Genomic DNA, 228,701 nt, shown 5'->3' on the forward strand with positions numbered 1-228,701 from the left:
CTGCGGATGCTGCTCCTGCTGTGCCTGCGGCAGCGGTTGCGTGGCGTTGAACAGCCAGCTCAGGTCGCGCAGCACCGCCTGGCGCATCTGCGTCTTCGACATCACGCGCCGCTCGGACGGCTCGTGGCGGTCGTGCGGTGATTCGTCGGTCAAGCGGTCGAGCAGCGCGGGCTGCAGGCGATCGCGCACTTCGCCGGTGGCCATGGTGATTTCCGGTCGGCCTCAGGCCTGCGGCGCGGCGGGCGCGTCGTCGTCGGCAGCAGCGGCGTCTTCTTCTTCCGGCACCGGCATGTCCGTCTCCAGCGTGATCTCGCGTACCTCCAGCAGCCCGAGCTCGGCGCCGCTGGTGGCGATCACGCGCTGGCCGAGGCCGCGGTACTGGCCTTCGGCGAGCTCGGTCCACTCGGTCTTGCGCGACATCAGCAGCGCGCCGTCGGCATCGGGCGTCGCGGTCCCGGCGTAGCGCGTCGGAATCAGCGCCACCGACTCACCGCCATTGGCGAAGGTGATCTGCGCCGGCGTCCACACCAGGTCGCGCAGGTCGGACGGCGCCTCGATGACGATCTTCTGCAGGTGCGAGAACGGCACCCAGCCGTAGCGGCCGTTGATGACGATCTCCAGCACCGGACCGAGCCGCGAATCGGCATCTGCGATCCACTCGAAGGCCTCGCCGTTGATCGTGCCGACGGTCGGCTCGGCCTGCTCGAAGGCGGATTCGCGCAGCTTTGCGGCTTGCGCCGTCTCGCCCGACGCGTCGGCCTGCAGCGCCTGCGCCAGCAGCGCGACCCAGGCCGCCGGCGGGCCGAAGACGTGCGGCAGCGTGTGGCCGCTCATCACGGCATCGCGCACCGCCTCGCATTGCAGGCCGGTGCGATAGGTGTTGACCATCGCCAGCGCGCTCGCATCGAGCTCGCCGCAGACGCGCAGCTGGTCGAGCGCGCGCTGCCACTGGCCGAGCACGCTGAGCAGCTGGAACAGGAAGATGCGCAGCTTCGGATCGGCCGCCTTGCCGCGCACCTGCGCCTGCAGCGCCGCCAGGGCGCCCTTCGGGTCGCCCGCCGCGAGAAGGTCAGTGGCCGCGGTCATCGTCATTGGGTCCTCCTGCCAAAGATCATGCCGCCCCCTTGGCCCTTCGGGCCGTCCCCCCAGGGGGGAGCGAGCGCCTCCGGAACGGCCGCGCGGCGCTCATGCGGACTCCACCAGCTCGTCGGTGAAGGTCATGCTGCCGCCCTTGATGCCGGTGGTCTTCTGCGGCTTGTACTCGACCTCGACCTTGGTGAAGACGATCGACACGACCTCGGCCGTCTCGCCCTCGGCGTCGGTGCTGTGGGTGACGCCGGTGATGCGCGCGGCTTTCAGCGTGATCAGGAAATAGTCGATCTGCTCGCCGCCGGCCTTGCGCATGATCAGCTTGGCTTCCTTGACCTCGTCGTTGGTCGCCAGCGCCGACATCAGCGCGGTGGTCGACGAGTCGATGCGCTTGTGCACCGTCAGCGCCGTGTACGAGCGCCGTCCGGTGGCCTGGGTGCTGCCGATCGCCGAGCTGGCGGTCAGGCCCCATTGCCAGCGCAGGATCGCGATGTCTTCCTCGTGGCCGGGCGAGGTGACCTCGCCCTTGATCTTGCCGGCGCGTTTGGTCTGCACGCGCAGGAACACGTCGCTGCCGGTCTGCGAGCGCACCGAGGCAGTCAGTTCATTGAGCATCACGGCCATGAAGGCACTCCTGCGGTGACGGGCGTCGGACGGTGAAAAAGGATCGGGTGAATCTGGAGAGATGGCTTCGCGCGGCACCCCGGCCGGACAGGCCCGGGGCGCTTTGCGTTGCTCGACATGGCAGCGACCCCGTGGCGCGGGGCCACGCGGGCCGTCAGCGGGTCTCGGTGGTGGCGATGTTCCAGCCGAACTTGACTTCGCCGCCCAGGCCGCCCTTGTCGTCTTGCGGCTTGTACGAGTACTCGATGTCCTTGGCGGTCATCGAGCACGATTCGACGATCTCGCCGCCGCTGGAGCCGGCCGGCTGCACGCTGGTGACGAAGACTTCCTTCATCGTCACCTTGAAGAAGTCCTTCTGGCCTTCGCCCGCCTTGCGCGCGGTCATCACGACTTCCTTGAAGTGCTTGCCCGATGCGCACATCTTTGCCAGCACCGGCGAGGCCTTGTCGTACTTGTGCATGAAGTTGAAGTCGCTGGCCGTGCCCTTGCCCTGGGCCGAGCCGCCGCCGGCGTAGCCGCTGGCGTTCGACACGCCCCAGCTCCACGAGAGGACTTCGATCTCGCCCTTGTGGTCCTTGTGGGTGGCTTCGCCTTCGACACCGTCGAACTTGATATGGCAGTCAATAGACATGATGTAGCTCCTGAATTTCTGAAAGAGAGGTGGTGGGGTGGGATGCTGGAAGCGGACGCGTTAACGAACAGTGGTTATTGCTGCTTCTGGGACGGCAGCTTGGATACGAGGCGCAGTGACACCGTCAGCCCTTCGAGCTGATAGTGGGGACGCAGGAAGAACTTCGAGCTGTAGTAGCCGGGATTGCCGGGAATCTCCTCGACGGTGACCTCGGCGGCGGCCAGCGGCTTTTGGGCCTTGGTGGTCTGGGATGAATTCGCCGGGTCGCCGTCGACGTAATTCATGATCCATTGGTTGAGCCACTTCTCCATGTCGGCGCGTTCCTTGAACGAACCGATCTTGTCGCGCACGATGCACTTCAGGTAGTGCGCGAAGCGGCAGCAGGCAAACAGGTAGGGCAGCCGCGCGGCCAGGTTGGCATTGGCGGTGGCATCGGGGTCGTCGTACTCGAAGGGCTTCTGCAGCGATTGCGCGCCGATGAAGGCCGCGAAGTCGCTGTTCTTGCGGTGCACCAGCGGCATGAAGCCGTTCTTCGCCAGCTCGGCCTCGCGGCGGTCGCTGATGGCGATCTCGGTCGGGCACTTCATGTCGACGCCGCCGTCGTCGGTCGGGAAGGTGTGCGTCGGCAGGCCTTCGACCGCGCCGCCGGACTCGATGCCGCGGATGCAGGTGCCCCAGCCGTACAGCTTGTACGAGCGGTTGATGTTCACCGCCATCGCGTAGGCCGCGTTGGTCCAGGTGTAGCGGCTGTGGTCGCCGCCGCCGGTCTCTTCCTCGAAGTTGAAGGCTTCGACCGGGTTGGTCTTGGCGCCGTACGGCAGCCGCGACAGGAAACGCGGCATCGCCAGGCCGAGGTAGCGCGCGTCATCCGATTCGCGCAGCGAGCGCCAGCCGGCGTACTCGGGCGTCGAGAAGATCTTGGTCAGGTCGCGCGGATTGGCCAGCTCCTGCCACGAGCCCATCTGCATCAGCGACGGGTTGGCCGCGGCGATGAACGGGGCGTGCGCGGCAGCGCAGACCTTGGTCATCTCGGTCAGCAACTCGACGTCGGGCGGGCTCTGGTCGAAGTAGTAGTCGCCAACCAGGCAGCCGAAGGGTTCGCCGCCGAACTGGCCGTATTCCTCTTCGTAGACCTTCTTGAACATCGGGCTCTGGTCCCAGGCCGTGCCCTTGTAGCGCTTGAGCGTCTTGCCCACCTCGTTCTTCGAGATGTTCATCACGCGGATCTTCAGCATCTCGTCGGTTTCGGTGTTGTTGACGAGGTAATGCAGGCCGCGCCAGGCGCTCTCGAGCTTCTGGAAGTCTTCGTGGTGCAGGATCGCGTTGACCTGCTCCGACAGCTTCTTGTCGATCTCGGCGATCATCGCCTCGATCGACACCAGCACGTCGGAGCCGATCAGCTTGGTCTGCGACAGCGCCTGCTGCGCCAGCGTCAGCACGGCGGATTCGACGGCGGACTTGGCTTCGTCGCTCTTGGGCTTGAATTCCTTGTTCAGCAGCGACGCGAATTCGCCGCCTTCGAAGGTCAGGCCCTGCAGGGCGGTGGAGGCTGCGGGGTTGGTGGTTGGATCGGCCATGGTGGGATGCTCCGGGGTGCGTTATGGGCTTGAAGTCGACGGGGGGCGGACCTATTCGGTCGGCTTGTCGGCTTCCGGAGCGGCGGCCTTCGCGGCCGCCAGCGACTTCAACAGGGCTTCGTCCTTGATCACCTTGGCAATCAGTTCCTCGGCGCCGGTCTTGCCGTCCATGTAGGTGATCAGGTTCGCCAGCTGCTGGCGCGCCTCGAGCATCTGCTTCAGGCCGTCGACCTTCGCGGCCACGGCGGCGGGCGAGAAGTCGTCCATGCTGTCGAAGGTGATGTCGACGGCGATGTTGCCTTCGCCGGTCAGCGTGTTGGGCACCTGGAAGGCGACCCGCGGCTTCATCGACTTCATGCGCGAGTCGAAGTTGTCGACGTCGATCTCGAGGAACTTGCGGTCGGCCACCGGCGGCAGCGGATCCGTCGGCTTGCCCGCCAGGTCCGACATCACGCCCATCACAAAGGGCAACTGGACCTTTTTCTCGGCGCCGTAGAGCTCGACGTCGTATTCGATCTGGACCCGCGGTGCGCGATTGCGGGCGATGAACTTCTGGCTGCTGGTGGCCATGGCGTGCTCCTGTGGTCTGCTGTGCGGTGGATGAAGCGGTTCAGTTCTCGTTCTCGGAACCGGCGAGCCGTTCGATCTGGCTCAGGCCGTCGGGCGCGAGATCACGGATGATCTCGATGAAACTCTTGCTCATCAAGCGCTGCGCGCGTCGAATCAGCAGCGGCGCCGGATGGCTGGGTTCGTGGCGGTCGAACCAGTCGCACACGCGTTCGAGCATGCGCGCCGCATCCTCGCGGTTGGCGATCGTGCCGGGCGCCGAGATCGCCGCGCGGCCGCCGCCGCCGCCGGCGCCGCTGTCGGCCGCGGGCGCGGCATCGCCGTCGGCCATGCTGCTGCCGGTGCCGAGCGCGGCGCGCGCCGCGTCGTCGAGCGCCTGCAGCAGCTTGTGCAGCGGGCGGAACTCCGGTGCCGCGGTGCCGACCTTGTCGTCGAGCAGCTTGGCGGCGTCGCGCATCGCCTGCGTGCCGGCGGCGATCGCGTCGCCGAGCGCGGGCTGCTGCTGCAGCGCCGCGGCGAGCGCCTGGCGCACGCCGGTTTCGCTGGGTGCCGATTCGCCGCTGCGCGGCTCGTCCTTGCCGAGGCCGAGCTCGAGGTCGCGCAAGGTCAGGCCGCCGCGGTCGCCGGCCAGCGCCGCGGCCCGCAGGTCGTCCAGCGCGGCATCGACGGCGACCAGCGGGGCGAGCGCGTTCATGCGCATCGTCGGATCGTCGTGGTCGGTGGCGTCGAGCTGCGGATGCACCGTGTCCCACTGGGCGGCGAGCAGGCGCTGCACCAGCTGCAGGCCCTGCAGCGCGCCGTGCAGCCCGCTCAGGCGTGCTTCGCAGCGCGTCAGCCAGACCGCAACGCGCAGATCGCGGGTGCGGCCGGCCAGGTTTCGCGCGTGCTCCTGCACGGCGCGCCAGTCGGGGCCCTCGGCCGCGACGATGTGGTCGCCGTACTGCTGCTCGGGCTTGCCGGCGCCGACCTGCTCCAGGGCCAGGAAGACCGGGTCGTACTCCAGGTCGGACCCGCTGGGAGCGTCTTCGGCGAGAGGGGCGGCAAGCGACTCGATGTCGAGCATGGTGATCTGGGTTCGACCAGCTGAGGTGCCGGTCCCGTTTGCATTGGGAGCGACTCTAGGAGGCCGGGCCCCTGCGCACAGTGGTCGAAAGTCATCTGGCCCGGGGGCGCCAGAGGGCGCCTCCCACGAACCGAGAACGTTTGCTCAGTTCAGGCTGCTGCGCAGCGCCTCGAACAGCCGGCGCGGCTGCACCGGCTTGAACAGCACGGGGTGCCCGCTGGCCGTGATGCGCTGGATCTCGTCGTGCGCGGTGTCGCCGGTGACGAGGATCGCCGGCACCTCCTGACCGCACAGCCGCCGCACCGCGGCGATGGCCTCCAGCCCGTCGGGGCCGTCGCCCAGGTGCAGGTCCGACAGCACCAGGTCGACATGGCCCTCGAGCGCCTGCGTCGCATGCTCGGCCTGCTGCGCGTCGGCCGCGGTCATTGCCTGATAGCCCCACTCCTCGAGCAGCAGGCGCAGGCCTTCGCGGATCGGCTCCTCGTCGTCGATCACCAGCACCATCTGCGGCGTCGTCGCGACCATCGGCAGCGTGTCCGCCGGCGCCATGTCCTCCTGGATGCCGGGCAGCTGGCCGATCGGGATGCCGATGCGGAACATCGTGCCGCGCCCCGGCCGCGAGGCGACGACCAGCCGGTGGTTCAGCAGCGACGCCAGCCGCTTGACGATCGCCAGCCCCATGCCGAGGCCGTGCGTGCGGTCGCGCTCGCCGCGGCCGACCTGGTAGAACTCCTCGAACACGCGCGGCAGCAGCGCCGGCGCGATGCCGACGCCGGTGTCCCAGATCTCGAGGTTGATGAAGCGGCTGGTCGAGCGCGCGACGACGACGATGCCGCCGTGCTCGGTGTACTTGATCGCGTTCTGGATCAGGTTGCCGACGATGCGTTCGAGCAGTTGCGGATCGCTGGTCACCGACTTGCCGCCGGGCGAGAAGCGCAGCCCCAGCCCGGCGAGCTCGGCCTGGCCGGCGTAGTGCATGTGCAGCCGCCGGAACATGTCGCGCAGCGGGAAGGTCTGCAGCCGCGGGCTCATCACGCCGGCGTCGAGCCGCGAGATGTCGAGCATCGCGTTGAACGAGCGCTCGAGGCCGTCGATCGAGCGCATCAGGTTGCGCGCCAGCGGCTCGTCGGCGCTGTGCTGCAGGCGCTTGTGCAGCGTCGCGGCGAACAGGCCGAGCGCATGCACCGGCTGGCGCAGGTCGTGGCTGGCGATCGCCAGGAAGCGGCTCTTTTCCTGGTCGGCGGCCCACGCGGCGTCGCGCTCGCCTTCGAGCGCACGCAGCCGCGCGCCCTGCTCGATCAGCGCGCGCGTGTTCTGGCGCCAGCCGCGGTGGCGCAGCCGGAACACCGCGGTGGCGACGGCGCTGGCAGCGATGCCGCCGACCAGCGGCGCCCAGCGCGCCGGCCCGGTGAGCTGCGAGGCGGCGGCCAGCGCCGGCGACAGCGGCAGCAGCGCGATCGCCTGCGCGAGACGCGGCAGCGGCGACAGGCTGGCCGCGCCGGCGAAGGCGAACACCGTGCAGGCCAGCGCCAGCAGCGCGAGGCTGGTCTCGCCGGCGCCGCCGAGCGTGGCGCCCAGCCACGGCAGCGCGGCCGTGGCCAGGCCGGCGCAGGACACCAGCGCGAGGATGCGCTGCCGCGTCGGGCTCGGCTCGCCGGGCTTGGAAAAGCGGTGGCGGGTGTGCTGCGGCAACCACCACAGCAGCGCCGCGATCGCCAGCATCAGCGCGCCGGTGACCAGCGCGGCGATCGGATGGCGCAGCCACAGCGCGAGCACCGCCGGCAGCGTCAGGATCGCCAGACACAGGCCCCAGGTCGGCAGCGCGGCAAGCGCGGCGCGCAGCGCGGCATCGCGCAGGCGTTCGTCGACCTGGCGCCGTTCGGCGATGTGGCGCTCGGTCGCCGCGAAGGCATCGGAGACCTCCGCCGCGCAATCGACGGCGACGAAGGGCGGCGGGGGTCCGGGGGACGGTTCGCTCGTCGTCGCCGCGGCGGCATCCGCCGTCGAGGGTTGCGGCGTGGGCAGCGTCACCGCGGCCGCGCCTTCAGCGGAACAGGCTGATCAGGTGCGACCGCGACCGCACGTCCAGCGCCAGCAGCAGCGACGAAACGTAGTTCTTCACCGTGCCGAGCGACAGGTTGGTCGAGTTGCTGATCTCCTGGTTCGTGCAACCCGACAGCACCAGCTCGAGGATCTCGAGGTGGCGCGGACCCAGCTCGGCGACCCGGTCGTACATCGCCGACGACGGGAAGCGCGGGAACAGCGCGCTGGAGGGCGCCGGCCCGCGCGCTTCGGGCACGCCGTTGGGGAACAGCAGCGCGGTCAGCGTGTCGCGCATCTGGGTCATCATCGTGCCCTTGCCGACATAGGCCGCGGCACCGAGCGCACGCGCCTGGCGGATCACGAACTCGTCCTGCGTGCCGCTGAAGACCGCGACGCGCGCCTTCGGATGCGCCTGCAGGAACTGGCGCAGCCCCTGCAGACCCTTGCAGTCGGCGAGGTTGAGGTCCAGCAGCACCGCGTCGACGGCGCCGTGCGCCGCGTAGGCATCGATGGCCTCCTGCAGCGTGCCGGCCTCGAGCCATTCGACGGGCACGCCGAGCAGCTCGGCGTACATCGTCTTGACGCCGAAACGCACAAGCTCGTGGTCATCGACCAGCAGAACGGTTTTCTTGTCGCTCATCGCTTCGCTGAGCCCCTAAGCTGTCGGAGGAACAACGCGCATGCTACGCGCCGGCGGCCACGATGGCCCCGCTCGTCGAGCTGGATTTTTGAGCCGTCGCGGCCGTGCTATAGTCCGTCCTCCAGTCGCGGGGTGGAGCAGCCTGGTAGCTCGTTGGGCTCATAACCCAAAGGTCGCAAGTTCAAATCTTGCCCCCGCAACCAGATTCAAGCCGACGCCGACCTCCTTCGAGGTCGGCGTTTTGCTTTGGGAGCTCGTCATGCCCACGCTGCGCGCCGTTCGCGCCGACATCACGACCCTGGCGGTGGACGCGATCGTCAACGCCGCGAACTCGTCGTTGCTCGGCGGCGGCGGCGTCGATGGCGCGATCCACCGCGCGGCCGGCCCGGAGCTGTTGCACGAATGCCGGCTGCTCGGCGGCTGCCGCACCGGCGAAGCGAAGATCACGCGCGGCCACCGGTTGCCCGCGGCCTGGGTGATCCACACCGTCGGTCCGGTCTGGCGCGGGGGCGCCCACGGCGAAGTCGAGCTGCTGGCCGCGTGTTACCGCACGAGCTTGGGCCTGGCCATCGAGCGCGGCCTGGCGTCGATCGCCTTTCCGGCGATCAGCACCGGCATCTACGGTTATCCGCCGGACCTGGCCGCCGAGCTGGCCGTGCGCACCGTGCGCGAGACGCTGGCGGTGACACCCGGCGCGCTGCGCGAGGTGCTGTTCTGCTGCTTCTCCGACGCCGACCGCGCACGCTACGACGCGTTGCTGGCCGCATAGCGCCGCCGCCCCTGCGCCTTCGCGCGGTACATCGCCTCGTCGGCGCGGTGCAGCAGCTGCTCGGCGCTGCTGGCGTCTTGCGGATAGACGGCGATGCCGACGCTCGCCGAGATCGACTGCACGCCGCTGCCCAGCCCGTACGGCTGCGACAGCTGGCCGACCAGGTTCTGCGCGACGGTGACGGCGCCCTCGGCACCGGTGCCGTGCAGCATCACCGCGAACTCGTCGCCGCCCAGGCGCGCGGCGATGTCCGACAGCCGCACGTTCGCGCGCAGCCGACGCGCCGCTTCGCGCAGCAGATCGTCGCCGACGTGGTGGCCATGCCGGTCGTTGACCGCCTTGAAGCCGTCGAGGTCGATGTACAGCAGTGCGATGTCGCCGCCGGCGCGTTTCGAGTCGACGATGCGCTGGCGCAGGAACTGCTCGAACATCGTGCGGTTCGCCAGCCCGGTCAGCGAATCGTGGTGCGCGTCGTGCAGCGCCTGCTGCAGCAGCGTCGAGGTCGTCGTCAACGCGCTGCCGACCTCGTCGAGCTCCTTCAGCGGCAGCGCGCCCACCGTCACCGCCTCGCCGCGGCCGAGCGCCAGCGCCGGCAGGCACAGCGCCCGCGTCGAGCGCGCGATGCGCCCGCCGATGATCCACGCGCCGGCGATCGATGCCACCAGCATCAGCCCGGCACCGAGCGCGAGCCGCAGCAGGCTGCGCTGCAGCTCGGCACTCATGCCGGCGCGCGGCACGCCGAGCGCGACCGCCCAGTTCGAGACGCTCGAGCGCGCGAAGTAAGAGCGCATCTCGGTGCCGTCGAGCGCCGACGTGTCGTCGATCCAGCCGTCGGGCGCGCCGGCCATGCGCCGCACCAGCGACGGCGGCCCGGGCTGGCCGAGGAAGTGCTCGACCAGCGGGCTGCGCGCCACCACCACGCCGGCGCTGTCATAGACACCGGCAATCCAGTGTTCGGGCAGCGGCTGCGTCAGCAGCGCGCGCGACAGCCGGTCGGTCCACAGCCCGGCGGCCAGCACGTAGGCGACGCTGCCGGCGCGCTGCACCGGCACGCCGATCGCCATCAGCGGGCGGTGCGCGACCGGCCCGACGAAGAGGTCGGTCACCGCCGGCCTGCCGGTGTCGAAGATCGCCAGCAGCGCCGCGTTGCGCTCGATCGGCAGGGCGCTGCCGAAGGGCCGCAGCGTATTGACGCGCTGCCGCCGCTCGGCATCGATCAGCACGAAGTTGTTGACGTTGACATCCTTCAGCACCCCGCTGGCCTGGCTCTGGAACGCAGCCAGGTCGTGGGCGTCCAGGTGCGGCGACGACGCCAGGGCGATCAGCGCGGCGCGCGAGCCGGCGAGCTCACGATCGACCACTGCCACCAGCGCATGCGTCGTCGCCATCGCGTCGCGTTCGAGGCGCGCCTGGCCGTGGCGATAGTCGAGGTGGATCAGGAAGGCCGCGATCAGCGAGGGCGGGATCACGCTGGCCAGCACCAGCAGCACGAGCCAGAAACGGATCGACTTCGGCGACGCGCTGCCGCCACGCCCCACGGCGCGGCGATCGGTCGCCGGACCGGACGATGCGCTGGCGTTCACGGCCGAAGGTCCCTGAACGAGCGGCGGCCGCTTCGAGCCGCCTGCGTGGACTCCCCGATGCCGGCCAGTGTAGGCAGATGCATGACGCGGCGGCAAGCGCCGCCATGCTCAGGCGTTCGGGTGCGGCTTGAGGCTCGCCAGTGCGCTGTCGATTGCGTCGAGCAGGTCCTCCTGCGCGACCGGTTTGGTCAGGTAGCGGAAGAATCCGGCCGCCAGCCCGTCGGCCACCGCCTGGGGCATCGCATTGGCCGTCAGCGCAATGATCGGGATGTGCGCGGTCATCGGGTCCTGGTGCAGGATGGCCTGCGCTTCGCGGCCGGTCATGCGCGGCATGTTGTTGTCCATCACGATGACATCGGGCTGGTACACCCGCGCCATCTCGACGCCGAGCAGCCCGTCCTGCGCAGTGATCAGCTGCAGGTCGTCGCGGCCGGCGAAGATCTCCTCGACCAGTCGCAGGTTGGTCGGGTTGTCCTCGACGCACAGCACGGTCGCGCGCGCGCCCTCGCCGGTGGCCGGCTGAGGCCGCGGCGGCAGCGCCGGCGCCGCTGCGACGTCGACGGCCGGGGCGCTGCCATCGAGGTCGACCCAGAACATGCTGCCGGTGCCGACGGTCGAGCTGACGCCGATCGCGCCGCCCATCTGCTCGACCAGCCGCTTGGTGACGACCAGGCCGATGCCGGTGCCTTCCTGCGTGCCGCCTTCCTGGCCCAGCCGGTTGAACGGCTGGAACAGCGCCTCGAGCTGGTCCGGGCGCAGGCCGTGGCCGGTGTCCTGCACCGAGATGCGCACGCGCCGTTCGCCGACCATCGTGCAGTCGACGACCACCGCACCCTGGTCGCGGTTGTACTTGATGGCATTCGACAGCAGGTTCAGCAGCACCTGCTTGAGCCGTGTCGGGTCGGCGACCACCGTCAACGGACACTGTTCGGGGAACAGCATGCGAATGCCGCGCCGCGTGCCCATCGGCTCGGTCATCGTGCGGCACTCGCCGAGCAGCGCCACCAGCGGCACGTTCTCCAGCGTCAGCTGCAGCTTGCCGGCCTCGATCTGCGCCAGGTTCAGGATGTCGTTGATCAGGCTCAGCAGGTGCTTGCCGGCGCGCACCATGTGGCCGACGAACTCGGTGCGGCGCTCCGCCGTCAGCCGCGACGAGTCGCCCTGCAGCAGCTGGCCGAAGCCGATGATCGCCGACAGCGGCGTACGCAGCTCGTGGCTCATGCTGGAGAGGAACTCGGACTTGGCGCGGTTCGCGCGCTCGGCGGCCTCGGTGGCCAGCGCGAGCTCCTGGTTCGAGGTCTCGAGCTGCAGCGTGCGCTCGCTGACGCGCCGCTCGAGCTGCTCGTTCAGCCGCTCGACCTCGTGCTGCGCGATGCGGCGCTCCTCGACCTCGGCGGCCTTCTCGCGGTTCGAGGCCTCGAGCGCCTGCGTGCGCTGCTCGATCTCGTGCAGCATGTCGTTGAAGGCCTCGGCGAGCGCGCCGACCTCGTCGTCGCTGACCCGCTCGACGCGGCGCGAATAGTCGCGCCGCTGCACCACGTTGCGGGCCACGTCGGCGATCGCCAGCAGCGGCCGCGTGACCACCTTCTCGAGCCGCGACGACACCCCCAGCGCCACCAGCATCGCGCCGGCGACGACGACCAGCGCGATGCCGGCGTAGTCGGCCAGGCGCTCGACCAGCGCGTACTGCGCCCGCAGGTAGACCGTGCCGAGGATCTGGTTGTTCTCGATGATGCGCTTGAAGACCACCATGTCGCCGTCGGCGCGGCTGATGCCGTCGGCGCCGGGCAGCGCCGGCAGCGCCACCTCGGCCGCGTCCTTTGCGCGGTAGCTGGCGAACACCTGGCCGCGCGCGCCGTACACCGCGGCGACGCGCACCTTCGGCTGCAGGCGCAGCAGCTCGAGGTTCTCGGTCGCGGTGCGCGCGTCGTCGAAAGTCAGCGCCGGCGCGGCGGTGCGCGCCAGCAGCCCGGCCTGCGTGTCGAGGTCGGCGGCCCAGCGGTCGTGGTACACGCGCAGCTCATAGGTGGTCATCGCGCCGAGCGCGAAAAGCAGCGCTGCCAGCGTCGTCAGCAGCATGGCGCCGAGCAGGCGGCGCCGCAGGGAGCTGCGGGGGGCGGTCATGATGTCTTGGTCCAGACCTTACGCGCGACGCCGAGCAGCCGCGCGCTGATCTTCAGGTTACCTTGTTCGGCCAGCGGCAGGGCGATGTCGAAGCGCACCTTGTCGTCGACCAGCACGAAATTGATGATGCTGCCGGCGGTCGAGGCGGGCTCGGTCTCGGTGACGGTCAGCAGCGGCTGCCCGCGGGCGCTGGCCAGCAACTCGGCGAGCCGGCCGCCATGCGAGCGGGCAATGAACAGGATGTGGACGCCGGCCAACGCTTCGGGGCGGGGCAATTTGCGTACCACCATCGACCGGCCCTGCACCGACATGCCGGCCGCGGCGCGCGTCAGCTCCTGGGCGACCTCGTCGCTGCCGAGCACGCCGATCACGAAAGGCTGGTCGGCGCGATCGCCCGGCGGCCACTCGACGTAACTCGCGAACTTGCAGATGAAGGCCGCCTTGACCTGGTATTCCGAGGCCTGCAGACCGGCCTCTGCCTGCGCGGAGGTCGGTCCCGCAGCGGTGGCCAGCCATCCGACGGCGGCGAGCGCGAGCAGGCGGCGACGCAGCACCGGGCTGCGCAGGCGGGAAACGCCATGCAGGTCGTTCATCGGTCAGAAGCCCCACAGCAGCTTGAGCAGCCACGAGCGGCCAATTTCGGTGCGTGTCGCGACTCCCGCGAACTCGCCGTGGCCGCCGCCGGTCAGATTCTGGCCGGTGATCGACAGTTCCAGCTGCGGTGCCGGCCGCCAGGCCCAGCGCAGGTCGAGCGCGGTGTAGGCCGGCACCACGGGGACCGCGAGGCGCGAGACATGGCGCACGGCGACGTCGAGCTCGCTGCGCGGGCCGAGGTCCCAGGCCGAGCGCAGCTGCCACTGGCGCTGCGCCGTCGCGCCTTCGACATTGCGCACCGCGACGGGGTCGTTGCTGCCGGGCTTCAGTTCGAAGTCCTGCCACAGCCGGGTACCGCCCGCCTGCAGGCGCCAGCTCGGCATCACCTGCCAGGCTCCGGATACCTCGAGCCCCTGCACCGTGCCGCGCATGCCGCTGGCAAAGATCGCAAAGGCGGTCGATCCTTCGCGGAAGGTCTGCTGCGTGCGCAGGTGGTCGTAGTCGGCATGGAAGGCGCTCGCCGACAGCGAGGTGCTCGCGCTGGGCCGGCCGCGGTAGCCGACTTCGAACACCTTGGCGATTTCTTCCCGGACGAGAGCTCCCCCGCGCAGCCGGTCCGGGCCGCCCGGAACGACGCTCGGGATGAAGATGTCACGGTCGAGGCGCGACGGTGCACGCACCGCGCGCGACAGCGCGGCCCACACCAGGTGGTCGGGGGCCGGCTTCCAGCCCAGCCGCGCGCTCGGCAGCCAATGGCCGCCGGTGTAGTCGTTGCGTTCGTGCCGCGCGCCGAGCGTCAGCTTCAACCGCGGCGTCAGCGTGATCTCGTCCTGCGCGAAAAGACTCGTCCAATCCTGGTTCAGGTGTCCCGGCAGGAAGGAGATGTACTGGCTGTTGGTGATGCGGTCGCGCGCGTGGCGCAACTGCGCACCCCAGACGAGCGCATGCGTGCGGCTGGGCGCAAACGAGTGCTGCAGCTGCAGGTCGGCGATGTCGATCGACTGAGAGAAGGTCGGCGTGACGATGCGGCGTGCGCTGTCGACGTAGGCCTGCACCCCGAGCATCGCGCCGTCGTCGTCGAGCGATCGATCCCAGCGCACCAGCAGGTGGCCGCCGGCCGTCGGCACGTCGCCGAGCGGGATCGGCACGCCGGTCGAGATGTTGCCCGGCGCCGCCTGCTGGCGGTCGCCGTCGTAGACGGCGGTCGACAGCATCAGCCGGTCGCTGCCGTGCTGCCAGTCGAGCCTCGCGCCGACTTGCGCGGCGTTCTGCTCGTCGTTGATGCGGGTGCCGCGTTCGGTTTCGGTATGCCGGCGCCGGTAGGCCTTGGCATAGACCCTGAAATGCGCGTCCTCACCGAGCTTGCCGCCATGGCGCAGCGCGAGCCCGCCTTCCTGGTTGCCGGCACTGGCCGCCAGCAGGCTGCCGTCGGTGCCCGCGGCCGAACGGGTGATCACGTTGATGATGCCGTTGACCGCGTTGACGCCCCACAGCGTGCCGCCCGGCCCGCTGATCACCTCGATGCGCTCGATGTCCTCGAGCATCAGGTCCTGCACGTCCCAGAAGACGCCGGCAAAGAATGGCGTGTAAACCGAGCGGCCGTCGATCAGCACCAGCAGCTTGTTGGCCGACTGGCTGTTGAAGCCGCGCGCGCTGACCACCCAGCCGCTGGCGCTGACGCGGCCGACGAACAGGTTCGGCGCCAGCCGCAGTGCCTCGGGCAGGTTCGCGGCACCCGAGCGGCGGATCTGCGACGCGGTGACGACATGCACCGCAGTCGGTGCGTCGGCCAGCCGCTCGGCCCGCTTGGACACCGACGTGATCTCGATGTTGCCCAGCTCCTCCAGGCTCATCGCCGCCAGGCCCAGCGGACTGTCCTGGGCCCGTACCGACAGCGCTGCCGTGGCGGCCAGCAGCGAGACCAACGGATACCGGCAGCACCGCGGCACGGGCTGCAGACGCGGGTGACTCATGCGCTCCCCTAGAGGCCGCGTCCGTCCCGCACGTACTGCCGCAAATCGCGCGGGCGACCAGGCCGGAGCGGCTAGTCTAAGCAATTGGGCCGCGCCGAGGAATGTTTCTTCTTGCGTTGCAACGGCGCTGCAGCGCCCGGGCGGCACGGCGGCGGCTTGCCTAGCGATCGAAGCGAGCGTCCAGCGGCAGCGTCAGGCCTGCGCGGGCAGCACGCCGCGGCGCATCTGGTCGAGCTCGATGCTTTCGAACAACGCCTTGAAGTTGCCCTCGCCGAAACCTTCGTTGCCCTTGCGCTGGATGAACTCGAAGAAGATCGGCCCGAGCTGGTTCTCGGTGAAGATCTGCAGCAGCAGGTCGCCGCGCTTGCCGTCGACCAGGATCTGGCGCCGTTGCAGCGCGTCGAGGTTCTCGCCGTGGCCGGGAATGCGCTTGTCGACCAGCTCGTAGTAGGTGTCCGGCGTCGCCAGCAGCTTGACGCCGCGCTCGCGCATGCCGTCGACGGTGGCGGGCAGGTCGCCCGAGTGCAGCGCGATGTGCTGGATGCCCTCGCCCCGGTACAGGTCCAGGTACTCCTGGATCTGGCCCTTGGTCTCGTTGCCTTCCTCGTTGATCGGGATGCGGATCTTGCCGCAGGGGCTGGTCATCGCCTTGCTCTTGACCCCGGTGACCTGGCCCTCGATGTCGAAGTAGCGGATCTCGCGGAAGTTGAACAGGCGCTCGTAGAACTCCGCCCACTCGTTCATGCGGCCCTTGTGCACGTTGTGGGTCAGGTGGTCGATCAGCTGCAGGCCGTGGCCCGGCGGGTCGAGTCGGGCGCCCGGCAGCGGCTCGAAGTCGACATCGAAGAAGCCGATGTTGCCGATGTCGCCCGGCAACGCGCCGTTCTTGCCGCGCCAGCGGTCGACGAAGTAGATGATCGAGTCGCCGATGCCCTTGATCGCCGGCACGTTCAGCTCGCCGGGACCGGCGGTGCCGGCATAACCCCAGGCGCCGAGCGAGATCGCGCGCTCGTAGGCGTACTTCGCGTCCTGCACGCGGAAGGCGATCGCGCAGATGCTCGGGCCGTGCAGGCGCGCGAAGCGCTGCGCGAACGAGTCGGGTTCGGCGTTGACGATGAAGTTGATCTCGCCCTGGCGGTACAGCGTGACGTCCTTGTGGCGATGGCGGGCGATCGCCTGGAAGCCCATGCGCTCGAACAGCGCGCCCATCGCCGCCGGGTCCGGCGCCGCGTACTCGATGAACTCGAAGCCGTCGGTGCCCATCGGGTTGTGCGGTTCGATCTTTGAAGGCAGGTTCATGCGGTCCTCAGGTTTGGTGCGCTTGCAGGCGCCGAGGACGTCATTCTTGAGCGCTTGTGCCGCAATGTGTTCGCATTGGATGTGCTGGTTGAGCGATTCCGCGCACGGAACGTGCATAGAATCCTGAGCGATGGACGATCTGCTGCTCGACCCGCTGGACATCGAACTGCTGGTGCAGCTGCAGCGCGACAGCCACGCGACCAACCAGGTGATCGGCGAGCGGCTCGGCCTGTCGGCCTCGCAGATCAGCCGGCGCATCCAGCGGCTGGAGGCGCTGGGCGTGATCCGCGCCTATGTCGCGTTGCTCGACCCCGCCATGCTGTCGTTGGCGGTGCGTTCGTTCACCCACGTTGCGCTGGCGCGCCACGGCGGCGAGGAAGGCACGGCGTTCGAGCGGGCGATCGCCGAGTTCCCCGAGGTGCTCGATTGCTACTCGATCGCCGGCGAGGCCGACTACCTGCTGCAGATCGTCGCCGCGTCGCTGAACGAGCTGTCCGATTCGGTGCTGCGCCGGCTGACGCGGCTGCCCGGCGTCGTCAATGTCCGTTCGAGCATCGTGCTGAACCGCATCAAGGCCAGCACCGAGCTGCCGCTCGATCACATCGGCCGGCCCGAGGGTCGGCAGCGCCGGGTGCGGCTGGTGCAGCGGCCGAGCTGATCGCTTCGGCAGCCGAATTTGTATCCATGTGATAGGGAACGGGCCGGCGCGCTCAAGCTGGGGACCTTTTGCGCCGACCTCCATGCATCGGTTACCAAGGTTGGACATGAAGCGTTCGCTGCGCACGGCTCTCAGGCGCTTGTTTCACCAGTCGGCGCGCGCGGCGTTCGGTCTGGTGCCGCGTGACCTGCGTCACGCGCTGGTCCGCGCAATGATCGACTGCGACCCCGCGCCCGGCCCGGCGCTGGACCTGAAGATCGCCGACACGCAGGAGGAGCTCGAAGCCTGTTTCGCGCTGCTGCACGACGCCTACGTGTCCTCCGGCTTCATGCAGCCCGATCCGTCGGGCTTGCGCGTCACCGCCTACCACGCGCTGCCGACGACGACCACGCTGTGCGCCAAGATCCACGGCAAGGTCGTGGGCACGCTGTCGCTGGTGCGCGAAGGGGTCTTCGGTTTCCCGATGCAGTCGGCCTTCGACCTGAGCGCGGTGCGGGCCAAGCAGGGCCGCATCGCCGAGGTCTCGGCGCTGGCGATCCATCCGGACTACCGAGCCACCGGCGGGCAGATCCTGTTCCCGCTGATGAAGTTCATGTACGAGTACTGCACCTCGTACTTCGATACCCGCCACCTGGTGATCGCGGTCAATCCGAACAAGATCGAGCTCTACGAGTCGCTGCTGTTCTTCGAGCGCCTGCCGGGCCAGCCCGTCGCGCAGTACGGCTTCGCCAACGGTGCGCCGGCGATCGGCGCCACGCTGGACCTGGCCGTCGCGCGTGAGCGCTTCCGCGCGGTGTACGGCCAGCGTCCGGAGCGCAAGAACCTCTTCCGCTACTTCGTCGAGAACCGGCTCGCCAACATCCGGCTGCCGGCGCGGCGCTACAACACGACCAACGACCCGGTGATGACCGAGGAGCTGATCGAGCACTTCTTCATGCGCCGCACGAACGTCTTCGCCACGCTGGGCGCGCGCCGGCAGCTGCTGCTGCGCAGCCTGTACGAGCTCGACGCGCGCGCCGGCGGGCAGTCCGGGACCGTGGCGGCGCCCGGCGCGACGCTCGCGCTGCGGCGCCATCCGCGGCATTCCATCAACTGTCCGGGCAGGCTCGAGCGGCTGGCCGCCGACGGCGGCGGCAGCTTCCGGATCAAGGTCGTCGAACTGTCGCTGTCGGGTTTCCAGGCCGAATGCGCGGCGCCGCTGGCGCCCGGCGTCAGCGGGCTGCTGACGGTCGAGCTGGGTGCCGAGCTGCGCTCGGTCGTGCGGGCCACCGCGGTGCGGCGCATCGCCGGTGCGCAGGCCACCTACCTGGGCTTTCGCATCGACACCCCGGATGCCGCCTGGGCCGCCTGCGTGAGCGCGCTGCAAAGCGGACGCACGCATGCCGAATTGCAGGCCGAGCCGCTGGACCTGGAGCTGCCGCAAGCGCCGGCACTGCCGCTGGTGCAACCGGCGGCCGCCTGCCTGATCTGAAGACGGGCAGAATCGCCCGGGTGAGATTCCTGTCGCGCTGCGGCGCCTGGCTGCTGGCCACGATCCTCGCCGTGCTGGCCGCGGCACCGGCGGCGGCCGAGCTGGTCGCGGTGATCGCTGGCGCGAAACCGTCGATCCTCGCCGTCGGCACCTTCAATGCGCTGAACAACCCCGGCTTCCGCTTCCGCGGCACCGGGTTCGTCGTCGACGATGGCCGGCATGCGATCACCAATGCGCACGTGCTGCCGATGAGCGGCGATGCCGATGCGGGCGACCGCCTGATCGTCGTGCTGTCGGGCAGCGATGGCCGCCAGGGCCGCGGCGCCACCGTGGTGGCGACCGATCCGGTCTACGACCTGGCGCTGCTGAAGTTCGACGGCGCAGCGCTGCCGGCGCTGAAATTTGCGCCCGAGGGCGCCGTCGCCGACGGCCGCGCGGTCGCGCTGGTCGGCTATCCGATCGGGGTCGTCTTCGGCTTCGTGCCGGTCAGCCATCGCGGCATCATCGCCGCGACCGTGCCGGTGGCCCAGCCGCTGCCGAACGCGCGGCTGCTCGACCAGCGCACGGTCTTTCGCATGCGCCAGGGCAGCTTCGACATCTACCAGCTCGATGCCACCGCCTATCCCGGCAACAGCGGCAGTCCGCTGCTCGACGCCGACAGCGGCCTGGTGCTCGGCGTCGTCAACAGCGTGCATGTCAAGGCGACGCGCGAATCAGCGCTGAGCCATCCCACCGGCATCAGTTATGCGATCCCGGCGCGCCATGCGGCGGCGCTGCTGTCCAAGCGCTGACGCCGCTTCAGGTACCATCGCGCCCGCCTCGGGGATACCCCGGTTGACACCCTGCGAAGTGAAGGCGGTAGTGACGCAGCGCGGCTTTTGGCTGCAAATCAGCCAAAACAACGCCGAACTCCGTGATTTCGGTCGCGTGCACCCCTCAAGACCGGGGTTGCGAGGGCCGATTTGCGCTGCTTACAGTCCCCGGACTCGTGTGCGAACTCGGGCGGTTGTCATTCTGTTGGCATCGGACCAGGGCACAACACCAAACAAGCGAGCCAGCGGCGGGCATGTGCGCCGCAAGCGGCGCACCGATCGAAGTGCTTGCCGCCAGACCAGAGGTCAGGGTATGGCGAACTGGCGGGAGAAAAAATGATTCGGGTCTTCAATCACTACTTTCATGTCTGGACGCTGCGGCGCATCCTGTTCGATGTCGGCCTCGCACTGTTCGCGCTGGCGGCCGTGATGATCGTCCAGGGCGGGCAGCTCGGCAGCGGGACGACGCTGGCGGGCACGCAGGTGCTGTCGCTGGCCGCCGGCATGTTCATCATCAACACCGCATCGGGCCTGTACCAGCGCTCGGCGAAGCGTTCCATCGGCGAGTCCTGCCTGCGCGCCGGGCTGGCGCTGGTGCTCGCGCTGGCGCTGACCTACCAGGTCTTCGTGCTGCTGCCGACCGACCTGGTCAACACCGCCGCGGTGCGGGTCTCGGCGATGCTGGTGATCTCGATGGTCATCGTGCGCCGCGTCTTCGTCGGCCACTGGACCGGCCAGGCGCGCACCGGCAGCCGCGTGCTGATCTTCGGTGCCGGCCCGGCAGCGCAGATGGTCGGGGTGACGCTCAAGCATGCCGATCCGCTGGCCAAGATCGTCGGCTACTTTCCCGGCCCGAACGAAAAGCAGTCCACGGTGCCCGACGTCGAGCGCCTGTCCGGCCATCGCTCGCTGACCGAGACCGCGCGCGCGCTCGGCGTCGACGAGATCGTCGTCGCCTTGACCGAGCGCCGCTCCGGCAGCATGCCGATGCGCGAGCTGCTGGATTGCAAGCTCGCCGGCGTGCGCGTGTTCGACATCACCACCTACTTCGAGCGCATGCTCGGCCAGATCCGCATCGACTATGTCAATGCCGGCTGGCTGATCTTCGGCGACGGCTTCAACCAGGGCTTCTACCGCACGGCCATCAAGCGCGTCTTCGACATCGTCTGCTCGCTGGTGCTGATCCTGGTCTCCGCGCCGGCGATGCTGCTGACGGCGATCGTCATCAAGCTGCGAGAGCAGGGGGCCGGTGTTCTATCGGCAGGAGCGCGTCGGCGCCAACAGCCGCGTCTTCAAGGTCACCAAGTTCCGCAGCATGCGCACCGACGCCGAGAAGGACGGCAAGCCGGTCTGGGCGACGGCGCAGGACAGCCGGGTCACGCGGGTCGGCAACATCATCCGCAAGACGCGCATCGATGAGCTGCCGCAGCTGTTCAACGTGCTCAAGGGCGAGATGAGCCTGGTCGGTCCGCGTCCGGAGCGGCCCTATTTCGTCGAGCAGCTGACGCAGGAGATTCCGTACTATGCTGTGCGGCACAGCATCAAGCCAGGCGTCACCGGTTGGGCACAGGTCAAGTATCAGTACGGCTCGACGGTCGAGGATTCGGCCGAGAAGCTGCAGTACGACCTGTACTACGTCAAGAACCACTCGCTGTTCCTCGACTTCGTGATCCTGTTCGAGACCGTCGGCGTGGTGCTGACGGGCAAGGGCGCGCGCTGAGCGCAGGTCTGCGGCGCACGCCGCGGTACCGTGGCCCCTGCGGGTTGAGCCGGCCGCGGCGCCCGGGGCACTGATCCGGCGATGGACTTCGCGCCGTTCGGCTTCGGCCTGGCCGCCGTCTTGAATGCGGCCTTCGCCATCTACCTGCTGCGTTCGGGCCACCTGGGCAGCCTGCGCGACCGGCCGGCGGCGGCCTTTCTCGCCGCCGTCACGCTCACCTCGGTCTGGGGTGTGGCCGCGGCGACCGATCACTTCTCCGATTGGCGTGTCACCGCGGACGTGGCCGCCGGCCTCGACCTGCTGCGTTCCGCCGCGTGGCTGACCTTCCTGCTGGCGTTGTTGCGCCCCGCCACCGCAGTGGCCACCGGGTCGGGCGATCCGCGCTCCAGCGGTGCCTTGCTGCCGGTCGCCGCCGGACTGGTCGCACTGGCGGTTGTCTTCCGCGCAGGCGTGGCCCTCGGCTATCCGGATCTCTACAAGGCCGCGCTGGGAACCGCGTTGGCGCTCGGCGTGCTGGGACTGGTGTTGCTGGAGCAGCTGTTCCGCAACCAGGCCGAAGAATCGCGCTGGAACGCCAAGCCGGTGTGCCTGGGCCTCGGTTTCAGTTTCGCCTACGACGTCTACATCCACTCCGAAGCGCTGATGTTCGGCCGTTTCGACGCGGATGCCTTGAGCGTGCGCGGCGCGGTCTATGCGCTGACGACGCCGCTGCTGTTCGTCGCTTCGCGGCGCCAGGCTTCGTGGATCAGCCGGCTCAAGGTCTCGCGCAGCGCAGCGTTCTATTCGGCCACGCTGCTGCTGATCGGCGCCTACCTGCTGCTGATCGCCGCGGTCGGGTACTACGTGCGTTACTTCGGCGGCGAGTGGGGCCGCGCGCTGCAGCTGGCGTTGCTGTTCGCGGCGCTGCTGATGCTCGCGGTGCTGCTGCTGTCGGGGTCGCTGCGCGCGCGGTTGCGGGTCTTCCTCAGCAAGAACTTCTTCAGCTACCGCTACGACTATCGCCAGGAGTGGCTGCGCTTCACCGCGATGCTGTCGACGAAGACCTCGCCGCAGGAGGTCGGCGTGCTCGTGGTGCACGGCCTGGCCGACATGGTCGAGTGCCCGGCCGGCAGCCTCTGGTCACGCGGTCTCGGCGGCGACCGGTTCGTGCAGACCGCGCGCTGGAACATGCCTGCCGCCGGCGACAGCGAACCGGTCGATTCGCCGTTCTGCGGCTTCATGCGCGAGAAGGAGTGGATCGTCGACATCGACGAGTTCCGCGCCCAGCCGCGCCGCTACGGCGACCTGGCCGTGCCGCTGTGGCTGGCGACGAGCCCCAGCGCCTGGCTGGTCGTGCCGCTGCTGGTCGGCGAGCAGCTGATCGGCTTCGTCGTGCTGTCGCGCCCGCGCACCGCGGTCGAGCCGAACTGGGAGGTGCGCGATCTGCTGAAGACCGCGGCGCGCCAGGCGGCGGGTTTCATCGCGCAGATGCAGGCCACCGAGGCCTTGCTCGAAGTGCGCAAGTTCGACGCCTTCAACCGCATGTCGGCCTTCGTCGTGCACGACCTGAAGAACATCATCACGCAGCTGTCGCTGATGCTGAAGAACGCCGAGCGCCTGCGCGACAACCCGGAATTCCAGCAGGACATGCTGCTGACGGTCGAAAGCTCGCTCGAGAAGATGCGCCAGATGATGCTGCAGCTGCGCGAAGGCGCCAAGCCGGTCGGCGGCGCCGCCGGGGTCGAGCTGGCGCCGATGCTGCAGCGCCTCGAGGCGATGGTGCGCGGCCGCGGCCGCCGCGTCGAGCTCGAGATCGTCGATCCGATCGCCACGCGCGGACACGAGGAGCGGCTCGAACGGGTGATCGGGCACCTCGTGCAGAATGCCCTTGATGCGACGCCGCCGTCCGGTAAGGTCTGGGTCCGGCTGCAGCAGGCGTCGGGCCGCGTGATGGTCGTCGTCGGCGACACCGGCAAGGGCATGACGCAGGAATTCGTGCAGACGCGCCTGTTCCGCCCGTTCAACACGACCAAGGACAGCGGCATGGGCATCGGCGCCTACGAGAGTTTTCAGTACATCAAGGAACTGGGAGGCAGCATCGACGTGCAAAGCGAAGTCGGCCGCGGCTCGGTCGTGACGATCCTGCTGCCGCTGTTCGATGCGCACAAGGCTGCCGACCTGCAGATGGCGAGCGACGACCGATGAGCGCGTCCAGCCCCGCACCGCTGCTGATCGTCGAGGACGATCTGGCACTGCAGAAGCAGATCAAGTGGTCGCTCGACCGCTTCGACTCGGTCACCGCCGCCGACCGCGAAAGCGCGCTGGTGCAGTTCCGCCGGCACCAGCCGGCAGTCGTCACGATGGACCTCGGGCTGCCGCCCGACCCGGATTCGGTCTCGGAAGGCTTCGCGCTGCTGCAGCAGCTGCTGGAGATCGATCCGAACGTCAAGGTCATCGTATTGACCGGCCAGAACGACCAGGCCAATGCGCTGCGTGCGATCGCGCTCGGCGCCTACGACTTCTTCGCCAAGCCCTTCGAGCCCGAGCTGCTCGGGCTGACGATCGACCGCGCGTTCCGGCTCTTCGAGCTGCAGAGCGAGAACCGCCGCCTGCAGGCACTGCACCAGCCCGATGCGCTGTCGGGGCTGGTCACCCGCGATCCGGAGATGTTGCGCGTGTGCCGCCTGATCGAGCGTGTCGCGTCGAGCGACGCGACGATCCTGCTGCTCGGCGAGAGCGGCACCGGCAAGGAGGTGCTGGCGCAGGGGCTGCACCAGTCGTCGAAGCGCCAGGGCCGCTTCGTCGCGATCAACTGCGCGGCGATTCCGGAGACGCTGCTGGAGAGCGAACTCTTCGGCTACGAGCGCGGTGCGTTCACCGGCGCGAACAAGACGACGCAGGGCAAGATCGAGACCGCCAACGGCGGCACGCTGATGCTCGACGAAATCGGCGACCTGCCGCAGCCCTTGCAGGCCAAGCTGCTGCGCTTCCTGCAGGAGCGCAAGATCGAGCGCCTGGGCGGCCGGCAGGAGATCGCGGTCGACGTGCGCGTGGTCTGCGCGACGCACCAGGACCTGAAGGCGCTGATCGCGGAAAACCGGTTCCGCGAGGACCTCTACTACCGGCTTGCCGAGATCACCGTCGACATTCCGCCGCTGCGCGCTCGCCAGGGCGACGCGGTGCTGCTGGCGCATGCGTTCCTGCAGCGCTTCTCGCAGGAGCAGCGCCGCGGCAACCTCGCGTTCACCGACGAGGCGCTGCGCGCGATCGAGCGCCATCCGTGGTCCGGCAACGTGCGCCAGCTGCAGAACGCGATCAAGCGCGCGGTCATCATGGCCGACAGCGGCCGCGTGACCTGCGAGGACATCGGGCTGCCGAAACCCGCGGCCGACGACACCGGTGCGGATGGCGCCGGCGAGCTGTCGCTGAACCACGTGCGCGCAGCCGCCGAGCGGCAGGCGGTGCTGGCGGCGCTGGCGCGCACCAACGACAACATCGTCAAGGCCGCCGAGCTGCTCGGCGTGAGCCGGCCGACGCTGTACGACCTGTTGAAGCGGCTGGCGATCAAGTGATCGCCAAGTGATGGCGAACTGGCGGCGGATGCCCGCGCGTCAGAGCACCACCAGCTCGCGCGCGCCGGTGGCCGCCTGGCGGTCGATCGTTTCGTAGAGACGCTCGATCAGCGCCGCATGGCGCGTCTCGATCGCGGCACGCCGCAGTTTCAGGTTCGTCGTCAGCTCGCCGGCCTCGATCGTGAACGCCTGCTCGAGCAGCGCGATGCCGCCGGGCCGCTCATGCGTACCGATCGCCGCGGCCTTTTCGCGCAAGGCCGCCGTGAGCCGCGCGCGTTCTTCGGCGCCGAAGGGCTTGCCCGGCGCGATCGTGCACAGCGCGACCAGGCACTTGCGGCCCGAGCCGAGCACCAGCACGTGGTCGACGCCGGGCGTGCGCAGCTGCGCCTCGATGGCCAGCGGCGCGATGCGGCGGCCGGTCGAGGTCTTGATCAGCTCGCTCGAACGGCCGGTCAGGCGCAGGTAGCCCTCGGCGTCGAGGCTGCCGAGGTCGCCGGTCGTGTAGTAGCCGTCGGCATCGACCGGTGCCGGCGGTTCGCCGAGATAACCCTTGAAGACGCCGGGCCCGCGCACCTTGATCGCGCCGCCGTCGCCGACGACGATGTGATTGCCCGGCAGCGGCTTGCCGACGCTGCCGGCGCGCGCATCGCCGGGCCGGCTGATCGCCATCGGCACGACGTTCTCGCTCAGGCCGTAGGCTTCGAGCACCTCCCAGCCGATGGCGTCGAATTCCTCGAGCAATGCGCGCGCGAGCGGCGCCGAGCCGGTGACCATGCAGCGCAGCCGCTGGCCCATCAGCCGGCGCAGGCGCGACAGCACGATCCGGTCGGCGATGAAGTGCGCGACTTTCAGCCCGGCCGGCAGCGGTCGGCCTTCGCGGCGCAGTGCGGCGGCGCGGCGGCCGATCGCCAATGCGGTCTCGGCGATCCTGCGCTGCAGCGCGGGCCGCGAAGCGATGCCCTCGCGCAGGCCTTCGTGCAGCTTCTCGTAGAAACGCGGCACGCCGACGAAGATGTCGGGCGAGACCTGCGCGACCACCTCCATCACCCGGCGCGGGTCGTCGAGGATCCAGGTCGTCGCACCCTGGCGCACCGCCGACAGGTCCACCATGCGCTGGAACAGGTTGGACAGCGGCAGCCAGCACAGCAGCCGGCTTTGCGGCCCGACGAAATCGAAGACGTCGCAGATCGCGTCGACCGCCAGGCACAGCTGCCGGTGGGTGTAGGCGATGCCCTTCGCAGCGCCGGTCGTGCCGGACGTGAAGATCACCGTGGCGAGCTCGTCCGATGCCGGCGGCGCCGGCAGCACGGAGTCTTCTCCGGCGAGCGCCATCAGCTGCGTCCAGCTGATCTGGCGCGCATTCGCCGCGCCGCGCGACGGCTCGCCGAACACCAGCAGCAGCCGTGCCGCCTGCAAGCGTCGCGGATCGACCTGCGACAGCAGCCGCGGCTGCGTCGTCGCGAACGCGACGATGTCGGCCTGCTCGCACAGCGCGGCGATGCGCTCGGGCACATCGTGCGCATCCAGGCCCACGATGATCGCGCCGAGCCGCAGCGTCGCGTGCTGCAGCAGCTCCCACTCGAGCGAGTTGGGCGCGATCAGCGCCAGCCGATCGCCGCGCCGCAGCCCGGCGGCGGCGAGTGCCGCGGCGAGTCGCGCGCAACGGGCGCCGAACTCGGCCCAGCTGATCGCCGCCCAAGTCTGCGGCGCCGTCTCGATCCGAAACGCCTCGGCCTGCGGCGTGGTGGCGATCCGCTGCGCGAGCAGCGCGGGAATCGTCGTCGCTGTTGTCTGCGGTGACGTCGCCGGCGCCGCGCCGTTCATCGGGCGGCCGGCGTGCGCCGCCTTTGCAGGTAGTGGTCGAGCACCTGCGGCAGGTAGTCCTCGACCTTCGGCACCGGCAGGCCGGCATCGGCCAGCAGCCGCGCCGTTTCGGCGTTACCGAAGCCCTGGTCCTCCGCCAGGTAGGCCAGCACGGGCGGCAGACCGCGCAGCGCACGCCGCGTGCTCTCGCCGGCGAGCAGACCGATCACCGGCACGGCGCTTTCGAGCAGGCGGCGGCTGACACCCCAAAGCCGCGGCACCGGCCGGCCGGCCGCGCGCCAGGTCTGCCGCACCACCTGCTGCAAGCGCGTCAACGGGATCGACCGTTCGGCCCCCGAGCACAGGTGCAGGATGCGGCCGGCCATCTCGGGCCGATCGCTCGACCAGGCGATCGCCTGCGCGACCCAGTCGACCGGAATCGTGTCGAGCCGCACCGTGCCCAGCGTGGGCATCACGCCGAAGGTGCGCACGCCGGAGAGGAACTCGCACAGGTGGTAGAAGACCTGGAAGTGGATGACGCGGCCGCTGCCGGTCTCGCCGACGACCATGCTCGGCCGGTGCACGGTGATCGGCAGGCCGTCGCCCTCGTCCCAGACGACCTTCTCGGCTTCGGACTTCGCGGCTTCGTAGGTGTTGTGGAAACTGTCGACCTCGGGCAGCCGGCGCTCGGGCATCACGCCCGGCGTGCGGCCCCAGACGCCGACCGTGCTGACCAGGTCGACCTTGCGCAACGGGCCGGCGTCGCGGGCGCGGCGCGCCAGCTCGAGCATGCTGCGCGTCGGCGTGACGGCGGTCGCGCGCGCCTCCTCGAGCGACATGTTCAGCTTGACGCTGGCGGCGCAGTGCACGATGTGCGTGGTGTCCTGCACCAGGCGCTCGTACTGCACATCGTCCAGACCGAAGCGCGGCTGGGCGATATCGCCGCGCAGCGCCTGCACGCGGCCGGTGTCGGTCCCATCCGGCGTGGCGCCCCAGTAGCGCCCCATCTCGGCCATCCGTGCGGCGAGGTCGGCATCGTCGCGGGCCCGCACCAGCAGCGTGATCCGCGTCTGCGGCTGCCGCAGCAGCTCGGGCACCAGCGCGCTGCCGATGGTGCCGGTGGCTCCGGTGAGGAAGACCGATTTCGCCATGCCCGGCCGCGTCAGCGCATCGGCGTGCCGTAGCGGCCCGGCGCGATCACGTTGCCCGGATCGAGCGCGCGCTTGATCGTCGCCAGCAGCTCGCGCGCCGCCGGATTCGCATCCATCGCGTGCGGCATGCTCATCGAGGTCGCCCGGTAGGGCGGGTAGCCGTGCTCGATGTAGGTCTCGCGCGCCTGCTGGTACCAGCTGCGCGCGCGCTCGGCGTCGGCCGCGTCGTGCCGGTCGTAGAACACGCCGACCAGCACGATCACCGAACGCGGGCTCTCGATGATGACCTCGACGAAGAAGTCGAACTCGTATTTCTCGAACACCGGCCGCGTCAGCGCCAGCGCCTTCATCACGTGCTCGGACGTGAACGGCACCACCGGGCCGATCCAGACGAAGCCGCAGCCGTCGCGCGCGGGGTCGATGTCCTGGCTCGGCTTGTTCGCATGCGACTTGAAGTACGCCTGGCGCACGAAATCGTCGGTCGGGATGCCGCGGAACAGATTGATCGCCGGGACCATCACCTCGGTGAACTCCGGCGACTTGCCCAGCAGCCGGTTGGCCAGCGGCGCGACGGTGCGCACCAGGCGCCCGTACCAGTCGTCGCGGATCGCCGCGCCGATGAACTGCACCATGCCGTAGCGGCCGAGCACCTTGCGAATCATGCGCTTCTGGTAGCGCACCTCCTCGCGGCTGCCATAGAGCCCGCAGCCGAAGGTCCAGCGCGCGACGCCGTGCTGCGCGCGCCATTGCGCTGCGGCCGCCTCGCTCAGGTGGCGCCGGCCGGCCAGCAGGTCGTGCGGATACTGCGACAGGATGCACATCATCGCGAAGTCGTTCGCCAGGTGCGGATGCGAGCGGATCGCGCGCGCCATCACCAGCTCGCGCAGGTCGTCGATGAAGGGTCCCAGCCGATCGGGGTCGGCCTTGTACTCGAAGGCCGCGAAGTCGAACACCTCGGGCGCCGGCATCAGCCAGATGCCGGCCTTGACGACGATGCCCAGGTTCGACTGGCCGAACAGGCCGTCGAGCGCCGGTCCGACCGCGCCCTTGTAGGTATGGCGCACTGTGTTGTTGCCGGCTGGGCCGCCGCCGGTCTCGACGAGGCTGCCGTCCGGCAGCACGACGTCCATGCCGCACAAACTGTTGAAGTGGTCGGCCATCGGCGTCAGGCCGCGACCCTTGTCGAGCGCGTTGCCGAGCACGCTGGCGTATTTCGTCGTGCCGGCGCAGTCGGCCCACAGGCGCGAGCCGCTCGTCTTCAGGTGGTCGTCGAGCTGCTTGTAGGTGACGCCAGGCTCGATCACCGCGTAGCCCAGCGTCTCGTCGACGTGGCAGATGCGGTTCATGCGCTCCAGCAGCATCGTGATGCCGGCCTCGTAACACGCGCTGCGCTCGCCGTAGCCCCAGTTCTTGCCGGTGCTCAGCGGCCAGACCGGCACGCCGGCCGCGGCCGCGACCCGCACGATCGACTGCACCTGCGCCGCCGTCGTCGGGTAGACGACGACCGAAGGCAGGGCGCGGAACGGGATGCAGGTGCGCGTCACCGCCTCGACCTGTGCCGGCTCGCTGAGCAAGCCGTCGGCGCCGACGATGTCGCGCAGTTGCGCCAGCAGCGGAGCCTCGACCGGCTGCGGCAGCGCGCTCATTGGTGCCCCCATGCTCGCTTCGCTCGCTGCCCCCCGAGGGGGCGCGAGCGCCTTCGGAACGGCCGGGCGGCGCTCATCGCTTCGACTCCGTGCTGCGCGGCGCGCGGCAAACGCGGGTGCGGGTCATGCCGCGACCGGCTGGCGGTTCGACGCGCTCGCCGCCACGGCGGCGCCCGGCGCGGCCGTGGCCCAGTCGGCATAGACGTGGTCCGGCCAGTCGCGCCGGCTCGGTCGCGTGATGCGCAGGTCCTCGTCGCGCAACCCGAGCCATTCCATGTGCCGCGCGACGTGGCGCCCGAGGTAGACCTTGTTCAGCGTGATGAAGTCGACCACCTTGCCCATCAGCTTCCAGTAGTGCCGGTTGGCCTTGCCTTCGCGGATCAGGGTCGAGAACTCCGGTGCGTAGGGGTTGTAGCCGAAGGTGCGCAGGTCCGAATACATCAGCAACCAGTTGATCGGGTAGTTCGAGAACACCGGGCTGGCGTTCTTCGACGACTCGATCAGCCCGAGCTCGACCACCTTCTTCATGATCTCGTCCTGGTCGTAGGGCCAGGCATGGTACGGGGCCAGGTAGCGCGGGAAGCGCGTGCCCGGTGCATGGCGCCGCGGGTTCCAGAACCGCGCCAGGTCGTGCGCGTCGAATTCGCCCGACGCGACCAGCTCCGGTGGCGTCCAGTCGACCTCCGAGATCGCCAGCCGCGGGAACTCGTACTCCATGCGCTCGGCGACCGGCTGACCCGGGGAATACCCGGCCAGCACCAGCGGAATGCGCTTCTCGAGCGCGACCTGCAAGGCATTGCCCTCGAACAGCGGCGCGTAGACGTATGAGATCGTGTGCACCGCGCCGCGCGCTTCCTGGTTCATCATCAACCAGCGGAAGAGGCGGCGGTAGAACTCCAGCGGCGGCCGATAGGTGACGTGCTCGACATCGAGCTTGTCGATCGCGCGCCGGATGTTGGCCCAGGCCACCTCGCCGATATCGATGTCGGTGGTGTGCGCGAGCACGCGCAGCCCGTATTCGGTCTTCAGCTTGTGGATCAGCCAGACGCTGTCCTTGCCGCCGGACAGCGGCACCAGGCAGTCGAATTCGCCCTGTCCCCGGCAGTCGCGCAGCGCCTGCTCGAGGTCCGCCTCGCGCGCCTTGCGCAAGGCCTCCGAAGCGCTGGCGTCGGCCGGCCGGTACTCCCGGCACGGCTTGCAGATTCCGCGGGCATCCAGGTCGGCGCCCGGCACGGCCTCCGGCAGCAGACAGTTCTTGCAGGACCTCATGGGGCAACCTCGTTCGTCGAGCCGACGTGAACTGTAGCGGCTCGACCGCGCGCCGGCGGAGCTTCGCGGCCCGCGGTGCCGACGAGGCGCCGGCGGGCCTGTCGAGGGAATTTACAGTCACTCACCGGCTACCGCGCGCCGGCACCACCGATCGCCGAAAAACCGAGTGAAGACAGCCACTTGGATGGGTCGCTCGAACTTGGCATGGGTCCTGCTACATGCTCTCCAAGCAGGGGGATCCCTTCTGCCTTGTGTACCGCAAGTTGGCAAAGGAACATTTATGAAGCTCAAGAAATTTGCAGCAGGCGTCGGGTTGGCAGCAACTGTCCTCCTCGGTGCGAGCATGCCGGCCAGCGCCGGCGTGACCTTCTTCTTCCCGGAGACCACCTTCGAGGACGACAACAACGACTGGCACTTCGACACCAACGGCAACGGCAAGATCGACATCGGCGAGCGCCTGGTCTCGGTGTTCGAACTGACGAAGACGGCCAATCCGTTCGGCGCCGGCTCGGCCAACATCGCCCCGGAAGAACTGACCGGCATCATCGACGCCGTCGTCGTCGCGAAGATCCCGGGCTTCGTGCCGGGCACCTTCCTGTTCCTGTTCGCCCCGAACGCGACCAGCCCCTACGTCGATGGCGCCTCGGGCGAAATCGCACGCACGTGGCTCGACGCGACGCCTGACCTGGACATCCCGGGCCAGAACTGCGTCAGCCTGGCTGACTGCGTTGCCAAGGGTTCGGACGGCTCGGTGTACATGTCCGGCGGCTTCACCGGCGACAACGACGAAATCTTCGCGTTTGTCGGCACGGACGATCCGGCTGTCGTGGCAGCCGCTGGTGCCGGCATCGACATGACGGCGGCGACCTTCGCCTTCAGCATGATCGTCAACAACACCGGCATGGACTTCGGTCAGGTCGCGTGCTCGCCGAACAGCCTGGTCCCGGTGGCCGGTGACTGCAACCCGTTCAACGGTGGCACCGGTGACGGCCTGGCGGACATCGCCGGCGGTGGCTCGATCAAGGGCGGCGCGGGTCTGGGGAACGGCGCTTTCGGCCGCTCGGACTTCGACTTCAACGTCGCGCCGATCCCCGAGCCGGGTTCGCTGGCCCTGGTCGGCCTGGCGCTGGCTGGTCTCGGTGCCCTCGGCCGTCGCGCCAAGAAGGCCTGAGCTGACGCTCGACCCAGCGGTGCGGCTGCCAACCTGAGCAGTCGCACGTCGCAGTAGGTCCCTGGTGGGCCACCCGGATTTCCGGGTGGCCCACTTCTCTTTTGCGGACCGGTTGTTGCGCGCCTGATCGACAGCCGTCGCGGCGTTGCGCGATGCAGGGGTCGTCAAACTCCCATGGCGCGAAGGTATGCTTTGCGGCGAAACTCGGCCGCCGCCACAGTAGGCGGTCTTCAATTCAACCGCACTGCATGTCCTTGATCGATCCCGTGTGGGCTGCGCCGGCCCAGGTCGAGCCCTCGATGGGTCCGCGCATGACTCGGCGGACTCTGCTGGCCGCGAGCCTGCTGACGCCGCTGTCGCTGCCCGTGCATGCCGACGATGCGCTGACGCTCATGCAACGTGTGCACGACCGGCCGAGCGGTCGCGACGCGACGGTGACGAGCCGGATGGAACTGATCGAGCGGGGCCGGCCCGCGCGCGTGCGCGCGCTGGTCAGCTATCGCGTCGAACGCGGGCGCGGCGAGGCCCACAACCTCGTGCGCTTTCTCGAGCCGAAGGACATCGCCGGTACCGGGCTGTTGAGCATCGACAAGGCCGACGGCAGCAACGAGCAGTGGCTGTACCTGCCGGAGCTCGACCGGGTTCGCCGCATTGCCAGTGATCGCAAGGGAGGGCGCTTCGTGGGATCTGATCTCTACTACGAGGACTTGCGCACGCGCAAGCCGGCGGCTGATCGGCATCGCCTGGTCGGTCAGGACAACGTCAACGGTGTGCAGTGCGAGATTGTCGAAAGCGTGCCGGTCGATGCCGCCGAAACGGTCTACCGCAAGCGCATGACCTGGGTCGAAGCGTCGCTGGCGATGGTGCACCGCGTCGACTATTTCGAGAAGGACGACCGCGCACCCAGCAAGCGCTGGGTGCTGGCGTCGCGCAAGCAGATCCAGGGCTACTGGACGGTGATGGAGAGCCGGCTGACCGATCTCGGCAGCGGCCACGAGACGCGACTGAGCGTCGAGCGGGCGCTCTACGATCGCAAGTTGCCGGCCAGGCTCTTCACGCAGCAGGCGCTGGCGGACGAAAACGTCGAGGCGGACTTCCGGCCATGAGCGGCGCTGCCGAGATTCGATTGAAGCCCACCCACCGGCGCACGCTGGCGCTGCCCTGGTTGCTGACGGCGCTGTACCTCGGTCCGCTGCACATCGCGGCCGCCCAGGCGCCCGCCCCCGCGGCCCAGGCGGCCGACGAGGAGGCCGATGCGACGGCCCCGCCGCGCCGGCCGACGCGCCCGGCGCGGCCGACCTTCCGCTTCGGCGTCGATGGCGTGCTGGCCGAGGCGGCTGCGCTGCCGGATGCGCCCGATGCCAGCAGCCTGCTGACCTTGCGCGCGACGCCGTATGCGCAATGGCAGCCGGCGCGCGGCTGGGAGCTGCGCGCGGGCGTTCGCCTCGGCGCAGTCGCGCAGCGGGGCGGCCCGTCGGCCTACGACGACACGCAGGCCGAGCTGGCCGACACCTATGTGCGTTACAGCCGCGGCGACACCCGCCTGACGGTGGGCGCACAAACCGTGCTGTGGGGGCGGGTCGATGCGGTGCCGCTGATCGACCGCGTGAGCCGCGTCGACCTGAGCCGCATCGTGCTGGATGACCTCGCCGAGCGCCGCTTGCCCCAGCCGGTCGTGCGCTGGGAGCAGACGATCGACGACTGGAAGCTCGATGGCGTGCTGCTGCCGTACTTTCGCGCCGCGGTGCTGCCCGACGAGCGCAGCGTCTGGAGTCCGATCGATCGCCGCTCCGGCCGCGTGTTGGGGCTGCCCGAAACGCCTGCCATCGCCGCCTTCGCCCGCCATGCGCCGGTGCGCGAACGCGTCGACGGCAGCGGCGGCGCCGCCGTGCGCATCACGCGCACCGGCGAGCCGCTGGACTTCGGCCTGACGCTGGCGCGCACGCGGCAGCCCCTGCCGTACTACCGGCTCAATCCGGCCGGCCCGGCGCTCGACATCGTGCATCCGCACAACCGGTTCCTGGGCGCAGATCTCGAAGTCGTCGCCGGTGGCGTGACCTATCGCTCCGAGCTCGGCATGACCACCGACGTGCCGCTGACCCGGCCCGATGGCGTGATGGTGGATGCGCGTGCGTTCGACTGGATCGGCGCGGTGGAATTCTTCCCGGGCGGCAAGGACACGCGCGTCAACGTGCAGCTGCTGGTGCGCAAGCTGCGCGCCGACGCGCCGGTGCTCGAGATAACGCGTTATGTCGGCATCAACGGCGAGGTGCAGACAACGCTCGGGCAGGGGCGCTGGAAGCTCGGCATGAAGTTCTTCAGCGGCCTCAACGTGCACGACCTGTACCTGGCGCCGCGGCTGTCCTTCGTCGGCTGGGAGCCGCACGAGCTGTACGTGCAGGCCCATCACTTCCGCGGCGAGTCGCGCACGCTGGGCGGCTTCTATCGCGAGCGCGGCATGCTCGCGATCGGCCTGAAGACGCGTTTTTAGACGGAGCGCCGGCCGCCATGTGGTTGAGCGCCTGGGCCCCGTTGTACGGGCGCCGCTACGGCATGACGACGGCGATGGTCGCGTGGCCGCTCGCGCTGGTGATCGTGATCCTGCTGCATGCGGTCGGCGGCTTCCTGGCGCTGCGGCTGACCTTCAACAATTCGCCGCAGGTCTATTACCCGGCCGACGCGCCGGCGATCGTGCTGCGCGATGCCTTGCGCAAGGACTTCCCGAGCGACGAAGTGCTCACCGTGCTGTTCCACGGCGACGACCTGTACACCGAGGATTTCCTCAGGCGGCTGCAGGCACTGTCGAACGAGCTGCGCGATCACCCGCTCGTCGATCGCGTGACCAGCATCCTGACGGTCGAGAAGATCGCCGGTTCGCGCGACGGTTTCAGCGTCGGGCCGCTGATCGAGCCGAAGGCGCAGAAGAAGGCCGGGCCGGAGGATGCCAAGCGCCGCGTGCTGGCCGATCGTTTCGTGCCTGGCACGCTGGCCTCGCGGGACGGCCGCTACCTCGCGATCGGCGTGCGGCCGAAGCCGCTGGCCGACAGCGGGCAGCGGCTGCAGGTGAAGATCGCCACCGTGCTGGCGATCAACCGCGCCGGCCTGCGTGGGCACTACGCCGGCGACGCCGGTCCGGTGACGATGGATGTCGCGCAGCTCGAGTCGATCCTGCGGGACACGGCGACCTTCGTGCCGCTGACCGTGGGCATCGGCCTGGCGCTGCTGTGGTGGGTGGTCGGGCGCATCCGGCCGGTCGTGATCGGCGCGGTGGCGATGTCGACCGTGGTTCTGCCGGTGGTCGGTGCGATCGCGGCGTTCAACCAGCCGTACACGATGGCCACCGCGATCATCCCGACGCTGCTGTCGGCGTACACGCTGGCGACGCTGATGCATCTGTACGCCGGCATCCAGCGCGCGCAGGAGGCCGGGCTGCGCCGCGCCGAGCGGCTCGACCGCGCGATGCAGGAGACGCTGAAACCCGGCATCTTCAATGTGCTGACGACCGGATCCGGCCTGTTGAGCCTGGTGCTGGTGCCGGTGCCGCCGGTGCAGGTCTTCGGCGTCGCCGGCGCCGCTGGCACGGCGCTCGTCTTCATCGTCGTCTATGGGCTGATGCCGCCGCTGCTGCTGCGCTGGGACAAGCACCGCTGGCCGACGCGCCGCACGTCGGGCATGGGACTGCTCGGCCGCTTCGCCACGCGCATCACGATCTTCAGCATGCGCAACGCGAAGACGATCATCATCGCGGCGCTGGTCGTGCTGGTCGCCGGCATCCCGGCCGTCCGGGCGGTGAAGGTCGAGTCCGACCTGCTGACCTTCTTCCCGCCCAGCCATCCGGCGGTGCGCCACACGCAGCTGGCGGAGAGCAAGCTGATGGGCGTGACCTCGCTGGAGTTCTCGCTGCGCGGCCAGGAGCGCGACAGCCTGCAGAACGTCGAGCGCCTGCGCGGCATCCGCGCGTTCCAGCGCTGGCTCGAAGAGCAGCCGGAGGTCGATCGCACCATCTCGATGGTCGACCTGATCGAGGAGATGCACTGGGCGATGAACGCCGAGCAGGCCGCGTTCCGCACGCTGCCGCCGACCGACCGCCTGCTGCGCCAGTACCTGCTGGTCTACGACGGCACCGACCTGTACGAGCTGGTGAATCGCGATTTCCAGCATGCGCGCATCCTCGCCAACCTGCACATCCACGGCGCACACGAGATCGGCGAGGTGCTCGCGCGCATCCGCAAGCGCCTGGAGCAGCAGCCGATCGAAGGGCTCGCGGTCGACATCGGCGGCCAGGGACGCCTGTTCGCCGACCAGATCAACCTGCTCGTCAGCGGCCAGACCGGCAGCTTCATCGGCGCCTTCGTGCAGATCTTCCTGTTCATGGCGCTGCTGTGGCGCTCGTTCAAGGCCGCCGCGGTGTGCATGGTGCCGAACATCGCACCGCTGTATTTCGTCTTCGTGCTGATGGGCGCGATCGGCATCTACCTGAACATGGCCACCGTGATGATCGCCAGCATCGTGCTCGGCATCACGGTCGACGACACGATCCACCTGTACCACGGCTACAAGGAGCGGCTGCAGCAAGGCATCTCGCCGGTGCTGGCGATCGCGCGCAGCTTCGAGTCCTCGGGCCGCGCGGTGCTGGCGATCTCGGTGCTGCTGATCACGCAGTTCACGCTGCTGTTCGGCTCGGACTTCATCCCGACCTCGGACTTCGGGATCATGACGGCGCTCGGCCTGTTCTCCGGACAGTGCTTCGAGCTGCTGCTGTTGCCGCCGCTGCTGCTGCTGACCGATGCGCGCCGGCGCGCCGCCCCGGCGGCGCCGCACGCGCCCTCCGAGGTGCTGGATGCCGGCGATACGCTGCTCGCGCCGCGCTCGACGCAGATGCCGGTCGGCGGCGATACGCTGATGCCGGTCGACGGCGATGCGCCGATGCCGCTCGGCGGCGACACGCTGATGCCGCCCGCGCTGCCCGCGCTGGTCGCGGCACCGGCACCGCCGGCCACCGCCCCGCCGGCGCCCGAGCGCGTGCTGGTGTGCACCGGCGACATCTGCACGATCGCCGACGGGGAGCTGCTGTGGGAACGCTTCACGCGATTGCAGGCCGCCAGAGCGGCGGAGGCACCGGAAGAAGACTGGCGTCTGACGCGCACCAGCTGCCTCGGGCTGTGCCGGCTAGCGCCGGTGGTGCAGCTCTACCCGGCCGGCACGTACCACGGCAAGCTCACGCCGCACGCGGTGAGCCAGCTGGTCGAGCAGCGGCTTTTGCAACGCGCCCACCCAGCCGCCATCGGCGAGGAGTCGACCGCCGCGAGGCCCGCCACCGGCGACCCACCGGGCCGCGCATCGACGTGAGGCGGGCAATTGTTCACGCCGCACCTCCCGATCGGGCACGGGGGGCGCGGAATGGCGTCCCGGTTCGGGGGATATTGAAAGGCTGGACAGAATGCCGGTGGTGACAAGATGCAACGCCGCCATCGCGGGCTGCGACCGCAACATGAATGAAGGACAAGCCTTGAAACACGCCCCACGAGCCCGCACGGCCGCCCTGTTGATCGCCGTGGCGCTGGTGGCCGCTTGCGGCAAGCCCGGGCCGGAGGCGCAGATCGCCTCGGCGCGCGCGGATCTGCAGCGCCGCGATCCACAAGCGGCCATCGTGCGCTTGAAGACCGTGCTGCAAGACCAGCCCGAATCGGGTCCGGCGCGGCTGCTGCTGGGCCGTGCGTTGTTCGAGCAGGGCGATCCGGCATCGGCCGCCGCCGAGTTGCAGAAGGCCCTGGATCTGAAGCACCCGCCATCCGAGGTGCTGCCGACGCTGGCGCGCGCGATGCTGCAGCAGGGGCTGGCGCGCAAGCTGATCGAACAGCATGGTGCGACCACGCTGCCCGATACCGAGGCGAACGCCGAGTTGCGCACCACCATCGCAGCGGCGCACTACTCCCTGGGCGCCCGCGCGGCCGGTGACCGCGAGCTCGACGCCGCCTTGGCAGCCTCGCCGCAATCCGCGCCGGCGCGCAATCTGCGCACCCGCGTGATGGCGATAGGCGGCCAGATTCCGGCCGCGATCGCGCTGAATGACGAGGTGCTGAAGGCCCTTCCGCAGGATCCGGAGGCTTGGCAGCTGCGCGGCATGCTGTTGCTGGCGTCGAAGAAGGACAGCGCCGGCGCGCTGGCGGCCTATCGCAAGTCGTTGTCGTTCCATCCGCGGCAGCCAGGTGTGCATGAAGGGGTCGTCGCGCTGCTGATGCGCGACAAGCAGCTCGATGCGGCCGAGGCGCAGGTGGCGGAAATGCGCAAGGTGCTGCCCACGCACCCGCTGACCTATCTGCTGGCCGGTCAGGTCGCGCTGGCGAAGAAAGACTATCCGAAGGCCAAGGATCTCGCGCAGCGCCTGATGAAGAACCTGCGCGAAGACCCCGCGGTGCTGCTTTTTGCATCCGAGGTCGAGTTTCGCGCAGGCTCGTTGCGACAGGCCGAGACGCACCTCGGCAAGCTGCTCGGCAAGGCCCCGGACAACGCGGGGGCGCGCCAGTTGTTCGCGCAGGTGCAGCTGCGGCTGGGGCAGGCGCCGCTGGCCCTCGAGACGCTGCGGCCGTTGCTGGAGCAACCGGCGGTGCCCGCGCAAACGCTCGTCGCGGCCGCGACGGCCCACCTGCAGCTGGGCGACAACGCCGCGGCCGAGGCGTTCTACGTGCGCGCGTCCAAGGCCGATCCGGATGACGTGCGCAGCCGGATCGCACTGGCACTGAGCCAGATCGGCCGTGGCCAGACCTCCGGTTTTGCCGAGCTGGATCGTTTGTCGGAAGCAGACACCGGCGGCATCGACGCCGATCTGGCGGCGGTCGCCGCCCATGCCCGCCGCAAGGAATTCGATGCCGCCCTGAAGGCGGTCGACCGGATCGAGAAAAAGCAACCGGGCAAGGCTCTGAGCGCGCACCTGCAGGGGCGCATGCTGCGGATGACGGGCGACCGCGCCGGCGCACGCCGCAGCTTCGAACGTGCGCTGCAGATCGACTCCCAGTACGTCATCGCCGCGGCCGACCTGGCCGAGCTCGACGTCGCAGAGCAGCAGCCGCAGAAGGCGCGGGCGCGGCTGGAGGCGATATTGACCGCCAATCCGCGCAACGAGGCGGCGCGGCTTGCACTGATCGATCTCTACGCACGCAGCGACAGCGACACCGAGGCGATGCTGAAGCTGATCAACGAGGCGCTGGCCGCCAATCCAATGTTGAGCCGGCCGCGCCTGCTGCTGGTGCACCACTACCTGCGCACGAACAAGGTCGCGCTGGCAATGGCGGCGGCGCAGGACGGCATCGCGGCCAAGCCCGGATCGCCGGAGTTGCTCGATGCGCTCGCGCAGGCGCAAAGCCGCATGGGCGATACCCAGCAGGCGATCGTGACCTACAACAAGCTCGCTGCGCTGCAGCCGAAATCGGCCTTCCCGCACCTGCGTCTGGCGGCCATCCATGCGCGCAACAAGAACCAGGCGGGGGCGCTGCAGAGTCTGAACAAGGCCCTGGCCATCGCGCCCGAGCTGCTGCTGGCGCAGCGCGCGCTGGTGTCGCAGCACCTCGGCGAGAACAAGCATGCCGATGCGCTGGCCGTCGCGCGGCTGGTCCGGCAGCAGCGGCCGAAGGAGCCGGCCGGTTACGTGCTCGAAGGGGACATCGAAGCCGACCGCCGCGCCTGGTCGGCGGCCATCGTTGCCTACCGGGCCGGTCTGAAGAATGCGCCGTCGACCGAGCTGGCGGTGCGCCTGCACGGCATGCTGATCCGGAACGGCAAGCCCGACGAGGCCCAGTCGTTTGCCAGTGCGTGGCGCGCGGAGCATCCGAAGGATGCGCTGTTCGTGCTCGGGCTCGGCGAGCAGGCCCTCGCGGGCCGCAAGCTGCCGGAAGCCGAAAAGTACTTCCGCGAGGCGCTGCAGCGCTTGCCGGACAGCCCGATGGCGCTGAACAACCTGGCCTTCGTGCTGGCGATGCGCGGTGAGCCGGAGTCGATCGCGCTGGCCGAGCGGGCGATCAAGCTCAAGCCCAACGAGGCCACGCTGTACGACACGCTCTCGCTGGCGCAGGCGAGCAACAAGCAGCTGGAGCGCGCGATCGAGACCCAGAAGAAGGCCATCGACCTGACATCCGATCAGGACCTCATGCGGCTGCGGCTGGCCAAGTTGTATCTCCAGGCCGATCGGAAGGCCCTGGCCAAGGAACAGCTGCAGCAGCTCGAGGCCAGAAGCGCGATTCCGCAGGTCAAGACCGAAGCGAAAGAGTTGCTCAAGACCCTGTGATGCTCGCGCGGCCGCGGGCTGCGTGAAGTTTTGCATCGCAGCACGCGGCGCCGTCGGCGCCAGCCGCGATTCCGTAAAACTGCCTGTGTCATGATGCGCAACCGTGCATTTGGCGTGCATCCGGTGTGCATGGCGCGTGCGCGCCAGCGCCATTGCCGCCGGCTGTCGCGCACAAAGTTCGCTGCATGAGAGGAAGCAAGTTGAACGCCATTTCCAAATTGATCGAGTCCAGCATGGCCTGGCGGCTCGGCGCAGCATTGCTGGTCGTGCTGCTCGGCGCCTGCGCGTCACGCCAGCATCCGCCGGCGCCGGCGCAGGCCGATACGCAGAACTACAACTACATCATCGGCCCCGGTGACTCGCTGCAGATCACCGTCTGGCGCAATCCCGACCTGTCGATGACGGTGCCGGTGCGTCCCGACGGCAAGATCGCGACGCCGCTGATCGACGAACTCGTCGCGCAGGGCAAGACCTCGACCGAGATGGCGCGCGACATCGAGAAGCAGCTGTCGAAGTACGTGCGTGATCCGGTCGTCACGGTGATCGTCACCGCCTTCGTCGGCCCCTACAGCGAGCAGATCCGCGTTGTCGGCGAAGCGGCCAAGCCGCAGTTCCTGCCCTACAAGCAGAAGATGACGCTGCTCGACGTGATGATCGCCGTCGGCGGCCTGACCGATTTCGCCGATGGCAACGGCGCGACGATCCTGCGCGGCTCCGAAGGCAACAAGCAGTATTCGGTGCGCCTGAAGGACCTGATCAAGCGCGGCGACGTGTCGGCGAACGTCGAGATGAAGCCGGGCGACATCCTCATCATCCCGCAGGGCCTTTTCTGATGCCCCCACGCTCCCTCCGGTCGCTGCCCCCCAAGGGGTCCCTTGCAGCGGACCGGCAGAGCCGGATCCGCGCAAGAGCTTGGCTGTAACCCCGACAGAAGTGCCATGGAAGACCTGATCAACCAGCTCACGACCATCGTCCGCCGGATGTGGAAATTCCGCTGGCCGGCACTGCTTGCGGCGTGGTTCGTCGCCATCGCCGGCGCCGTCGTCGTCTTCTACGTGCCCGACAAGTACGAGGCCACGGCGCGCATCTTCGTCGACACGCAATCGATCCTGAAGCCGCTGATGTCGGGCCTGACGGTGCAGCCCAACGTCGAGCAGCAGGTCGGCATGCTCAGCCGCACGCTGATCAGCCGGCCGAACGTCGAGAAGCTGATCCGCATGGCGGACCTCGACCTGAAGAACGAGTCGAAGGCGCAGCAGGAGGCGCTGATCGAGAGCCTGACGAAGTCGCTCGAGATCCGCGGCACGAACCGCGACAACCTCTATTCGCTCAGCTACCGCGATGCCGACAAGGAAAAGGCCAAGCGGGTGATCCAGTCGCTGGTGTCGATCTTCGTCGAGTCGAGCCTCGGTGCCAGCCGCAAGGACACCGACTCGGCCAAGGTCTTCCTCAACGAGCAGATCAAGACCTATGAGGCCAAGCTCGAGGAGGCCGAGACGCGGTTGAAGGAGTTCCGGCTGCGCAATCTCGACCTGCAGACCGCCGACGGCCGCGACTCGGCGTCGCGCCTGGGCGAGATCAGCAAGCAGCTCGAACAAGCGCGGCTCGAGTTGCGCGAGGCCGAGAATGCCCGCGAAGCGGCGAAGCAGCAGCTGGCCGCCGAAAAGCAGTCGAACACCAGCGTCACGCAGAGCCTGTTGCAGGAGTCGTCGGTCAGCGTGTCGACGCCCGAGCTCGATGGCCGCATCGCCGAACACAAGCGCAACCTCGACGCGCTGCTGCAGCGCTACACCGAGCAGCATCCCGACATCATCAGCACGCGCCGCCTGCTGAAGGACCTGGAAGAGCAGAAGAAAAAGGAAATCGCCGAGCAGCGCAAGCTGGCGCTGAGCCAGCCCGCGGCGGCCGCGCCGCAGTCCGGCCTTGCGTTCCAGGAGCTGAACCGGTTGCTGGCGACCTCCGAAGTGCAGGTCGCGTCGCTGCGCGCACGCGTGGCCGAGTATTCGTCGCGTTATGCGCAGGCTCGGGCGGCGCTGAAGACCTCGCCGCAGATCGAGGCCGAGGCGGCCCAGCTGAACCGCGACTACGCGATCATCAAGAAGAACTACGAAGACCTGGTCGCGCGCCGGCAGGCGGCGGTGATGTCCGGCGACCTCGATGTCGCGTCCGGCGTCGCCGACTTCCGGCTGATCGATCCGCCGCGCGTCTCGTCGCGCCCGGTGTCGCCGAACCGCTTCCTGCTCTATCCGCTGGCGCTGGCCGCGGCGCTCGGCGTCGGACTGTTCGTCGCCTTCGCGGCGAGCCAATTGCGCCCGGTCTACGACGCGGCCTACGAGCTGCGCGCGAAAACCGGGTTGCCGGTGCTCGGTGTCGTCTCGCTGGTGCTCAGCGATGGGGACACCCGCAGGGCACGGGTCGACTTGCTGCGCTTCCTGGCCGGATCGGGCAGCTTGGTCGGTGTGTACGTGATCGGGCTGATCGCGCTGACGGTCATCGTCAGCAGGCAGGTGGGTTGAACGATGAGCAGCTTGATCGAACAGGCCGCGCGCCGACTGGCGCAGATTCGCGAATCGGGGATCGAGATTCCCGGCGAGACCGCGCCCGCCGACACGACGGTGCCGACCACCACGCCCGGCGACATCGCGCCGCCGCGTTATGCCGCGACGCCGGCGGCGCCGCCGCTGGCCGCGCCGCTGGTCCCCGTGCCGCCGGCGATGGTGCCGCGGCTGGCCGACGAACCCACGGTCACCTCGCGTCGCGTCGAGCTCGATCTCGATCTGCTCGCCGCGAGCGGCATCGTGACGCCGAACGCGCCGCGCTCGAACGTCGCCGACCAGTACCGGGTCATCAAGCGTCCGCTGATCCTCAATGCGATCGGCAAGGGCGCGGTGCCGCTGAACCACGGCAACCTGATCATGGTGACCAGCGCCTTGTCCGGCGAGGGCAAGAGCTTCACGTCGATCAACCTGGCGATGAGCATTGCCGCCGAGCTCGACCACACGGTGATGCTCGTCGACGCCGACGTCGCGCGGCCCTCGGTGCTGCGCATGCTCGGCTTGCCGCCGGGCCCCGGCCTGCTCGACCTGCTCGAGGGCCACGCCGACATGTCGAACGTGCTGCTGCGCACCAACATCGACAAGCTGACGCTGTTGCCCAGCGGCTCGCCGCACCCGCGGGCGACCGAGCTGCTGGCCAGCGATTCGATGCGCCAGCTGCTCGACGACATCGCGACGCGCTACCACGACCGCATCGTGATCTTCGATTCGCCGCCGCTGCTGCTGACCACCGAGTCGCGCGTGCTGGCCTCGCACATGGGCCAGATCGTCGTCGTCGTGCACGCCGGCCGGACGCTGCAGGCGGACGTTCAGCATGCGCTGTCGACGATCGAGTCGTGCCCGGTGCGTCTGATGCTGCTCAACAAGGCGCAAAGCAACGCCCACGGAGCCTACGGCTACTCGTATGGCTACGGTTACGGCGAACAAGAACAGATGCCGGGTTGAGCCGGCGCCTTCAACCACAATGATGCGTCCAGGGTCTGGAGAACGCGATCGTGCCTGCCTGCCGAGTCGGCCCCTGTGGCCGCTGGCCTTGCTGCTGGCCGCCGCAGGCGGCCAGGCACAGGAAGCGGCGCAACTGCAGCAGTCGCAGCGCGGACGCCCGCTGACGGTCCAGCCCAGCGCATCGATCACCGAGACGCTGACCGACAACGCGCTGCTGCGCGACAGCGACAAGCGCACCGAGGCGATCACGCAGCTGACCGCCGGCGTCGCCGCGACGCTGCGCGCCGACCGTGTCAGCGGCGTACTCGACTACCAGCTGACCGGCACCGTGCACGCGCGCGAGACCAAGGCCGACAAGGTCGGACAGTCGCTGCGAAGCACGCTGAGCGCCGTGCTGATCGATGAGCTGTTCTATCTCGACGGCAGCGCGTCCATCGGGCGCCAGGCGATCTCCGCTTTCGGCACCCAGGATGTCGGCCGGCCGCTGGACAACGAGAACAGCACCGAGGTGCGCAGCCTGTCGTTGACGCCGTCGCTGCGCGGCCGCATCGGCGACAACGCGGTCTTCGACGCGCGCGTCAATTTCACCAAGCAATCCAGCGAAGGCAGCAACCGCGGCGACCTGACGACGCGGACCGATACGCTGTCGGTCGGCGCGCGCCCGGGCGTGCGCCTGGGCTGGAACGCCAGCGTCACCCGCGGCAGCTACAAGTACAAGGACGGGTCGAACACCCATGACAGCCGCGCACTCGTCGGCCTGACCTACCAGCCCGATCCGAGCTGGCGCTTCTCGGCCAACGCCGGGCGCGAAGAGAACGACATCACGACGCTCGGCACGAGGAACAACACCACCTGGGGCGTGGGCCTGCAGTGGGTGCCGAGTCCGCGCACGCAGCTGGCGGCGACGCGCGATCATCGCTTCTTCGGCGAAGCGCACAGCATCAGCTTCACGCATCGCGAGCCGCGCACGACGTGGCGATTCACCAGCTCGCGCGATCTTCAGAGCGCGCAGCCGAACCAGGTCAGCACGCTGCTGCACGACGTGTACCAGCTGCTGTTCGACATGCTTGCCAGCAGGGTGCCCGATCCGGTGGCGCGCCGGGATGCGGTGTTGCGAGTGATGGAGCAAGAGGGCATTCCCGCTTCCGCGGTGGTCACCTCGGCGTTCCTGAACTCGGCGGTCACCCTGGTCAGCCGGCAGGAGCTTGCCTTCGGCTACCAGGGCATCCGCAGCAGCGCGCTGTTGACGATGTACCGCAGCGACACCCGCCGTGTCGACGGCAGGTCCAGCGCGATCGACGACCTGTCGACCGACCCGGCGGTGCGCCAGCACGGCGCCTTGCTGACGCTCAGCCACCGGCTGACGCCGGCCAGCGGCATCAGCCTGACGCTGACCTGGCAGCGCAACCGCGGTGCTTCGCAGGCGCGCAACAACGAGTTGTCCTCGGCGTCGCTGAACTGGACCACCCGCCTGGGCCCGCACAGCAACCTCGCGCTCGGCGCGCGCCATGTCGAGTTCGACACCGCGCTGAACCCCTACAACGAGAATGCCGTGTTCGCCACGCTCGGCGTTCGGTTCTAACGCAGGACGCCCCGCCATGTACGAAGCGTTCTACGGGCTCGCCAACAAGCCCTTCCAGCTCAACCCGGATCCGAGCTTCTATTTCGGCAGCAAGCAGCATCGGCGCGCCAAGGCTTACCTCGACTACGGCGTCTCGCGCAACGAAGGCTTCATCGTCATCACCGGCGAGATCGGCGCCGGCAAGACCACGCTGCTGCGCGCGCTGATCGACGGCCTGCACGGCAGCAACGTCATCGTCGGTCACCTCGTGACCACGCAGCTCGGCGCCGAGGACACGCTGCGCATGGTCGGCGCGGCGTTCGGCTTCCGCGTCAAGGACGTGCCGAAGTCGGAGCTGTTGATCACGCTCGAAGCCTTCCTGATCAGCCAGACCAGCAAGGGCAAGCGCTGCCTGCTGATCGTCGACGAGGCGCAGAACCTGACGCCGCGCGCGGTCGAGGAGCTGCGCATGCTGTCGAACTTCCAGTTCGGCAACCAGGCGCTGATGCAGAGCTTCCTGGTCGGCCAGCCCGAGTTTCGCGAGATCCTGCAGCGGCCCGAGATGGAGCAGTTCCGCCAGCGCGTGGCGGCCACCTGCCACATCGGCCCGCTCGATGCCGAGGAGACGCAGCACTACATCGAGCACCGGCTCAAGTGCGCCGGCTCGACCGGCCAGCCGAGCTTCGAGCCCGACGCCTTCACCGCGATCCACCTGGCCAGCAACGGCATCCCGCGCCGCATCAACTCGGTCTGCGACCGGCTGCTGCTGCTGGGCTTCCTGGCCGGCAAGGCGCACCTGGCGAAAGCCGACGTCGACGAGGTGATGCGCGACATCGCGCAGGAGTCCGCACTGCCGGCGGCGCCCGCGGTGCCGGCGGTGCGCGCTCCCGGCCAGCCCGGCGCCTCCAGCGAAGTGATGGAGCTCGACGTCGACTTGTCGCAGCTCAAGCTCGACCCCGAAGCCGCCAGCGCGATGACGCGCCAGCTCGCCAGCCTGACCGCCGAGCAGCGCGGCGACCAGCTGCAGCGCCTGGAGCGCGGCATGCTGCGCCTCGAACGCACGAACCTGCAGATCCTGTCGATGCTGCAGCAACTGGTCGCTGCACTGGCCAAGCCCGGCAGCGACCCCAAGAAATCATGACCTCCCCAGCCTCTCCCGCCCCCGCTTCGATCGGCCCGGTGATCTGCGTCGTCGGCGCGCGCCCCAACTTCATGAAGATGGCGCCGATCCTGCGCGCGCTGGCCGCGCACGAGCCGCCAATTCCCGCGCTGCTGGTGCACACCGGGCAGCACTACGACCACGGCATGAGCCACCAGCTGTTCATCGACCTGCGGCTGCCGCAGCCGGACATCAACCTGGAGGTCGGCTCGGGCAGCCATGCGGTGCAGACCGCCGAGGTGATGCGCCGCTTCGAGCCGGTGATCGACGAGCACAAGCCGAGCTGTGTGCTGGTCGTCGGCGATGTCAATTCGACGCTCGCCTGCACGCTGGTGGCCGTCAAGCGCAATGTGCCGGTGGCGCATGTCGAAGCCGGCCTGCGCAGCTACGACCGCAAGATGCCCGAAGAGATCAACCGCGTGCTGACCGACCAGGTCGCCGACCGGCTCTACACCACCGAGCGCAGCGCCGCCGACAACCTGCTGCGCGAAGGTGTCGCGCCTGAGCGCGTCTGCTTCGCCGGCAACGTGATGATCGACTCGCTGCTCGACAGCCGCGAGCGTGCGCGCAGCGCGGCCGACACGCTGCGACAGCACGGGCTCGATGCCGCGCTGCTGCAGCATCCGAAGGGTTACGGCGTCGTGACGATGCACCGGCCGTCGAACGTCGACGATGCGGTCACGCTGCGCGGCCTGCTCGAGACGCTGGCGATGGTCGCGCGCGACCTGCCGCTGGTCTTCGCGATGCACCCGCGCACCCGTTCGAACATCGAGCGCTTCGGCCTCGGCGGCCTGCTCGATCCGGCCCGGGTCGCGGTGCTGCCGCCGCAGGGCTACCTCGAGATGGTCGGGCTGATGGGCGGCGCGGCGCTGGTGCTGACCGACTCCGGCGGCCTGCAGGAAGAGACCACCGCCCTGGGCGTGCCGTGCCTCACGATGCGCGAGAACACCGAGCGCCCGATCACCGTCGAGCAAGGCACCAACACGATGGTCGGCCGCGAGCGTGCAGCAATTCTCGCTGGCGTCGCCGACATTCTCGAAGGCCGTGGCAAACGCGGCCGAGTGCCGGAATACTGGGATGGTCATGCGGCCGAGCGCATCGCGGCCGACCTGTGGCCCTGGCTGCAAGCCGGCGGTCACTAGCCCGTCGCGTCGAGGCCGGACACTGCGGCCGAGCTATCCCTGATATGACCACCATCACCAACGCCCTGACGATCGACGTCGAGGACTACTTCCAGGTCTCGGCGTTCGCGCCCTACATCGCCCGTGGCGAGTGGGACACGCGCGAGTGCCGCGTCGAGCGCAACGTGATGCGCATCCTCGAGCTGCTCGATGCGCAGCAGGCCAAGGCCACCTTCTTCACGCTCGGCTGGATTGCCGAGCGCTACCCGCAGCTGGTGCGCGAGATCGTTGCGCGCGGCCATGAGCTGGCCAGCCACGGCTACGGCCACGAGCGCGCCAGCGACCTCGACGAAGCCGCCTTCCTCGACGACGTCAAGCGCGCGAAGGCCCTGCTCGAGGACCTGGGTGGCGTCGAAGTCAAGGGCTACCGCGCGCCGAGCTTTTCGATCGGCGCCGGCAACCTGTGGGCCTTCGATTGCCTGGCGCGCGCCGGCTACCGCTACAGCTCCAGCATCTACCCGATCGCGCACGACCATTACGGCATGCCCGATTCGCCGCGTTTCGCCTACCGCGTCAACGAGCGCCTGCTCGAGATTCCGGTGACGACGCTGCGCGTGCTGCGGCGCAACTTCCCGTCCTCCGGCGGCGGCTACTTCCGGCTGCTGCCGTACGCGCTGTCGCGCTGGATGCTGCAGCAGGTCAACGCGGTCGACCAGGAGCCGGCGATCTTCTATTTCCACCCGTGGGAGATCGATGCCGGTCAACCACGCATCGAGGGCATCGACCTGAAGACGCGCTTCCGGCACTACGTCAACATCCCGCGCATGGACAGTCGGCTGCAGGCGCTGCTGGCCGACTTCCGCTGGGGCCGGATGGACGACATCTTCCTCGGCCGCACGACGGTCCCGGCGGCGCTGCCGCAGGGCGCGGCGCCGGTCATCATCTAGGCGCGCCGGCCATGCCGACGATCCATCGCCTTGCGGTGCGCGACAGCGCGGCCGCCGCCCGCTGGGACGCTTTCGTCCACGATTGCCCCGGCGCCACCTTCTTCCACCGCGCCGGCTGGCAGCGTGTGCTCGGCGACGTCTTTCGCCACGACACGCATTTCCTGTTCGCCGAAGACGGCGGCCGGATCACCGGCGTGCTGCCGCTGGCGCACGTCAGGAGCTGGCTCTTCGGCAGCGCATTGACCTCGCTGCCGTTCGCCGTCTACGGCGGCGCCGCTGCGCGCGACGAAGCCACTGCGCTGGCGCTCGAAAGCCATGCCCAGGAGCTGGCGCGGCGCCTGCGCGTGCCGCACCTGGAGATGCGCAACGTCCAGCGGCGCCACCAGGACTGGCCGCTGCAGGACCTGTACGTCACCTTCCGCAAGGAGCTGCTGCCCGACGAGGAAGCCAACATGCTGGCGATCCCGCGCAAGCAGCGCGCGATGGTGCGCAAGGGCATCAAGAACGGGCTGACGAGCGCGGTCGATCCCGGCGTCGAGCGCTTCTTCGCGCTGTATGCCGACAACGTGCACCGCCACGGTACGCCGGCGATGCCCAAGCGCTACTTCCAGGCATTGCGCGACGAGTTCAAGGACGACTGCGAGGTCCTGACCGTCAGCGCGCCCGACGGCAAGCCGGTCTCCAGCGTGCTGAGCTTCTACTTCCGCGACGAGGTGCTGCCGTACTACGCCGGCGACGACACCGCCGCGCGCGACCTGGCCGGCAACGACTTCAAGTACTGGGAACTGATGCGCCGCGCTTGCGGCAAGGGCCTGAAGGTTTTCGACTACGGCCGCAGCAAACAGGGCACCGGCTCCTACTCGTTCAAGAAGAACTGGGGCTTCGAGCCGCAGCCGCTGCACTACGAGTACTGCCTGTACCAGCGTGACAGCGTGCCGCAGAACAATCCGAACAACGCCAAGTTCAAGCTGCTGATCGAGACCTGGCGGCGGCTGCCGCTGGGCTTCGCGAACTGGCTCGGCCCGTTCATCGTGCGCAGCCTGGGATGACGGCATTGGCCATCGCCTCTCCCGCCGGCCCGTGGCGCACGGCCCTGCCGGCGCTCGGCCTGCTGTGGATCGCGCTCGGCTTCATCTACGCCGGCGCGCTGACGGCAATGGTCGGCATCTGGTCGCGCTCGGACACCTTCGCGCACGCCTTCGTCGTGCCGCCGATCGCGCTGTGGCTGGCGTGGCGCAAGCGCGCCGAGCTGGCGCTGCACCTGCCGCGGCCGTCGCTGTGGTGGCTGCTGCCGTTTGCCGCGATGGCGCTGCTCTGGTTGCTCGGCGAGCTGGTGGCGGTCAATGCCGCGACGCAGTTCGCTGCCACGGCGATGCTCGTGCTGGTGGTGCCGCTGGTGCTGGGCACGCGCGTCGCGGCGGTGATCCTCTTTCCGCTCGCCTATCTCTTCTTCGCGGTGCCGATCGGCGAGTTCCTGCTGCCGGTGCTGATGCAATGGACGGCAGATTTCACCGTCGCCGCGCTGCGCCTGTCGGGCGTGCCGGTGTACCGCGAGGGCCTGCAGTTCATCATCCCGTCGGGCAGCTGGTCGGTGGTGGAAGCCTGCAGCGGCGTGCGCTACCTGATGGCCTCGTTCATGGTCGGCAGCCTGTTCGCCTACCTGAACTACCGCTCGGCGAAGCGGCGCTGGATCTTCGCGCTGGTCTCGCTGCTGGTGCCGATCGTCGCCAACTGGCTGCGCGCCTACATGATCGTGATGCTCGGCCACCTGTCCGGCAACCAGATCGCCGTCGGCGCCGACCACCTGATCTACGGCTGGGTCTTCTTCGGCGTCGTGATCACGATCCTGTTCGTGATCGGCGCGCGCTGGGCCGAAGCCCCGGCCGAAGCCCTGCCGCCGCCGGCGGCCACCCCGCTGGAGCGTGCCGGCGCCGCCTGGCAGAGCTGGGCCGCGGTCGCCGCCGCGGTGCTGCTGGCGCTGCTGCCGCATGCGGCGATCAAGCGCATCGAGGCGCGCGACGCGTCGGGGCCGGTGCAGCTGGTGCTGACCGAGCCGGCCGCGGCAGGGTGGCAGAGCGCGGCAGTGGCCGACGACAAGGGCTGGCGGCCGGCCTTCCGGGCGCCGTCGGCCGAGCAGCGCGCGCGCTGGCACAACGATGCCGGCGTCGCCGTCGACCTGTACCTGGCCTACTACCGCGGCCAGGACGACCAGCGCAAGCTCGTCAGCTCGAGCAATGTGCTCGTCGCCTCGAGCGATCGGGACTGGAATGCCGTCCACACGCAGCTGAAGCCGGTGGCGCTTGGCGCGCGCACGGTCGAGGTGCGGCAGACGGCGTTGATGTCGCCGATGAGCACGCGCGAGCATGCGCGGATGCTGGTCTGGCAGCTGTACTGGATCAATGGCGAGCTGACGGCCCGCGACGTACGCGCCAAGCTGCTGAGCGCGTGGCAGCGGCTGCGCGGGCAGGGCGACGAATCGGCGGCCATCGTGATCTACGCGGCCGACCGGCCGGGCCAGCCGGCCGAGGCGGCGCTGCGCGGCTTTCTCGGCGCCAACCTGGACACGATCGAGCGCGCCCTGCAGGCGGCGCGCGACCGGCGCTGACCCGCATCAGCCGACAATTGCGGATTTCACGCACATCGCAGTCACCAATTTCAAGAGGGATCGGAAATGAACACTTTGGCAGTCATCGGCTTGGGCTATGTCGGCCTGCCGCTGGTCGTGGCCTTCGGCAAGCAGATGCGCACGATCGGCTTCGACATCGCTAGAACCAAGGTCGAGTCGTGCCAGCGTGGTGTCGATCCCTCGCGCGAGCTGCCCGATGAGGAGCTGGCCGCGGCGACGCACGCGGTCTACACCGCCGATCCGGCGATGCTCGGCGAGGCCGACGTGATCATCGTCGCCGTGCCGACGCCGGTCGACGAAGCCCACATCCCCGATTTCAAGCCGCTGATCGGCTCGTCGACCAGCGTCGGCCGGCACATGAAGAAGGGCGCGATCGTCGTCTACGAATCCACCGTCTATCCCGGCGCGACCGAAGAGGTCTGCATCCCGGTGCTGGAGCGTGAGTCGGGCCTGAAGTGGAAGCAGGACTTCTTCGTCGGCTACTCGCCCGAGCGCATCAACCCGGGCGACAAGGAACACACGCTGACCAAGATCCTGAAGATCGTTTCCGGCGACACGCCCGAGACGCTCGACAAGGTGGCCAAGGTCTACGAGAAGATCATCGAGCCGGGCGTGCACCGCGCGTCGTCGATCAAGGCCGCCGAGGCCGCGAAGGTGATCGAGAACACCCAGCGCGACCTGAACATCGCGCTGATGAACGAGCTGGCGATCATCTTCGACAAGATCGGCATCGACACCACCGAGGTGCTGACCGCCGCCGGCACGAAGTGGAACTTCCTGAAGTTCAAGCCGGGCCTGGTCGGCGGCCATTGCATCGGCGTCGACCCGTACTACCTGACGCACAAGGCCGACATGCTCGGCTACCACCCGCAGGTGATCCTGGCCGGCCGCCGCATCAACGACTCGATGGGCAAGTTCATTGCCGAGCAGACGATCAAGCACATGATCGCCGCCGGCTCGTACATCAAGGGCGCGAAGGTCAACGTGCTCGGCCTGACCTTCAAGGAAAACTGCGGCGACCTGCGCAATTCGAAGGTCATCGACATCATCAACGAGCTGAAGTCCTACGGCGTCGAGGTCTTCGTCACCGACCCGCAGGCGACCAGCGAAGAGGCGGTGCACGAGTACGGCGTGCCGCTGGTGTCGTGGGACGACCTGCCGCGGGCCGATGCGATCGTCGCCGCGGTCGCGCACCAGGAATTCGCCACGCTGACGGCCGAGGACTTCGGCAAGAAGCTGGTCAAGGGCGGCGCGTTCATCGACGTCAAGGCGGCGTTCGACGCGCCGATGCTGCAGGGCGCGGGCTACCGCGTCTGGCGCCTGTAAACCCGGCGCCGGCCGCTCCCAGCGGCCGGCATAGCGCAACCGGCAGTCCGGCTCATGCTCTTCACGACGGCGGCCTTCCTGCTGCTGTTCCTGCCCGTCACGCTGGCGGGCTTCTTCGTGCTCGGCCGCCGCTCGCACGCGGCGGCGGCTGGCTGGCTGTTCCTGGCGTCGCTGTTCTTCTACGGCTACTGGATGCCGGTGTTCACGCTGCTGCTGCTGGCGTCGATCGGCATCAACTTCGTCACCGGCCGCCACATCGCGCAGCGCGTGCGCGGCGGGGCGCAGGCCGATGCCAAGCGCTGGCTGGTGCTGGGCCTGGTTTTCAACCTCGGCTTGCTGGGCTACTTCAAGTACGCCAACTTCTTCGTCGACAACCTGCACGCGCTGTTCGGGGCGCAGCTGTCGTGGACCCGGGTGATCCTGCCGATCGGCATCTCGTTCTACAGCTTCACGCAGATCGCGTTCCTGGTCGACGCCTACGAAGGCAAGGTCGACGAGGCGAACCCGGTGCACTACGGCCTGTTCGTCACCTACTTCCCGCACCTGATCGCGGGGCCGGTGCTGCACCACGCGCAGATGATGCCGCAGTTCGCCGACCCGGCGATCTACCGGCCGCGCGCCGATCGGCTGATCGGCGGCCTGGCGATCTTCGCGATCGGCCTGCTGAAGAAGGTCGTGCTGGCCGACGGCGTCGCGCCGTACGCCGACGCGGTGTTCCGCCCCGCCGATGGCGGCGCGCTGCCCGGCATGGGCGAGGCCTGGCTCGGCGCGCTGGCGTACACGCTGCAGATCTACTTCGATTTCTCGGGCTACTCCGACATGGCGATCGGGCTGTCGTGGCTGTTCAACATCCGGCTGCCGTTCAACTTCGATTCGCCGTACCAGGCGCGCAGCATCTCGGACTTCTGGCGCCGCTGGCACATCTCGCTGTCGACCTTCCTGCGCGACTACCTCTACATCCCGCTCGGCGGCAACCGGCACGGCCCGGCGCGGCGCTACCTGAACCTGGCGACCACGATGCTGCTCGGCGGGCTCTGGCACGGCGCCGGCTGGACTTTCGTGATCTGGGGCGGACTGCATGGGCTGTACCTGGCGCTGAACCACGGCTTCCGCGCGCTGCTCGGCGCGGCGCATGCAAGCCTCGAGCGGCAATGGCTGTACCGCAGTGCGAGCTGGCTGCTGACGCTGCTGGTGGTCGTGCTGGCCTGGGTCTTCTTCCGTGCCGAGACGCTCGGCGGCGCGCTGCGCATGCTGCAGGCGATGGCCGGTTTCGGCGCGACATCGGCCACGCCGGTCCAGCTCTGGCAGGCCGGCTTGCATGCCTCGGCCGGCGCCTGGTGGTGCCTGGCGCTCGGCGCCGTCGCGCTGTGGGCGCCGAACAGCAACCGCATCGGCGAGCGCCTGCTGGCTGAGCTCGAGAAGCCGGCGGCGTGGCGCCCGATGCTGGCCGGCGCCGCGCTCGCCGCGACGACGCTGCTGCTGCTCGTCAACGTCGCGCGCGACTCCGTCAGCGCCTTCATCTACTTCAACTTCTGATGCTGCGCCGCCTCGCTCTCGCCGCTGCCGGTGCGCTGCTGCTGCTGGGTGCCGCCGAGGTGCTGCTGCGCCTGCTGCCGGTCTCGACCGCGACCGAGTTCGGCTACCACGTCGATCCGCTGATCCTGACCTACCCGCCGGGGCACCGCTGGCAGGTGGCGACCGGCTGGGACCTGCGCAATCCGCAGCGGCTGCAGGCCAACAACTTCGGCTTCGCGAGCACGGTCGACTACCAACCGGGCAGCAATGCGGTCGCGCTGATCGGCGACAGCTTCGTCGAGGCCTCGATGCTCGACGAGTCCGACCGCTCGGCGGCGCAGTTCGCGCGCGCCGCGGCCGATGGTCGGCCGGTGTACTCGCTGGCGATACCCGGATCGTCGCTGCTCGATTACGCCGAGCGCATCCGTTTCGCGAGCGAGCGCCTGGGCGTGCGCGATTTCGTCGTGTTGATGGAAGCGGGCGATGTCGGCCAGGCGCTGTGCGGCTCCGGCAACGTGCACGGGCCCTGCCTGGATGCGCGCACGCTGCAGCCGCAGCAGCAGCTGCGTGCCGCGCCGACGGCGCTCAAGCGCGTGCTGCGGCACTCCGCGCTGCTGCAGTACCTGCTGTCGCAGATCAAGCTCGATGGTCGACGCCTGTGGCGCCAGGCGCTCGCATCGGCGGCGCCGCCGAGCCCGGAGGACGTGCCCGAGCCCGGCGTGGCCGGCGCCGCGGCGCTGCCGGCCGCCGCGCCGACGCCCGTGCGCGAGGAGATGGTGCGCGCCGTCACCAAGGCGTTCTTCGAGCGCGTGCGCCCCTACGCCACCGGCCGGCTGGTGCTGATGGTCGACGGCCGCCGCGGCCGCGCCGCACTGGCCGCGCCGCGCGAGGCCGGCACCGACATCCTGCGCGAGCGCGACCGTTTTCTCGAGCTGGCGCGCGCCGAAGGCGCGCAGGTGATCGATGCCGAGGACGTCTACCGCGCCCACTGGGCAGCCTCGGAGCTGTCGATCGAGGTCGGGCCCTACGACCGCCACCTGAACGCGCTCGGCCTGCAGCTGATGATGGGCGCGGGCGCCCGGGCGCTGCGATGAGCCGAGTGGACGAACGCCCGCTGGTGGCGCACGTCGTCTACCGCTTCGACACCGGCGGGCTGGAGAACGGCCTCGTCAACCTGATCAACCACATGCCGGCCGACGCCTACCGGCATGCCGTCATCGCGCTGACCGAGGTCACCGACTTCCGCCAGCGCGTCAAGCGCGACGACGTGCAGTTCATCGCGCTGAACAAGCCGCCCGGGCATGCGCTGAAGCTCTACCCGCGCCTGACGCGCCTGTTCCGCGAGCTGCAGCCGGCGATCGTGCACACCCGCAACCTGGCGGCGCTGGAGTGCGTGCTGCCGGCCTGGTTGGCCGGCGTGCCGGTGCGCCTGCACGGCGAGCACGGCCGCGACGTCGAGGACCTCGACGGGTCGAGCCGCAAGTACCAGTGGTTGCGGCGCGCCTACAAGCCGTGGGTCACGCACTACGTCGCGCTGTCCAACGATCTCGCGGGTTACCTGGCGGCGAAGGTGCACGTCGGGCCGCGGGCTATGAGCCAGGTCTACAACGGCGTCGACACGCAGCGCTTCCGGCCGGCCGACGGCGCGAGGCCGGCGATCGACGGCTGCCCTTTCGATCCGCAGCGGCACTGGCTGGTCGGCACCGTCGGCCGCATGCAGCAGGTCAAGGCCCAGCCGGCGTTGGCGCGCGCCTTCGTCGACGTGTTGCAGCGCCAGCCCGCGTTGCGCGAGCGGCTGCGCCTGGTGATGATCGGCGGCGGCCCGCTGCGCGACGAGGTGCAGGCGATCGTCACGGCTGCCGGCGTGCAGGACCTGTGCTGGCTGCCCGGCGAGCGCAGCGACGTGGCCGAGATCATGCGAACCCTGAGCTGCTTCGTGCTGCCCTCGCTCGCCGAGGGCATCTCCAACACCATCCTCGAGGCGATGGCCAGCGCTCTGCCGGTGATCGCCACCGCTGTCGGCGGCAATGCCGAGCTGGTGGCCACCGGCGCGAGCGGGTTGATCGTGCCGCCCGCCGATGCGAAGGCGCTTGCCGACGCGCTCGAGTCGCTGGCCGGGGACCCGGACCGCGCCGCCGACATGGGGCGCGCCGGCCGGGCGCGCGCCATCGGACAATTCAGCCTGCAGGCGATGGTGGCGCGCTACCAGGGCCTGTACGACCAGCAGCTGCGCGCCGCGCATGCGCACCCGCACCCCACGACATGACCGTGCCCGACACCCACACGCCGCCGATGCAAGTGCACCTGACCTTCGACATCGAGGTCTGGTGCAACGGCTGGGACGACCTCGACGGCCGCTTTGCCGCGAGCTTCGAGCGTTATTACTACGGCAGCTCGAAGCACGGCCACTACGCGCTGCCGAAGACGCTGGAGATCATGAACCGGCACGGCATCACCGGCGTCTTCTTCGTCGAGCCGCTGTTCTCGGCGCGCTTCGGTGCGCGCCACCTCGACACGGTGACCAAGCTGATCGCCGATGCCGGCCAGGACATCCAGCTGCACCTGCATGCCGAGTGGACCGACGAGCTCGATCCGGCGCCGATCGCCGACGCGGCGCACAAGCGCCAGCACCTGACGCTGTACACGCAGGACGAGCAGGCGGCGCTGATCGGCTTCGGCCGCAAGCTGCTCGAGGCCTCGACCGGCCGGCCGGTGACGGCATTCCGCGCTGGCAGCTTCGCCGCCAACCGCGACACCTATGCCGCGCTGCGGCGCCAGGGCATCGTGGTCGACAGCAGCTTGAACGCGATGGCCGACTTCACCGGCGGCAGCATCGATGCGGTGCAGGCGCCGGGTGAACAGCGCACGATCGACGGCGTCACCGTCTACCCGATCACCGTGTTCCGCGACGGCTTCGGCCGCGCGCGGCCGGCGCAGGTCGGCGCCAGCAGCTTCGACGAGCTGAGCCAGGCGATGCTCGCGGCGCGCGCCGCCGGCTGCCGGCACTTCGTGATCGTGTCGCACAACTTCGAGATGCTCAAGCCGGGGTCGAGCGAGCCGGACTGGATCGTCGTGCGCCGCTTCGAGCGGCTGTGCGCCTGGCTGCAGCAGCACCGCGAGCTGTTCCAAGTCGGCCCGCTGCCGCTGCCGCAGCAGGTGCGGCCGGTGGTGCCGATCGAGCAGCGGGTCACCGTCTCCGGCTGGAGCACCGCGGTGCGCCACGTCGAGCAACTGCGGCGCCGCCTGGGCTGAGCCGCGATGGGTCGCGCATTCTCGACCTACCTGGACCTGGTGCGCTTCGTCGCCGCGTGCCTGGTCTACCTGTGGCACTCGAACATGCGGCTGCTGGTCGAGGACAAGCTGCCGGCCAGCGGCTACGGCCACAGCGCGGTGACGGTGTTCTTCGTGCTGTCCGGGCTGGTGATCGCCTACGCCACCGATACCAAGGAAAAGACCTGGATCGACTACAGCGCGAGCCGGCTGTCGCGCGTGTATTCGGTGGTCATCCCGGCGATCATCCTGACGCCGCTGCTCGATGCCGCCGGGCGGGTGCTCTACCCCGAGCTGTACGCCTATCCGTGGGACCGCTTCGCGCTGCGCATCGCCGGCTGTACGCTGATGCTCAACGAGGCCTGGTTCATCTCGATCACCTATTTCTCGAACGTGCCGTACTGGTCGATCGCGTTCGAGTTCTGGTACTACGTGCTGTTCGGGCTGTCGATGTTCCTGCCGCGGCCGCTGCGCCTGCCGGCGGTCATCGGCTGCGCTGTGCTGATCGGCCCGAAGCTGCTGCTGCTGCTGCCGGTGTGGTGGTCCGGCGTCGTGCTGTACCGCTGGCGCTGGCTGCAGCAGCGTTCGCTCGGTTTCGCGTGGGCGCTGGTGGTCGTGTCGTCGACCGGCATCGTGCTGATGCACTGGCTCGACCTGTACCACGTGTGGCCCAAGCAGCTCGAGCACCTGATCGGCACGGCGCTGCACACGAACCTGACCTTCGCGCGCTTCTTCCCGGCCGACTACCTGCTCGGCGCGCTGGTGTTCTGCAACTTCGCCGGCATGCGCATCGTCGCGCCGACGATCGAGCCGCTGCTCACGCCGCTGGAGAAGCCGGTCAAGGTGCTGGCCGGCTACACCTTCACGCTGTACCTGCTGCACCAGCCGCTGCTGCTGTTCTGGACCGCGGTCGTGCGCGGCGATCCGAAGGGCCACGGCTTCTGGGTCATCGTCACGCTGCTGACGGCGCTGTCGGTGTGGGCCATCGGCCACTTCACCGAGCAGAAGCGGCTGCCGCTGCGGCGCGCGCTGCAGCGGCTGTTCCAGCGGCTGTCGCTGGCGCTGCGGCGCCCGGCCGCCGCGCCTGACGGCGCCTAATTCATCAGGCGCTGCACCAGCGGCAGCAGCACCTCGACCGCCGACTCCTGGCGCACCGGCACCACCGAGGTGGTCTGGTCGGTCGGCAGCCGCGGCAGCCGTTCGCAGACCGGCCGCACGCGGCGCAGGACCTTCGCCAGGTCGGCCACCAGCACCTCGGTGGCGGCCTTGGCCATCGTGTACTCGGTCATGCCTTTCGGGCGCTCGCTGATGAAGACCGTCGACGGCACGAAGACCTGCACCGTGCGCTCGCCGGCGCGCTGCTCCAGCAGCATGCACAGCGCCTCGAAGCGCCGGGCGTAGAAGGTCATGAACTCGTCGAACAGCGCGGCGTCGAAGACGCCCGCCTTCTTGCGGTAGATGCGCGGCGTCGCGAAATAGAAGACCACGTCCGGCAGCGGCAGGTCGGCCACCCGCGCGGTCCAGTCGTCGGCCAGCAGATCGAGCGCGCAGGTGCTGGCGCCGCCGCGGCCGGAGGCGTTGATCTCGCCCGCGACGCGCTGCGCATCGGCCGCGCCGGCGGCATGCGTCAACACCACCTCGCCGCCGCCGGTGGCCACCAGCTTCGCGGCCAGCTCGCCGAGCCCGCGCGAACCGCCGAGCACCCAGGCCCGTTTGCCGGCGAAGACATCGGCGGCGAGCCGAGGTGCGAGCTCGGCCATCGCCGGCTGCACCTGCGCCGGCGGCCGCTGGAAGGCCTTCAGCTGGCCGCGGATGCAGCCGTCGAAGGCGACCACGAAGAGCCGGAAGCGCGGGTCGTACTTCAGCACCTGGAAGCGCAGCGCGGTGGCCTCGGCGTCACCCGGCTCGAGCACCAGCGACGAGAACACCGAGTGCAGCCCCGGGCAGACCATGCCGACGTAACTCGACAGCAGCCCGATCGCCGCGATCCGCCGCTCGCCGTAGAGCGCGCAGCTGCGCGGGAACGCGGCGGCGAAATCGGCCGCCGGCAGCGGCAGTTGCTGCACCTGGCCGACCCAGGACTCGGGCGCGCGCTCGATCGGCTGCGCCGGCACCTCGAGCACGCCCGGCGCCGCAGCGCCCGGCGCGGGCAGGGCGCTCGCCGGGCCGCGGAGGATGATGCGCGTGCACTCCAGCCCGTGCACCGACGCGCGCAGCGCCAGGCCCTCGCCATCGTGCTCGGGCCGGGTGAAATCGACGGCATCGTCGACGCACACCGGGTTGAGGAAGTCGCAGTCGATGCGCGGCGCTGCGCCGGCCGAACCGGCCGCATCGGCCGGCAGCCGTTCGAGCGCCGCCAGCAACGTGTGGATGCCGTGCACCACCGGCCGGCCGGTGATCAGCCGGCGCGCGGCGACCGGATCCATGTGCATCGGGTTGACGTCGCCGCTCAATGCAGCGAAGCGGCGCTGGTCGTCGGCACCGAAGCAGTGGCTGCCGAGCGACGGCGATCCGGAAAGAGGCAGGTTCATGGGGCGAAGGGGCGGCGCGCCCGGCAACAGGAGCGCCGATTGTGGCCGCCCATGCGAGAGCGTCGTCCGTGAAAAATGGACGGCCGCCGGCCCGCCGGACGCCCGGCCGCGGGGGCAATCCTGACATGGTCGAGATGGATAATCGCCGGCTTCCTCACGTTCGAGCGCCGAACCCCCATGGCCAGTGCAATGGCAGACATCGATCGCCTGCTGACTCTCGAATCACGCGCCGCGGTGCGCACCCAGCTGGCCTCGCTGCGCGCGCCGCTGACGCTGCCGCAGGCGCAAAACCTGCGCGAGCGCATCGTCGCGCTCGAGCCGGCGCCGAAGCAGCTGCGGCTGGCCATCGTGCACACCTACACCAGCGACCTGCTGCAGCCCTGGCTCGACCTGAACGCCGCGATGGCCGGCTTCACGCCCGAGACCTACCACGCGCCCTACGGCCTCGCGCTGCAGGAGGCGAGCCCCGGCTCCGCGCTGGTCGCACACCGGCCCGACCTGACGCTGCTGATGCTGCGCCGCGAAGACCTGCATCCCGACCTCGCACGACCGATCGTCGGCCTGTCGCCCGAGCGCCGCGATGCATTGCGCGCGGCCTGCCTGGCGCAAGTGCGCGAGTGGCTGTCGGCGTTCCGCGCGCAGCCGGTGGGCCAGCTGCTGCTGACGCTGCTGCCGCCGGTGGCGCCGCCCAGCCTCGGGCTCTACGACACGCTCGCCGAATCGTCCGAAGCCGCCTGGTGGTCGACGCTGAAGGTCGAGATCGCCGCGTGGATGCGCGCCGAATGCCCGGCCTCGCTGCTGCTCGACCTCGACGAGACCATGCTGCAGGTCGGCCGTGCGAACTTCTTCGACCGGCGCTACTGGTACTCGTCGCGCTACCCGTTCACGGCGGCCGCGGCGATGGAGTTCACGCAGCGCGTGATCGCCGTCGGCGAGCTCAAGGCGGCACGCCAGGCCAAGGTGCTGGTGCTCGATGCCGACAACACGCTGTGGGGCGGCATCGTCGGCGAGGACGGCTTCGACGGCATCGCCCTCGGCCCCGACTACCCCGGCAACGCCTATGTCGAGTTCCAGCGCCGCATCCTCGATTTCCAGCAGCGCGGCTTCATTCTCGCGATGTGCAGCAAGAACAACCCGGCCGATGTCGAGCAGGTGCTGCGCGACCATCCGCACCAGCTGCTGCGGGCCGAGCACTTCGCTGCGCGCCGCGTCAACTGGGAGCCGAAGGCCGACAACCTGGTGTCGCTGGCGAAGGAGCTGAACCTCGGCCTCGAGTCGTTCATCTTCGTCGACGACAGTGACCACGAATGCGCCGCGGTGCGCCACCGGCTGCCCGAGGTCGAGGTGGTGCAGGTGCCCGCGCGTGCCGTCGACGTGCCCGGCTGCCTCGACCGCATCGCGCGGCTCGAGGTCCTGTCGCTGACGGCAGAGGACCAGGCCAAGACGCAGATGTACGCGCAGGAGCAGCGCCGCCGCGAGCTGGCCGAGGAGCTTGGCGCCGGCGGCGGCGGTGATTACCTGGCGCGGCTGCAGATGAAGATGCAGGTCGGCTTGGATGAGCGCGGCCACCTCGTGCGGCTGGCGCAGCTGACGCGCAAGACCAATCAGTTCAACCTGACGACGCGCCGCTACGACGACGAGCAGATGCGTGCCGCGCTCGAATCCGACCAGTGGCTGGTGTTTCACTTCTCGCTCGCCGATGTCTTCGGCGACAGCGGCATCGTCGGCCTGGCGATGTGGCGCATGGCCGAAGCGGGCGCGGCCGAACTCGACACCTTCCTGATGTCCTGCCGCGTCATCGGCCGCCAGGCCGAAGCCGCCTTCCTGCATGCGCAGATGCGGCTGCTGGCCGAGCGCGGCGTGCAGCAGCTCGTCGCCGACTACCTGCCGACGGCGAAGAATGACCTGGTGAAGCACTTCCTGCCCGAGCAAGGCTTCGAGCTTGGGGCCGACGGCCGCTATCGCCGCGACCTGCACGCCCAGCCGGCGAGCGACGCCGCGGCCTTCCCGATCGAAGTCAACTTCGCCACTTCCCTTTCCATCGAACCGCGCCTGACCGGAGTTCCCGCATGAGCAGCCTCTTCGGCCGACTGCAATCCACCATCGCCACCACGCTGAAGGTTCCGCCCGCCAAGATCACCGAGAGCACCAGCAACGAGGACCTGCCCGCATGGGACTCGCTCGGCCAGGTCAACCTGATGATGGCGCTTGAGCAGACCTTCGACCTGTACATCGAGGTCGAGGATTTCGAGGGCCTGCGCTCGGTGCCGGCGATCCTGTCGTACCTGCAGCGCAGCGGCGTGCAGTGAGCCTTCATCGGTGAGTCCGCTCGAGTTCGCCTCCGGCCTGGCTAAGCGCTACCTGACCGACGAGCGCGTCGACAGCCTGCGCAATGCCTACCTCGCGACGCGCCAGCGCGCCGCGCCGCTGCTGCGCCTGGTGCACGGCACCTTCGACTGCGCCGCGCTGCGCCAGCACCTGGAGCAGCGCATCGGCCGCGACTTCGAGATCCTGATGGTTCACAGCTCGGTGAACCACATGAAGCCGATGTTCACCGACACGCCGCTGGACCTGGTGCGCATGCTGATCGACTACTGCGGGCCCGAGCGCACGCTGGCGATGCCGGCGTTCTACTTCGGCGAGCCCGAAGACGGCGGTGCCTACGCGACCTTCCAGCGCAACCCGCGCTTCGACCTGCGGCGCACGCCCTCGCAGATGGGGCTGGCGACCGAGCTGTTCCGGCGGATGCCCGGGGTGCGGCACAGCCGGCATCCGGTCTACCGCATCAGTGCGCTCGGGCCGCTGGCCGAGGAGCTGACGCGCGGCCACGAGAACGCATCGAGCCCGGCCGGCCGCGGCAGCCCGTTCGAGACCATGGCCCGGCGCGACACCTGCATCATCGGCATCGGCAAGCCGATCCAGGTGCTGACGCAGGCGCACCACGTCGAGGAGCTGATGGGCGACGAGTTCCCGGTGCCCTCGCGCGCCGGCGTGCCGCTGCCGATGACGCTGGTCGACCGCGACGGCGAATTTCCGTTCGAGCTGCGCGCGCGCGGCGTCGACGGCCGCTTCGACATCTGGAAGCTGCGCAAGATCGTGACGCCCGAGGCGCTGCCCGAATGGCAGTTCCACCATGTGCCATTGTTCGCGACCCGCGCGGGCGAGCTGACTCGGCAACTGGTCGAGGCGGCGCGGCGCGGCCTCACACTGTACGATCCGCTCCCCGCGCGCTGACGCGGGGCGCATCACCTAAGCCGACGAGAACTAGCCATGTGCGGAATCACCGGCCTATTCGACACACGCGCCCAGCGCACCCCCGACCGCGCCGTGCTGCAGCGAATGAACGACTCGCAGCACCACCGCGGCCCCGACGAGGGCAGCCTGCACATCGAGCCCGGCCTCGGGCTCGGCCACCGGCGGCTGTCGATCATCGACATCGCCACCGGCCAGCAGCCGCTGTTCAACGCCGACAAGTCGATCGCCATCGTCTTCAACGGCGAGATCTACAACTACCAGTCGCTGATGGCCGAGCTGCAGGCGCTGGGCTACGTCTTCCACACCAAGAGCGACACCGAGTGCATCGTGCACGCCTGGGAAGCCTGGGGCGAGCGCTGCGTCGACAAGCTGCGCGGCATGTTCGCCTTCGGCCTGTGGGACAAGAACCAGCAGTGCTTCTTCCTCGCCCGTGACCGCATGGGCGTCAAGCCGATGTACTACGCGGCGCTCGACGACGGCTGGATGGCCTTCGGCTCGGAGCTGAAGTCGGTGCTCGCGCACGGCGGGCTCGACCGCACGCTCGATCCGCTGGCGGTCGAGGAGTATTTCGCGCTCGGCTACGTTGCCGAGCCGCGCACCGTCTTCAAGCAGGCGCTGAAGCTGCCGCCGGCGCACATGCTGCTGTGGCGCCGCGGCGAGCCGATGCCGGCATCGAAGCCGTACTGGGACGTGCGCTTCACGCTGAACAACACGATCAGCGCCGAAGACGCCTGCGAGGAACTGCGCCACCGCCTCGACGAGTCGGTGAAGCTGCGCATGATCGCCGAGGTGCCGCTCGGCGCCTTCCTCTCCGGCGGCGTCGACTCGAGCGCCGTCGTCGCGTCGATGGCCGGCGTCTCGGACGAGCCGGTCAACACCTGCTCGATCGCCTTCGACGACCCGGCCTTCAACGAATCGGCCTTCGCGCAGATCGTCGCCGACCGCTACAAGACGCGGCACCACGTCGAGACCGTGCAGAGCGACGACTTCGACCTGATCGACACGCTGGCGCGCTTGTACGACGAGCCGTATGCCGACAGCTCGGCGATTCCCACCTACCGCGTCTGCCAGCTGGCGCGCAAGCGCGTGACGGTGGCGCTGTCGGGCGACGGCGGCGACGAGACCTTCGGCGGCTACCGCCGCTACCGCATGCACCTGATGGAAGAGCGCATGCGCGGGGCGCTGCCCGAAGGGGTGCGGCGGCCGCTGTTCGGCCTGCTCGGCCGCGTCTACCCGAAGGCCGACTGGGCGCCGCGCGTGTTCCGTGCCAAGACCACGTTCGAGGGCATGGCGCGCAGCTCGGTCGAGGCCTACTTCCATTCCGTGTCGATCCTGCGCGGGCCGATGCGCGACGAGCTGTTCAGCCCGCGCTTCAAGGCCGATCTCGCCGGCTACGACGCGCTCGAAGTCTTCAATGCGCACGCCGCGCGCGCCGACACCGACGATCCGCTGGCGCTGATCCAGTACCTCGACTACAAGACCTACCTGGTCGGCGACATCAACACCAAGGTCGACCGCGCCAGCATGGCGCATTCGCTCGAGGTGCGCGAGCCGCTGATGGACCACCCGCTGATCGAGTGGCTCGCCACGCTGCCGACCTCGCTGAAGATCCGCGGCCAGGAAGGCAAGTACCTGCTGAAGAAGGCGATGGAGCCGAAGCTGTCGGACGACATCCTGTACCGGCCGAAGATGGGCTTCGCGGTGCCGCTGGCACGCTGGTTCCGCGGGCCGCTGAAGCAGCGCGTGCGTGATGCGGTGCTGGGGCCGCGGCTGGCCGAGACCGGCTGGTTCAACCGCGACTACCTCAAGCGCCTGGTCGACGACCACCAGAGCGGCGTGCGCGACTACAGCGCGCCGCTGTGGACGCTGCTGATGTTCGAGGCCTTCCTGCGCAACGTCGTCGATGCCGGCGTCGAACGGCCGGTCGAGCCGCTGGTGGAGGCCGCTGCCTGATGAGTGTCCGGATCCTCCATGTGCTGGATCACTCGGCGCCGCTGCACAGCGGCTACGCCTTTCGCACGTTATCGATCCTGCAGCAGCAGCGCCAGCTCGGCTGGCAGACGGAGCACCTGACCTCGCCGAAGCAGGGCCCGGGCGAGGCACTGAAGGAGCAGGTCGACGGCTGGACCTTCCACCGCACGCCGAACCGCGACGGCATCGGGCTGGTCGGGCAGATGAAGCTCACTGCGCGCCGGCTCGACCAACTGATCACCGAGCTGAAGCCGGACCTGATCCACGCCCACTCGCCGGTGCTCAATGCCCTGCCGAGCCTGTGGGTCGCGCGCCGCCATCACCTGCCGGTGGTCTACGAGATGCGCGCCTCGTGGGAGGACGCCGCGGTCGACCACGGCACGACGACCGAAGGCAGCCTGCGCTACCGCGTCTCGCGCGGGCTGGAGTCGCTGGCGCTGCACTGGGCCGACCAGGTGACGACGATCTGCGAAGGCCTGCGCGGCGACATCCGCGCGCGCGGCGTTGCCGACGGCAAGATCACCGTGATCCCGAACGCGGTCGACGTCGGCACCTTCAAGTTCGGCGCCCCGGCCGACGAGTCGCTGCGCGCGAAGCTCGGCCTCGACGGTGCGCTCGTGCTCGGCTTCGCCGGCTCGTTCTACGGCTACGAGGGCCTGCACCTGCTGATCGACGCGGTGCAGCGCCTGCTGCCGGCGCATCCCAACCTGCGCGTGCTGATGGTCGGCGGCGGTCCGCAGGATGCGGCGCTGAAGGCCCAGGCCGCGGCCGCGGGGCTCGCCGACAAGGTGATCTTCACCGGTCGCGTGCCGCATGCCGAGGTGCAGCGCTACTACGAGCTGATCGACGTGCTGGCCTATCCGCGGCTGCCGATCCGGCTGACCGAGCTGGTCACGCCGCTGAAGCCGCTGGAGGCGATGGCGCAGGGGCGCATGTTCGTCGCCTCCGACGTCGGCGGCCACCGCGAGCTGATCCGCGACGGCGAGACCGGCTTCCTGTTCAAGGCCGGCGACGCCGGCGCGCTGGCCGGTTCGATCGCCGCCGTGCTCGCGCGCCGCGATGACTGGCCGCGCATCCGGGCGCAGGCGCGCCGCTTCGTCGAGGTCGAGCGCACCTGGGCGAGCAGCGTCGCGCGCTACCGCGACGTCTACGGCCGCGCGCTGTCCCGCAAGGGCCGCAGCCTGCCGGCGTTGACCTGAAAAGAGTAACTCCAGACATGTGCGGCATCCACGGCATCTACCAGCTCGACGGCCAGCGCGTCGAACCCGCCCACCTGACGGCGATGGGCGACGTCACCGCGCACCGCGGCCCGGACGACGAGGGCCAGCACATCGACGGCAACTGCGGCATCGCGATGCGGCGCCTCTCGATCATCGACCTGGCCGGCGGCCACCAGCCGATCGGCAATGCCGACGGCTCGCTGGTGCTGGTGTGCAACGGCGAGATCTACAACTTCCGCGAGCTGCGCGCCGAGCTGCAAGCCAAGGGCTATCGCTTCAAGACCGGCTCCGACAGCGAGGTGCTGCTGCACCTGTACGACGCCGAGGGTGACGATTGCGTCAAGCGCCTGAACGGCATGTTCGACTTCGCGCTGTGGGACGGCCGGCGCCGGCGCCTGCTGATCGGCCGCGACCGCCTCGGCGTCAAGCCGCTGTACGTGATGCAGGACGGCAAGCGGCTGGCCTTCGCCACCGAAGCCAAGGCGCTGCTGAAGCTGCCGGGCGCGCGGGTCGCGCTGAACCGCGAGGCGGTGCCCGGTTACCTGCACCTGGGTTACGTCGCCGCGCCGCAGACGATCTTCGAAGGCATCCGCAAGCTGCCGCCGGCGACGCTGCTGTCGATCGAGAACGGCCAGGTGCGCGAGTGGCGCTACTGGCGCCTGCCCTCGCGCATCGAGCGCGGCTGGTCCAGGGACGAATGGCTGCAGCGCACGCGCGCGCAGATCGAGCGTTCGGTCGAGATGCAGATGGTCTCGGACGTGCCGATCGGCGCGTTCCTGTCCGGCGGCGTCGATTCGAGCGCCGTCGTCGGCTGCATGGCCAAGCACTCGGACCACCCGATCCGCACCTACGCGATCGGCTTCGAAGGCGGCGAGGCCGAGGCGCTGTACAACGAGCTGCCGTATGCGCGCCAGGTGGCGAAACTGTTCGGCACCGAGCACCACGAGATCGTCGTCAAGCCCGATGTCGTCGGCCTGCTGCCGCGGCTGGTCTGGCACATGGACGAACCGGTGTCGGACACCGCTTTCATCACCACCTACCTGGTGTCCGAGTTCGCGCGCCAGGACGTCAAGGTGATCCTGTCGGGTGTCGGCGGGGACGAGCTCTTCGGCGGTTATCGACGCTACCTCGGCGGCCACTACGCGCGCAAATTCGGCCGCCTGCCGGCGCCGCTGCGCAAGCTCGCCGGCATGGCCGCGGCGCGGCTGCCGGCCGATCGGCACTCGGGCCTGTTGAACACGCTGCGGCTGGCCAAGGGCTTCGTCGCCAGCGCCGAAATGGACCCGGACGCACGCTATCGCAGTTATCTGCAGGTGCTGTCGCACGACACGGTGGCGCAGCTGCTGCACGCGCCGCGCAGCGCGCTGGCCGACGACGCGCTGGCCCACGCCTTCGCCGCCGCCGGCCACGACGACGAGCTGAACCGGATGTTCGCGGTCGATGCCGAGACGCAGCTGCCCGACGACCTGCTGATGCTGACCGACAAGATGAGCATGGCGGTGTCGCTCGAATGCCGCGTGCCGCTGCTCGACCACGAGCTGGTCGAGCTGGCCGCGGCGATGCCGGCCGACGTGAAGATCGCCGGCGGGCAGCTCAAGCACCTGATGAAGGCCTCCCTCGGCGACCTGCTGCCGCAGGACATCCTGCACCGCAAGAAGCGCGGCTTCGGCACGCCGATGGGCGCGTGGCTGAAGAAGGAGCTGGCGCCGGTGCTGCGCGGGCTGCTGTCGCCCGCGGTGCTGCACCGGCGTGGCCTGTTCGATGCCGACGTCGTCACGCAGCTGGTGGCCGACCACGAGGCCAATCGCATCGACGGCACCGACGCCTTGATCGCGCTGCTGAACCTCGAGGTCTGGAGCCGGCTCTACCTCGACGGCCGCGACCATGCCGACGTCGCCGACGAGCTGCACCACCTGGCCAACGGCGCGACGGCCGTTCCCGCATGAACATTCTTTACCTCTGCCACCGCTTCCCGTTTCCGCCCAAGCGCGGCGGCAAGATCCGGCCCTTCAACATGATCCGGCACCTGACGGCCTCGGGCCACCAGGTGACGGTGTGCTCGCTGACCCGCTCCGAAGCCGAAGCGGAAGAGGGCAAGGGCATCGCGCCGCACTGCAAGGCCTTCGAGCAGGGCGCGGTCAGCGAGCCGATCCAGTTCGCCCGCATGATCGTGCGGCTGCCGGTGCCGACGCCGTCGTCGATGGGCTACTTCTATTCGACCAAGCTCGCGGCGCGCGTGAAGCAGTTGCTCGCCGAGCAGCGCTGGGACCTGATCTTCGTGCACTGCTCGTCGGTGGCGCAGTACGTCGAGCATGTCACCGACATCCCGAAGATCCTCGACTTCGGCGACATGGATTCGCAGAAGTGGCTCGAGTACGCGAACTACAAGCCCTGGCCGCTGTCCTGGGGCTACACCTATGAAGGCCTGAAGATGCTGCGCGCCGAGAAGCGCCTGGCGCGGCGCTTCGACCTGTGCACTGCGACGACGCGTGCCGAGCGCGAGACGCTCGACGGCTACGCCACCGGCGCCAAGACCGACTGGTTCCCGAACGGCGTCGATGCGGGGTTCTTCTGCCCGGCCGACGAGCCCTACGAGCCCGAGACCATCAGCTTCATCGGCCGCATGGACTACTACCCGAACCAGGAGTGCATGCAGCGCTTCTGCGACGAGGTCTGGCCGCTGTTGAAGGCCGAGCGCCCGCAGCTGAAGCTGCTGATCGTCGGCGCCGATCCGTCGCCCGAGATGCGGCAGCTCGGCGAGCGCCCCGGCGTCACCGTCACCGGCTCGGTGCCCGACGTGCGGCCCTTCGTGCGCAGGTCGGCCGTGATGGTCGCGCCGCTGGCGATTGCCCGTGGCACGCAGAACAAGATCCTCGAGGCGATGGCGATGGGCGTGCCGGTGGTGACGAGCACGATCGCCGCCGGTGGCGTCGACGCGCTGCCCGGCGAGCACCTGCTGGTGGCCGACACGCCGCAGCAGATCGCCGCCGCGGTGCTGCGGCTGGTCGGTGATGCGGCCGAGCGTGCCCGCTTCGCCGCGGCCGGCCGCGCCCGCGTGTTGAGCCATCACGATTGGAATCAATCGATGCAGCGGCTCGATGCGATCATTGCGCGCTGCCTGCAGGCCGCGCCGGCCGCTTCGGCGCGTTTGAACCTGGCCCCGTGAACACCGTGTCCCTGACGTTGCTGCCCTCGATGTCCTCCCTGCTGTCGCCGCTGCTGGCCGCCGTGCTGTTGACGAGCACCGCTGCGATGGCCGCACCCGCCGGCGCCGGACCGGCCGCGAAAGCGGGCCAGGAGGCGGCCTGCGGCGGTTTCCCGCGCGCCGACAACGGGCCGCATGACTACCGGACCGTGCGCGACAAGCGCCTGAGCATCGTCGAGCAGTACCACTTCACGCCCAGCGTCGAGATGCTGATCAAGGGCAGCAGCAGCCAGGACCTCGCCGGCGACATCAGTTTCATGCTGCGGGCCTTCCCGAACCACCACCGTGCGCTGATGTCGATCGTGCGGCTGGGCGAGCGCACGCGCAGCGAACAACCGCGCGGCTCGGCCTTCACCGTCGACTGCTGGCTGGAGCGCGCGACACGCTTCGCGCCCGACGATGCAGTCGCCCGCATGATCTACGCCGGTTACCTGAACAAGCGCGGCCGGGCCCAGGATGCGCTGGTCCAGATGGACCGCGTGGCCGCGGTCGCCGGCGACAGCGCGTTCACGCACTACAACGCCGGGCTGATCCTCATCGAGATGAAGCAGTACGAGCGTGCGCTGGCCCATGCGCACAAGGCCTACGCGCTCGGCTTTTCGCGCCTGGACCTGCGCGAAAAGCTGCAGAGCGCCGGCCAGTGGAAGGATCCGCCCGACGCGGCGGCCACCGCGCCGGCCCCCGCCGCATCGGCGGCGGCGGCCGCATCGGCCGCGTCGCCCGCGTCAGCACCCTGAATGCCCGACGACACGATCAACGACAACCGGTCTGTCGGTTCGGGCATGGAGCGGCGGCGATGGCTGGTGACCGCCTGGGGCTGCGCCATGGTGCTGGCCTCGACGACGAGCTGTGGCGGCGGTGGTGGCGCGGATGCGGCACCAGCGCCCGGCCCGACACCGCCCCCGCCGCAACCCACACCGCCGCCGCCGCCCGCCCCCCCGCCGCCCGCGCCGCCGCCACCTCCCCCCCCGCCGGCACCGCCGCCCCCACCACCGCCGCCGCCGCCACCCCCGTGGGTGCCGGCGCCCGGCCGCTGGGCGGTCATCGACGCGGTCAACGGCTGGAACGACATCGACCCGTGCCCGAGCAACACCTGCGGCTACCGCATCGGCAGCGGCCCGGAGTGGAACAAGGTGATCGACGACTTCTCGGGCGGGGTCTACAACCCCCACTGGGGCCCGCTGGGCGCGCTGATCCTGCACGGTGGCGGTCACTCGGCGACCAACGACAACTCCGTCGCGCTGCTCGACTTCAACGACCTGCGCTTCAAGCGCATCGCCGATCCGAGCCTCGAGGCCACCGGCCTGCGTCCCGCCGATGGGCCGATCTTTCCGGGCTACGACCGCGAGCACGGTGAATACGTCGCCGACCGCAAGCCCGGCTCGGCGCACACCTACGATGCGCTCGAGGTGATCCCGCCCGAGGTCGCCGGCGCGCCGTACGGCGGCCTGGTGCGGCCGTTCTCGTCGGCGGTCCATGCGTCGCTGTCGGCGCTGACGAACTGGGCTCACCTGCTCGCGATGCACGAGCGCGAGGTCGCGACGGCCGCCGGCCGCGCCCGCAACAGCTGGTCGCGCTGGAGCGTCAATGCGGGCCAGACCTTCGGCGGCGCCGGCGGCAGCTGCGCCTACGACACGCGGCGCAAGCGCATCTGGTGGAGCGGCGTGCCGTCGTCGCGGCCGGGCCGCATCAACTACCTCGACTGCGTGACGCGTGAACAGGTCACCGTGCGCTACGGCGGAACGGACGCGATGTTCGACGTCAGCATGCCGATCATGCGCTACCTGCCCGGCCCGGACCTGCTGCTGTGGATCGGCCCGCGGCCGGGCCGCGCCGCGGTCGAGGCGTATTTCATGCGCGCCGGGGACCCGGCCAGCGGCTGGCGACCGGTCACGCTGGGCCTGGCGATCCCGGTCGCGCTCAGCGCGACGCCGTGGGACTTCGTGCCGGCGCTGAACCGGATCGTGCTGTTCACGCGCGCTGACACCAGCGCCGTCTACGAGATCGACGTGCCATCCGATCCCGCCAGCACCTGGCCCACACAGCGCCGGACCTTCGATCCGGTGCCGGCGCTGAGCGCGCCCGACAGCATCGTCGGCAAGCGCTTTTCGTACTCGCCGGCGCTGCGGTGCATCGTCTACAAGCCGCGCTCGGCGACGCCCTCGCTGTCGCAGTTCCTGGTCTACCGGCCGCTCGGCACCTGAGGTGTCAGAAGAATCGGCCGGCGCGCGATCGGCGCCGGCCGTCTGCAGCTCACTGGTAGGTGATGACGAGCTTCGGCCGCAGCTCCGGCGCGGTCGTCGCCTCGCTCGAGTGGAACTGCTTCAGCGAGCCGGTATAGCCGCTGATCGGCAGGATGCGCCAGCCGAAGTTGCCCGGCGCCGGCGCAGCGCTCATCTGCTGCAGGCTGGTCGTGACGTCGAACGTGATCGTGCCCGCGCTCCAGCCGATCGTCGCGCTCGCATCCGACGTGCCGGCATAGTCGCTGCCGACGCCGCCGGCGCCGGCGACTGCCCACGGCACGCTCGGCAGGCGCTGGTTCCAGGTTGCCGCCGGTTCGGTCCAGTCGACCAGCATGCGGCGCAGCTCGTAGGTCATGTCGTAGGCCGAATACTTGTGCAGCGACACCACCGCCGAGCTGATCTGCGCGCCGTTCGGCACCGGCCCGCCCTCGGACTGGAAGACCGCGAAGCGCAGCAGCATCGGGTAGTAGGCGCCCTGATCCTGCATCCACGTCTGGGCGCCCTTGGCCACCGTCTTGTGATAACTCGACAGGTACGTGTCCCAGACGCCGGCATTCGGCGCGACACCGCGTTGCAGCGTGACCGTGATGCTGCTGCCGGCCGGGTTCACGGTGACCGTGCGCGCGGCCGAGGTCGTCGTCAGGCCCAGGTTGTCGGTGGCCACGGCCGTCAGCGTCACCTGGCCCAGCGCGCCCGGCGTCCAGGCGACGCTGTACGGCGTGCTCGTCGCCACGCCGATGCTGGCGCCGTTGGCGAAGAACCCGACCTGCGCGACCGAGCCGTCGTCGCTGGCGTTGGCCTGCACCGTGACCTCGCTGCCGAGGGAGACCGTGGCGCCGTTGGCCGGCTGCGTCAGGCCGACCGCCGGCGGCTGGTTCTGCGGTGGCCCGTTGACGGTGACGGTCACCGGCGCCGAGGTTCGCGTCGCGCCGGCGTTGTCGGTCGCCACGGCCGTCAGCGTGCGGCTGCCCACGGCGGCACCGGACCAGACGATGGCCCACGGCGCTTCGGTGCGTTCGCCGATCTCCACGCCGTCGGCGAAGAATTCGACCTTCGCGACCGTGCCGTCGCTGTCGGCGGCATCGGCGGTGATGTTGATGTCCTGCGGCTGCGTGAACTGCGCGCCGGCCTGCGGCGCGGTGATCGAGACGGTCGGCGCCGTGTTGCCCGGCGTGCCGCCCGGGTTGACCCAGCCGTAGGGCTTGTAGATCCAGATGTTGCCCTTGACCGCGTCGGACAGGCCCATGAAGACATCCAGGTTCGGGATGTACTTCCACTTGCCGAGGATGCCGGTGCCCAGGCTGTCGGTCGGAATCGGTCCGACCGGCGCGGCAGCCTTGACGATCGTCCAGCCGGAGGCCGACGGTGTCGGCGGCGGCGTGATCGTCCAGACGCGGCCGTCGCCGCACCACAGCTTGAAGTCGTTGCGCACCGGGTCGAATTCGAGCGCGCACTTGATCCAGTTGATCGCGCCGCTGGACAGCAGCGTCATGAATTCGCCGCTCGGATCGTTCGGGATCACCAGCGTGTCGCGGTTGGCGGGGCTGGCCGTCGCCATGTTCCAGAAGATCAGCGGCTTGGTCGTGCTGTGCGTCGACAGGAAGATCCTGCGCACCGGGTCGTAGCCGCAGGTGCTCTGGCTGCCGGAGCCGCCGTAGTAATACAGGCCGACCTTGGTCCAGGTATCGGCGGCCGGGTTGTTCACGTCGTTGATGACGTAGCGGTAGAGCTTGCTCGCCGAGCGCAGGTAGACGACGTCGCGGCCGTTCTCGACCGCGTAGCCGGTGCAGCCGTTGGACAGCACCTCGGTCGGCGGCGTCGAATTGGCGTTGGCGTTGAGCCAGGCCTCGCGGTTCGACCACATGTTGCCGCCGACGATCTGCGGATACGGGGCGACCCGCTTCACGTGCGAGCCGGTCGTGCCGCCGACCTTGTCCGGATGGGCGCGCGACGGATCGAACAGGTAGGGGCCGGTGTTGCGCGCGGCGCCGTTGGCGCCCACCGTCAGGAAGTGGCCGCCGTTCTTGTCGGCGGCGCCGCCGGGCACCAGCAGGCGGTCGAGCAGCGGCAGGAAGATCGTGTTGTCGTAGGTGTGCGCCGACGCCGGCGCGTTGGCGACACCGTCGATCGCATTCGGGTGGCCGAGCGCGTTCTCGACCATCTCGCTCGGCAGCGACGCGCGTTCCCACATCCGCGTGCTGGCGCGCCACATGTACACGTCGTTGCCGCGGTAGTTGGCATGGCCGCCGCCGTAGAGGATCAGCGCGGCGCGGTTCGAGTCCCAGCCGAAGCTGCTCCACGCCAGGATGATCTTCGACGGGTCCGGGTTGCTCTGCACGTACAGCGGCCGCAGCGCGGCCGGTGTCCAGACCGACGAGTAGTCGTTCAGGTTCAGCTTCGCCCACGCGCCTTCGGGCATCGCGGCGATCACGCCGAGCACGCCGGAGAGGTCGCCGGTGGACAGCGGGTTCGATACCACCGCTGCGAGCGCGCGCTTCTTGTCGCCGGCGGCGCTCGGCTCCATGCCCGGCGCCTGGGTCGCGCTGCCCGACGAGACATCGACCAGCAGCGTGAACGGCCGCTTCGCGGTCTGGTTGCGCGCGTCCTGCACGCGGATCGAGAAGCTGTAGTCGCCGGCCTGCGTCGGCTTGCCGCTGATCACGCCGCTGTTCGGATCGAGCGCCAGTCCCGGTGGCAGCTGCCCGTCGGCCAGGCTGTAGCTCAGCGGTGCCCGCCCGCCGCTGGCTTCGACGACGGTGGTGTAGGGCTCGTTCTTCAGCGCGATCGCCAGCTTGTCGGTGGCGACGCCGAGCGTCGGGCTGGCCGCGCCGGCATAGACCAGGCGCACCGCGTCGACGTACAGCGGCCCGCCGTCGGGGCTGGTCAGCTCGATGGCCGGCGTGCCGGCGTTGAACGGGAAGGTGCCGATCGACTGCCACTGGCCGCCACCATGGCGCTGGTCCTTCGAGACCAGGCCGCGGCCCCCCGAGTAGCTGACCGCGATCTCGATCTTGCCGGCATCGTCGAGGCCCTGCGGCCACCAGACGAAGACCTCGTAGTGGCCCGCGCGCGCGAGCTTCGGCTCGAAACGCGCGCTGCCCCCGCCGGTGCTGCGCAGCACGAAGGCGCCTTTGGCCAGGTAACCGCTGCGGCGGTCGACACCGGCGTTGCCATGCAAGGTGGCGCTGGCGGCCTCGAGCGTGATGTCGGGTGATGTGTCGCTGGCCGCCTGGGCCACGCGGCGCGTCTCTCCCGCCGGTTCCGATCCCCCGCCGCCGCCGCAAGCCGCCAGCAGCAGCGTCGAGGCCCACACCGCGTGCCCGAACCAGGCCTTGGGACCCTGCCAGCGTCGAGAGAAGCTTGGGACGCGTGCGTGGGACATCGAAGGCCTCTACTGAATGACGGAAACGCGAACCCGTTGCACGTTCCATGCCATCGAAGGGCGGGGCAGTGGGGACAACGACTTAGGGCGCGACCATGAGGCCTGTCCGTCCCCACTGTCAACACGGCCGACAGGCCGCCGAAGCTTCAGGCCGTGGCGTCGAAGCGGTGCTCAGGCACATGGCGCTGCAGCCAGTGCTCGAGGATCGTCAGGATCCAGACCATCTCGCCGTAGTAACCCGGATGCGCCGGCAGCAGCTCGTCGATCAGCCGCCGGATGAACGCCGGCTGCACGATGCCACGCGTCGCCAGGCTGTTCAGCGCATCGGTCGCCAGCCGCTGCAGCGGCGCATGGCGCGTGACCCAGACGCCGAACGGCAACCCGAAGCCCTGCTTGCGCTTGGTGATGATCTGCTCGGGCAGGAAGCCGCGCAGCGCCTCCTTGAAGAACCAGCGCAGCTTCAGCCCCTTGAGCTTGTACTCGGCCGGCAGCCGCAGCGAGAAGTCGAGCAGCGCCTGGTCGAGCAGCGGGTAGCCGACGCCGATGCCGGCCAGCTGCGTGCTGCCGCGCACCTTCGGCAGGTCGCCTTCGGCCAGCGTGTAACGCCAGTCGAAGGCCAGCATGCGGTTGATCTCGCGCCCGGTGCGCGCCTGGGCCCAGACTTCGCGCTGCTGTTGGGTCGGCCCCTCGGTGTCGACGCGGGCGAGGAAGCCCGGCGTCAGCACCTCGTCCATGCCGAGCCGGCGCAGCAGGTTGTACATCTGCAGCCGGTCGGGCATCGGCACGCGCGCCTGCTCGACGTAGCTCGCGCCCTTGCGCACCAGCGGCAGTTTGCCCGCGACCTCGGTGCCCAGCAGCGGCTCCATCAGCCCGCGCCGCAGCGCGCGCGGCACCGCGTCGTACCAGCCGAAGATGCGCTGCTTCGCATAGCGGCTGTTGCCGCCGAAGAGCTCGTCGCCGCCGTCACCGGCGAGCAGCTTCGTGACGCCGTCGGCCCGGGCCACCTTGGCGCAGTAGTAGGCCGGCAGCGCCGACGAGTTGCCGAAGGGCTGGTCGTGGTGCGCGGCGATCGCCGCGATGCTGTCGACCAGGTCCGCCGGCGTCACGTAGTACTCGTGGTGGCGGCTGCCGAAGTGCTGCGCGGCGATGCGCGCGTAGGCCATCTCGTCGTAGCCCTCGGCCTCGAAGCCGATCGAGTAGCAGTCGGCCGGTGCGCCGGTGGCCTTGCCGATCATGCCGGCGACGGTCGAGCTGTCGGTGCCGCCGCTGAGGAAACATGCCGGCTTGCTGCCGTCGAGCTCGCGCGCGACCGATTGTTCGAGCAGCTGCAGGAACTCGCCGCGCAGCGCGTCGAACGAGGCGCTGCGCGGCTCGCTGAACTCAGGCACCCAGTACGGCATCACCGTCAGCTTGCCGTGCTCGAACACCGCGCAATGCCCGGCCGGCAGCCGCTGCACGCCGCTGAAGATCGTGCGCGGCGACGGGATCACGTGGAAGTACAGGTAGTCGAAGATCGCCTGCGCATCGACCGGCGTCGAGGCGTCGGCCAGCGCGTCGGCGCGCTCGGCGAAGCGCAGCGTGCCGTCCACCACGCGATAACACAGGGTCTGAGCGGCAAAGCGGTCGACCGCCAGCACCGTGCGGCCCGAGGGCTCGCGCAGCGCGACCGCGAACTCGCCCGAGACGCGCGCCAGCGCATCGGCCGGCGCCGCGCCGGCGAACAGGCGCGCCCAGGCGAGCGCCACGTCGCCACCGGCGGCAAGGGTCTGCAGCGCCGCATCGGCAAAGCGCGGCGCGCCGAGGCACAGCGCGGTGTGGGTGGGGGTGTCGTTCTGATTCATGGACCATGCCGATGCGGTGTTCACCACCACATCCCCTCGAAATACACGAAACCGAGCCAGACGCCGGCGGCGATCCAGGCAGCGATGCTGAAGATGCGCAGCGGCGTCACCCAGCGCGGCCGCCAGCGCCGCACCGCGAAGGCGAGCAGCTCCTGCACGACCCAGGCGGCGACGATCCAGCGCGTCCAGCGGAAACGGAAATGCACCCGCTCGGCGAAGCGCGGATAACCCCGCTCGGCCTCGGCCAGCGCCGACAGCACCGCCTGGCGCGCCGGCGCCTGCGAGGGCGTGGCCGCCAGCGCGAGCGCCGTGCCGTTGCCCAGTGTCAGCCGCAGGCCGTCGCGCGTGAGCTCGCTGCGGCCCGACGCGGCGTCCACCGCCATCGTCCAGTGCTCGGCATCGGTCCATTTCAGCATGCGTGCGGTCGGCGGGGTGGGCGCGTCGGCCGCGCTCAGCGCGAAGCCGGCCAGCGCCCAGGCCGACGCGGCCGACTGGCGCACCGCGATGGTCGGCGCCGCCACCGGTTCGCGGTCGTCCACGACCCAGCCGCCAAAGGGCTCGCGGCTGCCGCGCAGCACCTCGGTGCGCAGGCTGTCGGGGCCGTCGATCGACAGCGTCAGCGCGCGCTCGCCGCCGCGGGCGACGAGCCGGAAGCGCCGCTCGTCCTGCCGCCCGGCCAACAGGTCCGGCGCGAAGGTCCAGTGCGTTGCCGTCGCGCCCGTGGCGCCACGCGTCGCGTCGAGTACCAGCCACAGGTCGCGCTCGGCCAGGCGCAGCACCTGGCGCCGCACCTGCAGGCCGTCCGGGCCGTCGCGCTGCATGTCGACGAAGGACACGCCGGCGGCCGATGCGGCGGCGACCAGCTTCGACTCGCGCTTGGACACCGCGGGTTCGCCGACCCGGTGCGGCGCGTTCGAGCCGGGCCACGAGGTGGCCTGCGGGCGGCCCCAGAAGCCCCAGGGCCAGTAGCCGACGTTGGTGATCCACGGCCGGCCATTCGACCAGGTGACGAGGCTCAGGTCGTCGGCGAGCTTGTGGCCGAGACCGGGGAAGTAGGACCAGGTGATCGCCGTCTGGCTTGTCGCGGCCTCGGCCGCACCGTCCCACCACAGCGCGTGGCCGGACAGCGGGTAGAGGTCGACCGAGCGGCGCGGTGCCGGCCAGTCGAGCCGCGGGCGCAGCGGCTGCGCCTCGTTGCGCGCGCCGCGGGCGGTCAGCGGCGGGCCGGCGCCTTCGCTGACGCTGCGCGTATCGCCGTACAGCGGCAGCGTGCCGTCGGGGCGGCGCAGCTTGCCGTAGTGGTCGACCGACTTGTCGTAGCGCTGCCACCAGTCCTCGGGGATCGGCGTGTTGGCCAGCGAGTACAGCCGCAGCGCGATGCCGAAGAACTCCAGACCGCTGCTGTGGTAGCCGGCCGAATGCAGCAGGGTCGGGCCTTCCGCGCTGACGTAGTAAGCCAGGTGGCGCGCGAAACGCTGCTGGCCGTGGCCACGCATGGCGCCCTGCGGGTCGAGCACCGGAAAGGCCAGCGACACCTGCATCGCGCCGAGGTCGGACAGGATGCCGTGGCCGGTGCGGTAGGCGTAGTGGCTGTCGCGCGTCAGCAATCGGCCGCTGCGCTCGGCCAGCGCCAGCACCTGGCGGCCGACAGCCGGGTCGAAGTCGGTGCGCGTGCGGTAGATGCGCCAGAACTTGACCAGCACCGGGATGCGCGCGGCGATCGCGTGGTCGTTCCACAGGAAGCCGGTGTTCAGCCACTGCGACGACTCGAAGCGGGCGAAGGCGACGATGTCGTCGCGGGCCTGGGCGAAGAAGCGTTCGTCGCGCGACAGCCGGTAGGCGTCGAGCAGCATGTCGGGCGCTGCCAGGCTGGCCTGCATCAGCTGCAGCGTCGGCGGCCCGGCCGACAGATCGCGCGGCGCCAGCGGCCGGCTGATCTCGGTCGACGGGTAACCGGGCAGCGTGATGCGGCCGTTCAGCACTTCCAGCGCGCGCAGCGGGATGCGCTGCTCATCCTCTTCGGTTCGCGCCGCCGACAGCGGCATCGCGGCGATCTCGGCCAGCACGGCATCGGCGGGCTCGGTGCGCGCAGTTTGAAGCGCGGCATCGCTGATCGACGGCGCGGGCACGTACCAGTGCAGCCACTCCGGCACCCAGACGATGGCCAGCACGAGCAGCAGCGGCAGCACCGCGGCCGCGATGCGCCATCGCGAGGACCCGCTCATTGCGCTCATCGTGCCGATTCCCCGGCGCGCTGGCACTGGCCCCAGTATTCGGTGTAGCGCTCGGCGGCATCGATGACGTAGCCGTAGTCGCCGGCGCCGAAGCGCGTCAGCCAGGTGGCGATGCGCAGCCGCGTGCCATCGAGCAGCTGGTGCGGAAAGTGCGGCGAGCCGAGCACGCGGTGCGCCTTCTCGAGCGCGTGGCGCTTCATGTGGTCCTGCGTGGCGCGGCTGTAGTAGTCGCCCCACTGATAGCCCAGGTCCTGCGGCGCCGGCAGCGGGCAGGGCACATGCCCCGGGTAGGCCTGCCAGGGCACCGTCACCGCCTGCGGCAGCACGGCTTGCAACCAGCTCAGGTAGAAGCGGTGCAGCAGGAAGGGCCGGACCGGGCTGCCGATGATCAGCGACAGGAATTCGCTGTCGAAGAACGGCAGGTGGAACTCCAGCCGCCCGAGGTCGATGTGCTCGTACAGGTGGACCAGGTGGCGGCGCTGGTCGTTGAGCATCAGGAACAGGTGAAAGGCGCGGCCGGGCTCGGCCCGCGGCAGCAGCGCGAGCTCGTCGCGCAGCCCGTCGCTCGGGAAGGCGGCCAGCTGGTCGCGCACCGTCGACCGGAACAGCTTGCGCGCGGCGCGGATCTTGTTGTGGTCGAGGAAGGCGGCGATCGCCGCCTCGGTCTGGCCGCGCTGCGCCAGGTCGACGATGCGCTCGGTCAGGTAGACGTGCCCGAGCCCGACGCTGCCGCCGTCACCCGACCAGACGATGCGCCGCCGCCCGGTGAGCGTGCCGGCGGCCTTCTGCGTGTCGAACCAGCGATTGACCTCGTCCTGGTTGTAGACCTGGTCCTTGCGGGTGACGCTGGCGGCGCGCTTGGCGAGATGGTGGTGCGAGGTCTGCAGCACGCGCGCCGCCTCGCGGCCGAAGACTTCGTCCTGCGTGCGATCGGGCGAGAAGTTGATGCTGTGCACCGTGGCGCCCAGCGCCCGCAGTGCGGCCACGATCGAACGCGAATCGAGCCCGCCGCTGAGAAAGGCGACCGTGTCGGCCTCGTCGCCGAGCCGGCGCCGCACGGCCGACATGAACGCGTCGCCGACCTGCCGTTCGAGTGACGCGCCGTTGGCGGCCGGGGCGGGCACTTCGTCCCAGCGCCAGTACTCGTGATGCGACACCTGCGCACCCTGCACCCGCACGACTTCGCCGGCGCGCAGCGTGGCGACGTCGAGGTAGGGCGTGCGGTGCGCCAGCGGGAAGCCGAAGCAGGCGATGTCCGACACGCCGCGGATGTCGAAGGCCTTCGGAATCAGCGGCAGCGCTTCGATGATGCGCATCGCGCTGGCGTAGACCACGAAGTCCGGGCCGATCCAGTAGTAGATCGGCCGCACGCCGAGCTTGTCGGTGAAGAGGCGCAGCGTGCCGCTGCGCTTGTCGACGTGAACGCCGCAGAAGGTGCCGCTGGTGCGCGCCAGCGCCGCGTCGTCGCCGGCGGCGAGCGCCCGGTGCAGCGTCGCCAGGTCCTGGCTGCGGTCGCGCGGCTCGCCGGCCGCGTTGTCCAGCAGCAGCGGGTCGCCGGCCAGCATCGACGCACCTTCGGCGTCGTCATGCACGGCCGGCGCGCCGAAGGCACCGATGTCCACCTTCAACAGGGTCCAGCCCGGGCCGCGCAATTCGACGACGCTGTCCCCGGGGTGGCGGCTCAGCGACCGGCGCAGCGTCGCGACCACCTCCTCCGGGAGGGTCACGGACGGCGACCGACTGACAATGCCTGCAAGAATCGTCATGGTGAATGACTCGTGTTGTGTTTGATTCGGGCGGTGCGCCGCCTCGTTCGGCGACCGCGGCGGGCCCCGCTCACGTGCGCCTGAGGGCGAGGATCTCCGCGAAGACCGCCTTGTTGATCAGCAGCGCCGAGACGAGGTAGGCGACGGTCCCGATGCCGATCAGCAGGCCCAGGCGCCAGGCCATGCCCTCGACCGGCAGCCACTGGCCGAGAAGAATCGCCCCGCCCATCAGCAGCGCGCACAGCGCCGGCTTGGCCATCGCCTTCAGCACGTCGGCTACCTTCATCTGCAGGGCAGCCAGCGAGCTGCGCAGGTTGAGCAGGAACACCACCGGCGAGGCCACCAGCCAGGCCACGCACAGGCCCTGCAGCCCCCATTGGCTGCCGAGTGCGAACGCCGGCAGCATCACGGCATTGGACAGCAGCAGGTTCTTCATGCCGACGTCCGCGCGGCCGACGCCGTCGGTGGCCGCCGGGATGAAGTTGCTGATCATCCGGATCGGCATCACCAGCGCCAGCACCTGCAGGGGCAGCACCGCGCCGTGCCATTGCGCACCGAGCACCACCCCGACCAGCTCCGGCGCGGTGGCCGACATGCCCCACAGCGTCGGGAAGGCGAAGAAGCTCAGGATGCGCACGGCCTTCAGCAGGTAGCTCGCGGTCTGCGCGCCGTCCTGCCGCGAGCGGGCGAAGGCCGGAAAGGCGACCTGGTTGACGAGCGACGAGATCTTCTGCACCGGCAGCGAGGCCAGGTGCATCGCGACCGAATACATGCCCAGCGCTTCCTTGCCGAGCAGCTTGCCGGCGATGAACATGTCGGCCTGCGAATAGATGAACCACAGCAGCCGCGAGACCGTCATCTGCCCGCCGAACAGGATCAGCCCGCGCACGCCTTCGAGCGACAGGCGCGGCCAGTGCAGGTAGGGCTTGACGATGTTGCAGGCGATCGTGCGGCAGGCGTGCGACACCAGCATGCCGCCGACCAGCGCCCAGACGCCGTAGTCCAGCAGCGCCATCGCCAGCGTCGTGACCGAGCCGATGATCGCGCAGCCGAGCTCGATCAGCGATTGGCGCTTGAAGTCGAGCTCGCGCGACATCAGCGCCGTCGGCACCGAGGTGAAGATGGCGAGCAGGAAGGTCGCCGCCAGCGCGCGCAGGATGGTGGTCAGCCGCGGCTCGGCGAAGAAGTCGGCGATCAGCGGCGCGGCGCCGAACTGCAGCAGGAACAGCAGGCAGTCGACGACGATGATCGCGCCGAAGACCTGCCGCACGCGGTCCTCGTCGAGCCGGTCGACCTGCACCAGCGCCTGCCCGAGGCCGATGTCGGCCATCAGCGTCAGGAAGGCGACGAAGACGGTGGCCATCGCCAGCAGGCCGTAGTCCTCCGGCCGCAGCACGCGGATGACGACCAGCGTGACGCCCCAGGTGAACAGCTGCCCGAGCAGGCGCGCGCTGCCGCTCCAGTACAGGCCGGACAGGACTTTGGATCGCAGCGTCGTCATTGGCTCAAGCAAATGTGGCTCTGCCGCTCTGCTTGACCCCAGGGATCCCGCAAGGGATCCTTCGGATCCGTGGGGGCCTGACGCAAAGCGGCAGGTTTGGGGGGCGCTTTCAATGAGCCTTCTTCGACACGCGTGCGAACAGGATCGGCATCACGTGGTTGTCGTCCTTGATCGTGCGAACCTCGTCGACGACGAAGCTCGCCTCGAGCTCCCTGCGCAGCGAGGTCGGGTTGAACATGACCACGTGCTCGGGCTCGTCGATCGGGCCGAGGCAGCGGTCGGGCACGAAGATCAGCGCCTGGCCGCCCGGCTTCAGGATGCGGTGCATCTCGCGCACGAAGAATCGCCGGCGGATGATGTGCTCCAGCACCTGCGAGGCGACGAGGACATCGAAGCGGTTGTCGGGCAGCTCGATGCGCGGCAGCACGCCCTTGTGCATCTGGATGCCTTCGCTGGCCAGGCGATTGACCGCGTAGTCGGAGATTTCCAGGCCGTGCAGGTCACTGAAGCCCAGCTGCTTCAGGCCGCGCAGGATGCCGCCGTTGCCGCAGCCGATGTCGATCAGTGCGGCGTCGGGCGGCACCAGCGAGGCGATCAGCGCGGTCTTCTTCGGCCATTCGCGCACGCCGCCGTCCCAGGTCTCGGCGAGGCGCCGGTCCCAGTGCTCGGCACTGTTGCCGCCGCCCTTGCCGGCGTTGACCGCCAGGTGGTACAGCAGCGGGAACGATTCGGACAGGAAATTCTTGACGCGCCAGGGAAGGATCTGCATGGCTTGTGGTTCGTGATGTGTGTCGTGCAGGGGTCGGTGCGGGTGAGGGCCGGCACGGATCAGGCCGCCCGCTGCGCCGCCGCGGCGACCGTTTGTCCCGGGTTGCGCAGGTTCAGCGCCATGCGCAAGCGGAAGCGCTGGCGCGTCTTGTCCCAGGGTGTGAAGCGCGGCAGCTGATACCGATCGGCATGCCGGTCCGCCGCGCCCGCCGCGGTCGTGACGGCGGCGTGAAAGCCGCTGCTTCGCAGCATCTCGACATGCTCGGGCAGGTAGTCGCGCTGCGGCACGCCGTTGGGGTAGGCGAAGAGGGTCACCGGCTGCTGCAGCAGCGCTTCGAGCCGCGTCTTGCCGTCGTGCATCTCGGCACGCGCCTCGTCGGGCGTGATGCGCGCGAGGATCGGGTGCGTCACCGTGTGCCCGCCGATCTGCATGCCGCCGTCGCGCAGGGCGCGCAGCTGGTCCGATGTCATCATCAGGTCGTTCGGCAACGCTGTGGCGGCGTGCTGCGCCAAGGCGTCGACGGCCCGCTGACGCTGCGGCGGCGGCAGGTATTTGGCACCGCGCTGCAGCGCGTGGATCGCCGCGCGCCGCTCGTCGAGCGTGGCCAGCGCGTGCACGCCGAGGCCGAGGTCGGACAGATCGAGCCGCTCGCGCGGGCAGCGGCGGATGGTCTCGGAGATCGTGTCGTTCCACATCCGGCCGCCGTCGAGGTAGCCGGTGGTGATGAAGAACGTGGCGCTGATGCCGTGGCGCTGGAGGATCGGCATCGCCTGCGTCAGGTTGTCGGCATAACCGTCGTCGAAGGTGATCGCGGCAGCGCGGTGGGGCAGGCGCCCCTCGTCGCGCAGCCGCACTGCGACATCCAGCGGCAGCACGTTGAAGCTGCTCGCGACCCAGCGCATCTGCCGGTCGAAGGATGCGGCATCGGGCAGGTCGGGCTGCAGCTCGTCGGCCTGCGCCAGCACGCGGTGGTAGATCAGGATCGACAAGCGGGCATTCGCGCCGCCCGGCGACAGCAGGTTCATCGCGGCATTGATCATGAGGTCTCCGCGCGCGATGCCGGGCGGGTCTCCAGCGTGGACGACTGCACCAGCAGCGACGCGTTCCGCTCGGCCAGCAGCAGCTTGGCAACGGCGACGTCGGTCAGGATGGCCAGCGAGACGATGTAGTACGGCAGGTCGTAGTTGACCAGGTTGACGAAGGCGCCGCCGACCGCGAAGCCGGCGATCGACACCTGCACCATGCGCGCGAGGTTAGCGGCCCACTGTGTCGCTTCGGTGGTGCAGCGGCGGATCAGCGAAGTGCAGCGCCGCCAGGCCGAGACGCCGATGGCCAGGTACAGCGCGAGGCCGACGAAGCCGTGCTCGGCCAGCGCCTGGAAGTAGATGCTGTGCGGCGAATAGGCCTTGGCCCAGTCGGTGACCGCGAAGCGATACCAGGTGACCGGGTTCTCGGTGACGTTGAAGCCGCCGCCGTTGACCGGGTAGTGCATCGCCAGGTTCCAGATCATCTTCCAGGTGTACAGGCGGCTCTGCGCCGAGTGGTCCTCGTGCGTCGTGATGGTGCCCATCTTGTCGGCCCACTGGTCCGACATCACCGCGGCCATGCCCATCGCCAGCACGGCGATGATCGTCAGCATGGTCCAGCGTCGCTCGCTCTTCAGCGCCAGCATCACCGCCATCACGAGGCTGCCGAGCAGCGCGCCGCGCGAGGTCGTGCCGAGCACCGCCAGCGCGGTCAGCCCCATCACGATGTACAGCCCGATGCGCAGCCAGCGCTGCCGGCATTGCGTCGCCAGGTAGTAGCCCAGCGGCACGATCATCAGCATCGCCAGCGCGAGGTGGTTGGTGACCTCGATGAAGCTGCCCGGCGGCCCCATCACCATCGCCGTGCCGCCGCGCGAGATCGTGAACAGCCCGCCCTTGAAGCCGTAGAAGCCGATCGACAGCACGATCACCCAGACCAGCAGGTCGACCTGCTTCTTGCCGTGCAGCATCATCAGCGAGGCGAACAGCACGAGCTGGATCTTGGTGACCTTGATCCACATCTCCCAGACCTGGTCCGGGCTGTTGAACGAGGCGATCGAGGTGATGCACTCCCAGACGTAGAAGCCCACCAGCAGCATCGCGGTCGACGACTTCGGGAATGGCTGCCGCTCCTTCGAAATCAGCAGCAGGATCAACATCACGATCGCGGTGATCTGCGCGAACGGCAGGCTGTAGGCGAAGCCGTAGGTCAGCCGGTTCGGGCTCATCAGCCCGATCCAGGCCCACATCAACGGCGCGATGAAGTGGTAGCGGAAGGCCGCCATCAGCAGGCCGGAGAAGAACAGCGTCAGTGCAATGTCGCGCATCGGATCACCCCTTGCGCGCGCCGCGCCGGCGCAGCACCAGCTGGCCGAGCAGCAGCAGCGCCAGTGCGGCGCCGCCGGCGAAGGCCAGCAGCAGCTTGCCCTTCAGCGAGGCCATGCGCTGGCGCAAACCCTGGTTGGTGTCGGACTCGACGGCGTGGATGCGCGGATGCACGCCGAGTGCGATCGCGCCGAGCTGCTCGAGCGTTCGCGACAGCCGGCCCAGCGTCTGCACGGCGAACGATTCGTCGTAGCGCAGCACCGCATTGCCCCACCACAGGTACCACTGGTCGGCGCCCTGGCGGTAGTACTCGTACAGATCGAGCTCGTTGCGGAAGCCCAGGCGCCCGGGCGCCGGCTTGACGATCGCGATCTGGCGGCCGTCGCCGCGCAGCACCGCGCGCAGCTCGGCGGCCGACAGCGGCTCGCGGCTCGCCGCGTCGATGACGTAGAAGTTGTTGAACGCATCGATGAAGCGCCAACGTTTTGCTTGGGCGTCGTAGAGCTCGACGAAGGCGTGGCCGTGGCCGCCGTAGCCGTCGAACGAGAAGGCCCATTCGCGCACGAACATGCCGGCGGAGCGGGCGATGGCGATGAAGGTCGTCGTGTAGTCGGCGCAGTAGCCGCCGCCCTGCAGGATCTGGCGGTAGGTGCCGGCCAGGTCGTCCTGCGCCGCGTTGCCCTTGCGCGGGTTGTCCAGCAGGTGCCGGGCGATCACCAGCGCGCGCTCCCAGTCGCTGCCGAGCTCGGCCAGGCGCAGCTCGGCGGCGACGCGGTCGAAGGCCGGGTTGCGCACCGGCGGGTCGACGAGGTAGTCGGCCGGCGGTGCGGCCGGCGTCCAGTCGAGGCTGGCCATCGGCACTGTCTTGTCCCACAGCAGCGCATTGCGCAGCCGCACCGCTTCGGTCGACGGCCGGGCGTGCTGTGCGACGTAGGCCAGCAGCGCGAGCAGCGCGATCAAGGTTGCCGCGATGGCCGGAACGGAGGTGAGGGCGCGTTTCATCGGGAGGGGCGGTCAGCGTGCGGCCGGCACGACGCGGCTGACGACGTAGCGGAACTTGCCCGAGGCTTCGGACGGGATCTGCGCGACGCGCTCGATTCTGACGCGCACCGCCGCGCCCAGCCGGGCGCGGAAGTCGCGCACGATGCGCGTCTCGGCGGCGTCGTCGAAGGCCGGGCCCGGCACCACCTGCACGAGGGTCTCGTCGAGCGACAGCTGCTCGATGCGGAAGCGCTCGACGCCGGGCAGGTCGCGCAGCGTGTAGATCAGCGCCAGCCCGTGCATCACCGTGCCGTCCTGCGCGACGACGAAGTCGGTGGTGCGGCCCTGCACCTCGGCCAGCACCGGCAGCCCGCGGCCGCAGGCGCAGCGCGTGGGCTTCAGCACGCCGACATCGCCGGTGCGGTAGCGCACGAACGGGAAATCGCGCGTCGCCAGGTGCGTGATCACGATCTCGCCGGCCTCGCCTGGCGTGCAGTTGCTGCCGTCGGGCCGCACCGTCTCGACGACGATGTCCTCGGCGCTGATGTGCAGCTGGCCCGATGGGCATTCGTGGGCGATGAAGCCGGCGTCGCGCGCGCCGTAGCCGTTGGCCACCGGCGCGCCGAAGGCCTTCGTGATCGCCTGGCGCTGCTCGGGATAGAGCCGCTCGGACGTCACGAAGACGACCCGCACGCCGAGGTCATCGAGGCGCAGGCCCTTCTGCGCCGCATGCGCGCCGATCAGCGACAGGCTCGACGGGTAGCCGAACAGCATTGCCGGCCGCACGCGGCGAATTTCGGCGACGAAGCGGTCGAGGTTGGCCGCCGACATCTCGAAGGCCGGCAGCAGCTCGCTGCGCAGCAGCGCGTCGCGAATCTGCTTGATGCGGTCCTGCGCGCCGAGCTCGATCGGCGAGCCCCAGACGACGAGCTCGGGGTCGCCGATGTCGACGTCCCACCAGCGCGTCGCGCGCCACTTGGCGCCGACGTCGTGGCTCTTGCGCCCCTTGCCCATGTAGAAGATCAGCGGCTCGCCCGACGAGCCGCCGGTGTTGTAGCGCGTCAGCGGGCCGTGGTCGGCGGCCTTCAGCCGATCGGCCTGCGCGCGCATCTCGGCCTTGCCGTGCAGCGGCAGCGCCTGCAGCGCGTCGATCGACTGCACGGCCTGCGGATCGAAGCCGCGCTCGCGGAACAGGTCGCGGAAGTACGGCACGTTCGCACCGATGTCGACCAGGAAGCCGCGCAGCCGTTCGACGCGGTCGGCCTCGATGCGCGCGGCGTCCCACCACTGGCTGTCCTCGAGCCGCTTGCGCACGGCCACCGAAGCATGGCCCTTCAGCCGCTCGTGCAGCGGGAACAGCAGGCCTGAGCAGAAGGCGGTGTAAGGCCTCATTGGACCCCCTTGCCGCTGCGCGGCATCCCCCCGAGGGGGAGCGAGCGCCTTCGGAACGGCCGGGCGGCGCTCATTGGGGCACCCTCGTCGCCACGTTCGCCCGCAGGCCGGCCGCGCGCCGATAGGCATCGAGCCACTGCTCGCGCACCCGCGGCCAGGCGTAGCGCTGCGCGGTCGCCAGGCCGGCGCGGCGCAGCCGCTCGGCGAGCGCTGGGTCCTGCAGCACGCTGAGCGCGGCGCGCGCCATCGCATCGGCATCGCCGATCGGCACGAGCAGCCCGTCGACGCCATGCGTCAACAGGTCCGGGATGCCGCCGGCATCGGTGCTGACCGTCGGCACGCCGCTGGCGAACGCTTCGAGGATCGAGATCGGCATGTTGTCGACCGTGCTCGGGTTCAGCACGCCATCGGCCGAGGCATAGAGCGCGCCGATCTGCGCGTTGTCGATGCGGCCGCTGAAACGCACCGCGGTGCTGATGCCCAGCGAGACCGCCAGCGCCTGCAGCACCGGCAGGTCGGGGCCGCTGCCGGCGACGGTCAGCCGTGCGCCGGGAAAGGTCCGGCGCACCAGCGCGAACGCCCGCAGCGCGGTGCCGATGTCGTAGATCGGTTCCAGGTTGCGGGTCACGATCAGGTGCGGCGCATCACCGAAATCGGGCCGCGGCGCCGGCGCGAAACGCGTCAGGTCGATGATGTTCGGGATCACCTCGGCATCGAGCCCGTGCTCGCGGAAGACGCGCAACAGGAAGGCCGACGGCGTCACGCGCAGCTGCGCGCGCGCCAGCGTGCGCAGCACGTGGCGCGGGCCGCTGCTGAAGAAGCGATCGGCATTGCCGCCCCGGTAGTTGACGATCACCGCGCAGCCGCGCAAGCGGCCGATCGCCACCGCCGGCCAGGCGAAGAGGTGCCAGGCCCAGCCGGAATTCGCAAGCACGTGCATCACGTCGCAGCGGCCGGCAGCCGACCACAGCCGCCACAGGTAGGGCAGCAGCCGGAACGCGGCGCGCAGCACCGGCACGCGGGCGACCCAGGCGGGCTGGTAAGGCGCGTTGTTGCGCACCAGCGTGACGGCCAGGCCCTCACGTTCCCACAGCCGCAGCAGCTGCTCGCATTGATTGGCCATGCCGCCGGACGGCGGCGGCAAGGGGCCGACCAGGCACAGTCGAGGCAGGGCTGCGGTGGTCACGTCACCAGCACAGGCCTGCGACCTGCGCCCGGATCGTTTCGCGGTTCGGCAGCTTGACCAGGTCGATCAGCTGCTGCTCGGGTCGGCAGTGCGCGGCCAGCGCCTCGAACACGCGCGCGTCGTTCAGGCCGACCACCAGCACATCGGACTCGGCGATCACCGCGGCGAGATCCGCCTTCAGCAGCTGGCCGATGTGCGGCAGGTGCGTCTCGACGTAGCGCCGGTTCGCGCCCAGCAGCTGCGCCAGGTGCACCTCGGGGTCGTAGACCGACAGCTGCATGCCCTTGCCGATCAGCTGCTCGGCCAGCGTCACCAGCGGGCTTTCGCGCAGGTCGTCGGTGCCGGTCTTGAACGACAGGCCGACGAAGCCGATGCGGCGCTTGCCCGAGGCCATCACGGCGTCGAACGCCAGGCCGAGGTGGGCCTCGTTCGAGGCCAGGATCGAGCTCAGCATCGGCACCTCGACGTCGCGCTGCTTGGCCAGGTAGGCGGTGGCGCGCAGGTCCTTGGGCAGGCACGAGCCGCCGAAGGCGAAGCCGGGCTTGAGGTACGCCTTCGAGATGTTCAGCTGCGTGTCCTGGCACACCAGGTCCATCACCTCGAAGGGGTCGACGCCGAGCGCTGCGCACAGCCGCGCGGTCTCGTTGGCGAAGGTGATCTTCAGCGCGTGGAAGTTGTTGCAGCAGTACTTCATCATCTCGGCCGAGCGCACCGAGGTTTCGAGGAACTTGCAGGGCAGGTGGCCGAACAGCTCGCGCAGCTTCTCGGCCGGGTAGGCGTGGTTCGCGCCGACGACGGTGAACGGCGGCTTGTCGTAGTCGCGGATCGACGAGCCTTCGCGCAGGAATTCGGGCTGGAAGCAGAGGTGAAAGTCGACGCCGTCGCGCTTGCCGGAGAACTTTTCGATGATCGGGCGCAGCGTGTCCTCGACGGTGCCCGGCACCAGCGTCGAGCGGAAGACGACGACGTGCGGCTCGGCCTTCGCCCCGATCGCGCGGCCGATGCTTTCGGCCAGGCGCAGGATCGCGCCCTGGTCCTGGCTGCCGTTGGCCGCCGACGGCGTGCCGACGCAGACCAGCGAGATCTCGGTCGCGGCCACCGCCTGCTCGGCATCGGTGGTCACGCTGACGCGGCCGCTGGCCGCCACCTGCTGCATCAGATCGACCATGCCCTCTTCGACGACCGGCGTCTTGCCGGCGCTGATCAGCTCGAGCTTGCTGCGGTCGATGTCGACGCCGACCACCTGATGGCCGTCACGCGAAAGACAGGCCAGCGATACCGCGCCGACGTAGCCGAGTCCGAAGATGCTGATTTTCATGAAGTTCCCAGGAGGAGGACGACGGGCAGCACGCCCGCCTTCGAGGGCGGGCGCGCTGGCCCGGCCGGAGCATAGGAGGGGCCGCGAAGCGTCACAAGGAATTGGATCACGGCGGTCCGAGGCGCAATTGGGGGCGTTGCCCGTCGCGCCACGACAGGTGCAGGAACGGCCTCTGGCCCAGGAAGGCCAGCTGCAGCCGGCCGATCACCACGAAGGTGGCGTGCGCGCAGGTGGTGGTGCCCAGCCGCGCATGCGCGGCCAGCGAATCCGGGTTGAAGGTCGAGATGCGGCTGAGGCTCCAGGCGATGCCCTGCGCGGCCAGGTGCGCATCGACCGCCTGCCACATGCGGGCCATCGTGCGGCCGAGCCGAAAGCGTGGTGCGACGTAGACGTCGTAGTCCCAGACGCAGGTGTCGGGTGCCGCGAGCACGAAGCTGCAGCGCACCTCGTCCTCCTCGTAGCGGTCGTGCTGCCACCAGATGTAGCCGGCGAATTCGCCCTTGACCACCGCGCTGAGGCACTGGCCGCCGCTGGCGTAGCGCTGGCTGATCACGTGCTCAGGGCGCGGAAAGTGCTGCTGCAGCGGGCTGCCGGACGGCGTCAGCGCGAGCTCGGTCGCCGGATCGGGCCGCAGCCGCGCCGAGGTCTGCGCGCCGATCGGCTGCGCGACGATGCGGTAGCGCAGCAGACGCACGCGGCCGGCACTGAGGCTGTTGAGCGCATGGTCGATGAGGTACAGCAACGCGTTGCCGGTGCCGAGCCGGCTGCACAGCTCGCGCAGCCGGGTGATCCACCCCTGGCTCACAATGCGTCCAGCCACGCAGCCAGCTGCCGCGCGCGACCTTCACGCGACGCGGCAGCGACTGCCGCAGCCGTCGGCAGCAGCGCGGGGCCGCCGCCGTCGAGGCAGCGTTCGATCAGCGCGGCGATCTCCGGCGCCGAGTCCAGTCGCGCCATCGGCGCGATGCCGGCGTCGCGCATCACGCCGGCGGTGTCGCCGGCGGGGTCGCTCAGGCACAGGATCGGGCGGCCGGCGCGCAGGTATTCGTAGAGCTTGGCGGGCACCTGCTCGTTGCAGCTCGATGCCTGCAGCACCAGCAAGCCGTCGACACGCATCATCTCGGCCAGCGCATCGGCATAACCGACGGCCGGGCACAGCTCGACGTAGGCTTCGACGCCGTGGCGCTGCGTCAGCTCACGCAACAGGTCGTCGTGCACCGCGGCGCGAAAGCGCACCGTCAGCGAGCCGGGCCGGATGCGGCCGGCGTCGTGCAGCAGCCGCAGCGCGGCGATCAGCTGCGACGGATCGCGGTCGCCGGGGTAGACGATGCCGCTGTGCAGCAGCACGCGCGGGCCGCCGTCGGTCGGCGCCGGGGCCACCTGCCGCGCCGCGGCGGCGAAGGCTTCCTCGTCGTAGCCGTTCTCCAGCAGCCGGATGCGCTCGGCGGCGTCCGGGTAGAGCGCGCGGTGGCTTTGCGCCGCGCTGGGCGTCGTGTACAGGCACAGGCGCGCCTGCCGCAGCGCGGTCGCCTCGATGCGCTTGAACGCGGCCCAGGTCTTCGGATCGCTCGGGTAACCCGGCTGCGCCATCGGATCGCGGAAGTCGGCGATCCACGGCAGGCCGCTGCGCCGCTGCAATGTGGCGCCGATCACGTGCGCGGTGGCGATCGGGTAGGTGCTCCAGATCGCGTCGGGCCGGTGCTCGCGGATCAGTTGCATGCCGGCGCGCACGGCGGCATAGCGCCAGCTGATCCAGCGGTCCGGGCGCGCCATGGCCTCGAGGTAGCGGCCGCCGATCGACAGGTGGCGCGCGGTGTCGAGTGCCCAGGCGCGGCGCACGACGGTGCCTTCGGGCACCTCGCGCATCAGGTCGTCGGCGGTGCGTTCGTAGGCCTCTGGCCGCGTCGACAGCACCAGCGGCTGCCAGCCGTGGCGCGGCAGGTGCTGCACGAAGCGCAGCGTGCGCTGGATCCCGCTCGATCCGGCCAGCGGCGGGAAGTGGTAGGCGATCATCAGCAGCTTCTTCATGCCGTCGTCGCCTCTCGCGCGATGCCGCTGCGGGCGTTGTCCAGCGCATGCAGCCAGTCGCTGGTCAGGCGTTCGACCGCGCGCTTGGCGGCGGGGTCGGAGAAGGTGTGGTCGGCGCCGGCCAGCGTGTGGCGTTCGAGGCCGGGCCGGTCGAAGGCGCCGGACCACGCCGGGTCGGAGCGGATCGCCTCGACGAATTCCTTGGCCGTGTAGTCCTCGCCGCTCAGCAGCAGCAGGATCGGCCGCAAGGGGTCGCGCCAGGCGGCGGCCATCTGTTGCTGGAACGGCAGCTGCGCCGCGGCGGCGTTCGAGCCGCCACCGGCGCGCGAGCCGTCACCGCCGCGCGCGGCGCGCAGGTTGGCGAGGAGCCCGCTCAGTGCGCCCCAGGCCACGCCGCCCGACAGCAGCTTGCGCCAGAAGCCCGGCTGCGTCAGCCGCTGCAGGTAATAGTGCTTGACCTGCGTGCGCGCCAGCGTCTGCGCCGAGCGCACCCAGGGGTTCAGCAGGCACAGGCCGGCGACGCGCGCATCGCGCCGCTCGTGGCAGTACATCAGCGCCGCGGACGCGCCATCGCACAAGCCCCACAGCACGACGCCCTTCAATCCCGGCAGGGTCGCGAAGAGGAAATCGATCGCCGCGCCGATGTCGTCGCCAAGGGCTTCGAAGGGGCGCATCGCGCCGCCGCTGTCGCCCATGCCGCGCACATCGAAGCGCAGCACCGCGTGGCCCGCCGCGGCGACGCTGCGCGCCAGCTGCACGAACTGGCGATGGCTGCCGATGCGGTATTGCGGGCCGCCGACGATCACCAGCAGCGCGGTCTCGGCGGCGGCCGGCGGATGGCTGAGCACGCCGACCAGCGGCGTGCCGGCACAGTGAAAGACATGCGCGGTGTCGGCCATCTCAGGCTTCCACCGGCGCGCGCTCGAGCAGCGCGACCGTCGCGTCGATCAAGGCCGGCGCTTCCTCGATCTCGAGCGTCTGCCAGAACGCCGGACCGGCGACGATCTCGCTCGCCACCTGGTGGCCGGCCGTGCGGCACTCGGCCAGCCAGCGCTCAGCGGCCGGCGCCAGGCTGGGTTCGGCGCGGCTCGAGACATCGAGCCAGGCGATGCGGCCCGGCCGCGCCGGCACCGTCAGCTTGGCGTTGTCGAGTCCGCGCGCGAGCGCCGCGGGCAGCCGGTAACCGGCGACGTCGACCATGCCGCCATCGTCGAGCGTGCGTTTCATGTCGGCAAGTCCGCCGGCGGCGGCCGCGCCACCGCCATCGAGCAGCGCGCCGGCGAGCTTGATGCGCAGGAACTGCTGCAGATGGGGCCGGCCGCTGGTCACCGGCGCCCAGCACAAGAGGTTTGGCGCCGGGCCGTCGATGCGGCCGGCGAGTTCGGCGGCCAGCAGGCAGCCGGCGCGCGCACCCCACAGCCACAAGGGTGCAGCCGGGTAGCGCTGCTGCAGCCAACGGGCAGCGAACAGCGCGTCGTCGAGCCAGCCCGCCCAGCTGGCGTCCTCGAACTCAGCCCCGCTGTCGCCGCAGCCGCGCAGGTCGAGCTGCAGCACCGCGTAGCCCGCTGCGGCGAGCGCGCGCGCCTGCAGCGCAGCCATGCGCCGCACCTTGTTCATCTCTTCGGCGAACGGATGCAGGTACAGCACCGCGCCGCGCGGGGCGGCCGGTGCGTCCGGTGTGTCCGGTGCAGGGGGGTGATGCAGCGCGAACAGCGGCTGGATCGACGCGCCGGCGAGAAACAGCGCCTCCACGGCGCCGCTCAGGCCGCGAGCTTGCCGCGCACGAAGTCCGTCAGCGAACCGAGCGTCGCGAACACGCTGCCGTCGATGTCGTCGTCGTTGACGACCATGTCGAAGCGCTCTTCCAGCGCGGTGATCAGCGACACCACGGCCATCGAATCGAGCTCCGGAATCGCACCCAGCAGCGGCGTGGCGGCCGTGAAGCTGGCGGCGCGGCCGTCCAGGCTCAACACCTCGTCGAGCACGCCGACGAGTTCCTTCTCGATATCCATAAGTGGTCCCTGCAACTCCGATTGGGGCGGGATTCTAGGTGGCGAGGTTGACAGAACGTCCCGCGACGGCGGCCCGATCGCGTGCGCAAGTTCTCGACCGGCGCGGCCTTGTCGTTTCACGCGAGGCGGCCGCGGCCTGCCGCGCGGGGGCCCTATGACATACTTTTCGGTCGCCTTCCCGACGCACTCCCCGAGGTCCATGGCCCACCCCGATTCTTCGCTGCTGCACGAACTGGCGCTGCGCGCCGCCGACCGCGATGCCGCCGCGCCGGCGCTGAGCTACGGCGCCGAGACGCTCGACTACGGCACGCTGGCCACGCGCATCGAGGCCTTCGCCTCGGGCCTGCTGCAGCTCGGGCTGGAGCGCGGCGAGCGCGTCGCGATCTACCTCGAGAAGCGTTTCGAGACGGTGATCGCGAGCTTCGGCGCGCCGGCCGCCGGCTGCGTCTTCGTGCCGGTCAACCCGCTGCTGAAACCCGAGCAGGTGGCCTTCATCCTGCGCGACTGCGACGTGCGGCTGCTGCTGACCTCGCCCGACCGGCTGATGCTGCTGAACGAGCACCTCGCGCACTGCCCGGCGCTGCAGCACGTGGTGGCGACCGAAGCACCGGCGGGTGCTTCGCCCCGGCCGGTGACGCTGTGGAGCGAGCTGCTCGCCGCGCCGCGCCAGCCCGGCCATCGCATCATCGACAGCGACATCACGTCGATCCTCTACACCTCGGGCTCGACCGGCAAGCCCAAGGGCGTCGTGCTGTCGCACCGCAACATGGTGATCGGCGCGAAGAGCGTCGCGACCTACCTCGACAACCGCGCCAGCGATACGCTGCTGGCCGCGCTGCCGCTGTCCTTCGACGCCGGTTTCAGCCAGCTGACGACCGGCTTCCACGCCGGCGCTCGGGTCGTGCTGCTGAACTACCTGATGCCGCGCGACGTGCTGAAGGCGATGGAGCGCGAACGCGTGACCGGCCTGACGGCGGTGCCGCCGCTTTACATCCAGCTGACGCAGCTGGAGTGGCCGGCGGCGATCGACCAGCACCTGCGTTATTTCGCCAACACCGGCGGCCGCATGCCGCGCGAGACGCTGGACAAGCTGCGCCAGCGCGCGCCGTCCGCGAAGCCGTTCCTGATGTACGGCCTGACCGAGGCCTTCCGCTCGACCTACCTGCCGCCCGAGGAGGTCGACCGCCGGCCCGATTCGATCGGCAAGGCGATCCCGAATGCCGAGATCCTGGTGCTGCGCGACGACGGCAGCCCGTGCGCGCCGAACGAGCCGGGCGAGCTGGTGCACCGCGGCGCGCTGGTCGGCCAGGGCTACTGGAACGACGCCGAGAAGACGGCCGAGCGCTACAAGCTGCTGCCGCACGGCGCGCCCGGGCGCCTGTCGGGCCTGCAGCTGCCCGAGTACGCGGTGTTCTCGGGCGACACGGTGCGCCAGGACGCCGAGGGCTTCCTGTACTTCATCGGCCGCCGCGACGAGATGATCAAGACCTCGGGCTACCGCGTCAGCCCGACCGAGGTCGAGGAGATCCTCTACGCCAGCCAGCGCGTCGGCGAGTGCGCGGCCTTTGGTGTCGACCATCCGGTCATCGGCCAGGCGATCCAGGTCATCGCCACGCCGCCGGCCGGCGGCGCGCAGCTCGACATCGACGGCCTGCTCGCCGATTGCCGCGCCCGCATGCCGGCCTACATGGTGCCGGCCGGCATCGAGGCCGTCGCCGGCCCGCTGCCGCGCAATCCGAACGGCAAGATCGATCGCAAGCTGCTGGCCACCGACTGGCTCGCGCGCAACGCCTGACACGAACCCCGAGGGAGCCACGATGAACACGCCGCCGGTGCACGCACCGATGGACCAGTTTTCGCGCCGCGACGACGGCCAGCTGATGGTCGGCGGCGTGCCGCTGTCGCAGCTGGCCGAGCGGATCGGCCAGACGCCGTTCTATGCCGTCGATCGCGGCCTGCTGCGCCAGCGCGTCACGCAGCTGCGCGCCGCGCTGCCGAAGTCGATCGAGCTGCACTACGCGATGAAGGCCAATCCGATGCCGGCGCTGGTCGCGCTGATGGCCACGCTGGTCGACGGCATCGACGTCGCCTCCGCCGGCGAGCTGAAGATCGCGCTCGACGCCGGCGCCGATCCGGCCGAGATCAGCTTCGCCGGTCCCGGCAAGCGCGAGATCGAGCTGCGCCAGGCGCTGGCCGCCGGCGTGCTGGTGAACGTCGAGTCGCCGCGCGAGGTCGAGCTGTTGGCCAGGCTGTCGCAGGAGCTCGGGCTGCCGGCGCGCATCGCGTTGCGCGTCAATCCGGATTTCGAGCTCAAGGGTTCGGGCATGAAGATGGGCGGCGGGCCGAAGCAGTTCGGCATCGATGCCGAGGTGCTGCCCGAGCTGCTGGCGCGCATCGATGCGCTGGGCCTGGGCTTCGAAGGTTTCCACCTCTTCGCCGGCTCGCAGAACCTGCGCGCCGAGGCGATCTGCGAGGCGCAGCGCAAGAGCTACGAGCTGGCGCTGCGGCTGGCACAGGGCTCGCGCCAGCCGGTGCGTTTCCTGAACCTCGGCGGCGGCTTCGGCATTCCGTATTTCCCCGGCGAGCAGCGGCTGGACATCGCGCCGATCGCCGAGAACCTCGCGGCGCTGGCCGAGCGCGCGCAACGCGAGCTGCCGCAGGCGGCGCTGGTGATCGAGCTCGGCCGCTACCTGGTCGGTGAGGCCGGCCTCTACGTCACGCGCGTCGTCGACCGCAAGGTCTCGCGCGGGCAGGTATTCCTGGTCACCGATGGCGGCCTGAACCACCACCTGGCGGCCTCGGGCAACTTCGGCCAGGTGATCCGCAAGAACTATCCGGTGACGATCGGCAACCGCCGCCCGGACGCGGCGAGTGAATCGACGATGGTCGTCGGCCCGCTGTGCACGCCGATGGACCTGCTGGCCGAGCGCATGGTGCTGCCCTGCGCCGAGCCCGGTGACCTGGTCGTGATCTTCCAGTCCGGCGCCTATGGTGCCAGTGCGAGCCCTCAGGGTTTCCTCGGCCACCCGGGCTGCGTCGAAGTGCTGGTCTGATCCCCCTCAGGTGGGTGTCCGGCGGTCCGCGCCAGGCGACGCCGAAGCCCGCGCTGGGCAGAATACACGGCGTTACCGCTCGGCGCCCCGGGCGGGCCTTCGTGCGGTTCCACCCACCCATGCGCCTCCGTCATTCCGCGCTGCTCGCCTTCGCCTCGCTGTCGTGCTGCGCGGCGCTGGCGACGCCGGTGACGCGTGACGACGTCGCCGACGGCAGCAGTGCCGCCAGCGGCCTGTCGAGCTGGTGGTTGCAGGCCAGCGGCCGACTCGACGCCTCCTTCGCCCCCGAAGGCTTGATCGACGCCGCGTTGACGCCGGGCGCTGCGGGCCTGGTGCTCGACTTGTTGCGCAGCGCGCGGGTGCACGACCCGACCCGGCCGGTGACCTTCGACGGCCTGCTGCGCGTGGCCGAACCGGCCGCTTCATCGGTCGCTCGGTCAGCGTTGACCGAGCCCGCCGGCGGCGGCTTGTTCGAGGGCGGCCTGATCGGGATGGTGGCCGAGCGCCAGCTCGCGTTCGTCTCCGAGGCGCGCGAGTGGTACCAGACGATGGGCGAGCGCGGCGCCGGCGAGGCGCAGGCGGAGCCGGAAGACGGTCCCGGCGCGTCGGAACGTGCCCGCGCCGACCGGCCAGCGCGCGAGCGGCTGATCCCGGCGTGGGTCATCGATTTCCTGCGCGACTACCGGCTGGTCATCTTCGGTGTCTGCCTCGGCGGCCTGGTGCTGATGATGACCTTCGAGATCGCGCGCCGGCGTGCGTCGCACGGCAGCCCTGCCGAGCGCCACAAGCGCACCTCCGGCGAGCGGCGCGCCAAGCCGGAGCGGCGCGCCAAGCCCGCCGATGGCGGCGCGCCCGAGCGCCGCAACACCGAGCCGCGGCGCGCGATGCCGGAACGCCGCGGGCCTCAGCCGGCCGTGCGCTGAAGGCGCGGCGTCCGCGCCGCGAGCGCTCGGCCGGGCGGGCCGCACAATCGTGCGTATGGTCAGCCCCCAGCTCACTTCGTTCACGGCCCCTGGGATCCGAAGGATCCCTTGCGGGCTCCCTGGGCGCTCAGCTCCGTTTGGGCGGCCGGGCGGACACTGATGAGTGCGTCCGCCTCCGTTTCGATTCCGCGCCTGTGGCGCCTGCTTCGCCTGGTGATCATCGGCGCTGCGCTCGCCGCGGTGGCGCCGGTGCGCGCCCAGCCGACGAGCTTTCACCTGAGCGACGACGGCGCCGGACCGAGCTGCGTCTTCTTCACGACCATGGGCCAGCTGAAGTGGCAGCGGCGCGGCGGCGACTGGGCCGATGCGCAGGGCGTGCCGAACGGCCCGTTGCCCTATGCCAGCCAGCTCGTGCGCCCGGGCCAGGGCCGGCCCTTCGTCGAGTGGGACGTCACGACGCTGGTGCGCGAGTGGCTCGATGGCCGCCATGCGAACAACGGCGTCTTCATGCGCCTGCGCGAAACGCTCGGCAGCGGCACGGTGATCTTCCACAGCCGCGAGTCGCCCGACGTCGCGGCGCGGCCGAGCCTGAAGCTGAAGTGGGCCGACGGCAGCACCGACCGGCTGGCGCCGAGCGCCGACACCTACCTCGATTGCTCGACCGTCTACAGCCTCGGCCAGCGCCCCGACCTGCGCGTCGGCGCACAGTATTCGGCGATCCTGCGCTTCGACTTGCCGAAGGCGACCCAGGCGCTGAAGAGCGCCACGCTGTACATGAGCTCCGACCGCCAGCAGGGCGGGGGGCCGACGACCTTGCAGGTCTATCGCGCCGCGCCGCCGTTCGCGGTCGCCAACGGCGGGCCGCGCCAGGGCCTCGCGGCGCGCTTCCAGTCCGACGCCGGTATCGCCCGCGACCCCGACGTGCTGTTCGCCGAGGATTTCGACAGCCTGCTGTGGCCCCTGCGCTGGCGCGACGTGCCGCTGCGCGGCAGCGCTCAGCGCATCGACGAGGATCCCGAGCTCGGCTTCGTGCCGCTGCACGGCCCCGCGCTGCGCGTGCGCATCGCCAAGGGCAAGAACCTCGGCATGGACCTGCGCTACTACTTCAGCCGCTTCCTCGCCGATGAGCCGGAGGAGGTGTTCCTGCGCTACTACATCCGCTTCGCCGACGACTGGGACCCGTGGCTGCAGGGCGGCAAGCTGCCCGGCATCGCCGGCACCTACGGCCGCGGCGGCTGGGGCATGCGCCCCACCGACGGCTACAACGGCTGGTCGGCGCGCACCGGATTCGCGCGCCGGCCGCGCGAGGCGCAGGCGGTGGCCGGGCTGACGGCGCTCGCCAGCTACGTCTACCACGCCGGCCTGTCCGGCATTGCCGGCGGCGACTGGTGGGACTGGAACCTCGCGCCGTCGAGCCTGCTCGCCAACAACCGCTGGTACTGCATCGAGCAGCACCTGAAGCTGAACCAGCCGGGCCAGGCCGACGGCGTCTACGAGGCGTGGGTCGATGGGGCGCTGGCGGTGCGCAAGACCGACGTCACCTTCCGCAAGAGCGCTGAGCTGAAGATCGAGACCCTCTGGTTCAACGTCTACCACGGCGGCCAGCAGCCGGCGCCGAAGGACCTGACGCTGTACCTGGACCAGGTGGTCGTCGCCAAACGCTACATCGGGCCGATCGTCGGCGCGCCGGGCTCCAGCCCTTGACGCGCGGGCAAGCCAACTCCTGCACGCTTCGCGCCGAGCGCCCCTCACATCGGGGGGCCGAGACGCCATGTCTTGTCCAGGGGCGACCCCTAGAATCCTGCGAGAGAACAATCGGCAATGAAAGGTCACACCATGCGTGGCGACAGTGAGCGCGACGAGTCCGCGCAACAGCAGCCGGCACAGCCCCCGCTGCAGAATCCGTCGCGTCGCCGCTGGGCGCGTGCCGGCATGGCCGCGCCGGTGGTGCTGGGTTCGCTGGCCAGCCAGCCGGTGCTCGGCACGACGACCCGCTACTGGTGCACGATCTCCGGCAAGCTGTCGGGCAACGTGTCGAACCACGCCAACCTGCTGAATTGCAAGACCCTCGGCAAGTCGCCCGGTTACTGGAAGAACAAGCCCTGGCCGAGCGGCGGGCCCATGAAAGGTGCGCTGCCGAGCAATTCGTGCAGCTTCACCAGCGGGACGCAAGGCCAGGCGTTCAACGGCTACACCGCCGACGGCAAGACGCTGGCCAGCGCCTTCAAGATGAAGCCGACGACCGACATGTGCAAGATCGTCGACGCCACCGAAACGGGCTATGGCAGCCTGAGCCTGAAGGCGACGATGCTGCAGGTCATCAACACCGGCGGTGGCCTGAACGACACGGCGATCGCCGCGCTCGGCCGCGCGACGGTGGCTTCGCTGCTGAATGCGATCGAGTTCGGTGGCTCCGGCCCCGACGACTACCCGCTGACGCAGGGCAAGATCATCGACATGTTCAATGCTGTCTACCTGGGCGGCACGTACCAGGTCAATCCGAGCGTCGCCTGGAACCGCGATCAGGTGAAGACCTACTTCGAGAGCCTCTACGGCGCTTGACGCGGCCTGCCGGCCGCTGCCGACGACGGGCGCTGACGAGGCGCCCGTTTCGTTTTCCACCCGCCCGATCGGCATCACGCACACTCGCGGACATGCAGCAGCACTGGTGCCTGGATGCCACGGCCGAAGCGGCGTGGCGTCGCTGGGACGGCGAATGCGTCGTCCATCACGCGTTGTCGAACGACACGCACCGCTTGTCCGAGCTGGCCGGCGAGCTGCTGGAGCGCCTGCATCGCGAGGCCGTGCCGTGGACCAGCTGCGCGCTGGCCGATGCCTGCGACGCCGACGTCGAGGACATTGACGCGACGCTGCACGGGCTGGCGGAAATCGGCCTGGTTCTCCGATGCTGACGCTCGGAGCGCTCGGCCCCGACGAATGCCGGGCGCGCCTGGCGCGTGGCCTGACGCTGGACGTTGGCCCGTTCCGTTATCGCGTGCAAACCGGCCTGCCGAGCGTCGCGGAGAACCTGGCGACGCTGTATGGCGACTTTCCGATCGGTGACGACGCCGGCCTGCGCGACTTCCACGTGCGCGTCGACCCAGTGACCGGCGTGCGGCGCTACTGGCGAGCGCAGGTGAACTTCTGGTTCGACGGCTGGACGCCGTTCCGCCCCCTGCAGGCCGACCACGCCTTCGCGATGCTCGAATGGGGCATGAACTGGTGTGTCGCCGCGCATGCCCACCACTACCTGCTGCTGCACGCGGCCGTGCTCGAGCGCAACGGCCGCTGCGTGATCCTGCCGGGCGACCCCGGCGCCGGCAAGAGCACGCTGACCGCCGCGCTGATGCTGTCCGGCTGGCGCCTGCTGTCCGACGAGCTGACGGTGATCGATCGCGACGATGGCTCGCTGCTGCCGCTGGCGCGCCCGGTCAGCCTGAAGAACCAGTCGATCGACGTGATCCGCGCCTTCGACGAGCGCGCGGTCTTCGGCACGCTGGCCGCGGACACCCACAAGGGCTCGGTCTGCCACCTGCGGCCGACGCCGCTGAGCGTGGCCCGCGCGGGCGAGCGCGGGCAGGCCGCGCACATCGTGTTCCCGCGCTGGCGCGCCGGCGCGCCGACGCGGCTGTTGCCCCGCCCGAAGGCCGACGCCTTCATGCACGTCGCGACGCATGCCTTCAACTACAGCCTGCTCGGTCGCCTGGGTTTCGAGATGACCGCGGCGCTGATCGACCGCTGCGACTGCTGGGATTTCGGCTATTCGCAGCTGCCCGAGGCGCTGCGCCGCTTCGAGGAGCTGGTCGCATGAACGAGGCTTTTCACGCGCTGCTGCAGGCGCTGCGCGAGCCGCGGGCGATGGCGTCGCTCAGCGAGGCCGACTGGGATCGCGTGCTGCGCCAGGCCGATGCGGCCGGGCTGCTCGGCCGCATCGGTGCGGACGCGCAGGCCGCCGGCCTGCTGCCCGGGCTGCCGCCGATCGCGCGCCGCCGCATGCTGGCGCACCTGACGGTCGCCGCGCAGCAGCAGCGGGCGGTGCGCTGGGAGCTGACGCTGCTGTCGCGTACCTTGGCCGGTATCGACGGCCCGATCGTCGTGCTCAAGGGGGGGGCCTACGCGGCCGCCGGCCTGGCGCCTGCGCCGGGCCGGCTGTTCTCGGACATCGACCTGATGGTGCCGCGTACGCAGATCGATGCCGCCGAGGCGGCGCTGATGCTCGACGGCTGGATCACGTCGCACCATGACGCGTACGATCAACGTTATTACCGCGACTGGATGCACGAGCTGCCGCCGATGACGCAGGTGCGCCGGCGCACGGTGCTCGACCTGCACCACAGCATCCTGCCGCGCACCGCGCGCCTGCAGACGCCGCCGGAGCCGCTGTTCGCCGCGGCGCGGCCGCTGCCGGGTTTCCCGCGCTTTCACATGCTCGATGCGGCTGACCTGGTGCTGCACAGCGCGACCCACCTGTTCCACGAGGGTGAATGGCAGCACGGGCTGCGCGACCTGGTCGACCTCGACGCGCTGCTCAAGAGCGGCAGCGCCGCCGATGCCGGCTTCTGGCCGCACCTGGCCGAGCGCGCGCGCGTGCTCAACCTGTCGCGACCGCTGGGTTATGCGCTGCGCCTGTGCGCCGAGCTGCTCGGCACGCCGCAGCCGGTGTCGCTGGCGCTGGCCGACGCGGTGACGGGCTGGCGCGGTGCCGCGATGCATGCGCTGTTCCGGCGCGCGCTGTCGCGCGCGCATCCGCCGTCGCAGCAGCCCGCTGCCGCCTTCGCCGAGACGCTGCTGTACATCCGCAGCCACTGGCTGCGCATGCCGCCGCAGCTGCTGCTGCCGCACCTGCTGCGCAAGGCCTGGTTGCGGCGCTTCCCGGCGGCGCAGCCGGGTGCGCCCGGCGAGCCGGTGGACATCGCCGCGGCCGTGGCCGACGACGCCGAGCCCGCCGGCCGCTGACGGCAGCCGGCTACCATTGGCCGACGTCAACCGCCGGCGAGAGCGATGCCCACCCTGAGCCTGCACGTCAACGGCCACGCCCTGAGCGTCGAGGCCGCCCCCCAGACCCTGCTGATCGACCTGCTGCGCGGCCCGCTGGGCCTGACCGGCACGCACGCCGGCTGCGACACCGCGCAATGCGGCGCCTGTACCGTCGAGCTCGACGGCCAGGCCGTCAAGAGCTGCAACGTGCTGGCCGTGCAGTGCGCCGGCAAGTCGGTGACCACCGTCGAGGGCCTGGCCGACGGCGATCGCCTGCACCCGGTGCAGCAGGCCTTCATCGACTGCCACGGGCTGCAATGCGGCTTCTGCACGCCGGGCATGATGGTCAGCGCCGCCTGCCTGCTGAAAGAGAACCCGCACCCCAGCGACGCCGAGGTCCAGCACGCGCTCGAGGGCAACCTGTGCCGCTGCACCGGCTACGTCAACATCGTCGCCGCCGTGCAGCAGGCGGCGCGCACGCTCGCCGAGGGCCAGCGATGAACGCGCCGGTGGATGCCACCCGCTTCGGCAGCGGCCGGGCGATCAACCGCGTCGAGGATCCGGCGCTGGTCGCCGGCCGCGGCCGCTTCGCCGACGACCTCTCGTTCCCCGGCCAATTGCACCTCGCGTTCCTGCGCTCGACCTACGCGCATGCGCAGATCCGCTCGGTCGATGCCGACGCGGCGCGCGAGATGCCCGGCGTGCTCGCGGTCTACACCGGCGCTGAGCTCGCCGCGGCGGGCATCAAGCCGATGCCCGGCCCCGGATTCAAGCGCGCCGACGGCTCCGACGGCGCCTCGCCGCTGCGCCGCGCGCTGGCGCACGAGCGCGTGCGCTACGTCGGCGAGCCGGTGGCGGCGGTGGTCGCGCGCACGCTGGCCGAGGCGCGCGCCGCGGCCGATGCCGTGTGGGTCGACTATGACGAGCTGCCGGCGGTGACCAACGTTTTTGACGCGCTGGCGCCGGGCGCGCCGCAGCTGTGCGACGCGGCGCCCGACAACATCTCGGCCGAGATGCGTCACGGCGATGCCGCGGCGACCGCGGCGGCGTTTGCAGGGGCGGCGCACATCGTCTCGGTCGACGTGCACAACCAGCGCCTTGCGCCGACGCCGATCGAGCCGCGCTGCACGCTCGCGCGCATCAATCCGGACGATGGCGGCCGGCTCTACGTGCACCTGTCGAGCCAGATGCCGACCAGCGTGCGCGGCGGCCTGGTCGATGCGATTCCGGGCCTGAGCGTCGAGCAGGTGCGGGTGCAGGTCGGCGATGTCGGCGGCGGCTTCGGCATGAAGACCGGCGCCTATCCCGAGGACATCGTCGTCGCCTGGGCCGCGCTGCAGCTTCGAGCACCGGTCAAGTGGCGCGCCGAGCGCATCGAGGACTTCCTGTCCGCCGCGCATGGCCGCGACGTCACCAGCCGCGCCGAACTGGCGCTGGCGGCCGATGGCCGCGCGCTGGCGCTGCGCGTGCGCGGCGTCGCCAACGTCGGCGCCTATGCCACCGGTGCCGGCGTCGCGATCCAGGTGCTGATCGGCCCGTGGGTCTCGACCAGCATCTACGACATCCCGGCGGTCGACCTGCACTACCGCGCGGTGATGACCAACACAGCGACCACCGGCGCCTACCGCGGCGCCGGCCGGCCCGAGGCGATCTACCTGATCGAGCGGCTGATGGATGCGGCCGCGCGCAAGCTCAAGCTCGATCCGGCCGAGCTGCGCCGGCGCAACATGATCCGCCCCGAGCAGATGCCCTACCGCAGCGCGATGGGCCAGGCCTACGACAGTGGGCGCTTCGAGCAGATCCTCGACCAGGGATTGAAGCTCGCCGAGTGGGAGGGCTTCGCCGCCCGCCGTGCCGCATCGGAAGCGAGCGGCAAGCTGCGAGGCCGCGGCATCGCCACCTTCCTCGAATGGACCGGCGGCAACGTGCTCGACGAGCGAGTCACCGTCAATGTCAGCGGCGACGGCTATATCGAGATCGGCTCGGCGACGCAGGCGATGGGCCAGGGCATCGTCACGAGCTACGTGCAGCTGGCGGTCGACGTCTTCGGCGTGCCGGTCGAGCGCATCCGCGTGCTGCAGGGCGACACCGACCGGCTCAACGGCTTCGGCTCTGCCGGGTCGCGGTCGTTGTTCACCGGCGGCTCGGCGGTCGACGTCGCCGCGCGCAAAACCATCGACGACGCGAAGCCGCTGGCCGCGCAGGCGCTCGAAGCGCCGGCGGCGGACATCGAATACCGCGCCGGGCGTTTCGAGGTCGCCGGCACCGATCTCGGCATCGGCCTGTTCGAGCTCGCCGCGCGCCAGCCCGGTGCCAGCATCCGCGTCGATACCAGCGCCAAGGCCGGCGGGCCGACGTGGCCCAACGGCTGCCATGTCTGCGAGGTCGAGATCGATCGCGCGACCGGCGCGGTGCAGATCGTCGCCTACGCATCGGTCAACGACATCGGCCGCATCGTCAGCCCGACCATCGTGCGCGGGCAGATCGAGGGCGGCGCGGTGCAGGGCATCGGCCAGGCGCTGTGCGAGGCGGTCAGCTACGACGCCGAGAGCGGCCAGCTGAAGAGCGCCAGCCTGATGGACTACGCGCTGCCGCATGCCGACGGCTTCATCGGCTTCAAGACGGCATTCGATCAATCCATCCCGTGCACGACGAACCCGCTCGGCGTCAAGGGCGTCGGCGAGCTCGGCACCATCGGCGCGACGCCGGCGGTCGTGCTGGCGGTGATCGATGCGCTCGACCACGCCGGTCTGGGCGACCGCGCCGAGGGCCTGCAGATGCCGGTGACCTCGGAGCGGGTCTGGCGCGCATTGAACCTGGCCGACATCGAGCCCTCGCCGTATCGTTCTTGAAACTCCCTCGGCGAGCCCCACATGCCCGCCGCATCCCGACTCTTTCGGTTCCGAACATGAGCAAGCACACCCACGCCTTCCAAGCCGAGGTCAAGCAGATCCTGCACCTCGTCACCCATTCGCTGTACTCGAACAAGGAGATCTTCCTGCGCGAGCTGATCTCCAACGCTTCCGATGCCTGCGACAAGCTGCGCTTCGAGGCGCTCGACGATGCCGCGCTGTACGAGGACCAGCCGAACCTGGAGGTGCGCGTCTTCTTCGACGCCGAAGCGAAGACGCTGACGATCCGCGACAACGGCATCGGCATGAGCGCCGACGAAGCGGCGTCGCACCTCGGCACGATCGCCAAGAGCGGCACGCGCGAGTTCATGGCCAAGCTCAAGGATGACGAGAAGGCGGGCGAGCAGAAGAAGGACGCCAACCTGATCGGCCAGTTCGGCGTCGGCTTCTACTCGGGCTTCATCGTCGCCGACCGCATCACCGTCGAAACCCGCCGCGCCGGCTGGCCGCACGACAAGGGCGTGCGCTGGTCCAGCGAAGGCACCGGCGAATTCGAGATCGAGGACATTCAGCGCGCCAACCGCGGCACCGATGTGATCCTGCACCTGCGCGACGAGGAGGCCGAGGAGTTCCTGAAGACCTGGAAGCTCAAGTCGATCATCAGCAAGTACTCCGACCACATCTCGCTGCCGATCCTGATGAACAAGGAGGAGTGGGACGCCGACAAGCAGCAGCAGGTCACGAAGGACGAGTGGGAAACCGTCAACAAGGCCGCCGCGCTGTGGGCGCGCGCCAAGAGCGACATCACCGACGCCGAGTACCAGGCCTTCTACCAGCAGATCAGCTACGACACCGAGCCGCCGCTGGCCTACACGCACAACCGCGTCGAGGGCCGCAGCGAGTACACCCAGCTGCTGTACGTGCCGGCGAAGGCGCCGTTCGACCTGTGGAACCGCGACAAGCGCGGCGGCGTCAAGCTCTACGTCAAGCGCGTCTTCATCATGGACGACGCCGAGGCGCTGATGCCGGTGTACCTGCGCTTCGTCAAGGGCGTGATCGATTCGGCCGACCTGCCGCTGAACGTCAGCCGCGAGCTGCTGCAGGAAAGCCGCGACGTCAAGGCGATCCGCGAGGGCTCGACCAAGCGCGTGCTCGGCATGCTGGAGGCGCTGGCCGACAGTGAATCGGCCGAGGACAAGGCCAAGTACCAGCGGTTCTGGAATGAGTTCGGCGCGGTGCTGAAGGAAGGCATCGGCGAGGACTTCCAGAACCGCGAGCGGCTCGCCAAGCTGTACCGCTTCGCCTCCACGCATGCCGACGAAGGCGTCTCGTTCGCCGACTACGTCTCGCGCATGAAAGAGGGCCAGGAGGTGATCTACGTCATCACCGGTGACTCGCTCGCGGCCGCGAAGGCCAGCCCGCAGCTCGAGATCTTCAAGAAGAAGGGCATCGAAGTGCTGCTGCTGATCGATCGCGTCGACGAGTGGATGCTGAGCCACCTGTACGAGTTCGAGGGCAAGTCGCTGCAGAGCGTGGCCAAGGGCGCGGTCGATCTCGGCAAGCTGCAGGACGAGGAAGAGAAGAAGCAGGCCGAAGTGGCCGCCGAAGCCTTCAAGCCGACGCTCGACAAGCTGAAGGCTGCTCTGAAGGACCGCGCGAAGGACGTGCGCGTGACGACACGCCTGGTCGATTCGCCCGCCTGCGTCGTCGTCGACGAAGGCGACATGAGCGGTCACCTGGCGCGCATGCTGAAGCAGGCCGGGCAGAGTGCGCCGAAGAGCCAGCCGATCCTCGAGGTGAACCCCGAGCATGCGCTGGTCAAGCGCCTGGCCGGCGACGATGCGCGCTTCGACGACCTGGCGCACATCCTGTTCGACCAGGCACTGCTCGCCGAGGGCGGGCAGCTCGACGATGCAGCAGGTTACGTCGCGCGGGTGACGCGGCTGCTGGCGGCCTGACCGTCAAAGGCAGCGGCCTGCTGAAGGGTCGGCCACCCGAGGCCGAACCACACGCGCAGCGGGCCGATGCGCCGCACGATCAGGTAGCCGCCGACGCAGCCGGCGGCGGTCGCCGCGATCAGCAGCGGCGCCTCGACCGCCGGTGACAGCCCGAGCGGCCGCAGCCACCAGGCGGCGAGGATGATCAGCGTCTGGTGCAGCAGGTAGACCGGGAACACCGCCTCGACGACTGTCGCGCGCCAACGGTGATCGTGGTTCCAGTGGCGGTGCGCGAAGCCGATCGCGGCGACCAGCGCCAGCCACTGCAGCGTGCCGTAGCCGACCCGCTGCAGCGGGCGCAGCCATTCCGGCGGCGCGAGGTTGCCTGCATAGTGTGCGAAGTACGCGGCCAGCAGCCCCCACAGCGCCAGCGCCACGGCCAGCGCGATCCAGCGCCAGCGTTCGAAGGCGGCCCAGCGGCCCCAGCGCGCCAGCACCGCGCCGGCGAGGAAGACGCTGAAGTACAGCGCGTGGCTGTAGACGTCGTCGACCAGCGCATGCGTCGTCGGGAAGCGCGGCGCGAGCAGCACGCGCCACAGCGCCAGCAGCGCGGCCGGCCACAGCAGCATCCCCCAGCCACCCAACTGCCGGTCGATCCGTGCGGCGAGCCGCTCCAGCAGGCTCGGCCAGGCCTTCAGCAGCGCCCACAGCGCGACGCAGTAGACCCACAGGTAGGCGACGAACCACAGGTGGTTCCAGGTCGGCAGGATCAGGCAATCGACATTGCGGCAGAAGCCGCCGTAGCCGCTCAGGTACAGGCGCATGAAGTCGAGATAACTGCCACCGTAGTTCACCTTGTGCACCACCTCCAGGTACGCCTGGGGCGGCACGATCACCAGCATGCCCAGCGCCAGCGGCAGCAGCAGCCGCTTCGAGCGCTCGCGCACGAAGCCCGCGGGGCGACGCGCCAGCAGCATCGACATCGCGGCACCCGAGATCAGGAACAGCAGTGCCAGGCGCCACGGCGAGCTCAGTCGCATCAGCGGCTCGATGGTGTCGCCGGCGTGCGGGCTCTTGATGTGCCAGTCCCAGCTCACGTAGTACATGCCCACGTGGTACAGGATCAACAGGCCGAAGGCGGCGGCGCGCAGCCAGTCGAGGAAATACAGGCGCGGCGCGGCGGGTGGGGGGAGGTCGGTCGACATGCCGCACAGGCTAGGGCGCCGCGCCGCGGCCAGCCAGCACGGCGGGGCCAGCCGGGGGCGCGCGGGGGCGAGCCGGGCGCAGTGCGTCAGGTGCCGTCGGCCAGCCGCCGCATCAGCGCGGCGCGGTAGCCCCGGCTGCAGACCACCTCGGCGCCGCAGCGCAGCCGGATCAGTGCATCACCCTTGTCGTTCGGCTGCACCGAAGCGACCTGCGCCAGGGCCACCGCCGCGCTGCGATGCACGCGCACGAAGCCGGTGCCCAGATCCGCGAGCAGGCCGGCCAGCGTGCGGCGCAGCAGGTACTCGCGAGCGCCGGCATGCAGCGTCACGTAGTTGTCGGCGGCTTCGAGCCAGGCGATGTCGGTGCACGGCAGCACCTGCAAACCCTGTCGCGTCGGCACCAGCAGTTGCCTGGCGGGCACGCTGGCGCGCGGCGCGGCCCGTCGGCGCACGCGTTCGAGCGCACGCTGCAGCCGCTCGAAGGCCACCGGCTTCAGCAGATAGTCCAGCGCCTGCGCATCGAAGGCCTGCAGCGCGTAGACGTCGTGCGCGGTGACGAAGACCACCGCCGGGCCGTCGTCGGGCAGCGACGCGGCGACGGCCAGGCCGTCGAGCTCGGGCATCTGCACGTCGAGCAGCAGCAGCGCCGGCTTCAGCTGCTCTGCCAGTGCGAGCGCCGCTTCGCCGTCGGCGGCCTCGCCAACCACCTCGACGTCGTCGATCGCCGCCAGCAGCTGGCGCAATCGCCGGCGTGCCGGTGCTTCGTCGTCGACGATCAGCACGCGCATGGCAGCCACAGCTCGGCGCGAACGCCGCCGCCTTCGGCCGGCAGCCGGGCGCTCAACGACAGGCCGGCCGCCGCGCCGTGCAGCACGGTCAGTCGCCGCTGCAGGTTGGCCAGGCCGACACCGGGCGAGGGTGTCACGGCCAGCACGCCGCCGTCGTCGTCGACCGACAGCCGCAGCGTGCCTTCGTGGCGCACGGCGGCGACCTGGATGGCGGTCGCCGCGCGGCGCTTCTCCACCGCATGCTTGAACGCGTTCTCCAGCAGCACCTGCAGTGCAAGCGTCGGCACGCGGCAATCGAGCGCCGTGGGGTCGACCGTCCACTCGATGCGCACGCGCTCGCCGAAGCGCTCTTCCATGATCTCGGCATAACCGCGCACCAGCGCCAGCTCGTCGGCCAGCGCTTGCTCGGGCCGCTGCGCGGCGTCGGACGCGGCGCGCAGCAGCGCGGCCAGCCGCTGCAGCAAGTTGTCGGCGCGCTGCGGGTCGTCGTGGATCAACGACGCGATCGTGTTCAGCGCATTGAACAGGAAGTGCGGCTGCAGCTGCTGGGTCAGCTGGGCGAGCTGCGCCTGCTGTGTCAGCGCCTGCAGGCGCTCGGCGCGCAGCCGCTCGCCGAGCCAGGCCCGGTACGAGCGCAGGCCGAAATGCACGCCGCAGAACAGCACGTAGAAGATCGCGAACTTCGGGATCTCGTGACGCATCAGCAGCGGCCACGGGTCGAAGCGGATCGGCTCGCCAGCGGCACCGAGAACCAGCGCACGCAGCCCGTAGATCGTGAGCACGAACAACGGTGCAAGCAGCGGCAGCCAGGCGAGCACGCGGGCGAACCACAGCCACGGGCGATGCAGGTAGCGGTCCAGCCGCTTCGCCCAGCGCCACTGCAGCACGACGACGCCGCTGGCGACGAGCATCGACGTCGTCTCATCGAGCACGCGGCGCCACGGCTGGCCGCCGCCCGAGCGCACATGCTCCTGCACGCTCACCCAGGCCATCAACGCCCAGAACACCAGCCAGGCGATCGCGAAGGCGGCCACGAGCCGCCGCCGTGCCGATGGTCCGAGGTGCGGAACCAGGTCATCGGTGTCGGCGGGCGACACCATGTTCAGTCGAAAGCGGGCGGCCCCAGCTCGAGCGGCGGCTCGGCCATCGCCTCGATCTGCTCGTGCAGCTGCGTCGTCTGCTGGCCCCAGTAGCCCGGTCCGCCGAACCACGGGAACGCCGCCGGGAATGCCGGATCGGTCCAGCGCTCGGCGATCCACGCGCTGTGGTGGATCATGCGCAGCGTGCGCAGCGGCTCGATCAGCGCGAGCTCGCGCGCATCGAAGCGGCGGAACTGGCGATAACCCTCCAGGACAGCGGCCATCTGGCTGCGCATCGACTCGGCGTTGCCCGACAGCAGCATCCACAGATCCTGGATCGCCGGGCCGCTGCAGGCATCGTCGAGGTCGACGACGTGCGGGCCTTCTTCGCGCCACAGGATGTTGCCGGGGTGGCAATCGCCGTGCAGCCGCAGCGTCGCGTCCGCGTGCACCGCGGCGAACGCGGCGTCGATTGCCGCCAGCGCGCCGTCGCAGGCGCGGCGCCAGCCGTCGAGCTGCGCCGGCGGGATGAGGTCGAGCGCGAGCAGCCGCGCGCGCGCCGCATGACCGAAGGTCGCCGGATCGAGCTGTCGCCGCGTCGCGAAGCTGCGTTCGCCGCCGACCGCATGCAGCCGGCCGATGAAGCGGCCGAGCCAGCGCAGCGTGTCGAAGTCCTCCAGCTCCGGCGCGCGCCCGGCGCGGCGCGGGTAGGCCGCGAAGCGGAAGGGCTGACCGTCGAGCATCGTGTGCACCAGCGTCGTGCCATCGGCGAGCGTCAGCGGCGCGACCACCGGCACCTCGGCGGCGACCAGCTCGAGCGAGAACGCATGCTCCTCGAGGATCTGCGCATCGCTCCAGCGGCCGGGCCGGTAGAACTTCGCGACCACGGCGCTGCCGTCTTCGAGGAACAGCTGGAACACGCGGTTCTCGTAGCTGTTGAGCTGCAGCAGGCGGCCGTCGCCATGCAGCCCGGCGCCGTCCAGCGCGTCGAGCACGGCTTGTGGCGTCAGGTGGTCGTAGGGGTGGGTCGAGCCCGTGGGATCAGCGGTCAATGGCGCAATGGCGAAGGCGGGTACGACGACGGGCGCGCGTCGCCGGGTTCGGGCGGCGGCTCGGTCGGCGGGCCCTCGCTCGACAAGTCGCCGGCGCGGCTGCTGGGGCCGAGCGCGCCCTGCTCGCTGTTCGGCGCTTCGCTGCGGCCCTCGGGGGAGAAGAACGAGTCGTGGAAGAAGCCGGAATCCTGCCACAGCGTCGTGCGCTCGCGGCGGCGCGAGGCGACCGCGGTGGCGAGCGAATCGCGCGCACGGTAGACGGCCGGTGCCGGCTGCGGCCCGCGCGACGCGGCGGCGCTCTGCGGCACCAGCAGCTGCAGCTCGGGAATCGACGGCAGGTGATCGATCGGGCAGCGCAGGTAGCGCACGCGGCACGCGCCGAGCACCGACTGCTTGATCTGCATCGAGCGGCTCTGGTTCGCGCGGTCGCTCGCCAGGTCGATCGCCGCCAGCACGCGGCCATTGGCGCTGCAGATCGCGAAGGTCACGTGGATCGAGCCGAGCAGGTCGTACCAGTAGCGCACCTGCTGCGGATCGTTCGGCTGACAGAAGCGCACCAGCGGCAGCTTCGACAACACGATGTGGTGCGGCAGTGCTTCGCGCAGCTGGCGGTAGACGCGGCGTTCGTCGGTGCTGAACACCGGCCGCGCCGTCAATGCCCATTCGTGCGGCAGCGGCTTCGGCTTGACCGGCCGGCGCGGCCGCAACCAGAACCAGACCACGGCGGGCGCCAGGACGGCCACGGCGACCAGGGCGATGATCCAGGGAAGGGTCTGCTGCATGGGCCTCGGACGGATGCGACGGCCAGATCAGCCGCGCGACACGGCGACAGCAGTGAGAGAAGCACGAGGAACTGGCGCTCGGATCATATTACCGTCGGTATCCTGCACCGCTCCCCCTCCGCCTCGGGGGCACAGCGCTGCCGCATGCGCATTCGAGTGGATGAAACGCCCCCCGGTCGCGGGGGCAAGGCGCGTGCCTTCGCGAGTCGGGGCCGCTCGACCCGGGGGCGTTCAGTCCTTGGCCGGACCGCTCTTGCCGACGCCGCTGCGCACTTCGGCCAGCGCATCGATGAACGCGTCGACCGCGCGCGCCTGCTGCTTCAGCTGGTAGTCCAGGGCTGCCGCGCTCTCGCCGACGAATTGCTCCACCTGCGAAGCCAGCGTCTCCGGCGGCAGTTTCAGCGTGGCGTCCGATTCGCTGCCGGCGCGTTCCACCACCGCGCCGGCGCGGCGTGCGATGCGCAGCATCGCGGTGTTCTCGCTCAGCGCGTGGATGAACAGCGTGTCGATGCCGCGGTTGCGCGCATGCAGCATCGCGTGCTCGAACAGGCGCGCACCGTAGCCGCGCCCGCGCAGGTGCGAAGAGACCGAGCCGCCGAATTCAGCCGCGCCGCCGGCCTGTTCATCGCTCGGATGGGCCAGGTGCGCCAACGCGATCAGCTTCAGCCGCCGGTTGAAGACCCCGAAGACCTCGTCGCGCTCGAAGTCGAGGCCCTCGACATAACGCTCGATCTGCGCATCGGCAGCCGGGAAACCGAAACGCAAATAGCGGTCGTGTTCCGACAGCGCAAGCAGGTGCTCGAGGATGCGCGGCCGGTGGCCCGGCCCGAGCGAGCGGATCGGGATCCACGCCAGGCGCGGCGGCGGCTTGTCGGGCGGCAGCGCGGAACCGAGCGCCTCGTTGCGGTCCTCCAGGCGCGGATCCGAGGGGCCATGGGCGTCGATCGAAGCGGTCATTGAAGACCTCCGGGTAGGTGATTACCCTGATACTAGCGTGCTCGCCGCCGGTGCCGGCTTGCTATCCCCTTTGGATTCGACTGGCGTGCGGCCGGGCAATGTCCATCGTGTGGCTATAATCCTCGGCTGCCCCAAACACGGCGGGGTGGAGTGGGGCCGGATTCAACCCCGGCTTCAAGACCCGGTGTGGGCTCTGAGAGGCTGCCTTGATAAGCAGTTCCGAAGGTCGCCCGGCTCCGAACAGCCGTCGCCCGGTGATTCTGCGCCGACCCGCATCAGCGGGGCGAGCAGGGTGACCCTTACCAGAGAGACCCTCATGAAGACCTTCAGCGCCAAGCCGGCCGAAGTGAAGCACGAGTGGTTTGTGCTCGATGCCACCGACAAGGTGCTCGGACGTGTCGCCAGCGAAGTGGCACTCCGACTGCGCGGCAAGCACAAGGCCATTTACACGCCTCACGTCGATACCGGCGATTTCATCATCGTCGTCAACGCCGAAAAGCTCCGTGTCACCGGCAACAAGGCCGAAGACAAGGTGTACTACCGCCACTCCGGTTTCCCGGGCGGCATCTACGCCACGAAGTTCAAGGACATGCAGGCGCGCCACCCCGGCCGTGCGCTGGAGAAGGCCGTCAAGGGCATGCTGCCCAAGGGCCCGCTCGGCTACGCGATGATCAAGAAGCTGAAGGTGTATGCCGGTGGTTCGCACCCGCACACCGCCCAGCAGCCCAAGGCGCTGGAAATCTAAGGAGCGGTGATGATCGGCAATTGGAACTATGGCACCGGCCGCCGCAAGTCTTCGGTGGCGCGCGTGTTCATCAAGCGGGGCGAAGGCCAGATCATGGTCAACGGCAAGCCGGTGCAGGAGTACTTCGGCCGCCAGACCTCGATCATGATCGTCAAGCAGCCGCTGCTGCTGACGAACAACGAAGTCGCCTTCGACATCAAGGTCAACGTGCACGGCGGCGGTGAATCCGGCCAGGCCGGCGCGGTGCGCCACGGCATCACCCGTGCGCTGATCGACTACGACGCGACGCTCAAGGGCGACCTGAGCCGTGCCGGCTTCGTGACGCGCGACGCGCGCGAAGTCGAGCGCAAGAAGGTCGGCCTGCACGGCGCGCGCCGTCGCAAGCAGTTCAGCAAGCGCTGAACGGAACCCTCGCCTCGCGAGACCAAGACAAGGGCCGCCTGTGTGCGGCCTTTGTCATTGCTGGAGCCTGCCAACGCATGCGCTGGAAGTTGTTGCGCCGCCGTTTGTCGATCAGTGCGCCACGGGTCATCGTCAGGCGTCACCTGCCGTGGCCGCTGCGCTGGGCGGTCGTTGCGCTGGTGCTCGGCTTCTCCGGCGCGATTGCGCTGTGGGCCTTCGAGCTCGGCAAGGAGCTGGCGGGCCTGGATCGCCACGCCAAGGCCGAGCTGACGCTGCTGCGCGACGAGGTGGGTCGGCTGCGCATGGAGCGCGACCAGGCGCAGTCGCTGGCGCATGCAGCCGACAGCTTGCTGAAGAGCGAACGCGCGGCGCAGGACAAACTCGGGCAGCAGCTGCGCCAGCTCGAGGCGGCGAACATGGCGCTGCAGGCCGATCTCGGCTTCTTCGAGAAGCTGCTGCCGGCCGGCGCCGGCGACCAGCGTGTCCTGGTGCGCGGCCTGCAGGTCGAGCCGCAGCTGCCGGGTCGTCTGCGCTACCAGCTGCTGCTGATGCAGAGCGGCAAACAGGCGGCGGAGTTCGCTGGCCGGGTCGAATTGACGTTGGCCGGCACGCTCGACGGGCGGCCGTGGATGCACAACCCGGCACCTGGGCCGCAAGCACTGCGCCTGAAGCAGTACGCGCGCATCGAAGGCGTGCTCGAGCACCCGCCGGGGGCCGTGGTAAAAACCGTGCAGGTCAAGGTGACCGATGCCAGCGGCGCGGTGCGCGTGACGCAGACCACTCGGCTCTAGACGGGTTGCGGCGCTCGGATTCCCCTCTACAGGAGACAGGCCATGTGGTCCGGCAAGAAGTCGCAGCCGCCGATCCGTTCGCTGGTCGGCGAAGGCACGCGCCTCAGCGGCGAGATCCGCTTTCGTGATGGCCTGCGCATCGATGGCGAAGTGCACGGAGATGTCATCGCCGACGGCGAGGCGCGGAGTATCCTGGTGATCAGCGAAAAAGCCCGGGTGCTGGGCAAGGTGAAAGCCGACCATGTGATCATCAACGGCGAAGTCACCGGCCCGGTCGAGTCGAACGAGCTTCTTGAATTGCAGCCGAAGGCCCGCATCGTGGGAGATGTGCGCTACGAAGTGCTCGAAATGCATCCCGGCGCGTTGATCGAAGGTGAGTTGCGCCCCCTCAAGGCCGGTGAGCGGCCGGCGCTGAAACTGGCGGCCTCGAATGACGCCTAGTCCCTCGACGCCTGAATCCTCGACGCTCGAATTCTGTTCCCCATTTCTGTCTGTTGGAGTCCTTGCCATGAACGCCGTCGCTGAAAACCTGGCCCCTGAATCGAATGCAATGCCCTCGCCGCTGGTCTTCACCGACAGCGCGGCCTCCAAGGTCGCCGACCTGGTCGCCGAGGAGGGCAATCCGGACCTGAAGCTGCGCGTGTTCGTGCAAGGCGGCGGTTGCTCGGGCTTCCAATACGGCTTCACCTTCGACGAGGTGGTCAACGACGACGACACGCAGATGACGAAGAACGGTGTCACGCTGCTGATCGACGCGATGAGCCTGCAATACCTGGTCGGCGCCGAGATCGACTACAAGGAAGACCTGCAGGGCGCGCAGTTCGTGATCAAGAACCCGAATGCGCAAACGACCTGCGGCTGCGGGTCGAGCTTTTCGACCTGATTCGGTTTTCGATGCCGTGCACAGAGGCCGCCTGCGGGCGGCTTCGTGCTTTCTGGGCCTCAAGCCGCCGGGTACAGCGCGCCCAGCAGGCGGGGGCTGCGCGCGCCGGTGACCTCCGGCCGGTTGCCGGGCCGGCGTTCGACGAAGGCCTGCGCCAGCCACGCGAACGCGGCCGCCTCGACCTGCAGGGGCGGCAGGCCGGCGTCAGCGGTCGATCCCACCGTGACGTCCGGCAGCAGCGCGGCCAGGCGTCGCATCAGGTGGCCATTCAAGGCGCCACCGCCGCAGACCAGCAGCCGTGTCGTGGCAGCGGCATGTCGCTGCAGGGCGCTTGCGGCGCAACGCGCGGTCAGCTCGGTCAGCGTCGCCTGCACGTCGCTTGGCTCGAGACGTGGATAGGTGGCCAGGCCGGCATCCAGCCATGCGGCAGTGAACAGGTCGCGGCCGGTGCTCTTCGGCGGTGCGCGCTCGAAGTAGGGTTCGGCCAGCCAGTGGGCCAGCAGGGCCGGGTGCACCGCTCCGGTGGCGGACCAGCGACCGTCGTCATCGAAGGCCAGGCCACGCTGGCGCTGGCACCACAAGTCCATCAACGCGTTGCCGGGCCCGCAATCGAAGCCGCCGACACGACCGTCGGCATGCAGCAGGCTCAGGTTGGCGATGCCGCCGATGTTCAGCACCGCCAGCGCTTCGCCCGGCCGACCAAAACGCGCGGCGTGGAAGGCCGGCACCAGCGGTGCGCCCTGGCCGCCGGCCGCGACGTCGCGGCTGCGCAGATCGCAGACCACGTCGATGCCGCAGCGCTCGGCGAGCAGCGCGCCGTTGAGCAGCTGGCAGGTGTAGCCGACGCCGTCGAACTCGCCCGGCCGGTGGCGCACCGTCTGGCCGTGGGCACCGATCGCGCGCACCGCGGCGGCGTCGCAGCCGGTCTGAACGAGCAGGGTGCGCACGGCGGTCGCATAAACCTCGGCAATGCCGTTGGCCGCCAGCGCCGCGCGGTGCAGCTCATCGTCGCCGCGGGCGTTCAATGCCAGGAGCTCGTGGCGCAGTGCCTCGGGCAGAGGGCCATGCACATGGCCGCGCACCTGCATCGGCGCACCGGAGGGAAAGGCTGCGAGCACCGCATCGACACCGTCGAGCGAGGTGCCCGACATCAGGCCGATGTACCACTCGCTGGCGCCCATGGCGGGCGCCGGTGCGCTCACTCGCTGTCGCCGCGGTAGCCGACCAGCGATTCGGCGGCGTCGAGCTGGGCGTGCGCGGCGACGGCCGTCTGCTGGAAGCGCGGCCGCGCCGCGGCATCGACCACCACGGTGTCGGCGGCGCGGGCGATCTTCAGCGGATCCTGGAAGTGGCCGTCGACGCGGAATTCGAAGTGCAGGTGCGGCCCGGTGGCCCAGCCGGTGGCCCCGACCAGGCCGACGCGCTGGCCCTGGTCGATGCGCTGGCCCTTGCGCACCTCGAGCTTGCTCAGGTGGGCGTAGACGGTGGTCTTGTTGCCGTCGTGCTTGACGTGCACCACGTTGCCGTAGCCGTTCTGCCAGCCGGCAAAGTCGACCAGGCCGTCACCGACCGCGCGCACCGGCGTGCCGGCCGGCGCGCCGTAGTCGACGCCGTTGTGGGCGCGCCAGGTCTGCATGATCGGGTGCAGCCGCATCGCGAAGCCGGAGGTGATGCGCGAGAACTCCATCGGGCTGGCAAGGAACGCGCGCCGCTTGCTCTGGCCGTCGAAGCTGAAGTAGGCGCCGCGGCCGGCGCTGTCCTTGAACCAGACCGCCTGGGCCGTCTTGCCGTTGTTCGTGAACTCGGCCGCCAGGATGCGGCCGGTGCCTTCGTTCCACGTGATCGGCTGGTCGTCGGCGGTCAGCGCTTCGAAGACGACGCTGAAGGTGTCGCCCTTGCGCAGCTGGCGGTGGAAATCGATGTCGGTCGAGAAGATGTCAACCATCTGGCTGGCGATGCTGTCGGGCAGCTTCGCTTCGTCGGTCGCGGCGAACAGCGAGCTGCGGATCGTGCCGCTGCCCAGCCGCACCTGGCCGACCAGCGGCGCCGTCTCGATCCGGCTGTGCCAGCGGCCGTTCAGGCGGACGATCGTCAGGCGGGTGAAATGGGTGGCCTGCAGTGCGCTGTCGAGTGCCGGAAAGCGGGCGATGAGCTCTTTCAGCGCGCCGGTGTCGTCGCTGCGCACCTGCACCATCTTGCCGGCGCGGCCTTCGAGCAGGCGGCGCGCGTCACGGTCGCCGCGGATGAAGATGGCGGCCGCGGCATCGGCGACGCCGAGGCGGCGCAGCAGGCTGTCGGCGGTGTCGCTCGCGCGCGTCAGGTCGCTGCGCGAGAGCTCCAGGGCATGCTGCGCCAGCGCTTCGAGCTGTTGCTCCAGGCCGCTCAGCGGCAGCTCTTCGGTCACCAGGCGCTGCGGCAGGTCGGCCGCGTCCGGCGCCATCGGCGCGATACCGAAGGCGGTGACCGCGAAGCAGCCCAGCACCGTGCACACCGCAGCAGCAACCCGGCGCGGATGCCGATGGGCCGATTGGTTCAGGCGTTGCAGCAGCGCGAGGGATGAATGCTTGATCGATTTCAACAACAAATCCCTACCCAAGCGGGCCCGCGAGGGCCGAGCGATGAACAGGAGGCTGCGGGGAGGGGCCACTAGAATCGTGGACCGCTCGCCCCAGAAGGAGAGAGCCTGGCCGACCAGGCCGAGGCCCGCAGGCGAGGCGGCAGTATAACCACCGGGTGCCGGGTTACACCGCGTAAAACCCCGTATACCGGCAATCTCGAGGCATATGTCAACCCCCCATTCAAGTAGTGTTGCGTCGGCGCAGCAGTTTCCGATCAGCGACCGCGCGCGCGAGGCGCTGGCGATCACGCTGCGCGGCTGCGAGGAGCTGCTGCCGGCCGACGAGTGGCTGCGCAAGCTGGCGCGATCCGAGGCCACCGGCCAGCCGCTGCGCATCAAGTTCGGCCTCGATCCGACGGCGCCCGACCTGCACCTCGGCCACACGGTGGTGTTCCACAAGATGCGCCAGCTGCAGGACATGGGGCACACGGTGATTCCGCTGATCGGCGACTTCACGTCGATGATCGGCGACCCGTCGGGCCGCAATTCGACCCGGCCGCCGCTGACCCGTGAGCAGATCGAGGCCAACGCCAAGACCTATTTCGATCAGCTCGCGCTGGTGCTGGACATCGAGCGCGCCGAGGTGCGCCACAACAGCGAGTGGAGCGATCCGCTCGGCGCGCGCGGGATGATCCAGCTGGCGGCGAAGTACACGGTGGCGCGGATGATGGAGCGCGAGGACTTCCACCAGCGCTTCAAGGCCAACACCCCGATCAGCGTGCACGAGTTCCTGTACCCGCTGATGCAGGGCTACGACTCGGTCGCGCTGAAGGCCGACCTCGAGCTCGGCGGCACCGACCAGAAGTTCAACCTGCTGATGGGCCGCCACCTGCAGCAGGAGCACGGGCAGGAGCCGCAGTGCATCCTGACGATGCCGCTGCTCGAGGGGCTGGACGGCGTCGACAAGATGTCGAAGAGCAAGAACAACTACATCGGCATCACCGAAGCGCCGAACACGATGTTCGCCAAGCTGCTGTCGATCAGCGACACGCTGATGTGGCGCTACTTCACGCTGCTGAGCTTCCTGCCGGCCGAACGCATCGCGGCGCTGAAGGCCGAGGTCGCGGACGGGCGCAACCCGAAGGATGCCAAGGTGCTGCTGGCGCGCGAGATCGTCACGCGCTTCCACGGCGCGGCGGCGGCCGACGGCGCCGAGCGCGACTTCGAGCTGCGCGCGCGTGGTGGCATTCCCGACCAGATCGACGAGGTGAGCCTGGGCGGTGCGCCGCTGGCCATCGGCACGCTGTTGAAGCTGGCCGGCCTGGCGCCTTCGGCCAGCGAGGCCTTGCGGCTGGTCGACCAGGGCGGCGTGCGCATCGACGGCGCGGTGGTCAGTGATCGCGGGTTGAAGGTCGAGGCTGGCACGTGCGTCGTGCAGGTCGGCAAGCGCAAGTTCGCGCGAGTGACGCTGAGCGCCTGAACGCCCGAAGCACGGGAAACCCCTTGCTTCTGCGGCGATCCGACCTTGTCACGGTCCCGCAAAATTGCTGTCATGTCCCTACTCACCGGCCGCCGCGGCGTCTGCTGCCTGCTCGGCGCCCTGATTTCCGGCCTGGCCGGCGCAGCACAGGCCGGTCCGTCGGCGGCCGAGATGGCGCGCATCGAGCGGCTGCTGGCGATGATCGGCTCACGCCGCGACATGCGCCTGGTGCGCAACGGGCAGGAGCACGACACCGACACGGCGGTGAGCTTCCTGCGCGGCAAGCTCAAGCACTACGGCGACGACATCAAGACCGCCGAGGACTTCATCGAACGCCTGGCGAGCCGCTCGTCGACCACCGGCCAGCTCTACTGGGTGCGCCTGGCGGACGGCCGCCAGATTCCGGCCGGCGACTTCCTGCGCATCGAGCTGGCCCGGCTGGACAAGGCCGCCGCTTCCCGCTGACTCACAGGTGCTCGCGCTGGTGCAGCGGGTCGCCGAGGCCCGGGTCGAGATTGCCGGTGAGGTGGTCGGCGCGATCGGCGCCGGGCTGCTGGTGCTGGTCTGCGCCGAACCCGGCGATACCGAACAGCAGGCCGCGAAGCTCGTCGACAAGCTGCTGAAGCTGCGCATCTTCAGCGACCAGGCCGGCAAGATGAACCGCAGCGTCGCCGACGTGGCCGGCGGCTTGCTGATCGTCAGCCAGTTCACGCTGGCCGCCGATGTCTCGGGCGGCAACCGCCCGAGCTTCACCGGTGCCGCCGGGCCGGAGCTCGGCCGGCAGCTCTACGACAAGGTGCTGGAGCTCGCCCGCGTGCGCCACCCGCAGGTGGCGGCGGGGCAATTCGGGGCCGACATGCAGGTCGGCCTGATCAACGATGGACCGGTGACGATCCCGATCCGGATCGCCTGACCGGCTCCCATGCCGGTCGGGCGGGTCTCGATCAGTCGGCGTACTGGCCGGCGGCCTTGATGACCGGGCCCCACTTGTTGATCTCGGCCTCGACGAACTTCTTGTGGTCGGCGCCGTTGACCCGGTTGTCGGTGACCACCACCGCACCGAGCGCCTCTTCACGCTTGATGAACTCGGGGTCCTTCAGCGCGGCCTTCAACGCGGTGTTGATCTTGTCGAGCGCAGCCTTCGGCGTGCCCTTGGGCGCGTACAGGCCGTGCCAGATCGAGACGTTGAAGCCCTTCATGCCGGACTCGTCGAGCGTCGGCAGCTTGGCCAGCGTCGGCGTCGTGAGGCGCTTGGTCGTTGTCACCGCGAAGGCCTTGATCTTGCCGGACTCGATCTGGCCGCTGGTATTGGTGGTCTGGTCGCACATGATGTCGACCTGGCCGCCGAGCAGGTCGTTCATCGCCGGCGCGGTGCCCTTGTACGGCACGGTCGTCATGTCGATCTTCACGCTCTGCTGGAACAGCAGGCCGCACAGGTGCGATGCGGCGCCCAGACCGGCGTTGGCGAGGTTGACCTTGCCCTTGTTCGCCTCGAGCCACTTCATCAGCTCGGCGAAGTTGTTGGCCGGCAGCGTCGGCCGGCCGACGACGGTCATCGGCACTTCGTTGATCAAGCCGAGGTACTCGAAGTCCTCGAGCGTCTTGAAGGGCAGGTTGCGGTACAGCGCCGGCGAGGTCGCCATGCCGATGTGGTGCAGCAGCAGCGTGTAGCCGTCCGGTGCGGCCTTGGAGACCTTCGATGCGCCGAGCGTGCCGCCGGCGCCGCCGACGTTCTCGATCACGATGACCTGGTTGATCTTCGTGCGCAGCGCCTCGCCGAGGTCACGCGCGACCTTGTCGGTCGGGCCGCCGGCCGCGAAGGGCACGACGATGGTGATCGGCTTCTCCGGGTATTCGGCGAATGCGGCACCGGCCAGCGTGGACAGTGCGGTGGCGAGCAGCAGCTTCTTCATCTCGGTCTCCTGGTATTGCGGGACGGTGGGGAAGGAGATGCTACGAGTGACGCCTTGCCTTCGACTGTCGGGAACTACCTAGTCAACCGGTGGCCTCGCGCTGCGTTGCGCTGCCCGATGTCAGCCCGGCGCCGGCCTCAGTTGTAGCTGCGCGCGTCCTCGATCACCTTGCCGTCGTTGGGCAGCGCGCCGGGGGGACTGAACTCCACCTCGCCGCGCAGCTTGGTGATGTCGCGGATGCTGGTGGCGATCGCCGCGGCGAGACCGTCAGGCGCGTTCGCGACCTCGGCGCGCAGCGTCATGCGGTCGTTGGCCATCTCGCCCGAGACGACCAGGCGCGCGCGCACCACCTCGGGATGGCGGCGCACGATCTCGGCGACCTGGCTCGGGTGCACGAACATGCCGCGTACTTTGGCCGTCTGGTCCGCGCGCCCGAGCCAGCCCTTGATGCGGATGTTGGTGCGGCCGCTCGGGCACGCGCCCGCGAGCACCGCCGACAGGTCACCGGTGCCGAAGCGCACCAGCGGGTAGTCGGGATTCAGCACCGTGACGACGACCTCGCCGACCTCGCCGTCGTTCACCGGCTCGCCGGTGCCGGGGCGCACGATTTCGAGGATCACCGACTCGTCGAGCACCAGCCCTTCGCGCGCGCTCGTCTCGTAGGCGATCAGGCCGGCATCGGCGGTGGCGTAGCTCTGGAAGGCCTCGACGCCGCGCTCGCTCAGCCAGTCGCGCAGCGACGGCGGAAAGGCCTCGCCGCCGACCATCGCCTTGTGCAACGAACCGATGCCGACGCCGTGCTCGCCGGCTTTCTCGACCAGGATCTTCAGGAAGCTCGGCGTGCCGATGTAGCCGTGCGGCTTCAGGTCGGCCACCGCCTGCAGCTGCAGCTCGGTGTTGCCGATGCCGCCGGCGAAGGTGGTGCAGCCGACGGCGTGCGCGCCGGCTTCCATCATCGCGCCGGCGGGGGTCAGGTGGTAGCTGAAGCTGCAGTGCGCGAGGTCGCCTTCGCGAAAGCCGGCGGCGTAGATCGCGCGCGCCATGCGCCAGTAGTCGCCGGCGGTGCCCTCGGGTTCGTAAATCGGGCCGGGCGACTGGTATACGCGCCGCGCGCCGCGACCCGACGCGACCCCACGCCAGCCGATCGCCGAATAACCGCCGAAAGGATCGGCCGCGCGGCGTGCCTTCTGGCGCTCGAGCAGCTCGTGCTTGCGCAGCACCGGCAGTCGCGCCAGCGCCGCGCGGCTGGTGATCGTGGCGGCGTCGATGCCGTCGAGCAGCTCGGCCATCGCCGGGCTCCCACGTTGCGCCTGGGCGACCTGGCCCGGCAACGCGGCCAGCAGCGCCGCTTCGCGCGCCGCCGGATCGCGCGTCTCCAGCGCGTCGAAAAACGGGTTCATCGGTCCTCCTCGGTCCAGCGCGCGAGCCGGCGTTTGACTTCGTCGGTGAACTTGCGCACGTCCGGGCTGGCGCCAAGCACGAAGCGGTCCCACTCCGGCGTCCCGCCGCGCATCGGGCGTCTGGCCAGGCGCGCAGTGATCGTCTTGTCGTCCGCCTCGAGCTCGATCACGCGCGAGCCTTTCAACTCGTAGCCGTCGCCGCGCTCGGAAAGCGTGCGCAGGTCGCGCAGGCTGCGTTTCAAGAGTCCGAGGGCCTCCGCCGGCTTGAACGGCGGCAGTGCGAAGAAGTCGTCGCTCATGTTCGCGGCTCCTTCAGGCCAGCCAGCGCTTGCGGCGCTTGTAGCTCTTGGCGTCTCTGAAGCTCTTGCGGTCGCCGCCGCCCATGCCGAGGTAGAACTCCTTGACGTCCTCGTTCTCGCGCAGGTCCTTGGCCACGCCGTCCATCACGATGCGGCCGTTCTCGAGGATGTAGCCATAGTCGGCGTAGCGCAGCGCGATGTTGGTGTTCTGCTCGGCGAGCAGGAAGGTCACGCGCTCCTTGGTGTTCAGGTCCTTGACGATCTCGAACACCTCCTCGACGATCTGCGGCGCCAGGCCCATCGACGGCTCGTCGAGCAGCACCATCTTCGGGTTGGCCATCAGCGCGCGGCCGATCGCGCACATCTGCTGCTCGCCACCCGAGGTGTAGGCGGCCTGCGAGCCGCGTCGCGTCTTCAGGCGCGGGAAGTAGTTGTAGACCTTGTCGAGCGTCTGCTGCACCGCCGCCTTGCCGTCCTTGCGGGTGTAGGCGCCGGTCAGCAGGTTCTCCTCGATCGTCAGGTGCGCGAAGCAGTGGCGGCCTTCCATCACCTGGATCACGCCGCGGTCGACCATCTCGGAGGTGGACAGCGCCTCGATGCGCTCGCCGCGCAATTCGATCGAGCCCTTGGTGACCGCGCCGCGCTCGCCGGCCAGCAGGTTGCTGACCGCGCGCAGCGTCGTCGTCTTGCCGGCGCCGTTGCCGCCCAGCAGCGCGACGACCTTGCCTTCGGGCACCTGCAGCGAGACGCCCTTGAGCACCAGGATCACGTGGTTGTAGATGACCTCGATGCCGTTGACGTTCAGGAGGGTCGTCGTGCTCATTGGGGTACCTTCGGGCTGCGCCCTCCGGTATTCGCCCTTCGGGCGGCCGTGCGGGCTCATGCTTGGGCTCTTTCTCGAGCGAGGGCTCCACCGTCGGAGCCCTCGCGGTCAGGTCAAGGACGTCAGCTCTGGCAATCCTGCGGCGTGCGGCGCGTGAGCTTCTTCTCGCTCGCGTACTTGTCCGCCGAAGCCTTGACCATCGGCTTCAGGACCGAGTCGTCGGCCTGCAGCCAGTCGGACGTGAATTGCCACTTGCTGCCGTCCCAGGTGTGGATCCGCGCCCAGGAGTCGCCGCGGTGATCGACACAGCTGGTCGAGACCGGACGCATCACGCCGGCGAAGCCCAGCGCGTCGAGCTTCTTCTGGTCGAGCGCGAGGTTCTCGAGACCCCAGCGCACCTGCTCGCCGGTCATCACCTTGCCCTTGCCGTAGCGCTCCTGCGCGCGCTTGATGCCCTCGGTCCCGAGCATTGCCGCGATCACCCCGCGCGTGTACAGCACCGAGCCGACCTCCTCCTTCGGGCCGGTGCCCTGGCCCTTGCCGTGCACCGCCTCGAGGATGTCCTTGATGACCTTGGCGTTCGGCTCGGCGCCATGCTGCAGCGTCAACGCGTTGTAGCCCTTGGCGCTGGCGCCGACGTCCTTGACGTCGGGTTCGGCCCCGGCCCACCAGACGCCGTACATCTTCTCGCGCGGGTAGCCGGTGGCGACAGCTTCCTTGATCGCGGCTGAGTTCATCACGCCCCAGCCCCACAGGAAGAGGTAGTCGGGCCGGTTCTGGCGGATCTGCAGCCAGGTCGACTTCTGCTCGATGCCGGGCAGCACCACCGGCAGCAGCGTCAGCTCGAAGCCGTGCATCTTGCTGGCTTCCTGCAGGTAAGGAATGGGCTCCTTGCCGTACGGGTGGTCGGCATAGACCAGCGTGATCTTCTTGCCCTTCAGGTTGGCCACGCCCCCTTCCTTCTTGCCGACGTAGTTGACCAGCATGTCGGCGGCCGACCAGTAGGTGCCCAGCAGCGGGAAGTTCCACTTGAACACCGCGCCGTCCGCACTGTCGGCGCGGCCGTAGCCGGTCGTGATGATCGGAATCTTGTCGTTCGGCGCCTTCTCGGTCAGCGCGAAGGTGATGCCGGTGGACAGCGGCTCGACCAGCGATGCGCCGCCGTGCTTGCCCTTCAGGCGCTCGTAGCACTCGACGCCCTTGTCGGTCGCGTACGAGGTGTCGCACTCCTCGACGAGGATCTTGACGCCGTTCATCCCGCCCTTGACGTTGACCAGCTTCAGGTAGTCGGCGTAGCCGTTGGCGAATGGAACGCCGTTCGGCGCAAACGGGCCGGTGCGGTAGCTGAGCATCGGGATGAACTGCTCCTTGGCCTGCGCGAAGGAGGCGGAAGCGCCCAATAGCGCACCGCTGGCCACTGCCGCGAGCGCGGCGGCCTTGAGCAAGGTTGTCGGTGTCATTGTTGTCTCCGGGTTGCGCACGCGACGGTGCTTGGTTGAACTCAGTGGGGGAACGGCCACAGCCGCAGCTTGTCCTTGCCGATCGACCAAAGACGGGCCAGGCCATGCGGCTCGACCACCAGGAAGAACACGATCAGCGAGCCGTAGATCATCAGCACGACATGCGAGACCGTGGCGGTGTCGACCGCCAGCCCGACCGCGGCGCCGGCCACCGGCAACAGGCGGTCGAGCGCAATCGGAAGCACGACGATGAACGCGGCGCCGAAGAAGCTGCCCATCACCGAGCCCAGGCCGCCGATGATGATCATGAACAAGAGCTGGAACGAACGGTCGATCGAGAAGGCCGAGGGCTCCCACGAGCCGAGGTAGACGAAGCCCCACATCACGCCGGCCACGCCGACGACGAAGGAGCTCACCGCGAACGCGCTCAACTTGGCGTAGATCGGGCGGATCCCGATCACCGCGGCGGCCACGTCCATGTCGCGCATGGCCATCCATTCCCGGCCGATGTGACCGCGCACCAGGTTCTTGACCAGCAGTGCGCAGACGACGACCACGACCAGACAGAAGAGGTACTTCTGCACCGGCGAGACGACAGGAATGCCGAAGACGTTGAGGTCGGCGACGGCCACCGAGCCCGACGCGGCGTAGTTGGTGAACCATTTGATGCGCAGGAACGCCCAGTCGAAGAAGAACTGCGCGGCCAGCGTGGCCACCGCGAGGTACAGGCCCTTGATGCGCAACGAAGGAATGCCGAACAACATGCCGGCCACCGTGGCGCACAGGCCGCCGAACAGCAGCGACACCAGCAGCGGCGTGCCATCGATGCGGACCTGCAGGTTGTACGCGGCATAGGCACCCACGGCCATGAAGGCGCCGGTTCCGAGCGAGATCTGCCCGCAGTAGCCGACCAGGACGTTGAGGCCGAGGGCGGCCAGCGCCAGGATCAGGAACGGGATCAGGATCGCGCGCAACAGGTACTCGTCGGCCAGCAGCGGCACCGCCACGAAGGCCAGCACCAGCAGGCCGGCGATCACGATGCGGTCCTGCAGGATCGGAAAGATCTGCTGGTCGGCGCGGTACGAAGTCTTGAACTGGCCGTTTTCGCGGTAGAGCATGTCGGGTCTCCGGGTATGTCGTGGGTTAGACCCGATCGATGATCTTCTCGCCGAAGAGGCCTTGCGGCCGCACCAGCAGCACCAGCAGCACCAGTACGTAGCCGAACCAGATCTCGATGCCGCCGCCGACCAGCGGGCCGACGAAGACCTCGGACAGCTTCTCGCCGACGCCCAGCAGCAGCCCGCCGATGATCGCGCCGGGCACCGACGTCAGGCCGCCGAGGATCACCACCGGCAGCGCCTTCAACGCCAGCACCGACAGCGAGAACTGCACGCCGAGCTTGGAACCCCAGATGATCCCGGCGACCAGCGCGACGAAGCCGGCGACCGACCAGACGATGACCCAGATGCGCTTGAGCGGGATGCCGATCGACTGCGCCGCCTGGTGGTCATCGGCCACCGCGCGCAGCGCGCGGCCGGTGCCGGTGTACTGGAAGAACAGCGACAGCACGATCACCAGCGCGGCGGCGATCACCGCGGCATACAGGTCTTCCTTGTTGATCAGCACGCCGCCCGGGAACAGGCTTTCCATCAGGAACATCGGTTCCTTCGGCAGGCCGACGTCGATCTTGTAGATGTCGCTGCCGAAGATCGTCTGGCCGAAGCCGTCGAGGAAGTAGGTGATCCCCAGCGTGGCCATCAGCAGCGTCACGCCCTCCTGGTTGACCAGCTTGCCGAGCACCAGCCGCTCGATGAACCAGGCCACCGCGATCATCACCAGCATCGCGCCGACGAAGGCCAGCAGGTTGGCGAGGAAGCGGTTGTCGAGGCCGAGCAGCTTCGGGATCCATTCGGAGAAGCGCGCCATCGCCAGCGCCGCGAACAGCACCATCGCGCCCTGCGCGAAATTGAAGACGCCGCTGGCCTTGAAGATCAGCACGAAGCCGAGCGCGACCAGGCCGTAGAGCATGCCGCTCATCAGGCCGCCGATGAAGGTTTCGAGGAAGAAGCCCATGGTCGATGCCTGCTCAGTGGGAGGTGCCGAGGTACGCGGAAATCACGTCCTCGTTGCGGCGCACTTCTTCGGGCGTGCCGTCGCCGATCTTCTTGCCGTAGTCGAGCACGACGACGCGGTCGGAGATGTCCATCACGACGCCCATGTCGTGCTCGATCAGCACGATCGTCGTGCCGAACTCCTCGTTGACGTCGAGCACGAAGCGGCACATGTCCTGCTTCTCCTCGACGTTCATGCCGGCCATCGGCTCGTCGAGCAGCAGCACCTGCGGCTCCATCGCCAGCGCGCGGCCGAGGTCGACGCGCTTCTGCAGCCCGTAGGGCAGCCGGCCGACCGGCGTCTTGCGCCAGGCCTGGATCTCGAGGAAATCGATGATGTGCTCGACGAACTCGCGGTGCTGCATCTCCTCGCGCTCGGCGGCGCCGATGCGCAGTGCCTGCTGGAAGATGTTCGACTTCATCTTCAGGTTGCGGCCGGTCATGATGTTGTCGATCACGCTCATGCCTTTGAACAGCGCCAGGTTCTGGAACGTGCGCGCGATGCCCATTTCGGCGACCTGGCGCGAGTTCATGTGGTTGAAGGTCCGGCCGCGGAAGCTGATCGAGCCGTGCTGCGGCGCGTAGACGCCGTTGATGCAGTTGAGCATCGAGCTCTTGCCCGCGCCGTTCGGGCCGATGATCGCCCGCACCTCGTGCTCGCGCACGTCGAAGCTGATGTCGGTGAGCGCCTTGACGCCGCCGAAGGCGAGCGAGATGTTGCGCACGTCGAGGATCACGGCACCCGGCGCGCGCACCGGCTGCAGCGTCGCGTCGTCGTTGGCGGCGACGGGGCTTTCAGCCGTTAGCGTCGCGTATGCGGTGGTGGCACTCATTGGGAAACCTCCGTGCTTCGCACTGCGGTGCGAGCCCCCTTCGGAACGGCCGGGCGGGGGCTCATGCAGCCCTCCGAACGGCAGGGAAAGTCTTGACGTCGGCAATCTTCAGCGTCGCCGAGACAGAGCCGGTGCGGCCGTCCTCGAACTTCATCGCCGTCTCGATGAACTGCTCGGTCCTGCCGCCGTAGAGCGCGTCGACCAGCACCTTGTACTTGTCGCCGATCGTGCCGCGGCGGACCTTGCGCGTGCGGGTCAATTCCCCGTCGTCGGCATCGAGCTCCTTGTGCAGGATCAGGAAGCGGCTGATCTGGCTGCCGGCGAGCCGGTCGTCCTGGCTCAGGTCCGCGTTGACCTTCTCGACGCAGTCGCGGATCAGCGCGTAGACCTCGGGCTTCTGCGCCAGGTCGGTGTAGCCGGCATACGGCAGGTTGTTCTTCTCGGCCCAGTTGCCCACCGCGTCGAAATCGATGTTGATGAAGGCGCAGACCGAGGCGCGCTGGTCGCCGAAGGCCACCGCCTCCTTGATCTGCGGAAAGAACTTCAGCTTGTTCTCGACGTACTTGGGCGCGAACATCGCGCCGTCGTTGGCGCCGCCGACGATGCGGCCGACGTCCTTGGCGCGGTCGATGATCTTCAGGTGCCCGCCGGCATCGATGAAACCGGCATCGCCGGTGTGGTACCAGCCGTCCGGCGTCAGCACCTCGGCGGTAGCGGCCGGGTTCTTGTAGTACTCCTTCAGCAGCCCCGGCGACTTGACGAGGATCTCGCCCGAGTCGGCCAACTTGATCTGCACGCCCTCGATCGGCACGCCCACGGTGTCGGCCCGGGCTTCGTTGTCGGGTTGCAGGCAGACGAAGACCGCGGTCTCGGTCGAGCCGTAGAGCTGCTTCAGGTTGATGCCGATCGAGCGGTAGAAGGTGAACAGGTCGGGCCCGATCGCCTCGCCCGCGGTGTACGCGACCCGCACGCGCGAGAAGCCCAGCGTATTGCGCAGCGGGCCGAAGATGGCCAGGTCGCCGAGCTGCCACTTCAGCCGGTCTGTTGCGCTGACCGGCTTGCCGTCCATCAGCGCCGGGCCGACGCGCTTGGCGACCGCCATGCAGCGATGGAACAACCAGCGCTTGAACGCGCCGGCGTCCTCCATGCGGATCATCACGCTGGTCAGCAGGCCCTCGAAGATCCGCGGTGGCGCGAAGTAGTAGGTCGGGCCGACCTCCTTCAGATCGATCGTCACCGTGGCCGCCGACTCGGGGCAGTTGACGACGTAGCCGCAGGCCAGCCACTGCGCATAGCTGAAGATGTTCTGGCCGACCCACGCCGGCGGCATGTAGGCCAGCACTTCTTCATCGGCCGTCAGCTTGTCGAAGCTCTTGCCGGCGTTGGCGCGGTCGAGCAGCGTGAAATGCGTGTGCACGACGCCCTTCGGATGGCCGGTGGTGCCGGAGGTGAAGAACATCGCCGCGACGTCGTGCGGCTGGCCGGCACCGACCTGGGCGTCGTAGAAGCCGGGCTCGCGCTGGCTGCGCGCAGTGCCGCTCGCGATCAGCGCATCGAGCGCCTCGAGGCCGGGCTCGCCGTACTTGCGCAGGCCGCGCGGATCGTCGTACCAGATGCGCGCGAGCTGCGGACATTGCGGGCGGATCTCGAGCAGCTTGTCGACCTGCTCCTGGTCTTCGACGATCGCGTAGCGCACCTCGGCGTTGTTGACCGGGAAGACGAATTCGGTGGTCGCCGCGTCCTGGTACAGCGGCACCGGCACCGCGCCGATCGATTGCGCCGCGAGCATCGAGGCATACAGGCGCGGCCGGTTGTCGCCGATCACGACCACGTGATCGCCGCGCCGCACGCCGGCCTCGGCCAGGCCGCAGGCGAGCTGCCGCACCAGCGTTGCCAGCTGTCCCCACGTGACGGTCTGCCAGATGCCGTAGAGCTTCTCGCGCAACGCGGCGGCCTGCGGGCGCTCACGGGCGTGGTCCAGCATCAGGCGGGGGAAGGTCGTTTGCACCGGCAGCTCCTTCGGCACGAGTTGCCCGGCCATTTCCGAGCCCTCGTTGGACGCAGATGCTAGGGACAAGTTTGACGTCGAGATGTCGGTCCAACGACAATCCTAGGGTCCGACCCGAGCGGAGTTTCCCGTGGTAGCCACATCGCTGCGCGAACGCGCCCGTTCGCCGTCCCAGGCCGAGCTGCAAACCATTCCCTGGCTGAAGGTGCTCGACGCCGACGACCAGCGCCGCACCGCCGCGACGCTGGTCGTCGCGCATGCCGAGCCGGGCGATCGCATCTGCCGCGAAGGCCGCGCGCCCACCTACTGGTTCGGCGTCGTCGAAGGCCTGCTGAAGATGAGCAAGGACAGCAAGCGCGGCGGGCAGATCACGTTCACCGGCATCCCGCCCGGCGCGTGGTTCGGCGAAGGCACGCTGCTCAAGCGCGAGGTCTACCGCTACGACATCGAGGCGTTGCGCCGCAGCACCGTGGCCGGGCTGCCGATCGACGAGTTCCACGCGCTGCTCGACCGCAGCATCCCGTTCAACCGCTTCGTGATGAGCCAGCTGAACGAGCGCCTGGGCCAGTTCATCGCGGTGCGCGAGATCGACCGCTTCAACCATCCCGATGCGCGCGTCGCGCACAGCCTGGCATCGCTGTTCCACCCGATCCTCTATCCCGGCGTCGGCACGCTGCTGCGCATCACGCAGCAGGAGCTGGCCTACCTGGTCGGGCTGTCGCGGCAGCGTGTCAACCAGGCCTTGCGCGCCTTGCAGGCCGACGGGCTGATCCGCATCGAGTACGGCGGCCTGCGGGTGCTGGATCTCGGCGGCTTGCGCACCTATTCGATCGACGACGGACCGAAACCCTAGTGCCGAATCGGCGCGGCTGAGGTCAACGCAGGTTGGCGACGCCGGCCGCGACGTGGCCGGCGGGCACGTGCGGCGCCGCGCCGTCGACATGGCGCGTCTGGTCGTCGAAGAAGAAGTCGGGCTCGAACTCGCGCAGGAATTCGCCCTTCGGCAGGCCGCCGAGGAACATCGCCTCGTCGACCTCGATGTGCCAGTCCATCAGCGTGCGGATCGCGCGCTCGTGCGCCGGCGCGCTGCGCGCGGTGACCAGCGCGGTGCGGATGCGCATGCCGGCCGGGTCGGCCGCTTCGCGCAGCTTGTGCAGCGCCGCCAGCAGCGGCTTGAACGGGCCGGGGGCGAGCGGCGTCGCGGCCTGCGAATGTTCGTGCAGCTGGAACGCGTCGAGCCCGTCGCGCTGGTAGACCCGCTCGGCCTCGTCGGAGAACAGCACCGCGTCGCCGTCGAAGGCGATGCGCACCTCGCGCGGGTGGTGGTCGCTGGCGCGCGCGCTGTGCGGCAGCACGCGCGCCGCGGGCACGCCGGCATCGAGGGCAGAGCGCACGTCGGCGTCGTTGGTCGACAGGAACAGCTGCGCCGCCAGCGGCTTGAGATACCGCCACGGCGGCGCGCCGCGCGTGAACACGCCCCGCTCGATCGCCAGCGCGTAGTGCCGGCACGAGCGGAAGACGCGCATGCCCGACACCGGATCGTTGCGCGACAGGATCACCACCTCGACCTGCGGCGCGCCCGGCGCGTTGAAGGCCAGCAGCTTGTTGACGAGCGAGAACGCGACGCCGGGCCGCGCCGGCGTGTCCAGCCGCGCAAGCTGCAGTTCCATGTAGGCGCGGTCGTCGTGCGCCTCGAAGATGCGGTTCTCGTCCTCGAAGTCGAACAGCGCGCGCGAGCTCAGCGCGATGACGAGACGATCGGCGAAAGGACTGGCCATCCGCCGATGATAGGAGTGCGTGTCTACTGCATGAAGCCGATCGGCGAGCGCTTGCCATGCGCTTCCGGCAGATCCTTCAGCTCGATGCGGTCGCGCCCGTCGAGCCGCGCATTGCCGAAGGCCGTCATCCACGCGCGCCGCATCTCGCGCGGCGCCAGCTCGGCCAGCCGCTCGAGCACCGCCTCGCCCGGCTCGGGCTCGAAGCGCTGGCCCCAGTGGTGATGGCCGCGGATGCCGGCGTACAGCCGCAGCGCGATGACCCGCGCGGCGTCGCGGTCGGGCATCTGCACTTCGTAGACGTTGACGCGGTTGAGGATCGGCTCGGGAATAGCCCGCTCGTCGTTGGCCGTCGCGACCCAGATCACCTGGCTCGCATCGACCGCGACCTCGGCGAACTCGTCGACGAAACACTGCGCGGTGTCGTGCTCGAGCAGGCTGTACAGCGCGCCGAGCGGGTCGTAGGCATGTTCGCCGCGCGCCTTGTCGATTTCGTCGATGACCATCACCGGGTTGGCGTACTGGCCGTCGACCAGCGTCTCGAACACCTTGCCCGGCCGCGCGCCCTTCCATTGCGACGAGGCGCCCGACAGCACCCAGCCGGCGGTCAGCGAGCTCATCGAGACGAAGCCCATGCCGGTGCCGAGCAGTTGCGCAACCTCGCGCGCGAAGTGCGTCTTGCCGACGCCGGGCGGGCCGAGCAGCAGCATTGGCGTGATTTCCAGGGCGTCGCGGCTGTCCTGGCACAGCGCAAGCTGCCGGCGGATGTCGTCGAGCGCGTCGTGGAAGTTCGGCAGCTCCTCGTACAGGTGATCCATCGCCGGCAAGCCGGAAGGCTTCACCTGGAAGCGCTCCGCCCCCTTTTCGAGCATGCGCTCATAGGTGCTGCGCAGCGACTCGTGCTCCTTCGGCGGCAGCTTGGTCAGCCGGCGCTCGACCTCTTCGCAGCGGTACACGCGCCGCATGCTGGCGATCGGGATGCCGCCGCGGTGCGGCGCACGGGCGACCGGGACCAGCTCGGTCGAGGTCGATTCGGGGGGCAGGTCAGGCATGGGGCGCTCCCGCTGGTCAGCGTTTCCATTGCAGCAGACTGCGGCCATCTAGAGCAACTGAAAAGGATCACGAACCGGCCGCAGTTGACTTTGGACGTAGCAAGGGTCGGGCCCGCTGCAGCGCAACAAACGAAACGGCGCCGGGCGAGCACCGAAGGCTGGCTGAAACCGGGGCTGCCGACACTGGCTGCCAGTCACCCCGAGGAGAGCCCCATGGTCAGCACCGCCACCCTTTCGCAACCGGCTGTCGCTGCTGCGCTGCAGCAGGGCGATGGCGACGAGCTCGCGCTGCCGGGCTGGCTGTACCGCAGCGAAGCCTTCGCCGAGGACCTGTTGCCGGCGGATGAGCGAGCCGCGCCGCCGGCAGGTGCCGGCCGCCAGGCATCCGCCGCGCTGTACGCCGTGACCCTCGGTGTGGCGCTGCTGGCCCTGTGGCCGGCCGCCGGCTGGATCGCCTGAAACAATTGAATCATCGGCTGAGCGTTCCCGAAGCCGCGCTGAAACCCGCCCAACACAGCATCGCCGCCACATGCACGCCACGCCTATCACCGCCGAAGGCTACAGTTCCGCGCGGCCGGCAGCCCTCGGAGGGACGATGAGCTCGAACGAAGCCGACAGCGCACCGCGCCTGCTGGTGGTCGACGACGAAAGCGAGCTGCGCTCGCTGCTGGCCGAATATTTCGGCCGCCACGGCTTCGAAGTGCGCACCGCGCCCGATGCGGCCGTTGCGCGCCGGCTGTTCGCTGAATCCCTGCCCGACCTGGCAATCCTCGACGTCAACATGCCGGGCGAGAACGGCCTGTCGCTGGCGCGCTGGCTGCGCGACACCCATCCGCGCGTCGGTCTGGTGATGCTGACCACGGCCGGCGAGGCGGTCGATCGCATCGTCGGCCTCGAGCTCGGTGCCGACGACTATCTGCCCAAGCCGTTCGAGACGCGCGAGCTGCTGGCGCGCGTGCGCGCGCTGCTGCGGCGCATCGGCGGCGTGGCCGAAGCGGCCGCTGCCAGCGCCGCGGCGCCGCCCGCGGCGGCCGTGGTCCCGGTCGCCGCACCCGGGCAGCGCATCGCCTTCGGTGCCTGCGCGCTGGACCTCGACGAACGGCGCCTGTTCGGCGCCGATGGCGCCGAAATCCCGATCACCGCCGCCGAGTTCGACCTGCTGGCGCTGTTCGCCCGCCATCCGAACCGGCCGCTGAACCGCGACCAGATCATGGAACAGGCGCACAACCGCGGCTGGGACGTCTTCGACCGCTCGATCGACCTGCGCGTGATGCGGCTGCGCCGCAAGATCGAACGCAATCCCGACAAGCCGGAAGTCCTCAAGACCGTGCGCAACGTCGGCTACGTGTTCGTGCCGGCGGCCGGCTAGATGTCGGTCTCGCTCGACGACACCGGGCGCTACCGGCTGTCGCCGGAGGTGTCGGCCGATGCCCTGGAGCGGCGCTACCAGCGCCAGCTGTGGCTCGGCGCGCTGCCGCTGTTCGGCCTGCTGCTGGTGCTGGCGCTGTGGCAGGCCTGGCAGTCACGCATCGCGGTCGTCGCCGAGCTCGAGCGCCAGGCGACGCAGCAGCATGCGGCGCTGCAGTCGCTGGCGCGCATCGCGGCCGACCATGTCGCCGACCTGCGGCTGGTCGCCGAACGCACGCTGGTGACGCCGCCGCAGGCGCCCGACCGTGCGCTGCGCGATGCGCTGAAGCGCCGCGCCGTGGACGCTGCGATCGAAGGTTATGCGCTCGACGAGCTGCCGCCGCTGCTGCACGGCGGCACAGCGCAGCTGCTGTGGCCGCAGGCCGGCGCGCCGCCGCCCGATGCGGCGCTGGCGCTGCTGCAGGCGCTGTCGCGCAGCACCGAGATCGCCCACAGCCGCCATGCCGACCTGGCGGCTTCGCTGTTTCTGGGCTGGCCCGAGCGGCAGCTGGTGACCTACCCGTGGCTGCCGAGCCAGGCCCTGCTCGACGCCGCCGGCGCGCCGACGCTCGCCGCACTGCTCGACAAGGCCTACGCCGCGCCGGTCTTCGCCGAAGGCCGGCCCGAGCGTGATCCCGAGCAGCGCGCGTACTGGGCCCCGGTGCAGCGCAGCGGCGACGGCGGGCCGCGGCTGCTGCACGCCGCGCCGGTCTACGTCGGCGAGGACTTCAGCGGCGTCGTCGCCACCGAGATCCGGCTGGCGAGCATCGCGCGCGTGATCGCCGCGCGGCCGGTGGGCCCGCTGAAGCAGGTCTACTGGTGGGTGCTCGATGCACGCGGCGAGGTGCTTGCGGAACGGATGGCCACCGACGAGGGCCCGAGCGCGCAGGCACGCGCGCTGCCCGCCGGCCTGGATGCCGCGGCGCTGGCCGAGGCGCAACGCGCCGGCGGGCGCGCGCTGCCGCTGGCCGGCCACCGCATCGTCGCGCTCGACGTGGCCGATGCGCCGTGGACCCTGGTGGTTGCGCTCGGTGATGGCGCCTTGCTGCGGCAGGCGCTGCCCGGGCTGGCGCCGTTCACGCTGATCGGGCTCGCGTTGCTCGGCCTGTTCCTGCGCGCGCAGGTGCTGCTGCGTCGCCGCGTGATCCAGCCGGCGCTCGGCGTGATGGCCTACCTGCATGCCAAGTCGCTCGATCCGAACGCGCCCGAGCCGGCGCTGCCGCAGCGCTGGCGCAGCTGGGCGCACGTGATCACGCGCACCTTCGACGAGCAGCGCGATGCCCGCGCCGCGGAGCGCCGCAGCGAGGCCTTCAAGTCGGCGATCGTCGACCATGCGCTGGCCGCGCTGGTGGCCACCGACCGGCTCGGCCGCATCGTCGAGTTCAACCCGGCCGCCGAGGCGATGTTCGGCCTGCCGCGCGCCGCGGCGATCGGCCGCCCGGTCGCGCAGGTCGTCATTCCGCAGCGTTTCCGCGCAGCGCATGAAGCGGCGATGCGCCGCATCGCCGAAGGCGGCCCGGCCAAGCTGCTCGGCAAGCGCATCGAGATGCAGGCGCTGCGCGCCGACGGCAGCGAGTTCCCGGTCGAGATGCTGCTGTGGCGCGCCGATGTCGAGGGCCAGGCCTACTTCACCGCGTCGCTGGTCGACCTGTCCGAGCGTCGCCGCCAGGCGCTGGAGATCGAGCGCCAGCGCGACGCGCTGCGCCAGAGCGAGAAGCTGTCGGCGATGGGCAGCCTGCTGGCGGGTGTCGCGCACGAGCTGAACAACCCGCTGGCGATCGTGCTCGGCCGCGCCGGGCTGCTCGAGGAGAAGTGCAGCGCCCAGCCGGAACTGGCCGCCGATGCGCAGCGCATCCGCGAAGCCGCCGAGCGCTGCGGGCGCATCGTGCGCACCTTCCTGAACATGGCGCGCAGCAAGCCGACGCAGCGCGAGTCGGTGGCCTTCAACGAGCTGGTGCAGGCCGCCACCGAAATGCTCGCCTACACCTGGCGCAGCCACGGCATCCAGCTCGATCTGCACCTCGCCGAACGCCTGCCGGCGGTGAATGCCGATGCCGACCAGATCGGCCAGATCGTGCTGAACCTGCTGGTCAACGCCCAGCAGGCACTGAGCACGGTGACCGACCGCCCGCGCCGCGTGCAGGTGACCACCGGTGTCGAAGTGCCGCGCACCGGGCGCGAACCGCGCGTCTGGCTGCGCGTCGCCGACAGCGGCCCGGGCATCGCGGCGGAGCTGGCCGAGCAGATCTTCGAACCGTTCTTCACGACCAAGGCCGACGGCATCGGCACCGGGCTGGGCCTGGCCGTGTCGCGCTCGCTGGCCAAGGACCATGGCGGCAACCTGATGCTCGAAGCCGTCGCGCCGCTCGGCGGTGCCTGCTTCCGGCTGAGCCTGCCGCTGTCCGGCGAGGCCGGGCCCGAGACGGCCGCCACGCCGCTCGACGATGCCGCGCACGCGAACCGCTCGCGCGTGCTGGTCGTCGACGACGAGGCCGAGGTCGCCGAGCTGATCCGCGACATGCTCGAATCGGCCGGCCACGAGGTGGCGGTGGCCGAATCGGGTGCGGTGGCGCTGGAGCTGCTGGACACCGCGCGCTTCGATGCCATCGTCAGCGACCTGCGCATGCCCGACATGGACGGCGCCGCGCTGTGGCGCGAGGTGGTGCGCCAGCATCCGGCGCTCGGCGGCCGCATGCTGTTCATCACCGGCGACACGCTGTCGGCCGGCGCACGCGACTTCCTCGACAGCGCCGACTGCCCGCGCCTGGACAAGCCGTTCTCGAAGGCGGACCTGGTCGCCGGGGTCGCCGGCCTGCTGGTGTGAGGCACTGCGGCGCTGCCATGCGCCGCGGACGCGTCATTCGAACGCTAGCACCGGCGCGTTCAGCATCTCCTGTCGCACGATCGCGATCAGGCGTGACCAGGCGTCGCGCAGCTCGGTCGTGAAGCCGGAGCCGAGCACCTCGGCGAGCGTGTCGATCAGCGCGGTGGCAACCGCGTCGTAGTGCTCCGGCCGCACGCCGTAGCCGGCATGGCGGTTGCCGAGCGACTGCAGCACCGGGAACAGCGTCTCCGGCCGCGCAAGCAGGCCGACCGCGGCACCGAGCATCTGCAGCAGCCGTTGGCCCTGCTGCTGCAGGTCGCCGTGAAACAGCCCGCGCAGGGCCGGGTCGATCTCGAACAGCCGCCGGTAGAAGCGCGCCGCGAGGTCGGTGCAGCCGTCCTTCGAACGGGCGAAGCTGGCTTGCACGAGATGGATCTGGTCAGGGTTCATGCGCGGGTCCGGCGGGGCATCGATGGCCGCGCAGTGTGCGCGGCGAAGGGTTTCCCACCGATGTCCGCGGCGCGATGAAATCGTTTCGTTTGTTGTCCGCCGCGCCGGGAGGCAACAAACGAAACACCGCTGGTCACCGATTGAAGCGTCGTTGATGCGGTTGCTGCCGACACTGCTGGCTTGCCGCACACGTCAGGAGTTTGCGATGCCCGAGCCGACCGCCGTCGCCGCCCGCGAGGTCCCGCCGCCCGCCGCCACCGAGCTGGCGCGCGACGCACAGGCCCAGCTGGCGCTCACCGAGCTGTTCCCGCACCTGCGCAGCGCGGCCGATCTGGAGCTGCGCGATCTCTTTGTCAGCCTGCGCCTGGCGCCCCACGCTCGCGCCGGCTGAAGGGGCTGCGATGGACGAGTCCGCCGACACCACCCAGCCGGGCGAACTGCCGCTGCGGCTGTTTCCGTCACGCATCGCGAGCCTGGGCTTCGCGGTGCGCCTGCCGCACGACTGGCCGGCCCACGCGCTGCCGGAAGAGCAGCCCGACTTCACCGATCCAAGCCGGCTGGTGCCGCTGGCGGCGGTCACCGCGCCGCATGCAGCGATCGTCTGGGCCATCGCCGCGCGCCCGGCCTACGGCGATGGCAGCCTGAGCGACTGGGCGCATTACCTGCTGGCGCAGCACGGCCTGGCGCCGCGCGAATTCGCCGAAGGCCGGCTCGGCAGCTTGCCGGCCTTGATCGGCGAGGCGGTGCAGCCGAGCGAAGTCGGCCCGCTCAGCGTGCGCTTCGCGTTCGCCGAGGATGGCGGTCGCCTGATCAACCTGACGCTCACCGCGCCGGCACTGATGGCCGATGCGGTGGCGCGCACCTGGGTCGCCAGCATCGAAACCTTCGCGCTCGAAGAGCCGGGCGGCACGACGGTGCCGCTGTGGCCGCCGGCGGCAGACGCCAACGCGGCGAGCGCCGCCCACCCCGACATCGCCACGCCGCCCGGCGACGAGGACAGCGGGATCAGCCTGCCGACCGCGCGCGGCGCAGCGGCCGGATGGGCCGCCCACGCGCGCGCCGACGGCGCGGCGACGCTCGAGCCCGAGCACCCGATCAACCGCCGGTTGCGTGATGCCGGTGTCGGCCTGGTGCCGCGCATCCTCGAGCTCGATCGCGAGCGCCAGTGCGTGACGCTGGGCTGCGGCGCGCTGACCGCGCAGCTGACGGTGCCGCTCGGCTGGCACGTCATCGACGACGGCCGGCGCGTGCTGGTGTTCGAGCCCGACGGCACCGTGCAACTGCACCTCGACCTGCTGGCGCTCGACGGCGGCGGCAGGGACACCCTGCTCGATCGCCTGGAAGCCCAGGCACGGCGCGACTACCCGGCCCCCGAATGCCTGCGGGTCCAGCATGGCGCGATCGACGCGCTGGTGCTGCGCAACATCCAGGACGGCGACCAGCCGCTCGAGCAGGTCCACCTGCTGGTGGACGGCCCGAAGGGCCCGGACGGCGCGCAGGTGCTGCGCGCGCGCGTCACTGCCGTGCCGGCTTGCGCCAGCGCGGCGGCCGACATGGGCGAGCTGATGCTGGAGTCCGTGGTCTTCGGCAGCTTCGTGCTGCCGGCCAGCGGCAGCGACAGCGGCCCCGACTGGTGGCTGGCCGCGCTGCTGCTCGAGCGCGCCAACCGGCTGCACGAAGCCGAGCAGTGCATCACCGATGCGATCGACCACCCCGGCGCCGCGCTGCAGGTCGCGGAGCTCTACCGCCAGCGCATGCTGCGCCTGGATGCCCAGGGCCAGACCGATGCGGCCGCCGAGGCGCGTGAAGCGGCCATGCGCTGGGCCCAGCACTGCGCTGCCGGAGCGACCAGCGGTGGCGCGGGTCGGGCGCTGTCACGCGAGCGTGATGCCTTCATGGCCAGCCTGTAGGAGCGTGGTGCCTGGTAAACCTCGTTTCGTTTGCTCACTGACGAAGCAGGATTTATTGCGCAACTGACGTCCGAATCCACTCATACACTCGTTCCATCGCACCGCCTGGTGACGATCCTTCTCGGACGCTTCGGAACTTCCAGCGCCGAGCCGCAGACCTGGTGGCACATCGTCGTGCCGCAATCGAGGGGCAGTCACCAAAATCGCATCGGCCGAGCCTGGCCGCGCCCTGGTGCTGTGCCGGAAAGAGGACATGAGCAAGACTCGACGGGATGTATTGAAAAGCGGTGCGGCGATCACGTCCGTGCCCTTTGTGAGCGGCTGCGGTGGCGGCGAAGACCTGGGCGATGCGCCGGACCAGCAGGCCCAGCGCATCGTCGCGCGGCCGGACGAACCGACTGCCGTGGGGAGCGTGACTCCGTTGGAGCGCGGCACGCCGCCGACACGGCCGACCACGCCGATTGCATCATCCGCGCGCTACCGCAACGGCCACAAGTACCTGTTCCAGAGCTCGTCGTGGGACGTGCAGCAGCCGCGCATTCCCGGCGGTGCGGCGCGCACTGCGGCCTTCGGCCCGACCTCCGAGTTCGTCGATCGCCATTGCGGCTGGCCGTGGGACAAGGTCGGCGGCGACTGGCTCGACCGCGACGGCGAGCGCCACGGGCCGAAACCCTGGGCCAGCATCGTCACGCTGAAGGCGCCGACCTCGCTGGTCAAGGCCTACACCCTCGACGTCACCGACCTGATGAAGAAGGTGGAGGCGGAAGACCGCTGGGCGGCCTTCCGCCTGGCAACGACGCTCGCGCCGCGCAAGATCGCCGGCACCTGGAACAAGACGCATGCCAAGCCGGCGCTGCAGGTGCAGTACACCGACGGCAGCAGCGTGTCGCTGAACTGCATCATCACCAGCGTGATGAAGCCGGGCATTCCGAATTCGGTGGCGCCGATCGTGTCGACGCCGTGTTTCATGGAGTTCGAGCGGCCGACCAAGCCGGTGCTGTCGGCCAGCCTGACGCTGACGGTGGTCGAGCATCCGGGCAATGCCAGCGCCGCCGTCGAGGTGTTCCTGGTCGACCCGCCGTTGAACACGGATCCGGTGCGCCAAGGGGTGGCTGCGTCGGCCGGTCGGCTCGACGCCGGTATCCAATCGGCGCCGGGCATCATCGGCGCGCAGCGCTACGTCGACGGCACCCACCTGGATGAGTTCGTGCACCCGGGGGCGGCGATCAACAAATGGGCGTCGCGCGAATTCGATCCGGCGCTGTGGGGTGGCACGGCGGACAAGACCAAGCTGCCGCACAAGGGACTGGGCAAGCTGATCCGCACGAATGCCGATGGTGTGCCCGAGCTGATCGAGTCCGACTACGCGCTCGAAGGCTTCAAGCCGCTGGCGCCGGGGATGGGCGCGTTGCGCATGCACATGAAGGCCGACGCGACGCAAGATGGCGATGTCGTCGGCTATGGCGGCACCGGCGGCGCGAGCGGCTCGATCTTCATGCCCGAGCCGCTGTTCGGCCGGCTGCCGCGCATCTTCGTGCGCTACTACCTGCGCGTCGGCACGCCCGAAGGCACGCGCTACCTGCGCGATCCGGCCAAGCGTTACCACGTCTATCACAAGGAGGGCCAAGTCGCGGCCAACTGGACCGACTGGGCCGGCAAGTTCGGCCTGACGCCGGACCACACGAACAGCTACGGCGGCGGCAGCGGCTCGTCCGGCGGCGGACGCGGCTGGCAGATGCGCTTGGCCTGGTCGGACTGCGATGCCTTCGTCGGCGGTCCGGACGAAGAGGGTATCCGGCCGGGCTTCCACCTGTACGACTTCGGTCCGCTGAACCCGCCGGGCTACAGCTACGTCGGCGACACCAACTCGATGATCTACTGGGGCAAGCGCGGCGGCCTCGGCGGCATGCTCTACGCGAACGAGTGGTACTGCGTCGAGACCGAGCTGAAGCTCAACACGGTGATGGACAGCTTGCCCGGCTTCCTGCCCGACGGCGAGCTGCGCGCCTGGATCGATGGCCGGCTGGTGTTCGAGCGCACCGGCCTGGTCTTCCGGTCGAAGCCGCTGTACACCGCGGTGCTGCGACCCGACCTGATGGGCCCGGTGCGCGACCTCGGCGTGCGCGCACTGTGGCTGAACTGGTACCACGGCGGGGTGACGCAGAACAGCGTCCCGCGCACGATGTTCATGACCGGCCTCGCCTGGGGCCAGCAGTACATCGGACCGATGAAGATGTGACTACAGGCCGCCGCCCGGCGGCCGACGACACGAACGGCGCGCCCTGACGGCGCGCCGTTTTTCATTTCACCCAGGTATTCAGCTGGATGATCGGCTGCAGCACGGCCAGCACGATCGTCATCACGACGCCGCCCATGCCGACGATCAGCAGCGGCTCGAGGATCGTCGCCAGCGCCATCGAGCGGCGCTGCACTTCGATCGACAGCTGGCGGGCGGCGCGTTCGAGCATCTGCGGCAGCTCGCCGGTCTGCTCGCCGAGCCGCGCGAACATCGGCAGCAGGCCGGGAAAGCGCTTCTTGGCCGCCAGCGCGGCCGCCAGCGGCGCGCCTTCGCGCACCTGCACCAGCGCATCCATCGCGTCGGCGCGCAGTGCGCGGTTGTGCAGCGTCTCGGCCGCGGCCTGCAGCGCCTTCAGGATCGGCACGCCCGAGGCGGCCAGCATCGCCAACGTGCCGGTGAAGCGCGCGGCGTTGTAGCCGCGCGCCAGCCGGCCGAGCACGGGCAGCACCAGCCACGCGGCGTCGAAGCGCAGGCGGAAGGCTTCGCTGCGCAGCGCCACCAGCAGCGCGACGATGCCGCCGGCGACGCCCAGCGCGACCAGCCAGCCCCATTGCCGCACGAAGGCGCTTAAGCCCAGCAGCGCGACCGTCAGCACCGGCAGCGCCTGCTTGCGCGTGGTGAACACGCCGGCGACCTGCGGCACGACGTAGCTGACGAGGAAGATCACGATCACCAGCGCGATCAGCGAGACGATCGCCGGGTACAGCGACGCGCCGATCAGCTTCGCGCGCAGGGCCTGGCGCTCCTCGAGGTCGTCGGCCAGGCGCTCGAGCACCTTGCCGAGCGCGCCGCTCTGCTCGCCGGCGGCGACCACCGCGCGGTACACGTCGTCGAACTCGCGCGGCGCCGTCGCCAGTGCGCGGGCGAAGGGCGCGCCGGCATTGACCTCCGCGCGCAGATGCGAGACGAGCTCGCGCTGCGCGGGCGTCTCGGCCTCGTCGGCCAGCGCGGTCAACGAGCGTTCGAGCGGCAGCCCGGCTCCGACCAGGCCGGCGAGCTGGCGTGTCCACACCGCCAGCATCGTGCTGCTGAAGACGCGCCGCGACCAGCGGCTGGCGCCGCCGGCCTGCACCGCCGCGGCCACCGCATCGACCGCCAGCGGCACCAGCCCCTGCACGCGCAGCTGGCCGCGCGCGGCGCGCGGATTCTCGGCCTCGACCAGGCCGTGCCGCGTCTTGCCGGCGGCATCGAGCGCTTCGTATTTGTAAGCCGGCATGACGCGTTGTTCGCTCGTTATTCGCGGGTCACGCGCAACAGCTCTTCGAGCGAGGTGATGCCCTCGGCGACCAGCCGCTCGCCGTCCTCGCGCATCGTGCGGTAGCCGGCGGCGCGCGCGCTGTCGAAGAGCGCGCTCTCGGCCGCCCGGTTGTGGATCAGCTCGCGCAGCGCGTCGTCGGCGATCATCAGCTCGTAGACGCCGGTGCGGCCCTTGTAGCCGGTGTTGCTGCAGGCGCTGCAGCCGACCGGATGCCAGTGGCCCTGCGGGTCCTGGCGCTTGCATGCCGGGCACAGCTTGCGCACCAGGCGCTGCGCCTGCACGCCGAGCAGCGACGAGCTGAGCAGGAAGGGCTCGACGCCCATGTCGATCAGCCGCGTCACCGCGCTCGGCGCATCGTTGGTGTGCAGCGTCGCCAGCACCAGGTGGCCGGTCAGCGAGGCCTGGATCGCGATCTGCGCGGTCTCGAAGTCGCGGATCTCGCCGATCATGATGACGTCCGGGTCCTGGCGCAGGATCGCGCGCAGCGCCTTCGCGAACGTCAGGTCGATCTTCGGGTTGACCTGCGTCTGGCCGATGCCCGGCAGCTCGTACTCGACCGGGTCCTCGACGGTCAGGATGTTGGTGGTCGAGGTGTCGATGCGGCCGAGCGAGGCGTACAGCGTGGTCGTCTTGCCCGAGCCGGTCGGGCCGGTGACCAGCACGATGCCGTGCGGCTGGTGCACCAGCCGGTCGAAGGCGGACAGCACGTCGCCGCTCATGCCCAGCGCCTCGAGCGTGAACTTCGATTCGGTCTTGTCCAGCAGGCGCAGCACCGCGCGCTCGCCGTGCGCCGACGGCAGCGTCGACACGCGCACGTCGATCGCGCGGCCGCCGATGCGCAGCGAGATGCGGCCGTCCTGCGGCAGGCGTTTCTCGGCGATGTCGAGCTCGGCCATGATCTTCAGCCGCGAGATCAACGCCGCGTGCAGCGCGCGGTTCGGCTGCACCACCTCGCGCAGCGTGCCGTCGACGCGGAAGCGCACCGACGAGCTGCGCTCGTAGGGCTCGATGTGGATGTCGCTGGCCGCGTCCTTGGCCGCCTGGGTCAGCAGCGCATTGAGCATGCGGATGATCGGCGCGTCGTCGGCGGCTTCGAGCAGGTCCTCGACCGCCGGCAGGTCCTGCAGCAGGCGCGACAGGTCGACCGCGCTCTCGACCTCGCCGACCACCACCGCGGCGCTCGATTCGCCGCCGGCATAGGCCGCGGCGATGCGGCCGGCGAGCGTCGCGGCCGCCTCGTGCTCGAAGCTCGAGATCTCGTGCAGCCGCACGACCTCGCTCAGCGCGCTCGGCGACGTGGTTTCGGCCGCCCACAGCGTGCGCTGCGTGCCGTCGTCTTCGAGCAGCAGGTTGTGCGCCTTGGCGAAGGCGTAGGGCAGCGGGTGGTGGCGTTGGGCCATGGCCTACTTCGGGATCGGTGCCGGCACCGGGGCGGGCGCTGGCCCCAGCGGCGGCAGCATCACCGGCTCGGTATTGGGCATCACGATGCCCGATGCCGGCTGCGCGTTCTTCTGCAGCGCACGGATCGATTCGTAGCGGTCCACCGTAAGCGACTGCGCTGTTTGCGCATCGCGGATCACGACCGGGCGCAGGAACACCAGCAGGTTGCTCTTGGCGCGCTTGCGGTTCTCGCTGCGGAACAAGCCGCCGACCAGCGGAATGTCGCCCAGCAGCGGCACCTTGCTTTCGCCGTCGTCGAACTGGTCCTTCAGCTGGCCGCCGAGCACCATGATCGCGCCGTCGTCGACGACGACGGTGGTCTCGATCGAGCTCTTCGTCGTCGTCGGTCCGTTGGTGTCGCGGGCTGACGCGGAGACGACTGCCGAGTTCTCCTGGTAGACCGTCATGCGCACGACGCCACCTTCGCCGATCTGCGGCTTCACGCGCAGCGTCAGGCCGACGTCCTTGCGTTCGACGGTCTGGAATGGATTGACGGTGGCGGAACTGGCGCCGGTGTTGGTGAAGCTGCCGGTCACGAAGGGTACGTTCTGGCCGACGACGATCTTGGCTTCCTCGTTGTCCAGCGCGACCAGGTTCGGCGTCGACAGGATGTTGGTGCCGGACACGGTCTCGAGGAAGCGCGCCAGCGCGCCGAGCGTGTAGATGCCGTTGACGCGGGTCAGCAAGCCGAGATTCAGGCCATTGACGTTCGCGCCGACGTTGACGTTGGCGAGGCTCGTCGTCGACGACAGGTTGATGATGTTGTTCGCCCCGCTGCCGAAGTTGGTGCCGAGCGCCAGCCCGGCGCCGTCACCCTTGTTGCCGAGCAGCCCCTGCCACTGGAAGCCGAACTCGGCGGCCTTCTGCGCGTCCATCTCGACGATCATCGACTCGACGAAGACCTGCGCGCGGCGGCCGTCGAGCTGGTCGATCACCACGCGCATCTGGCGGTAGAGCGGCTCGGCGGCGGTGATGATCAGCGAATTGGTCGCCGGGTCGGCCTGGATGAAACCGCCGGTTGACGGTTGCGCCGAGGCCGCCACCGGTGTCGCCGCGGCTGCCGACTGGCTGCCGGCGATCGCGCCGCCCGCCTGCGGCGTCATCGGCGACGTCGTCGCGCTGGTGGCCGAAGGGCCGCTGCTCGCACCGCTGCCGCTGCCGCCGCCGAAGGCTGCCCGCAGCACCGACGCGAGCTTGGTCGCATCGGCATTCTTCAGGTGCACGACGTAGATGCTGCCCGCCGGACCGTCGCTCGGCCGATCGAGCCGCGCCACCAGCCCGCGGATCGTCGCCAGCCGCGCCGGGTTGGCGGCGCGCACGATCAGCGAGTTGCTGCGCGCGTCGGCGACGATGCTGGTCGCCGCGGTGGCGCCAGGCACGCCGGGCGCGGCCGTCGCGGCACCTTCGCCGATCTTCTGCACCAGCGCCGCGACATCGGCGGCCACCGCATGCTGCAGCGGGATCACGTCGACCTCGGTCGCCGTCGGCTGGTCGAGCGCGGCGATGATGCGGCCCAGCCGTGCCAGGTTGTCGGCGTAGTCGGTGATCACCAGCGAGCTGGTGCCGGGGTTGGCGTTGATCGTGTTGTTCGGGCTGATCAGCGGCCGCAGCACCGCGACCAGGTTGTTGGGGTTCTCGTGGTTGAGCCGGAACACCTGCGTCAGCACCTGGTCGCCGCGCTGCTCGGTGGGCCCGACGACGACGGTGCCGGTCTGCAGCTTGGCCTCGGCCTCGGGCACCACCTTCAGCAGGCCGTTGCTGTCGACCAGCGCGAAGCCCAGCCCGCGCAGCGAGGCGAGGTAGTTGAGCCACGCCTCGCGCACCGGGATCGGCTGCTCGCTGTAGACCGTGATCGAGCCCTTGACGCGTGGGTCGACGAGGATCGGCTGGTCGATCATCGCCGACATCGCGCGGCTGACCGCCTCGATGTCGGCATTGACGAAGTTCAGCGTCACCGGCGCGTTGGAGCGAAAGCGCGGCTGCGCGCTGCGCGCAGGCTGCTGCGCCTGCACGGGGTCGGCGCTGAAGGTCGACAGTGCCAGCAGGCAGGCGAGTGTCAAGGCTGAGGCGTTGAAGGGTCGCACTCGCATGGTCATCCAATCGAAATGACGGACAGCGCCCCTTGGCGCTTGCCGATGATGTTGAGCAGGTTGGCCAGCGCCGCTTCCTGGCCCGGCGCGGCGCGCGCGTCGCCGCGGAAGCGCAGCCGAGCGCCGGTCCATTGGCCGCTGCCGGCGAGCTGCAGCGCGCCGTCCAGCGTCTGCAGCGTCAGCGTTGGCGCGTTGCCGCCGGCGGCGTCGCCGCGCAGCTGCAGCCGGTAGCTGCCCAGCGGATCGACCGGCACCAGCGTCGACGACGCACCTTGCAACTGCAGCTCCAGCGCGCCGTCGAAACGCGGCCGGCCCTCGACCATCTGCAGCGTGAAGCCGGGGCTCGTCAGCTGCAGCGTGCCGCCGAGCTGCAGCGTGTTCCACGGCGTGCCGAGTCCGGCGAGCCAGCGTGCCGGCCAGCGGCCGATGCCACCGGGCCGCGGCGGCAGCACCAGCGTGAAGCCGCCCCACGCCGGCCGCAGCTCGACGCGCAGCTCGTCCTGCAGGCAGCAGCCCTGGCGCGCGCGCAGCACCAGGCCACGCCAATGCGGGCGCAGTTTCCAGTGCAGCCGGCCGGGCAGCGCCGATGCGTCGCGGCTGCCGGGGCCACCGCCGAGCACCAGCACGGCGTCGCCCGACCAGATGCTGCCGCGCGCATCGGCCAGCAGCAGCCGCTCGCCGCTGGCGCGGTGCAGCGCCGTGGCGAGCCAGCCGGCGGGCGCGAACAGCAGCAGCCCGAGCAGCAGCCCGCACGCCACGCCCCACAGCGCGGCCCGCCGCGCCGCATGCTGCAGGCGCTGCCAGGCGCGCTCGGTGAGCGCCGCGCTGCCGGCGAGCGGCTTCACGGCGGGGTCCCCAGCGCCAGCACGACGCTGCCGGCATACGTGCCCTGCGGCGTGCGTTGCAACTGGCTCTCGATGACCCGTGCGCGGGTGTTGATGCGCACCTCGGTCAGCCAGCCGGCGAGTTGCTCGGCCGGCAGCCCGGACACCGTCAGCACCGCACGGTCGCCCTGCAGCACCAGCTTCGCGGCGTCACCGAGCCGGCCGGCGCTGGCCTGCAGCGCGGTGCGCGCCTGGTCGGCCGGCAAGGGCGGAACCGCGCGCAAGGCCTGCGCCTCGGCCGCCAGGCGCTGCATCACCTGCCATTGCGCATCGAGCGCCTCCTGGCGCGCCGGCGCGCTGCGCAGCGTGCGCCAGGCCGGCGTCGTCGCCAGCCACAGCAAATAGGCGCCGAGCACCAGGCCGGCGACGAGCACCATGCGGCGCTCACGCTCGCTGCGCTCGCGCCAGGCGGCGCTCAGCTGATCGCGCCACGCGCGCACGTTCATCGGACCCCCTGCTGCGGCGCGCCGGCGGCGGCCGCGGTGCGCACGACCAGCCGGCCGCCGTCGTGCGTGACCCGCGCGCCGGCCGCTTCGACGCGGGTGCGGAATTGTTCGATCTGCTGCGGCGCCCAGCCGGCCGCCGCCAGGCTCAGCTTGCCGGGCTCGTACTGCAGCTGCTGCACCGGCGCCTGGCCGTCGGGCCAGCCGCGCGCGGCCAGCGCCAGCAGCGGCTCGAAGTCAGCCTCGCCGGGTTGGCCGGCCGCCTGGCGCAGCAGCTCGGTCTCGCGCTGCATCTGCGCCGCCGCGTCGACCACCGAGCGCACCTGCGGATGGCTGCTGCGCAGCAACGCGGTCATCTCCTGCTGGCGCGATTGCAGCTTGCGCTGCTGCTGCCAGGCGTGCAGGTTCAAGCCGACGATCTGCAGCAGCACCAGCGCCGCCAGCCCCCAGCGCACCGGCCGCCAGGCCGGTCCGCGCCACTGCTTGGCCAGCTCGCGCACCGCGCGCATGCCGCGGTGATGCGGTGCCAGCTCGAACTGGCGCAGGTTCCATGGCGAACGTGCGGCGGCGAGCGCCGATTCGGCCTCGGTCTGCACCTGCAGCGGCGCGCCGAGCCAGCGCTCCGCCGCGGCGACCACCGAGGGCTCGGCGGTCCAGCGCAGCTCATGGGCCAGCCAGCCTGCCTGGCGCGAGCGTGCCAGGCCGCCGGCCAGCGGGATCGTCAGCACACCTTCACCATCGGCCAGCGTCAGCCAGGGCGCCGCGGCATCGCCGCCCTCGCCGTGGCCGGCCGGGTAGACATGGGCCTGGCCGGGCTCCTGCGGCCACAGCGCCGGCACGACGCGTTCCAGCGTCAGCCCGGCCTGCTCGATCGCCGCGATCCAGCCGGCGATCCAGGGGCGGTGCAGCGCGGCGACCCAGGTCGGCTGCGCCGGCTTCGCCTGCGGTGCCAGCGCCAGGTGGATCTGCTCGTCGTCGTCGAGCAAGGCCTCTTCCAGCATCCCGAGCAGCGCCGCGCGCAGGCGCCCGGCCGGGGCTTTCGGCAGCGGCAGCCGATGCCAGCCGATCTCGCCCGGCGGGGCGACCGCGATCACGCTGTCGGCGCGTGGCAGCTCGGCCAGTGGCGCCCGCCCTTGCGCGGTGACGACGAGGCCGTCGGCGCTGAGCACGTAGGCGAGCGGCACCGAAGCGGCGTCCGGCGGGACGCTGCCGGAACGCGCACGGGGCGGCAACTGGATGACGAGCATCGGCATAGGCTAGCGGGAGGACGTAAAGACTGATTGCGGCACTCGCTCGTCACCCGGAACGGTGCGCCGGCACGTGGGCGGGGCCGCATTGTGGCAAACGCCCCATGGCAACCGGCCGGCGTTCAAGACCCGGGCGCCAGCACCAGGTGCTGGCGCTGCCGCTGCAGCAGCACGACGTTGGTCTGCTCGCGCTTGAGCAGTGCGGTTTCCTCGAGCACGCGATCGTCGAGCCGCATGCGGCCGCGGAGCTCGAAGTACTGCGATGTCACGCCGACGCGCGCGGCCAGCAGCTGCCACTGCGCGTCGGTGAGGGGGAGATTGAGGTGGCGGCGCGCATCGTCGACCGACAGGGGTCGTTGCTGGCGCGCCTGCACCAGGCGCTCGGCGGCGCCCGGATCGACGCCGAACACGGCGGCGAGCACCTCGCGCGGCGCGGTGTTCAGGTTCACCGGGGCGATCGCGCTCGCGCCCGAGGCCGGTGGCTGCAGCCAGACCAGCGGCCGCAGGCGCTCGATGCTCGCCGCGTCAATGCCAAGCCAGGCCAGGTCTTCCAGGCGCACCGGCAGCAGCGGCGCATCGGCCGCCGTGCCGGCGGTGGCCGCCGCCAGCCCGTTGGCCAACCGCTCGGGGATGTCGGCCGCGACGCCGGCCTGCGCGCACAGCTGCTTGAGCACGTCGAGCTCGCCCGGCACCACCTTGCGCTCGGCATCGACCAGCTGGCGCAGGTTGTAGCGGGCCTGCGCGTCGACGATCGAGCCGGACAGGAAGGCCTCCGGGCCGCCATCGTCGGCGTTGTTGTCCTTGTCGGCGGCGAGGAAGGTCGACAGCCGGGCTTCCTCCAGCGGCTTGGCCCAGGTCTCGTTCAGGTTGTCGGTCGGCACCTCGCCCTTGTTCTGGTTCTGCAGGTCGGCGCGCGCATCCTCGCGCAGGAACAGCCGCGCCCAGTCGATCGCGCCGTTGAGGATCCATGCGAGCTGCGCGCGGCCGCGCTCGGCGATCTCGACCTGCACCGCGCGCCACTGCTGCCAGACCATGCCGGCGGCCAGCGTCGCGACCAGCGTCAGCAGCACCATCGCGACCAGCAGCGCGGCGCCGCGCTGGCGCGAACGTGGGCGACATGTGCGGCTCATGCGGCCTGCGGTCCGAGCGCGATGTCGCGCGTCAGCTTGCCCTGCGGCAGCTCGATGACGATGCGCACGCCGGTCGGCAGCAGCACCTTCGGGGCCTGCTGCGCTGGCTGCTGTTGCGGCGACGCTTGCTGCGGCGACGGCTGCGTGGTCGGCGGCGTCGCGACATCGCCGCTCGACTGCGCATTGCTCCAGCCGCCGCGATAGAAGTACACCTGCCACGAGCCGACCCCCTCGAGCAGCGTCAGCTGCCCCGGCTCCTGGCCTTGCAGCTGCTGGCTGGCCATCCACGCTTCCTGCAGCACCGCGGCGCGTGTCGTGGCCGGCCCGGCCCAGCGCTGCCAGCGGCCTTCGCGCAGCGCCCAGACGACCACCTGCAGTCCGGCGTCGCTGCGCCGGGTCAGCCGCAGCGCGCCGCCGTCGAAGCTCAGCGCCGGCACGCTGGCGCTCTCCTGCAGTGCCAGCAGATCCTGTTCGAACTGACCGATGACGGCCGACAGCTTCAGGCTCTGCTCCGATGCCGCCTGGGCGATCTCGCGCGAGCGCGCCATGCTGTCGACGCCGCGCCAGCCGATCACCGCGATCACCGCCATGATCAGCAGCGCGACCATGACCTCGACGAGCGTGAAGCCGCGTTCGCTGGCGGGCATCTAGATGCGTCCCAGGATGGTCGACAAGGAGACCAGCAGCTGGCCCTGCTCGTCGAGCACGCGCGCTTCGACGCGGCGGAAGTTCGGGTTCGGCGTCGGCCGCACCTGCAGCTGGCCGCGGTAGTCGCGGCCGAGCTGCTGGCAGGCGAAGTCGCTGTCGCCGGTGCCGGGGAACTGGCGCGCCAGGCGCAGGTTCGTCAGCTGGTTGTCGGCGCACCATTGCGCGGCGGTGACGTCGCCCAGGCGCTGGGCATTGTTGGTCAGCGCGCCGGCGGCCTTCAGGCCGGTCGACAAGGCGATCGCGACGATGGCCAGCGCGACCAGCACCTCGACGAGCGTGAAGCCCCGGCGCTCGCGGATGTTCATGGCGTGCCCGCGGCCGGTTCAGGCGTCAGCGTCGCGAACGGTGCGAGGCCGTCGGTCGCGACGACCACCTGCTGCTCGCCCAGTCGCAGCGTGATGCGCTGCGCACCGATCAGCGGCTCGGGACCCAGGCGCAGCGCGCGCGCACCGTCGATCTCGGCTTGCAGGTCCTCGTTGAGCCAGTGCTGCGGCAACTTCAACTGCGTCGGCAGGCCGACGAATCGAAAACCTTCGCCCGGCGTGTTGCTGCCGAGCTCGAAGCGCACCGGCAGGCCGAGTGCGCGCGCCTCGGCGCGGCCGGCCTCGAGCAGCGCCGACAAGCGCGCCGCTTCCTGTTCCAGGCGCGCGGCCGACGGGTCGCGCAGCGCGAGCGCCGTCAACCCGGCGGCGATGGCCACCAGCACCAGCACGACCAGCAGCTCCACGAGCGTGAAGCCACGGCGACGCCTACTGCCAGGAACCGATGTCGGCGTCCTTGCCCTCACCGCCGGCTTGGCCGTCGGCGCCGAAGCTGAACACATCGATTTCCGCCTTCACGCCGGGGTTGACGTACTGATAGGGCTGGCCCCAGGGGTCCTTGGGCAGTTTTTCCAGGTACGGCCGCCAGTTCGGCGGCGCCGTGCCGCTGGTCGGCTTGCGCACCAGGGACTCCAGGCCTTGTTCCGCGCTCGGATAGCGCTGGTTGTCGAGCTTGTAGAGCTTCAGCGCCTGCATCAGGTTGTTGACGTCGGTGCGCGCGGCGGTGGCCCGGGCATCGTCGGTGCGGTCGAGCAGGTTCGGCACGATCAGGCCGGCGAGCACGCCGATGATCACCAGCACGACCAGCAGCTCGATCAGCGTGAAGCCGCGCGGCGCGGCCGGTCGGCGAGGGATCGTTCGGGTCAGGGTCGGCATGGGCGCTGAGTGTCGGGGCCGCTCGGGCCAAAGCGCTGAATGATAATCGCCGCATGAGTTCGCGCCTGTTCGCGTTTGTCATCTGGGCGGTCGTCGCCGCGAGTGCTGCGTTCTGGGGATTTCGGCTGTTAGCAAAGCCGGTGCCGGTGCCGCCGCAGGCGACGCAGGCGCAGGCCGCGATGACGCCGGCGGCCGGCGACCTGACGCGCCTGTTCGGCGCGCCGGCGGCTGACGCGGTGGCCGAGGCGGCGCCGCAGCCAGGGGTCGAGAGCCGCTTCAAGCTGCTCGGCGTCGTCGCGCCGGCGGTCGGCCAGCGCAGCGGCCTGGCGCTGATCGCCATCGACGGCGGCGCGGCGAAGGCCGTGGCGCTGGGCGGCCGGGTCGACGGCGAGTGGACGCTGGTGGCGATCAGCCACCGCCGCGTCGAGCTCGGCGCGGGCCGTGCGGGCCAGCCGAACGTGGCGCTGGAGCTGCCGGCATTGGCGGAGGCCGCGCGCGGCGAGTTGCCGTCGCCGGGTGCCGCGCCGAGCCCGGTGCCGCCGCAAGCCGCGCCGAGGCAGCCGCCGCAGCCACAGCCGGCACCGATGATGCGGCGCCCCGCACAACCGCTCCCATTCGGCGTGACGCCGAATCCGTCGGCGAACCCGCAGCCCAATCCGCCGCCCTTCGGTGTCACGCCGTCGGGCGCGGCGATGCCCGCGCCGATGGCGCCGAGCGAGCCGGTGACGGCCGTTCGCTGAAGGCGGCGCGGCAACTAGCCGGGCAAGGCCGCGCTGTCGTCGAAGCCGCTGTCGCCGGGCATCGTCGACGGCCGCGACGGCCCCGGATCCTCGCCGTCGGCCAGCTCGGTCAGCAGCGCCGCGGCGCTGCGCACCAGCGGCCACGACAGGCAGGCGCCGGTGCCATCCACGCTGTCGAGGCCCAGCTCGAGCAAGGCGGTGGCGTTGAACAGGTTCAGCGCCTGGTCCAGCCCGCGGTGGCTGTGGCTGCGGCAGAACACGCAGTAGTCGGTGACCGACGAGGCGATGCGCGAGGCGACCATCAGCGCCGCGCAGGCCGCCATGCCGTCGACCATGATCAGGTGGCGCTTGCTGGCCGCGACCAGCATCACGCCGACCATCACCGCGGTCTCGAAGCCGCCGAAGGCCGCCAGCACCTCGACCGCATCGGTGACCTCGCGGTGTCGGCCCTGCGCGCCCTGGGCGATCATCATCAGGTGCGTCAGCGCCTCGCCGCTCATCTGCGGGCCGCTGACCAGCAGGTCGCGCACGGGGCTTTGCGTCAGCCGCGCCAGCACCAGCGCCGCCGCCTCGTGCGCGCCGACGCCGATGCCGGCGCAGGCCACCAGGTTGCCGCGCAGCGCGTCGCCGATTTCCATGCCGGCGCGGATCGCCGCATGCGCCTGGTCGAGCGCCATCGCCGGGCCGACGCGCGCATTGCGCGTGCCGTGGGCGATCTTGCGCGGCATCAGCCGCTCGTGCGGCGCGAGCTCGGCGGCCAGCCCGCAATCGATCACCGACAGCTCCAGGCCGAGGATGCGCGCGAACACCGAGACCGGCAGTTGCGCGCTCAGCAGCTGGGCGACCTGCTCGTGCGACTGCGGCAGGTGCGGCGTCTGGATGCCGTCGACCGCCAGGCCGTGGTCCGACGCGAAGATCACCACCTGCGGATCGCGGAAACGCGGCTTCAGCGTGTTCTGCATCAGCCCGAGCCGCACGGCGACCGGTTCGAGCTCGCCCAAGCTGCCGACGACCTCGACGCGGCGTTCGAGCTTGTCGATCAGCGCGCGCTCGAGCAGCGGACTGGAGGTCGGCGAGATCAGCGAGCGGTTCAGCGACATGCTCGAAGTGTAAGCAGCGCGACGCCGCCGCGGGGAAGCCGGTGCAGGTGTCAGCGCAGGAACAGCCGATACACCGGGTTGTCGGTCTGTTCGACGTAGGGGTAGGCCAGCGCGTCGAGGAAGTCCTTGAACGCGCGCTGGTCGCTGCGCGGCACCTGGATACCGACGAGGATGCGGCCGTAGTCCGCGCCCTGGTTGCGGTAGTGGAACAGGCTGATGTTCCATTCGGGATGCATCGACGACAGGAAGCGCATCAGCGCGCCAGGCCGCTCGGGAAAGACGAAGCGGAACAGCCGCTCGTCCTCGGCCAGCTCGCTGCGGCCGCCGACCATGTGGCGCACATGCTCCTTGGCCAGCTCGTCGTCGGTCAGGTTGACGGTCGGGAAGCCGTGGCGCTCGAAGCTGCGCGCGATCTTGTCGGCTTCGTCGCGGCGGCTGATCGCGATGCCGACGAAGACATGCGCCTGCTGCGGATCCGAGATGCGGTAGTTGAATTCGGTCACCGCGCGCGGCCCGATCAGCTCGCAGAAGCGGCGGAACGAGCCGCGCTCCTCGGGGATCGTCACGGCATACAGCGCCTCGCGCTGCTCGCCGACCTCGGCGCGCTCGGCGACGAAGCGCAGGCGGTCGAAATTCATGTTCGCGCCGCAGGTGATCGCCACCAGCGTCTGGCCCTTCAGCTTGTGCTGGGCGACGTACTGCTTGATCGCCGCGACGCCTAATGCGCCGGCCGGCTCGAGGATGCTGCGCGTGTCCTGGAACACGTCCTTGATCGCGGCACAGACTTCGTCGGTGTCGACGATGACGAAATCGTCGACCAGCGTGCGCGCGAGGCGGAAGGTCTCCTCGCCGACCAGCTTGACCGCGGTGCCGTCGGAGAACAGGCCGACGTCGGTCAGCGTCACGCGCTTGCCGGCCTTGACCGAGCGCACCATCGCGTCGGAGTCGCGCGTCTGCACGCCGATCACCTTCACGTCCGGCCGCACCGCCTTGATGTACGAGGCCACGCCGGCGATCAACCCGCCGCCGCCGATGGCGACGAAGACGGCATCGAGCGGGCCCTGGTGCTGGCGCAGGATCTCCATGCCGATCGTGCCCTGTCCGGCGATCACGTCCGGGTCGTCGAACGGGTGCACGAAGGTCAGGTCCTCGGCCTGCTGCAGCAGCAGCGCCTGCTGGTAGGCGTCGGAATAGCTGTCGCCGTGCAGCACCACCTCGCCGCCGAGTGCGGCGACGGCGTCGATCTTCAGCTTCGGTGTCGTCACTGGCATCACGATCACCGCGCGGCAGCTCAAGCGGCGCGCGCTCAGCGCGACGCCTTGCGCATGGTTGCCGGCCGAGGCGCAGATGACGCCGCGCTCGAGCTGCTCCTTCGTCAGGTGCGCCATCTTGTTGTAGGCGCCGCGCAGCTTGAAGCTGAACACCGGCTGCTGATCCTCGCGCTTGAGCAGCACGTGGTTGCCCAGGCGCCGCGACAGGTTGCGCGCCGCGTCGAGCGACGATTCGATCGCCACGTCATACACCCGGGCGGTGAGGATCTTCTTCAGGTAGTCGGGATGCTTGACGCGCGCCATGGCCGGCAGGACTTTCGGGCGAGGGAAGGGCGCGGGATGATAAGGCGCCGCCCGAAAGAAAAAGGCCCGGGGCTTGAGGCCCCGGGCCGAATCCACCATTGGGGGTGGAGGAGACAATCGGTCGCATCAACCAGATGGTGCGATGCAGCGAAGCCAGTCTAACGTCGAGGATGTTGCGCTGCAATATGATGACCGCGATCAGTTCTAGGGTGGGCGCTCCAGGCGCTGGTGCGCACCGCCCGCGCAAGGTGCGCTGCACGCACCGACGGAGTGGATGACGATGGAGTGCACGATTCGCTGGGTGCCCGATGCCGGCATGGCGATGGTCGCCGAGACCGGCAGCGGCCACCTGCTGACGATGGACGGCGCGCCCGATGGCGGCGGCCGCAATCTCGCGCCGCGGCCGATGGAGACGCTGCTGGCGGGTGCCGGCGGCTGCACCGCCTACGACGTCGTGCTGATTCTGAAGCGCGGCCGCCATGACGTGACCGACTGCCGCCTGAAGCTCGAGGCCGAGCGCGCGCCGAGCGACCCGAAGGTCTTCACGCGCATCCACATGCACTTCGTCGTCAGCGGGCGCAACCTGCCGGAGGCAGCGGTGGCGCGGGCGATCGCGCTGTCGCACGAGAAGTACTGTTCGGCGACCGTGATGCTCGGCAAGACGGCCGAGATCAGCACCAGCCACGAGATCGTCGCGGTCTGAGTTGAATGCGCCTGTCTAGGCAGGCGGATCAGATCACGTGCGCGGTGCGCGTCATCACGCGCGCCGCAGCGCGCATCAACCAGCGCACCGGCGCGGGCATCGGCGCGGCACCGGCCTGGTGGGCTTCGTCCGCATGGCGCGCTTCGTCGGCCTGCATCACGCTGACGACGGCGCGTGAGCGCTGGTCCGCGGCGGGCAGGCGCTCGAGGTGGCTGGCCAGGTGCTGTTCGACCTGACGCTCGGTCTCGACGACGAAACCCAGGCTGTAGCGATCCCCGGCGCGGCCGGCCACGAGGCCGATCGTGAATGCGCCGGCGTACCACAGCGGGTTCAGCAGGCTGGTGCGGTCGCCGAGCTCGTCGAGCCGGCGCTCGGTCCACGCCAGATGGTCGGTCTCGTCGCGCGCGGCCGCGCGCATCTGCGCACGCAGGGCGGGCGTGCGCGCGGTCAACGCCTGCGCCGCGTAGAGCGCCTGCGCGCAGACCTCGCCGACATGATTGACGCGCATCAGCGCGCCCGAGAGGCGGCGCTCCGGCTCGGACAGCGGCGTCGCCGCGGCCTGGGGCATCGGTCGTGCCGAGCTGGCACTGCGGCTCAAGGTGCGCAGCGCCATGTCCGCGCTGTTGATCAGCGCATCGATTCCTGACATGCGGCAAGCATAGCGCAGCCCTCTGGAGACGCCGCTCCGAAGGGGCCGCAAAGGCTCTGATCGGGCCTTCAACGGCGCCGATTTAGCCGTTGTTGGGAGGCAACAAGTAGCCGGCTTTTTCGGCCCATTTCTTTGCAACCCATGCAGCCGTCTGGTGGAATAGCCGCAACTTCCGATGAGGAGGTTGGCCTGACCGGCCCGCGCCGTTCCCGGTGGGCGGGTTCTCTACGGGATCGGGACCTCTTGTTCAACCTAGGAGATAGTCGCAATGAAAAAGTCTCTGCTCGCTCTCGCCATGCTCGCTTCTTTCGCGGGCGTTGCGTCTGCGCAGTCGTCGGTCACGCTGTTCGGTATCGTTGACGCCGGTGTGGCGCGCCTGACGGCCAAGACGACCACGGGCAGCAAGTCCGTCACGGGCATGGTTAATTCCGGTCTCAACAGCAGCCGCCTCGGTTTCCGCGGTGTTGAAGACCTCGGTGGTGGCCTGCGCGCTGCCTTCCACATCGAGGGTCAGCTGTTCAACGACAGCGGCGATGGTCGTGGCACCGGCCTGCCGTTCGACTTCCAGCGCCGTTCGACCGTCAGCCTGCTGGGCGGTTTCGGTGAAGTCCGCCTCGGCCGTGACTACACCCCGACCTTCTTGAACGTCAGCGCCTACGACGTCTTCGGCACCAACAGCGTCGGCACCTCGCTGGCCACCAGCATGCTGGTCGGCCTCGGCGTCGCGAACCAGGGCAATACGCGCCAGAACAACTCCGTCGGATACTTCCTGCCGGGCAACCTGGGTGGCTTCACTGGCCAGTTCATGTTCGGCTTCGCCGAGAACACCTCGGGCACGCGCAAGGCCAACCAGTTCATCGGCACCCGCCTCGGCTACGCCGCCGGCCCGCTGAGCGTGCACGGTGCCTATGGCGAGAGCCAGGCCGCTGTCGCTGCGAACGACATCAAGTACGCCAGCATCGGCGCGTCGTACGACCTCGGCGCCGTCAAGCTGATGGGCTACTTCGCTCGCGAGAAGGCCGACAGCGGCTTCCGCGTCGAAGCCGCTCAGATCGGTGCCAGCGTGCCGCTGGGCCAGGGCGAACTGCGCACCTCGTTTGCGCGTTACGACATCAAGACGACCGCGCTGCGCGACGCCGACTGGAACAAGTTCGCGATCGGCTACGGCTACAACCTGTCGAAGCGCACGCAGCTGTACTCGACGTACGCCCGCGTGAGCAACAAGGGTGGCCAGGTCAAGACCGTGACGGACAACGGTCTGGGCTTCACCGGCGTGACGATCCTCGGCGGCAAGACCGCGACGGGTCTGGAAGCCGGCATTCGCCACATCTTCTGATCGGGCGCCGGCCTAGAGCGCCGGTCGTCCATCAGTTTCGCGGCGGACATCCGTTCGCCCGCAAACCGCCCCTCGGGGCGGTTTTCTTTTTGCAGATTCCTTCCGCAGCGCCATGCCGGACGATTCAAGGGAACCGGTGTTTCCCCTTTTGCGCCCGGCATGCGTTTTGCGGATCATGGCGCCCTTGTCCGCCAACGCACGAGCGCGGTGCGGGAATGCTTTTGGCCGGCCACAAGCCGGCGAATGCGCCCCGCGCCACCACAGTTACCCGCGATGCTTGCATTTATCCTCCGCCGCCTGATCCAGGCCATGATCGTGATGCTCACGGTGGCCTTCATTGCCTTCATGCTGTTCCAGTATGTCGGCGACCCCGTGACCAATTTGCTCGGCCAGGACGCGACACCACAGCAGCGCGAAGACCTGCGCCGCGACCTGGGTCTCGACCAACCCTTCTTCGTTCAGTTCGGCAAGTTCATCGGCAATGCCGTGCAAGGCGAATTCGGCCTGAGCCTGCGCCAGGGCCGCAAGGTTTCGGTGCTCATCGCCGAACGCTTCCCGGCGACGCTCGAACTGGCCACCGTCGCCGCGGTGCTCGGCCTGCTGCTCGGCATCCCCCTGGGCGTCTTTGCCGCACTCAAGCGCGGCAGTTTCATGTCGCAGGTGGTGATGACCGGCTCGCTGCTCGGCGTGTCGCTGCCGAACTTCCTGATCGGCATCCTGCTGATCCTGGTCTTCGCCGTGACCTTCAAGTGGCTGCCGAGCTTCGGCCGCGGCGACGTGGTGTCGCTGGGCAACCTGAGCACCGGCCTGCTGACCGTCGACGGCCTGAAGCACCTGGTGCTGCCGGCCTTCACGCTGTCGCTGTTTCCGATGACGCTGGTGCTGCGCCTGGTGCGCGCCGAGATGCTCGAGGTGCTGCGCACCGACTACATCAAGTTCGCGCGCGCGCGCGGCCTGCCGGACCGTGCCGTCTATTTCCGCCATGCGCTGAAGAACACGCTGGTGCCGGTGATCACGATCGCCGGCCTGCAGCTGGGCGCGATCATCGCGTTCGCGATCGTCACCGAGACGGTCTTCCAGTGGCCCGGCATGGGGCTGCTGTTCATCCAGGCGGTGCAGTTCGCCGACATCCCGGTGATGGCGGCCTACCTGTGCCTGATCGCCCTGATCTTCGTCACCATCAACCTGGTGGTGGACTTGCTGTACTTCGCGGTCGACCCGCGGCTGCGCATCGAGCGCAGCACTGCCGGACACTGACATCATGACTATCGAAAATTCCTTGGCGCCGACGGTTGCGCCAGGCGCCCTGGCGCGCTTCCTCGACGGCGACGTCTGGCACTCCTTCAAGAACTCGCCGGTGGCGATCGTCGCGTCGATCGTCGCGATGCTCTGCATCATCTGCGCGCTGTTCGCCAACTGGATCGCGCCGCACAACCCGCTCGACCTCGCGACCCTCGAATTGATGGACGCGCGGCTGCCGCCGGCCTGGGAGCCGGAGGGCAAGTCGAAGTACTGGCTCGGCACCGACGACCAGGGCCGCGACATCCTGTCGGCGCTGATGTACGGCTCGCGCATTTCGCTGTTCGTCGGCTTTGCGTCGGTGCTGGTGTCGGTGGTCGTCGGTGTCGGGCTGGGGCTGCTGTCGGGCTTCGTCGGCGGCCGCGTCGATGCCTTCATCATGCGCGTGTGCGACGTGATGCTGTCGTTCCCGTCGATCCTGATCGCACTGCTGATCGATGGCGTCGGCCGCGCGATGTTCCCGAACGCGCACGACACCCTGGCCTTCACGGTGCTGATCATCGCGATCTCGCTGACCGGCTGGGTGCAGTACGCACGTACCGTGCGCGGCTCGACGATGGTCGAGCGCCAACGCGAGTACGTGCAGGCCGCGCGTGTCATCGGCGTCTCGCCGGCCCGCATCATGCGCAAGCACGTGCTGCCCAACGTGATGGGCCCCGTGCTGGTGCTGGCGACGATTCACATCGCGACCGCGATCATCACCGAGGCCACGCTGTCATTCCTCGGTGTCGGCGTGCCCCCGACCTCGCCGTCGCTCGGCACGCTCATTCGCGTCGGGCAGGACTTCCTGTTCTCCGGCGAATGGTGGATCACCATTTTCCCAGGGATGGTGCTGATCATGATCGCGCTGTCGGTCAACCTGCTGGGCGACTGGCTGCGCGACGCGCTGAACCCGCGCCTGCGTTGAAGAGAAGTCCCATGACTGCCCCATTGCTTGAAGTCAAGAACCTGCGCGTCGAGTTCCCGACGCGCCGCGGCACGCTGCGCGCGCTGGACGACATCTCCTTCGACATCGCGCCCGGCGAGATCCTCGGCGTCGTCGGCGAGTCCGGTGCCGGCAAGTCGCTGACCGGTGCCTCGATCATCGGCCTGCTCGAGCCGCCCGGCCGCATCGGTGCCGGCGAGATCCGTCTCGCCGGCAAACGCATCGACAACCTGCCGCACGAGAAGATGCGCGAGATTCGTGGCCGCCAGATCGGCGCGATCTTCCAGGACCCGCTGACCTCGTTGAATCCGCTGGTGACGATCGGCAGCCAGCTGATCGAGACGATCCAGGTGCACCTGCGCGTCAGTTACGACGACGCGCGCAGGCGTGCGATCCACCTGCTGCAGGAAACTGGCATTCCGGCCGCCGAGCAGCGCATCGACCAGTACCCGCACCAGTTCTCCGGCGGCATGCGCCAGCGCGTGGTGATCGCCCTCGCGCTCGCCGCCGAGCCGAAGCTGATCGTCGCCGACGAGCCGACGACCGCGCTCGACGTGTCGATCCAGGCACAGATCATCAGTCTGCTGAAGCGGCTGACAAAGGACCATGGCGCGGCGGTGATGCTGGTGACGCACGACATGGGCGTCATCGCCGAGTCGTGCGACCGCGTCGCGGTGATGTACGCCGGCCGCATCGCCGAGATCGGCCCGGTGGCCGACGTGATCCACCGCCCGAAGCATCCGTACACGGTCGGCCTGATGGGCTCGATCCCGTCGATGGACATCGACCGCGAGCGCCTGATGCAGATCGACGGCGCGATGCCGCGGTTGAACGCGATTCCGACCGGCTGTGCGTTCAACCCGCGCTGCCCGCGCGTGTTCGAGCGTTGCCGCCGCGAGCGGCCGGACCTGATGCCCGCCGGCGCGACGCGCGCGGCGTGCTGGCTCAATGCAGTGGAACCTGCGGCCGCGGCCGCAGCAGTGGTGACGACGGGGGCGAGTGCATGACGGCGCTGGTGGAGGTCAGCGGGCTGGCCAAGGTATTCGATGTTTCGGCGCCGTGGTTGAACCGCGTGCTGGAGCGCAAGGCGCGCCAGTTCGTGCACGCCGTCGACGGTGTCAGCTTCAAGATCGAGAAGGGCAAGACGCTGGCGCTGGTCGGCGAATCAGGTTGCGGCAAGAGCACCGTGGCGCGGCTGCTGGTCGGCCTGTACGGTCCGACCCGCGGCACGGTCCGCTTCGACGGCCAGGACACGCAGACGATGTTGTCGACGCCCGCCGGTCGCACGCTGCACCGGCGCATGCAGATGATCTTCCAGGATCCGTATGCCAGCCTGAACCCGCGCTGGAAAGTGCGCGACATCGTCGGCGAGCCGCTGCGCGAGCACGGCCTGGTGCCCGATGACGAAGCGCTGAAGAAGCAGGTCGGCGAGCTGCTGTCCTCGGTCGGCCTGGCGCCGGGGGACATGGAGAAGTTTCCGCACCAGTTCTCCGGTGGGCAGCGCCAGCGCATCTCGATCGCGCGGGCGCTGGCGACGCAGCCGGAGTTCCTGGTCTGCGACGAGCCGACCTCGGCGCTCGACGTCTCGGTGCAGGCGCAGGTGCTGAACATCATGAAGGACCTGCAGCGCCAGCGCGGGCTCACGTACCTGTTCATCTCGCACAACCTGGCGGTGGTGCGGCATGTCAGCGACAACGTCGGCGTGATGTACCTGGGCCGGCTGGTCGAGCTGGCGGACAAGGCCACGCTGTTCTCGAACCCGCGCCATCCGTACACGCGCATGCTGCTCGACGCGATCCCCGACATCGCGATGACCGGCCGGGCGCGCACGCCGGTGCAGGGCGAGGTGCCGAATCCGCTGAACCCGCCGAGCGGCTGCGCCTTCCATCCGCGCTGCCCGCATGCCAACGCGCGCTGCTCGGCCGAGCGGCCGGAGCTGACCTCGTTCAAGGGCATCCAGGTCGCCTGCCACGCGGTGACCGAAGGCCGGATCTGAGCGCGCCTGCCGGCTGAGCCTTCAGCGGGCCGGTGGCGTTGCGGACGCCGCCTTGGCCGGCGCCGAGGCCGCCGGCGCCGGCAGGTACAGCGGCCCCGGCTGGCCGCAGCCGACGACCGCCGCCACCACGAGGGCGAGGGTCAAGCTGCGCGTGACTACACTGGAAGTCAATTTCATCGCCGCATGATATCGACCATGACTTCCACCGCCACGCCGCTGTCGGACAGCGAATACCACCAACGCACCGATGCCGTGCTGGCCGGCATCGAGGCGACGATCGACGGCTGGCTGCAGGACGATGTCATCGACATCGACATCCATCGCACCGGCGGATTGCTCGAGCTGAGCCTGCCCGACGGCAGCAAGATCATCATCAATACGCAGCCACCGCTGCACGAGCTGTGGCTGGCGGCGCGCAGCGGCGGGCACCACTACCGCTACAGCGACGGGCGCTGGCTCGATACCCGCGACGACAGCGAATTCTTCGCGTCCTTGTCGGCCTTCGCCAGCGAGCAGGCCGGCCAGGCGCTGCACTTCTCCGCGCGCTGATCCGCGCGCTGCAGCGCGATCAGCGCCGGAACAGGTCGAGGATGCTGCGGCGTTCCTCGTCGCTCGGCGCGTGCGGCGTCTTGTCGTCCAGGCCGACGCTGCTGACGCCGGCGCCGGCACCGTACTCCTCGAACACCCAGTCGCTGCCGCGCTGGATCAGGCCCTCGGGCACTGCCGATTCCTGCACCGGCAGGCGCTTCAGCGCATGCGCCATGTACTCGATCCACACCGGCAGCGACAGGCCGCCGCCGGTTTCGCGGTCGCCCAGCTTGCGCGGGTTGTCGTAGCCGATCCAGACCACGGCCGCCAGGTTGGGTTGATAACCGGCGAACCACGCGTCCATCGAGTCGTTCGTCGTGCCGGTCTTGCCGTACAGGTCGGCGCGCTTGAAGACCTGGTAGACCTGCGCTGCCGTGCCGGCGCGGGTGACCTCGCCCATCAGCTGGGCCATCACATAGGCATTGCGCTCGTCGATCACGCGCATCGATTCGTCGACCGGCTTCGGCGGCGTATCGAGCAGCAGGCGCCCCTTGCTGTCGGTGATGCGCGTGATCAGGGCCGGATTGACGCGGTGGCCGCCGTTGGCGAAGACGGCGTAGGCGCCGACCATCTGCATCGGCGTCACCGAGCCCGCGCCGAGGGCCATGGTCAGGTAGGGCGGATGCTTGTCAGCCTCGAAGCCGAAGCGGGTGATCCACTCCTGCGCGTAGTGCACGCCAACCGACTGCAGCACGCGGATCGAGACCATGTTCTTCGACCTGGCCAGGGCCTGGCGCAAGGCCATCGGGCCCTCGAACTTGCCGTCGTAGTTCTTGGGTTCCCAGGGCTGGCTGCCGGTCGAGCCGGCGTCGAAAAAGAGCGGCGCGTCGTTGACCACCGTCTGCGGCGTGAAGCCCTTTTCCAGCGCGCTCGAATAGATGAAGGGCTTGAAGCTCGAGCCGGGTTGGCGCCAGGCCTGCAGCACGTGGTTGAACTTGCTCTTGCCGAAGTCGAAACCGCCGACCAACGCGCGAATCGCGCCGGTGGAAGGCTCCATCGACACGAAGGCGCCTTCGACCTCCGGCTGCTGGGTCAGCGTCCACTCGCCCTTGGGGCCCTTGACCGCCCGCACCACCGCGCCGCGCCGGATCTGCGTCTTCGGTCCGGCCTTGTCGGACAGGCCCGAGGTCACCGGCTTCAACCCGTCGCCGGTGACGGTGATCGCCTCGCCGGACTGCAGCACCGCCACCACCTTGCGCGGCGAGGCCTCCATCACGACGGCGGCCTTCAGCTCGTCGTTGTCCGGATGGTCGGCAAGCGCTTCGGCAATGCGCGCGTCGAGGTCCTTCGGGTCCTTCGGCAGGTCGACGTAGTCTTCCGGACCGCGGTAGACCTGACGCCTCTCGTAGTTCAGCAGACCCCGGCGCAATGCGCGGTAGGCGGCGGCCTGGTCGGCGGCGTCGACGGTGACGTGCACGTTCAGGCCGCGTGTCGTCGTCTCTTCGCCGTACTGGCTGTGCACCAGCTGGCGCACCGTCTCGGCGACGTACTCGGCATGCACGCCGCTGTCGACCGGCGTGCGGTAGCGCAGCACCTGCTTGCGCGCGGACTCGGCCTGCTCCTCGGTGATGAAGCCGTTCTCGACCATGCGCTGGATGATGTACTGCTGCCGCCGCGCCGCGCGCTGCGGATTGGCGATCGGGTTGTAGGCCGAGGGCGCTTGCGGCAGGCCAGCGAGCATCGCGGCCTCGGCGATCGTCACGTCCTGCAGCGGCTTGCCGAAGTAGATCTCGCTCGCCGCCGCGAAGCCGTAGGCTCGCTGCCCGAGAAAGATCTGGTTCATGTAGACCTCGAGGATCTGCTTCTTCGCGAGCTGGCTCTCGATCTTCAATGCCAGCAGGATCTCGTAGATCTTGCGGGTGAAGGTCTTCTCGGTCGACAGGTAGAAGTTGCGCGCCACCTGCATCGTGATCGTCGATGCGCCTTGGCTCTTGGCCTTGTTGAACTGCGCCAGGCCGGCGCGGATCACGCCCAGGTAGTCGACGCCGCCGTGGCGGTAGAAGCGGGCGTCCTCGATCGCCAGCACCGCCTGCTGCATCACCGGCGGGATGCGGTCGATCGGCGTGAAGAGCCGCCGCTCCTCGCCGAATTCGCCGAGCAGCACACCGTCGGCGGAGATCACGCGCAGCGGCAGCTTCGGGCGGTAGTCGGTCAGCCCACTGATCTCCGGCAGGTTGGGGTACGCGACCGACAAGGCAACCGCAAGCAACATCAGCACCGCGACACCGCCGGCGGCGAGACCTCCGGCCAGCCAGCCCAGCGCCCGCAGCACGGGCCGGGACCAGGCTGGCAGTGCGCGCGGCCGAGCAGAAGTTGACGCCGCGGCGTTTCGATCGGGTTCGCTCATACGTCGATCGAGTGTATAGAAGCCGGCTCCGATGGAGTTTGCGGCGGTCTCGGCGGGGCGCACGAACCCGCAGCGCCTTGTTTCAAATGCGCTCCGAAACGTCGGAGAATCGCAACGAGCTGTTGCCGGCGCCGAGGGAAATTCCTTTGGCGCACAAAGGCTTTACTGCTAGCATTGAAGTAACTTCTTAAGAATTCGCTGTCCCTAATCCGCTCGATTTCGCCCCCATTTCGAAAGTTGGGAGACCGCTCGTGAGCTTTCTGGACCTGCTGCTGGGCCGCAAGCATGCGCCGATGATCGGCCTGGACATCAGCTCGTCAAGCGCCAAGCTCGTTGAGCTCGGTCAGGCCGCCAATGGCGAATACGTCTTGGAACGATTTGCCTCCGAGCCTTTCGAGAAAGGCTGGATCACCGACGGGCAGATCGAGAAGTTCGACGAAGTGGCCGGTGCCGTGCGCAAGCTGGTGCAAAAGAGCGGCAGCCGCACCAAGCACGTGGCGATGGCGATGCCGCAGTCGGCGGTCATCACCAAGAAGATCATGCTGCCGTCCGGCCTGCGCGAAGAAGAGCTGGAACTGCAGGTCGAGTCGGAAGCCAATCAGTACATCCCGTTCTCGCTCGACGAGGTCAGCCTGGATTTCTGCGTCATCGGACCGAGCCCGACCTCAGGCGGCGATGTCGAAGTGCTGATCGCCGCGTCGCGCAAGGACCGCGTGCAGGACCGCCAGGGCCTGGCCGAAGCCGCAGGGCTGAAGCCGATGGTGCTGGACATCGAGTCGCATGCATCGAGGCTGGCGATGACGCGGGTCATCGGCTCCTTGCCGAACGCCGGCAAGGACGCACTCGTGGCGTTGTTCGAGATCGGCGCCGATACCACCAGCCTGAAGGTCTTGCGCGACGAGGAGATGCTGTACGACCGCGACCAGGCATTCGGCGGCTCGCAGCTGACGCAGCTGATCTCGCGCCAATACGGCTTCTCATTCGAGGAGGCCGAAGCCAAGAAGCTCGCCGGCGATCTGCCCGAAGACTACGAGGCGGTGATCCTTGCGCCCTTCGTCGACAGCCTGTCCCAGGAGATCGGCCGCGCGCTGCAGTACTTCTTCACCAGCACGCCGCACCACAAGGTCCACTACGTGATGCTGGCGGGCGGCACGGCCACGCTGCCCGGCCTGAAGGAGCGCGTCACCGAGCTGACGGGCTTCGCGTCGATGGTCGTGAATCCCTTCGACAACATGAAGCTGGGCTCCGCGGTGCGCGAGGCCAAGGTGCGGCGCGATGCGCCGTCGTACCTGACCGCCTGCGGTCTGGCGATGCGGAGGTTCATGCAGTGATCCTGATCAACCTGCTGCCCCATCGCGAGGAGAAGCGCCGGCAACGCAAGCGCGCCTTCTTTGTTGGCCTGGGCACCGCCGGCGTGGCCGGCATCGCCGCCGCCGGCATCTGGATGCTGGTGCTGCAACACCTCACCACCGTCCAGCAATCGCGCAACGAGTTCCTGACCGCCGAGATCAAGCGGCTCGACGCCCAGATCAAGGACATCGCCGAACTGCGCGCGGAGATCGAAGGCCTGAAGGCGCGCCAGAAGGCGGTCGAAGACCTGCAGACGAATCGCAACGTGCCGGTCTACCTGCTCGACGAACTGGTCCGCTACACGCCCGAGGGCATCTACTTCACGTCGATCAAGCAGGTCGGTGAGGTGGTCACGCTGACCGGCGTCGCCCAGACCAACGAGCGTGTCTCTGAATTGCTGCGCAATACGACGAACCAGTCGCAATGGCTGAAGAAGCCGGAGCTGATCGAGATCAAGGCGGTCAATGTGCCAGCCGGGCAGGCAGCCAACCGGGATCAACGCCGCCTGCACGACTTCTCGATCCGCGTTTCGTTGATTCAGCCGGGCGCGCAAGCGGCTCCGGCTGCATCGGCCCCGGCGTCTGCCGCGGCGCGCAAAGCCAGCTGAGGACCGACGATGGCCACCACCACTCGACCCGCCAGCCTCGATCTCAACAGCACCTTCAGCAGGGCAGGCTCGCAATTCAAAGGGCTGAACCTGCGTGAGCCGGGTCAATGGCCGATTCTTCCCAAGCTCAGCGCATGGATTGCCGCGGGTCTGGTGGTGCTGGCACTCGGCTGGGTCGCTTTCGTGCAGGCTGCCGATGACGAACTGCAGGCCGAGAAAGCGAAGGAGCCCCAGCTCAAGCAGGACTATCGCAACAAGTGGGCGCAGGCCGTCAACCTGACCGAGCTGCGCAAGCAGAAGCAGCAGGTGCAGGAGTACGTGACGCAGCTCGAAAAACAATTGCCCGGCAAGGCCGAGATGGATGCGCTGCTGTCGGACATCAACACGGCGGGCCTGGGGCGGGGCCTGGAGTTCGAGCTGTTCCGGCCCGGACAGATCGAGCTGAAGGACTACTACGCCGAACTGCCGATCTCATTGCGCGTCAGCGGCCGCTACCACGACATCGGTGCGTTTGCTGCCGACGTCGCCAACCTGTCGCGTATCGTGACCTTGCACAACCTGAACGTGGCGACGCCTCCGCGAGATCCCTCGGGCCGCCTGACGATGGAAGCGACCGCACGCACCTACCGCTACCTCGACGTCAACGAGATCGCCGAGATTCGCAAGGCCAAGGCCGAGAAGGCCAAGGGAGCCAAGAAGTGAGGCCGGCGGTACGTCGCGGGCGCTGGCTCGCGCTGTGCATGACGTCCATCGCCTTGGCCGCCTGCACCGGCGAAGACGAAGACCTGTCCGCCTGGATGGAGCAGCAGCGGCGCGACGTCAAGCCCAACGTGCAGCCGTTGACGCCGCCGAAGAAGTTCGACCCCGCGCCGTATGCGGGTGCGCAGTCGGTCGATCCGTTCAGCAATCAGAAGCTCAGCGTCGCGCTGAAGCAGGAAGCGCGGCAGCCGAATTCCTTGCTCGCGTCCGAGATGAACCGGCGCAAGGAGCCCCTGGAGGCGTACCCGACCGACAGCATGAGCATGGTCGGCAGCGTGACGCGCAGTGGCCAGCAATACGCGCTGCTGAGAGTCGACAACCTCTTGTACCAAGTCAAGCTCGGCGACTACCTGGGCCAGAACTACGGCAAGGTCACCCGAATCACCGAGACCGAGGTGGCCCTGCGCGAGATCGTGCAAGACGCCGCCGGCGAGTGGATAGAGCGCACCAGCACGCTCCAGTTGCAGGAGAAGGCGCGATGAAAAAAGCTTCTGAAAAGCAGGAGAACCGCAACATGCTGATCACGTGGCGCGCCAGGCTTGCCGCCGTGGTGTGGATGCTGGCCGCACCGCTGGCCGCGATGGCGCAGAACGCGATCCAGTCGATCACCACCTCTCAACAAGCGGGTGCCGAGGTCGTCCGCATCGAGCTCGCATCGCCGCTGGCCGCGATACCGAACGGCTTCGCGGTCCAGACCCCACCGCGCATTGCGATCGACCTGCCGGGCGTCGGCAACGCGATCGGCCGCGGCAGCGTCGAGATCAACCAGGGCAACCTGCGGTCGGTGAACATCGCGCAAGCCGGCGAGCGCACGCGGCTGGTGCTGAACCTGCGCACGCCGTCGAACTATCGCGCCGAGCTGCAAGGCAAGGCTCTGCTGCTGGTGCTCGAGACCACCGCCTCGCCGGCCATGGCCAGCACGGGCGAGACCGTGCAATTCGCGGCGCCGCAGAACCGGGAGCAGCTCGCGCTGCGCGACATCGACTTCCGGCGCGGCCCCGATGGTGCAGGCCGCGTCGTGGTCTCGCTCGCCAACACGCAGGTCGGGGTCGACATCAAGCAGCAGGGGCAGAGCCTGGTGGTCGAGTTCCTGCGGTCGACCCTGCCGGAGAACCTGCGGCGTCGGCTCGACGTGTCCGACTTCGGCACGCCGGTGCAGAGCATCGCCACCTTCCAGAGCGGCGAGCGCGTGCGCATGGTCGTCGAGCCGCGCGGTTCGTGGGAGCACAGCGCCTACCAGAGCGACAACCAGTTCGTGCTCGAGGTGCGGCCGATGAAGGTCGACCCGAACAAGCTGACGCAGGGGCCGGGCTACAGCGGCGAGAAACTGTCGCTGAACTTCCAGAACATCGAAGTGCGCGCGCTGCTGCAGGTGATCGCGGACTTCACGAACTTCAACGTCGTGACCAGCGACACCGTGACCGGCAATGTCACCTTGCGGCTGAAGGACGTGCCGTGGGACCAGGCGCTCGACATCATCATGCAGAGCAAGGGCCTGGGCGTGCGCAAGAGCGGCAACGTGCTGTGGATCGCACCGAAGGACGAGCTGGCCGCCAAGGAGCAGGTCGACCTCGAGGCGAAGAAGAAGATCGCCGAGCTCGAGCCGCTGCGCACGCAATCGTTCCAGCTCAACTACACGAAGGCCGAGGAAGTCGCCAAGGGCCTGACGGGTCAGACGCAGGGTGGTGGGTCGGGCGGCGGCGCAACGGCCAGCCGGATCCTGACGCAGCGCGGCAGCGTGATCTGGGAAACGCGCACGAACCAGCTCTTCGTCAGCGACATCCCGTCCAAGCTCGAGGAGATCCAGGCGCTGATTGCCAAGATCGACATCCCCGTGCGCCAGGTGCTGATCGAGGCCCGCATCGTCGAGGCGGAGGACACCTTCGGCCGGACACTGGGCGTCAAGCTCGGTGCCGTCGACCTGCGCGGCCTGGCCGGGGGCATTCCCGGCTACAAGGTCGGTGGCGGCAACTACGTGCAGATCGGCGGCAACTACGTCAGCGCGAGCAAGCAGCTCGGCCTGATGGAAGAGAAGATCGACGTGGTCGAGACGCAGATGGTCAACCTGCCGGCCAACGCCGGCGCGCTCGGCACCTCCGCCGCGGCGACGATTGCGCTGTCGCTGTTCAGCCCGTCGGCGAACCGGCTGCTGAATCTGGAGCTGTCGGCGCTCGAGGCCGACGGCAAGGGCAAGATCGTCTCCAGCCCGCGCGTCATCACGTCCGATCAAACCAAGGCGGTGATCGAGCAGGGCGAAGAGATCCCGTACCAGGTCGCGACCTCCAGCGGCGCCACGTCGATCCAGTTCAAGAAGGCCAGCCTGAAGCTGGAGGTCACGCCTCAGATAACGCCCGAAGGCAGCGTGATCATGAACCTCGACGTGGCCAAGGACAGCCGCGGCGAATTGACGACCGCGGGTCCGGCGATCAATACCAAGCACGCTCAGACGCAGGTGCTGGTCGAGAACGGCGGCACCGTCGTGATCGGCGGCATCTTCACGCAGAACGACCGAACCGACGTCAGCAAGGTGCCGTTCCTCGGCGATGTGCCGATCCTCGGACACCTGTTCCGCAACACCACCCGCATTTCCGACAAGACCGAGCTGCTGATCTTCATCACGCCCAAAATCGTGACGGAACGGCCCAGCACACGCTAGAGGTTTCTATCCATGATGAATGCACATGCAGGCAAAGGCCTGATGCTTTGGCGAGCCTGGATCGCCGCGATGATGGCGCTGCTGCTCGCCGCGTGTGGCGGTGGCGGTAGCGGTGGCACGCCGTTCATCGGGACGCCGGGCAACCCGACGGTCGCCAATCTGGTCCTGGTGCTGTCGTCGTCGACCATCGCCAACAGCGGAACGGCCACGGTCAATGCGACGGTGACGGCGGTCGATGCGAACAACAATGCCGTTGCCAACGTGCCGGTGACGATCAGCGCGAACAACAACGCGACGGTCACCGTCCCCGACACGAAGACCGGTGCCGACGGCAAGCTGGTTGCCGAGATCGGCATCGGATCCGACCGTTCGCCGCGCACGATCACCATCACCGCGCAAAGCGGCTCGCTGACGAAGACGGCGACGCTGCAAGTCGTCGAAAGTGCCAGCGGCGCGGCCGACCTGACCCTGGCGCTGTCGTCGTCGCTGCTGAACAATTCCGGCACGCAGAGCGTCAAGGCGACGGTGGTGGCGGTGGACGGCAACCGCAACACCATCGCCGGCATCCCGGTGACGCTGGCGGTGAACAACGGGGCGACGATCAAGGTCGCATCGGCCGTGACCGATGCGGACGGCAAGATCACCGGCGACATCAGCATCGGCGAGGACAAGGGCAATCGCACGGTGACCGTGACCGCGACCAGCGGGACGCTGTCGCGTACCGCGACGGTGCAGGTCACCGGTGCCGAGCTCAAGAGCACCTTGCTGCCGGCCGCCATCAGCGTCGGCGAGCCGGGCAAGGTGCAGTTCCGCCTGCTCGACGTCAGCGGCAATCCGATCACGCAGCGGCCGGTCACGGTGACCGGACCGGGTGGCGTGCAGACGACCGGAACCACCAACGCCAATGGCGACTTCGAGTACACCTACACGGCACCGGCGGTGGCCGGCGAACTGGTGATTCGCGCATCTGCCGCTGGGGTCGAGAACGTTTCCACCGTTCAGGTCCAGTCCGGGTCGGTCGTCATTCCGGGGGTCACGACACTGGTGCAATCGGCGTCGGTATCGGCGAGCCCCAGCGTGGTGCCGGTGAACACGCCGACGACCAACAACCAGTCGACGGTGCGGGCGCTCTTCCTTGCCGCCAACAACGCGCCGGTGAAGAACATCCGCGTTCGCTTCGACCTCGACGGCGACAAGCAGTCGATCGGCGGCACGTTCACGTCCGGGGCGACGACGGTCTATTCCGATGCCAATGGCGTGGCGACCACGTCCTACGTGCCGGGGTCGCGGCTGAGCCCGACCGACGGCGTCACGATCCGGGCGTGCTGGGACTACAACGACTTCGCTGCGGCAGATTGCCCGCGGCAGGCCAAGACGACGCTGACGGTGATCTCGCAGGCCTTGTCGGTGACGATCGGCACCAACAACCTGATCCTCGAAGACGCCACGGAGCTGAAGTACGTCAAGCGCTACGTCGTCCAGGTCGTCGATTCGTCGGGCCTGGCGGCCGCGGACGTGCAGGTCAGTGCCACGGTCGACCTGCTCCAGTACTACAAGGGTTTCTGGATCATTGCGGGAGACCACTGGGAACAGCAGACCAAGGCGACGTGCGACAACGAGGATTTGAATCGCAACGGCGTGGCCGAAGTCTTCAGCAATGGCGTGGTCGAGGACGTCAACAACAGCTTCAACCTCACCAACGGCCGGCCGGCCTTGGAACCCCGCAAGGCCGATGTCGCCGTGTCGTTCGAAGGCGGCAATCGAACCAACACCAGTGGTTCGGTGGTCTTGCGCCTCGAGTACCCGAAGGACGTCGGTTCGTGGGTCAAGTTCAACCTCGTCATCGGCGCCGCGGGTGTCGCCGGAACGGAAGGTCGTGCGAATTTCGTCGCTGTGCTGCCCGTTCCGGCAGACGAGGTGAATGACATCAACGCCTCGCCGTCGTTCGTCACCAGCCCGTACGGCACCCAGGCCAGCACCACGAAGCCGTCGCGCGAGCCGGGCAATCCTGCGCCGCCTGCCATGCTTTGCGAGAACCCGAACTGATCGTCTAGTGTCCATTTCGCTGGTCGGCATGCCCGGCTGTGGCAAGTCCACGGTCGGCAAGCAGCTGGCGCGTCAGCTGAGCCGGCCGTTTGTCGACAGCGACCACGAGATCGAGCATCGCATCGGCATGCCGGTCAGGGCGTACTTCGAGCACCACGGCGAAGCCGCGTTCCGCGACCTCGAGCAGTCGGTCATCGGCGAGCTGTGCGGTCGCGGCGAGCTGGTGCTGGCGACCGGCGGCGGCGCCGTGCTGCGTGAAGCCAATCGTCGCGCGCTGGCGGCCGCCGGCGCGGTCGTCTACCTGCGCTCGACGCCCGAGGAGCTGTTCCGCCGCCTTCGCCACGACACGCAGCGGCCGCTGCTGCAGGTGGCGGACCCGCTGCGCAAGCTGCGCGAGCTGTATCGCGAGCGTGATCCGCTCTACCGTGCCGCCGCGCAGTACGTCATCGAGACCGGCCGGCCGACGGTGCCGACGCTCGTCAACATGATCCTGATGCAGCTCGAGCTCGCCGGCCTGATCGATCCGGCGCAGGTGCCGGCAACGGTCGGGCGCATCCTGCCGCCGCAGCGCTAGCATCCGAAGTGAGCGGTCGCGGGGCGACGCCAGCGACCGCAGGCGGACTGCGCCCCTACACTAGCGGGCATGACGTCCGACCGCCTGGCACCGCAGCGCGTGCCGATCGCCCTCGGTGACCGCAGCTACGAGATCCTGATCGGCAGCGGCCTGCTGTCGCTCGACGGGGCCTGGGCCGGCCTGCCTGCTTCAGCCGACGCGCTGATCGTCACCAACACGACCGTCGCGCCCTTGTACGGCGCCGCATTGGCCGAGCGCCTGCAGGCGCGCCACCGCCGCGTGCTCACCGTCGCGCTGCCCGACGGCGAGGTGCACAAGGACTGGACGACGCTGAACCGCATCTTCGACGCGCTGCTCGAAGCCGGTTGCGACCGCAAGACGGTGCTCTATGCGCTGGGCGGCGGCGTCGTCGGCGACATGACCGGTTTTGCGGCCGCCTGCTACATGCGCGGCGTGCCTTTCGTGCAGCTGCCGACGACGCTGCTGGCGCAGGTCGATTCGTCGGTCGGCGGCAAGACGGCGATCAACCACCCGCTGGGCAAGAACATGATCGGCGCGTTCTACCAGCCGGCGCGCGTGCTCTGCGATCTGGACCTGCTGTCGACACTGCCCAGGCGCGAGCTCTCCGCCGGCCTCGCCGAGATCATCAAGTACGGTCCGATCGCCGACCCGGCATTCCTCGATTGGCTGGAAGCGTCGCTCGACGATCTGCTCGCGCTGGACGTCGCCGCGCTGAGCCATGCCGTGCGGCGTTCATGCGAGATCAAGGCCTGGGTCGTCGGGCAGGACGAGCGCGAAGCGGGCCTGCGCGCGATCCTGAACTTCGGTCACACCTTCGGCCATGCGATCGAGGCCGGCCTCGGCTACGGCGCGTGGCTGCACGGCGAGGCGGTGGGCTGCGGCATGGTGCTGGCGGCGGAGCTGTCGGCCCGGCTTGGCCTGATCGATCGCGCGCTGGTAGATCGGCTGCGTGCGTTGATCGCGCGTGCCGGCCTGCCGGTGCAGGCGCCGCGGCTCGGCATTCACCGCTGGCTCGAGCTGATGCGGGTCGACAAGAAGGCCGAGGGCGGCGAGATCCGCTTCGTATTGCTCGATGGTCTCGGGCGCGCCACGATGCGTCCGGCCCCCGATGCGCTGGTGGCCGAAGCGATCGAGGCACACACCGCGCCGAGCTGAAGCCCGCGATGGACCTGGCACGCCACGCCAGCCACCCGGCCGATTCCCGCGGCCGCCGCCATGCGGAGCCGCCGGCGCGCCTGCGCGACGACTACCAGCGCGACCGCGACCGCATCGTGCACAGCACGGCCTTCCGCCGGCTGGTCTACAAGACGCAGGTCTTCGTCAACCACGAGGGTGATCTCTTTCGCACCCGCTTGACGCATTCGATCGAGGTCGCGCAGCTCGGCCGGTCGATCGCGCGCGGCCTGCGGCTGAACGAGGACCTCGTCGAAGCGATTGCGCTGGCCCATGACCTCGGGCACACGCCGTTCGGCCACGCGGGCCAGGACGCCTTGCACGATTGCATGCGCGAGCACGGCGGCTTCGAGCACAACCTGCAGAGCCTGCGCGTCGTCGATCTGCTCGAACAGCGTTACCCGGCGTTCGATGGCCTGAACCTGAGCTTCGAAAGCCGCGAAGGCATCCTGAAGCACTGCTCGCGCCGTGACGCCGAGCGGTTGGAGGCTGCCGAGCCCCACGGCGTGGCGCGGCGCTTCGTCGACGGCACGCAGCCCAGCCTCGAAGCGCAGCTGACGAATCTCGCCGACGAGATCGCCTACAACGCGCACGACGTCGACGACGGCGTGCGCTCGGGTCTGCTGCAGGCGGATCAGCTCGAAGCCGTGCCCCTGCTGCAGCGCCATCGCGCGGCGGCCGTGCAGGTCCATCCGATGCTCGGTGGGCGGCGGCTGCTGTTCGAGATCATCCGCCGCATGCTCTCAGAGCAGGTGCACGACGTGATCGACACCAGCGCCGATCGGCTCGAACGAGATGCGCCGATCGATGCCTGGGCCGCGCGCACGATGGGCCCGTTGATCCGCTTCAGTGCGCCGCTGCGCGACGAGATCACCGAGCTCAAGCGTTTCCTGATGCGCGAGCTCTACCGCCACCCGCAGGTGATGGCGACCACCGACGCAGCCCGCAGCGTCGTGCGCGAGCTGTTCGCGGCCTACGTCGACCGACCGGCCGAGATGCCGGAGGACTTCGCGCGGCGCGATGACCCGCTGCGTGCGGTCGCCGACTACATCGCCGGCATGACCGACCGCTTTGCCGCCCGCGAGCATCGCCGGCTGACCGGGCGCGATGCCTTCGCCGGCGGGATGAACGACGCCGGCCGGTGAGCAGCGTGGCAGGAGCGGACTCGGCATGGCGCGCCTGACGCGGCTGGCGCTCGCAGGCCATGCTCATCTGATCGCGCTGCAGGCGTTGGTCGGCCTGCGGCTGTTCGTCGACGATGCGGACCGCGAAGCCTTCCTCCGCGTGCTGCGTGAGGCGGGCCAGCAACACCACGTCGCGCTGCATGGCTACACGCTGCTCGACGACCAGGTCTACCTGCTCGCAACGCCGCGCGTGGCCGAGGGCCTGAGCCTGCTCGTGCAGAGCCTCGGCCGGCGCTACGTGGCGACCTACAACCGCCGTCGTGTCCGGCGCGGCGGCCTGTGGGATGGGCGCTACCGGGCGACCATCCTGCAACCCGGCGCCGCCGTGCTCGACGCGCTGGTGCTGATCGACTCGCAGGCCTTGCGCGCCGGGCTGGTTACCGCGCCCGCCGAGGCGGTCTGGTCGAGCGCGCGGCACCACCTCGGCCTGCTGCGCGACCCGTTGCTCGCGACCTGCGACGAATACTGGCGGCTCGGCAACACCCCGTTCGAGCGTGAAGAGGCGTACCGACAGCGCATGCTGGATGGCTTGGGGAGCCGGCGCGTCGAGCAGCTGACCGCGGCAGTCCACAAGGGGTGGGCGGTCGGCGATGACGCGTTTCTCGCGCACCTGGCCGAGCAGACCGGCCGACCCGTGCAGCCGCGACCGCGCGGGCGCCCGCCGAAGCCGCTGTCGTAAGTCTTCCTGAAATGGTATGTCCCCATTTATGATGAGAGTGTCGCTGATGCGCATTTAAAGGGGTCAGACCCCTTAAATTCTGCTTGAGCCGTTTGCTGCGCTGCAGTAACCTCCGCCGCAATGAATCAGCCGAAGGAGCGCGCCGTGAGCGATGCCGTCCAGGGACCCGCGTCCCGCACCGAAATCGAAGCGCTCGCGCAGAGCGGCCTCTACGACCCCAGCAACGAGCACGATGCCTGCGGTGTCGGCTTCGTCGCCCACATCAAGGGCCAGCGCGCGCACGGCATCGTCGAGCAGGGCCTGAAGATCCTCGAGAACCTCGACCACCGCGGCGCGGTCGGTGCCGACAAGCTGATGGGTGACGGCGCCGGCATCCTGATCCAGCTGCCCGACGAGTACTACCGCGCCGAGATGGCCGCCCAGGGTGTCGAGCTGCCGCCGCCCGGCGAGTACGGCGTCGGCATGATCTTCCTGCCGAAGGAGCACGCCTCGCGCCTCGCCTGCGAGCAGGAACTCGAGCGGGCGGTGAAGGCCGAGGGCCAGGTGCTGATCGGCTGGCGTGACGTGCCGGTCGACCGCGAGATGCCGATGAGCCCGGCGGTGCGCGCCAAGGAGCCGGTGATCCGCCAGATCTTCATCGGCCGCGGCGCCGATGTCATCGTGCCCGACTCGCTCGAGCGCAAGCTCTACGTGATCCGCAAGACGGCATCGGCGGCGATCCAGGCGCTGAAGCTGACGCACAGCCGCGAGTACTACGTGCCCAGCATGAGCTGCCGCACGGTGATCTACAAAGGCCTGCTGCTCGCCGACCAGGTCGGCAAGTACTTTCTGGACCTGCAAGACGAGCGCGTCACGTCGGCGCTCGCGCTGGTGCACCAACGCTTCTCGACCAACACCTTCCCCGAGTGGCCGCTCGCGCATCCGTACCGCATGGTGGCGCACAACGGCGAGATCAACACCGTCAAGGGCAACTTCAACTGGATGCGCGCCCGCGAGGGCGTGATGAAGTCGCCGGTGCTGGGTGACGACCTGAAGAAGCTCTACCCGATCAGCTTCGAAGGGCAGAGCGACACCGCGACCTTCGACAACGCGCTCGAGCTGCTGACGATGTCGGGCTACCCGCTCGCTCACGCGGCGATGATGATGATCCCAGAGGCCTGGGAGCAGCACGAGCTGATGGACCTGCGCCGGCGCGCCTTCTACGAGTACCACGCGGCGATGCTCGAACCGTGGGACGGCCCGGCGGCGATGGTCTTCACCGACGGCAAGCAGATCGGCGCCACGCTCGACCGCAACGGCCTGCGCCCCGCGCGCTACATCGTCACCGACGACGACCTGGTGGTGATGGCCTCGGAATCCGGCGTGCTGCCGATCCCCGAGAACAAGATCGTCAAGAAGTGGCGCCTGCAGCCCGGCAAGATGTTCCTGATCGACCTGGAGCAGGGCCGCATCGTCGATGACGAGGAGCTGAAGAACCAGTTCGCGTTCGCCAAGCCCTACCGGCAGTGGATCGAGAACGTGCGCATCCGGCTCGACACGATCGAGGTCACCGCCGGCCCGACGGCATTCGACGAATCGCTGCTCGATCGCCAGCAGGCCTTCGGCTACACGCAGGAGGACCTGAAGTTCCTGCTCGCACCGATGGCCACCGCCGGCGAAGAGGGCATCGGCTCGATGGGCAACGACTCGCCGCTGGCGGTGCTGTCCGACAAGAACAAGCCGCTGTACAACTACTTCAAGCAGCTCTTCGCCCAGGTCACGAACCCGCCGATCGACCCGATCCGCGAGGCCATCGTGATGAGCCTGAACAGCTTCATCGGGCCGAAGCCGAACCTGCTCGACATCAACGCGGTGAACCCGCCGATGCGTCTCGAAGTGACGCAGCCGGTGCTCGACTTCGACGACATGGCGCGGCTGCGGGCGATCGAGCAGCACACGCACGGCAAGTTCAAGAGCCACGAGATCAACATCACCTATCCGCTGGCCTGGGGCCGCGAGGGTGTGGAGGCCAAGCTCGCGTCGCTGTGCGCAGAAGCGGTCGATGCGATCAAGAGCGGCCACAACGTCCTGATCATCACCGACCGCCGCATGAGCCGCACCCAGGTCGCGATCCCCGCGCTGCTGGCGCTGTCGGCGATCCACCACCACCTGGTGCGTGAAGGCCTGCGCACGACCGCCGGCCTGATCGTCGAGACCGGTTCGGCGCGCGAGGTGCATCACTTCGGTGTGCTCGCCGGCTACGGCGCCGAAGCCGTGCACCCGTACCTCGCGCTCGAGACGCTGGTCGAGCTGCACACCTCGCTGCCGGGCCAGCTCTCGGCCGACAAGGCGATCTACAACTACATCAAGGCGATCGGCAAGGGGCTGTCGAAGATCATGTCCAAGATGGGCGTGTCGACCTACATGTCCTATTGCGGCGCGCAGCTGTTCGAGGCCATCGGCCTCGAGCCGAAGTTCGTGCAGAAGTATTTCCGTGGCACGGCATCCCAGGTCGGCGGCATCGGCGTGTTCGAGGTCGCCGAGGAGGCGCTGCGCACGCACATCGCCGCCTTCGGCGACGACCCGGTGCTGCACTCGATGCTCGACGCAGGCGGCGAGTACGCCTGGCGCACGCGCGGCGAGGAGCACATGTGGACGCCGGACGCGATCGCCAAGCTGCAGCACAGCGCGCGCTCGGGCAAGTTCGAGACCTACAAGGAATACGCGCAGCTGATCAACGACCAGAGCAAGCGCCACATGACCTTGCGCGGCCTGTTCGAATTCAAGGTCGACCCGAGCAAGGCGATTCCGCTGGAGCAGGTCGAGCCTGCCGCCGAGATCGTCAAGCGCTTCGCGACCGGTGCGATGTCGCTCGGCTCGATCAGCACCGAGGCGCACTCGACGCTGGCGATCGCGATGAACCGCATCGGCGGCAAGAGCAACACCGGCGAAGGCGGCGAGGATCCTGCGCGTTATCGCAACGAGTTGAAGGGCATCAGGATCACCGACGGCACCAAGGTGTCGGACGTCATCGGCGCGAAGGTCATCGCGGCTGACTACGTGCTGAAGGACGGCGACAGCCTGCGCTCGAAGATCAAGCAGGTGGCTTCCGGCCGCTTCGGCGTGACGACCGAATACCTGGTCTCGGCCGACCAGCTGCAGATCAAGATGGCGCAGGGTGCCAAGCCCGGCGAGGGCGGCCAGCTGCCCGGCGGCAAGGTCAGCGACTACATCGGCTTCCTGCGCTACTCGGTGCCGGGCGTCGGCCTGATCAGCCCGCCGCCGCACCACGACATCTATTCGATCGAGGACCTGGCGCAGCTGATCCACGACCTGAAGAACGCCAACCCGCGCGCTTCGGTCAGCGTCAAGCTGGTGTCCGAGGTCGGCGTCGGCACGATCGCCGCCGGCGTCACCAAGTGCAAGGCCGACCATGTCGTGATCGCCGGCCATGACGGCGGCACCGGCGCCTCGCCGTGGTCGTCGATCAAGCATGCCGGCACGCCGTGGGAGCTGGGCCTGGCCGAGACACAGCAGACGTTGGTGCTGAACCGCCTGCGCAGCCGCGTGCGCGTGCAGGCCGACGGCCAGATGAAGACCGGCCGCGATGTCGTGATCGGCGCGCTGCTCGGCGCCGACGAGTTCGGCTTCGCGACCGCGCCGCTGGTCGTCGAGGGCTGCATCATGATGCGCAAGTGCCACCTGAACACCTGCCCGGTCGGCGTCGCGACGCAGGACCCGGTGCTGCGCGCCAAGTTCACCGGCAAGCCCGAGCACGTCGTCAACTACTTCTTCTTCGTCGCCGAGGAAGCGCGCCAGATCATGGCGCAGCTGGGCATCCGCAGCTTCGACGAGCTGATCGGCCGCGCCGACCTGCTCGACATGAAGAAGGGCATCGCGCACTGGAAGGCCAAGGGCCTGGACTTCAGCCGCGTGCTGCACCAGCCGCAGGTGCCCGCTGACGTTCCGCGTTATCACGTCGAGCAGCAGGACCACCGCCTCGAGAAGGCGCTCGACGTCAAGCTGATCGAGCGCTGCAGGCCGGCGATCGAGCGCGGCGAGAAGGTGCACTTCATCGAGGAGACGCGCAACGTCAACCGCTCGGTCGGCGCGATGCTGTCGGGCGAGCTGGTGCGCCAGCGGCCGGAGGGCCTGGCCGACCACACCATCTTCATCCAGATGGAGGGCACCGGCGGCCAGAGCTTCGGCGCTTTCCTGGCCAACGGCATCACGCTGTACCTGATCGGCGACGCCAACGACTACACCGGCAAGGGGCTGTCGGGTGGGCGCATCACCGTGCGGCCGAGCATCGACTTCCGCGGCGACGCGACGAAGAACATCATCATCGGCAACACCGCGCTGTACGGCGCGACGAGCGGCGAGGCCTTTTTCCGCGGCGTCGCCGGCGAGCGCTTCGCGGTGCGGCTGTCGGGCGCGACGGCAGTCGTCGAAGGCACCGGCGACCACGGCTGCGAATACATGACCGGCGGCACGGTGGTCGTGCTCGGCAAGACCGGGCGCAACTTCGCCGCCGGCATGTCGGGCGGCATTGCCTACGTCTACGACGAGGACGGCCAGTTCGCGCGCCGCTGCAACACCTCGATGGTCACGCTGGACAAGGTGCTGCCGAAGGCCGACCAGCAGGCGAGCGTCGACCGCGCGATCTGGCACAAGGACGAGGCCGACGAGGTGTTGCTGAAGAACCTGATCGAGAGCCACCACCGCTGGACCGGCTCGCTGCGCGCGCGCGAGATCCTCGAGGACTGGGCCAACGCCCGCGGCCGCTTCGTCAAGGTCTTCCCGTCCGAATACAAGCGCGCGCTGGGCGAGATCAACGCCGCCCGCGAGTCCGACGCGACGATCGCGAAGGCCCGCGCGGACAGCACCAAGGCGCCGGGCACCAGGCACGTTCCCGCCAAGTAAGCGTCAGCACCGGATACGAATCAAGGAATCACAGCGATGGGCAAGGTTACCGGCTTCATGGAGTACGAGCGCGTGGAGGAGGCCTACGCGCCCGTTCCGGAGCGCGTCAAGGGCTACAAGGAATTCGTCATCGGGCTGAACAACGAGCAGGCCAAGGTCCAGGGCGCGCGCTGCATGGACTGCGGCACGCCGTTCTGCAATTCGGGCTGCCCGGTGAACAACATCATTCCGGACTTCAACGATCTGGTGTACCGCGGCGACTGGCGCAATGCGATCACCGTGCTGCACTCGACCAACAACTTCCCCGAGTTCACCGGCCGCATCTGCCCGGCACCGTGCGAAGCGGCCTGCACGCTGAACGTCAACGACGATCCGGTCGGCATCAAGTCGATCGAGCACGCGATCATCGACCGCGCCTGGGCCGAGGGCTGGGTGCAGCCGCAGCCGGCGAAGGTGAAGACCGGCAAGAAGGTGGCCGTCGTCGGCTCGGGGCCGGCGGGCATGGCCGCGGCGCAGCAGCTCGCACGGGCCGGCCATGAGGTGACGGTGTTCGAGAAGAACAGCCGCATTGGTGGCCTGCTGCGCTACGGCATCCCGGACTTCAAGATGGAGAAGTCGCACATCGACCGGCGCATCGAGCAGATGCAGGCCGAGGGCGTGGTCTTCCGCACCGGCGTGCTGGTCGGCCACCTGCCCGAAGGCAGCAGGATCACCAACGATGCGAAGGAGATCGTCTCGGCCGACGAGTTGAAGGCGGGCTTCGATGCCATCGTGCTGACCGGCGGCGCTGAAGCCAGCCGCGACCTGCCGGTGCCGGGCCGCACGCTCGATGGCGTGCATTTCGCGATGGAATTCCTGCCGCAGCAGAACAAGGTCGTCGCCGGCGACAAGGTCAAGGGCCAGATCCGGGCCGATGGCAAGCACGTCATCGTGATCGGCGGCGGCGATACCGGCAGCGACTGCGTCGGCACCAGCAACCGCCACGGCGCGGCCAGCGTCACGCAGTTCGAGCTGATGCCGCAGCCGCCGGAAGAAGAGAACCGGCCGCTGACCTGGCCCTACTGGCCGTACAAGCTGCGCACCAGCTCCAGCCACGAGGAAGGCTGCGAACGCACTTTCGCGGTCGCGACCAAGGAGTTCGTCGCCGGCAGCGGCAAGGACAAGGGTCGCGTCGTCGGGCTGAAGACCGTGCAGGTCGAGTGGCAGGGCGCCAAGATGGTCGAAGTGCCCGGCAGCGAGAAGGAATGGAAGGCCGACCTGGTGCTGCTGGCGATGGGCTTCACGAACCCGGTGGCCACGATCCTCGACGCCTTCGGCATCGACAAGGACAACCGCGGCAATGCGCGGGCGACCACCGATGGCGCAGCCAGCTACAAGACCAGCGTCGACAAGGTGTTCGCCGCCGGGGACATGCGGCGCGGCCAGTCGCTGGTGGTGTGGGCCATCCGCGAGGGCCGGCAGGCGGCGAAAGCGGTGGACGAGTACCTGATGGGAACGTCGACGCTGCCGCGATAGCATCGACGACACTTCTTTGCAACACCGGATCGGGGCAACTCCGTACGGGAAAACGCGGCGTGCGACAATCTTTTCACACGACAAGGGCCGGCAGGCCCGCCCGCCGGACCCTTGAGCCCCGACCCCCTGATCGAGATCGACCGAGTCAGCTTCGGCTATGACCCGAGCCGCAGCATTCTGAAGGACGTGAGCCTGCGCTTTCCGCGCGGCAAGGTCACGGCGATCCTGGGTGGCTCGGGCTGCGGCAAGACGACGCTGCTGCGCCTGATCGGCGGCGTGCATGGGGCGAGCAGCGGTCGCGTGGTCTTCGACGGCGAGGTGATCAACGCCCGCGATCGTCGGCAGCTCTACCGCTTGCGCCGGCGCATGGGCATGCTGTTCCAGTTCGGCGCGTTGTTCACCGACCTGACGGTGTACGAGAACGTCGCTTTCCCGCTGCGTGAACAGACCGACCTGCCCGAGGCGCTGATCCGCGACATCGTGCTGATGAAGCTCAACGCCGTCGGCCTGCGCGGGGCGGCGCCGCTGCGCATCGCCGAGGTGTCGGGCGGCATGGCGCGGCGCGTGGCGCTGGCGCGTGCGATCGCGCTCGACCCCGAGCTGATCATGTACGACGAGCCCTTCGCCGGCCTCGACCTGATCTCGATGGGCGTCGCCGCGACGCTGATCCGCACCCTCAACGACATCACCGGCGCGACCTCGCTGGTGGTCTCGCACGACGTGCCCGAATGCATGGCGATCAGCGACTTCGTCGTGCTGATGGCCGCGCCGGGCCGCATCGTCGCGAAGGGCACGCCGCAGGAGCTGATGGACTCCACCGATCCGGAAGTGCGGCAGTTCGTGCGCGGCGAGCCCGACGGGCCGGTCAAGTTCCACTATCCGGCGCCGGAGCTGGCCCAGGACTTCGGCCTGGAGCGCGCGGCATGAACTGGCTCGCACTGATTGGCGCTCGCGCGCTGAGCGTCATGCGCGGCTGGGGCCATGGCGCATTGTTCCTGCTCGACCTCGTGCGCGCGCTGCCCGCGGCGCTGCGGCGGCCGATGCTGGTCATCACCCAGGTCCATGCGATCGGCAACCGCTCGCTGTTGATCATCCTCGCGTCGGGCATGGCGGTCGGCTTCGTGCTGGCGCTGCAGATGTACTACGCGCTGGTGCCCTATGGTGCGGCCGAGTCGCTCGGCCTGGTGATCAACCTGTCGCTGGTGCGCGAGCTCGGGCCGGTGGTCACCGCGCTGCTGTTCGCCGGGCGCGCGGGCACGTCGCTGACCGCCGAGATCGGGTTGATGAAAGCCGGCGAGCAGCTCGCCGCGATGGAGCTGATGGCCATCGATCCGCGCGCGCGCGTGCTGGCGCCGCGCTTCCTGGGCGGTGTCGTGGCGATGCCGATCCTCGCGATCCTGTTCTCGACGATCGGCATCCTCGGCGCCTGGGTGGTCGCGGTCGGGCTGATCGGCATCGACGCCGGCAATTTCTGGTCGATCCAGCAGTCGCGTGTCGACGTCTTGCGCGACATCGGCAACGGCATCGCCAAGAGCGCGGTATTCGGCGTGATCTGCACCTTCGTCGCGCTGTACCAGGGCCACGAGACCCAGGCGACACCCGAAGGCGTGGCCTATGCGACGACGCGCACGGTGGTGTTTTCGTCGCTCGCGGTGCTGGGCACCGACTTCATTCTCACGGCGTTGATGTTCTCGACGCCGTGAACCCCAAGGGACGATAAACATGGGCAAGCGAGGAATCGAGACACTGGTCGGGCTGTTCGTGCTGCTCGGTGTGGTGGCGTTGCTGTTTCTGTCGCTGAAGGCCGCGAACCTCGCGAACTTCGGCAAACGCGACATCTACCGGCTGACGGCCCGCTTCGACAACATCGGCGGCTTGAAGGTCCGCGCGCCGGTGCGCAGCGCCGGCGTGCCGGTCGGCCGCGTGACGAGGATCAGCCTCGACTCGAAGACCTACCAGGGCGTCGTCACCCTGGAGATCGACAGCCACTATGTGTTCCCGAAGGACAGCTCGGCGAAGATCCTGACCGCCGGCTTGCTCGGCGACCAGTACATCGGCCTGGAGCCGGGCGGGGACGAGAAGAATCTCGCCGGCGGCGACGTGATCCCGCAGACCCAATCCGCCGTCGTGCTGGAAAACCTGATCGGCCAGTTCCTGTTCAGCAAGGCGGCCGAAGCCGGCGGCAGCAACGGGAGCCCGAAGTGAGGCCGTCGCGCTGGGCGACCTCGATGCATGGCCTGGTGGTGGCCGCGCTGACGGTCGCCGCGCTCGGTCTCGCTGGGTGCGGCACGGTGCCGGCGCAACCGGGCACCGCACAGGAGAGCACCGAGCCGGCTTCCGCACGGTCCGATCCCTGGGAGCGCCTCAACCGCCGGATCTTCGACTTCAACGAAGTGGTCGATGCCGCGGTGATCAAGCCGGTGGCCCTGGGCTACCGTGCGGTCGTGCCGGAGTGGCTGCGTACCGGCGTCGACAACATGTTCGGCAACCTGGGCGATGCCTGGTCGGCAGTCAACCTCGTGCTGCAGGCCAAGCCCAAGGTGGCCCTCGAGGTGGGCATGCGGGTGGTGACGAACACCCTCTTCGGCCTGTTCGGCTTTCTGGACATTGCCGACGAGATGGGCCTGCCGCGCCAGTCGGAAGATTTCGGCCAGACGCTCGGCGTCTGGGGTGTCGGCAGTGGGCCCTACCTGGTGCTGCCGCTGCTGGGCCCGTCGACGCTGCGCGACACCGCGGCCCTGCCGGTCGACTTCAAGGCCTCGCCCAGCGCGCTGGCCTTCAACGAAGTGCGCGACCAGAATGGCGCCACGGTCTTGCAGGTCATCAATACGCGGGTCAAGTTGCTGAATGCGACGCGCGTGCTAGACGACGTCGCGCTCGACAAATACATCCTGTTGCGAGATGCCTACCTGGCGCGGCGTCGCAACCAGGTCTACGACGGTGATCCGCCCGAAGAGCAAGATACAAAGGCTGCCGAGCCCCCGCCGGCCGAGCCCAAACCGGCGGAACCCAAGCCGGCCAAGTGAACCGAACGCAGCTCTGTTGCGTTGAGCTTGGGTTTTGCCCGTCTCATGAAAGGATGAACTGATGTTGCGACGTACCTGGATTTCCGCGCTGGCGCTGGCCGCTGCCGCCGTGGCCGTGCCTGCCGCCCGTGCCGAAGCCGTGGCCGCCGACGTTTTCGTCAAGCAGGTGTCGAACGACGTGATCGATGGGGTGAAAGCCGACAAGGCGATCCAGGCCGGCGATGTCTCGCGCATTCGCACACTGGTCGACTCGAAGGTGATGCCGCACGTCAATTTCCAGCGCATGACCGGCATGTCCGTCGGCCCGCAATGGCGCAGTGCGACGCCCGAGCAGCAAAAGCGCATGCTCGAGGAATTCAAGACGCTGATGGTCAACACCTACGCCGGCGCGCTGACGCAGGTGAAGGACCAGGTGGTGGTGGTCAAGCCGCTGCGCACAGCCAGCGAGGGCGACCAGGTCGTGCGCACCGAGGTGCGCGGCCGCGGCGAGCCGATCCAGCTCGACTACCGCGTCGAGAAGGCCGGCGACGGCTGGAAGATCTACGACGTCAACGTCGGCGGCTTCTGGCTGGTCGAGGCCTACAAGGGCCAGTTCGCGAAGGACCTGAGCGGCGGCGGCCTGGACTCGCTGATCACGCGCCTGGCGGAGAAGAACAAGGCGACCAACGCGCCGCAGAAGAACTGAAGGCGCTGCGGCCGATGAGCATCGCACTGCCCGCCGTGTTGACGATCGCCGAAGCCCGCGCCACGGTGGAACGGCTGGTGGCCGCGCTGGCGGCCGAAAACCAGCCGGTGCTCGATGCGTCGGGGCTGCAGACGCTCGACAGCGCTGCCATCGCGGTGCTGCTCGAATGCCGCCGTGCCGCACAAGCGGCCGGCAAGACGCTGCAGCTGGTCGGCGCGCCGCCGAAGCTCGGCGAGCTGGCGCGCCTGTACGGCGTCGACGGCCTGCTCGCCTAGAGGATCATTCGGGCTGCGCGTAGCGCTTCGCGCGCAGGTTGCGCTTGATCTCCTGCAGCATCGGCCGCAGGTGGCTGCCCAGGCGCAGCGCGACGCCGGTGGTCAGGATGTCGATGATCGTCAGGTGCAGCAGGCGCGAGACCATCGGGCTGTAGCGGTCGTAGTCCTCGGGGTGGTCGGCGGCCAGCAGGATGTGGCCGTGCGACTGCGCGAACTGCGCCAGCGGTGAGCCGCTGGCCGTCATCACGATCACCGTCGCGCCTTTGCGGCGCGCGATGTCGGCGGCGTCGAGCAGGTCGCGGCTGCGGCCGGAATTGCTGATCACCACGGCACAGTCGCCGGCGCCCAGCATCGTGGCGCTCATCACCTGCACATGGCCGTCGCTGCAGGCGATCGTGTTGACGCCGAGGCGGAAGAACTTGTGCTGCGCATCCTGCGCGACGATGCCCGAGTTGCCGACGCCATAGAACTCGATGCGCTTGTGCTCGCGACCGGCATTCGTCAGCGCCTCGATCGCGCGCTCGACCGCATGCCCGGCCGCGGCATTGCGGTACTTCAGCATCGCGGCGACCGCGTTGTCGATCACCTTGATGATCAGCTCGGCCGGCTTGTCGTCCTCGTCGACCGCGCGGTGCACGAAGGGCACGCCTTCGTTGACGGTGCCGGCGAGCTTGAGCTTGAAGTCGGCCAGGCCGTCGTAGCCGACGCTGCGGCAGAAGCGCACCACCGTCGGCTTGCTGACATGCGAGCGCTCGGCGAGCTCGCCGACCGGCAGGCTGGCGAAGCTGCGCGGATCGGCCAGCAGCAGCTTGGCCACGCGCTGCTCCGCCGGCGGCAGGGCCGGAATCGAGGCGCGCACACGCTCGAGCATCGACATCTACTCTTCCTCGTCCCAGGTGCAACCGTCGCGCGCGACCATCGCACTCGACGCCGGCGGCCCCCAGGTGCCGGCGGCATAGGGGCGCGGACCGTTCGGATCATGGGCCCAGGCATCGAGGATCGGTTCGACCCAGCGCCAGGCCTGTTCCTGCTCATCGCTGCGGACGAAGAGGTTCAGCCGCCCGGCGATCGCGTCGAGCAACAGGCGCTCGTAGGCGCCGACTCGCTCCGTCGGAAAGGCCTTGTCGAAATCGAGGTCCAGCTTGACCGGCGCCAGCATCTCGCCCTGGCCGCTGCCTTTGGTCGCTAGCAGGTGCAGTTCCAGCCCGTCCTCGGGCTGCAGGTTGATCACCAGCTTGTTGGCGCGCGCCGAGCCCGGGAAGATCGGATGCGGCACCGGCCGGAAGTTGACGACGATCTGAGCCCGGCGTTCGGCCAGCCGCTTGCCGGTGCGCAGGTAGAAGGGCACGCCGGCCCAGCGCCAGTTCTGCACCTCGGTGCGCAGCGCGACGAAGGTCTCGGTCGTGCTGCCGGGGGGCACCTTCTGCTCCTCGAGGTAGCCGGGCACCGGCTTGCCGCCGATCGTGCCGGCGCGGTACTGCCCGCGCACGACGTCGCGCGCCACCATTTCGGCGCTGAACGGCCGCAGCGACTTCAGCACCTTCAGCTTCTCGTCGCGGATCGCGTCGGCATCGCTGGTCGACGGCGGCTCCATCGCGATCATCGTCAGCAGCTGCAGCGCATGGTTCTGCACCATGTCGCGCAGCGCGCCGGTCTGGTCGTAGAAGTCGCCGCGCGTGCCGACGCCGAGCTCCTCGGCCAGCGTGATCTGGATGTTGGCGATGCTCTCGCGCCGCCACAGCGGCTCGAACAGCGCGTTGCCGAAGCGCAGCGCCATCAGGTTCTGCACCGACGGCTTGCCGAGGTAGTGGTCGATGCGGAACGCCTGCGATTCGGCGAACACCGAGCGCACGACGCGATTGATCTGCTGCGCGCTTTCGAGGTCGTGGCCGAGCGGCTTTTCGAGCACGACGCGCACGTTCGGGCCATTCAGGCCGGCGGCGCCGAGCTGCTCGCAGATCACCGGGAAGAGGTAGGGCGCGGTCGCCAGGTAGAGCACGACGGTGTCGGCACGCCGGTCATCGATCCAGGCCTTGAGCCCGGCGTAGTGCTCGGGCTTCGACAGGTCCATGCGGCGGTAGTGCAGCAGCGCGGCGAAACGCGCGAACTCCTCGTCACTGGGCCGCTTGGCGCTGTCGACCTCGACGAAGCGCTCCTTGATGAAGGCGCGGTATTCGTCGTCGCTGCGTTCGTCGCGCGCCACCGCGAGGATGCGCCCGCCGGGGGGCAGCTTGCCGTGGCGAAAGGCCTGGAACAGTGCCGGCATCAGCTTGCGCCAGGTCAGGTCGCCGGTGCCGCCGAAGAAAATCAGATCGAAGGACATGAGGTGATGCGGTGATGTAACTCAGTTTCACTTTTCATGATGCATGAGTTTCTTCAGTCGGTCAATCGCACGTCAACCTGCCGGGCTTGGCGGCAGGTACCGCGGCTGTAACCGATTCGGAAACCAGGACCGCCGCCATCGCGGTCTAATCCAGGTCCACCGACAGACGGACCGCGATGAACCAGCTCGACCAGCTCAAGGCCTTCACCACCGTGGTGGCCGACACCGGCAACTTCAAGCAACTGGCGCAGTTCGCGCCGCAGGACGCGACGACCAACCCGTCGCTGATCCTGAAGGCCGTGCAGCAGCCCGACTACGCGCCGCTGCTCGCCGACACCGTGGCGGCCCACCGCGGCCGTGCGCTCGACGAGATCGTCGACGAGGTGCTGGTGCGCTTCGGGCTGGAGATCCTGAAGCTGGTGCCGGGCCGCGTGTCGACCGAAGTCGACGCGCGCCTGTCCTTCGACAGCGCCTCGACGGTGGCGCGTGCGCAGCGCCTGATCGGCATGTACGAACGCGCCGGCATCGGCCCGGAGCGGGTGCTGATCAAGATCGCATCGACCTGGGAAGGCATCCAGGCGGCGCGCGAGCTCGAGCGCCAGGGCATCCGCTGCAACCTGACGCTGCTGTTCTCGTTCTGCCAGGCGGTGGCCTGCGGCGAAGCGGGCGTGCGGTTGATCTCGCCCTTCGTCGGGCGCATCTACGACTGGTACAAGAAGCAGGCCGGTGGCGCGTGGGACGAAGCGCGACAAGCCGGTGCCAACGACCCCGGCGTGCTATCGGTCGAGCGCATCTACACCCACTACAAGCACTTCGGCATCGAGACCCAGGTGATGGGCGCGAGCTTTCGCAACGTCGGCCAGGTGCTGGCGCTCGCCGGCTGCGACCTGCTGACGATCAGCCCCGATCTGCTCGCGCAGCTGCAGGCCAGCGTCGCGCCGGTCGAGCGCCGGCTCGATCCGGATGCCGCACGCGCCGCGGACTTCAAGCCCGCGCGCTACGACGAAGCCGGCTTCCGCTACGCGCTGAACGAGGACCCGATGGCCACCGAGAAGCTCGCCGAGGGCATCCGCGCGTTTGCCGCCGATTCCGCCAAGCTCGACGCGATGATCGAGGCGCAACGATGACCCGCTGCGACGCGACCGTCGCGTGGGCCGCGCTGCAAGGGCACTACGAGGCCCACGGCCGCGGCTTCGATCTGCGCGAGGCCTTCGTGCGCGACCCGCAGCGCTTCGCGGCGTTCTCGTTGCAAGCGCCGGAGGTCTTTGCCGACCTGTCGAAGAACCGCTGGGACTTGGCGACACGCAAGCTGCTGCTCGAGCTGGCGCGCGAAACCGGCCTCGAGGCGCACCGCGATGCGATGTTCGCCGGTGCGCCGATCAATGTGACCGAAGGTCGCGCGGTGCTGCACACGGCGCTGCGCGCACCGCGCGGCGCGGCCTTGCACGGCGACGAGGTGCATGAGGTGCTCGAGCGCATGCTGGCCTTCGCCGAACGGATGCGCGACATCGAGAGCAGCGGCATCACCGACATCGTCAACATCGGCATCGGCGGCTCGGACCTGGGGCCGCAGATGGTCGTGCCGGCGCTGGACGCCTATTGCCAGCCGGGTCAACGCTGCCACTTCGTCAGCAATGTCGACGGCCATGACATCGCGCCGGTGCTGCGCCGGCTCGAAGCGCGGCGCACGCTGTTCATCGTCGCCAGCAAGACCTTCACGACGCAGGAGACGATGGCCAACGCGGCGGTGGCGCGGGCCTGGTTCCTGGCGCGGGGAGGGAGCGAGCACGACATCGCGCGCCACTTCGTCGGTGCGACGACCAACCTGCAGGCGGCGGCCGAATTCGGCATCCACACCACCTTCGGCTTCTGGGACTGGGTCGGCGGGCGCTACTCGCTGTGGAGCGCGATCGGACTGCCGATCGCGATCGCCATCGGCGCCGACCACTTCCGCGCGCTGCTCGATGGCGCGTTTGCGATGGACCGCCACTTCGCCGAAGCGCCGCTGGAGCACAACCTGCCGGCGCAGCTCGGACTGCTCGACGTCTGGTACCGCAACTTCCACCGCTTCACGAGCCGCTCGGTGGCGCCCTATCACCAGGGCTTGAAGCGGCTGCCGGCCTACCTGCAGCAGCTGGAGATGGAATCCAACGGCAAGCGCGTCGATGTCGACGGCCAGCCGTTGCCCTACGACACCAGCCCGGTGGTCTGGGGCGAGCCGGGCACCAACGGCCAGCATGCGTACTTCCAGATGCTGCATCAGGGCAGCGAGGTCGTGCCGGTCGAGTTCATCGCCGTCAAGCGCCCGACGCACGAGCACGCCGACCTGCACGCCAAGGCCCTGGCCAACTGCCTCGCGCAGGGCCAGGCGCTGATGCTCGGCAAGACCAGCGACGCCGCGCTCGGCGAGCGCGCGCCGACCGCCTCGGCCGCGCTCGACCGCGCGGTGCTGGCGCAGCATCGCAGCTTCCCTGGCAACCGGCCGAGCACCACCTTGCTGCTCGAGCAGCTGACGCCACGTGCGCTCGGCGCGCTGATCGCGCTCTACGAGCATCGCGTCTTCACCAGCGGTGCGGTGTGGGGTATCAACAGCTTCGACCAATGGGGCGTCGAGCTCGGCAAGGCTTTGTGCAACAACCTGCTGCCGCGGCTGGTGGATGGGCCCGGCAAGGGCGATGCGAGCGGCCTCGACAGCTCGACCGCCGGCCTGCTGCAGCGCCTGACACGATGAAGCTCGTCTTCGACTTCGGCGGCGTGTTGTTCCAGTGGCAGCCGGCCGAGCTGCTCAAGCGCGTGCTGCCCGAACGTGCACACGACGATCACAGCGCCGCGCACTGGGTCGGCGAGGTGTTCCAGAGTTATGGCGGCGACTGGGGTGATTTCGACAAGGGACTGCTGAGCGCCGACGAGGTGGTCGAGCGCCTGGTGCGGCGCACCGGCTTGGGCCAGGCCGAAGCGCAGGCGATCGTCGATGCGGTGCCCGGCTTGCTGCTGCCGATCGAGCCGACGGTGGCTTTGCTCGAACGCCTGCGGGCGAGCGGCGTGCCGCTGTACTACCTGTCGAACATGCCGGCGCCGTACGCCGATCATCTGGAGCGCACGCACCCCTTCGTCGGCTGGTTCGCGGCGGGCATCTTCTCCGGCCGCGTGCAGCAGTCCAAGCCCGATCCGGCGATCTTCGCGCTGGCGGCGGAGCGCTTCGGTGCGGCGCCCGAGGAGCTGGTCTTCCTCGACGACCATCCGCCGAACATCGACGCAGCGCGCGCCGCAGGCTGGCGTGCGCTGCACTTCACCGATGCCGAGCGCGCCGAACGCGAGCTGCGTGAGCTCGGCTGGAGCGGCGCCGAATAGGACGCGCGCAGCGGTGGTGCGGCAGCGCACCGCATCGGGGTTGATCCGGGGTCGCGCGGGGCCTGCGCGGTGGCACAAATCTGGCTTCGTCAGCCACAATAAGCTGACCATTTGGTCAAGTCCGCCGCGCGTGCCCGCGCACGCTCCCACCTGACGATGAACGCTCCCGACCGGCTGCAAGGCCTGCCTTCCAGCGCCGCTGCGCCGACGATCGCCGTGCCCGCCGCGGACGTCGCCGTCGACGTGCGTCGCGCCAGCGTCGTCTATCCGTCGGCGGACGCGCCGGTGCGCGCGCTGCACGAGGTCGACCTGGCGATCGGGCAGGGCGAGTTCGTCTCGCTGATCGGCCCGTCGGGCTGCGGCAAGACGACGCTGCTGCGCGTGATTGCCGACCTCGAGCCGATCAGCGCCGGCGAGGTGCTGGTCAACGGCATGACCCCACGCGAGGCGCGCCTGGCGCGTGCCTATGGTTATGTGTTCCAGTCGCCGGCGCTGTTCCCGTGGCGCACCGTGCTGGCCAACGTGATGCTGCCGCTGCAGATACAGGGCCGCACGAAAGCGCAGTGCGAGGCCATCGCGCGTGAGCAGCTCGAGCGCGTCGGCCTCACCGGCTTCGAGCGCAAGTACCCGTGGCAGCTGTCGGGCGGCATGCAGCAGCGCGTGTCGATCGCGCGCGCGCTCGGCTTCGAGCCCAAGCTGCTGATGATGGACGAGCCTTTCGGCGCGCTCGACGAGATCACGCGCGACCGGCTCAACGAGCAATTGCAGCAGCTGTGGCAGCGCGAGCGCCGCACGGTGGTCTTCGTCACCCACTCGATTGCCGAGGCCGTCTACCTGTCGACGCGCATCGTCGTGATGTCGCCGCGTCCGGGCCGCATCCTGAAGGTCATCCGGTCGACCTTGCCCGACGAGCGCACGCTGGGCTTGCGCGACACGCCGGAGTTCATGGCGCTGGCGCACGAGGTGCGCGAAGGCCTCGCCGCCGGCCACGGCGCCGATGATGAAGCCTGAGCTGCGCGAGCGCGCCCTGCCGGTGGCCGCCGTGCTCGCCGCGGTGCTGCTGCTGTGGTACGCCGGCGCCGTCGGCCTGAACGCAGCCGGGGCGATCGAGCGCGTGCTGACGCCCAAGGGCGCCTACACCACGAGCGAGCTGATCGCGGCGACGCTGAACATGCAGCGCCCGGTGCTGCCGTCGCCGCACCAGGTGATCGCCGACCTGTGGCACAGCATCGTCGACTGGCCGCTCGATTCGCCGCGCAACCTGCTGTACCACGTCGCGGTGACGGCCGAGTCGACGCTGGTCGGCTTCGTGCTCGGCACGCTGCTGGGCATCGTGCTGGCGGCGGCGATCGTGCACTCGCGCACGCTGGATCGCGCGCTGCTGCCGTGGATCGTCGCCTCGCAGACGGTGCCGGTGCTGGCGATCGCGCCGATCGTGCTGGTGATCCTCGGCAGCCTCGGCTTCAGCGGTGTCGCCCCGAAGGCGACGATCGCGATGTACCTGTGCTTCTTTCCGGTGACGGTCGCGATGGTGCAGGGCCTGCGCTCGCCGCAGCGCATCGAGAGCGAGCTGATGCACACCTATGCCGCGTCGCGCAACCAGGCCTTCTGGATGCTGCGCCTGCCGTCGGCGCTGCCCTTTCTGTTTCCGTCGCTGCGGATCGGCGTCGCGGCGGGGCTGGTCGGCGCGATGGTCGCCGAGCTGCCGACCGGCGCGCAGGCGGGGCTCGGCGCGCGGCTGCTGACCGGCTCGTACTACGGCAACACGGTGTCGATCTGGTCGGCGCTGGTGATGTCGGCAGTGCTGGGCCTGGTGCTGACGGCCGCGGTGGCCGGCGTCGAGAAGCTGGTGCTGCGGAGGCCGGCATGACGCGTGTGCTGATGGCGCTGGCCCTCGCCGTGCTCGCGGCGATCGGCCTGTGGTGGGCGCTGCCGGCCGCGGGCGGCGAGGGTGAACGCTCGGCGCTGCTGACGCCGGTCTTGCTCGTCACGCTGCTGCTCGCGGCCTGGAGCGTGCGGCGTGTCGCCGCGCTCGATGGCCACCGCGCCTACGGCACGGCCACCGCGGCGCTGTTCGGCCTGTGGGTCGTCTATTTCTGGGAAGTCAGCGTCTCGCTGTACCAGGTCCCGCGCGTGCTGCTGCCGGCACCGTCCTTCATCGTGCAGGCGCTGATCGATCGCTGGGACATCCTGGCCGGCGACTTCGTGCAGACCGTGCTGAAGGCCGTGCTGATCGGCTGGGCGCTCGGCTGCGGGCTGGGCTTCGCGGTCGGCGTGGCGATCGATCGCGCGCCCTTCCTGCAGCGCGGGCTGCTGCCGCTCGCTTCGCTGACCAGCACCGTGCCGCTGGTGGCCGTCGCGCCGATCGCGGTGATGTGGTTCGGCTTCGAGTGGCCGTCGAAAGCGGCCGTCGTCGTCTTGATGACCTTCTTCCCGATGCTGGTCTCGACGCTCGCCGGCCTGCAGGCCGCCGGCCGGCTCGAACGCGAGCTGATGCAGACCTATGCCGCCAGCTACGGCCGCACGCTGCTCGACCTGCGCCTGCCGGCGGCAATGCCCTTCATCTTTGGCGCGATGAAGGTCAATGCGACGCTGGCGCTGATCGGCGCGATCGTCGCCGAGTTCTTCGGCTCGCCGACGGTCGGCCTCGGTTTTCGCATCAGCACCGAGGCGGCCAAGATGAACATGGCGCTGGTCTGGGGCGCGATCGTCGTCGCCGCGGTGACCGGCTCGGCCGCCTACGCGCTGCTGGTGCAACTGGAGCGGCGCATCGCGTTCTGGCATCCGTCGGTGCGCGCCACGGCATGATGGCTTTCCTCGTCGCCGGCAGACCGGCTTGGGCTCTCCCACAACCATTCCTGAAGGAGCAAGTGATGAAGCGACTCTCGATCAAGCTCGGCCTGCTGGCCTGCGCCGCGATCTGCAGCCTGGGCGTGCAGGCCGCGGAGAAGCTGACCGTGCAGATGAAGTGGGTGCCGCAGGCGCAGTTCGCCGGCTACTACGTCGCTCAGGCCAAGGGTTATTACAAGGCCGAGGGGCTGGACGTGACGATCAAGCCGGGCGGCCCCGACGTCTCGCCCGTGCAGGTGATCGCCGGCAACCAGGCCGACGTGGTCGTCAACTGGATGCCCGATGCGCTGGCCGCGCGCGAAGCGGGCGTGCCGCTGGTCAACATCGCGCAGGTCTTCGACAAGTCCGGCCTGATGCTGACCTGCAAGAAGGCCAGCGGTGTCACGAGCCCGAAGGACTTCAAGGGCAAGACGCTGGGCGTCTGGTTCGGCGGCAACGAGTACCCGTTCCTGAACTGGATGGCCAAGCTGGGGCTCAAGCCCGACACCGACGTCAAGGTGCTGAAGCAGGGCTTCAACGTCGACCCGCTGCTGCAGAACCAGGCCGCGTGCATCTCGACCATGATCTACAACGAGTACTGGCAGGTGGTCGATGCCGGCGTCAAGGAAAGCGACCTGATCACCTTCTTCTACGAGAAGGAGGGCGTCGCCTCGCTGGAAGACGGCCTGTACGTGCTGGAACCCAAGCTAAAGGACCCGGCCTTCGTCGCCCGCATGGCGAAGTTCCTGAAGGCCTCGTTCAAGGGCTGGAACGACGCGGTGAAGAACCCCGAGGAAGCGGCCAAGATCGTCGTCGCCGCCGACCCCTCGGGCAGCGCGACGCTGCCGGTGCAGACGCGGCAGATGAAGAACATCGCCACGCTGATCAGCACCGCCGGCACCAAGAAGATCGGCTACCTGGAGCCGGCCGCCTACGAGCGCACGGTCAAGGTGCTGCTGACCGGCGGCAGCTCGCCGGTGATCAAGAAGGATCCGGGCAAGGCGGCCATGACGCACGTGGTCTGGGAAGCCGCGCAGAAGTGACCGTCGATGGCGGCGAGCTTCGAAAGGGCCAGATCCGCCAGGCCAACGAGGCGCTGATCCTCGGCGCGGGCGAGCGCGTGTTCGCCCGCGCCGGCTTCAACGGCGCGACGATGGCCGAGATCGCCGACGAGGCCGGCCTGCCGAAGGCCAACCTGCACTACTACTTCGGCAGCAAGCAGGACCTGTATCGCGCGGTGCTGGCGCGCACGTTGCACGACTGGCTGGTGCCAATGGACAGCCTGGTGCCGGACGCCGATCCGCGCTCGGGACTCGAGAGCTACATCCGCGCCAAGATGGCGATGTCGGTGCAGCGCCCGGATGCGTCGCGCGTCTTCGCCAACGAGATGCTGCATGGCGCGCCGGTGCTGGGTGAGCTGATGCGCGGCGAGCTGCGCACGATGGTGCGGCGCAAGGCGGCCGTGCTCGATGCGTGGATCGCTGCGGGCCGCATGGCGCCGGTCGACACCACGCACCTGTTCTTCACGATCTGGGCGGCGACGCAGACCTACGCCGATTTCGACGTGCAGGTGCGCGCCGTGCTCGGCCGCGAGACGCTGGGCCCGCGCGACCAGGCGCGCGCCGCCGAACACGTGGTCGGCCTGATCCTGCGCGGCTGCGGGCTCTGAGACACTTGAGGGGTGATTCCTTTCACGTCCCGATGAGTGCCGCCCGGCCGTTCCGAAGGCGCTCGCGCCCCCCCGGGGGGCAGCGAGCGAAGCGAGCTTGGGGGCACCAATGACCGCCGGCGCGCCGCCGAGCGACGATGCCCCGCGCACCGCGACGACCCGCGCGGTGCAGCCTGACGTCGACCTCGGCATCGGCACCGGCACCTTCACCGTCGGCAACCGGCTGGCGGTCGGCCAGCGGCTGGACGAGTACGAGATCAGCGGGCTGCTCGGCGAGGGCGGCTTCGGCATCGTCTACCTGGCCTGGGACCATTCGCTGCAGCGCCGGCTGGCGATCAAGGAGTACATGCCGGCATCGCTCGCCTTTCGGTCGCACGGCATGCAGGTCGAGGTCAAGGCCGAGCGCTACGAAGAGTCCTTCGAGGCCGGGCTGCGCAGCTTCATCAACGAGGCCAAGCTGCTGGCGCGTTTCGACCATCCGGCGCTGGTCAAGGTGCACCGCTTCTGGCAGGCCCACGGCACCGCCTACATGGTGATGCCGTACTACGAGGGCGTCACGCTGAAGCAGGCGCTGGCCGAGATGAGCGAGCCGCCCGACGAGGCCTGGCTGCGCGATCTGCTGGCGCCGCTGCTCGACGCGCTGCAGTACCTGCACGAGTCCTCGTGCTACCACCGCGACATCGCGCCCGACAACATCCTGCTGATCGACGACGGCCGGCCGCTGCTGCTCGACTTCGGTGCCGCGCGGCGGGTGATCGGCGACATGACGAAGGCCGTCACGGTGATCCTGAAGCCGGGTTACGCGCCGATCGAGCAGTACGGCGACATGCCCGGCGCGACGCAGGGCCCGTGGACCGACATCTACGCGCTCGGCGCGGTGCTGCACACCGCGATCACCGGCGTCGTGCCGCGACCCTCCGTCGCGCGCATGCTGCGGGACGACTACGAGCCGCTGGTGCTGCGCGCACGCGGCCGCTACAGCGACCGCCTGCTGCGGGCGATCGACCGCACACTGGCGCTGCACCCCGACGAACGGCCGCAGTCGATCGCCGTGCTGCGCGAGATGATCGACATCGACCGCGAGCAGGAGACGGCGCCGCTGTCGCTGCCGCCGCGGGTGCCACGCGCGGTGCTGACCCAGCCGCCGGTGCGGCCGGCGCCACCGCCGAACCTGCCGGCGGTGCCGATGCCCACGGTGGCGCAGCAGCGTGCCGGGATGCCCTGGCCGCCGAGCCGGCCGGTGCTGATCGGCGCCGGCGCGGGCCTGGCCGGGGTGCTGGGGCTGCTGTGGTGGCTGAATGCACCCAGGCCGGAGCCGGTGCTGCCGTTGCCGGAACCGCCCGCGTCCGAAGCTGTGCCTGCCGCTTCGGCGCCGCTGCCGGAGCCGCCGGCCAGCGCCGTGGTGCCCGAGCCGGTGCCGACCCCGGCGCCAGCGCCTGAGCCGCCACCGGCCCCCCTGCCTGCACCCGCGCCTGAACCGGCGCCCGCACCCGTGCCGGCGCCCGCACCCGCACCCGCACCCGCACCCGCACCCGTGCCGGCGCCACCTGCCCCAGTGCCGGCGCCACCGGCCCCGGTGCCTGTACCAGCGCCCGTGCCCGCACCCGCACCGACGCCCGCACCCAAGGCCGAGACACCGGCTTCGCGCCCGAGCCCCGCGCCGCGGCCACCAGTGCGTCGAACCGAAGCCGTCAAGCCCCCGGCTGCGGCACCCTCCGCGGCGCCGGCCGAGCCTAGAATTCCCTCGAATGCCCGTTGTGCCGAAATCATCCAGCGTGTGTCGATCGGCGAGACCTTGACGGCCGCCGACCGGCGCATTCTCAAAGAGGAGTGCGGAAGATGAACCGGTTCGGATCGATCGTTCTGGCGGCACTGCTGATTGCCGGCTGCCAGACGCCCCCCCCAGCGCCGGTCGTGCGCGCCAGCGTCCAGGACCTGCCGCTCGACCAGGCGATCGTCGTCGCCACCGATGCGCTCGCCGCGCAGGTCAAGCCTGCGCAGGCGACCGGGCTGGCCGGCGTGCTCGCCAAGATGGACAACAAGCCGGCCGGCAAGTTGCTGGTGCTGATGGACCCGTCGCTCGACGCCGCCTCGGGCCAGCAGACCGCGTTGACGCGCCAGCTCGACCAGAAGGTCAACGACCGCTTGCGCACGCATGCCCACCTCGACGTGCTGCCATTCGCGCAACAGAGCCTGACGCGCGCGCAGTACCTGGTGGTGGCCACGATCACCCGCATCGATGCCGGCAAGGGGCCGTACCAGATCCACCTGTCGCTGACCGACATGAAGAGCGGCCAGATCGCGGCGCAGTCGTCGTCGCGGGCCCGCGACGAGGGCTTCGACACGACGCCGACGCCGTACTACCGCGACACGCCGGTGCTGATGCTGAAGGACCACGTCGTCGAGGGTTACATGCGCACTGCGCAGGCCGCGCCGGGCCAGCCGGCCGACAAGGCGTACCTCGAGCGTGTGGCCGCCGCGGCCATGATCCAGGAGGCGACGACGCTGTACAACAACGAGCGCTACCAGGAGGCGCTGGGTCTGTACCGCGGCGCGTTGGCAACGCCCGCCGGCGAGCAGATGCGCTCGCTCAACGGCGTGTACCTGACGAACTGGAAGCTGGGCAACGTCGTCGAGGCCGAGCAGGCCTTCGGCAAGGTCGTTGCGCTCGGCCTGGCAACCCGCACGCTCGGCGTCAAGTTCCTGTTCAATCCCGGCGGCACCGAGTTCTGGTCGGACCAGAAGATCAGCGGCCCGTACACCGTGTGGCTGCGCCAGATCGCGCGCCAGGCCGCGGGCTCGAACATCTGCATGGAAGTCGTCGGCCACACCAGCCGCACCGGTTCCGAAACCTTCAACGACCGGCTGTCTGCGCAGCGTGCGGCGTTCATCCAGCGCAAGCTCGAGGGCGAGGCGCCGGCGCTGACCGGCAAGATGAAGTCCAGCGGCGTCGGCTACCGCGAGAACCTGATCGGCACCGGCACCGATGACGCGAGCGACTCGCTCGACCGCCGCGTCGAGTTCAAGATCGGCAGCTGCTAGTCCACTGCGGCAGGCTCAGGCCGCCTGCGCTTCGTCGTCCTCGTCCAGTGCGTCGGCCAGGAAGCCGCCGCTCTGGTGCGACCACAGGCGCGCATACAGCCCGCCCTTGGCCAGCAGGCTGCGGTGGTCGCCTTCCTCGACGATGCGGCCGCGGTCCATCACGATCAGCCGGTCCATCGCGGCGATCGTCGACAACCGGTGCGCGATCGCCACCACCGTCTTGCCTTCCATCAGCCGGTAGAGGCTGGCCTGGATGGCCGCCTCCACCTCGCTGTCGAGCGCGCTGGTGGCTTCGTCCAGCAGCAGGATCGGGGCGTCCTTCAGCATCACGCGGGCGATCGCGATGCGCTGGCGCTGCCCGCCGGACAACTTGACCCCACGCTCGCCCACATGCGCGTCGTAGCCGCGCCGCCCGGCCGGATCGGTCAGGGCCTCGATGAACTCATGCGCCTCGGCACGCCGCGCCGCCGCGATCATCTGCACATCACCGGCCGCCGGCCGGCCGTACAGGATGTTGTCGCGCACCGAACGGTGCAGCAGCGAGGTGTCCTGCGTCACCATGCCGACCTGCGCGCGCAGGCTGTCCTGCGTGACGCGCGCGACGTCCTGCCCGTCGATCGTCAGGCGGCCGGAGTCGATGTCGTAGAAGCGCAGCAGCAGGTTGACGATCGTGCTCTTGCCGGCACCCGAGCGGCCGACCAGGCCGATCTTCTCACCCGGCCGGATGCGCAGGCTGAAGTGCTCGATCACGCGCTTGTCGCCGCCGTACGAGAAGTTGACGTCGTCGAAGCGCAGCTCGCCGTGCGTGACCTGCAGCGGCTTCGCGTCGGGCGCATCGACGATCGCGTGCGGGCGCGACAGCGTCGTGATGCCGTCCTGCACCGTGCCGATGTCCTCGAACAGCGTGGCCATCTCCCACATGATCCAGTGCGAGATGCCGTTCAGCCGCAGCGCCATCGCCGTCGCCGCGGCCACGGCGCCGAGTCCGACCTGACCCTGGATCCACAGTGCCAGTGCGGCGCCCGCGGTACCGGCGATCAACATCATGCTCAGGGCGTGGATGACAATCTCGAAGCCGGTGACCAGGCGCATCTGCTGGTGCACCGTGCCGAGGAATTCCTGCATCGCCCCGCGCGCATGGCCGGCCTCGCGCTGCGCGTGGGCGAACAGCTTGACGGTGGCGATGTTGGTGTAGGCATCGGTGATGCGGCCGGTCATCAGCGAGCGCGCATCGGCTTGGGATTTGGCAACGCGCGCGAGCCGCGGCACGAACCAGCGCAGCGTCACCAGGTACAGCGCCAGCCAGCCGAGCAGCGGCGCCAGCATCCATGCGTTGAAGCTGCCGACCACCGCCACCAGCGTGACGAAGTAGATGATGATGAAGACCAGGATGTCGCACACCGTCATCCAGGTGTCGCGCACCGCCAGCGCGGTCTGCATCACCTTCGCGGCGACGCGGCCGGCGAACTCGTCCTGGTAGAAGCTCATGCTCTGGCCGAGCATCAGCCGGTGGAAGTTCCAGCGCAGCCGCATCGGAAAGTTGCCGGCCAGCGCCTGCTGCTTGAACATCGACTGCAGCGCGACCAGGCCCAGGCTGCCGGCCAGCACGGCCGCCAGCAGCAGCAGCCGCCCGCGCTCGTCCTGCCACAGTCGCTGTGGCGGCACCACGCTCAACCAGTCGACGATGTTGCCGAGCATGCTGAACAGCAGCGCCTCGAACACGCCGATGATCGCCGTGAACAGCGTCATCGCGCCGATGTAGCGCCGCAGGCCGTGCGTGCAGGCCCACAGGAAGGGGAAGAAGCCCTTCGGCGGCGTGGGCGGTGTCGTCTCCGGGTACGGATCGACGAAACGTTCGAACAGGCTGAACATGAGGCGGGCGAGGGTAGCCCAGGCCCGCCGGCGCCGGTTGTGACCGGCAACACAAACCCTGCTGCGCTAAGACTGCGTTTGTTGCAGCGCTTCCAGCGCCAGCAGCTCGCCGATCGACTGCCGGCGGCGGATCAGCCGCGCCGCGTCACCGTCGACGAGCACTTCGGCGGTCAGCGGCCGCGAGTTGTAGTTGCTCGACATCGACGCGCCGTACGCCCCGGCGTCATGGAACACCAGCAGGTCGCCGACCCGCGCCTCGGGCAGCTCGCGCGACAGCACGACGCCACCTTCGCCCTGCGTGAACACGTCGCCCGACTCGCACAGCGGGCCGGCGACGACGGTGGGGCGCGGCGCGCGCGGCGATGCGTCGGCGGCGAGCAGCTCGATGCCGTGGTGGCTGCCGTACAGCGCCGGCCGCGCGAGGTCGTTGAAGCCGGCATCGACCAGCGCGAAGAAGCGCGAGCCCATGGACTTGGTGGCGCGCACCTCGGCGAGCAGCACGCCGGCCTCGGCCACCAGGAAGCGGCCCGGCTCGATCTCCAGCTGCAGCGGGCGGCCCTGGGCCTGCGCGATCCGTCGGCGCGCGGCATCCCACAGCGCGTGGTAGTGCGCGGTGTCGATGCGCGGCTCGCCGGCACGGTAGGGGATCGACAGTCCGCCGCCCGCCGAGATCGCCTCGATCGGCTGGCCGATGCGCGCCACCATCTCGACCATCGCATCGCAGACCTGCTGCAGGTGGTGGTAGTCGACGCCCGAGCCGATGTGCATGTGCAGGCCGATCAGCTGCAACCGGTGCTTGCGCAGCGCGTCGAGCGCCGCGGGCAGGTCAGCGTGCCAGATGCCGTGCTTGCTGTGCTCGCCGCCGGTGTTGGTCTTGTTGCTGTGGCCGTGGCCGAAGCCGGGGTTGATGCGCAGCCAGACGCGGTGACCCGGTGATGCCGTGCCGAGCTGGTGCAGCATGTCGATCGAGCCGGCGTTGACGGGGATGCCCTCGGCCACCACCTTGGCCAGCGTAGCGCGGTCGAGCACGTCGGCAGTGAAGACGATCTCGCTCCTGCCTTCGCGGCTCGGGCGGTAGCCGGCGGCGAGCGCGCGCTCGATCTCGCCCAGCGAGACCGCGTCGACCACGACGCCGGCCTCGCGCATCAGCCGCAGCAGGTGCAGGTTCGAGTTCGCCTTCTGCGCATAGCGGATGGTGTCGAAGGCGCGCAGCTCGGCGATGCGCGCGCGGATCGTCGCGGCGTCGTAGACCCACAGCGGGGTGCCATGGGTGGCGGCGAGCTGGCGCAGCAAGGTGGGATCGAACGGGTTCATCGCTGCGGACGATACCCACATGTATCCATTCAATCCAATAGCGTATCGTTCGTCGTCGATACACATCGGATATGGATAGGAATGAAGCTGACGCACCGCCACGTCGAGGTCTTTCGCGCGCTGATGCTGTCGGGCAGCGTGACCCGTGCGGCCGAGCTGCTGCACACCTCGCAGCCGACCGTCAGTCGCGAGCTGGCGCGGCTCGAGCAGGTTCTGCAGATGAACCTGTTCGACCGCGTGCGTGGCCGCCTGCGGCCGACCGTGCGCGCGCTGGCGCTGCGCGACGAGGTCGATCGTTCGTACGTCGGCCTCGAACGCATCGCGGCGGCAGCAGCTGCGCTGCGGCAGTTCAGCGCCGGGCGCCTGGAGATCGCCTGCCTGCCGGCGCTGGCGCATGCGCTGCTGCCCGAGGCGACACGCCGCTTCCTCGCCGGTCACCCCCAGGCCAGCGTCGTCATCACGCCGCTCGAATCGCCGCTGCTCGAGACCCGGCTGACCGAACAACGCCACGACCTCGGGCTGACCGAGCGCCGCGAAGCACCGCCGGGCACGAGCCTGCTGCCGCTGCTGCAGGTCGACGAGGTCGCCGTGCTGCCGGCCGGTCATCCGCTGCTCGCGCGGCGCACCTTGCGGCCGCAGGACTTTGCCGGACAGCCCTTCATCCATCTGGCCGCCGACGACCCCTATCGGCAGCAGCTCGACAGCTTGTTCGAACAGCACGGGGTGCAGCGCATCGGCGCGCTGGAGGCCGGCAGCGCGGTGGCCGTCTGCGCGCTGGTGCGCCAGGGTCTCGGGCTGGCGATCGTCAATCCGCTCACCGCGCTCGAGCTGGCCGGCCCGGCGCTGCACATCCGGCCCTTGGCGATGCGCGTGCCCTTCCATGTCGGCCTGGTCAGCCCGGAGCTGCGCCCGCCGAGCCCGCTGCGCGAGGCGTTCGTGGCGGCGTTGCGTGACGCGGCGCTGGCGGTGCGCAAGCGGCTGAAGGCGGCTGCAGTGCAAGCGGGTTGAATGCGCTGGCCCGTCAATAATGCACGGCCACCAGGGGGTCAGCCGTCCGACCCGTGGACCGGGGGTTGACCCCTGATCCGTGACTTCCTAGGCTTGCGCACCAACCGTTACAGCTCCGGGAGCACTCCATGACTCGTCTGACTTCACCCCTCCTGCGCCTGTCGGCCGCGCTCGCCGCTCTGCTGCCCGTCGCCGCGTCCGCCGGCACGCCGGTCCCGGTTCCCGAGCCGGAGACCTGGGCGCTGTTCGCCATCGCCGCGGTGGCCGCGGCGGTGATCACGATCCGCAACAAGCGGAAGTAATCCACCTCGATGGCCGAGGCCCTGCTCGGCCTCGCCGGGCCGCTGTACCTCGCGGCGCTGATCGGCGGCTTCGCCGCGATGGCGCTGTGGGAAACGGTGCGGCCCCTGCGGCCGGCCAGCGTGCCGCTGGCGCCGCGCTGGATCAACAACCTCGGCCTGCTGTTCATCAACCAGGCGGTGATGCGCCTGGCCTTGCCGCTGGCCGGGCTGTCGGTGGCCTTGCTCGCCGCGTCGCGCGGCTGGGGTCTGCTGCCGCTGCTCGAGGTGCCTGCCGTGCTGGCGGTGCCGCTGGCGGTGGTCATGCTCGACGGGGTGCGCTGGGCGGCCCATCGCGCGATGCACTGGCCCGGGCTGTGGCGGCTGCATCGCGTGCACCACAGCGACCTCGACTTCGACTGCACGATCGAGCTGCGCTTCCATCCCGGCGAAGCGCTGCTGGCGCAGGCGCTGCTGTCGCTGGCGATCGTTGCGCTGGGCGCGCCGCCGCTGGCGGTGCTGCTGTCGGACCTGCTGACGCTGGTCTGCGGTTACTTCACGCACGCCAACGTGCAACTGCCGCCGCGCTTGGAGCGCGTGCTGCGCAGCGTGTTGATCACGCCGGATCTGCACCGCGTGCACCACTCGGCGCGCGTCGACGAATCGATGTCGAACTACGGCGTGCTGTTGTCGGTCTGGGACCGCTGGTTCGGCAGCTACCGCGCGCATCCCGCGGATGACCACCTCGGCATGCAGTTCGGCCTGGCCGAGCTGCGCGAGCCACGCCAGCTGACGCTGGCGCGGCTGCTCTGGCTGCCGTTCCGCCGCTGACCGTTCAGCCGCCGGCGACGCCGGCCCGCTCCAGCATCGCGTGCAGCAGCACGTTGCAGCCGGCGGTGATGTGCTCGGGCTTGGCGTCCTCGATCTCGTTGTGGCTGATGCCGTCCTTGCACGGAATGAAGATCATGCCGGCCGGCGCCAGCCGCGCCATGTAGACGGCATCGTGGCCGGCGCCCGAGACCGCGCGCATGTTGCTGTAGCCCAGCGCTTCGGCCGCGGAGGCCACCGCGTTGATGCAGTCCGGATGGAAGGGCTGCGCCGGATACGCCGAGACCGGCGTGATCTCGATCGGCAGCCCGCTCTCGGCCGACAGCTTCGCCGCGACGCCGCGGATGTCCGCATCCATCGCGTCGCAGATCGCATCGCTGGCATTGCGCAGGTCGATCGAGAACTTGACGCGGCCCGGGATCACGTTGCGGCTGTTCGGGAACACCTGCACCATGCCGACCGTGCCGCGGCCATGCGGCGGATGGCGGTGCGCGCAGGCGACGACCTCCTGCATCAGCTTCGTCGCCACCTGCAGCGCGTCCTTGCGCAGCGCCATCGGCGTCGGGCCGGCATGCGCTTCCATGCCGGTGACGACGCAGTCGTACCAGCGGATGCCGAGCACGCCGGTGACGACGCCGATCGTCTTGTCGTTGTCCTCGAGGATCGGGCCCTGCTCGATGTGGGTCTCGAAGTAGCAGCCGATCGGATGCTCGCCCGGCTCTTCCGGCCCGATGTAGCCGATGCGCTCGAGCTCGTCCTTGACGCTCTTGCCCTCCACGTCCTTTGCAGCATAGGCATGCTCGAGCGTGAAGGCCTTGGCGAACACGCCCGAGCCCATCATCACCGGCACGAAACGCGAGCCTTCCTCGTTGGTCCACCACGCCACCTCGATCGGCGCCTCGGTCTGGATGCCGTGGTCGTTCAGCGTGCGCACCACCTCCAGCCCGGCCAGCACGCCGTAGTTGCCGTCGAACTTGCCGCCGGTGGGCTGCGTGTCGATGTGGCTGCCGGTGACGATCGGCGGCAGGCTGTTGTTGCGGCCCGCACGGCGCAGGAAGCCGTTGCCGATCTTGTCGATCGTCACCGTCAGCCCGGCCTCGGTGGCCCAGCGGCTGACGAGATCGCGGCCCTGCTTGTCGAGGTCGGTCAGCGTCAGGCGGCAGACACCGCCTTTCGGTGTTGCGCCGATCTTCGCCAGCTCCATCAGCGAGTCCCACAGGCGCTCGCCGTTGACGCGCAGGTCGCGCAGCTGTTCGGGAAGGGGCTTGACCTTCATGTCCATGATCGGCTCCTCAGCGCTTGACGGGAATCGGCGCTTCGAGCGCGGCCTTGCGGGCCAGCGCATCGAACTGCGCGCCGAAGGCCGGCCGCTTGACGTACTTGCCGGCGCCGCGCTCGGCGCGCAGGTCGCCGTCGGCGTAGACCAGCTTGCCGGCGGCGACGGTGTGCGTCGCCACGCCCTGCACCGTGCGGCCCTCGAAGACGTTGAAGTCACCGAGCGAGCGCTGCGTCTTGGCCGAGAAGGTCTTCGTTGCCTGCGGGTCCCACAGCACGAGGTCGGCATCGGCGCCTTCGACGACGCAGCCCTTGCGCGGGTAGATGTTGAAGAGCTTCGCGGCATTTGCCGAGGTCAGCGCGACGAACTCGGTCGGCGTCAGCCGGCCGCCGTTGACGCCCTCGTGCCAGATCACCGACATGCGCTCCTCGACGCCGCCGCAGCCGTTCGGGATCTTGGTGAAGTCCTCGCGACCCGCAGCCTTTTGCTCGGCGCAGAAGGTGCAGTGGTCGGTGGCGGTCGTGTGCAGGTAGCCGGCCTGCAGCCCACGCCACAACATCTGCGAATGGCCTTTCGGCCGGAACGGCGGGCTCATCACGTGGCCGGCGGCGAACTCGAAGCGTGGATCGCGGTAGACGCTGTCGTCGAGCACCAGGTGGCCGGCGAGCACCTCGCCGTAGACGCGCTGGCCGCGGGCGCGGGCGCGGGCGATCGCGTCGGCGCTCTCGGCACTCGACACGTGCACGATGTAGATCGGCACGTTGATCACGTCGGCGATCGCGATCGCGCGCTGCGCGGCCTCGGCCTCCACGGCCGGCGGCCGGCTCAACGGGTGGCCCTCGGGCCCGGTGATGCCCTTGTTCTTCGTCTCGCCTTGCAGCAGGAACACCAGCTCGCCGTTCTCGGCATGCACCGTCGGCATCGCGCCCAGCTCGAGCGCGCGGCGGAAGCTGTTCACCAGCGTCTCGTCGTCGCACATGATGGCGTTCTTGTAGGCCATGAAGTGCTTGAAGCTGTTGACGCCTTCTTCCTGCACCAGCAGGCCCATGTCCGCGTGCACGCTCTGATCCCACCAGGTCACGGCGACGTGGAAGCTGTAGTCCGACGCCGCCTTCTCGGCCCAGCCGCGCCACTTGCGGAAGGCCGCCATCAGCGGCTCCTTCGGATCGGGGATCACGAAGTCGATGATCATCGTCGTGCCGCCGGCCAGGCCCGCTGCGGTGCCGCTGTAGAAGTCGTCGCGCGTCACGGTGCCCATGAAGGGCAGCTGCATGTGGGTGTGCGGGTCGATGCCGCCGGGCATCACGTAGCGCCCGCCGGCATCGAGCACTTCGGCGCCGGCCGGTGCGGTGATGGAAGGTGCGACTTGCGCGATGCGGCCGTCGGCGCACAGCACGTCGGCGCGGAATTCACGGTCGGCATTGATCACGGTGCCGCCACGGATCAGCAGGGGTTTCATCGGGGGCCTCCTGGAAAGCGGTTCGCAGCGAGGTTGCGCCGCGCGGTCGGTCGCGTCAAGCCGGCACCGGCTTGCGCATGGGATTGTTCGGATGCGTCGTCCAGTCGGCCGCGGTGGCACTGACGACCGCGCCCGTGCGTGCATCGACCTCGCCCGGCGCCAACGTGCGCAGCGTGATGCATTCGGGCACCGGACAGACGGTGACGCAGAGGTTGCAGCCGACGCATTCGTCTTCCTTGACTTCGAAGTGGCGCTGGCCATCGAGCGTCGCCGTGATCGCCTGGTGCGAGGTGTCCTCGCAGACGATGTGGCAACGGCCACATTGAATGCACTTGTCCTGGTCGATCACCGCCTTGCTGATCGCGTTCAGGTTCAGGTATTGCCAGTCGGTGACGGTGGGCACCGCGCGGCCGCGGAAGTCTTCGGTGGTTTTGAACCCCATGTCGTCCATGTAGTTCGACAAGCCGTCGCTCATCTCCTGCACGATCTTGAAGCCGTAGACCATCGCCGCGGTGCAGACCTGCACGTTGCCGGCGCCCAGCGCGATGAAGTCGAGCGCATCGCGCCAGCTGCCGATGCCGCCGATGCCGGAGATCGGCAGCCCGGCGGTGTCGGGCGAGCGGGCGATCTCGGCCACCATGTTCAGCGCGATCGGCTTGACGGCCGGGCCGCAATAGCCGCCGTGCGAGCCCTTGCCGCCGGTCGACGGGCTGATCGCCAGCGTCGCCGGGTCGACGCCCATGATCGAGTTGATGGTGTTGATCAGGCTCACCGCGTCGGCGCCGTTCTGCTTCGCGGCCAGCGCGGGCTTGCGGATGTCGGTGATGTTCGGCGTCAGCTTCACGATCACGGGCAGCTTGCTGTACTGCTTGCACCAGGCGGTGACCATGCCGATGTACTCGGGCACCTGGCCGACCGCCGAGCCCATGCCACGCTCGCTCATGCCGTGCGGGCAGCCGAAATTCAGCTCGACGCCGTCGCAGCCGGTGTCCTCGACCATCGGCAGGATGTCCTTCCAGGCCTGCTCGGTGCAGGGCACCATCAGCGAGACGACCAGCGCACGATCGGGCCAGGCGCGCTTGACCTCGCGGATCTCCTGCAGGTTCAGCTGCAGCGGCCGGTCGGTGATCAGCTCGATGTTGTTGAAGCCGAGCATCCGGCGGTCCGGCGTCAGCAGCGCGCCGTAGCGCGGGCCGTTGACGTTGACGATCGGCGGGCCTTCCTCGCCCAGCGTCTTCCAGACCACGCCGCCCCAGCCGGCCTCGAAGGCGCGGTGCACGTTGTAGGCCTTGTCGGTCGGCGGCGCCGACGCGAGCCAGAACGGGTTGGGGCTCTTGATGCCCGCGAAGTGGTTGGTGAGGTCAGCCATGGGGGACTCTCGACGTCAGATGTGCATGGATGGGGACAGGCTCGCATGAATGCTCCGGGCGGCACGCTTGCCGTCCTCGACCGCTTCGACCGTCAGGTCGCGGCCGCCCAGGCGGCAGTCGCCGCCGGCCCACAGGCCTTCGGCACCGGTTCGGCCGTCGGCATCGGCGACGATGCGGCCGGCTTGCAGCGTCAGCCCGGCGCCGTCGAGCGTGCGCGTGTCGAGCTTCTGGCCGACGGCCCGGAGCAGCATGTCGGCGCTGAAGAGCTCGTGCGTGCCGTCCGGCACCAGCTTGCCGTCCAGCAGGCGCTGACGCGCAAAGCGCACGGCCATCAGCCGGCCCGCGTCGCCGATCATCGCCTGCGGTGCCAGCCAGTGGTGGATCGTCACGCCGTTGGTCTGCGCCCAGTCCTGCTCGGCGGCCGACGCGCCCATCGTCTCGGGGCCGCGCCGGTACACCATGTGCACCTCCTCGGCGCCGAGCAGCTTCGATTGCACCGCGGCGTCGATGGCGGTCATGCCGCCGCCGATCACGACCACGCGGCGGCCGATCGGCAGCGCGGCCTTGTCCGGCGTCTGCAGCAGCTCGGCGATGAAGTCGACCGCATCGCGCACGCCGGCCAGGTCCTCGCCGGGCAGCCCGAGCGGCTCGGTGCGGGTCAGGCCGACCGCCAGGTAGACGGCGTCGAATTCACTGCGCAGCGCCTGCAGCTGCGCGGCGCTGTCGAGCCGCCAGTCGCAGCGCAGCGTGATGCCGCCGAGGCTCATCAGCCATTCCAGCTCACGCTGCGCGAAGCCGCCGGCGGTCTTGTACGACGCGAGGCCGTATTCGTTGAGGCCGCCGCCTTTCGGCCGCGCGTCGTGCAGCACCACCTCGTGGCCGAGCCGCGCGAGGCCGAAGGCGCAGGCCAGGCCGGCGGGGCCGGCGCCGACGATTCCGATGCGCTGTCCGGTCGGCGCGGCGCGCTTGAACAGCGCATCGACAGGCTTGTCCATCACCGCATCGACCGCGTAGCGCTGCAGCCGGCCGATCTCGACCGGCTTGCCTTGTTGGGTCGTGCGCACGCACACCTGCTCGCACAGCACCTCGGTGGGGCAGACGCGCGCGCAGGTGCCGCCGAGCGGGTTCGATTCGAGGATCGTCTTCGCGGCGCCGCGCAGGTTGTCCTCGGCGATGCGGCGGATGAAGCTCGGCACGTCGATGCCGGTGGGGCACGCGGTGGCGCAGGGCGCATCGTGGCAGTACAGGCAGCGCTCGGCTTCGACCAGCGCCTGTGTGCGCGTGAGAAGCGGCGCAGCGTCGCCGAAGTGCTGCGTGTATTGCGCGGCGCTCAGGCGACCGGCGCGGATGTCGGGCGCCGAGCCGTCGAGGCCGGTGGTGGGGGCGGGCGAAAGGGTCGAGGACACGCGCTCGGCTCCTGCTGGAGGCGCCGGGCGCGGGAGGTGGCCCGGGATCACCGCGAAGCTGACCGTTTGGTCAGGAATCCGGTCGATATTACGCAAAGCGCGTGCCACGTGACGACCCCGTACAAACCCCCGCCGTGGTGCGTCGCCGGTACGCCAACGGTGCGTCAAAGGACGCCGCGGCGGCGCGGCGCTCAGGACGTCGAGGCAGCGCGGCGCTGGCGGGCGCGCCGCCATTGGCGATCGGAGCGGAAACCGGCCATGTCGGCCGCCTGGCCGGTCTTTGCGCCACTGCGCAGGGCCTGCTGCGCGAGCGCGACGCGCACGTGCTCGACGTAGTCGCGCGGGGTCAACCCGGTGTGCTGGCGGAACAGCCGCGTCAGCTGCCGCGGCGTGACGTGCGCGATCGCCGACAGCGCCTCGGCCGACCATGGCTCGCCCGGCCGCTCGCAGACCGATTCCTGCACGCGGTGCAGCGCCGGGTGCAGGTGGTCGCGGAAGGCCAGCAGCGGCGAGCGCTGCGGGTCCTGCGTGCCGCGCCGGCCGTGCGCAACCATCACCTGCGCGACGTGGGCGGCCAGCGCATCGCCGCAGTGCTGCGCGATGCAGTGCAGCGCCAGGTCGATGCCGGCGGTGATGCCGGCACTGCTGAGCAGCGCGCCGTCCTCGACCCACAGCCGGTTCGCCAGCACCTGCGCCTGCGGCGCCAGCGCGACGAGGTCGTCGAGCAGCTCGTGGTGCGTGGTGCAACGCCGCGTGCCGAGCAGGCCGGCATCGGCGGCGAGCAGCGCGCCGACGCACACCGTCAGCAGCCGGTGCGGCGTGTCGGCCGCTTCCAGGTGCTGCGGCAGCACGCGGCCGAGCCAGTCGCGCGCGGCGAGCCAGGGGCGCTGGCGGCGCACGACCTGGGCCACTTCGCCGGGGCGGCCGAGCAGCACGACCCAGGTCGGCGCGGACAGGCGCTCGGGCAGCGGTTCGATGCCGGCCAGCGTCAAGCCGACGGAGGACTGCACCTGCGCTTCGGGCCCGGCGTAACGCAGCCGGAATGCCGCCGGCCGGCGTCGCCGCTGCAGCGCCTGGTTGGCGAGCCGGAAGGCCTCGGCCGGGCCGGCGAGGTCGAGCAGCAAGCTGTCCGGCAGCACGACGAACAGCACGTCGATCAGCGGCGCGTCGGTCGGCAGCGCCGCAGTCGCTTTCTTCAGTCCCGGTTCTCGGTCCATGCGAAGTCCATCTGCCGCGCCGTGCGTTCGGCCAGCGCACGGCCGGCGAGGCGCTCTACCAGGTGCAGGCTCATGTCGATGCCGGCGCTGATGCCGGCCGACGTGACGAATCGGCCAGCATCGACCCAGCGCAGGCCCTCGCGCACGTCGAGCCGCGGGTGGTCGCGCCGCAAGTCGGCCACGTCCTCCCAATGCGTCGTCACCGGCAGGCCGGCTGGCAATACGCAGGCGTCGGCGAGCAGGAAAGCGCCGGTGCAGACCGAGGCGACCAGCTCGGCTGACGCGGCCGTGCGTTCCAGCCAGCGCAGTGTCGCGGCCTCGCGCCGCTCGTCGTCGACGACGCCGCCCGGCACGATCAGCACATCCGGCGCCGGCGCCGCGTCGAGCGGATGATCGACGGCGGCCTGCAAGCCGGCGCGCGCCCGGCACAGGCCGGCCTTGCGCGCCACCGTGATCACGTCGAACAGCGGGGCGGCGTCGGGCGCCGCGCGCGCAGCCATCCGGTTGGCGGTCGTGAACACCTCGTACGGTCCGGCGAAGTCGAGCACCTCGACTTGCGGGAACAACAGGATCGCGACCCGCCGTGTCATGTGCCCGCCGCGGCGCGTTCGAGCGCCTGCTCGACCGTCACCAGCGTCGCGAAGCGCCCGGCCAGCACGGTCTCGGTGCGCTCGCGGATCTGCGCCGCGCTGAGGCGCTCGCCGGCCGGCGTGGTCATGTCGAAGGTCAGCGTCGCCTCGGTGATGTAGTCGACCTGCCAGCCCTCGTCGCTGGCGTGGCGGGTGGTCGTCTCGCAGCACTGCTCCGTGCGGATGCCGGCGACCATCAGCCGGCGGATGCCCTGCTGGTGCAGCCAGACCGCCAGGCCGGTGCCGACCAGCGCGCTGTGGCGATGCTTCTCGAACGTCACCGCCGCGTCGTACGGCGCCAGGCCGTCGATCGGGCGGATCAGGCCGCTTTCCGGCGCGAAGGCATTCGACGGCTCGCGCGGCCCGTCGGTGTGGAAGATGCGCACGACCGGGATGCCGCGTTCGGCGCAGCCGGCGAGCAGCGCATTGCAGCGCTCGAGGAACGCCGGCGCGTCGGCATCGGACCAGAACGGACGGGTGCGGAAGGATTGTTGGACGTCGATGAACAGCAAGGCGGTGGACATGCGAGGCTCCTGGTGGGAAGGCCTTGATCGTGACACCGCCGCAGCGTGCGCGCAGCGCCGCTGCGCGACAAGTCGCGGTCAAAAACGGACATCCTTCCGCCGGCTGTCAGGCGGCGGCGAGACCGCCCACTGCCTGCCGCGCCGCCTCGTCGGCCTGCTCGACGATGCGCTGCTTCCACTCGGGCGTGTCGGTGTAGAAGGCATCGCGCACGCGGCGCTTGATCGCCTCGTGCTGCGGCTCGCCGATCTCGGGATGGTTCTCGAGCCACTGGTCGGCGCGCAGCGCATCCAGCACCTCGGTGATCGAGACGGTTCCGTACTCCATCGCGATGCCGGTGTACTCGGCCTGCGGGCATTCCTCGTAGGCGGCCATCCACATCAGCCCCTGCAGCACCGCCGAGGCCGACGAGCCGTCGTAGATCGAGGTCACTTCCGGACCCCACCACGCGCGCGCACGGGCCAGCGCCGCTGCATCGTCCTGGCAGGCGAAGATGCGTTCGCCGTGGCCGCTCGGCCCCAGGCCGGTGTGGAAATCGATCCAGCCGAGCCGTGCGCAGCGCTTGGCGTGGTCGCGCAGCACATGGCGCAGCGTCTGCTGGCTCCAGGTTGGGTTGCGGCCGCCGTAGAACAGGCCCTCCGGGTGGTCGTACTGGCCGCCGGAGATCGCCGCCTGCCAGGCCTTCAGGCCGCGCTCGGCAAGGTAGCGCGCCACCTCGGCCTGCACCTGCTCGGTCGGCGGCCATTGCGAGGGCACCAACAGGTGCGCGATCTCGTCGTAGGCCTCGTTGCGCGGCAACGGCGCGTGGAAGTCGTGGAAGTTGCGGTTCAGGTCGACGTTCTCGTGCGTCGTGCGGCGCCACCACGAGAAACCGTACGGGTTCAGCCCGTGCACATACAGCAGCGCGACACCGCCGGCGTGCGCCGCGCGGCGCAGTTCGGCATCGCCGAGCAGCGCGATCTGCGCGCCCGAGCCGCAGAAGCCTTCGACGCCGTGGCAGGCGCTGCTCAGGATCAGCACGGCGCTCGCATCGGCCGGGCCATCGCGCACCACATCCATCGCCAGCACCTCGCCGTCGCGCCCGAGCATCGGATGCGGATGGCTGTGCACGTCGAGGCCCGCGCCATCGGCCGCCGCGAGGAACTTCGTGCGCGCCTCGGCGTAGCTCTGCGCGAAGAAGGTGTGGACGGGCGCGCTCATCGCGGCGTTTTCAACCAGGCTTCGGCAATCCGCACCCAGGCCGTCGCGCCGAGCGGGATCAGGTCGTCGTTGAAGTCGTAGCTCGGGTTGTGCAGCATGCAGGGGCCGAGGCCGTGGCCGCCGTGGCGGTGCGCGCCGTCGCCGTTGCCGATCATGAAGTAGCAGCCGGGGGTGTGCTGGAGGTAGTAGCTGAAGTCCTCGGCGCCCATCGTCGGCTCGAACTCGACGACGTTGTCCGCGCCGACGACCTCGCCGAGCACGCGGCGCGCGAACGCGGTCTCGGCCTCGTGGTTGATCGTCGGCGGGTAGTTGCGCACGAACTCGAACTCGCAGCTGCACTCGAAGGCTGCGGCCGTCGATTCGGCCACCGTCTTCATGCGCCGCTCGATCAGGTCGAGCACCTCGGTCGTGAAGGTGCGCACCGTGCCTTCGAGCACGCAGTTCTCGGGGATCACGTTGGTCGCTTCGCCGGTGTGCAGCATCGTCACCGAGATCACGCCGGTGTCGATCGGTCGCATGTTGCGCGAGACGATGGTCTGGAAGGCAGTAACCATTTGGCAGGCGGCCGGCACCGGGTCGATGCCGAGGTGCGGCATCGCACCGTGCGCGCCCTTGCCCTTGACCGTGATCTTGAATTCATTGCTCGACGCGTAGCACGGCCCGCTCTTCAGCGCGAACTGGCCGACGGCCAGGCCCGGCCAGTTGTGCGTGCCGAACACGGCTTCCATCGGGAAGCGCTCGAACAGGCCGTCCTTGATCATCTCGCGCGCGCCGCCGCCGCCTTCTTCGGCGGGCTGGAAGATCAGGTACACGGTGCCGTCGAAGTTGCGGTGCCTGGACAGGTGCTTGGCCGCTGCCAGCAGCATCGCGGTGTGGCCGTCGTGGCCGCAGGCGTGCATCTTGCCGGCGTGCTTGCTGGCATGCGGGAAGGTATTGCGCTCGGTGATCGGCAGCGCGTCGATGTCGGCGCGCAGGCCGAGCGCGCGCGGCGAATCGCCGTTCTGGATGATGCCGACGACGCCGGTGGTGCCGAGGCCGCGGTGCACCGGAATGCCCCAGCTTTCGAGCGCGTTGGCGATCAGGTCCGAGGTGCGCTGCTCCTCGAAACACAGCTCCGGGTGGGCGTGGATGTCGCGACGCAGCGTGGTGATGGCCGCGGCGTCGGCCAGGATGGATTCGATCAGGCGCATGACCGGGGGGCTCCTCGTGGGGGCAGGGGTCTGCCGTGTCGGCAGGAACGGGCCAGTTTACGCGCGCTCCCATGCACCTTCGGGGGCCAAGGGTGCTGTGCAATAGTTGCTGCATGAACCTTCCGATCGCCTCTGCTGCTGCGCAAGTCGTGCGTGGCGCCTGTCCGCACGACTGCCCCGACACCTGCGCGCTGAAGATCACCGTCGAACACGGCCGCGTGACGCGGGTGCAGGGCGACCCGGACCACCCGCCGACGCATGGCGCGCTGTGCACCAAGGTCTCGCGCTATCCCGAGCGCACCTACCACGACGAACGCGTGCTGCGCCCGCTGAAGCGCATCGGGCCGAAGGGCAGCGGACAGTTCGCGCCGGTCGGCTGGGACGAGGCGCTCACCGACATTGCCGCGCGCCTGCAAGCCATCGCCGCGCGCGACCCGCAGGCCATCGTGCCGTACAGCTATGCCGGCACGATGGGCATGCTGCAGGGCGAGAGCATCGCCGCGCGCTTCTTCCACACGCTGGGCGCCTCGCTGCTCGACCGCACGATCTGCGCCTCGGCCGGCGGCGACGCGCTGGCCGCGACCTACGGCGGCAAGCTCGGCATGCACCTCGAGCACTTCGTCGACAGCAAGTTGATCCTGATCTGGGGCAGCAACTCGATCACCTCGAACCTGCATTTCTGGACCTTCGCGCAGCAGGCCAAGCGCAACGGCGCGAAGCTGATCTGCATCGATCCGCGGCGCACCGAGACAGCAGACAAATGCCACCAGCACATCGCTTTGCTGCCCGGCACCGATGGCGCGCTGGCGCTCGGCCTGATGCACGAGTTGATCGTCAACGGCTGGCTCGACGAGGACTACATCGCGCGCCATGTCGATGGCTTCGACCTCTTGCGCGAGAAGGCGCTGGCCTGGCCGCCGGAGCGCACGGCGCAGGTCTGCGGCATCGAGGCGGAGGTTGTGCGCACGCTGGCGCGCGAGTACGCGACGACGCGGCCGGCGGCGATCCGCCTGAACTACGGCATGCAGCGCGTGCGTGGTGGCGGCAACGCCGTGCGCCTGATTGCGATGCTGCCCTGCCTGATCGGCGCCTGGAAACAGCGCGGCGGCGGGCTGCTGCTGTCGGCCTCGGGCTGGCTGAAGGCGCACAAGAACAGCGCAGCGCTCGAACGCCCCGATCTGCTCGGCGACCGGCGCCCGCGCACGATCAACATGAGCACGATCGGCGACGACCTGCAGCGCGAGTCGTCACCGGAGTTCGGCCCGCGCATCGAGGCGCTGATCGTCTACAACAGCAACCCGGTCGCGGTGGCGCCGCAATCACCGAAGGTGGTCGAGGGGTTCAAGCGCGAGGACCTGTTCACCGTCGTGCTCGAGCACTTCCTGACCGACACCGCCGACCATGCCGACTACGTGCTGCCGGCGACGACGCAGCTCGAGCACCTGGACGTGCACGGCTCCTACGGCCACACCTACGTGCTGCTGAACCAGCCGGCGGTCGCGCCGCTCGGTGAAGCGAAGCCGAACACGCAGATCTTCCGCGAGTTGGCCGCGCACATGGGCTTGGCCGAACCGTGCCTGCGTGACAGCGACGAGCAGCTCGCCGAACAGGCGCTGATCGGCGTCGACATGGCCGCGCTGCGCGAGCAGGGCTGGTTCAAGCTGCCGGTGCCGGAGCTGCCGTTCGCCGACGGCGGCTTCCCGACGCCGAACGGCAAGGTGATCGTGAATGCGCCGGGCCACGGCGTACCGGACTTCGTGCCGAACTACGAGGCGGCGTTGTCGTCGCCCGAATTGGCCGAACGCTATCCGCTGGCGATGATCTCGCCGCCGGCGCGGCACTTCCTGAATTCGAGCTTCGTCAACGTCAAGAGCCTGCGCGCGGTCGAGGGCGAGCCGCTGGTCGAGATGCATCCCGCCGACGCCGCGTCGCGCGGAATCGCCGACGGTGCGCTGGTGCGCGTCTTCAACGACCGCGGCAGCTACCGCTGCAAGGCGGCGCTGAACGACCGGGCACGCCCCGGCGTCGTCAACGGCCTCGGCGTCTGGTGGCGCAAGCTCGGCCGTGACGGCACCAACGTCAACGAGCTGACCAGCCAGCGGTTGACGGACATCGGCCGCGCGCCGACGTTCTACGACTGCCTGGTGGAGGTGGAGGCCGCGTGATGGCGGCGCGCGGCCGCCGCCTGGCCTGGCTGCTGTTGCTGTTCGCGGCGGTCGGTGCCGGGTTGGCCGGTTGTTCGACGCTCGGCTACTACGCGCAGTCGGTCGGTGGGCACCTCGACCTGATGCGCCGCGCGCGGCCGGTCGACGAATGGCTCAGCGACAGCGCGACCCCTGCGAAGCTGCGCGAACGCCTGCTGCTGACACAGCAGATCCGCGATTTCGCGGTGAAGGAGCTGAAGCTGCCCGACAACCGCAGCTATCGCAGCTACGCCGACCTCGGCCGCGGCTCGGCGGTGTGGAACGTCGTCGCGACGCCCGAGCTGTCGCTGGAACTGAAGCGATGGTGCTTTCCGGTGCTCGGCTGCGTCGGCTACCGCGGCTACTTCGACCGTGCGGCGGCCGAGGCCCTCGCCAAGTCGCTGAAGGACGAGGGGCTCGACGTCAACGTCTACGGCGTGCCGGCCTATTCGACGCTCGGCTGGACCAACTGGATCGGCGGTGATCCGCTGCTGAACACCTTCATCGACTGGCCCGAGGCGCAGCTCGCGCGGCTGGTCTTTCACGAGCTCGCGCACCAGGTGGCCTACGCCGCCGGCGACACGACCTTCAACGAATCCTTCGCCACAGCCGTCGAACGCCTGGGCGGCGAGCGCTGGCGCAGGCAGCGCGGCTTGAGCGATGCCGACGATGCGGCCTTCGACCGCCGCCGCGCCGACTTCCGCGCACTCAGCGCGCGCACCCGAGCCGCGCTCGAAGCGCTGTACAAGAGCGACGTCAGCGATGCGCACAAGCGCGAGCGCAAGGCCGAGATCTTTGCCGCCATGCGCGCCGAGCTGGCGCGGCTGAAGGCCGAGTCGTGGGGCGGCTACGCCGGCTACGATGCCTGGGCCCAGCGCGCGAACAATGCGACGCTCGGCGTGCAGGCGGCCTACGACGAGCTGGTGCCGGCGTTCGAGAAGCTCTTCGAGCGGGAGGGCCGCGACTTCGCGCGCCTGCATGCCGAAGCCCGGCGTTTGGCCGCCTTGCCGCAGGCCGAGCGGCGCGACACACTCGCGGCAATCAGTCGTTAGGAGACATTCACATGCCGGACATCCGCATCCACCGCGATCACCAGCTCGGGCTGGCGAAGGCGCGCAAGATCGCCTGGCAGTGGGCGGAGCAGGTCGAACAGAAGTTCGACATGGAATGCACCGTGCTCGAAGGCGAATACAGCGACACCGTCGAGTTCACGCGCTCCGGCTGCAATGGCACGCTGATCGTTGCCGCAGATCACTTCGACCTGCAGGCCAAGCTCGGCTTCCTGCTCGGCGCCTTCGCCAAGACGATCGAGGCCGAGATCGAGAAGAACCTCGATGCGCTGCTCGGCGCCGGCGCCGCTGCGGCGAAGAAGGCGCCGGCGAAGAAGAAGCCGAAGGCCTGATCGCTTACTTGAGCGATTCGACCAGGTCGACGTATTCCTGCATCGCCTCGTCGGCCGACTTGCCCTTCAGCTCGTTCCAGGCGTCCCACTTCGCGCGGCCGACCATGTCGGTGAAGCCGGGGCGCTTGCCTTCGACGTCGCCGCCGCTGGCCTGCTTGTACAGCGCGTAGATCTTCAGCAAGGTCATGTTGTCGGGCTTCTCCGGCAGGCTCTTGCTGTCGGCGACGGCTTGTTCGAATTGGGACTTGAGGTCGGCCATGCGCGCTGCTCCTTGCGTGAAAATCAGATCTTGACGGCGGCGATGTTACCCAGCATCGTGGCCCGGGCCCTAGAGTCGCCCGCCCAAGAAACACACCGAGGAGAGCCTGATGAACGACGTCGCCACCAGCCGCATGTCGCGGGTCGATACCGCGTGGCTGCGCATGGACAACGACGTCAACCTGATGATGATCGTCGGCGTCTGGATGCTGACGCCCAAGATCGGGCTGGCGGCGCTGCGCGAGCGTGTGGCCGACAAGCTGCTGAAGTACGGGCGCTTCCACCAGCGTGCGGTCGCCGATGCGATGGGTGCGACCTGGGTCGAGGCCGATGACTTCGATATCGAGCAGCACGTCGTCGTCGAGCAGTTGCACCGTGCCAAGGGCCAGAGCGAGCGCGCGGCGCTGCAGCAGCGCTGCGGCGAGTTGGCGATGACACCGCTCGATCCGGAGCGGCCGCTGTGGCAGATCCACCTGATCGAGGACTACGAGGGCGGCAGTGCGCTGATCGCCCGCATCCACCACTGCATCGCCGACGGCATTGCGCTGATCTCGGTGATGCTGTCGATCACCGACGGCGGCAACGATCCGCCACAGCGGCGCAAGAAGGTCGAGGCCGACGACGGCGAGTCCGACTGGCTGTCCGACGCGGTGCTGAAGCCGCTGTCGGACATCACGATCAAGGCGATCGGCATGTACTCGGGCGGCATGCAGAAGTCGATCGACATGCTGGCCAATCCGCAGCAGCCGCTGCTCGGCTCGCTCGACATGGCGAAGTCCGGGCTGCAGGTGGTCAACGACCTGGCATCGATCGCGATGATGAGCGACGACTCGCCGACCTTGCTGAAGGGCCAGCCCGACGGGAAGAAGGTCGTCGCGTGGGGCGAGCCGCTGCCGCTGGACCAGGTCAAGGCCATCGGCAAGGCGCTCGGCTGCTCGATCAACGACGTGCTGCTGTCCTGCGTCGCCGGCGCGGTCGCCCACTACCTGCGCGAGCGCGGCGACGATCCCACGGGCAAGGAGATCCGCGCGATGGTGCCGGTGAACCTGCGCCCGCTCGAGAAGGCGTGGCAGCTGGGCAACCGCTTCGGCCTCGCGCCGCTGGTGCTGCCGATCGGCATCGACAACCCGGTCGAGCGGGTGTTCGCGGTGCGCGCACGCATGGCCGAGCTCAAGGGAAGTTATCAACCGCTGCTGGCATTCGCGGTGCTGTCGATCACCGGCCTCTTCGTCAAGCCCGTGCAGGACGCGGTGCTGAACCTGTTCGCGAAGAAGGCCACCGCGGTGATGACCAACGTGCCGGGGCCGGCGAAGCCGCTGCAGTTCCTCGGCTCGACGCTGCGGCAGACGATGTTCTGGGTGCCGGCGTCGGGCAACATCGGCGTCGGCGTCAGCATCCTGAGCTACGGCGGCGGCGTGCAGTTCGGCCTGATCACCGACCACGCGCTGTGCCCCGAGCCGCAGGCCATCATCGACGGCTTCGAGCCGGAGTTCGACAAGCTCGTCTGGCTGACGATGATGCTGCCCTGGGCCGGGCAGGACGGCGCGGCCTGATCGTCGCCCGCTAGCCGTTGCCGTCGATCGACGGCTGCTCGACCTGCGGCTGTTCGGCCTGCGTCTGGGTTTGCACTTCCGCTTCCGCCGGCACCGGCGGCGCGCCTTCATCGTGATGGCGCGGCCGCATGCCGGTGCGCAGATAACGGTTGTGGTGGTTGACGCGCGGCAGGTAGCGCGCCAGCTCGCTCAAGGCCATCTGGTAGACATCGCGCTTGAACTCGATCACCAGGTCCAGCGGCACCCAGTAGTCGTTCCAGCGCCAGGCATCGAACTCCGGATGATCCGTCGCACGCAGGTCGAGGTCCGAGTCGCGGCCGACCAGGCGCAGCAGGAACCAGATCTGCTTCTGCCCCTTGTAGTGGCCGCGTGCATCCTTGCGGATGAAGTGCTCGGGTACTTCGTAGCGCAACCAGTCGCGTGTGCGCGCGAGGATGCGCACATGCTCGGGATGTAAGCCGACTTCTTCATGCAGCTCGCGGAACATGGCCTGCTCCGGCGACTCGCCGTACTTGATGCCACCCTGAGGGAACTGCCACGAATGGGTGCGTAGCCGCTTGCCCCAGAAGACCTGGTTGCGCGAGTTGAGCAGGATGATGCCGACGTTGGGCCTGAAGCCTTCACGGTCGAGCATAATCAACCCCAATACTGAAAATTGAAATAATTATTGCACCTGCCCAGTGCGGGACGCGGCCCTCGCTTACCCGCATGGCTCTCCGGCATGGTGCAAGGCCGCTCAGGCCTCGTGTGCGATCTTCGGACCCACCCCCATGAAAGCCTCCCAGTTCTTCATCGCCACCTTGAAGGAAGCGCCCGCCGATGCCGAGGTGATCAGCCATCAGCTGATGATGCGCGCGGGCATGATCAAGCGCTTGTCTGCCGGCATCTACAACTACATGCCGATGGGCTTGCGCGTGATCCGCAAGGTCGAGGCGATCATCCGTGAAGAGATGGTGCGCTCGGGTGCGGTCGAGCTGCTGATGCCGCTCGTGCAGCCGGCCGAGCTGTGGCAGGAGTCGGGTCGCTTCCAGGCCTATGGTCCCGAGCTGCTGCGCCTGAAGGACCGCCACGATCGCGACTTCGTCGTGCAGCCGACCTCCGAGGAGGTCATCACCGACATCGCTCGGCAAGAGCTGCGCAGCTACCGCCAGCTGCCGAAGAACTTCTTCCACATCCAGACCAAGTTCCGCGACGAGCGGCGGCCGCGCTTCGGCGTGATGCGCGGGCGCGAGTTCACGATGAAGGATGCGTACTCGTTCGATCGCGACAAGGATGGCGCGGCGAAGAGCTACGACATCATGTTCGCGGCCTACAAGCGCATCTTCGATCGCTTCGGCCTGCAGTACCGCGCGGTCGCGGCCGATACGGGCGCGATCGGCGGCGACCTGTCGCATGAATTCCAGGTCATCGCCGACACCGGCGAGGACGCGATCGTCTACTGTCCGACCAGCGATTACGCCGCCAACGTCGAGCTCGCCGAAGGCATCGCGCTCGGCACGCGCGCCGCGCCCGGCGAAGCGATGGTCAAGACGCCGACGCCCGGCAAGAGCACTTGCGCCGATGTCGCCGCGCTGCTCGGCCTGCCGCTGCAGCGCACCGTCAAGTCGCTGGTGCTGGCGACCGATCAGCTCAACGAAGCGGGTGATGTGATCAAGACGACGGTGTGGCTGCTGCTGGTGCGCGGCGACCATGACCTCAACGAAGTGAAGACCGGCAAGGTCGAGGGCCTCAAGCAGGGCTGGCGCTTCGCGACCGCGTCCGAAATCGAGGACCACTTCGGATGCAAGCCGGGCTACCTCGGCCCGGTCAGTACGAAGAAGCCCGTGAAAGTGATCGCCGATCGCACCGTCGCCGCGATGAGCGATTTCATCTGCGGCGCGAACCAAGCCGACTTCCACATCACCGGCGTCAACTGGGGCCGCGACCTGCCCGAACCCGATCTAGTGGCCGACATCCGCAACGTCGTTGCCGGCGACCCCTCGCCCGACGGCAAGGGCGTGCTCGCGATCCAGCGCGGCATCGAGGTCGGCCATGTGTTCTACCTCGGCACGAAGTATTCGAAGTCGATGAACGCGAACTACTTGGACGAAAACGGCAAGCCGCAGCCGATGGAGATGGGCTGCTACGGCATCGGCGTCACGCGCATCCTCGGTGCGGCGATCGAACAGAACCATGACGAGCGCGGCATCGTCTGGCCGGCGGCGATCGCACCGTTCGCGGTGGTCGTCTGCCCCATCGGCTACGACCGCAGTGCCGAAGTGCGGGCAGCCGCCGATCAGCTGCACGAGACGCTCGGCGCCGCAGGCATCGACGTGATGCTCGATGACCGTGGCGAGCGTCCGGGTGCGATGTTCGCGGACTGGGAGCTGATCGGCGCGCCGCTGCGCGTCGTGATCTCCGACCGTGGCCTGAAGGCCGGCACGGTCGAAGTGCAGGGCCGGCGCGAAGCGCAGGCGAGCACCGTCGCGCTGGCTGAAGCGGCCGCGCTGGTCAAGGAGCGCCTCGGCGCATGATCCGCATTAGCCGCCGCGCGGGGCTGGCAGCGCTGGCTGCCGGCGCGTGGTGGCCGACTCCCGCGGCGCATGCCGGCACGCAAGCCGAAGAGCCGCTGATCGATTCGGTGCGCACGGCGCTGTCGGCATCGATCGCCAGTGCCGCGCCGCCGAAGCCGAGCTTCATCGAGATCGAGGACCGGCTGGCCTATCTGCGCTGGCTCGGTTCGATGAGCGAGCGGCTGAAGCGCCGCAAGAGCGAGGCGCGCACGCGCATTGAGTTCCTCGAGTCGCTGTGGTACGAGAGCAAGCGCGCCGGGCTCGAGCCGGCGCTGGTGCTCGGGCTGATCCAGGTAGAGAGCGGCTTTCGCAAATACGCAATCAGCTCGGCCGGCGCGCGCGGCTACATGCAGGTGATGCCGTTCTGGACCCGGCTGATCGGCGACGGCGATGCCGCGCGGCTGTTCCACATGCAGACCAACCTGCGCTTCGGCTGCGTGATCCTGCGCCACTACCTCGACATCGAGCGCGGCGATCTGTTCCTTGCGCTCGGCCGCTACAACGGCAGCCGCGGCCGGCCGGAATATCCGAACGCGGTGTTCGCCGCGCGCACGCTCTGGATCGTCGCTGCCTAGCGCAGCCCGCCCCAGGCCTTCGGCGTCGCCTGCTGCGCGCCAAGCAGCGCGAGCGCGCGCTCCACCGTGTCGTCGACCAGTTCGTCGATCGACGAGGGCCGATGGTAGAAGGCCGGCAGCGGCGGAAAGACGATGCCGCCCATCTCGGTGACGGCGGTCATGTTGCGCAGGTGCGCCAGGTTGAACGGGGTCTCGCGCACCATCAGCAGCAAGGGCCGGCGCTCTTTCAATGTCACGTCGGCGGCACGCGTCAGCAGGTTGTCCGACAGGCCATGCGCGACGGCGGCCAGCGTCTTCATCGAGCAGGGCGCGATCGCCATCGCGGCAGTCGCGAAGCTGCCGCTCGCGACGCAGGCGCCGATGTCCGACGGTGCATACGACCGATCGGCCAGCGCGTCGAGCGCGGCGCGGTCGAGGCCGAGCTCGTGGTGGGCATTGAGCACGCCCGCTGGGGTGACGACAAGGTGCGTCTCGAGGCCGAGCGTGCGTGCGCGCTGCAGCAGCCGCACGCCATAAACCGCGCCGCTGGCGCCGGTGATGCCGACGACCAGCTTCGGCGCAGCGGCGAGGCTCACGCCGTCGTCAGCATCTGTTGGAGCTCGCCCGACTGGTACATCTCCATCATGATGTCGGAGCCGCCGACGAACTCGCCATTGACGTAGAGCTGCGGGATCGTCGGCCAGTTGGCGTATTCCTTGATGCCCTGGCGGATGCCCTCGTCCTCGAGCACGTTGACGGTCGTCAACTCGTTGACGCCGCAGGCCTTCAGCACCTGGATCGCGCGGCCCGAGAAGCCGCACATCGGGAACTGGCTGGTGCCCTTCATGAACAGCACCACACGGGAACCCTTGACGATGTCGTCGATGCGTTGTTGAACGTCGCTCATGGCAATGATCGGAATGCTGGTCCGGCTGAGATGAATCCCGGCTTTATACGGCAAAGCGCGTGCCGCGGCCGCCGCTGCGCGGCAAGGCCGCATGCAAAGGCCGGCTAAAACGGAGCCTTAGAAGCTGTAGCTGACGCCGAAGCGGATCACCGGCTGGATGCGCAGCTGCCGCCACGCATCGGCGAAGTCGACATTGCCGTTGATGGCCTTGCCGAGCTGGCCGACGGCGCCCGGGTTCTGTGCTGCCAAGCCGACGTCGGCACTGAAGCCCCAGTCGCCGCGCATGCCGGTGCCGGCGTAGCCGATGCCGAAGTACGGCCAGGTGCCGCGCGGCTCGCCGCCGAGGAGGTTCGAGCGCGGGTTCAACAGCAGGCCGCTGGTCAGCCGCAGGCCGCTGGTCTGGCCGAACTTCAAGGTGTCGAGGTGGTAGTCGCCGAGCAGCCGGGTCATCTGCACGACGCTGGACTGGCCGAGCGGCTGGCCGGCCCAGTTGCCGTAGAGCGTCGTCGTCTCGACCTCGATGCGGGCCTGCCATCGGCCGGCGCCGAGTGCGTCGGGGGATGCCGTCAGCCCGTTGCCGGCAGCCTGTGCGTGCGCGGCGAACAGCGATAAAGCCAGGACAAGGGTCGAACGCATGATCCTCTCCTCGAAGGTGGCTGTGTTTCGATACTACGCCGCCAGCGCCCGCTCGTGCTCGGCAACAAGCGGTCAATCTCACGTTATTTTGGGGACCGTCGTTGCCGTCAGACAGCCGACCGCCAGCCACCGCTGCAGCGCGGCCGGCCGGCCAGGTCGGCACGCGTTTGCACGGCCTCGAAGCCGGCGTCGCGCAGCAGCGTGCAGACCGCCTCGGCTTGCTCCCAGCCGTGCTCGATCAGCAGCCACGCCCCCGGCCGCAGGGCCGCCGGCGCGCCGGCGACGATGGCACGGATCGCATCCAGCCCGTCGCCGCCCGGGGTCAGCGCGAGCAGCGGTTCATGCTGCAGCGCGGCAAGGTGGGGGTCGTTGCCGGCGATGTACGGCGGGTTCGAAACGGCGAGGTCGAAGTGCCGGCCCGGCACCGCGGACCACCAGGACCCGCGAGCCCACTGCAGCGCGAGGCCGAGCCGTTCGCCATTGGCGCGGGCCACCGCCAACGCGGCGTCGCTCAGATCGGTGGCGGTGACCTGCGCCGCGGCGTGTCGATGCGCGATGGCCAATGCAATCGCGCCACTGCCGGTGCCGAGGTCGACGACCTCGGGCGCTGCCGGCGCCGCCGGCTGCGCCAGCAGCTCGAGCGCCCAGTCGACCAGCGTCTCGGTGTCCGGCCGCGGGTCGAGCACGTCCGGCGTCACCCGCAGCATCAGGCCATGGAACTCGCGCTCGCCGAGCAGGTAGGCGAGCGGCACGCTGTCGGCACGGCGTTGCACGTCGTCGATGAACCGTTGGGCCACCTCGGGGGACAAGCGCTCGTCGTCGTGCGCGATCAGCCAGGCGCGCGGGCGGCCGATGTGCAGCGCCAGCAGCAGCTGCGCGTCGAGCCGGTCGACGCCCTGCGCACGCGCGGCCGCCAGCGCGTCGCGCACGGTGGCCGGCGCGGCGTTCATGGGAGTACCTTCGGGCTGTGCGCCCTTCGGTATTCGCCCTTCGGGCGCCCGTACGCGCTCAAGCCGCGCCTTCGAGCGCCGCCAGCTGCGCCTGTGCCTGCGCGGCCTTCAGCGCGTCGACCACGTCGTCGAGCTCGCCGTCCATGATCGAGCCGAGCTTGTACAGCGTCAGGTTGATGCGGTGGTCGGTCAGACGCCCTTGCGGGAAGTTGTAGGTGCGGATGCGATCGGAGCGGTCGCCCGAGCCGACCAGGCTCTTGCGCGTCGCCGCTTCCTTGGCTTCGCGCTCGCCGCGCTCCTTGTCGCGCAGCCGCGCCAGCAGCACCGCCATCGCCTTGGCCTTGTTGCGGTGCTGCGAGCGATCGTCCTGGCACTCCGCGACGATGCCGGTCGGCAGGTGCGTGATGCGGATCGCCGAGTCGGTCTTGTTGACGTGCTGGCCGCCGGCGCCGCTGGCGCGGAAGGTATCGA

At 69.4% G+C, this 228,701-nt stretch carries 199 protein-coding genes and 1 tRNA gene (2 of these 200 only partly in view); 108 read left to right on the plus strand and 92 right to left on the minus strand.

Annotated features, from left to right (window positions below; translation table 11 throughout):
• From tssE to HLB44_RS05695, 9 genes are all read right to left on the minus strand, one after another.
• On the minus strand, positions 1-204 hold the 5' end (the start) of the coding sequence (tssE, locus tag HLB44_RS05655; RefSeq protein WP_173121562.1) for a type VI secretion system baseplate subunit TssE. It extends 324 nt beyond the left edge of the window; the window shows 204 of its 528 coding nt (coding positions 1-204); it begins with the start codon at positions 202-204; the stop codon falls past the left edge of the window.
• An 18-nt stretch (positions 205-222) separates the two neighbouring features.
• Positions 223-1,092, minus strand: a complete 870-nt coding sequence (locus tag HLB44_RS05660; protein WP_246312098.1) for a type VI secretion system accessory protein TagJ — start codon at positions 1,090-1,092, stop codon at positions 223-225.
• Positions 1,093-1,185: 93 nt separating this feature from the next.
• Entirely contained in the window at positions 1,186-1,713 is a 528-nt protein-coding gene (locus HLB44_RS05665; RefSeq protein WP_173121564.1) for an Hcp family type VI secretion system effector, read from the minus strand.
• Between the two features lie 154 nt (positions 1,714-1,867).
• Positions 1,868-2,344 carry an Hcp family type VI secretion system effector gene (locus HLB44_RS05670; protein ID WP_173121565.1) on the minus strand — a complete coding sequence of 159 codons (477 nt, stop codon included), beginning with the start codon at positions 2,342-2,344 and terminating at the stop codon, positions 1,868-1,870.
• Positions 2,345-2,418: 74 nt separating this feature from the next.
• Positions 2,419-3,921: a type VI secretion system contractile sheath large subunit gene (gene tssC, locus HLB44_RS05675; protein ID WP_173121566.1), complete on the minus strand. Its 1,503-nt coding sequence runs from the start codon at positions 3,919-3,921 to the stop codon at positions 2,419-2,421.
• Between the two features lie 51 nt (positions 3,922-3,972).
• Positions 3,973-4,491 carry a type VI secretion system contractile sheath small subunit gene (gene tssB / locus HLB44_RS05680; RefSeq protein WP_173121567.1) on the minus strand — a complete coding sequence of 173 codons (519 nt, stop codon included), beginning with the start codon at positions 4,489-4,491 and terminating at the stop codon, positions 3,973-3,975.
• Between the two features lie 40 nt (positions 4,492-4,531).
• A complete protein-coding gene (tssA, locus tag HLB44_RS05685) occupies positions 4,532-5,551 on the minus strand; it encodes a type VI secretion system protein TssA (RefSeq protein WP_173121568.1) in 1,020 nt (339 codons plus the stop codon).
• A 144-nt stretch (positions 5,552-5,695) separates the two neighbouring features.
• Complete coding sequence (locus HLB44_RS05690; RefSeq protein ID WP_173121569.1) at positions 5,696-7,582, minus strand: ATP-binding protein; 1,887 nt, start codon at positions 7,580-7,582, stop codon at positions 5,696-5,698.
• Between the two features lie 13 nt (positions 7,583-7,595).
• Positions 7,596-8,234 carry a response regulator transcription factor gene (locus HLB44_RS05695; RefSeq protein ID WP_173121571.1) on the minus strand — a complete coding sequence of 213 codons (639 nt, stop codon included), beginning with the start codon at positions 8,232-8,234 and terminating at the stop codon, positions 7,596-7,598.
• 126 nt (positions 8,235-8,360) lie between these two features.
• Here HLB44_RS05695 and HLB44_RS05700 point away from each other — a divergent pair.
• Both HLB44_RS05700 and HLB44_RS05705 read left to right on the plus strand, forming a co-directional pair.
• Positions 8,361-8,437: transfer RNA gene (locus HLB44_RS05700), tRNA-Met, on the plus strand.
• A gap of 56 nt (positions 8,438-8,493) precedes the next feature.
• The gene (locus HLB44_RS05705; protein WP_173121573.1) at positions 8,494-9,003 is read left to right on the plus strand and encodes an O-acetyl-ADP-ribose deacetylase; all 510 of its coding nucleotides are present in this window, start codon (positions 8,494-8,496) and stop codon (positions 9,001-9,003) included.
• Here HLB44_RS05705 and HLB44_RS38115 read toward each other — a convergent pair.
• The 5 genes from HLB44_RS38115 to hppD form a co-directional block, all read right to left on the minus strand.
• On the minus strand, positions 8,979-10,586 hold the full coding sequence (locus HLB44_RS38115; protein ID WP_173121575.1) for a diguanylate cyclase: 1,608 nt from the start codon (positions 10,584-10,586) through the stop codon (positions 8,979-8,981). The two genes, HLB44_RS05705 and HLB44_RS38115, sit on opposite strands and share 25 nt — an antisense overlap.
• A 108-nt stretch (positions 10,587-10,694) precedes the next feature.
• Positions 10,695-12,710: a sensor histidine kinase, YfiR-like protein-associated gene (locus HLB44_RS05715; protein ID WP_173121577.1), complete on the minus strand. Its 2,016-nt coding sequence runs from the start codon at positions 12,708-12,710 to the stop codon at positions 10,695-10,697.
• The gene (locus HLB44_RS05720; protein WP_173121579.1) at positions 12,707-13,303 is read right to left on the minus strand and encodes a TOL_0243 family YfiR-like periplasmic protein; all 597 of its coding nucleotides are present in this window, start codon (positions 13,301-13,303) and stop codon (positions 12,707-12,709) included. Before HLB44_RS05720 ends, HLB44_RS05715 begins: the two co-directional genes overlap by 4 nt.
• A gap of 3 nt (positions 13,304-13,306) precedes the next feature.
• Positions 13,307-15,277 carry a TOL_0244 family TonB-dependent receptor gene (locus tag HLB44_RS05725; RefSeq protein ID WP_173121581.1) on the minus strand — a complete coding sequence of 657 codons (1,971 nt, stop codon included), beginning with the start codon at positions 15,275-15,277 and terminating at the stop codon, positions 13,307-13,309.
• Between the two features lie 192 nt (positions 15,278-15,469).
• Positions 15,470-16,576, minus strand: a complete 1,107-nt coding sequence (hppD, locus tag HLB44_RS05730) for a 4-hydroxyphenylpyruvate dioxygenase (RefSeq protein ID WP_173121583.1) — start codon at positions 16,574-16,576, stop codon at positions 15,470-15,472.
• Positions 16,577-16,706: 130 nt separating this feature from the next.
• Here hppD and HLB44_RS05735 point away from each other — a divergent pair, with 130 nt between their 5' ends.
• The 6 genes from HLB44_RS05735 to prsR all read left to right on the plus strand — a co-directional run bounded on the left by HLB44_RS05735 (position 16,707) and on the right by prsR (position 24,788).
• Positions 16,707-17,234: an Lrp/AsnC family transcriptional regulator gene (locus tag HLB44_RS05735; protein WP_173121585.1), complete on the plus strand. Its 528-nt coding sequence runs from the start codon at positions 16,707-16,709 to the stop codon at positions 17,232-17,234.
• A gap of 106 nt (positions 17,235-17,340) precedes the next feature.
• Positions 17,341-18,705, plus strand: a complete 1,365-nt coding sequence (locus tag HLB44_RS05740; protein ID WP_173121587.1) for an N-acyl amino acid synthase FeeM domain-containing protein — start codon at positions 17,341-17,343, stop codon at positions 18,703-18,705.
• A 20-nt stretch (positions 18,706-18,725) separates the two neighbouring features.
• Positions 18,726-19,496 (plus strand): S1C family serine protease, encoded by a 771-nt coding sequence (locus HLB44_RS05745; protein WP_343051234.1) that lies wholly within the window; start codon positions 18,726-18,728, stop codon positions 19,494-19,496.
• Positions 19,497-20,766: 1,270 nt separating this feature from the next.
• Positions 20,767-21,237, plus strand: a complete 471-nt coding sequence (locus HLB44_RS37055; protein WP_343051235.1) for a sugar transferase — start codon at positions 20,767-20,769, stop codon at positions 21,235-21,237.
• A gap of 81 nt (positions 21,238-21,318) precedes the next feature.
• Positions 21,319-23,421 (plus strand): XrtA/PEP-CTERM system histidine kinase PrsK, encoded by a 2,103-nt coding sequence (gene prsK / locus HLB44_RS05755; RefSeq protein WP_173121589.1) that lies wholly within the window; start codon positions 21,319-21,321, stop codon positions 23,419-23,421.
• Positions 23,418-24,788, plus strand: a complete 1,371-nt coding sequence (gene prsR / locus HLB44_RS05760; protein ID WP_173121591.1) for a PEP-CTERM-box response regulator transcription factor — start codon at positions 23,418-23,420, stop codon at positions 24,786-24,788. Before prsK ends, prsR begins: the two co-directional genes overlap by 4 nt.
• 39 nt (positions 24,789-24,827) lie before the next feature.
• Here the strand turns inward: prsR and HLB44_RS05765 are convergent, their stop codons facing one another.
• From HLB44_RS05765 to HLB44_RS05780, 4 genes are all read right to left on the minus strand, one after another.
• Entirely contained in the window at positions 24,828-26,612 is a 1,785-nt protein-coding gene (locus tag HLB44_RS05765; RefSeq protein WP_173121593.1) for an AMP-dependent synthetase/ligase, read from the minus strand.
• Positions 26,609-27,742 carry an SDR family oxidoreductase gene (locus HLB44_RS05770; RefSeq protein ID WP_173121595.1) on the minus strand — a complete coding sequence of 378 codons (1,134 nt, stop codon included), beginning with the start codon at positions 27,740-27,742 and terminating at the stop codon, positions 26,609-26,611. Before HLB44_RS05770 ends, HLB44_RS05765 begins: the two co-directional genes overlap by 4 nt.
• Before the next feature lie 11 nt (positions 27,743-27,753).
• The gene (locus tag HLB44_RS05775) at positions 27,754-29,388 is read right to left on the minus strand and encodes an FAD-binding oxidoreductase (protein WP_173121597.1); all 1,635 of its coding nucleotides are present in this window, start codon (positions 29,386-29,388) and stop codon (positions 27,754-27,756) included.
• A gap of 123 nt (positions 29,389-29,511) precedes the next feature.
• Positions 29,512-30,657, minus strand: coding sequence for an adenine nucleotide alpha hydrolase family protein (locus HLB44_RS05780; RefSeq protein ID WP_173121599.1), 1,146 nt, complete (start codon positions 30,655-30,657; stop codon positions 29,512-29,514).
• 184 nt (positions 30,658-30,841) lie between these two features.
• On the opposite strand from HLB44_RS05780, the gene HLB44_RS36725 reads away from it, so the two are divergent.
• The 20 genes from HLB44_RS36725 to HLB44_RS05880 all read left to right on the plus strand — a co-directional run bounded on the left by HLB44_RS36725 (position 30,842) and on the right by HLB44_RS05880 (position 58,232).
• Positions 30,842-31,828: a PEP-CTERM sorting domain-containing protein gene (locus HLB44_RS36725; RefSeq protein WP_217283551.1), complete on the plus strand. Its 987-nt coding sequence runs from the start codon at positions 30,842-30,844 to the stop codon at positions 31,826-31,828.
• 311 nt (positions 31,829-32,139) lie between these two features.
• Entirely contained in the window at positions 32,140-32,934 is a 795-nt protein-coding gene (locus HLB44_RS05790) for an outer membrane lipoprotein-sorting protein (RefSeq protein WP_217283552.1), read from the plus strand.
• A complete protein-coding gene (locus HLB44_RS05795) occupies positions 32,931-34,319 on the plus strand; it encodes a DUF1302 family protein (RefSeq protein WP_173121601.1) in 1,389 nt (462 codons plus the stop codon). The genes HLB44_RS05790 and HLB44_RS05795 overlap by 4 nt, the downstream gene beginning before the upstream one ends.
• 17 nt (positions 34,320-34,336) lie before the next feature.
• Complete coding sequence (locus HLB44_RS05800) at positions 34,337-37,177, plus strand: MMPL family transporter (RefSeq protein ID WP_173121604.1); 2,841 nt, start codon at positions 34,337-34,339, stop codon at positions 37,175-37,177.
• Between the two features lie 160 nt (positions 37,178-37,337).
• Positions 37,338-40,109 carry an XrtA/PEP-CTERM system TPR-repeat protein PrsT gene (gene prsT, locus HLB44_RS05805; protein ID WP_173121606.1) on the plus strand — a complete coding sequence of 924 codons (2,772 nt, stop codon included), beginning with the start codon at positions 37,338-37,340 and terminating at the stop codon, positions 40,107-40,109.
• 233 nt (positions 40,110-40,342) lie between these two features.
• On the plus strand, positions 40,343-40,942 hold the full coding sequence (locus HLB44_RS05810) for an XrtA/PEP-CTERM system exopolysaccharide export protein (RefSeq protein ID WP_173122226.1): 600 nt from the start codon (positions 40,343-40,345) through the stop codon (positions 40,940-40,942).
• Positions 40,943-41,047: 105 nt separating this feature from the next.
• Entirely contained in the window at positions 41,048-42,625 is a 1,578-nt protein-coding gene (locus HLB44_RS05815) for an XrtA system polysaccharide chain length determinant (protein WP_173121608.1), read from the plus strand.
• A 3-nt stretch (positions 42,626-42,628) separates the two neighbouring features.
• Positions 42,629-43,609: an XrtA-associated tyrosine autokinase gene (locus HLB44_RS05820; protein ID WP_173121610.1), complete on the plus strand. Its 981-nt coding sequence runs from the start codon at positions 42,629-42,631 to the stop codon at positions 43,607-43,609.
• 88 nt (positions 43,610-43,697) lie between these two features.
• Entirely contained in the window at positions 43,698-45,191 is a 1,494-nt protein-coding gene (locus HLB44_RS05825; RefSeq protein WP_173121612.1) for a TIGR03016 family PEP-CTERM system-associated outer membrane protein, read from the plus strand.
• Between the two features lie 16 nt (positions 45,192-45,207).
• Positions 45,208-46,311 (plus strand): XrtA/PEP-CTERM system-associated ATPase, encoded by a 1,104-nt coding sequence (locus HLB44_RS05830; protein ID WP_173121614.1) that lies wholly within the window; start codon positions 45,208-45,210, stop codon positions 46,309-46,311.
• Positions 46,308-47,471, plus strand: a complete 1,164-nt coding sequence (wecB, locus tag HLB44_RS05835) for a non-hydrolyzing UDP-N-acetylglucosamine 2-epimerase (RefSeq protein ID WP_173121616.1) — start codon at positions 46,308-46,310, stop codon at positions 47,469-47,471. The genes HLB44_RS05830 and wecB overlap by 4 nt, the downstream gene beginning before the upstream one ends.
• A gap of 44 nt (positions 47,472-47,515) precedes the next feature.
• Positions 47,516-48,397: an XrtA system polysaccharide deacetylase gene (locus HLB44_RS05840; RefSeq protein WP_173121618.1), complete on the plus strand. Its 882-nt coding sequence runs from the start codon at positions 47,516-47,518 to the stop codon at positions 48,395-48,397.
• Between the two features lie 11 nt (positions 48,398-48,408).
• The gene (locus HLB44_RS05845; protein WP_173121620.1) at positions 48,409-49,446 is read left to right on the plus strand and encodes a FemAB family XrtA/PEP-CTERM system-associated protein; all 1,038 of its coding nucleotides are present in this window, start codon (positions 48,409-48,411) and stop codon (positions 49,444-49,446) included.
• A 5-nt stretch (positions 49,447-49,451) separates the two neighbouring features.
• Positions 49,452-51,002: an exosortase A gene (xrtA, locus tag HLB44_RS05850; protein WP_173121622.1), complete on the plus strand. Its 1,551-nt coding sequence runs from the start codon at positions 49,452-49,454 to the stop codon at positions 51,000-51,002.
• Positions 51,003-51,068: 66 nt separating this feature from the next.
• Positions 51,069-52,349, plus strand: coding sequence for a nucleotide sugar dehydrogenase (locus HLB44_RS05855; RefSeq protein WP_173121624.1), 1,281 nt, complete (start codon positions 51,069-51,071; stop codon positions 52,347-52,349).
• A 54-nt stretch (positions 52,350-52,403) separates the two neighbouring features.
• Entirely contained in the window at positions 52,404-53,885 is a 1,482-nt protein-coding gene (locus HLB44_RS05860) for an MBOAT family O-acyltransferase (RefSeq protein ID WP_173121626.1), read from the plus strand.
• On the plus strand, positions 53,885-54,958 hold the full coding sequence (locus HLB44_RS05865) for a hypothetical protein (RefSeq protein WP_173121628.1): 1,074 nt from the start codon (positions 53,885-53,887) through the stop codon (positions 54,956-54,958). The genes HLB44_RS05860 and HLB44_RS05865 overlap by 1 nt, the downstream gene beginning before the upstream one ends.
• On the plus strand, positions 54,955-56,130 hold the full coding sequence (locus tag HLB44_RS05870; RefSeq protein WP_173121630.1) for a TIGR03088 family PEP-CTERM/XrtA system glycosyltransferase: 1,176 nt from the start codon (positions 54,955-54,957) through the stop codon (positions 56,128-56,130). The genes HLB44_RS05865 and HLB44_RS05870 overlap by 4 nt, the downstream gene beginning before the upstream one ends.
• Positions 56,127-57,116 carry a polysaccharide deacetylase family protein gene (locus tag HLB44_RS05875; RefSeq protein WP_173121632.1) on the plus strand — a complete coding sequence of 330 codons (990 nt, stop codon included), beginning with the start codon at positions 56,127-56,129 and terminating at the stop codon, positions 57,114-57,116. The genes HLB44_RS05870 and HLB44_RS05875 overlap by 4 nt, the downstream gene beginning before the upstream one ends.
• Before the next feature lie 6 nt (positions 57,117-57,122).
• Entirely contained in the window at positions 57,123-58,232 is a 1,110-nt protein-coding gene (locus HLB44_RS05880; protein WP_173121634.1) for an acyltransferase family protein, read from the plus strand.
• Here the strand turns inward: HLB44_RS05880 and HLB44_RS05885 are convergent.
• A complete protein-coding gene (locus HLB44_RS05885; protein WP_173121635.1) occupies positions 58,229-59,665 on the minus strand; it encodes a MaoC/PaaZ C-terminal domain-containing protein in 1,437 nt (478 codons plus the stop codon). The genes HLB44_RS05880 and HLB44_RS05885 overlap by 4 nt on opposite strands.
• 189 nt (positions 59,666-59,854) lie before the next feature.
• Between HLB44_RS05885 and HLB44_RS05890 the strand changes: the two genes are divergently transcribed.
• Genes HLB44_RS05890 through HLB44_RS05935 form a run of 9 tightly spaced genes read left to right on the plus strand, consistent with a single transcriptional unit; the run spans position 59,855 to position 71,520 of the window.
• A complete protein-coding gene (locus HLB44_RS05890; protein WP_173121636.1) occupies positions 59,855-61,738 on the plus strand; it encodes an HAD-IIIC family phosphatase in 1,884 nt (627 codons plus the stop codon).
• Positions 61,735-61,974, plus strand: a complete 240-nt coding sequence (locus HLB44_RS05895) for an acyl carrier protein (protein ID WP_173121637.1) — start codon at positions 61,735-61,737, stop codon at positions 61,972-61,974. The genes HLB44_RS05890 and HLB44_RS05895 overlap by 4 nt, the downstream gene beginning before the upstream one ends.
• A gap of 10 nt (positions 61,975-61,984) precedes the next feature.
• Entirely contained in the window at positions 61,985-62,899 is a 915-nt protein-coding gene (locus HLB44_RS05900; protein WP_173121638.1) for an AAC(3) family N-acetyltransferase, read from the plus strand.
• A 36-nt stretch (positions 62,900-62,935) separates the two neighbouring features.
• Positions 62,936-64,873 carry an XrtA/PEP-CTERM system amidotransferase gene (locus tag HLB44_RS05905; RefSeq protein WP_173121639.1) on the plus strand — a complete coding sequence of 646 codons (1,938 nt, stop codon included), beginning with the start codon at positions 62,936-62,938 and terminating at the stop codon, positions 64,871-64,873.
• Positions 64,873-66,090, plus strand: coding sequence for a TIGR04063 family PEP-CTERM/XrtA system glycosyltransferase (locus HLB44_RS05910; RefSeq protein ID WP_173121640.1), 1,218 nt, complete (start codon positions 64,873-64,875; stop codon positions 66,088-66,090). Before HLB44_RS05905 ends, HLB44_RS05910 begins: the two co-directional genes overlap by 1 nt.
• A gap of 17 nt (positions 66,091-66,107) precedes the next feature.
• On the plus strand, positions 66,108-68,057 hold the full coding sequence (gene asnB / locus HLB44_RS05915) for an asparagine synthase (glutamine-hydrolyzing) (protein ID WP_173121641.1): 1,950 nt from the start codon (positions 66,108-66,110) through the stop codon (positions 68,055-68,057).
• The gene (locus HLB44_RS05920; RefSeq protein ID WP_173121642.1) at positions 68,054-69,277 is read left to right on the plus strand and encodes a TIGR03087 family PEP-CTERM/XrtA system glycosyltransferase; all 1,224 of its coding nucleotides are present in this window, start codon (positions 68,054-68,056) and stop codon (positions 69,275-69,277) included. Before asnB ends, HLB44_RS05920 begins: the two co-directional genes overlap by 4 nt.
• Positions 69,274-70,053: a hypothetical protein gene (locus HLB44_RS05925; RefSeq protein ID WP_173121643.1), complete on the plus strand. Its 780-nt coding sequence runs from the start codon at positions 69,274-69,276 to the stop codon at positions 70,051-70,053. Before HLB44_RS05920 ends, HLB44_RS05925 begins: the two co-directional genes overlap by 4 nt.
• A complete protein-coding gene (locus tag HLB44_RS05935; protein WP_217283553.1) occupies positions 70,054-71,520 on the plus strand; it encodes a hypothetical protein in 1,467 nt (488 codons plus the stop codon).
• 49 nt (positions 71,521-71,569) lie between these two features.
• On the opposite strand, the gene HLB44_RS05940 is transcribed toward HLB44_RS05935, so the two are convergent.
• The 17 genes from HLB44_RS05940 to HLB44_RS06020 all read right to left on the minus strand — a co-directional run bounded on the left by HLB44_RS05940 (position 71,570) and on the right by HLB44_RS06020 (position 94,320).
• Positions 71,570-74,941, minus strand: coding sequence for an Ig-like domain-containing protein (locus HLB44_RS05940; protein WP_173121645.1), 3,372 nt, complete (start codon positions 74,939-74,941; stop codon positions 71,570-71,572).
• A gap of 146 nt (positions 74,942-75,087) precedes the next feature.
• Positions 75,088-76,782: an asparagine synthetase B family protein gene (locus HLB44_RS05945; RefSeq protein WP_173121646.1), complete on the minus strand. Its 1,695-nt coding sequence runs from the start codon at positions 76,780-76,782 to the stop codon at positions 75,088-75,090.
• 20 nt (positions 76,783-76,802) lie between these two features.
• A complete protein-coding gene (locus HLB44_RS05950; protein ID WP_173121647.1) occupies positions 76,803-79,007 on the minus strand; it encodes a heparinase II/III domain-containing protein in 2,205 nt (734 codons plus the stop codon).
• 5 nt (positions 79,008-79,012) lie between these two features.
• Positions 79,013-80,743, minus strand: coding sequence for an asparagine synthase-related protein (locus HLB44_RS05955; protein ID WP_173121648.1), 1,731 nt, complete (start codon positions 80,741-80,743; stop codon positions 79,013-79,015).
• Positions 80,744-80,852: 109 nt separating this feature from the next.
• Complete coding sequence (locus HLB44_RS05960; protein WP_173121649.1) at positions 80,853-82,283, minus strand: lipopolysaccharide biosynthesis protein; 1,431 nt, start codon at positions 82,281-82,283, stop codon at positions 80,853-80,855.
• Between the two features lie 109 nt (positions 82,284-82,392).
• The gene (locus tag HLB44_RS05965; protein ID WP_173121650.1) at positions 82,393-83,052 is read right to left on the minus strand and encodes a class I SAM-dependent methyltransferase; all 660 of its coding nucleotides are present in this window, start codon (positions 83,050-83,052) and stop codon (positions 82,393-82,395) included.
• A gap of 59 nt (positions 83,053-83,111) precedes the next feature.
• A complete protein-coding gene (locus HLB44_RS05970) occupies positions 83,112-84,092 on the minus strand; it encodes a polysaccharide deacetylase family protein (protein ID WP_173121651.1) in 981 nt (326 codons plus the stop codon).
• Complete coding sequence (locus HLB44_RS05975; RefSeq protein ID WP_173121652.1) at positions 84,089-85,405, minus strand: putative O-glycosylation ligase, exosortase A system-associated; 1,317 nt, start codon at positions 85,403-85,405, stop codon at positions 84,089-84,091. The genes HLB44_RS05970 and HLB44_RS05975 overlap by 4 nt, the downstream gene beginning before the upstream one ends.
• A 4-nt stretch (positions 85,406-85,409) precedes the next feature.
• Positions 85,410-86,405 carry a transglutaminase domain-containing protein gene (locus HLB44_RS05980; protein ID WP_173121653.1) on the minus strand — a complete coding sequence of 332 codons (996 nt, stop codon included), beginning with the start codon at positions 86,403-86,405 and terminating at the stop codon, positions 85,410-85,412.
• A 12-nt stretch (positions 86,406-86,417) separates the two neighbouring features.
• The gene (locus HLB44_RS05985) at positions 86,418-87,776 is read right to left on the minus strand and encodes a phenylacetate--CoA ligase family protein (protein WP_173121654.1); all 1,359 of its coding nucleotides are present in this window, start codon (positions 87,774-87,776) and stop codon (positions 86,418-86,420) included.
• A gap of 70 nt (positions 87,777-87,846) precedes the next feature.
• Positions 87,847-88,962, minus strand: coding sequence for a glycosyltransferase family 4 protein (locus HLB44_RS05990; RefSeq protein WP_343051236.1), 1,116 nt, complete (start codon positions 88,960-88,962; stop codon positions 87,847-87,849).
• A gap of 1 nt (position 88,963) precedes the next feature.
• On the minus strand, positions 88,964-90,280 hold the full coding sequence (locus HLB44_RS05995; protein WP_173121655.1) for a nucleotide sugar dehydrogenase: 1,317 nt from the start codon (positions 90,278-90,280) through the stop codon (positions 88,964-88,966).
• A gap of 106 nt (positions 90,281-90,386) precedes the next feature.
• Positions 90,387-91,100 carry a GNAT family N-acetyltransferase gene (locus tag HLB44_RS06000; protein WP_173121656.1) on the minus strand — a complete coding sequence of 238 codons (714 nt, stop codon included), beginning with the start codon at positions 91,098-91,100 and terminating at the stop codon, positions 90,387-90,389.
• A complete protein-coding gene (locus tag HLB44_RS06005; protein ID WP_173121657.1) occupies positions 91,082-92,308 on the minus strand; it encodes a glycosyltransferase in 1,227 nt (408 codons plus the stop codon). The genes HLB44_RS06000 and HLB44_RS06005 overlap by 19 nt, the downstream gene beginning before the upstream one ends.
• Positions 92,305-93,207 carry a hydrolase 1, exosortase A system-associated gene (locus HLB44_RS06010; RefSeq protein WP_173121658.1) on the minus strand — a complete coding sequence of 301 codons (903 nt, stop codon included), beginning with the start codon at positions 93,205-93,207 and terminating at the stop codon, positions 92,305-92,307. The genes HLB44_RS06005 and HLB44_RS06010 overlap by 4 nt, the downstream gene beginning before the upstream one ends.
• A 1-nt stretch (position 93,208) precedes the next feature.
• Positions 93,209-94,060 (minus strand): hydrolase 2, exosortase A system-associated, encoded by an 852-nt coding sequence (locus tag HLB44_RS06015; RefSeq protein WP_343051237.1) that lies wholly within the window; start codon positions 94,058-94,060, stop codon positions 93,209-93,211.
• A gap of 8 nt (positions 94,061-94,068) precedes the next feature.
• Entirely contained in the window at positions 94,069-94,320 is a 252-nt protein-coding gene (locus HLB44_RS06020; protein WP_173121659.1) for an acyl carrier protein, read from the minus strand.
• A gap of 199 nt (positions 94,321-94,519) precedes the next feature.
• On the opposite strand from HLB44_RS06020, the gene HLB44_RS06025 reads away from it, so the two are divergent.
• From HLB44_RS06025 to htpG, 11 genes are all read left to right on the plus strand, one after another.
• A complete protein-coding gene (locus tag HLB44_RS06025; protein WP_173121660.1) occupies positions 94,520-96,115 on the plus strand; it encodes an acyl-CoA ligase (AMP-forming), exosortase A system-associated in 1,596 nt (531 codons plus the stop codon).
• Between the two features lie 22 nt (positions 96,116-96,137).
• On the plus strand, positions 96,138-97,373 hold the full coding sequence (locus HLB44_RS06030; RefSeq protein ID WP_173121661.1) for a pyridoxal-dependent decarboxylase, exosortase A system-associated: 1,236 nt from the start codon (positions 96,138-96,140) through the stop codon (positions 97,371-97,373).
• A 119-nt stretch (positions 97,374-97,492) separates the two neighbouring features.
• The gene (locus HLB44_RS06035) at positions 97,493-98,296 is read left to right on the plus strand and encodes a hypothetical protein (protein WP_173121662.1); all 804 of its coding nucleotides are present in this window, start codon (positions 97,493-97,495) and stop codon (positions 98,294-98,296) included.
• 159 nt (positions 98,297-98,455) lie between these two features.
• Complete coding sequence (locus HLB44_RS06040) at positions 98,456-100,000, plus strand: polysaccharide lyase (protein WP_173121663.1); 1,545 nt, start codon at positions 98,456-98,458, stop codon at positions 99,998-100,000.
• A 132-nt stretch (positions 100,001-100,132) separates the two neighbouring features.
• Entirely contained in the window at positions 100,133-100,858 is a 726-nt protein-coding gene (locus tag HLB44_RS06045) for a hypothetical protein (protein WP_173121664.1), read from the plus strand.
• Between the two features lie 92 nt (positions 100,859-100,950).
• On the plus strand, positions 100,951-101,208 hold the full coding sequence (locus HLB44_RS06050) for an HPr-rel-A system PqqD family peptide chaperone (RefSeq protein ID WP_173121665.1): 258 nt from the start codon (positions 100,951-100,953) through the stop codon (positions 101,206-101,208).
• Positions 101,202-102,107 carry an HprK-related kinase A gene (locus HLB44_RS06055; protein WP_217283554.1) on the plus strand — a complete coding sequence of 302 codons (906 nt, stop codon included), beginning with the start codon at positions 101,202-101,204 and terminating at the stop codon, positions 102,105-102,107. Before HLB44_RS06050 ends, HLB44_RS06055 begins: the two co-directional genes overlap by 7 nt.
• Positions 102,104-103,252 carry a nucleotidyltransferase domain-containing protein gene (locus tag HLB44_RS06060; protein ID WP_173121666.1) on the plus strand — a complete coding sequence of 383 codons (1,149 nt, stop codon included), beginning with the start codon at positions 102,104-102,106 and terminating at the stop codon, positions 103,250-103,252. The genes HLB44_RS06055 and HLB44_RS06060 overlap by 4 nt, the downstream gene beginning before the upstream one ends.
• Positions 103,253-103,297: 45 nt before the next feature.
• The gene (locus HLB44_RS06065) at positions 103,298-103,774 is read left to right on the plus strand and encodes a (2Fe-2S)-binding protein (RefSeq protein WP_173121667.1); all 477 of its coding nucleotides are present in this window, start codon (positions 103,298-103,300) and stop codon (positions 103,772-103,774) included.
• Positions 103,771-106,125, plus strand: coding sequence for a xanthine dehydrogenase family protein molybdopterin-binding subunit (locus HLB44_RS06070; RefSeq protein ID WP_173121668.1), 2,355 nt, complete (start codon positions 103,771-103,773; stop codon positions 106,123-106,125). The genes HLB44_RS06065 and HLB44_RS06070 overlap by 4 nt, the downstream gene beginning before the upstream one ends.
• 56 nt (positions 106,126-106,181) lie before the next feature.
• Complete coding sequence (htpG, locus tag HLB44_RS06075; protein ID WP_173121669.1) at positions 106,182-108,083, plus strand: molecular chaperone HtpG; 1,902 nt, start codon at positions 106,182-106,184, stop codon at positions 108,081-108,083.
• Here the strand turns inward: htpG and HLB44_RS06080 are convergent.
• The 6 genes from HLB44_RS06080 to HLB44_RS06105 all read right to left on the minus strand — a co-directional run bounded on the left by HLB44_RS06080 (position 108,047) and on the right by HLB44_RS06105 (position 113,925).
• Complete coding sequence (locus tag HLB44_RS06080) at positions 108,047-109,267, minus strand: acyltransferase family protein (protein ID WP_173121670.1); 1,221 nt, start codon at positions 109,265-109,267, stop codon at positions 108,047-108,049. The two genes, htpG and HLB44_RS06080, sit on opposite strands and share 37 nt — an antisense overlap.
• An 86-nt stretch (positions 109,268-109,353) precedes the next feature.
• Entirely contained in the window at positions 109,354-110,055 is a 702-nt protein-coding gene (locus tag HLB44_RS06085; RefSeq protein WP_173121671.1) for a LytR/AlgR family response regulator transcription factor, read from the minus strand.
• Positions 110,043-111,152, minus strand: coding sequence for a sensor histidine kinase (locus HLB44_RS06090; protein WP_343051238.1), 1,110 nt, complete (start codon positions 111,150-111,152; stop codon positions 110,043-110,045). The genes HLB44_RS06085 and HLB44_RS06090 overlap by 13 nt, the downstream gene beginning before the upstream one ends.
• 5 nt (positions 111,153-111,157) lie before the next feature.
• Positions 111,158-112,186, minus strand: coding sequence for a serine/threonine protein kinase (locus HLB44_RS06095; RefSeq protein ID WP_173121673.1), 1,029 nt, complete (start codon positions 112,184-112,186; stop codon positions 111,158-111,160).
• Positions 112,183-112,968: a DUF2726 domain-containing protein gene (locus HLB44_RS06100; RefSeq protein ID WP_173121674.1), complete on the minus strand. Its 786-nt coding sequence runs from the start codon at positions 112,966-112,968 to the stop codon at positions 112,183-112,185. The genes HLB44_RS06095 and HLB44_RS06100 overlap by 4 nt, the downstream gene beginning before the upstream one ends.
• 231 nt (positions 112,969-113,199) lie before the next feature.
• Positions 113,200-113,925 (minus strand): GNAT family N-acetyltransferase, encoded by a 726-nt coding sequence (locus HLB44_RS06105; RefSeq protein WP_173121675.1) that lies wholly within the window; start codon positions 113,923-113,925, stop codon positions 113,200-113,202.
• A gap of 316 nt (positions 113,926-114,241) precedes the next feature.
• Here HLB44_RS06105 and rplM point away from each other — a divergent pair, with 316 nt between their 5' ends.
• The 5 genes from rplM (at position 114,242) to erpA (ending at position 116,746) form a co-directional block, all read left to right on the plus strand.
• Positions 114,242-114,670 carry a 50S ribosomal protein L13 gene (gene rplM / locus HLB44_RS06110; protein ID WP_173121676.1) on the plus strand — a complete coding sequence of 143 codons (429 nt, stop codon included), beginning with the start codon at positions 114,242-114,244 and terminating at the stop codon, positions 114,668-114,670.
• A 9-nt stretch (positions 114,671-114,679) separates the two neighbouring features.
• Entirely contained in the window at positions 114,680-115,072 is a 393-nt protein-coding gene (gene rpsI / locus HLB44_RS06115; protein ID WP_173121677.1) for a 30S ribosomal protein S9, read from the plus strand.
• Positions 115,073-115,149: 77 nt separating this feature from the next.
• Entirely contained in the window at positions 115,150-115,863 is a 714-nt protein-coding gene (locus HLB44_RS06120) for a DUF6776 family protein (RefSeq protein ID WP_173121678.1), read from the plus strand.
• 42 nt (positions 115,864-115,905) lie between these two features.
• Positions 115,906-116,304 carry a bactofilin family protein gene (locus HLB44_RS06125; RefSeq protein ID WP_173121679.1) on the plus strand — a complete coding sequence of 133 codons (399 nt, stop codon included), beginning with the start codon at positions 115,906-115,908 and terminating at the stop codon, positions 116,302-116,304.
• Between the two features lie 67 nt (positions 116,305-116,371).
• Positions 116,372-116,746 carry an iron-sulfur cluster insertion protein ErpA gene (gene erpA / locus HLB44_RS06130; protein WP_173121680.1) on the plus strand — a complete coding sequence of 125 codons (375 nt, stop codon included), beginning with the start codon at positions 116,372-116,374 and terminating at the stop codon, positions 116,744-116,746.
• A gap of 59 nt (positions 116,747-116,805) precedes the next feature.
• On the opposite strand, the gene HLB44_RS06135 is transcribed toward erpA, so the two are convergent.
• The gene (locus HLB44_RS06135; RefSeq protein WP_173121681.1) at positions 116,806-117,927 is read right to left on the minus strand and encodes an anhydro-N-acetylmuramic acid kinase; all 1,122 of its coding nucleotides are present in this window, start codon (positions 117,925-117,927) and stop codon (positions 116,806-116,808) included.
• A gap of 17 nt (positions 117,928-117,944) precedes the next feature.
• Positions 117,945-119,324 (minus strand): M23 family metallopeptidase, encoded by a 1,380-nt coding sequence (locus HLB44_RS06140; protein WP_246312099.1) that lies wholly within the window; start codon positions 119,322-119,324, stop codon positions 117,945-117,947.
• Between the two features lie 205 nt (positions 119,325-119,529).
• Between HLB44_RS06140 and tyrS the strand changes: the two genes are divergently transcribed.
• The 3 genes from tyrS (at position 119,530) to dtd (ending at position 121,696) form a co-directional block, all read left to right on the plus strand.
• Positions 119,530-120,783, plus strand: coding sequence for a tyrosine--tRNA ligase (tyrS, locus tag HLB44_RS06145; protein WP_173121682.1), 1,254 nt, complete (start codon positions 119,530-119,532; stop codon positions 120,781-120,783).
• Between the two features lie 72 nt (positions 120,784-120,855).
• Positions 120,856-121,248: a DUF5329 family protein gene (locus HLB44_RS06150; protein WP_173121683.1), complete on the plus strand. Its 393-nt coding sequence runs from the start codon at positions 120,856-120,858 to the stop codon at positions 121,246-121,248.
• A 7-nt stretch (positions 121,249-121,255) separates the two neighbouring features.
• Positions 121,256-121,696 carry a D-aminoacyl-tRNA deacylase gene (gene dtd / locus HLB44_RS06155; RefSeq protein ID WP_173121684.1) on the plus strand — a complete coding sequence of 147 codons (441 nt, stop codon included), beginning with the start codon at positions 121,256-121,258 and terminating at the stop codon, positions 121,694-121,696.
• A 31-nt stretch (positions 121,697-121,727) separates the two neighbouring features.
• Here dtd and HLB44_RS06160 read toward each other — a convergent pair whose 3' ends face one another.
• The 9 genes from HLB44_RS06160 to HLB44_RS06200 form a co-directional block, all read right to left on the minus strand.
• Positions 121,728-122,696 carry a tripartite tricarboxylate transporter substrate-binding protein gene (locus tag HLB44_RS06160; RefSeq protein WP_173121685.1) on the minus strand — a complete coding sequence of 323 codons (969 nt, stop codon included), beginning with the start codon at positions 122,694-122,696 and terminating at the stop codon, positions 121,728-121,730.
• Between the two features lie 137 nt (positions 122,697-122,833).
• Positions 122,834-124,096 carry a phenylacetate--CoA ligase family protein gene (locus tag HLB44_RS06165; protein WP_173121686.1) on the minus strand — a complete coding sequence of 421 codons (1,263 nt, stop codon included), beginning with the start codon at positions 124,094-124,096 and terminating at the stop codon, positions 122,834-122,836.
• Positions 124,093-124,395 carry a hypothetical protein gene (locus tag HLB44_RS06170; protein ID WP_173121687.1) on the minus strand — a complete coding sequence of 101 codons (303 nt, stop codon included), beginning with the start codon at positions 124,393-124,395 and terminating at the stop codon, positions 124,093-124,095. The genes HLB44_RS06165 and HLB44_RS06170 overlap by 4 nt, the downstream gene beginning before the upstream one ends.
• Before the next feature lie 13 nt (positions 124,396-124,408).
• A complete protein-coding gene (locus tag HLB44_RS06175; protein ID WP_173121688.1) occupies positions 124,409-125,218 on the minus strand; it encodes an ABC transporter ATP-binding protein in 810 nt (269 codons plus the stop codon).
• Between the two features lie 122 nt (positions 125,219-125,340).
• Positions 125,341-126,678: an ABC transporter substrate-binding protein gene (locus HLB44_RS06180; RefSeq protein WP_173121689.1), complete on the minus strand. Its 1,338-nt coding sequence runs from the start codon at positions 126,676-126,678 to the stop codon at positions 125,341-125,343.
• Between the two features lie 41 nt (positions 126,679-126,719).
• A complete protein-coding gene (locus HLB44_RS06185; protein ID WP_173121690.1) occupies positions 126,720-127,796 on the minus strand; it encodes a branched-chain amino acid ABC transporter permease in 1,077 nt (358 codons plus the stop codon).
• Positions 127,797-127,821: 25 nt separating this feature from the next.
• Entirely contained in the window at positions 127,822-128,751 is a 930-nt protein-coding gene (locus HLB44_RS06190; RefSeq protein ID WP_173121691.1) for a branched-chain amino acid ABC transporter permease, read from the minus strand.
• Positions 128,752-128,764: 13 nt separating this feature from the next.
• On the minus strand, positions 128,765-129,622 hold the full coding sequence (locus HLB44_RS06195) for an ABC transporter ATP-binding protein (protein ID WP_246312100.1): 858 nt from the start codon (positions 129,620-129,622) through the stop codon (positions 128,765-128,767).
• A gap of 61 nt (positions 129,623-129,683) precedes the next feature.
• Positions 129,684-131,630 (minus strand): AMP-binding protein, encoded by a 1,947-nt coding sequence (locus HLB44_RS06200; protein ID WP_173122232.1) that lies wholly within the window; start codon positions 131,628-131,630, stop codon positions 129,684-129,686.
• 130 nt (positions 131,631-131,760) lie between these two features.
• On the opposite strand from HLB44_RS06200, the gene HLB44_RS06205 reads away from it, so the two are divergent.
• The gene (locus HLB44_RS06205; protein WP_173121692.1) at positions 131,761-132,483 is read left to right on the plus strand and encodes a cyclic nucleotide-binding domain-containing protein; all 723 of its coding nucleotides are present in this window, start codon (positions 131,761-131,763) and stop codon (positions 132,481-132,483) included.
• Positions 132,484-132,505: 22 nt separating this feature from the next.
• On the opposite strand, the gene HLB44_RS06210 is transcribed toward HLB44_RS06205, so the two are convergent.
• Entirely contained in the window at positions 132,506-133,408 is a 903-nt protein-coding gene (locus HLB44_RS06210; RefSeq protein WP_173121693.1) for a 5'-nucleotidase, read from the minus strand.
• Positions 133,409-133,431: 23 nt separating this feature from the next.
• Positions 133,432-134,457 (minus strand): AAA family ATPase, encoded by a 1,026-nt coding sequence (locus HLB44_RS06215; protein ID WP_173121694.1) that lies wholly within the window; start codon positions 134,455-134,457, stop codon positions 133,432-133,434.
• 213 nt (positions 134,458-134,670) lie between these two features.
• Here HLB44_RS06215 and HLB44_RS06220 point away from each other — a divergent pair, with 213 nt between their 5' ends.
• The 3 genes from HLB44_RS06220 to HLB44_RS06230 all read left to right on the plus strand — a co-directional run bounded on the left by HLB44_RS06220 (position 134,671) and on the right by HLB44_RS06230 (position 138,688).
• Positions 134,671-134,916, plus strand: coding sequence for a hypothetical protein (locus HLB44_RS06220; RefSeq protein WP_173121695.1), 246 nt, complete (start codon positions 134,671-134,673; stop codon positions 134,914-134,916).
• A 136-nt stretch (positions 134,917-135,052) separates the two neighbouring features.
• A complete protein-coding gene (locus tag HLB44_RS06225) occupies positions 135,053-135,826 on the plus strand; it encodes a response regulator (protein WP_173121696.1) in 774 nt (257 codons plus the stop codon).
• Positions 135,827-138,688 carry an ATP-binding response regulator gene (locus HLB44_RS06230; RefSeq protein WP_173121697.1) on the plus strand — a complete coding sequence of 954 codons (2,862 nt, stop codon included), beginning with the start codon at positions 135,827-135,829 and terminating at the stop codon, positions 138,686-138,688.
• 33 nt (positions 138,689-138,721) lie between these two features.
• Here HLB44_RS06230 and HLB44_RS06235 read toward each other — a convergent pair whose 3' ends face one another.
• Positions 138,722-139,138 (minus strand): globin domain-containing protein, encoded by a 417-nt coding sequence (locus tag HLB44_RS06235; protein ID WP_173121698.1) that lies wholly within the window; start codon positions 139,136-139,138, stop codon positions 138,722-138,724.
• 205 nt (positions 139,139-139,343) lie between these two features.
• On the opposite strand from HLB44_RS06235, the gene HLB44_RS06240 reads away from it, so the two are divergent.
• The 3 genes from HLB44_RS06240 (at position 139,344) to HLB44_RS06250 (ending at position 143,287) form a co-directional block, all read left to right on the plus strand.
• On the plus strand, positions 139,344-139,529 hold the full coding sequence (locus tag HLB44_RS06240; RefSeq protein ID WP_173121699.1) for a hypothetical protein: 186 nt from the start codon (positions 139,344-139,346) through the stop codon (positions 139,527-139,529).
• Between the two features lie 10 nt (positions 139,530-139,539).
• Positions 139,540-141,048 carry a hypothetical protein gene (locus HLB44_RS06245; RefSeq protein ID WP_173121700.1) on the plus strand — a complete coding sequence of 503 codons (1,509 nt, stop codon included), beginning with the start codon at positions 139,540-139,542 and terminating at the stop codon, positions 141,046-141,048.
• A 253-nt stretch (positions 141,049-141,301) separates the two neighbouring features.
• Positions 141,302-143,287: a hypothetical protein gene (locus HLB44_RS06250; protein WP_246312101.1), complete on the plus strand. Its 1,986-nt coding sequence runs from the start codon at positions 141,302-141,304 to the stop codon at positions 143,285-143,287.
• Between the two features lie 61 nt (positions 143,288-143,348).
• Here the strand turns inward: HLB44_RS06250 and gspF are convergent, their stop codons facing one another.
• The 11 genes from gspF to gspG all read right to left on the minus strand — a co-directional run bounded on the left by gspF (position 143,349) and on the right by gspG (position 153,743).
• A complete protein-coding gene (gspF, locus tag HLB44_RS06255; RefSeq protein ID WP_173121701.1) occupies positions 143,349-144,563 on the minus strand; it encodes a type II secretion system inner membrane protein GspF in 1,215 nt (404 codons plus the stop codon).
• A gap of 17 nt (positions 144,564-144,580) precedes the next feature.
• A complete protein-coding gene (gene gspE / locus HLB44_RS06260) occupies positions 144,581-146,005 on the minus strand; it encodes a type II secretion system ATPase GspE (RefSeq protein ID WP_173121702.1) in 1,425 nt (474 codons plus the stop codon).
• 3 nt (positions 146,006-146,008) lie between these two features.
• Positions 146,009-148,135, minus strand: a complete 2,127-nt coding sequence (gene gspD, locus HLB44_RS06265; protein ID WP_173121703.1) for a type II secretion system secretin GspD — start codon at positions 148,133-148,135, stop codon at positions 146,009-146,011.
• Between the two features lie 2 nt (positions 148,136-148,137).
• On the minus strand, positions 148,138-148,980 hold the full coding sequence (gene gspN / locus HLB44_RS06270; RefSeq protein WP_343051239.1) for a type II secretion system protein N: 843 nt from the start codon (positions 148,978-148,980) through the stop codon (positions 148,138-148,140).
• Positions 148,977-149,465: a type II secretion system protein GspM gene (gspM, locus tag HLB44_RS06275; protein ID WP_173121704.1), complete on the minus strand. Its 489-nt coding sequence runs from the start codon at positions 149,463-149,465 to the stop codon at positions 148,977-148,979. The genes gspN and gspM overlap by 4 nt, the downstream gene beginning before the upstream one ends.
• On the minus strand, positions 149,462-150,709 hold the full coding sequence (gspL, locus tag HLB44_RS06280; RefSeq protein ID WP_246312102.1) for a type II secretion system protein GspL: 1,248 nt from the start codon (positions 150,707-150,709) through the stop codon (positions 149,462-149,464). The genes gspM and gspL overlap by 4 nt, the downstream gene beginning before the upstream one ends.
• A 122-nt stretch (positions 150,710-150,831) precedes the next feature.
• Positions 150,832-151,839, minus strand: coding sequence for a type II secretion system minor pseudopilin GspK (gene gspK / locus HLB44_RS06285; RefSeq protein WP_173121706.1), 1,008 nt, complete (start codon positions 151,837-151,839; stop codon positions 150,832-150,834).
• Entirely contained in the window at positions 151,836-152,486 is a 651-nt protein-coding gene (locus HLB44_RS06290; protein WP_173121707.1) for a prepilin-type N-terminal cleavage/methylation domain-containing protein, read from the minus strand. Before HLB44_RS06290 ends, gspK begins: the two co-directional genes overlap by 4 nt.
• Positions 152,487-152,852: a type II secretion system minor pseudopilin GspI gene (gene gspI, locus HLB44_RS06295; RefSeq protein WP_173121708.1), complete on the minus strand. Its 366-nt coding sequence runs from the start codon at positions 152,850-152,852 to the stop codon at positions 152,487-152,489.
• Positions 152,849-153,370 (minus strand): prepilin-type N-terminal cleavage/methylation domain-containing protein, encoded by a 522-nt coding sequence (locus HLB44_RS06300; RefSeq protein WP_173121709.1) that lies wholly within the window; start codon positions 153,368-153,370, stop codon positions 152,849-152,851. The genes gspI and HLB44_RS06300 overlap by 4 nt, the downstream gene beginning before the upstream one ends.
• Positions 153,297-153,743 (minus strand): type II secretion system major pseudopilin GspG, encoded by a 447-nt coding sequence (gene gspG, locus HLB44_RS06305; RefSeq protein WP_173121710.1) that lies wholly within the window; start codon positions 153,741-153,743, stop codon positions 153,297-153,299. The genes HLB44_RS06300 and gspG overlap by 74 nt, the downstream gene beginning before the upstream one ends.
• Positions 153,744-153,796: 53 nt before the next feature.
• On the opposite strand from gspG, the gene HLB44_RS06310 reads away from it, so the two are divergent.
• Positions 153,797-154,483 carry a type II secretion system protein N gene (locus HLB44_RS06310; RefSeq protein WP_173121711.1) on the plus strand — a complete coding sequence of 229 codons (687 nt, stop codon included), beginning with the start codon at positions 153,797-153,799 and terminating at the stop codon, positions 154,481-154,483.
• A gap of 14 nt (positions 154,484-154,497) precedes the next feature.
• Here HLB44_RS06310 and HLB44_RS06315 read toward each other — a convergent pair whose 3' ends face one another.
• Together HLB44_RS06315 and ilvA are read right to left on the minus strand one after the other, a co-directional pair.
• Entirely contained in the window at positions 154,498-155,583 is a 1,086-nt protein-coding gene (locus HLB44_RS06315; RefSeq protein WP_173121712.1) for a nicotinate-nucleotide--dimethylbenzimidazole phosphoribosyltransferase, read from the minus strand.
• 50 nt (positions 155,584-155,633) lie between these two features.
• Complete coding sequence (ilvA, locus tag HLB44_RS06320) at positions 155,634-157,157, minus strand: threonine ammonia-lyase, biosynthetic (protein WP_173121713.1); 1,524 nt, start codon at positions 157,155-157,157, stop codon at positions 155,634-155,636.
• 280 nt (positions 157,158-157,437) lie between these two features.
• On the opposite strand from ilvA, the gene HLB44_RS06325 reads away from it, so the two are divergent.
• Positions 157,438-157,860, plus strand: a complete 423-nt coding sequence (locus tag HLB44_RS06325) for an OsmC family protein (protein ID WP_173121714.1) — start codon at positions 157,438-157,440, stop codon at positions 157,858-157,860.
• Between the two features lie 28 nt (positions 157,861-157,888).
• On the opposite strand, the gene coq7 is transcribed toward HLB44_RS06325, so the two are convergent.
• Positions 157,889-158,509 carry a 2-polyprenyl-3-methyl-6-methoxy-1,4-benzoquinone monooxygenase gene (gene coq7 / locus HLB44_RS06330; RefSeq protein WP_173121715.1) on the minus strand — a complete coding sequence of 207 codons (621 nt, stop codon included), beginning with the start codon at positions 158,507-158,509 and terminating at the stop codon, positions 157,889-157,891.
• A 268-nt stretch (positions 158,510-158,777) separates the two neighbouring features.
• Between coq7 and HLB44_RS06335 the strand changes: the two genes are divergently transcribed.
• The 5 genes from HLB44_RS06335 (at position 158,778) to HLB44_RS06355 (ending at position 164,065) form a co-directional block, all read left to right on the plus strand.
• Positions 158,778-159,845: a porin gene (locus HLB44_RS06335; RefSeq protein WP_173121716.1), complete on the plus strand. Its 1,068-nt coding sequence runs from the start codon at positions 158,778-158,780 to the stop codon at positions 159,843-159,845.
• Positions 159,846-160,118: 273 nt separating this feature from the next.
• Positions 160,119-161,102 carry an ABC transporter permease gene (locus tag HLB44_RS06340; RefSeq protein WP_173121717.1) on the plus strand — a complete coding sequence of 328 codons (984 nt, stop codon included), beginning with the start codon at positions 160,119-160,121 and terminating at the stop codon, positions 161,100-161,102.
• Positions 161,103-161,106: 4 nt separating this feature from the next.
• Positions 161,107-162,051, plus strand: a complete 945-nt coding sequence (locus tag HLB44_RS06345) for an ABC transporter permease (RefSeq protein ID WP_173121718.1) — start codon at positions 161,107-161,109, stop codon at positions 162,049-162,051.
• Between the two features lie 11 nt (positions 162,052-162,062).
• Positions 162,063-163,076 (plus strand): ABC transporter ATP-binding protein, encoded by a 1,014-nt coding sequence (locus HLB44_RS06350; RefSeq protein ID WP_173121719.1) that lies wholly within the window; start codon positions 162,063-162,065, stop codon positions 163,074-163,076.
• Positions 163,073-164,065 carry an ABC transporter ATP-binding protein gene (locus tag HLB44_RS06355; protein WP_173121720.1) on the plus strand — a complete coding sequence of 331 codons (993 nt, stop codon included), beginning with the start codon at positions 163,073-163,075 and terminating at the stop codon, positions 164,063-164,065. Before HLB44_RS06350 ends, HLB44_RS06355 begins: the two co-directional genes overlap by 4 nt.
• Before the next feature lie 21 nt (positions 164,066-164,086).
• On the opposite strand, the gene lptM is transcribed toward HLB44_RS06355, so the two are convergent.
• Positions 164,087-164,386 carry an LPS translocon maturation chaperone LptM gene (lptM, locus tag HLB44_RS38315; protein WP_425500768.1) on the minus strand — a complete coding sequence of 100 codons (300 nt, stop codon included), beginning with the start codon at positions 164,384-164,386 and terminating at the stop codon, positions 164,087-164,089.
• On the opposite strand from lptM, the gene cyaY reads away from it, so the two are divergent.
• Entirely contained in the window at positions 164,282-164,614 is a 333-nt protein-coding gene (gene cyaY, locus HLB44_RS06360; protein ID WP_173122235.1) for an iron donor protein CyaY, read from the plus strand. The two genes, lptM and cyaY, sit on opposite strands and share 105 nt — an antisense overlap.
• Positions 164,615-164,633: 19 nt before the next feature.
• Here the strand turns inward: cyaY and HLB44_RS06365 are convergent, their stop codons facing one another.
• Positions 164,634-167,000, minus strand: coding sequence for a penicillin-binding protein 1A (locus HLB44_RS06365; RefSeq protein WP_173121721.1), 2,367 nt, complete (start codon positions 166,998-167,000; stop codon positions 164,634-164,636).
• 293 nt (positions 167,001-167,293) lie between these two features.
• Between HLB44_RS06365 and HLB44_RS06370 the strand changes: the two genes are divergently transcribed.
• The 18 genes from HLB44_RS06370 (at position 167,294) to HLB44_RS06455 (ending at position 188,452) form a co-directional block, all read left to right on the plus strand.
• Positions 167,294-168,331: a pilus assembly protein PilM gene (locus HLB44_RS06370; protein WP_173122236.1), complete on the plus strand. Its 1,038-nt coding sequence runs from the start codon at positions 167,294-167,296 to the stop codon at positions 168,329-168,331.
• A complete protein-coding gene (locus HLB44_RS06375) occupies positions 168,328-168,957 on the plus strand; it encodes a PilN domain-containing protein (RefSeq protein ID WP_173121722.1) in 630 nt (209 codons plus the stop codon). Before HLB44_RS06370 ends, HLB44_RS06375 begins: the two co-directional genes overlap by 4 nt.
• Positions 168,958-168,966: 9 nt before the next feature.
• Positions 168,967-169,659: a type IV pilus inner membrane component PilO gene (locus tag HLB44_RS06380; RefSeq protein ID WP_173121723.1), complete on the plus strand. Its 693-nt coding sequence runs from the start codon at positions 168,967-168,969 to the stop codon at positions 169,657-169,659.
• A gap of 38 nt (positions 169,660-169,697) precedes the next feature.
• Positions 169,698-170,198 (plus strand): pilus assembly protein PilP, encoded by a 501-nt coding sequence (locus HLB44_RS06385; protein WP_173121724.1) that lies wholly within the window; start codon positions 169,698-169,700, stop codon positions 170,196-170,198.
• Positions 170,195-172,372 (plus strand): type IV pilus secretin PilQ, encoded by a 2,178-nt coding sequence (locus tag HLB44_RS06390; RefSeq protein ID WP_425500769.1) that lies wholly within the window; start codon positions 170,195-170,197, stop codon positions 172,370-172,372. Before HLB44_RS06385 ends, HLB44_RS06390 begins: the two co-directional genes overlap by 4 nt.
• Before the next feature lie 42 nt (positions 172,373-172,414).
• Positions 172,415-174,418, plus strand: coding sequence for an Ig-like domain-containing protein (locus HLB44_RS06395; RefSeq protein ID WP_173121725.1), 2,004 nt, complete (start codon positions 172,415-172,417; stop codon positions 174,416-174,418).
• Between the two features lie 7 nt (positions 174,419-174,425).
• Positions 174,426-174,992, plus strand: coding sequence for a shikimate kinase (locus HLB44_RS06400; RefSeq protein WP_173121726.1), 567 nt, complete (start codon positions 174,426-174,428; stop codon positions 174,990-174,992).
• A gap of 69 nt (positions 174,993-175,061) precedes the next feature.
• Positions 175,062-176,168, plus strand: coding sequence for a 3-dehydroquinate synthase (gene aroB, locus HLB44_RS06405; RefSeq protein WP_173121727.1), 1,107 nt, complete (start codon positions 175,062-175,064; stop codon positions 176,166-176,168).
• Between the two features lie 8 nt (positions 176,169-176,176).
• On the plus strand, positions 176,177-177,331 hold the full coding sequence (locus HLB44_RS06410; RefSeq protein WP_173121728.1) for a deoxyguanosinetriphosphate triphosphohydrolase: 1,155 nt from the start codon (positions 176,177-176,179) through the stop codon (positions 177,329-177,331).
• A 25-nt stretch (positions 177,332-177,356) separates the two neighbouring features.
• Positions 177,357-178,049 carry a transposase gene (locus tag HLB44_RS06415; protein WP_173121729.1) on the plus strand — a complete coding sequence of 231 codons (693 nt, stop codon included), beginning with the start codon at positions 177,357-177,359 and terminating at the stop codon, positions 178,047-178,049.
• Positions 178,050-178,169: 120 nt separating this feature from the next.
• Positions 178,170-182,951 (plus strand): glutamate synthase-related protein, encoded by a 4,782-nt coding sequence (locus HLB44_RS06420; protein WP_173121730.1) that lies wholly within the window; start codon positions 178,170-178,172, stop codon positions 182,949-182,951.
• A gap of 36 nt (positions 182,952-182,987) precedes the next feature.
• Complete coding sequence (locus HLB44_RS06425) at positions 182,988-184,466, plus strand: glutamate synthase subunit beta (protein ID WP_173121731.1); 1,479 nt, start codon at positions 182,988-182,990, stop codon at positions 184,464-184,466.
• A 111-nt stretch (positions 184,467-184,577) separates the two neighbouring features.
• Positions 184,578-185,393, plus strand: coding sequence for an ABC transporter ATP-binding protein (locus tag HLB44_RS06430; RefSeq protein ID WP_173121732.1), 816 nt, complete (start codon positions 184,578-184,580; stop codon positions 185,391-185,393).
• On the plus strand, positions 185,390-186,169 hold the full coding sequence (mlaE, locus tag HLB44_RS06435; RefSeq protein WP_173121733.1) for a lipid asymmetry maintenance ABC transporter permease subunit MlaE: 780 nt from the start codon (positions 185,390-185,392) through the stop codon (positions 186,167-186,169). Before HLB44_RS06430 ends, mlaE begins: the two co-directional genes overlap by 4 nt.
• A gap of 19 nt (positions 186,170-186,188) precedes the next feature.
• Positions 186,189-186,671, plus strand: a complete 483-nt coding sequence (gene mlaD / locus HLB44_RS06440; protein WP_173121734.1) for an outer membrane lipid asymmetry maintenance protein MlaD — start codon at positions 186,189-186,191, stop codon at positions 186,669-186,671.
• The gene (locus HLB44_RS06445; RefSeq protein WP_343051242.1) at positions 186,668-187,492 is read left to right on the plus strand and encodes an MlaA family lipoprotein; all 825 of its coding nucleotides are present in this window, start codon (positions 186,668-186,670) and stop codon (positions 187,490-187,492) included. The genes mlaD and HLB44_RS06445 overlap by 4 nt, the downstream gene beginning before the upstream one ends.
• 61 nt (positions 187,493-187,553) lie before the next feature.
• A complete protein-coding gene (locus HLB44_RS06450) occupies positions 187,554-188,177 on the plus strand; it encodes an MlaC/ttg2D family ABC transporter substrate-binding protein (RefSeq protein WP_173121735.1) in 624 nt (207 codons plus the stop codon).
• Positions 188,178-188,191: 14 nt separating this feature from the next.
• Positions 188,192-188,452: an STAS domain-containing protein gene (locus tag HLB44_RS06455; protein WP_173121736.1), complete on the plus strand. Its 261-nt coding sequence runs from the start codon at positions 188,192-188,194 to the stop codon at positions 188,450-188,452.
• A 4-nt stretch (positions 188,453-188,456) separates the two neighbouring features.
• Here HLB44_RS06455 and HLB44_RS06460 read toward each other — a convergent pair whose 3' ends face one another.
• Both HLB44_RS06460 and zwf read right to left on the minus strand, forming a co-directional pair.
• Entirely contained in the window at positions 188,457-189,323 is an 867-nt protein-coding gene (locus HLB44_RS06460) for a MurR/RpiR family transcriptional regulator (RefSeq protein WP_173122239.1), read from the minus strand.
• 6 nt (positions 189,324-189,329) lie between these two features.
• Positions 189,330-190,775 carry a glucose-6-phosphate dehydrogenase gene (zwf, locus tag HLB44_RS06465; protein WP_173121737.1) on the minus strand — a complete coding sequence of 482 codons (1,446 nt, stop codon included), beginning with the start codon at positions 190,773-190,775 and terminating at the stop codon, positions 189,330-189,332.
• 176 nt (positions 190,776-190,951) lie between these two features.
• On the opposite strand from zwf, the gene tal reads away from it, so the two are divergent.
• The 10 genes from tal to HLB44_RS06515 all read left to right on the plus strand — a co-directional run bounded on the left by tal (position 190,952) and on the right by HLB44_RS06515 (position 201,666).
• Positions 190,952-191,902: a transaldolase gene (gene tal / locus HLB44_RS06470; protein WP_173121738.1), complete on the plus strand. Its 951-nt coding sequence runs from the start codon at positions 190,952-190,954 to the stop codon at positions 191,900-191,902.
• Positions 191,899-193,506, plus strand: coding sequence for a glucose-6-phosphate isomerase (gene pgi, locus HLB44_RS06475; RefSeq protein WP_173121739.1), 1,608 nt, complete (start codon positions 191,899-191,901; stop codon positions 193,504-193,506). The genes tal and pgi overlap by 4 nt, the downstream gene beginning before the upstream one ends.
• Positions 193,503-194,126 carry an HAD family hydrolase gene (locus HLB44_RS06480; RefSeq protein WP_173121740.1) on the plus strand — a complete coding sequence of 208 codons (624 nt, stop codon included), beginning with the start codon at positions 193,503-193,505 and terminating at the stop codon, positions 194,124-194,126. Before pgi ends, HLB44_RS06480 begins: the two co-directional genes overlap by 4 nt.
• Before the next feature lie 156 nt (positions 194,127-194,282).
• Positions 194,283-195,137: an ABC transporter ATP-binding protein gene (locus HLB44_RS06485; protein WP_173121741.1), complete on the plus strand. Its 855-nt coding sequence runs from the start codon at positions 194,283-194,285 to the stop codon at positions 195,135-195,137.
• On the plus strand, positions 195,127-195,996 hold the full coding sequence (locus tag HLB44_RS06490) for an ABC transporter permease (RefSeq protein ID WP_173121742.1): 870 nt from the start codon (positions 195,127-195,129) through the stop codon (positions 195,994-195,996). Before HLB44_RS06485 ends, HLB44_RS06490 begins: the two co-directional genes overlap by 11 nt.
• Positions 195,993-196,934 carry an ABC transporter permease gene (locus tag HLB44_RS06495; RefSeq protein WP_217283556.1) on the plus strand — a complete coding sequence of 314 codons (942 nt, stop codon included), beginning with the start codon at positions 195,993-195,995 and terminating at the stop codon, positions 196,932-196,934. The genes HLB44_RS06490 and HLB44_RS06495 overlap by 4 nt, the downstream gene beginning before the upstream one ends.
• Positions 196,935-196,999: 65 nt before the next feature.
• On the plus strand, positions 197,000-197,998 hold the full coding sequence (locus tag HLB44_RS06500; protein ID WP_173121743.1) for an ABC transporter substrate-binding protein: 999 nt from the start codon (positions 197,000-197,002) through the stop codon (positions 197,996-197,998).
• On the plus strand, positions 197,995-198,624 hold the full coding sequence (locus HLB44_RS06505; protein ID WP_343051243.1) for a TetR/AcrR family transcriptional regulator: 630 nt from the start codon (positions 197,995-197,997) through the stop codon (positions 198,622-198,624). The genes HLB44_RS06500 and HLB44_RS06505 overlap by 4 nt, the downstream gene beginning before the upstream one ends.
• A 109-nt stretch (positions 198,625-198,733) precedes the next feature.
• Positions 198,734-200,467, plus strand: a complete 1,734-nt coding sequence (locus HLB44_RS06510; protein ID WP_173121744.1) for a serine/threonine protein kinase — start codon at positions 198,734-198,736, stop codon at positions 200,465-200,467.
• Positions 200,464-201,666, plus strand: coding sequence for an OmpA family protein (locus HLB44_RS06515; RefSeq protein WP_173121745.1), 1,203 nt, complete (start codon positions 200,464-200,466; stop codon positions 201,664-201,666). The genes HLB44_RS06510 and HLB44_RS06515 overlap by 4 nt, the downstream gene beginning before the upstream one ends.
• A 15-nt stretch (positions 201,667-201,681) precedes the next feature.
• Here HLB44_RS06515 and HLB44_RS06520 read toward each other — a convergent pair whose 3' ends face one another.
• Both HLB44_RS06520 and lysA read right to left on the minus strand, forming a co-directional pair.
• Entirely contained in the window at positions 201,682-203,538 is a 1,857-nt protein-coding gene (locus tag HLB44_RS06520) for an ABC transporter ATP-binding protein (protein ID WP_173121746.1), read from the minus strand.
• Positions 203,539-203,604: 66 nt separating this feature from the next.
• Entirely contained in the window at positions 203,605-204,873 is a 1,269-nt protein-coding gene (gene lysA / locus HLB44_RS06525) for a diaminopimelate decarboxylase (protein ID WP_425500770.1), read from the minus strand.
• A gap of 60 nt (positions 204,874-204,933) precedes the next feature.
• On the opposite strand from lysA, the gene HLB44_RS06530 reads away from it, so the two are divergent.
• The 3 genes from HLB44_RS06530 (at position 204,934) to HLB44_RS06540 (ending at position 206,969) form a co-directional block, all read left to right on the plus strand.
• Entirely contained in the window at positions 204,934-205,860 is a 927-nt protein-coding gene (locus HLB44_RS06530; protein ID WP_173121747.1) for a LysR family transcriptional regulator, read from the plus strand.
• 128 nt (positions 205,861-205,988) lie between these two features.
• Positions 205,989-206,162, plus strand: a complete 174-nt coding sequence (locus HLB44_RS06535) for a PEP-CTERM sorting domain-containing protein (protein ID WP_173121748.1) — start codon at positions 205,989-205,991, stop codon at positions 206,160-206,162.
• 9 nt (positions 206,163-206,171) lie between these two features.
• A complete protein-coding gene (locus tag HLB44_RS06540; protein ID WP_173121749.1) occupies positions 206,172-206,969 on the plus strand; it encodes a sterol desaturase family protein in 798 nt (265 codons plus the stop codon).
• A gap of 4 nt (positions 206,970-206,973) precedes the next feature.
• Here HLB44_RS06540 and HLB44_RS06545 read toward each other — a convergent pair whose 3' ends face one another.
• The 9 genes from HLB44_RS06545 to HLB44_RS06585 all read right to left on the minus strand — a co-directional run bounded on the left by HLB44_RS06545 (position 206,974) and on the right by HLB44_RS06585 (position 217,235).
• Positions 206,974-208,248 carry a Zn-dependent hydrolase gene (locus HLB44_RS06545; RefSeq protein ID WP_173121750.1) on the minus strand — a complete coding sequence of 425 codons (1,275 nt, stop codon included), beginning with the start codon at positions 208,246-208,248 and terminating at the stop codon, positions 206,974-206,976.
• A 10-nt stretch (positions 208,249-208,258) separates the two neighbouring features.
• Complete coding sequence (gene hydA, locus HLB44_RS06550) at positions 208,259-209,701, minus strand: dihydropyrimidinase (RefSeq protein ID WP_173121751.1); 1,443 nt, start codon at positions 209,699-209,701, stop codon at positions 208,259-208,261.
• A 55-nt stretch (positions 209,702-209,756) separates the two neighbouring features.
• The gene (gene preA / locus HLB44_RS06555) at positions 209,757-211,070 is read right to left on the minus strand and encodes an NAD-dependent dihydropyrimidine dehydrogenase subunit PreA (RefSeq protein WP_173121752.1); all 1,314 of its coding nucleotides are present in this window, start codon (positions 211,068-211,070) and stop codon (positions 209,757-209,759) included.
• A gap of 15 nt (positions 211,071-211,085) precedes the next feature.
• Complete coding sequence (locus HLB44_RS06560) at positions 211,086-212,477, minus strand: NAD(P)-dependent oxidoreductase (RefSeq protein WP_425500771.1); 1,392 nt, start codon at positions 212,475-212,477, stop codon at positions 211,086-211,088.
• Positions 212,478-212,668: 191 nt separating this feature from the next.
• The gene (locus HLB44_RS06565) at positions 212,669-213,694 is read right to left on the minus strand and encodes a GlxA family transcriptional regulator (protein ID WP_173121754.1); all 1,026 of its coding nucleotides are present in this window, start codon (positions 213,692-213,694) and stop codon (positions 212,669-212,671) included.
• The gene (locus tag HLB44_RS06570) at positions 213,673-214,284 is read right to left on the minus strand and encodes a DJ-1/PfpI family protein (protein WP_173121755.1); all 612 of its coding nucleotides are present in this window, start codon (positions 214,282-214,284) and stop codon (positions 213,673-213,675) included. Before HLB44_RS06570 ends, HLB44_RS06565 begins: the two co-directional genes overlap by 22 nt.
• On the minus strand, positions 214,281-214,847 hold the full coding sequence (locus HLB44_RS06575; RefSeq protein WP_173121756.1) for an isochorismatase family protein: 567 nt from the start codon (positions 214,845-214,847) through the stop codon (positions 214,281-214,283). Before HLB44_RS06575 ends, HLB44_RS06570 begins: the two co-directional genes overlap by 4 nt.
• A 106-nt stretch (positions 214,848-214,953) precedes the next feature.
• The gene (locus tag HLB44_RS06580) at positions 214,954-216,045 is read right to left on the minus strand and encodes a M14 family metallopeptidase (RefSeq protein WP_173121757.1); all 1,092 of its coding nucleotides are present in this window, start codon (positions 216,043-216,045) and stop codon (positions 214,954-214,956) included.
• Positions 216,042-217,235, minus strand: a complete 1,194-nt coding sequence (locus HLB44_RS06585) for a M20 aminoacylase family protein (protein ID WP_173121758.1) — start codon at positions 217,233-217,235, stop codon at positions 216,042-216,044. Before HLB44_RS06585 ends, HLB44_RS06580 begins: the two co-directional genes overlap by 4 nt.
• A 113-nt stretch (positions 217,236-217,348) precedes the next feature.
• Between HLB44_RS06585 and HLB44_RS06590 the strand changes: the two genes are divergently transcribed.
• The 3 genes from HLB44_RS06590 to HLB44_RS06600 are packed head-to-tail and all read left to right on the plus strand — an operon-like array spanning position 217,349 to position 220,820.
• The gene (locus HLB44_RS06590) at positions 217,349-219,400 is read left to right on the plus strand and encodes a molybdopterin-containing oxidoreductase family protein (RefSeq protein ID WP_173121759.1); all 2,052 of its coding nucleotides are present in this window, start codon (positions 217,349-217,351) and stop codon (positions 219,398-219,400) included.
• Entirely contained in the window at positions 219,400-220,470 is a 1,071-nt protein-coding gene (locus tag HLB44_RS06595) for an aminopeptidase (RefSeq protein ID WP_173121760.1), read from the plus strand. Before HLB44_RS06590 ends, HLB44_RS06595 begins: the two co-directional genes overlap by 1 nt.
• Before the next feature lie 11 nt (positions 220,471-220,481).
• Positions 220,482-220,820 (plus strand): polyhydroxyalkanoic acid system family protein, encoded by a 339-nt coding sequence (locus HLB44_RS06600; protein ID WP_173121761.1) that lies wholly within the window; start codon positions 220,482-220,484, stop codon positions 220,818-220,820.
• A gap of 4 nt (positions 220,821-220,824) precedes the next feature.
• Here HLB44_RS06600 and HLB44_RS06605 read toward each other — a convergent pair whose 3' ends face one another.
• Complete coding sequence (locus HLB44_RS06605) at positions 220,825-221,079, minus strand: acyl-CoA-binding protein (protein WP_173121762.1); 255 nt, start codon at positions 221,077-221,079, stop codon at positions 220,825-220,827.
• Positions 221,080-221,188: 109 nt separating this feature from the next.
• Between HLB44_RS06605 and HLB44_RS06610 the strand changes: the two genes are divergently transcribed.
• Positions 221,189-222,631: a wax ester/triacylglycerol synthase family O-acyltransferase gene (locus HLB44_RS06610; protein WP_246312104.1), complete on the plus strand. Its 1,443-nt coding sequence runs from the start codon at positions 221,189-221,191 to the stop codon at positions 222,629-222,631.
• A 10-nt stretch (positions 222,632-222,641) separates the two neighbouring features.
• Here HLB44_RS06610 and HLB44_RS06615 read toward each other — a convergent pair whose 3' ends face one another.
• Entirely contained in the window at positions 222,642-223,265 is a 624-nt protein-coding gene (locus HLB44_RS06615) for an RNA pyrophosphohydrolase (protein WP_173121763.1), read from the minus strand.
• A 136-nt stretch (positions 223,266-223,401) separates the two neighbouring features.
• Between HLB44_RS06615 and HLB44_RS06620 the strand changes: the two genes are divergently transcribed.
• Together HLB44_RS06620 and HLB44_RS06625 are read left to right on the plus strand one after the other, a co-directional pair.
• Positions 223,402-225,144, plus strand: coding sequence for a proline--tRNA ligase (locus HLB44_RS06620; protein WP_173121764.1), 1,743 nt, complete (start codon positions 223,402-223,404; stop codon positions 225,142-225,144).
• Positions 225,141-225,758, plus strand: a complete 618-nt coding sequence (locus tag HLB44_RS06625; protein WP_173121765.1) for a lytic transglycosylase domain-containing protein — start codon at positions 225,141-225,143, stop codon at positions 225,756-225,758. The genes HLB44_RS06620 and HLB44_RS06625 overlap by 4 nt, the downstream gene beginning before the upstream one ends.
• On the opposite strand, the gene HLB44_RS06630 is transcribed toward HLB44_RS06625, so the two are convergent.
• From HLB44_RS06630 to prfA, 5 genes are all read right to left on the minus strand, one after another.
• On the minus strand, positions 225,755-226,333 hold the full coding sequence (locus tag HLB44_RS06630; RefSeq protein ID WP_173121766.1) for a UbiX family flavin prenyltransferase: 579 nt from the start codon (positions 226,331-226,333) through the stop codon (positions 225,755-225,757). The two genes, HLB44_RS06625 and HLB44_RS06630, sit on opposite strands and share 4 nt — an antisense overlap.
• Entirely contained in the window at positions 226,330-226,644 is a 315-nt protein-coding gene (gene grxD, locus HLB44_RS06635) for a Grx4 family monothiol glutaredoxin (RefSeq protein ID WP_173121767.1), read from the minus strand. Before grxD ends, HLB44_RS06630 begins: the two co-directional genes overlap by 4 nt.
• A gap of 117 nt (positions 226,645-226,761) precedes the next feature.
• A complete protein-coding gene (locus HLB44_RS06640; protein ID WP_173121768.1) occupies positions 226,762-227,280 on the minus strand; it encodes a hypothetical protein in 519 nt (172 codons plus the stop codon).
• 107 nt (positions 227,281-227,387) lie between these two features.
• On the minus strand, positions 227,388-228,230 hold the full coding sequence (prmC, locus tag HLB44_RS06645; protein WP_173121769.1) for a peptide chain release factor N(5)-glutamine methyltransferase: 843 nt from the start codon (positions 228,228-228,230) through the stop codon (positions 227,388-227,390).
• A gap of 58 nt (positions 228,231-228,288) precedes the next feature.
• Positions 228,289-228,701, minus strand: the end of a protein-coding gene (gene prfA / locus HLB44_RS06650; RefSeq protein ID WP_173121770.1) for a peptide chain release factor 1. It continues 670 nt past the right edge of the window; 413 of the gene's 1,083 nt are visible here — the last part of the coding sequence; the start codon falls outside the window, past its right edge; it ends in the stop codon at positions 228,289-228,291.

The organism is Pseudaquabacterium terrae (assembly GCF_013266755.1).
GTDB lineage: Bacteria > Pseudomonadota > Gammaproteobacteria > Burkholderiales > Burkholderiaceae_C > Pseudaquabacterium > Pseudaquabacterium terrae.

Excerpts from the sequence above, each read along its gene's own strand:
- HLB44_RS05660 (WP_246312098.1), bottom strand. The coding sequence starts at position 1,092 with ATGACGATGACCGCGGCCACTGACCTTCTCGCGGCGGGCGACCCGAAG.
- HLB44_RS05665 (WP_173121564.1), bottom strand. The coding sequence starts at position 1,713 with ATGGCCGTGATGCTCAATGAACTGACTGCCTCGGTGCGCTCGCAGACC.
- HLB44_RS05670 (WP_173121565.1), bottom strand. The coding sequence starts at position 2,344 with ATGTCTATTGACTGCCATATCAAGTTCGACGGTGTCGAAGGCGAAGCC.
- tssC (WP_173121566.1), bottom strand. The coding sequence starts at position 3,921 with ATGGCCGATCCAACCACCAACCCCGCAGCCTCCACCGCCCTGCAGGGC.
- tssB (WP_173121567.1), bottom strand. The coding sequence starts at position 4,491 with ATGGCCACCAGCAGCCAGAAGTTCATCGCCCGCAATCGCGCACCGCGG.
- tssA (WP_173121568.1), bottom strand. The coding sequence starts at position 5,551 with ATGCTCGACATCGAGTCGCTTGCCGCCCCTCTCGCCGAAGACGCTCCC.
- HLB44_RS05695 (WP_173121571.1), bottom strand. The coding sequence starts at position 8,234 with ATGAGCGACAAGAAAACCGTTCTGCTGGTCGATGACCACGAGCTTGTG.
- HLB44_RS05705 (WP_173121573.1), top strand. The coding sequence starts at position 8,494 with ATGCCCACGCTGCGCGCCGTTCGCGCCGACATCACGACCCTGGCGGTG.
- HLB44_RS05715 (WP_173121577.1), bottom strand. The coding sequence starts at position 12,710 with ATGACCGCCCCCCGCAGCTCCCTGCGGCGCCGCCTGCTCGGCGCCATG.
- HLB44_RS05720 (WP_173121579.1), bottom strand. The coding sequence starts at position 13,303 with ATGAACGACCTGCATGGCGTTTCCCGCCTGCGCAGCCCGGTGCTGCGT.
- HLB44_RS05725 (WP_173121581.1), bottom strand. The coding sequence starts at position 15,277 with ATGAGTCACCCGCGTCTGCAGCCCGTGCCGCGGTGCTGCCGGTATCCG.
- hppD (WP_173121583.1), bottom strand. The coding sequence starts at position 16,576 with ATGAACCTGCCTTCAAAGATCGAACCGCACAACCCGATGGGCACCGAC.
- HLB44_RS05735 (WP_173121585.1), top strand. The coding sequence starts at position 16,707 with ATGGACGATCTGCTGCTCGACCCGCTGGACATCGAACTGCTGGTGCAG.
- HLB44_RS05740 (WP_173121587.1), top strand. The coding sequence starts at position 17,341 with ATGAAGCGTTCGCTGCGCACGGCTCTCAGGCGCTTGTTTCACCAGTCG.
- prsK (WP_173121589.1), top strand. The coding sequence starts at position 21,319 with ATGGACTTCGCGCCGTTCGGCTTCGGCCTGGCCGCCGTCTTGAATGCG.
- prsR (WP_173121591.1), top strand. The coding sequence starts at position 23,418 with ATGAGCGCGTCCAGCCCCGCACCGCTGCTGATCGTCGAGGACGATCTG.
- HLB44_RS05765 (WP_173121593.1), bottom strand. The coding sequence starts at position 26,612 with ATGAACGGCGCGGCGCCGGCGACGTCACCGCAGACAACAGCGACGACG.
- HLB44_RS05770 (WP_173121595.1), bottom strand. The coding sequence starts at position 27,742 with ATGGCGAAATCGGTCTTCCTCACCGGAGCCACCGGCACCATCGGCAGC.
- HLB44_RS05775 (WP_173121597.1), bottom strand. The coding sequence starts at position 29,388 with ATGAGCGCGCTGCCGCAGCCGGTCGAGGCTCCGCTGCTGGCGCAACTG.
- HLB44_RS05780 (WP_173121599.1), bottom strand. The coding sequence starts at position 30,657 with ATGAGGTCCTGCAAGAACTGTCTGCTGCCGGAGGCCGTGCCGGGCGCC.
- HLB44_RS36725 (WP_217283551.1), top strand. The coding sequence starts at position 30,842 with ATGGGTCGCTCGAACTTGGCATGGGTCCTGCTACATGCTCTCCAAGCA.
- HLB44_RS05790 (WP_217283552.1), top strand. The coding sequence starts at position 32,140 with ATGACTCGGCGGACTCTGCTGGCCGCGAGCCTGCTGACGCCGCTGTCG.
- HLB44_RS05795 (WP_173121601.1), top strand. The coding sequence starts at position 32,931 with ATGAGCGGCGCTGCCGAGATTCGATTGAAGCCCACCCACCGGCGCACG.
- HLB44_RS05800 (WP_173121604.1), top strand. The coding sequence starts at position 34,337 with ATGTGGTTGAGCGCCTGGGCCCCGTTGTACGGGCGCCGCTACGGCATG.
- HLB44_RS05810 (WP_173122226.1), top strand. The coding sequence starts at position 40,343 with ATGGCCTGGCGGCTCGGCGCAGCATTGCTGGTCGTGCTGCTCGGCGCC.
- HLB44_RS05815 (WP_173121608.1), top strand. The coding sequence starts at position 41,048 with ATGGAAGACCTGATCAACCAGCTCACGACCATCGTCCGCCGGATGTGG.
- HLB44_RS05820 (WP_173121610.1), top strand. The coding sequence starts at position 42,629 with ATGAGCAGCTTGATCGAACAGGCCGCGCGCCGACTGGCGCAGATTCGC.
- HLB44_RS05830 (WP_173121614.1), top strand. The coding sequence starts at position 45,208 with ATGTACGAAGCGTTCTACGGGCTCGCCAACAAGCCCTTCCAGCTCAAC.
- wecB (WP_173121616.1), top strand. The coding sequence starts at position 46,308 with ATGACCTCCCCAGCCTCTCCCGCCCCCGCTTCGATCGGCCCGGTGATC.
- HLB44_RS05840 (WP_173121618.1), top strand. The coding sequence starts at position 47,516 with ATGACCACCATCACCAACGCCCTGACGATCGACGTCGAGGACTACTTC.
- HLB44_RS05845 (WP_173121620.1), top strand. The coding sequence starts at position 48,409 with ATGCCGACGATCCATCGCCTTGCGGTGCGCGACAGCGCGGCCGCCGCC.
- HLB44_RS05855 (WP_173121624.1), top strand. The coding sequence starts at position 51,069 with ATGAACACTTTGGCAGTCATCGGCTTGGGCTATGTCGGCCTGCCGCTG.
- HLB44_RS05860 (WP_173121626.1), top strand. The coding sequence starts at position 52,404 with ATGCTCTTCACGACGGCGGCCTTCCTGCTGCTGTTCCTGCCCGTCACG.
- HLB44_RS05865 (WP_173121628.1), top strand. The coding sequence starts at position 53,885 with ATGCTGCGCCGCCTCGCTCTCGCCGCTGCCGGTGCGCTGCTGCTGCTG.
- HLB44_RS05870 (WP_173121630.1), top strand. The coding sequence starts at position 54,955 with ATGAGCCGAGTGGACGAACGCCCGCTGGTGGCGCACGTCGTCTACCGC.
- HLB44_RS05875 (WP_173121632.1), top strand. The coding sequence starts at position 56,127 with ATGACCGTGCCCGACACCCACACGCCGCCGATGCAAGTGCACCTGACC.
- HLB44_RS05880 (WP_173121634.1), top strand. The coding sequence starts at position 57,123 with ATGGGTCGCGCATTCTCGACCTACCTGGACCTGGTGCGCTTCGTCGCC.
- HLB44_RS05885 (WP_173121635.1), bottom strand. The coding sequence starts at position 59,665 with ATGAACCTGCCTCTTTCCGGATCGCCGTCGCTCGGCAGCCACTGCTTC.
- HLB44_RS05890 (WP_173121636.1), top strand. The coding sequence starts at position 59,855 with ATGGCAGACATCGATCGCCTGCTGACTCTCGAATCACGCGCCGCGGTG.
- HLB44_RS05895 (WP_173121637.1), top strand. The coding sequence starts at position 61,735 with ATGAGCAGCCTCTTCGGCCGACTGCAATCCACCATCGCCACCACGCTG.
- HLB44_RS05905 (WP_173121639.1), top strand. The coding sequence starts at position 62,936 with ATGTGCGGAATCACCGGCCTATTCGACACACGCGCCCAGCGCACCCCC.
- HLB44_RS05910 (WP_173121640.1), top strand. The coding sequence starts at position 64,873 with ATGAGTGTCCGGATCCTCCATGTGCTGGATCACTCGGCGCCGCTGCAC.
- asnB (WP_173121641.1), top strand. The coding sequence starts at position 66,108 with ATGTGCGGCATCCACGGCATCTACCAGCTCGACGGCCAGCGCGTCGAA.
- HLB44_RS05920 (WP_173121642.1), top strand. The coding sequence starts at position 68,054 with ATGAACATTCTTTACCTCTGCCACCGCTTCCCGTTTCCGCCCAAGCGC.
- HLB44_RS05935 (WP_217283553.1), top strand. The coding sequence starts at position 70,054 with ATGCCCGACGACACGATCAACGACAACCGGTCTGTCGGTTCGGGCATG.
- HLB44_RS05940 (WP_173121645.1), bottom strand. The coding sequence starts at position 74,941 with ATGTCCCACGCACGCGTCCCAAGCTTCTCTCGACGCTGGCAGGGTCCC.
- HLB44_RS05945 (WP_173121646.1), bottom strand. The coding sequence starts at position 76,782 with ATGAATCAGAACGACACCCCCACCCACACCGCGCTGTGCCTCGGCGCG.
- HLB44_RS05950 (WP_173121647.1), bottom strand. The coding sequence starts at position 79,007 with ATGAGCGGGTCCTCGCGATGGCGCATCGCGGCCGCGGTGCTGCCGCTG.
- HLB44_RS05960 (WP_173121649.1), bottom strand. The coding sequence starts at position 82,283 with ATGACGACGCTGCGATCCAAAGTCCTGTCCGGCCTGTACTGGAGCGGC.
- HLB44_RS05965 (WP_173121650.1), bottom strand. The coding sequence starts at position 83,052 with ATGCAGATCCTTCCCTGGCGCGTCAAGAATTTCCTGTCCGAATCGTTC.
- HLB44_RS05970 (WP_173121651.1), bottom strand. The coding sequence starts at position 84,092 with ATGATCAATGCCGCGATGAACCTGCTGTCGCCGGGCGGCGCGAATGCC.
- HLB44_RS05975 (WP_173121652.1), bottom strand. The coding sequence starts at position 85,405 with ATGCGCGACATTGCACTGACGCTGTTCTTCTCCGGCCTGCTGATGGCG.
- HLB44_RS05980 (WP_173121653.1), bottom strand. The coding sequence starts at position 86,405 with ATGAAACGCGCCCTCACCTCCGTTCCGGCCATCGCGGCAACCTTGATC.
- HLB44_RS05985 (WP_173121654.1), bottom strand. The coding sequence starts at position 87,776 with ATGAGGCCTTACACCGCCTTCTGCTCAGGCCTGCTGTTCCCGCTGCAC.
- HLB44_RS05995 (WP_173121655.1), bottom strand. The coding sequence starts at position 90,280 with ATGAAAATCAGCATCTTCGGACTCGGCTACGTCGGCGCGGTATCGCTG.
- HLB44_RS06005 (WP_173121657.1), bottom strand. The coding sequence starts at position 92,308 with ATGAAGAAGCTGCTGATGATCGCCTACCACTTCCCGCCGCTGGCCGGA.
- HLB44_RS06010 (WP_173121658.1), bottom strand. The coding sequence starts at position 93,207 with ATGGCCGACACCGCGCATGTCTTTCACTGTGCCGGCACGCCGCTGGTC.
- HLB44_RS06020 (WP_173121659.1), bottom strand. The coding sequence starts at position 94,320 with ATGGATATCGAGAAGGAACTCGTCGGCGTGCTCGACGAGGTGTTGAGC.
- HLB44_RS06025 (WP_173121660.1), top strand. The coding sequence starts at position 94,520 with ATGGCCCACCCCGATTCTTCGCTGCTGCACGAACTGGCGCTGCGCGCC.
- HLB44_RS06030 (WP_173121661.1), top strand. The coding sequence starts at position 96,138 with ATGAACACGCCGCCGGTGCACGCACCGATGGACCAGTTTTCGCGCCGC.
- HLB44_RS06035 (WP_173121662.1), top strand. The coding sequence starts at position 97,493 with ATGCGCCTCCGTCATTCCGCGCTGCTCGCCTTCGCCTCGCTGTCGTGC.
- HLB44_RS06040 (WP_173121663.1), top strand. The coding sequence starts at position 98,456 with ATGAGTGCGTCCGCCTCCGTTTCGATTCCGCGCCTGTGGCGCCTGCTT.
- HLB44_RS06045 (WP_173121664.1), top strand. The coding sequence starts at position 100,133 with ATGCGTGGCGACAGTGAGCGCGACGAGTCCGCGCAACAGCAGCCGGCA.
- HLB44_RS06050 (WP_173121665.1), top strand. The coding sequence starts at position 100,951 with ATGCAGCAGCACTGGTGCCTGGATGCCACGGCCGAAGCGGCGTGGCGT.
- HLB44_RS06055 (WP_217283554.1), top strand. The coding sequence starts at position 101,202 with ATGCTGACGCTCGGAGCGCTCGGCCCCGACGAATGCCGGGCGCGCCTG.
- HLB44_RS06060 (WP_173121666.1), top strand. The coding sequence starts at position 102,104 with ATGAACGAGGCTTTTCACGCGCTGCTGCAGGCGCTGCGCGAGCCGCGG.
- HLB44_RS06065 (WP_173121667.1), top strand. The coding sequence starts at position 103,298 with ATGCCCACCCTGAGCCTGCACGTCAACGGCCACGCCCTGAGCGTCGAG.
- HLB44_RS06070 (WP_173121668.1), top strand. The coding sequence starts at position 103,771 with ATGAACGCGCCGGTGGATGCCACCCGCTTCGGCAGCGGCCGGGCGATC.
- htpG (WP_173121669.1), top strand. The coding sequence starts at position 106,182 with ATGAGCAAGCACACCCACGCCTTCCAAGCCGAGGTCAAGCAGATCCTG.
- HLB44_RS06080 (WP_173121670.1), bottom strand. The coding sequence starts at position 109,267 with ATGTCGACCGACCTCCCCCCACCCGCCGCGCCGCGCCTGTATTTCCTC.
- HLB44_RS06085 (WP_173121671.1), bottom strand. The coding sequence starts at position 110,055 with ATGCGCGTGCTGATCGTCGACGACGAAGCACCGGCACGCCGGCGATTG.
- HLB44_RS06100 (WP_173121674.1), bottom strand. The coding sequence starts at position 112,968 with ATGCAGCAGACCCTTCCCTGGATCATCGCCCTGGTCGCCGTGGCCGTC.
- HLB44_RS06105 (WP_173121675.1), bottom strand. The coding sequence starts at position 113,925 with ATGACCGCTTCGATCGACGCCCATGGCCCCTCGGATCCGCGCCTGGAG.
- rplM (WP_173121676.1), top strand. The coding sequence starts at position 114,242 with ATGAAGACCTTCAGCGCCAAGCCGGCCGAAGTGAAGCACGAGTGGTTT.
- rpsI (WP_173121677.1), top strand. The coding sequence starts at position 114,680 with ATGATCGGCAATTGGAACTATGGCACCGGCCGCCGCAAGTCTTCGGTG.
- HLB44_RS06120 (WP_173121678.1), top strand. The coding sequence starts at position 115,150 with ATGCGCTGGAAGTTGTTGCGCCGCCGTTTGTCGATCAGTGCGCCACGG.
- HLB44_RS06125 (WP_173121679.1), top strand. The coding sequence starts at position 115,906 with ATGTGGTCCGGCAAGAAGTCGCAGCCGCCGATCCGTTCGCTGGTCGGC.
- erpA (WP_173121680.1), top strand. The coding sequence starts at position 116,372 with ATGAACGCCGTCGCTGAAAACCTGGCCCCTGAATCGAATGCAATGCCC.
- HLB44_RS06135 (WP_173121681.1), bottom strand. The coding sequence starts at position 117,927 with ATGGGCGCCAGCGAGTGGTACATCGGCCTGATGTCGGGCACCTCGCTC.
- tyrS (WP_173121682.1), top strand. The coding sequence starts at position 119,530 with ATGTCAACCCCCCATTCAAGTAGTGTTGCGTCGGCGCAGCAGTTTCCG.
- HLB44_RS06150 (WP_173121683.1), top strand. The coding sequence starts at position 120,856 with ATGTCCCTACTCACCGGCCGCCGCGGCGTCTGCTGCCTGCTCGGCGCC.
- HLB44_RS06160 (WP_173121685.1), bottom strand. The coding sequence starts at position 122,696 with ATGAAGAAGCTGCTGCTCGCCACCGCACTGTCCACGCTGGCCGGTGCC.
- HLB44_RS06165 (WP_173121686.1), bottom strand. The coding sequence starts at position 124,096 with ATGAACCCGTTTTTCGACGCGCTGGAGACGCGCGATCCGGCGGCGCGC.
- HLB44_RS06170 (WP_173121687.1), bottom strand. The coding sequence starts at position 124,395 with ATGAGCGACGACTTCTTCGCACTGCCGCCGTTCAAGCCGGCGGAGGCC.
- HLB44_RS06175 (WP_173121688.1), bottom strand. The coding sequence starts at position 125,218 with ATGAGCACGACGACCCTCCTGAACGTCAACGGCATCGAGGTCATCTAC.
- HLB44_RS06180 (WP_173121689.1), bottom strand. The coding sequence starts at position 126,678 with ATGACACCGACAACCTTGCTCAAGGCCGCCGCGCTCGCGGCAGTGGCC.
- HLB44_RS06185 (WP_173121690.1), bottom strand. The coding sequence starts at position 127,796 with ATGCTCTACCGCGAAAACGGCCAGTTCAAGACTTCGTACCGCGCCGAC.
- HLB44_RS06190 (WP_173121691.1), bottom strand. The coding sequence starts at position 128,751 with ATGGGCTTCTTCCTCGAAACCTTCATCGGCGGCCTGATGAGCGGCATG.
- HLB44_RS06195 (WP_246312100.1), bottom strand. The coding sequence starts at position 129,622 with ATGAGTGCCACCACCGCATACGCGACGCTAACGGCTGAAAGCCCCGTC.
- HLB44_RS06210 (WP_173121693.1), bottom strand. The coding sequence starts at position 133,408 with ATGGCCAGTCCTTTCGCCGATCGTCTCGTCATCGCGCTGAGCTCGCGC.
- HLB44_RS06215 (WP_173121694.1), bottom strand. The coding sequence starts at position 134,457 with ATGCCTGACCTGCCCCCCGAATCGACCTCGACCGAGCTGGTCCCGGTC.
- HLB44_RS06220 (WP_173121695.1), top strand. The coding sequence starts at position 134,671 with ATGGTCAGCACCGCCACCCTTTCGCAACCGGCTGTCGCTGCTGCGCTG.
- HLB44_RS06225 (WP_173121696.1), top strand. The coding sequence starts at position 135,053 with ATGAGCTCGAACGAAGCCGACAGCGCACCGCGCCTGCTGGTGGTCGAC.
- HLB44_RS06230 (WP_173121697.1), top strand. The coding sequence starts at position 135,827 with ATGTCGGTCTCGCTCGACGACACCGGGCGCTACCGGCTGTCGCCGGAG.
- HLB44_RS06235 (WP_173121698.1), bottom strand. The coding sequence starts at position 139,138 with ATGAACCCTGACCAGATCCATCTCGTGCAAGCCAGCTTCGCCCGTTCG.
- HLB44_RS06240 (WP_173121699.1), top strand. The coding sequence starts at position 139,344 with ATGCCCGAGCCGACCGCCGTCGCCGCCCGCGAGGTCCCGCCGCCCGCC.
- HLB44_RS06245 (WP_173121700.1), top strand. The coding sequence starts at position 139,540 with ATGGACGAGTCCGCCGACACCACCCAGCCGGGCGAACTGCCGCTGCGG.
- HLB44_RS06250 (WP_246312101.1), top strand. The coding sequence starts at position 141,302 with ATGAGCAAGACTCGACGGGATGTATTGAAAAGCGGTGCGGCGATCACG.
- gspF (WP_173121701.1), bottom strand. The coding sequence starts at position 144,563 with ATGCCGGCTTACAAATACGAAGCGCTCGATGCCGCCGGCAAGACGCGG.
- gspE (WP_173121702.1), bottom strand. The coding sequence starts at position 146,005 with ATGGCCCAACGCCACCACCCGCTGCCCTACGCCTTCGCCAAGGCGCAC.
- gspD (WP_173121703.1), bottom strand. The coding sequence starts at position 148,135 with ATGCGAGTGCGACCCTTCAACGCCTCAGCCTTGACACTCGCCTGCCTG.
- gspM (WP_173121704.1), bottom strand. The coding sequence starts at position 149,465 with ATGAACGTGCGCGCGTGGCGCGATCAGCTGAGCGCCGCCTGGCGCGAG.
- gspL (WP_246312102.1), bottom strand. The coding sequence starts at position 150,709 with ATGCTCGTCATCCAGTTGCCGCCCCGTGCGCGTTCCGGCAGCGTCCCG.
- gspK (WP_173121706.1), bottom strand. The coding sequence starts at position 151,839 with ATGAGCCGCACATGTCGCCCACGTTCGCGCCAGCGCGGCGCCGCGCTG.
- HLB44_RS06290 (WP_173121707.1), bottom strand. The coding sequence starts at position 152,486 with ATGCCCGCCAGCGAACGCGGCTTCACGCTCGTCGAGGTCATGGTCGCG.
- gspI (WP_173121708.1), bottom strand. The coding sequence starts at position 152,852 with ATGAACATCCGCGAGCGCCGGGGCTTCACGCTCGTCGAGGTGCTGGTC.
- HLB44_RS06300 (WP_173121709.1), bottom strand. The coding sequence starts at position 153,370 with ATGTGTTCAGCTTCGGCGCCGACGGCCAAGCCGGCGGTGAGGGCAAGG.
- gspG (WP_173121710.1), bottom strand. The coding sequence starts at position 153,743 with ATGCCGACCCTGACCCGAACGATCCCTCGCCGACCGGCCGCGCCGCGC.
- HLB44_RS06310 (WP_173121711.1), top strand. The coding sequence starts at position 153,797 with ATGAGTTCGCGCCTGTTCGCGTTTGTCATCTGGGCGGTCGTCGCCGCG.
- HLB44_RS06315 (WP_173121712.1), bottom strand. The coding sequence starts at position 155,583 with ATGTCGCTGAACCGCTCGCTGATCTCGCCGACCTCCAGTCCGCTGCTC.
- ilvA (WP_173121713.1), bottom strand. The coding sequence starts at position 157,157 with ATGGCGCGCGTCAAGCATCCCGACTACCTGAAGAAGATCCTCACCGCC.
- HLB44_RS06325 (WP_173121714.1), top strand. The coding sequence starts at position 157,438 with ATGGAGTGCACGATTCGCTGGGTGCCCGATGCCGGCATGGCGATGGTC.
- coq7 (WP_173121715.1), bottom strand. The coding sequence starts at position 158,509 with ATGTCAGGAATCGATGCGCTGATCAACAGCGCGGACATGGCGCTGCGC.
- HLB44_RS06335 (WP_173121716.1), top strand. The coding sequence starts at position 158,778 with ATGAAAAAGTCTCTGCTCGCTCTCGCCATGCTCGCTTCTTTCGCGGGC.
- HLB44_RS06340 (WP_173121717.1), top strand. The coding sequence starts at position 160,119 with ATGCTTGCATTTATCCTCCGCCGCCTGATCCAGGCCATGATCGTGATG.
- HLB44_RS06345 (WP_173121718.1), top strand. The coding sequence starts at position 161,107 with ATGACTATCGAAAATTCCTTGGCGCCGACGGTTGCGCCAGGCGCCCTG.
- HLB44_RS06350 (WP_173121719.1), top strand. The coding sequence starts at position 162,063 with ATGACTGCCCCATTGCTTGAAGTCAAGAACCTGCGCGTCGAGTTCCCG.
- HLB44_RS06355 (WP_173121720.1), top strand. The coding sequence starts at position 163,073 with ATGACGGCGCTGGTGGAGGTCAGCGGGCTGGCCAAGGTATTCGATGTT.
- lptM (WP_425500768.1), bottom strand. The coding sequence starts at position 164,386 with ATGGATGTCGATGTCGATGACATCGTCCTGCAGCCAGCCGTCGATCGT.
- HLB44_RS06365 (WP_173121721.1), bottom strand. The coding sequence starts at position 167,000 with ATGAGCGAACCCGATCGAAACGCCGCGGCGTCAACTTCTGCTCGGCCG.
- HLB44_RS06370 (WP_173122236.1), top strand. The coding sequence starts at position 167,294 with ATGATCGGCCTGGACATCAGCTCGTCAAGCGCCAAGCTCGTTGAGCTC.
- HLB44_RS06380 (WP_173121723.1), top strand. The coding sequence starts at position 168,967 with ATGGCCACCACCACTCGACCCGCCAGCCTCGATCTCAACAGCACCTTC.
- HLB44_RS06385 (WP_173121724.1), top strand. The coding sequence starts at position 169,698 with ATGACGTCCATCGCCTTGGCCGCCTGCACCGGCGAAGACGAAGACCTG.
- HLB44_RS06390 (WP_425500769.1), top strand. The coding sequence starts at position 170,195 with ATGAAAAAAGCTTCTGAAAAGCAGGAGAACCGCAACATGCTGATCACG.
- HLB44_RS06395 (WP_173121725.1), top strand. The coding sequence starts at position 172,415 with ATGCTTTGGCGAGCCTGGATCGCCGCGATGATGGCGCTGCTGCTCGCC.
- aroB (WP_173121727.1), top strand. The coding sequence starts at position 175,062 with ATGACGTCCGACCGCCTGGCACCGCAGCGCGTGCCGATCGCCCTCGGT.
- HLB44_RS06410 (WP_173121728.1), top strand. The coding sequence starts at position 176,177 with ATGGACCTGGCACGCCACGCCAGCCACCCGGCCGATTCCCGCGGCCGC.
- HLB44_RS06415 (WP_173121729.1), top strand. The coding sequence starts at position 177,357 with ATGGCGCGCCTGACGCGGCTGGCGCTCGCAGGCCATGCTCATCTGATC.
- HLB44_RS06420 (WP_173121730.1), top strand. The coding sequence starts at position 178,170 with ATGAATCAGCCGAAGGAGCGCGCCGTGAGCGATGCCGTCCAGGGACCC.
- HLB44_RS06425 (WP_173121731.1), top strand. The coding sequence starts at position 182,988 with ATGGGCAAGGTTACCGGCTTCATGGAGTACGAGCGCGTGGAGGAGGCC.
- mlaE (WP_173121733.1), top strand. The coding sequence starts at position 185,390 with ATGAACTGGCTCGCACTGATTGGCGCTCGCGCGCTGAGCGTCATGCGC.
- mlaD (WP_173121734.1), top strand. The coding sequence starts at position 186,189 with ATGGGCAAGCGAGGAATCGAGACACTGGTCGGGCTGTTCGTGCTGCTC.
- HLB44_RS06450 (WP_173121735.1), top strand. The coding sequence starts at position 187,554 with ATGTTGCGACGTACCTGGATTTCCGCGCTGGCGCTGGCCGCTGCCGCC.
- HLB44_RS06455 (WP_173121736.1), top strand. The coding sequence starts at position 188,192 with ATGAGCATCGCACTGCCCGCCGTGTTGACGATCGCCGAAGCCCGCGCC.
- HLB44_RS06460 (WP_173122239.1), bottom strand. The coding sequence starts at position 189,323 with ATGCTCGAGCGTGTGCGCGCCTCGATTCCGGCCCTGCCGCCGGCGGAG.
- zwf (WP_173121737.1), bottom strand. The coding sequence starts at position 190,775 with ATGTCCTTCGATCTGATTTTCTTCGGCGGCACCGGCGACCTGACCTGG.
- tal (WP_173121738.1), top strand. The coding sequence starts at position 190,952 with ATGAACCAGCTCGACCAGCTCAAGGCCTTCACCACCGTGGTGGCCGAC.
- pgi (WP_173121739.1), top strand. The coding sequence starts at position 191,899 with ATGACCCGCTGCGACGCGACCGTCGCGTGGGCCGCGCTGCAAGGGCAC.
- HLB44_RS06480 (WP_173121740.1), top strand. The coding sequence starts at position 193,503 with ATGAAGCTCGTCTTCGACTTCGGCGGCGTGTTGTTCCAGTGGCAGCCG.
- HLB44_RS06485 (WP_173121741.1), top strand. The coding sequence starts at position 194,283 with ATGAACGCTCCCGACCGGCTGCAAGGCCTGCCTTCCAGCGCCGCTGCG.
- HLB44_RS06490 (WP_173121742.1), top strand. The coding sequence starts at position 195,127 with ATGAAGCCTGAGCTGCGCGAGCGCGCCCTGCCGGTGGCCGCCGTGCTC.
- HLB44_RS06495 (WP_217283556.1), top strand. The coding sequence starts at position 195,993 with ATGACGCGTGTGCTGATGGCGCTGGCCCTCGCCGTGCTCGCGGCGATC.
- HLB44_RS06500 (WP_173121743.1), top strand. The coding sequence starts at position 197,000 with ATGAAGCGACTCTCGATCAAGCTCGGCCTGCTGGCCTGCGCCGCGATC.
- HLB44_RS06510 (WP_173121744.1), top strand. The coding sequence starts at position 198,734 with ATGACCGCCGGCGCGCCGCCGAGCGACGATGCCCCGCGCACCGCGACG.
- HLB44_RS06515 (WP_173121745.1), top strand. The coding sequence starts at position 200,464 with ATGAACCGGTTCGGATCGATCGTTCTGGCGGCACTGCTGATTGCCGGC.
- HLB44_RS06520 (WP_173121746.1), bottom strand. The coding sequence starts at position 203,538 with ATGTTCAGCCTGTTCGAACGTTTCGTCGATCCGTACCCGGAGACGACA.
- lysA (WP_425500770.1), bottom strand. The coding sequence starts at position 204,873 with ATGTGGGTATCGTCCGCAGCGATGAACCCGTTCGATCCCACCTTGCTG.
- HLB44_RS06530 (WP_173121747.1), top strand. The coding sequence starts at position 204,934 with ATGAAGCTGACGCACCGCCACGTCGAGGTCTTTCGCGCGCTGATGCTG.
- HLB44_RS06535 (WP_173121748.1), top strand. The coding sequence starts at position 205,989 with ATGACTCGTCTGACTTCACCCCTCCTGCGCCTGTCGGCCGCGCTCGCC.
- HLB44_RS06540 (WP_173121749.1), top strand. The coding sequence starts at position 206,172 with ATGGCCGAGGCCCTGCTCGGCCTCGCCGGGCCGCTGTACCTCGCGGCG.
- HLB44_RS06545 (WP_173121750.1), bottom strand. The coding sequence starts at position 208,248 with ATGGACATGAAGGTCAAGCCCCTTCCCGAACAGCTGCGCGACCTGCGC.
- hydA (WP_173121751.1), bottom strand. The coding sequence starts at position 209,701 with ATGAAACCCCTGCTGATCCGTGGCGGCACCGTGATCAATGCCGACCGT.
- preA (WP_173121752.1), bottom strand. The coding sequence starts at position 211,070 with ATGGCTGACCTCACCAACCACTTCGCGGGCATCAAGAGCCCCAACCCG.
- HLB44_RS06565 (WP_173121754.1), bottom strand. The coding sequence starts at position 213,694 with ATGGACCGAGAACCGGGACTGAAGAAAGCGACTGCGGCGCTGCCGACC.
- HLB44_RS06570 (WP_173121755.1), bottom strand. The coding sequence starts at position 214,284 with ATGACACGGCGGGTCGCGATCCTGTTGTTCCCGCAAGTCGAGGTGCTC.
- HLB44_RS06575 (WP_173121756.1), bottom strand. The coding sequence starts at position 214,847 with ATGTCCACCGCCTTGCTGTTCATCGACGTCCAACAATCCTTCCGCACC.
- HLB44_RS06580 (WP_173121757.1), bottom strand. The coding sequence starts at position 216,045 with ATGAGCGCGCCCGTCCACACCTTCTTCGCGCAGAGCTACGCCGAGGCG.
- HLB44_RS06585 (WP_173121758.1), bottom strand. The coding sequence starts at position 217,235 with ATGCGCCTGATCGAATCCATCCTGGCCGACGCCGCGGCCATCACCACG.
- HLB44_RS06590 (WP_173121759.1), top strand. The coding sequence starts at position 217,349 with ATGAACCTTCCGATCGCCTCTGCTGCTGCGCAAGTCGTGCGTGGCGCC.
- HLB44_RS06595 (WP_173121760.1), top strand. The coding sequence starts at position 219,400 with ATGGCGGCGCGCGGCCGCCGCCTGGCCTGGCTGCTGTTGCTGTTCGCG.
- HLB44_RS06600 (WP_173121761.1), top strand. The coding sequence starts at position 220,482 with ATGCCGGACATCCGCATCCACCGCGATCACCAGCTCGGGCTGGCGAAG.
- HLB44_RS06605 (WP_173121762.1), bottom strand. The coding sequence starts at position 221,079 with ATGGCCGACCTCAAGTCCCAATTCGAACAAGCCGTCGCCGACAGCAAG.
- HLB44_RS06610 (WP_246312104.1), top strand. The coding sequence starts at position 221,189 with ATGAACGACGTCGCCACCAGCCGCATGTCGCGGGTCGATACCGCGTGG.
- HLB44_RS06615 (WP_173121763.1), bottom strand. The coding sequence starts at position 223,265 with ATGCTCGACCGTGAAGGCTTCAGGCCCAACGTCGGCATCATCCTGCTC.
- HLB44_RS06620 (WP_173121764.1), top strand. The coding sequence starts at position 223,402 with ATGAAAGCCTCCCAGTTCTTCATCGCCACCTTGAAGGAAGCGCCCGCC.
- HLB44_RS06625 (WP_173121765.1), top strand. The coding sequence starts at position 225,141 with ATGATCCGCATTAGCCGCCGCGCGGGGCTGGCAGCGCTGGCTGCCGGC.
- grxD (WP_173121767.1), bottom strand. The coding sequence starts at position 226,644 with ATGAGCGACGTTCAACAACGCATCGACGACATCGTCAAGGGTTCCCGT.
- HLB44_RS06640 (WP_173121768.1), bottom strand. The coding sequence starts at position 227,280 with ATGCGTTCGACCCTTGTCCTGGCTTTATCGCTGTTCGCCGCGCACGCA.
- prmC (WP_173121769.1), bottom strand. The coding sequence starts at position 228,230 with ATGAACGCCGCGCCGGCCACCGTGCGCGACGCGCTGGCGGCCGCGCGT.